Origin of the sequence: Paenibacillus sp. BIC5C1, from assembly GCF_032399705.1 — a bacterium.
In the GTDB taxonomy this organism is placed as follows: Bacteria; Bacillota; Bacilli; order Paenibacillales; family Paenibacillaceae; genus Paenibacillus; species Paenibacillus taichungensis_A.
Map to the genome: position 1 here is coordinate 2,249,192 of NZ_CP135922.1, position 230,686 is coordinate 2,479,877.

The window sequence follows — 230,686 nt, forward strand, 5'->3', positions numbered from 1 at the left end:
CGATGGTAGCGGTCACCTTGTGACTTCGCCTTCGACTTCGCCGGAGCATAAATTCCGGACAGCGGAAGGCGTAGCAGCGGTCAGTCCGGGTTCAACCATGGATATCTCATTAATCTGGGAGTTGCTCACAAACTGTATTGAAGCCTCGGAAATACTTGGAACGGATCTGCATTTCAGAAATGAGCTGGTGAGCATCCGCGAACGTCTTCTGCCGCTGCAAATCGGGAAATATGGTCAATTGCAGGAGTGGTCGAAGGACTATGAGGATGAGGACATTTACCACCGGCATACCTCGCATCTGGTAGGCGTGTATCCGGGTCGACAGCTTTCGGACGAAGAGACACCAGAGTTGTTTGTCGCTGCCAGAACCTCCCTTGAGCGACGGGGAGACGAAAGCACGGGCTGGAGCCTGGGATGGCGTGTTGCCCTTTGGAGTCGTTTCAGGGAGGGAAATCGCTCCCTGCATCTGCTCTCCAATATGCTGCGCCTCGTCAGAGATGGAGCGTCGGAGCACTACAACCATGGCGGTGTATATCCGAATCTTCTGGGCGCACATCCTCCGTTTCAGATCGACGGCAACTTCGCGGCCTCTGCCGGGATAGCTGAGATGCTGCTGCAATCTCACCGTCCTTATATGGAACTGCTGCCTGCATTGCCGGATGCTTGGCAGCAGGGCAGCGTTTCCGGTCTGCGTGCCCGAGGTGGATTTGAGGTCAGCATCCGGTGGGACAACGGACAACTTGAAGAAGCGTATATCACTTCACATCTGGGCCGGGACTGTGTGCTTAGAGGTGAAGGCCCAATTGTGGTAATGCTTGAAGGCAGCGTGGTTGAAACGGAGGACACCGATTCAAATATCATAATTTTCCCTACATCTGCGGGACGTACTTACAAGATTAAGTTGAGTTAAATCGCGTTATGGATCGGAAGATCGTTGCATGGAAAATGCTCTATTCGGTCTTTATAATGAGGGCAGACTTGGGCTGGAGAGACATAACCAGCTCCGCTCAGGGCATAGCATGCAACAATAAGGAGGCATATGATGCTAACTAGCGATACAGCCGTACAAGTGCAGCAACAGAATGTTAATCTTGTAAGCGTTACAAATGGGCACGTGAGCCTGGAGATCAATCTTGAAAATGGTGAAGTGTCCTGTATCGGCAGGCATTCTTCCCATGTGAAGGGCGTTCGTAGTGCTTTTCGCTGGCAGGGCCGGGAATACAGCACGGATCATTATCAGAACCATGAGTTGACGGCACAGGAAGATATTGTTCGAGAAGGATTTGGAAAAGGCATCCGCTTGGTTGTTCTGCATACAGCCTCGTTGCTGCCGCAACTGGAGCAGCATTTCTATATGTATGAATCCTCACCGTTTGTACTGGTGCAGACCGCTGTAGTCGGCGATGAAGAGATTAAGGCAAATCGCATGGCTGTCATCCAATCCAAAACCATATCACTCGGCGGAGAATCGGGCCAGGAAGAACCAAGCATTCTGCGTGTTCCGTTTGATAACGATAAATGGGTCAGATATACGGTGGTTAAGCCGCCGCTTGATGTGGAGAGTTACGAGGCGGCAGCCTTGTTCGCGCCCGACAGCCGCCGGGGAATTGTGATGGGTTCCCTTACGCATAAGGTATGGAAAACAGGGATTCGTATACAAAGCGAAAAAAGCGGACTTATCGAGGGACTTGATCTGTACGGCGGTGCCGTGAGTGAACTGACTCGCGATTCCCAGCCTCATGGTTATGTGAAGGGAAAAAGAGTGGAATCTCCATTGGTATTCGTCGGATTCTATGAAGACTACCGTGAAGGCCTTGAAGCTTACGGTCAGGCGAATACCTGGATTGAGGCTCAATTATCTTGGGAGGGCGGTGTTCCGATCGGATGGAACAGCTGGTCTGCAGCCATGAGTGATCTGGACTATGATCTGTATACAGCGACCAGCGATTTTCTGAAAAATGAAGTACAGCCGCTTGGATTCGAGAATGAGGATACGTTATACATCAACTTTGATGCTTTCTGGGATAATTTTACGCCGGAAGAGATGAAGAGTGCGCTGGAACGAGTGCGGCAAAATGGACATAGAGCCGGAACATACTGGACCCCATTTGCCTTTTGGGGAGGGCCTGATCAGTTCGGTCAGGCGGTTGAAGGAACGAACGGCAAATACACCTATGCAGATATTCTGCTGCGTGACAGTGAGGGCGAAATTCTGCCAGATGTAGACGGTGGCCTGGCGATAGACCCGACACATCCTGGCAACCTGAAAAGAATCGACTGGTTCACGGATAAATTCATCTCCGAAGGTTTCGAATATATCAAACTGGATTTCTTGGCACATGGCTCGTTGGAAGGACAGCACCACAATTCGGATATTACAACAGGGATAGCAGCTTATCACTATGGCATGTCTTATTTGCAGCATAAGCTCTCGCCAGAAGTAATCGGACGGCCATTTTTCATAAACTTGTCCATCGCTCCATTATTTCCATATGCGTTTGCCCACAGCCGCCGTATTTCCTGTGATGTCTTCGGTACACTTGCGGATACGGAATATATGCTGAACTCGCTGACACACGGTTGGTGGATGAGCAATACGCTCTATCGCTACAATGATCCTGATCATTCGGTGTTATACAAGAGCTTCAACCAGGAAGCTACCGGCTGGCATGAAGGACGTAGCCGCCTGACTGCTTCAGTCATTGCTGGTACGGTGCTTCTACTCGGGGATGACTTCCGTAAAGAGGAAGCTGCCGAACGAGCAAAAGAGTGGCTAGGTAACAAGGAGATTTTGAACGTTGCTCGTATGGGCAAAACCTACCGTCCAGTAGAAGGTGATTTTGGGAAGCTGTCTTCTGATGTGTTTGTCCTTGAATCGCCGGAAGAGAAAAGTTTCTATCTCGCTGTTTTCAACTTTGATGCTGAACAAGCTGCGGTGAAATCCATCTCGCTGGAGCGGGCCGGGCTAAACGCCAATGCCGTATACAGCTTGCAGGACCTGTGGGAAGGCTCACAAGGGGAAACGTCTGGAGAGCTTACGGTCTCACTGGAACCGGCGGAATCCAAAATCTTCAGATTGACCGTGAAGGGAAACTGACCTGGGCGAAATGAAAGTCCAGAGCTTTGATCGGTTTTAGGATATAAAAACAAAGTCAAACGCGCGCTTTTGTATCTCACAGATCGCGCGTTTGTCTATTTTGGGAATGAGTCTATTTCTAAAGATAAACAATATTGGACTGGAGGATATGATATGAACGATTTTACTTTGTGGTATTCAACCCCTGCAGCGGATTGGTCTCAAGGCCTGCCTTTGGGCAATGGAAGAATAGGGGCAGTTGTCATGGCGTCTTCGCATCAAGAAGTATGGAGTATGAGCGAGGTCACCTACTGGTCGGGTCGAATTGATCCGGAGCACCCTTCCGAAGGAGGCAAGGCTGCACTGCAAGAGATGCGAGATCATTTCTTCTCCGGCGATTATGATGAAGGAGATCGTCTTGCCAAGCAGCAACTACAGCCAAAGAAACGTAATTTCGGCACCCATCTTGGATTATGTGATGTTGTAATTGATTTTGGGAAAAAGAATTCGAGTTCTGATGAAGTTGGAAGCTTCCAACGTGAGTTGGATCTGACTCATGCGCTGGCCGGAGCGTTCTGGAAGGATGACGAAATCACAATTCTTCGTGAAGTTTTTGCTTCTCACGCCGATGATATAGTGGCCTCCAGAGTTTGGAGCGATGCTACTGGTGGCGTATCCTTTACACTTGGTTTGCAGGCAGGCACGGAATCTTTCAAGGTTATAGCCTTAGATGACAACACACTTGAATTCCAAGGGCAGGCAACGGAAAATGTACATAGTGATGGGACTTGCGGTGTATGGGCCAAGGGTTTGGTCAAGTTGGTTATATCCGGGGGGACCGTCGCAAGTAGTGGTGATCGATTGACTGTGACCGGAGCGGATGAGGCCTGGATTTATTTTAGTGTGAGCACAGATTATCGCCGTACAGATCGGGGTTGGGAAACAGAGAACGAGTCTACGCTGATGAAGGCTTTAAACAAGGGCTATGCCTTGCTGAGGGAGGATCATATCCGTGATTACGGTGAGCAATATGACAAGGTAGATATTCAGTTGGGGCTCAAGGGGAAATCCGGTCTGGCTACTGACCAACGCATTCGTTTGTTGGAACAGGGTGAGGGGAATGAAGATCCGCAGCTGTTTGCATTATTTTTTCAATATGGACGGTATCTGACCATTGCGGGCTCTCGTGAGAACTCACCGCTGCCACTCCATCTCCAGGGAATCTGGAATGACGGTGAAGCGTGCCGAATGGGCTGGAGCTGTGATTATCACCTTGATATGAATACCCAGATGAATTATTACCCCACAGAGATTACGAATCTTGGTGAGAGCCATCTTCCGTTAATTCGGTATGTTGAGGATTTGGCACAGGCGGGCAGGGAAACGGCTCGTAATCTATATGGATGCGATGGGTGGGTCGCTCATGTCTTCTCCAATGTATGGGGCTATACGTTGCCTGGATGGGAGACCTCATGGGGGCTGAACGTTACAGGCGGATTATGGCTGGCTACACACCTGATTGAGCATTATGAGTATAGTCAGGATCGTGTTTTTCTTGAGAATGTGGCCTATCCTGTACTTAAAGAATCGGCGGCCTTCTATCTGGACTACATGTGTGAGCATCCTCAGAACGGTTGGCTGGTGACGGGTCCTTCCAATTCGCCGGAGAATCATTTCTATCCTGGTAATTCGAGTGAGGCGGCACAGCAGCTGTCCATGGGAACGACAATGGACCAGATGCTGGTGCGCAGGCTCTTCGAATTTTGTCTTAATTCAGTTGAACTTTTGAACAAAGACGAGGAACTCGGACGCAAGCTGGAAGAAGCAATCAGCAAACTTCCACCTCTACAGATTGGCAAGAAAGGCCAGTTACAGGAGTGGCTGGAGGATTATGAGGAGGTGCAGCCGGAGCATCGGCATTTGTCTCATATGTATGCGCTGTATCCGGACAATCAGATTACACCTGATCATACACCGGAACTTAGTGCGGCAGCACGAGTAACGCTTGAGAACCGTATGGTCCAGGAAGAGCTGGAGGATGTTGAATTTACAGCTGCTTTGTTTGGACTGGGTTTTGCGAGATTGCACGATGGAGAAACGGCATATAAACACCTCTCACATTTGATCGGCGGTCTGTGCTTCGATAATCTGTTCACCTATTCCAAATCCGGAATTGCTGGAGCAGAGAGTAATATTTTCGTCGTTGATGGAAATTTCGGCGGTACAGCTGTCTTAGCGGAGATGCTGCTGCAAAGTTATGCGGGCGAAATTCACCTTCTCCCAGCGCTGCCACAGGCATGGAGCACGGGCTCGATAACCGGGTTGAGAGCAAAAGGAAATGCCGAGGTTGATATCGCCTGGGAGAATGGAAAGCTGACTTCAACTAACATTCACACGTTCTCGCCAGGAACGTTCACCATTTGTTGGGGCAAGCATAGAGCGATCCTTCATGCCGAAGCAGGCGAAAGTTACTATTTCAATAGCGAGCTGGAGTTGGTAAAATAACGATCTATACTTGAAAATAACTTTCATTTATATGGACCATGGTCCCACGGGGGGAAAAACATATAATAGAGACAGAAAGAGACAAAGGGAGGGGACGTTGATGTATAGTATTTTTTTGGTAGACGATGAAGAGCTGGGACTTGAGATGATGAGGGATTATATCCGTTGGGAAGAGATGGGGATCTACATCATGGGAACGGCGAGTAACGGCAGGGAGGCCTTGGAGAAGATCGAGGCCACCCAGCCTGATATCGTTCTTACTGATGTTCAGATGCCGATAATGAACGGTATTGATCTGGCGAGAAAGATACATGAGAGCTACGATTCGATCCAAGTGATGTTTCTGACCGGGCACGATGAATTTCAATATGTAAAATCGGCTATCAACGTAGGGGCCGTAGGATATATGTTAAAACCTTTGGATTTAAACGAAATTGAAAGCGTTATCAGTAAAGTTAAACAGCGTTGTGAAGAAGTTGCAATGAAGAACCGTTCCATGGAGGCGGCCAAAGCCAATATCCTGAAGGAGTTATCTTACGAAAAAAATGAGGATCGTGCTCTTGATCTCGCTTTTAGTTTCAGCCGTCTAACCCGACAACCGGAGACCACCCGATATGCAATGGCTTTGTTCAGTATCGATCCCAAGGAGGCTGAAGAGGAACAGCAAAGTCTGGAGGAATGTACAGCTCGGCTGGTGTCTTTTCTCGATCATTTCTTCAAAGCGAAGAACCTTAAAGCGATCTTTGTGGATTACAAGGAAGGAGAGACAGGTGTATTTATGGAAGCGGCCCAGCAGCCGGGACATTATGCGTGGGAAGACTTGGCTGAGGCTATTCGTAGTGCCCTGGATTTTACGGTAACGGCAGCTGTGGGCGGACAAGAGACCGAGTTAGCCCATATTCACTGTCTGTACGAACAGACGCGAACCATCTTGAACGAACGTTTCTATGAAGGTACAGGCACAATTATTCATGCGGAGACGATTTCGAACCAATTTTATACGGAGCATATGCCCCCTTTTGAACAAAAGGAATGGTTTGAGGCTATTAACCGACTGGATTTTGAATGGGCCGCACAGAAGCTGCACGGGTATATTGAGGGATTGGCAACACTGCGAGTTAAGAAAAAAATCATCTGCGACTGGTCAATAGATCTCGTTAATGAGCTGTTGGAGCAGCTTCATAAACCTGTTCCGAAACGGGCTGAGCTGTATCATTCCATCTATAATGCACTGACTCTGCATGAGATCGAGGATCTGATTCTCGGTACTGCGGAAGATGCCGTGAGTATGCTGGGTGAGCGGTTTATGGACAAAAATGCAAAGTTGATTCACAGGGTCCGTACCCTCATCGATCAGAATTATAATCAGCCGATTACCATCAACAGCCTGTCTGATCAGGTCTATTTGTCACCGAACTATTTGAGATCCATTTTTAAGGACAAAACAGGGATGACAATTCACGATTATCTGACACGCATCAGACTGGATAAAGCCAGGGAACTGCTGGCTGATGGTTCTCTCAAGATTCACGATATCGCGCAGAACGTGGGCTATGAAAGTACATCCTATTTTATTTCTCTGTTCTTGAAGACACAGGGCGTAACACCCAACGAATACAGGAAAAGTATTTAACGATACAGGCTGTTTGGTAATGATGATGTTGATCCTCCTGTTTTCCTTAAACATGATTTGGATAGGTTCCCTCTTACTAACCCATGATATGGCAAATGAAAGAGGCTTTCCTGTATGAATAGTAACATTGTGGTATGGAACATCCCCCTCCTCCTTTTTACAATTAGGCATATAGGAAAGGAAGGAGGAGAGATGGGATTTAACAGCTCTTTATGAAAGCGATTACAGATAATGGCTGTGAACCACTGCAGGATAGGCATATGGAGACCTAACTCAATCATAAGAAAATGGAGGCATGTTATGTTGGGACGGATGATGAAAAAAGGATTTGTGTTCTTTATCATTTTTTGCTTGGTAGTTGGCGGGGGCCAGTTCGTCCGAACAGCTCACGCTGATGATATGAATACCTATGAAGCCGAGGCCGAGGGGAATATTTTGCTTGGCAACGCGAAAATCTCTGATAGCCCGACGGCTTCAGGAGGCAAAAAGGTCGGAGGCATGTACCAAGGCAGTTCCTTGCAATTTAACAATGTTACTGTAAGTGAGACAGGAAATTATAAGATTTCCGTTTACTACATTTCAGGTGATTCGCGGCCGTTCAATATTAGTGCGAATGGAGGGGACAAGCAATTTGAAGAACCACCCAAGACAGTCGACTGGGATACGGTGGGAACATATGATGTGACTCTTCCGTTGAACGCTGGTACCAACACAATCCTGATTGATGACAACAACTGGTATTCTCCCGACATCGACAAGATTGTGATCCGCGGTTTGGACAGTGGCCACCCAGGCGAAGGGGGCGGAGATGACTGGAAGAAAAATCTGCATGGTGCAATCATTGAGGCAGAAGCAGCCGACAATATTTTGAAAGGCAATGCCAAGGTGGTGGACAGCAGTATCAGTTCAGGCGGAAAAAAAGTAACGGATCTGAACAAAAACAGTTCACTGCAATTTACGAATGTTACTGTACCGGCAGATGGTACATATTTGATTCGAATATCTTATATCTCCGGTGACCAGCGTCCTGTTTATATGCAGGTGAACAATGGCACGGATGAGATGATTGATCTGCCCAAAACGGCAAGCTGGAATACGGTAGGCACGTATGATGCGGAAGCCTCCCTCCATAAGGGAGTTAATACCATTACGTTCTCGGATCATGATTGGTACTCCCCCGATTTTGACCGAATTGAAGTAATCCCGTATACGCTTAGCTATGAAGCCGAAGATTCGGGCAATACGCTGACTGGTGAAGCGCGAGTAACAGAGAGTCCGAATGCTTCCGGCGGCAAAAAGGTCGGCTATCTGAATGGCGGAAGCTCCTTGACATTCAATAAAATTATAGCCCCCATGACAGGTGATTACCGCGTTAAGGTAGATTATTTTTCAGGTGATCCACGGAGTTTCTATGTCCATGCGAATGGTGGGGAAGAACAGTTCCATGACCTGCCTAAAACCCCGGATTGGGATACGGTAGGTACGTATGATCTTACACTCCCATTAACTGAAGGCGAGAATACAATCACCTTTTCAGACAACAATGGCTATTCTCCCGATCTGGACCGGATTATCGTAGAGCCTGCGATAGAGACAGAACCCGAAAATCCAGGTGAAGGAGATGACGATCTGGGAACACCGGGTGACTCGCAACAATACGGGGATATCACGGTGACTGATTACACGCATGGCCTTCTGGTATCGAACGGAAAATACGAAGTGTCTTATAATACCCAAACTGGATTCGTCGGCTATAGCTGGGCAGAAGGGCAGAAGATGCGGGGCATTTTCAGCAGCATTAAACTTGGTGAGAGCCTTGTGGAAACCAAAGGTTATGAGAGTCATGCGAGCGGTGGAGCACCGCTGGAGATTCAGGATGAATTTGGCAAAGGCATTGAGTTGAATTTCGTTCATACGTCAACTGGCAAACCAACCCTGAAGCAGGTCTATCGGTTTTATGAAGATAAGTCGTATTTCCTCAACCGTTTGGATGCCATCAGTGATACAGAGATCCAGAGTAATTACATGTCACCAATTACTGTGAAAAATACGGGTGGTGTGGATATCGGCGTCAGCTCGGATAACCGTGTGCTTACAGTACCTTTTGACAATGACGCCTGGATACGCTATAAATCTCAAACGATGAACCGCGCGGATACCAGTTACGAAATGACAACGGTATTCAATAATTCAACACGTAACGGTCTCGTGATTGGTTCAGTAACCCATGACACCTGGAAGACCGGTATTGACTGGAAAGGCTCAGCTAATCGTCTGAATGAATTTGTTGTGTATGGTGGTGCAGCGAGTGACGTTACTCGCGATACTCAGCCACATGGCAGCCTGACTGGTACTGAACTGTCCTCACCACTGATTATGGTAGGTGGTTTCAGTGACTACCGCACAGGACTTGAAGAATACGGAAAAGCCAATGCGATTATTACACCTCCGCTGGCGTTGAATCCGGAGCTGCCACAAGGCGTTCCAGTAGGTTGGAATAGCTGGGGAGCTTATGATAGCGGGCTTTCGTATCAGAACGTAGTGGATGTGTCCAATTATTTCAAGAACAATCTTAAGAAGTTCAACAATAACGGCAATGTATTCATTAACATGGATTCATACTGGGATAATCTAAGTGATGCTGAGCTTGCTCAAGCCGTATCTGTAATTAAGGACAATGGTCAGCATGCAGGCATCTATTGGGGGCCATTTGTGTATTGGGGCAACGATATGAGCCAAAAAGTAGATGGTACCAAGGGGCAATATACGTATGGTGATATTGTGCTTAAGGATGCTGAGGGGGAGCCTCTGCCTACACTGGATGGAGCATATGCACTGGATGTGACACATCCGGGAAGTCAAATGCGTATGAATTATTTTTTGGATAAGTTTAAATCACTTGGATTCACATTCATCAAACTGGATTTCCTAACCCACGGCTCACTGGAAGGCCAGCATTATGATACAACCGTGACGACAGGGATACAGGCTTACAATGAAGGGATGCGTTATGTTGAAGAGCGATTGGATGGGAAAATGTTTATTAGTGCGTCCATTGCACCGATCTTTCCAAGTCAATATGCGCATAGCAGACGGATCTCTTGTGACACTTATGGCAAAATCAATGAAACGGAGTATATGCTCAATTCATTGACATATGGTTTCTGGCAAAATGGAACGATCTATTCATATACAGATCCAGATCATTTGGCATTAAGCAGTGCTTCAAGCTTGGAGGAAGCCCGCAGCCGGGTAAATTCCGGTGTAATTGCCGGTACGGTGATGATGGATTCCGATGATGTGAACGATCCCAAGGCACAGGAATACATGACAGCATTGTACAATAACACGGATGTTCTTCAGGTGGCGCTGAAAGGCAAAGTATTCAAGCCGCTTGAAGGAAATACGAATGCAAATGCGGCAGATACGTTTGTCCTAAAAGATGGCAATGATTATTACCTTGCCGTATTTAATTACAGCGGCAATAGTTCAGCAAACAAAACGATTAATTTGGGTCGTGCCGGATTGAATGAATCCAAATCCTACATGTTACAAGATTTGTGGACAGGAGAATCTTCGACAGCCACGGGTTCATGGTCCATCTCGCTTGGACCGGCTGAATCGAAGTTGGTTAAATTGACCGAAAAACCACTCAATCCTGAAAACCCAGGAAACCCAAGCAATCCTGGCAACAATGGCAATAACAATAATACTACTAGTGGGAACACCGGCAACAGCACGGCTCAGGAGAACGATACAGTAACACTGGTCATCACAGCCGATATGCTGAAAGTGGACAGTGGGACAGGGAAAGCCGTTGTGGACATCAAGGCTGGTACTCAGGAGCTACAATTGTCATCTGCTGTTTTACGCCAGCTCGGCAACCATCCACTGGAAGTGAAATCAGGCAAGCTAACCCTGCAAGTACCTGCGAGTTTGTTCCATCAGCTGTTGAGCAAGCTACCAGCTGGGCAACGGGAAGATAGTATGATTTCCTTGAAAATGGTTCCGCTTGGCAGCAAGGCCAAGGAGGTCGTTGCTGCAGTGGAATCATCTTCTCGGGCAACGGTTTCCCTTAAGGGAGAAATCTATGAATTCAGCCTTTCGGCAACAACCAAATCAGGTACAACCGAAACACTTTCTGCGTTCGATCATCCGGTTACGCTGAGTCTGGCAGCGGCTGAAGGCTTCGACCCTTCACTGGGAGGAATATATTATATTAACGAAAATGGGAAATTGGAATTTCTCAAATCGGATTACGTTAATGGCGTATTAACGACTAAAGTGAGCCACTTCAGCAAGTATGCCGTTCTCGAACTGAATCGGACGTTTGCCGATGTTCCGGCCAGTCATTGGGCCAATTCTGTAATTAAGGAGTTGGCAGCAAAGGGGTATGTCGAAGGTACAAACGAAGATCAATTTGAGCCAGGCCGGGCTGTCACTCGCGCTGAATTCACTTCTATGCTTGTTCATTCCCTGAGACTGACCGTAGCGGGGAAAGTACAATTTACAGATGTAGCGACAGATGCGTGGTACGCGGAACCCATCTCGATTGCGACCCAAGCCGGTATTGTCAACGGCCGAAGCGCAGCCAGTTTCCAGCCGGACGCACAGATTACCCGTGAAGAAATTACGGTGATGCTGATGAAAGCATACGAACTGAATGATGGGAAAGTGCCTGTGGGTGCTACAGACATCTTGTTTACAGATATGGCTCAGGTTTCTTCATGGGCAGCTGTTTCGGTGAAGGATGCAGCCCGACTAGGACTGGTTCAAGGCCAAAGACAGGGGCAGTTTGTGCCTAAAGGGATAGCTTCCCGTGCAGAGGCGGCTCAGGTCATCTATAACCTGATTTTGAAGTAAGTTATAAGGCTGCGAATTGCATCGCAGCCTTATTTTCATAACTTAGAATGACAGATGATTTCCCCTATGGATTGTAAGAATGCGATATGGCTAATTTAACTCCTGCTTCCTACAATAATATGTATGTTCACAACACACAGCACGAGGGTAACAGGAACTCGAAAGGATGATAAACTTGACGATTCAATATAATGAACAACTACGTATATTTGCAATACAGACACAAAATTCGTCCTACATTTTCGGAATTAATGAGAGGGAACACCTCCAGCATCTGTATTGGGGTAACCCCGTGGACATCGAGGATAGCGCTCCGTTGCTCCATCTACAATCCCATAGCTCTTTTGACGCGGAAGTGGAAGGAGAGGTGGAGGAGTACAGCTTCTGGGGAGGCGCATCTTATACAGAGCCATCTCTGAAGCTGCGTATGTCTGATGGTGTCCGCGATCTTCAGGTAAAGTATGACCGTCACGAGATCATTGAACAGGATGGCAGACAGGCATTGATTATCACGTTGAAGGATCAGGTGTATGCACTTGAAACACAGCTGGTATATCGGGTCATCCCGGAATTCGACCTGGTGGAGCGTTATGCCAATATCGTAAATAAGGGACAGGCGGATATCGTGCTGGAAAGCATGCAATCCGCAGCCTGGACATTGCCATATCTCCAGGATTACCGTCTGACGCATGTTACGGGGAAATGGTCAGGTGAGTTCCAACTGCGTAATACCATTTTGACAGAGGGAAAAAAGGTACTTGAATCGCGGAGAGGTTTCACGGACGGTCATGCTAACCCATGGTTTGCGATTGATGATGGTCTTTCGACGGAAAGCGGCGGTGGGGTATGGTTTGGTGCTCTGGCCTGGAGCGGCAACTGGAAGATTGTCGCTGAGAAGACACCATTCACGCATGTGCGGGTAACAGGTGGCATCAATGATTTTGACAATGAATGGTTGCTGGGTGCGGGCGAAACGTTTGAGACACCTGTCTTTGTCGGCGGATTCAGCCCAGAAGGCTTTGGAGGAATGAGCCACCGCTTGCATCAGTATCAATACAATTACATACTGCCTCGCAGTGAAATCGGGAAAGTGCTGTATAACTCCTGGGAAGCGACCTACTTCGATGTTAATGCACAGGACCAAATGGCGCTTGCCGAGCGGGCAGCCAAGATGGGCGTGGAGCTGTTCGTCGTGGATGACGGCTGGTTTGGACAGCGGCATTCCGATCGAGCGGGGTTGGGCGACTGGAACGTGAATAAGGAGAAGTTCCCGAACGGACTAGTTGAGCTGATTGACCGGGTTCACGGACTTGGGATGGAATTCGGCATATGGGTAGAGCCGGAGTCGGTCAATCCGGATAGTGATCTCTATAGAGAACATCCAGACTGGGTATATCATTTTGAGACCCGAGGACGTACGGAGCTTCGCAATCAGCTGCTGCTGAATATTTCCAAGCCGGAGGTTAAGCAATACATTATTAATTTCATGACCGAACTGCTTGGCAACCATGAGATTAAGTTCATTAAATGGGACATGAACCGGACCATCACGGAGCCAGGCATGAAGGGGCACCCCATTAACCGTCAGAAAGAAGTATGGGTAAGGCATGTCCAGAGTCTCTATGATATATGGGCACAGCTGAGAGCCAAGTTCCCGGATGTGGAGTTTGAGACTTGCGCAGGAGGTGGATCGCGGATTGATCTGGGCATCTTCCGTTATGCCGACCAGTCCTGGCCGAGTGACAATACGGATGCGTTCGACCGTCTGAGCATTCAGGAAGGCTTCTCGTATACGTACGCACCACGTATGATGACTTGTTGGGTAACCGAGTCACCTACAGGAATGAACGGTCGAAACGTCTCTCTGAAGTATCGTTTCCACAGTGCAATGATGGGCACGCTTGGTATTGGTTCCAATCTGAACGAGTGGAGTGATGAATGGATTGAGCAGTCCGGGGAATTCATAGGACAGTACAAAGCCATTCGCCACCTCGTGCAATTCGGCAGACAATTCCGCCTGACTGCGCTTCGCGATAAGGGGGTTACGGCTGTCCAGTACAGTAATACTGCCGCAAGTGAACATGTGCTGTTCGCCTTTCTTCACTCGCAGAAGCTGGGTGAACCGTTGCCAAGACTCCGTTTGGCGGGTCTTCAGGCTGACAAGACCTATCTCATTGAAGAGCTGGGATTATCGGTCAGTGGCCGTGCGCTGATGAACATCGGGGTGGAATTGCCTCTACGCGGCGATTTCGACAGTCTAGTGTATCGTATCCGTGAGCAGGTATAAAAGGATGCTGTAGAAAATGCTTTAAAAGGAGTGCTTTGCAAGCCAATAATGGCTGCATCGCACTCCTTTTTTATGTGATCTCTTTTTGTGGCAGACGAATTTGGACCGTGGTTCCCATGCCTAGTTTGCTATACACTTTAACACCGTAATATTCACCGAACTTCAGCTTAATTCTCCGATCCACATTTGAAATGCCATAGCCTCGTCCTTCTTTCTCTTCAAACAGAGACTGAAGCGTCTTACGCCGCATGCCCATTCCATCGTCTATAACAGATAAGATGATACTATTGTTCTCGATGACGCCCTTGATATGGATATTTAGGGGCCGATCCTGGTTCCAAAGTGCATGAATCACTGCATTCTCCACAAAAGGCTGTAACGCAAGCTTTACGGTCGAGTAGGGCAGAATCGATTGATCTATCGTGTAGATGATATTCAGCTTACCCTTAAATCGAATAAGTTGTATGGCGTTATAGCTCTGCGTCAGTTTCAATTCCTCATTGATCGTCAGGATGCTCTTACCTTTATTCAGGGATATCCGATAAAACTTGGCCAGATGAAGGACCATATCCTGAATCTGGGGATCCTGATGCTTTACGGCCAAAGAGGAGATCGAGCCGAGTGTATTATACAGAAAGTGAGGATTGATCTGAGCTTGAAGCAGATCAAGTTCGGCTTCCTTGCTCTGTAGCTCCTTCTGGTAGACTTCCGTAACCAGACTTTTCAACCGGGTTGTCATCTGCTCAAAAGCAAAGTGAAGCTGTCCTATCTCATCATTGCCCATTTGTTCCTCATGGGTAGGATTGAAATCCCCCCGTTCAATGCGCCGAATCATCCGTATTAACGTCCTGATGCGTTTGCTGAACAGCGATGCGGTAATATAAATGAGCAACAGCGCCACGCCGATGAAGCCCAGTGAAATTTTGATAATAAGCTGAGAGAGAGATTTGGCATCTTTGATAATACTGTCGTAAGGGAAGATGGATACCGTCTTCCAGCCGTTTTTGAGCGTATTATAAACCGCCAGAGCCTTCACGCCTTGATACGTTGTATCAAATCTGCCTGAAGACGTCTCGTCAAAATTCTGATGAAGCAATTCGGGCAAGCTTGTGTTGATTAACTGCTTGTCCGCTGAAGAAAGAATAATACCTTTGTCATTGATAATAAAGATATCTTTGCCACCTGCTTCTTTTTCCATGAGAGAGTAGATGACAGACTCGGAAATTTGAAAGACCAGCATCCCATAGGGGTACTGATTACTATTGTTGTTCAGCAACCGGGCAAGTGTAAACATGGCGGGACCATTCTCAGTCTGCGGCGATGAGAGATGAATAATGTTCCCATAGGATTGTTGCAATTTGTGGAACAACTCCGTGTTCTGAACTTCGGGTGTAATCGGCCGGATATAATAATTGTCTTTGGGCAGTGATGGATTGTCCGAATAAATGAATGCGCTATCAAAATCAGGGTAGGCAGCCATCACGGTGTCGATTCGATTGCCAATGTAGTTATAGACGTCCAAATAGGATGGATCATCCTGATACTCGTTCGTAAGGTAATTGGCAAGACGATTATCCAAATAAATGGAGGCGGAGATATGTTCGTAGCTATCCAGTTTATTCTCCAGATTTTTAGTGATCTGAGCTGTTGAGTTCGTCATGTTGATGTAGATCTGCTCGGTAAGTTTCGTTTTGGTAAGTTCATAGGAAAAATAAACCAGTAGCATCATCGGAATGATGGTAACTAGTACAAATACCATAAATAGTTTGGAACGAAAGCTCAGGTTAACAAAAGGCATGTATATGTATTTTCGATAAAATTGGCGCATTAGATAGCCCTCTCTTGACTGATTATTCGTTGCACAGTTCATCATAGCAGAGTGAATATGTAAATCCAATCCTCTCTTTTTACAAAAACATCTTTAAAAAGCGGTATCTTTCGGAGAATTCGACTATGGCAAGCAATCTGCGTCAAATTTATGATAAATAGGAGAGAAGTTGATCAAGATATGGCTGGCCATGCTGCTGTATAGAAAAAGGGAGGGTATTTAATGCATAAGGTAAGCGCTATCAAAACAGTCAGGAGCAATAATCTGATAAGCAGACTAAAAGAGCAAAAATGGTTATTCGTGCTTATGCTTCCTGCCTTCATTGCGACATTGCTATTTTCCTATGGTCCGATGTTTGGACTATATATGGCGTTTACGAATTATCAGCCGGGTGGGGGATCGTTTTTCTACCAGTTCTTCCATGCCGAGTTTGTAGGTTTCCAGTGGTTTGAGTATTTCTTTACTACAGGGGATTTCTATCGGGTTATGCGTAATACGCTTGCGACAAGCTTGCTGACGTTGTTCTTCGGATTTCCTGCTCCAATCATTCTCGCGCTTGTGTTGAATGAAGCGAGACAGGGATTTTTCAAACGGTTTGTACAGACGGTTTCTTATCTGCCGCATTTTATCTCATGGGTTATTGCAGCGAACATTGTAATTACGCTTCTGGCTTCGGATGGAATGCTTAACAATATTCTGGTTCTGCTCGGCATCGTTAAAGAACCAGTCGCATTTTTGCAGAACGGGCCACTATTCTGGTGGATTATCGCACTGTCGAACATGTGGAAAGAGATGGGTTTCAGCGCCATAATGTATCTCGCCGCAATCGCTTCCATTAATCCGGAGCTCTACGAAGCGGCCAGGGTGGACGGAGCCAGCCGATTTAAGCAAATGTGGCATATTACGCTGCCATCCATGCGCCCTACAATTGTCATATTGGCTATTCTTGCGGTCGGAGGCATCTTGAATGCAGGATTCGAACAGCAATACCTGCTGCAAAATAATACCGTACTTGAATACTCGGAAGTAATTGATATTTATGCCTACAAATACGGACTACAGAACAGCATGTTCTCATATGGGGCTGCTGTGGGGATGTTCAAATCCGTTGTTGCCTTTATTCTTGTTCTCATCGTGAACCGGATTTCCAGAAAAGTGAACGACCAGGCGTTGTTCTAACTATAAAAGACAGAGGGGAGCGCTTGTGATGATTCTGAACAGATTCGGGGATCGTATTTTCAAAATTATTGTGTATTTCATTCTTATTCTCGTATTACTGGTTACATTTCTTCCGTTTTGGAATATACTCGTTCTTTCATTGAACAGCGCGGAGGATACGGTACGGGGCGGCGTTTACTTGTGGCCGAGGGACTTGACCTTGGACAGCTATCAGCAGATTTTGAAAGATAGTGAGATTTTAAACGGGCTGTGGGTAACCGTCAAACGAACGCTGATTGGCGCACCGCTATCGGTTCTCGTCATTACGATGCTTGCGTATCCGCTAAGTCGGCGGAATCTGGTTGGTCGCAAAGGCTGGAACCTGTATTTTATCTTTACCATGTATTTCAGTGGCGGGCTCATTCCGTTCTACATGGTGCTTAAGGCGCTGAACATGATCGATACATTTTCGGTGTTCATTTTGCCAAGTTTGATGAATGTCTTCTATATGATTATTGTCCGTACCTTTATGGAGCAGCTTCCCCATGAGATTGAAGAATCGGCGAGGGTTGATGGCGCTAACGATCTGACAATTTTCTTCCGGATTGTGATGCCGCTGACAACACCTGTACTTGCAACCGTGGGCCTTTTTCAAGCGATTGGGCATTGGAATGCCTGGTTTGATTCCTATGCGTTCACCTACAGCTCGGACCTGAAGACCTTACAAGCCGTACTTGTCAAAATATTGAATCAATTTCAGACTGGCGGCATGATTTCACAAACGCAAATGCTGGCCAACTCGGCCAAACGAAATGCCGTTTCCAGCGATACCATTCGAATGGCTGCAACGATGGTAGCCACCTTACCAATCGTTATGGTGTATCCGTTCCTGCAAAAATACTTTGTTAAAGGCATGACTTTGGGAGCGGTGAAGAGTTAATCTATTCCATAATCCGGTTGCAGGAAGGGCTTGTCCGGTGGCCTCTCCTGAGAGGGGGTGGGCAAAGATCGTTTTGGAAATGCTCAATCAATCACTACAGGAATTTATTCATAGGGAGGAATTAGGGTGTCAATGACAAAGACAAAAAAATGGATGACCATGGGGATTACGGCTGCATTAGTCGTTGGTTTGCTTGCGGGCTGCTCTTCCAATGATGGGGAGAACAATACAGCGGGTAAAGATGCGGAACAAGGGCCGATTACGCTGACCTGGTTTGATGGTAATACCAAAGGAGAACCTTTTACCGATGCGGTTGCCCAGGAAATTACCAAAAAGACAGGCATAGAGATTTCCATACAACAGCCAACGGGTAATCCAACGGAAAAACTGAGCCTGATGCTTGCCAGTGGTGACTATCCGGATGTGGTGGTCATGAGCCGGGGAGATGCTTCCCTCGATAAATATATTTCAAGCGGCGCATTCATTCCACTGGATGAGTTAATTGAAAAGTATGGTTCTGATCTGAAAGAAATGTATGGCGAAACGTTGACCAAAACCCGTTATACAGACGGCAAAAACTACTATCTGGCAAACTGGTATGGACTCGACAGTGATCCGGTCTTCGGTATGCTGATGAGACAAAACCTGTTGGAAGAATTTCTTCCTGACAAAGCAGATGGTTCACAGCCACTCACAACGGACGAGTTTGAAGCACTCCTGAAAAATTTCAAAGAAAAATATAATACGATTGATGGCAAAGAGTCCATTCCCATGACGATGAACGGTGAAAACATGGGCGCGAATCTGGGAACATTCAAAGGCATGTGGGGTTTAAAAACGTATTATGACAACAACGGACGTCTGCAATATGATGTAAAGGACCCCAAATATCGTGAAATGCTCTTATATATGAATCGTTTATATAGAGAAGGTCTGATTGAGAAGGAATTTGCCATTAGCAAAACGCAGACATGGATTCAAAAGCTGACAACTGGCGCGGTATTCGCTACCCCAGGAGCATATTGGGACCCAGGTAACGGCAATGCGGCCCTGAAGAAGGATGGCGGGGAAAAGAATCAGTTGTTCGCATATAAGGTTGTTGCTCCAGGTGTAGATCCGGCCCAAACTACATTTGGCCCAAGAAGCTCGCTTGGATGGGATGCGATTGCTATTACCAAAAATAACAAGCACCCAGAAGAGACCGTTAAGCTGTTTAATTATCTGGCGAGTGATGAAGGACAGCATTTGCTGTTGTGGGGCAAGGAAGGCGAGCAATACACCATGGTGGATGGCAAGCGACAACCAGACCCTGCATTCCTGCAGAGTTTCAAGGATAACTGGGATGATACGGTGAAGAAAAGTGGCGTTCGTAAATGGTTATGGTTTGTCAAAAATGGTCTGGATCCAAATGGACAGCCATATGACATGGCTGTTAAATTCCAACGTAGTGAAGTGGATGAATTGGCCCTCAAGAGTCTTGGAGATTCCGTATGGGATACAGCACAGTATGATAACTTGAATCCGGATGGGGGAACACCTCAAGCACTGACGGCCCAGAAGGTGAAGGATATTATGGATCAGAGCATTACGAGAGCCATTATTGCTCCAAGTGAAGCTGAAGCCAACTCCGTATTTGACAAGATGCTGGAGGATATGAAGAAGGCTGGCGATGAGAAAGTGGAAGATATCATTAACGAGAAATATGCTCAGCGTATGGAACTGTGGTCTTCCAAGTAATTGAAGTGTAAATTTGATAATAAGAAGCGTCCTGGGATAATCCGGGGCGCTTCTTATTTGTGGAGACATTCTAAAAGATGAGCTAAACCGTTGCTTTAACAATGGAGATGAAATCCCCTGCTACTGTAGAGATCTTGCCAACATGACCAGGCAGCATATATTGCTCGCCAGAAGAAACGGTACATAATGCCCCTTCTGCCCAAGGGATATAGAAGGTTAGGGAAGTACCAGCTTGGCTCTCAATCTCGATCCAATCTGTCTCCCCATCCGCGAAAGCCGCACTGACAAGGAAGCCACCCACTGCACGTAGGGTGTGGAACTCTGCTTTTTGTCCTTTCGGCCAGTTGGGAAAGAAACGCAGGTTTCCATTATAACTTTGAAGAAGGCATTCATTGATAACGGCAGGCAGGGAGAAATTTTCAAACCAGATACCCATCCGGGACATGAAATCGAAGTTCTCCGTGTCAGCATAGCGACCACCGCTCATCAGGACCCGATCTGTGCAAGTACCGTTTGGTAGCAGACAATACTGGATTTGACGCTTGAAGCGTTCCAAATCCAACACGCCAAGCCGGGCTCCGGCAAGATGATAGAATACCAGTTCATTCCCGCCTTCGTTGCGGTGATTAAGGTAGGAGTTCACTGCGGTCTGGTAGTCCTCCTCTGACGAATGAAGCCCGTGATCTTCACCTGGAAATACGGTCGTAATAGGAATGGGGACGTTATATACCACATCAGGATCTTCACCCTCCACCGACACAAAGACTGAACCGTAGCGAGATTCGGCTGTGGGATAAGAAGGGAAATGGCTCAAAATCTCTTTTACTTTCTCTAGCAGATCCTGCTCGGATTCCGTCCTTTCAAGGACATCGCAAGCCTGGGTGAACGCATTGAACAGAAATCGCGTTAGTGTGAGGTCAATCAGACAGTCTTTGTTTTTGGCAAAGCCGGGTGAAATCTCATATAGCTCCGGCACCACCGTCGGAAAAATGTGATAATTACCATCTCCCCAGCGTTCACCCTGTGATTCGGGACGATTCATGTAATGGACCATGAACAGCACGGCTTCCTTGATGGGTTGAAATGCACGATTACGAAGGAACGTCTCGTCCATGGAATACAGATAGTGCCACCATAGACTTTGTACGGTCCATGGCGTTTCACAGATTTCCCATCCCCAATGCGGGACAGGATATGGCATCATGGACATTTCAACAGGATAGGCTGAGTGGGGGAAGTAAGCACCGCTCAATCCGTAATAATCACGTGCCCACGCTCGGCTGACAGGAAGTACATGATCAACCATATCCACGTAGGGAAGATGTTTGTCGAGATGGTTGCTGGAGAATGCGAGCCAAAATGGCTGCTGCGTGTTGTAATTCATGTGGTAGTCCCCATGCCAGTCAGCACCGATGGTACGATAGCTCCAGTTGGCGAATAGACCTGGACAGGTAACGCCCTCTTTCACGGCACAATTAAAAAAGTACAGATTGTGGTACCAGATACGCTCCAGAAATTCATCTTGCAGAGCGACGGAGGAGCGGCTCCAATAATCACGCCACATTGCATTGGATTCTTCTTTAGCTTGACTAAAGAAAGATAGTTCTGGCGGGTTAGCCTCATTATTCAGTTCACTATAAAGGCCTTCCCACAGCTCTGCACAGGCTAAAAAGCCAAGTTCAGGTTCTCCCAGAGGAGAGCTGTTGACTGCGGGCTTCTGATGATGCAAAGCATGTTCTTTCATTGCAGTTAATCCAGACGAGCGAACAGCGAGCCGGAAAGCTCTATCTTTTTTATGTGTAATATAGGGCACAGCGGGATGCTCAACATGCGGCAAAATTTGCGTAAATGACTGTCTACCCGTAATTTCGCTGGTTACGACTGCTGCTTGGGGAAATTCAGGCGGTGTTTCGGGATCGGGAATCAGCTTGATCTCCTCGAATAAATGAATCAGAGTACCCGTCGCCGGATCACTTACCTTCATCCAGACCCGGTCGTGCTCGCCTTCTACAAAGAGTTCGAATACAGCAGGTTCGCCATTGATCAGGAAATCAATCGTGCAAAGGCCATTGGCAATATCCATGGTATGGCCGATGACTTCGGCCTTTCGCCGATCATACCGCAGCAGCAGTGACCCGCAGGGCATGGGCTTGGGATAAGCTTTACTGTAATTTTGCCCGGCTATCTCACAATACTGTTTGTACCACGGATGATCCGTCAATTGCGTCAAATCTGCTGGCAGAGCAGCTAATCTTTCATATACTTCTTGGAAAGTCATCAGCTCTTCACGGTGTTCTTCGGCGAGACGGATATCCCATACATTGTTGTGCCCAAAATGGAGCATCACAGCGTCAGGGCGGGTTGTTACGACAATACCTAGTCCCCCATTGCCCAGTAGTGCGCCTTCAAAAAAATCCGGTGCAGGACCAATGAAGGAAATGGGATGCTGCTTGGCAAGTTCATAGCCTCTGTTCTTGTTTATCTCGTGTCTTCTTTTCGGTTGCTTATCATTCTTCTGCATGAGTCGTCCTCCTTATGAAGTCTTGCGATGTACAGTTATTACTGTATCTGAACAGCAGTTTGCTGTATTTAGCAAGACGTCCATGATTTGCACGATCGTCAGATCAATTGGTGCTCTGCTGATATGTACCTTTAATCCCCAAATGTACCTTTCGGTTAGGGAGATGAAAGGTTAACATCGAGACAAACTTGACTTGAAAGGAAACTTCCAATGAATTTTGCTTCCTTGCATCCCTATGTATATTTGGCGACCCGATACCCTTTTGCGAAGGGACAGTCGAGTTCTCCGCGAATTTGTTATACCAGCTCTATTTACTTGATCAGCGAAGGGTATGGGATATTAAGTACAAAGGGAAAAAGCAGCAGGCTTGGTCCCGGTTCGCTGATCTATATTCCAGCAGGGCAACTGCATGAATGGGTGGCTGATTCGGATAACCCTATGGTTCACCTGTGTTGTTATTTTGATTGGCATTATGTGGAGCGAAAAGATGTATTTGATACGGCCTGTCCGGTCTGTTATCCGCCAAAGGTGTTACAGCAAGCTTTTGTGGGTCCGACCTTTCCCTATGCGCTTAAAGAAATATCAAAGGTGGAATCTCTGCAGATTTGGCAGGATCTTTTCGAGGATTTTTATAAAAGCGGGTCATACACCAATGAGCAGACTTTTATGTGGAGCTTGATGATTCAGCGTAATTTCCAGACGTTTCTCGATTATTTTCTGAACTGCTGTATGGGAAGTGACTATGTAATCCCTGACCGCCGGATATCTCATATGCTTAAAATTATGGAGCAGGACTTACTTCATGGAGCGCCCAAGCCATTGGATAGCTATTACAAAAACCTCAATATGAGCCGAGGGCATTTTTTTGAGCTGTTCAGGAAGTCTACCGGATACTCTCCCAATAAGTATATGAATTACTTTCGTATTGGGCGGGCGAAGTACGATTTGCTTCACACCACATTAAGTATCACTCAAATTGCAGAGAAATATCACTTTAGCTCGGTTCATTACTTCTCCCGCCTCTTTCAGCAACGGACAGGTCAGGCTCCGCGCCAGTATCGCTTAAGTCAGTCCAACACTAGGGCCTCAAGCGATCCATTGGAATGAACAGGCTTTTTTTGTCTACATATTCCCCCTTCATTGTTCAAATAATGATGGGACAGAACAAAGGAGGGAACGATGGATGAATAAGGCCGGACGAAAAGGGTGGTCCTTCACCTGGAAATTTAAAATGACAGTGGTACTCACAAGTACGATATTCATGGTTCACGGTGTAGGCCTCTCTGCCAGCAGTGCAGAACCACAGATACCTTCAGGGCAGACGCCAAAGCAAATTTTAATGGAGCAGACATCAGTACAAGTACCTGGTTCAACTTCAGGTCAGTTATCACAAACTCCGACAGACAAATCGCATCCTAAACGAATGGCGATCATCATTGATGATGCGGGGAATGACATGAAGGGAACTTCTGAAATTTTGGCGACCCCGGTTAAACTCACACTGGCCGTGATGCCATTCTTGCAAACGACGAAGAAAGATGCGATTGCCGCACATGAAAAAGGAATGGATGTGATTGTTCACATGCCAATGGAGCCCAAAAAGGGCAGACCGGAATGGCTCGGCCCAGGTGCAATCACATCCAACCTGACGGATGAAGAAGTGCGTGATCGAGTCGAGAAAGCCATTGATGAAGTTCCTTATGCTGTCGGCATGAACAACCACATGGGTTCCAAGATTACGTCTGATAAACGCATCATGTCCATTGTATTGGATGTATGTCGAGAACGTGGGTTGTTTTTTGTGGATAGTCGAACCAATTTTCGCTCTGTGGTAGGGGAATTGGCCATCACCAAAAACATGCCACCAGTGGGCAACGATATTTTTCTGGATGACCACAATTCCAAACAACAAATACGCAAGCAAATGGATTTGGCAGCCCAACGTGCTCTTGACAAAGATGTGTGTGTAGTGATCGGTCACGTTGGTCATACCGGATTAAATACCTCTGCTGTCGTTCATGAATCCGTATCTCGACTCAAAGGTCAGATTGAGTTCGTCGGTATTAGCGATCTGGTTCGAGATGTGTGGCATTGGCAAGCTGAGCCTAAACTGCCGACAGATAATAAATAATGCCATTAGCAATGGACTGTGCAAGCCGTTTCTGTTCGCCGGGGTCGCTGATCATTGCGCGATCGTGTGCATTGCTCAGAAATCCGGTTTCAACAATTACAGCGGGTTGCTTCACGTGATTTAACAGGTAAAAGGGCTTGCCCCATACAACATCACGATCCGTCTTGTACAATTGATTAAGCTGATTCTGAATGGAACTTGCGAGCATGTAGCTTCGTCCTTCGTTCTGATGTAAAACGACCGGTCCTCGCGCGGATGATCTTGGACTCCAATTGGCATGGATACTGACCACGATGTCAGTGCTGACCTCTTCACTAAGGCTTTTGCGCTGAGCCAAATCTCTACGATGGCGTGAGCGACTGTTTAACCAGCGATTCTCGTCACTCAGCGCATAATCGCCGAGTCGGTTGATGATGACTGCATAACCCTTGCTGCGAAGCAGGAGATACACCTTTTGGCTAATGGCTAGATTGATGTCTTTTTCCAGTACCCCATGGTCTGTTGTTCCACCGTCAATGCCGCCATGACCAACGTCCAGAAGGATGACAGGCGCTGCAAACGCATGATGAGTGGAGTGATAGGCATCTCCATCGGTTACCGGCAGCATGGATGGGCTTATGGGTGATTGCTGTGAATGCAATGAAGACAGATCGGTCAGGGCGAATGTCGCCGCGCTGGCATGGGAGGTCAGGGGAATGGAACTGATGCTGATTAGCAGTGCCATCGATGCGGCCAGCAGCTTATACATGAGAATACACGCTCCTTCTTGAAATAGGCATCTTATGCCATAAAGTGAGTGAATGGATACCTTTGGCATTAGACTGTGCATTCTTCTGTTTTTCATACTCATTGCAGCAAAAAAAATGTTTATTGATGATCCCTTCTGCACACAATAGAGATAACATAAGCCCCGGCTTTGCCGGAGCTAAGGGAGGCAGAGTTTATGGCCAAAAGTGATGAATTGGTGAAATACATTACAGAGCGAGTCGTTCATTATATCGATACTCCGAAGGATGAGCGTAAAGGACGCACCAAAGCCAAAGAGCCGTGGACAATGAAGTGGTTTGGAATGATTCCTTTTGCCGTATCTCTATGGGTTGGAAAAAAGGAAAAAGCGATGAATTCGCAGAGGGAAATGCAGAAAAGAAGCTCTTCAGGTAAAGGGTAAATCAAGCACCAACGTAGTAGTTAGTTTCTTCCAAAGAAAAAGACGCATTCCTGTCAAAAACCAGAGGAAGGCGTCTTATTTGTTGTGAGGATCGTTCACGGTTTCACGGCATAGAAGTGCCCATCGCGCAGCAAGGTCTGAAGAGGTACAAATCGCCTTACCGAAGTATTCCCGCCTATAGCTACATATTGTTTTTGAACTGTTCCACGGTCGTCACGCCAGATTTGATAACCACTGACAGGCAAAGGACCGCCATATAAGACATTTTGCTGATCTGCAGAGAAAATGATCTTTTTATGCTCTTTCCAATGCTGATTCAATGTCTTTACACCGCTGATCGAAAGTGCTTTTGACGTGATCCATAACAGATTGTCCGCGGGATCGAACAGAGGTTGCAGATCCATGGAGTCAACGGACAACGAGGAGACTTGTGGTGAATCTTCGGGCGTTATCACGACAGCTTGTACAGATATTGACCTTATGGACTTCATTCGATTCGTAGCCTGCTGTGAGTCCCTATCCAGTGCACTCAGAACACCCGTTGGTAGAGCATCCCCGTTGGTTGCGTCTATATAGATTGTATCATGGTTAGGCCTTTCCACTTTCCAATAAGTGAGCAGGGGAGGCGCATAACGCAATTGAAGTCCTCCTCCGTTAGTAATTACCTCTTTCAAGTCCAGTTGCTGTCGATTGAGAGCTTGATCCAACAAGGAAAAGTTGTATGGTCGTTGTTCTCCCTGACCATACTCGCTCAGCTGAAATTGTCCTTGATCATTAGCTGAAATGATCATATAACCAACGGGTGACTCTCCAACATTAGCGTATACCAACCAGCTGCGTGTGCCTGGACCGAGGGGATAAAAGTCCAATTGAGCATGATCCCAATGGTTCCCTTCATGTTCCGTACTTAGAATGATGGCTTGCTCGCGAGCAAATTTTTGTACTGCATTAGGAGCCAATGTGTCGGAATGAAGTTCCGCCGAACTTGTGGCCATTGTAGTGGGGAGTACGGACCTAAATGCATTTTGAATTCCAGCACCTTCAGCTTGCAATAAGGGGAGCAGGGTGATTAAACATAGAAGGCAAATTACAATTCCGGTTATACGGCGGCTAATCACGTTCCATCCCTTGAGGAAGGGTCGTTTCATGCTAACACCTACTTTTCTGGGGTACATATCCTGACAAAACGGATTCCATTTTCGCTGCGTCATCGTTTCTAGTTCCATTCTAGAGGACAGGTTATGCAAAGGTTGCTGCAACCTGTCGGACTGCCAGTCATGAATAAACACTACTTTTGCCGTCATTTGCGGGAAAAGTAGTGTCTTCGTCGTCTATCTTAAATGAAACATGCCGCTACTTATCGCGGTAACCTTCACTTTGGGCTCATATTGCCAGATCATCTCGGTACGGCGTGTCTCGTATTGCAGCTTCATGGCTTCCCGGTCCATGACCGCTTGGCGGGCTTTATCCTGTTCCGTGTCCGTTTCTGGTTCTGGTTCTGCCTGAACAGGAGCTTCAGCCGCGAGTTCGACATCTGATCCGGTTGTCACACTATTTGGTTCAAAGGGATGCAGACGTGTATTCAGGATACGGGAAGGGCCGGAGTGGGAAGTCTGAATTTGAGCAGATGGTCCAGTCCCTGCATGATGCTGATCCTTTGAACTACTGCTTGTGCTGGAGGCAGAGATTGTATCTACGTCTACCTCAGGGGTGTCCTCTCTAAGAACTGCTTCATAGTACGTATCCACAACAGCAAGCTCCAGGTCAAGCCGTTCTTTGGCTTTCTCAGCCCAGCTATAGTCGAGTTCCAGCAAGCGGTTGGTCAAATGGGATTCCAGAGCTGCCCCGGCATCCGATAACGATACTTTGGCGGTCTGTACATGCATATTCTCAGCCAGCCTTGGACTAAGGTCACGTCTGTTCAGTTTCGAGCCGAACTTCTCCACAATTTCCCCTGTTCTGAGGGAGATGCCGATAAAATGAAGTTCCTCTTTTTTTAGATCACAGGCGAATTCCACTTTAAAACACACACCAAGCCATGGCTCGTATACTGCTGGTGCGGTAGCGCGCAATTGCCTTTTTGCAGCCTGTTCGAACAGGTTCACGAATGCGCCGCCTTCACGCGCTGCATTGAAGATTTGCTGCAACCTGCGGCTGCCATATACAACATCTTCTTTCAAAATTCGTCCGGGTCCCAGCTGAGGCAGAGAAGGGACAATGCCGAAGTACCGACCTAGAATAGTCTCTTTGGGAGCTTCGGGCGTACCAGAACCAGCACCTGGTGAGGCTGGGGGAGCTAACTGTGCAGCTTTTGCTTCTTCAGCCTCCAACGCTTGCTGATAGGCATCCGGATCGAAGACGAATGTAAAGGACATCGTCTCCGCAGGTGCTCCTGTTCGCTCCACAAATCCCCAATAATATGGACGGTTGGTTAACGCCTTGTCGGCTTCAGGTGAAAGCTTTACCGTAACATGGGCAGGGGAACGCTCCATAATCTGACAATCGAGTGTTTCCAGGTAAGTGAGCACATACGCCTGCACTTCATGGGGGGACATGGTCATGATCAGAGGCCTCCTTTGCGAATGTCAAGCCCGGATACGGCGGGTACCTCATCTGCGACTTCGCGCTGAATGGAGTTCAGCGATTGTCCAAGCGAGTCCATTTTACGGCGGATATCCTCTTCGTTTTGTGATTCAAGCATGATTTTGTACAAACTTTTTTCAATCGATTCCTTCTTCTCCAACCGCTCCAGAATGACATCCAATCCACCAATGACCATCTCGAACATATTGATCTTCTCATGAAGCAGATTCAGAATATGCTCCTCGATTGTGCCTGTCGTCGAAAGGTTGTAGATATTCACATCATTCTGTTGTCCCAATCGGTGTACGCGACCGATCCGCTGCTCGACACGCATGGGATTCCAGGGCAGGTCAAAGTTGATCATGTGATGGCAAAATTGCAGGTTGATACCCTCGCCGCCCGCCTCGGTTGCAATCATTGCCTGCACACGGCCGCGGAAGAGGTCCATCATCCAGTCTTTTTTACCCCGGTTCATGCCGCCCCGGTAGGGAACTGCGGTCAGGCCGTTGTTGCGAAAATAATTGAGCAAATACTCTTGCGTGGCGCGGTATTCGGTGAAAATAATAACCTTCTCATTCATGTTACGAACGAGTTCCATCGTTTTTTCAGCCTTTGTATTTTCCTTGATCGCTTTAATATGGGCAACGAGCTCCCAAATCTTATCTCGCAGTGGGGAGTCCAAAGGAAGTTTCTTCGACAGATTGACCAACGTCACAAACACAGCATCCCGGCTGCTGCATACTTCGCGCTGCAACGTTACAAGAGAAAGCATGCTGCTCAGATTGCCGCCCGCTTCCTGATACTGATCCTTCACAAAGGAAGTCACCCCATCGTAAAGGGCCTGTTCTTCGGGCGAAAGCTGCAAATTCACATTGGACACGTTCCGTTTGGTAAATTGAACAGGTCCTTCACCACGACGGTTACGGATCATGACTTTGGACAACTCATCCTTGAGCTGCTCCTGATTTTTTGGAATACGTTTGTCGACGACAAAGTTGGCTGCAAAATCACCCTGACGGCCAAGCTGTCCTGGCTTGAGCAGGTTAATGAGGTTGAACAGTTCGCTCATGTCATTCTGCACCGGGGTAGCCGTAAGCAGCAGGCAATATTTTTTTCGCAATTTCAGCATGAATTGATAGTTGGTCGTTTTTTTATTTTTGAGCTTATGAGCCTCATCGATAATAATCATGTCGTAATCCGTATTCAGCAGCAGGTCCTTATGCGGATCACGCTTAGCTGTATCCATGGAGGCAACCACAATTTCATTTTGCCAGGAATACGCCTTTTTCTGTGCAACCGCAGGGATCCCAAATTTGGAATTCAGCTCTCGGACCCATTGCAATACAAGGGACGCTGGCACGAGAATGAGCACTTTGGATACGAGTCCACGAACTATATATTCTTTCAAAATCAGGCCAGCTTCAATCGTTTTGCCAAGTCCAACTTCGTCGGCGAGAATGGCACGGCCTGACATTTCGAACAGTACTCTGCGTGCAGTATCCATCTGGTGTGGAAGAGGGGTGAGTCCCTGTAAATGCTTCAGACATTGGATTTCATCAAAGTTGGGAATCAGATTGGTCTCTTCGGCTTGAATGCCAAGTTGAAAGAGTCTGTAATCGCCCCAAGGGCCGCCTTTGTCGAGTCTGGACTCCAGTTGGTTGATCCAGCTGCGATCGAATTCAAGCGGAACGGGCAGTTCTGATGCAGGTTGATTAATTTGATGCGGGTTTCTCCGGTTCATGGTGCTTCCTCCCCTGCCATTCGTGATGACGGTTTATTCGTAGGTAATAGTATGGACGAATGAGAGGCAGTTCATAACCGACCTTGGAATAAGAGGTGGTTCCAGTCGAGAAATCTGGAAGGGTTGTCAAATGACAGGTATTCACGTATGTTGAGGGATAGTGCTTTACCTATGTAAAGTGACCATAGTATCTCACTATATATTTTGGAAATAAAGGAGGGCGAATCTGTTTATGATTTCATTGATTTTTGATATGGATGGCACGTTATTTCAAACAGATCGAATATTGGAAACTTCTCTGCATAATACGTTTAATCATCTAAGATCAAAGGGATTGTGGGAGCAGGATACGCCAATAGAAAAGTACCGTGAAATTATGGGAGTTCCTCTGCCCGTCGTCTGGAAGAATTTATTGCCCGGATACTCGGACCAGATCAGACAACAAGCAAATGAATGGTTTCATGAGAAGTTGATTGCGAATATCGAGGCAGGCCATGGTGCCCTGTACCCGTACGTAGAAGAGTTCTTTCAATACTGCAAAGATAAGAGTATACCGATATACATAGCGAGTAATGGACAAGTCGAATATTTAAATGCCATCGTAACCTATTATCATTTGGATGATTGGGTAACGGAAACATTCAGCATACAGCAGATTGCATCACAAAATAAGTCTGATCTCGTACGCTACATCGTGGAGAAATATAAGATCACTCATGGAATGGTCATTGGGGATCGATTGTCTGACATTAAGGCGGCGAAGGATAATGATTTAATGTCCATTGGGTGTAATTTTGACTTTGCTCAAGCCGATGAATTAGCTCAGGCGGATCGGGTTATTGACAGCATCGAGGAGTTGAAGACCTTAATCGGTGTACTGTAAAATGGATGCAACAAAAAAGCGGCCCATGTGGCCGCTTTACGATTTAAAGAGATTAACTCCAATATTTCTTAATAATTTCATCGCGTCCGGAATAAATCCGGGATTCTTTATAATATTTTGGATCTTTGCGGTGGAAATTTTGATGATATTCTTCTGCCGGATAAAATACGGAGGCTTCCTCAATGGCAGTAACAACAGGTTTATCGAATCGGCCTGTTTTGCCGAGTTCCTCTCGTGATTTCAGGGCCAATTGGCGTTGTTCTTCATTGTGATACAGAATGGCAGCCCGATATTGGCTCTTACGATCATTACCCTGACCTGTTGCATCTGTCGGATCGATCTGTGGCCAGTAAAGCTCAAGCAATTTCTCATACGGGAAAATGGCTGGATCAAACGAGATTTGCACAACTTCCAAATGTCCTGTTTCCCCGGTCAATACTTGCTCATATGTAGGGTTTTCTACGGTTCCACCCATGTATCCGGATATAATTCCGTGAATGCCGGGTTGCTCTTCAAAAGGACTTACCATACACCAGAAACATCCCCCGGCAAACGTTGCTTTTTCGATCACTGCTATTCCCCATTTCTCAGTTGTGTTTAATCAAGATTACTATGAAAGCTAGTCATAACGCAATCCATTTGATAGTTCATCCACCCGCCCCCAATCGAGCACCACAAAACCTTTTCTTTTTTTGCACAGGATTTCCAGATCGGACAGTTTCTGAATGAGGCGATTTAAGTGTCGGGGTGTTGTACCGATTACGGATGCTATTTCCGGAATGTGAGGCGTGCTTATTTCCTTGCCAAACTCTTTGGGCAGACGAGTGGACATCAAATAGATAGCGAACCGTTCTTCAACGGAGGATAGTGAGTTGATTCGGGATGCCGCTGTACATGTCTGCAGTTTATAGGACAGATGTTTGAGCATTTCATTCAAAAAACGATAATCCTGCATTAATTTTCGTTCAACGAATTCTATGTCTAAAAACAGGAATTTGGAGGGCTGCACAGCCTGCACCTGTGACTGTACAACCACTTTCTGAATCAATTCAATATCACCAAAGATAGACAAGGGGTGGCAGAAACGCAGCAAAAGAGACTTACCAGTCTCGACACTTGAGGAGACTCTGGTCAGACCTTCCACTTGAAAGTAAAGACCATCCAACTCATTGCCTTCGGAAAGAACATATTCATCTGAATCATATTCCCGAAGCTGAATGGGAAGCAAAGCAGCGTCGGCAAAGATTTGTTCCAAATTAAAAAGGGACATGTAAGATTGTATTTTTTCATATTCCCTGTACATTTTCATTTTTTTTCACCTCAAATGGACATCGGTCCTTTTCATTATATATGAACTTGATATGATTAGAAAAACGAGGGGGAATGATGATGAAATTTGTGTTTGATCTGGATGGAACGATCTGTTTTCAGGGGAAACCGTTAACCAGTGAAATGGTACAGACATTGGACTTTCTCATGGAGAAAGGTCATGAACTTATTTTTGCATCTGCACGACCAATCCGTGATTTATTGCCTATTCTGCCCGTCCATATGCAGCATTTCCCGATGGTAGGGGGTAATGGAGGGTTTGTGTATCGCAGTGGGCTTGAGGTTTCCACAGTTTATTTGGAAGCATCCATTGCGGACCATATACTGACGTTATTGAAGCAGCATGAAGCAGAGTATCTCATTGATTGTCAATGGGATTACTGTTATTCAGGCAACCCGGAGCATCCTATTCGAACCAATCTGGACCCCGAGTGCAGAGCGAAGAACATATTGCTGGAGGAATTAACCCAGATTGTGAAGGTGGTCGTCCTAAGCAGCCGTAATCACCAGGAGATGCTTGAGGCGTTACGGAACCTTCATGTGGTGACCTACATGCATGGAACAGAGAATATCATCGATATTAGTCCTGAGGGCGTGAATAAATGGACAGGACTGCAAGCACTTGGGGTCTTTTCCCATGATTTCATTGCTTTTGGAAATGATGCGAATGATATTCCCATGTTTGAGTATGCGAGTCGTTCCATTTGTGTGGGACAACATGAGAAGCTAGCTCAGATTGCGAGTGAAAGGGTAGAGAGCCAAGAGAAGAATGTCATGGACAAAATTATTGAAATTGCAGAAAGATTGGAAGAAGAAAGCAGTATATTTGACGAGTCAAAGGTAGAGGTCGAAGATAGTGCAACAGGATGATCACTAACGGGATTTAGCATTAGAGATAATCTAAAAATCAAGAAGGAGTCCGCCATTAGTGGACTCCTTCTTTCTCATAACAAGCCTCTCTCTTCTAAACGTAACTGATGATCCCCATGATGAACTCATAGAGGAAGTATAGGGAAAATCCAAATAGCAGTATTCCGGCTATGACGGAAACCCAGCGAATCATGGAGCGACTCATTACTCTTCTAGTAACCGACACCACCGACAAAAGCCCCAAATCGTGAATTAGAATACCACTCATTACGCCGCATGCTGCGATAGCAAAGCTGGCTGAATGTGCTGAGCTATAGGAATCAGATAACACTGCACCGAATACGGAAACCCAAAAAATCAGATTCCCTGGAGATACGGCGACAAGTAACCCATTGCGATATGTACTAAAGAATGATTTCTGTGTCTTTTCGTCTGCAGGAGTAATATCTTTATCCGCATTCTTAATGGAATCGTAGCCCAGATAGGCCAGAAATCCTGCACCTACCAGCCAAAGCGGGATCTGCACATACGGCAAGGCCAGTACAGAAGCGAAGCCAAAGTACATGGCGAGTATAAGCGTAACATCAATCGTCATCCCACCGAGCCCAACTGCCCATCCGTGGATAAACCCATTTTTCAAACCTTGCTTTGTCATTTCTACAGTAATTGCTCCGACTGGCATGGCAATGGCAAGACCAATCAAGAAATATTTTAGATAAACTTCCATTTCACATCCCTTTCATCTCAGTTGATTCATCTTACTGTTGTAAAGTAAAAATGTATTTTTTAATTTAATACACCTATCTTCGAATATCAAGTGAAAAATAATTGGGGAAATTCAGCAGTGGCCCCGTTTTCGCTAATATTTTCGTATGTTCAAAAAGTGATTAGTGCTGAAGGAAGTAATTCTTTTTCATCCTTTACTTATATTGTATAATTATGGATGAGAAAACGGCCTATTACAGCTTAAGGGCCTATTGAAAACGAAGAGGTGATCAGATGCGGAAACCGGTAGATGAACCCATGTTTTATTCGTATCCGGGTATGGTGGCGATAGTTACATCCCGTCATAAGGACATTCAGAATGTGATGGCTTCAGGCTGGCATACCTATATTGGATCGTCTCCCGGAATTTACGGGGTATCGCTGAGGAAGGAAACGTACTCTTATGAATTGATTGAGCAGAGTGGAGTATTCGGGGTACACTTTCTTCCGGGTCATCATTCGGAGTGGATTCAGGCTGCGGGAACCTTCAGTGGAAGAGACACAGACAAATTCTCGAAATTCGGGATTACATACGAAGAAGGAATCAAAGTGAATGTCCCAATTTTGACCGAAGCTTATTTTGCTTACGAGTGCAAGGTTATCGATATCACAACGTATGGGGATCATGAATGGATTGCAGGTGAAGTGTTACAGCGGTATCTAGACACGGAATACTTCCTGGACAATGGAATGGTTAATCTGGACAAATTGCAGATTCCAATGTACATAGGACGATCCTCTTATCGGATTCTTAATGGGAGTGCGGAAGAGAAGGTTCATCCGTTTTACCTCTAGGGTCCTAGGCACCAAGATGCAATTATGAGCAAAACTTTCAATCCGGCAAGAGATAGGTTTATAATGGTTATTGGCTGCTGAGCAAGTCGGCAGCCTTTTCCTATTGGCGCGAACACTCCACAGACCCTCAGAGGGATCTGCTCATATATGAAATAAAAGGCAAGGTAATATTAGCCATTCCATGAAAAATGCTGTATTTAACAATAAAATTAGAGTATGATTTTACAGCTATATATGCTTGGCAGGAAAGGTTACATCGTTTCATTGGATTGTAACTATTGCTGTAATTTGTGAATAATCTTTCGGGCGTATAATGCTAAACGGGAGATAACAACAAAGATATAAAGAAATCGTAATCATAAAACATCATGGTTAAGTAACTCGTCTTCTTTATGTTGTAAATGAATGATGGAAGGTGCAATACGTATGTTAATGACAACCAGAACCACAAGGAGTTCTCGAACGCCCCAGACATGCATGATGTCGACTCACATTGTCAAGGAGGGGCTCGCATGCCACAATCGTTGAAAAGCAAGCGACATATGAACGGACTGGATGGTTTGCGAGCCATCGCTGTGCTTGCAGTTATAGGGTATCATCTGAATTTAGGTTTTATTCCGGGCGGTTTGCTCGGTGTAGGCATTTTCTTTGTTCTATCAGGGTATTTGATTACAGACATTCTTTTGACACAATGGCAGGAGCATGGCCGGATATCGCTCGGTGATTTCTGGGTGCGAAGAGTAAGGCGCTTGTTACCTGGCATGATCACGATGACAGCGGTGGTGATGATTTGGTTGCTCTGCACAGATCCAGCTCGACTCGCTGCGTTGCGTGGTGACATTGTCTCGGGAGTATTATACATAAGCAATTGGTGGTATATCTTTCATAACGTTTCCTATTTCGAAAGTTTCGGCCCTCCATCACCCTTTGGACATTTCTGGTCGCTGGCTGTGGAAGAACAGTTTTACATTGTATGGCCCCTTCTACTGGTCGCAGCAATCGTCTTGTTCAAAAGAAAGGGATGGCTGGTCGTCTTTATTGTCGTGGCAGCTGAATTGTCTGCTGGTGCAATGGCCATCATGTATAATCCGGATCTAGACCCGAGCCGTGTTTATTATGGAACAGACACAAGAGCATTTGCTCTACTGGCTGGTGCTGCACTGGCCGTGGTATGGCCGAGTCGCAAACTATCGTCATCCCTTGCCCGCATCAATCGCCTTGTCCTGGACGTGTTAGGCTTAGCTGCGCTTGCTTGGTTGATCTACATGATGCTGAATAGCAGTGAGTACGACCCTTCATTGTATCGAGGAGGAATGGTACTTCAGGCCATAGCGACGACACTGCTCGTAGCTGTATTGGCTCATCCATCATCCTTCCTGGCAAGGCTCATTGGCGCTAAGCCATTGCGCTGGATTGGTGAAAGGTCCTATGGTTTATATTTGTGGCACTATCCTGTCATTATTCTAACGAGTCCAACGGTAGACACGGGTGGAGCACATCCTGTGCGAATGGTTTTGCAGATTGCAGCAACGGTTGCACTGGCCTCCTTGTCACTTAAATATATTGAAAATCCAATACGTCACAACGGATTTCGCGATTCCTGGTCCCGGTTATGGGGAAGAGGGCGCAATACAACAGGTATTCGCAACGTATGGTGGAAGCGCGCTGGATTGCTGATGAGCATTCTGTTAATGTGCTTTACAGTGTCACAGATGATGATTACTTCAGCAGCGAATTCTGATTCCCATTCGGTATCGATGTCGGCTACGCTGAATGGAGATCATTCCGTAACGGAGGAAAAAGGGCAGGATGTTCTTCCAGCAACAGTGAGCACTTCTGGGGCGGACAACCAACCTGCGCCACAGAAAAACGACAAACCAGCAGCGAACGAAAATCCACCAGGTAATGGAGAACAGCAAACGACGAAGCCAGATAAGGCTCCCCAATCTGAGGAGCCAAACTCAGGTGAGCAGAAAGGATCAACCCCCGGCGACTCGAACCACGCTGTTGGTAAACCCAAAGGCAGCAACGAAAATCCGGGAAATCCAGAAGACGACGGTAACGGACAACCGGAGGATCCGGATAATACGTCAGATTCCTCCAAAGAGGAAGTGGAAACAGCCCCTCCAGCCAAAGACGGAAAAATTCATTATACGATCATTGGAGATTCGGTTATTTTGGACGCCAAGCCTTATCTTGAACAAACCATATCGGGCGTGCACGTGGACGGTCATATCGGCCGTCAGATGTGGGAGGCTGCCGATGTATTGGATGGCCTGAAGAGAAATAATCAAATGGGCAGTCAGGTCGTACTGGAGCTTGGAACAAACGGTTCCTTCAATTCCAAAAGTCTGAATTCTGTACTGGATTATTTGAAAGATGAAGAACATGTTTATCTGGTTACCGTGCGAGTCCCTCGCCCATGGGAACGAACCGTGAATAAAGCACTGAACGAAGCGGCTTCCGATTATAGCAATGTATCTCTCATTGACTGGCACACTGCGAGTGAGGGGCATGACGAATATTTCGAAAAAGATGGCGTACATCTGACGAAGGAAGGTTCGGCAGCATTTGCAGCACTTGTGAAAGACAACATGAAATAAATCAGAACTTATCTATTCATTTATTTATAGTTCATGAATGTTTACGGCCCCAAATTAGAGACATTAAGGTTAACTCCATAAAAGAAGAACAAAACAGCCGATGCTTCCCTAACAAGGAGTCATCGGCTGTTTTGTTGATTAACGCTGTATGTGAATAGCACACATCATTATTGATAGGATTCGTATCGCTGCTGGAACGAAGACTCCATCTCCAGTTGCTTAGCCAACTGCTGCTTCACTTTTTCTCCACGTCTGGCTTGCAGCTCTTGCAGCTGTTCTGTAGAGCTGAATTGATCGGCGGCCATATCAATGAGCAGCTCTGCGAGCACGTCCGCATCTTCCAATGCTGCATTCAATCCAAAAGCGCCCGTTGGAGTCATCGTGTGAGCGGCATCCCCAAGCAAGACTATGTTGTCCTTCGCCCACGAATCGGCAAAACTGCTCTCTACGGATAACAAAACAAAATCACTCCAGGTTTGGATATGTTCAGCTACCGAATCAGCGAGACAGGGAAAGGCCGCCACGAGTTTCTGTACAAAGGGAGCAAAAGGCTGTTCACGCAGCTTAGAGAAGGACCCTTGAGGAATGTTCCATCCGATCTGTACGTATCCTCCGAATTGTGAGAATAACGCCAACTGCTGCCCATCCATACTGGCCATCCGAACAGCAGGTTCCCAGCCTGCTGGAGCAGGAATGCGAGCCCATAACAGGTCGTATCCATGTTTGCGGATATCCGGGGTCAGACCAGCGTGTCTGCGTACAGCTGAATATCTGCCATCTGCACCAACAATTACCGCTGCTTCGATGGAAGCAGGTCGTCCTTCTTGCCGAATGTTGATGCCAACCGTGTGGTCAGCCTTATTTCGTAACAACCCAGTCATAACCGTATTATAAAGAACTTGGTCGTTTCCCTGGTGCTGTGATTGTGACACGATGACTTCCAGCAGATGATCCTGCGGCACGTGAATGCCTACATGGTATTCTTGCTCTCCAGGGAAAATGGTGTGGATGATCTGACCATTCTCCCAATATTGAATTTGCTCCAGGGGCAGCACGCCACGCTGGGTGACAGCAGCGTATAACCCATGCTTGTTCAATACATGTTCACCATCTGCATTGAGCACTTCGCCACGAAACGACTTAAGCAGGTGCGGCTGGCGCTCGATCAGAATGGTGGATATTCCCTGCCGTCTCAGCAGGAATGAGAGTAGAGCCCCTCCAGGGCCAGCTCCCACAATACAAACGTCAGTTTTTAAATGCGTATTTTGATTCATGTGTAAAATTCCCTTGCAATATAATGGATGAAAATCGTATTACTTTATAATAACAGATTTATAAAAATCATTAAGTAACTAAAAGTAACTTTAAAGATATAGGTTATTATAAACAAATTCATTCCAATATTGCAATAGAATCATTCTATTTCTATGCAGTAAGGGGGATTCAAGCCTGCGGTATTGCTTTTCAGCTTATGAGCGCAGGCCTGATAAGGACAGCAAATTCTTTTATAGGAAATACTCTGATTACTATGTGATCAATCGGTTGGTTATGCGAGCCACACGTTCTCCCAGAGCTTTACCCAGTGCTATGCCTTGTTCGCTGAGCAGATCATCACTGTCCACCGGGCAAGTCACCCCAACACCGTAATAGGAGCCATATAATGCATTATCTGCAAAGTTCCCAGGTAGCCCGGTAATAATCATGCCCTGATGAAGCATCGGTGTCAGCAAATGAATCAACGTTGATTCCAGTCCACCATGTTCGGTGGCGATGGTACAGAACACTGCGCCGACTTTGTCTACAAGTTTGCCCTCTGCCCAGAGGTAGCCCAACTTGTCGATCCATTTTTTCAAACCCGAACTGATGGAGCCAAAATGCCCGGGGCATCCCCAGATAATGGCGTCCATTTCCACCAGCTTGTAGATGTCGGCTTCTTCAGTGGAATGCAAATGAACGGTTGCACCATGTACACTGGCTGCGCCAGCAGCAATCGATTCGGCAAGCGCTCGTGTATGCCCGCCTTCACTATCGAAAACAATATAAATGTTCATTGCTTGATTCCTCCTTGTGTGGTTATCTGTTCATGCTATAAGGTAGCTTGTCACATGAAACCGCAAAATAAGCATGAACTTTACAGACAAGTAAAGGGTTTTGGGAAACAAGCGCATTTTTCACAAACAAAATAGTACAAATATGTTACAATATAAGGTAGGTTATGATCAAAGGTAGGAGGAACGTTTATGAGCCCGGATACGGAGCGAAACTCTCAATTGGCAAATGTGGATCAATTGTTGGAGGCCTTCTTCAGATATAAGAATAAAGTATTGGATCAGCAGCAAAAGAATGAAACAAACTGCAAATTGAATCCGACGAAAAGTCATATATTGGGCATGATTTTACGTGAAGAACGCTGTATGGCTGTGGATGTGGCCAGACAACTTAGTTTATCTTCGGGAGCAACTACGATTGTGCTGAACCAACTGGAGAGCGAAGGTCTAATCCAGCGGGTGCGCAGTGAAGAGGACAGAAGAATTGTATGGTTGTCCTTAACGGAAGAAGGGCAGCAGCTTGCAAAAACGTTGATTAATAATCGCGGTCGGATGACGTGGGAACTTTTGCAGGCGCTTACGGAAGAGGAACAACTGCAGATGTTTGGCATGCTGAAGAAGATTGAGTTAAAACTGTTAGAGAAAATGAAAACGTTGGAACAAACGCATCGCTAAATATTTGGTGTGTAAAACGCCAGTCTTTAAGAATTTGAGCCCGCTTTGGGACTTGAATCTTGAAGGCTGGCGTTTTAATTTTTCCAATCAGAGATGGAAGCGTTGAATGTGATCGGTCAGACCTTCCTGGATCAGAATTTCCTTCTGTTTTTTACCGAGTAGGTCAAAATGGGGAAAAGGCTGACGCCGATGGATGTAACGTGGGTCGAGTCCATGTTCTCTACACCAGTCCTCAAGCCGTTTCAGATCTGCACAGCCCACTTTGGTCACACTGGTAATGCCCGGAAAACGGTTGTCGATCCAGAAATGAGTAAGATAGGCAAGGTCGCCACGAGATACACGTTCTTTCCACTCGGCCAGTTCCTGTCGTTTAATTCCAAATGCCATAGACACCAAGTTCCTTTCCAAACGGGTATTGTCCTGAGCATATTGTAACATCTTATAAACAGAACCAATCAGAAATCTGCAATCGGACTGTTGTCCATTCGCTTTAGACGGGTACTGAATATGACAACATTTTTATAATGAACTTTGGTTTATGTTAAAATAAGGCTATACAAAATGGTTTTCACCACTTCATTTTTCGGAAAGGGATTGTCATCATGGAACTATTTATCGCCGTGCTTGTTTTGCTGGTACTGATCGGTTTATCGAATATTTTGAACCGGTTTGTACCCTTTATCCCCGTTCCGTTGATTCAGATTGTTCTCGGTGTAGCCATTGCATTATTACCTGCGGGTGTACATCTGCCACTGAATCCGGAATTATTTTTCGTGCTCTTTATCGCTCCGTTGTTGTACAACGACGGTAAGCGAACACCGAGGCACGAGCTGTGGAATTTAAGAGCGCCCATCCTTTTGTTAGCTCTGGGCCTTGTATTTGTCACGGTTGTTGTGGCTGGATACGCTATTCATTGGCTCATTCCAACTATCCCGCTTCCTGCGGCTTTTGCACTTGCGGCAATTTTGTCCCCCACAGATGCTGTGGCTGTAGGTGCCATGGCAGGACGGGTGCATTTACCCAAGAGCATACATAGGCTTCTTGAGGGAGAAGCATTGATGAATGATGCATCCGGTCTGGTTGCATTCAAGTTTGCGATTGCCGCAACGGTTACAGGGGTATTTTCCCTTGCCCAGGCGTCGTTTAGTTTTATACTTATCGCCATTGGCGGGTTGTTGATCGGTGCCTTGTTATCGTTCCTGTTGATCCGATTGGGTGTCTGGATTCGCCGTTTGGGTATGGAAGATGTCACCATTCATATGTTATTGCAAATTTTAACTCCCTTCGTCATTTATCTAGTAAGTGAAGAGGTAGGTGTTTCCGGCATTCTTGCGGTCGTCGCCGGCGGCATCATTCATGCTATTGAGCGTGACCGGACCGAGTCTGTGCAACTGAAGATGCAGGTGGTATCTGCCAGTACCTGGTCTGTCATTTTATTTATTTTGAACGGATTAGTCTTTGTCATTCTGGGGGTACAGATCCCGGATGTGCTGAGTACTATCTTCGAGAATGTCTCGTTTGATAACCTTCAAGTGCTTGGCTATGTGGGCCTCATTTCAGTGCTATTGTTGGTGCTTCGTTTTGTCTGGATCTATCTGTTCTGGAAAGGGAATGAAAATTCAGGTGAGGAATTGTCGAGCGGTAAGCCCCGGCTGAAAGAAATTACGATTATTACTCTTTCGGGTGTGAGAGGGGCTGTAACACTGGCAGGGGCATTCTCCATTCCTTATGTTCTTCAGGACGGGTCTCCTTTTCCTGAAAGGGATCTGATTATATTCTTGGCGGCAGGTGTGATTCTGTTCACTCTGATTGCTGCAAGTGTGTTCCTTCCTATTCTTGCGAAGAACGAAGAAAAAGCGGAGGAGGGCACACCGCAAACGACGGAACGAAAAGCACAGGGCATTATGCTGAATGCTGCCATTCGTGCAGTGAAGTCGGAAATGAATGATGAGAACAAAGCTGCTGCACTTGCGGTTGTTTCCGATCTGTCGAAATACATCAGGCAGGCGGCCGGCGAGCTTACTGCCGGTAAGCGCAAGGATATTTTGAAACAGGAAACAGCAATTAATCTCATCGGTACACGAGCTGAACGCAAGGAAATTGAGAATATGATGGATGAAAATGTAATTGCTTCGGAAGCCGCCTTTAAATGTAACAGCTGGCTGGATCGTAAGGAAATGATGCTTGCGAATCGTACAAATACCCAGATGATGTTCTCGCTCAGTGAAATCGGACGAGTGTTTGGACATGTGTTTACAAATCGTTCTAAGAAGCCGGATCAGCCATTTATGCTTGAAAATGCGGATCTGTTCCGTCAAGTGAAGATGCGTACCTCTGAAGCAGCGATTAAGGCGATTCGTGCTCATATGAACGATAGTAACCGGATTGTCGCTTTGTCGGTTATCTCCAGATATGAACGGGTTATTGCCAAATTGCGGACCTGGAATCAGGGCAAAACCGAAGACCCATTTGATCAGGAAAAGCTGGAGTTGCAAATGGTGGCGATTCAGGAACAGCGAAATACCATACAGCAGTTATACGAAAATGGTGAAATCAACCGTGATGTGGCTGCTAAACTTCGTCGATTCATCAATGATGTGGAAGCTACTGCGTTGAAAAACACTTAATCCGATAAACCCGATATTTTAAATATGCTTAAGCCTCTGATATAATATAATTTGAGTTACCAACGTGCAGAAAAGGAGATGGATGAGAATGGCAGAACAACGTACTCGTTTGGGTAAAACTGATCTGATTGTTAACCCGATTGGATTGGGGGCAAATGCAGTAGGAGGGCATAACATCTATCCGAATATGCTAAATGATGAGACAGGCAAAGAGGTCGTTCGTACGGCTTTGAAACAGGGCATTAACTTTTTGGATACTGCTTTCATCTATGGACCTGAGCATTCAGAACGGTTAATTGGTGAAGTGCTGAAAGAGACGGGTCAGCGCCAAGATACGATCATAGCTACGAAAGCAGCACATAAATTTGTGGATGGCAAGGTAGTTTTTGATAACTCGCCTGCTTTTCTCATAACCTCTGTAGATGAGGCTTTGCAACGCCTTCAGACCGATTATATCGACTTGTTCTATATTCATTTCCCGGACGAACATACACCTAAGGATGAAGCTGTAGGTGCGCTGAAACGTTTGAAGGACGAAGGTAAAATTCGTGCCATCGGAGTTTCCAACTTCTCCATTGATCAGCTGCGTGAGGCGAATCGGGATGGAGATGTGGATGTACTGCAGTCTGAGTATAATTTGTTCAAAAGAGAAGCGGAGAAGGAATTACTGCCATATACGGCAGAGCATAATATTTCTTTTGTACCTTACTTCCCTCTGGCAGCAGGTTTGTTGGGAGGCAAATATAATCGTGATACAACCTTCCAGGATGGCCGGGCCAAGAACCCGTTATTCACCGGGGAAGCCTTTATTCAGAATCTGGACAAGGTGGAACAACTACGCAGCATTGCACAGTCCAAGGATGCTGAGGTCGCACATCTCGTTCTGGCTTGGTACCTGACTCAGCCGTCCATTGATGCGCTCATTCCTGGTGCCAAGAAACCGGAGCAGGTCATCAACAATCTGAAAACACTGGATGTTGAACTTACAGCTGAGGAAATTGCAGTCATTGATCAAATATTTCGTTAATTAGTTCTAATGAATCGGGAAATGCTAACAGGGAGTTTACGTTTGAAGATAAAGAGAGGACATAAACATGAACCTGAAGGCAGCCCGATACATCGGATTGTGTACGCTGGTTTTTTTGCTTGGTAGCAGTTCTGCCTACGCCAAACCTGTACAGAAGAATCGACAGTATTATGAGGAACGGGGAGAGATTGTGTGGGAGGTTCCCACACATGATAAACTCATCGCACTGACCTTTGATGATGGACCTGATCCGGTCCAGACACCGCAGATTTTGGCTTTGCTCGAGCAATATCAGGCCAAAGGCACTTTTTTTGTGCTTGGCAAATGGGCGGAAAAGTTTCCTGATCTGATTAAACGGGAGCAGCGGGAAGGACATGAAATCGCCAATCATACGTATGCACATACGTACGCGGTCAGGTCAACAAGGGCGGATAAGTACAGCCATGAAATGAACATAGCGGAGAAATCCATTGTTGGAGCAGGGGCGCATCGTCCCACGTTGTTTAGACCCCCGGGAGGCTATTACAATGACATGGTCATTCAGGTCGCCAAGCAGCAAGGCTATACGATTGTGCTATGGTCCTGGCATCAGGACACACGTGATTGGGCTTCACCAGGCGTATCAGCCATTGTGAACAAAGTGCTGAAGAACGCACGTAACGGGGATATTGTTCTGTTTCATGACAAGGTGGAGGGCAAGTCCCAAACGGTTGCCGCGTTAAAAACGATTCTGCCTAAATTGCAGGAGCAAGGTTATCGCTTTGTAACCGTATCGGAATTGCTTGCCGTTAAGGCGAGAGAGGCTGCCAAGGATGACAATTCATCCTTACCTCAGCATCCATAGTGCAAGCCAAAAACCGCAGGTCTCTGGATTGAAGAGACTTGCGGTTTTTTTATTGTTTCATTTTATCTGAGCAAAGCTTGCATATCTGTTCTGTGATATAGGGTTATATAGGGGGATAGGGTTGCCAAGGACATTTTAGCGTTCAGGCTTGACTTTGCGAGGACGGGAACGAGCCCGCCGCAGGAACAACGACAGAAACAGGCCAATGATCGAAATCCAGGTCGCTACAATGAAAGCATCATTAATGCCTTCAATGGTTGAAGTCTGAACAGCGATACCATATAGCTGCTGTAACGCAAGGCTTGAACCTTGTTCAGGCGGCATTCCAGCCGCAGTTGCCATTTGCGTGCCGAGTATACCCACTTGTTCCGTCAGGGCCACATTGGTTGTGGTCACGGTGTTGCTGTAATCCGCCAAATGAATGCCTGCACGTGTCGCCATTACGGTGATGAGCAGGGCTGTCCCAATTGAACCTGCGACCTGTCTGACCGTATTGGACATGGCCGTACCATGACTGGTGAGATGAGGCGGCAATTGGTTTAACCCCTCTGTCTGTACAGACATCATCAGCATGGACATGCCGAAGCTGCGGAATGTATATAGCATCATGATGTGACCATAGGGCGTCTCTCCCGTCAACTTGCTAAACTCGAAGGTGGAGATGGCGGTAATGATCAAACCGACAATGGCGAGGGGGCGAGAGCCGATTCTGTCAAACAGCGCTCCTGAAATGGGAGACATGACGCCCATTAGCAATGCACCAGGCAGCAGCAGCAAGCCGGATTGCAGGGGAGAGAATCCCCTTATATTTTGCAGATAGATCGGTAACAGCAGCATTCCACCAAAGAGTGCCATGTTAATCGTTGCACTGACCAGCGTCGAGATAGTGAAAATGTCGTATTTGAATACACGAAATTCCAGCAGAGGGTTCTTCATGGCCGTTTCTCTGAGGACAAAGAAAACGATGAAGAGTACTCCGATAATCAGTGTCAACAGCACAGTTGCACTGGTCCAGCCTTTATCTCCGGCAGAGCTGAATCCATATAACAGAAAGCCGAAACCGATGGTGGAGAATAATGCTCCAAAACCATCAAATTTCGGTGATGTAAGTTTGGACACATTCTTGAGCCAAATGAAGGCAAACAAAATATCCAGTAAGGCAAGCGGGATGACCATATAGAACAGAATGCGCCATGTATAATGTTCCACAATCCATCCAGATAAGGTCGGGCCAATGGCCGGAGCAAACATCATGGCAATGCCCATCGTGCCCATGGCAGTTCCCCGTTTCTCAGGAGGGAAAACAGTCAGAAACACGTTCATAACCAAAGGCATAATAATACCAGCCCCACTGGCTTGTACGATACGACCGATAAGCATGACCGTGAATCCAGGACTGATGGCACAGATCAACGAACCTAACGTAAACAACAGCATCGCAGTCACGAATAATTTGCGGGTTCCGAACGATTCGATCAAGTAGGCGGTAATCGGAATGAGTACCCCATTCACCAGCAAATAGGCTGTGGACAGCCACTGCACGGTCGTTGCTGATACGTTAAAGTCATTCATCAGATGGGGGATGGCTACATTGAGCAAAGTTTGGTTCAGAATGGCGATAAAGGCGCCGAGCAGCAGGACAGCGATGGTTTTTCCAAGAGGTACTTGATTATCCATCGGCAGCCTTAGATATGAACGCGCACGGTAGCGCTCATGCCGGGAACCACACCCAGTCCTTTATATCCTTCGATTGTAATGATAATCGGGATGACTTGTGTTACTTTGGTGTAATTCGCATTCGTATTGGACGACGGCAGCAGTGAAAAAGAGGAAGCGGTGGCAAGTCCGATCTGGTCTACCTTGCCTGTCAACGTGGTGTCTGGAAAAGCATCGATATATACATCGACGATCTGACCCGCTTTAATCTTATCAATCGCGGTCTCGTCCACATTGGCTGTCACGTAAAGGTTATTGAAATCATAGGCCCGTGCGAGAGGCGAACCGGCAGATACTAGTGAATTTTCGACGGCTGTCTGTTGTACAATGGTGCCATCAACAGGCATCGTCACAGAGGTTGATTTTCCCGCAGCGGTTACGGTGGCTACAGTATCCCCCGCATTAAATGTTGTACCTACCTTGCCTTTCCAGGATCGAAGTTCACCGCCTACTGCGGAAGCTACGGAGATAGGCTGCCCGGTAACAAGTGCATTGTCAGTTTTAACGTAGCTGGTGGATTGGTTGTAATAGTAGATTCCGGCCGCTCCGGCTCCCAAAATCACCAGTATAACAATGATATTGATCAAAATGGCACGTGAATTCATGCTGATCATTCCTCCTTAATTCGGTTTTCTGTAAACCTTCTCTTCAATTGGTGCTGAAAGTCTTCTGCTGACAATCCTGTTTGGAGCATTCCCGCTACTTTGTCGCTCTATACGAAACAAGGTGAAATATTATTCGCAGAATAGGGCACCAATATATTGATTAAAGCTGCCTACAGGCGGATGATAAGGAGGATGCTCATATGTTGATTATTTTGGCGGTAATCGTTGTTATTGGGGTTGTGTTTCTGATGATTTATAACTCCAGATCGTCTCGCAAGGCTGCAGAAGCACGAGCTTCCAAGATAGCAGAGGTGGATGAAGGGCCTGTCCTGTTGCATGAAGAAGATCAAACTCTGAACGAAGACCGGATATACGAACAGGCGGATCATACAGAGGTATTAGAACATGAAAACCACAGCCGAACGGAAATCCACGAGATGGATTCCACATCGGAAGTGGCTCCTTCACCTCAGAAAAGAGAGACGCAGACTACAGACGGTGATCAAGCTTATCGTCAAGCATTGCTTCATTTCCGTAAACCTGCCGAAGTGGAAGAGGAAGAGGTGCTGACGGAGACAAAAGAACCTGAAAAGAGTGCCGATGAAGTCTATCGATCAGCTCTGAAAGTGATGAAAAGCAAATCCTCTGAGCCCTCTTCGAAGCGGAAATGACTGGTCAATTATGTTTTTGAACATTGAACATGGCTTTCGTTTTCAATCCAAAACGTCTACAATAGATGAAGCTTTGTGAATTATGGCTACATGACATGGAAAACGTTGAAGAGGAGAGGGAAACCCATGAACGGACAACAACGAGTAAATATCAAACCGGGTCTTGAAGTGGATATCGTGCTCAAGCAGGATCAGCCTACAGGCAAACTGACACGCGGCATCGTGAAGGATTTGTTGACCAAATCGCCTACACACCCGCATGGGATTAAAGTGCGTTTGACCAGTGGACAGGTAGGTCGTGTCAAACAAGTCGTTACAGGAGCCTCGGAATGAACCAGTGCCAGAGGTTGTGAGATGATTACAACAACGGATGTAATGACACATCTAGCCTCGGGTAACGAGCGTCAGCAGGATGCATATAGGGTGCTGCAATCCAGTGGATTGATGAGCATATTGGCTGCCTACCAGCCTTATCCGGCTGGAACAGTGCCGATTGATATTGATATTCCCGGAAGTGATCTTGATCTATTATGTGAGGCAGCGGACCTCGAGGCGTTCGAAACCTTCGTGCACCGACAATTGGGCGGTATGCAGGGTTTTCGATGCGACCGGGGAGATGGCCGTGCTGGCCAGCGTCCTTATGTGACCTGTTGTGTGAATATCGGAAACTGGCCTATAGAGATCTTCGCTCAGTCCCTATCAGTACGCAGGCAAAATGCTTATATTCACATGCTGGTAGAGTGGGAATTATTGCAACTCTGGGGTGCAGCAGGACATCGGGAGATTCGCAAACTGAAGCTGGAAGGCTGGAAGACGGAGCCTGCATTCGCTGCGGTCCTGGGACTTCAGGGAGACCCTTATGAGGAAATGCTTCATCTGGCCGCGATGAGCAAGGATGAGCTTTGGCGATGGGCCCGCTTGCGTACGTCTTTTCAGTTCGAATAGCATGTTTACGCAATCAGATTAGAAAGATAGCCACAATGGTAGTAACAGTTAACCCCAGCAGTACCGGTTTTAGATTACGGCGTGCCAGTTCAAATGGGCTGACTCCGCAAATGGCAGCGGCTGGAATTAAGGCCCATGGAATTAAGGTCCCACCGCCTACCCATATGGCGGCGACCTGACCCAGTGCCGTCAATACGGGTGCGGAATCTGCCGAGCCTGCAAACATGGACGCAATGGAGCCGACGAGAGATATTCCTGAGAAACCCGAACCATCCATTCCCGTGACCGCTCCGGTCACAGTCATCGTTATAGCACCCACCGTATTATTCAGTGGCACTAGCCCTGCAAGAGCAACCCCTAAATCATTCACAATACCGTGTGATCCAGCAGGCAGCGGGTTGTTGAACAACTCTGTAATCGCAGCATCCCCAAGATAAAAGAAAGCGGCAATTGGTATGACAGGACCAAACACCTTGAACCCGAACTGAAATCCTTCGATTAAATAGTTTGTTGTTTCTTCCGGACCTGTATGGCGATGCGCGGCAAGAGATACGGCAATCAGAATGAGCACGGCTGTTCCACCAATTAACGCCGTGGCATCACCGCCTTGCAGTTGAAGTAAAAACATCAGAATGACATCGACTAAGAATAATAACGGGATGATTAGAGCGAAGGCCTTTTGCAGACGCGGCGGTATTGGTTGACGTTGAACGGTTGGTTCCTCGGAGAGCGGTGCAGAGTCTGACGAAGGAGGATTGACGGTTACTGCTTCACCAGAGATCGGATCACTAAGTTTAACGGGGGAACCTGACTTCATCTCTTTGCGGAGCATCCAGAATGCCGTTATAGTAGACACCGTTCCCATCACTATGACAAGCGGGATACTTGCAGTCATAACTGAGGTAACGGGAAGTCCTGCTGCATCAGCTGTCAGTTTGGGTGCCCCTTGGATAATGTAATCCCCTGATAAGGCAATTCCATGACCGAACAGATTCATGGCAATGGCAGCGCCGATGGGAGGAAGTCCGACTCGTACAGCTACCGGAAGAAGTACAGCCCCAACCAGGGCAACGGCAGGAGAGGGCCAGAAAAACAGTGATACGATCATCATAATGAATCCAATTCCCCAATAGGCGACCTGTGGAGAACGGATGAACCGGGTGAGCGGTGTAACCATGACTTCATTGATCCCTGTCCGAATTAACACCCGGCTCATTGCAACAATGATCGAGATGATAAAAATGGTGCTGAGCAGCTCTTTGGCTGCGTAGATAAAGCTGTTGAAGATTCCGGAAACCGATCCGCTTAATGTTTCAGTCGCCAGGAGTCCAATGGTCATGATACCTGCGACACAAATGATGGTTGTGTCTCTACGCCGTACCATGACGGCGATAATCAAGACGATAAATGCCAGATATACATAATGCAATGGGACGAGTTGAATATTCATCGGACATGCCTCCTTACATCCCTGGTGTCAATCCAAGGAGTGATATATCGTATGCATGTCATCACCGGGCGTTCGTGGAGTATGGAGAAGGATTTTTTTTACAGATGGAGAACTAATTAGAGCATGGGCCCTCGAACACGTACTAAAGCCAAGAATCGCAAGTCACCAGAATTGACATTGACAGGTCACGGAACCACATAGACAGATGCAGAAAGTATGACTACAATAAACATGCCATTATAAGGAAGAAGATGGAAGAAACGCAGAGGTATAGCATCAGAACACGGAAGAAATCGTTTGATATTGATAGCGGTTACAATAAAGTGTAACAGAACTGAAATCCAGATTAGACAAAAGGGCGGGAATTCATGAACTTCATCCGTTCACTGCGCTTTAAGTTTATTGTGGGTCTGACATTGATCATGCTGCCACTATTCATGCTGTTATATTACAACAACGTATACGCCATGAAAGTGGTACGTGACCAAGTGTCTCTCACTAATATGAATCATCTTGCAAAAAGTGTGGAGCAGAACGAGCGTGTGCTGCAGGAGACCAATCGTTATTTATACAGTCTGGGCGAGCGAGACCCGGACATTATCTCTCTGTTTTTTCTCAAATACGGCAGCGGCGATTATATTATTGCGAAACAGCGTATTATGAACAAATTCATGACCGATATCGGATTTTATAATCTGATCGATTCATTTTTTCTGTACGATGCTGTAAATGACGATCTGTTACTCGCTACCTCAGGCAATTATGATGTCAAAATGTCGATTGTGCAGGAGAGCATGCCGGTCCAAATGCAGCAGCTGGAGGGGGAGATCCAGAAGCCGGAGTGGAGCATCGTTCGGGGAGGCACATGGAATGCCTTGGTCAAAACGGTGCGGATCAACGCCCAGTTCTATGCGGGGGCACTGGTGGATATGAATGCACTGAATCACCCCGAGCAATTCACGGAATCCGGTGACCGGGGAGGTGCAGTCATCGTGGGGGCAGATGGTGAGGCGCTGTCCGATTCAGCCCTGAACTCGGCACAAATTAAACTGGCCGCAGCCCATATCACGGGATTAAATAAGCCATACCAGGTGATCTCTGAAGTGACCTCCACAGGAAGTGCACGACAGTATCTGATGCTTGGCATTCCTTCAGCCATGTCTGAGATGAATTATATTGTCCTGCTGCCCGAAGAGGACATGATGCGAAACCTGCCATTTTTTCAGCAGATCATTCGCCTGCTTCCAATCGGGGCTGCGGTCATCCTGATCACAGCTATGATTTTTCTCAGACAGCTCCTGTTCCGTCCAATGAATGTGCTCATACGTGGAATGAGGAGGGTTAGCCGAGGAGAACTTGATGTTAGGCTTGAGACGCCGGCTTCATCTGAACTGGAGTTTGTGACGCACAGCTTCAATCAGATGACAAGTGAGATCCAGCATCTGAAGATAGATGTGTATGAGGAGCAATTACGAACGAGAGAAGCAGAGTTTAAACAATTGCAGATGCAGATCAATCCTCATTTTTACCTGAATTCATTGAATATCATTCATAGCCTGGCTTCGTTGCAAAAGCATGAGTTGGTTCAGCAGATGGCGGGTCATCTGGCAGATTATTTCAGGTTCAGCCTGCGTGCAGGCAAACGTGTCATTCGATTGGATGAAGAATTGGAACATATCAGTCATTATCTGGAAGTCCAGAAGCTGCGGTTTCCCAACAAGCTGGATTTCGTTCTGGATGTTGAACCGAATCTTGGGCATTATGTGCTGCCTCCCTTAACGATTCAGCCTTTTGTGGAGAATGCCATTATTCATGGATTTCAGCGGCGCACAGGACCTTTTGTTATTTGCATAACAGCACGGAAGTCGAAAACGTTATCTGATCCTGAACCAACTTCGGTTCTTCAACTTTCGATTACAGATAACGGTGTTGGATTTGAGCAAGAAATACTGGAGCGCCTTCAACAGGGACAATACGCCGAAGATCCGGGTGGACAGCACATTGGCATCTGGAACGTTATCCATCGGCTGCTTGTAAAGTACGGCGAACATGCCGGATTGCAATTCAGCAATCAGACTGAAGGAGGGGCAGCAGTCCATATTCATATGCCCGCCCAGACGGAAGAGGAAGAAGGGAGAGCCTATGCGGAACCTGTTAATCGTGGATGATGAAGTATACGCACTGCAAGCGATGGTGGAAGGGGTAGACTGGAGCCAGGCTGGAGTTGACCAGGTATTCAGTGCTGGTGATGCAGAAGAGGCAAGAACGGTGATGAAAGCCCATCCCATCGATATTATGATCTGTGATATTGAGATGCCGGGTGAAACGGGACTGGATCTGCAGAGCTGGGTGTTAAAGCATGATCCCGGCATGCTGACGATTTTTCTTACAGGTCATGCCCTGTTCGATTATGCCCAAACGGCAATCAAGCTGAACAGCTTCGATTATGTACTGAAGCCTGCTCCCGCAGACCAGCTGCTCAAGGTTGTGAGCCAGGCAATGGACAAAATCAAAGATGGCGAGCAGCGTTCCCGCACGAATGAAGTATATGAGACCGTGTATAAACGCTGGCAAACACATAAACCGCTGTTAACCGAGCGTTTCTGGAAAGACGCCATCTCACAGCGTGTAACCTTAACCCAGCAAAAGCTTCAGGAGCTGGCCGAGGTATATGGAGCCGAGATTGATCCACAAGTGCGCGTGTTGCCCATTGTCATATCCGTCGAAGAATGGGTGCGAGATTTCGATCTGCGTGATGAGGAGGTGCTGGAATATGCGCTCCGCAATGCTGCCAAGGAAATGCTGCTGGGTGACAAACCTGGGGAAGTGTTTCAGGACCATAGTGGGCTAAATATTGTGCTTGCATACGAACAGGACGGTATCATACCTACGGCGAGTGAGATGGAACAAGGATGTCAGAGTTATATCCAGGAGTGCAGCACCTACTTTTATTGCCGGTTGTCCTGTTACGTCGGAGTTCCGGTTGCTGTTACAGATTTACAGGGGATGCTGAATGAGCTGATGGACATGGAGCGTCGCAACATCAACGAGCTTGAGGGGGTCTTCATCTATGACGAGGTGGGCCGAGATACGGAGGATCGCTTTCTGCCAATACCGTGGTTTTCCGAGCTGTCCATCCTGTTCGAAACGGGAAAGTTTGACGACCTGCGCGAGCGTGTGGATGAAATCTTTGAATTACTGGCTGCACAGGAGCGTTTGTCACCCGAAATTTTGCGTTTGTATTATCATGCGATGCTGCATGTAATCTATCCGTTGCTTCATCAGAAAAATGTATCTGTACGCAGCCTGTATCCCGGAGAACGGGAGCCGGAAGAAAACGTTGTAACACGTTCGTTGCCCCAGCTGAAGCAGTGGACATTAGACCTGATCAGCCGTGCCATCCCGGTATTGTACCCGGACGATCACAGTCCAATGACGATTGTGGACCAGTTATGCATTTACATTGAAAATCATATTGGTGAAGAGCTGATGCGAGAAGAACTTGCATCCTTTGCCGGATTTAATCCGGCCTATCTATCCCGCTTGTTTCGTAAAGAAAAGGGCATGTCGCTTTCCGAATTCATTCTCCAGCGCAGAGTAGCCAAAGCGAAGACCTTATTGTCCCAGTCTACCGTGAAGGTGACGGATATCGCAGGCAAGGTCGGATATTACAATTACTCTCATTTTACGAAAATGTTCAAAAAGTGCACGGGCATTACCCCACAGGAGTTTCGCAAACAGTCGCGAACGGTACAGATTTGACGCAGCGTGCTGCGTCTTTTGTTTTTTTTGTGTTTTTGTGCTCTAAAGTCATAATTTGATAAGTGAACTGGTCACCACAGCAGATAGTGGACCTGAACGCCCCGCCGTATACTTGAACCACAGGAGACACAGCGGTGTTTCATCCTGAGGATGAAATTCAAGAGGAGTGAGGGAGATCAAGTTATGAAGACACAACCCCAGGTGGGTAAGGGAGCACATCTAGCGGATGGAAGGGACATACCGGATATATCAGCTCGAAAACGAAAGTCTGTCCTGTACAATCTAGGGAAATTCAAGGTTTTGTATCTCATGTTTCTGCCAGGCATTTTGTTTCTGCTGGTAAACAACTACATGCCGATGTTCGGCGTTCTGATTGCATTCAAAAATGTAAACTATGCCGACGGTATTTGGGGCAGTCCCTGGAGCGGCTGGGATAATTTCAAGTATTTATTCTCCACCAGCGATGCTTGGGAGATCACACGTAATACGCTCGCATATAACACCGTATTTATTGCGCTGAATTTATTTGTAGGTGTAGGACTTGCGATATTGTTGAATGAAGTGAAAAACAAGGCAATGTCCAAATTGTATCAGTCACTCATGCTGCTTCCGTATTTTCTGTCGATGATCGTAGTCAGCTATCTGGTGCTCGCGTTTCTCGGCAAGGATTCGGGTTTCATGAACTCGACGATTCTTCAGCTCTTTGGCGGACAACCAATTGATTGGTATTCAGAGCCCAAGTATTGGCCGTACATTTTGCCGCTGGTGAATACATGGAAAAATATCGGTTATTATGCCGTCATTTATCTGGCAGCGGTGGTAGGTATCGATGAGGAGTACTATGAAGCAGCTGTGCTGGATGGCGCGAGCAAGTGGCATCAGATTCGCTTCATTACCGTTCCGTTTCTCGTACCGCTAATCGTGATTATGACTTTGCTGCAGATCGGTCGTATTTTCTACGCGGATTTCAGTCTGTTCTACCAGGTTCCGCTGGAATCGGGCGCATTGTTCCCGGTCACGAACGTTCTGGATACGTATGTGTACCGAACCTTCCTTATTGGGGGCGATATCGGGATGTCCTCGGCAGCCGGGCTGTATCAGGCTGTGGTCGGATTTGTACTTGTACTCGTATCCAATACCATCGTAAGGAGAATGGACAAAGATAATGCATTATTTTGAGAGGAGGCAAGCCAGCTGTGAAATCACGTGATCCATTAGCCGTGTCGCGGCGTTCCGCGTCTATCATACACGCTATGTTTATATTCTATGCCATTGCCTGCATCGTGCCGATCCTGCTTGTCTTCGCGATCTCCTTCTCGGACGAAACGACGGTTATTGCGAATGGGTATAAGCTGATTCCGGAGAAGTTTAGCCTGACTGCCTATGAGTTTCTGTTCAAGGACATGGATCAGATCATCCATTCCTATGGCATTTCAATTATCGTAACCGTGATAGGTACAATAACGAGTGTAGCACTGACGGCATTGTACGCGTACCCGCTTTCCCGAAGAGATTTGCCGTATCGAGGTTGGTTCGCCTTTTTCATCTTTTTCACCATGCTGTTCAATGGCGGTCTGGTCCCTTGGTACCTCGTCTATGTCAACGTACTGGATTTGAAAAACTCGATTCTGGCACTAATCATGCCGCTGCTGTTGTCACCGTTCTTCGTGCTGGTCATGCGTACATTCTTCGCTAACTCCATTCCGGTATCGATTCTTGAATCGGCACGGATTGATGGAGCGGGTGAATTGAGAACGTTTACACGTATCGTGCTTCCGCTCTCCCTTCCGGTGATGGCGACCGTTGCGCTGTTCAGCACATTGAATTACTGGAACGATTGGTATCTCAGCATGATTTTTATATCTGATAACCGGACGATCAGTCTTCAGTACCTTATGTACCGGACGCTGCTCGATATTCAATATTTAACATCCAACTCCAATGTCTCTTCACAGATTTCGTCACAGGGCGGATTGTTGAATCTGCCGAATAAAACACTGCAAATGGCGATGGCTGTTGTCGGTATTGGTCCAATCGTACTGGCATATCCATTCTTCCAGCGGTATTTCATCAAAGGCCTAACAGTAGGTGCAGTGAAGGGGTAACTCCGGCCGGTTAGCGGAGAGGGTAACGGATAATCGAAGATGGACCTGAGAGGGCATATACAAAAAGCAGCGAGTACAGGCACGCCGGAGGGCCGGCAAGCGAACGGACTTTTGCAGATTGGGGAACATTGCGAATTGGGGCAATCGGTTGCAGGGTCTAACATATGACGGGAGGGGTTCATTTGATTAGAACGTTTAAGGTATGGCCGCGTTTCGCGGCAGCAGTTATGGCGCTGAGCCTGGTGCTGGCAGGTTGCTCGTCAGACAAAGGCGGTACAACAACACCGGAAGCACAGGGTGGCGGTGCAACGGAGAGTGGCGGCAAGCCCTATGAAGTGACGTTGTATTATCCAGGGACACCACAGAAAGATGTAGCTCTGGTCGAAGCCGAGATCAACAAAAAGATGGAGCCAAAGATCGGGGCAACACTCAAAATCAATGCGATCGACTGGGGTCAGTGGGATAACAAGCTGAATCTTATGATCTCTTCCGGCGAAAAATCAGACATTATTTTCACGGCGGCTTGGCAGAATTATACGGTCAATGTAGCGAAAGGTGCTTTCTTGCCACTCAATGATCTGCTTGACAAGTACGGGCAGGATATCAAGAAAAATCTCGATCCGGCCTTTCTGGAAGGTTCTCAGGTGGATGGGGTGAACTATGGCGTTCCTACCAACAAGGAATTGGCGGCGACGCGTGGTGTGCTGGTACGTAAAGATTTGGCTGACAAATACAAGCTTGATCTGACCGCAGTAAAAACGTGGGCTGACCTGGAGCCGCTGCTCAAAACGATCAAGGAAAACGAGCCGGGTGTCACCCCGTTCTATATGTCCAACACCAATGGTAACGGCCTGCTGGAAAATCTGGACTGGGATTATCTTGGTGATGCATCCGTTCCAGGCGTCATCTCCAAAACAGCGGGTACAACGACGGTATTGAACGAAGTGGAGACCCCTGAATTCAAGGAAGCTGCTGAGCTTGCACGCAAGTGGTATCAGGCTGGATACATTAACAGTGATGCAGCGACTTCCAATGTGTTCCCAAAAGATCAGGCGAAGGCAGGCAAGGCTTTCCTATGGACCGATGGCATGAAGCCGGGCAAGGATAAGGAAGAAGAAGGGTATGTCGGTTATCCACTGACCCAGATTGAGATGACACAGCCTACGATTACAACCGGGGATGCTTCCGGTGCGATGCTGGCGATCTCCCGTTCCTCTGAGCAGCCGGAGAAGGCGATGCAAGTCATTAACCTTCTGCATTCCGACAAAGAAATCAACAACCTGCTCAACTTCGGTATTGAAGGCACGCATTATGTAAAAAAAGACGGACAGGACAACATTATTACCCTCCCGGAAGGGGTGGATGCGAACAGTCGCACATACAATCCAGGCGCACAATGGCAGCTGGGCAACCAGTTCCTGAACTATCTCTGGGATAATGAAGATCCGCAGAAATGGGAAAAGTTCAAGGAGTTTAATGCCAAAGGCGTTAAGTCACCTGCACTGGGCTTTACGTTCAATAGCCAATCCGTCAAAAACGAAATTGCTGCGGTCAACAACGTGAACAAACAGTTCAAACCGGGCATGACCTCGGGTGCAGTAGATCCGAATGAGATGATCCCGAAATATCTGGAGAAACTGAAAGCCGCAGGTATTGACAAAATCATTGCAGCCAAACAAGAACAGCTCGACGCATTCCTGTCCAAAAAGTAGACTTGAGTTGCAAAACCAAAGACGTTTTCGGTTAAAAACCGGAGCGTCTTTTTTTTATTTGGATCACAAACCATAATAAGGAAAAATATGATATAATCAGGTGGTTGATTAGGGGGTGTTCGTGTGTCGAGAACCAGACTTGTGTTCTCTGCGATGTTATTGCTGTTTGGCATCATTTTTACGTTTAAGCATCACCTCGGTTTCTCTGTGGGGGACACGATGTTGTCTGCTATAGGCATGTCGCCTTATACCACATCCTACGTAAGTGGTGTTCATATCACGATATTCTTTGGAATGGGAATATTAGCGTGCAGCTACTATCTTACACGCAAAGAAATCATGCTATTATATCCGGTTTTGGCCAAACGTCTCTGGCTGATTGTTCTCGCTATCGTTCTCAGTTATTCCTACATGACGGATAAATTAATGTACGTAGCCAAATGGGGAGCTTCCGGTATCAATGGTGTTTCCTATGTCCAAAATGATAGTTCCTGTACCTATGATGTACTGGACAATGGTATTACACGAGTAAACTGTGACCTGACACTCAAAAATTACACCCGAGAGTCTGTAGCAGCTGTACTCTTGCCTGATTTGGCCGGCAGTTACAAACATCATGATGATCCGCTCTATGAATCCCTGCAGTCTGTCGAGCTCAAGCCTGTACATATAGAAATTGAGCCGTATGGAACATTTAAGGGTCAACTGGCGTTTTCCGGATTAGCTGACTCCCCGTTGCAAGTGAATGGAAAGCTAACCGATATTGTTTTGGATGTCGCCGTGGATGGAGAGAATACGGTGTTTGATTACGATATTCCATAATAGATACTGTGTTAGCAAGATAGAATGAATACATAAGAAGTGTATTTTGAATTAAAAGAAAATATCCAATATATTGTGTTTAGAAAAGAGCTGACGGTTGTCGGCTCTTTTTTGCGTGGAAGTTGCAATTAGTGCAGAAAAGTTGGTTTTGTCACCTTTATGCATCTATATGATAACGCTTACGATATATATAGAATCTCTTTAATGAGATTAAGTCAGGAGTAACAGTTGAGCTGTAAAACGGATTCGCCCAGAAAAAAAAGTTTATGTTTAACGCTTTCATCGTTAAAATTAGATTCACTGACTAATGAAGGCAAGGTGAGGTAAGAAGATGTCATACCGGACGAATCTATTTTCCAAAATGGTCATTTTAATTCTAATTATGCTTGTTCCAGTCGTCCTGCTGTACTGGTATTCCAACCATAAAACGACAGCAGTTCTACGGGATGAGCTCAATCGCTCAAACAGCAACCAACTGGAGTTTTTTCAAAATCAAGTGAATACACACATCGAGTTGTTATCCTCATGGCCGAATCTGCTCATTCATGATCCCGATATTGCGAGCTTCCGTCGGATCTACGCCGACAGTAAATATTTCGATCTGGACACGATCAATCTGGTTAAACGTATTCAGAACAAGCTGAGTATTCAGGAAAGTTCATCCAACTGGACCACGAAACTGTACCTTTATTCGCCGACGCTGGGCAGGGTCATCTCTGAACGAGATGCCGGTTATTACGATCAGCAAACGCTGCGAGGCAACATTTCATCCGGATGGAATGTTCGAAAGACTCAGGAGGGGGAAGATGATAAATTCATCTTCAGCTGGATCACCGTATCTCCCTACGGCATTAGCGATCCCGCAGCCAATGCGCAGACTGTGATCAAGCTTGAATTCGACAGTGACAACATTCGAGATATGCTGGACAAATTTAAGGACGATGGTCGCCACGACCCCTTCTATTACCGGGAAGAGACAGGGGTAATCTATAACCGAACCTCAGATCGTGCCCTGACAGGTGAGCTGATGGATAATCTGGCTATTGATAAGCTTAAAGATGTCGATAACAGGACGGTAGTCATTGACGGTGAACCTTACATGGTTAATACGGTAAAGTCCAGCACGACTGGCTGGTATCTAGTTGATTACATGCCATTATCAGCTATTCTGAAGCCGATTCATCAGTCCAACATATTATTTTATTCGGCCATGATTTGTCTGCTATTAATGAGCTTTGCTGTTGCCTATCTGTTATATGTACAGGTCCAGGTCCCTGTCAAACAGTTGATTCGTGGATTCCAACGATTGAAGCAGGAGGATTATTCAGTCCGAATTACACCCAAAGGACGCAATGAATTCAGCTTTTTGTCCGAACGATTCAACTCCATGGTGGCGCAGATTCAGCAGTTGTTCGAACACGTGTATCTGGAACAGATTCATGTGCGTGAAGCCCGGCTGAAACAGCTGCAATCGCAGATTAATCCACACTTTTTCTATAATTGTTTCTCATTCATTACGAGCATGGCCAAACTGAAGCGTGTCGATGCTGTCGTTGCTATGTCGCATAATTTGTCCCGATATTATCGCTATACAACGAGGCAGGAACGTGACGTGGTGCCGCTCACAGAGGAAATTGAGTTCGTCACCTGTTATCTGGAGATTCAGCAGATGCGCATGGACCGAATACGTTTCAAAATTGAATTATCGGAAGACATCCTGAGGCAAGAGGTACCACCTCTCATCGTACAACCACTTGTAGAGAATGCGGTTATTCACGGAATTGAAACCGATGCCGAAGCTGGGGAAATACGGGTGTCGGGAGAACAGAGAAATGGCATGATGATTCTTACCGTCGATGATGACGGGCAAGGTATGGGTGAGCTGGACAGGCATATGCTGCTTCACAAACTCACAGGAGGTATGGATCAAGAGATGGGGTGTGGGTTGTGGAACGTCAATCAGCGTCTTCAGCTCAGGTATGGGGAACAGGCGGGAATTAGCATTACGGAATCACCGCTTGGTGGGTTGCGTGTTACCTTGTCTTGGCCTGCTGCCGAGAAATCTCTTCTTGAATAGTAGGATAGAACTAGAGTGTTTAAATGACTACAGCATAAGAACGATAGATTTCATTGCATAACGAAGCGGATAGGAGTGACTGTCTTGATTGATATCTTATTGGTGGATGATGAAACGTATGTAACGGAAAGTCTGGAATTGACCATTCCCTGGGGCGAGCTCGGGGTGACGACAGTTTTGCGTGCGGCATCTGGCAAGGAAGCGTTGCGGATCTTAGAAGAGAATGCAGTGGATCTCGTGGTGACCGATATTCGAATGCCGGGCATGTCCGGGCTGGAGCTGGTTGAGGAGGTAAGCAGTCGATGGGCGCATATACGCTGTATCCTGCTGACCGGACACAGTGATTTTCAATATGCCAAAAAAGCTATCCAACTGCAGGCTGCAGATTATATTCTCAAGCCGGTGAACGATGAGGAATTCATGGCTTCGGTCTCTGCTGCCATCACGTCCCTTCGGGATGATTGGGATGAATTTGATAAATACCATCGCTTGTTATACAGCCGGAAGTCAGATTATAAAATTTTGCGGGAGAATCTGATGCATGATTTGTTATTGGGCCGCGAGATTACAGCACGAGCACTGGGTGAACAGCTTGAGAAGTATGAGATTGTGCTTCAGCCGGATCAACCGGCAGTTATGATGCTAATTCGCCTTACAGGCCGGTTCTCGGCAATGGATCAGCAATCACTGGATTTGATGGAGTTTGCGGTTGGTAATATTGCCGAAGAGGTGTTTGGTCCGCATTTCAACGTATGGTTTGGGCGAGGTCCCCATGAGAGTCTAGTCATGATTATACAGAATCAGGGCTGGACGGAGCCAGCTCAGACAAATGTGGATGAATTGAAGCAACCAGTTGGGACTTTCCGCGAGCATGTTATTCGATATCTGCAAGGCGATCTGTCCATGGTGGTGACAGCACCGTTTCAATTTGCCGATCTGACGACCGCTTATCGTAAAGGTTTAGGATCACTCGTTCTATCGGGTCCAGAGGAAAATACGATTATTTACATGGATACAGAACTGTCGAAACGACCGGAGAATGATGCGGCTCAAGCGCTTGAAGAGCTCTATAAGCCACCCGTACTGCCTCAATTGCTTGAAACCAAACAGTGGGAGGCAGCGGCACGTAAACTGAATGCCGTATTTGATGCAGCAGAACGTGTATGTCTCTCAAGAGAGCATGTATATGAGATGTATTTATCTGTAACGAATGCCTTTATGTATATCGCGCACAAGCAAGGACATCTCGTACATGAAATTGATCATGCGGGATTCGACCTGCTGCTCGCTCATCAGTTGATTCAATCACCTGACAAACTTCGCCGCTGGGCAACTGAGATGCTTGCCAAGCTGCAGGAGGAGTTATCGGATCACGAAGGAGTACAGAGCCGCAGACACGTCATCAAGCAGGTTCAGGAGATGGTAACGAGAGACGCAGGACAGGATCTGTCCGTGAAGATGATCGCAGACAAGGTGTATTTGCATCCCGTTTACTTGTCCAAGATCTACAAAGCCGAGACAGGTGAGGGGCTGGGCGATTATATGATTCGCATGCGGATGGAGCGTGCATTGTATTTGCTCAAAAACACCAACAAAAAGATATACGAGATTACGAGTGAGCTAGGGTACCAAAATCCGCAATATTTCAGCAAAATGTTCAAAAAGCATTACGGGATGACACCGAATGAATATCGGGATCAGGCATAATTTCAACATCATTCCAATATATAGGTTGCCAAAGGTGCAGAAATCTTGTTTTCGTGACATAGGCTGAAAGACCCGGCAGGCCTATAATGAAAGGGTAACCAAAATGATTGAAGGGGGAACAACATTGAGAGCGAAATCCACGAAAAAGAGATTACTGTCGCTTCTCGCAACGGCGGTGTGTCTGACCGGCGTCCTTGCAGGCTGTACAGGAGGAAATAGCGGAGGAGATAGCGAGGCATCAAGTGCGCCAGCTGTTGAAAACGAATACAAAGAAAAATATGATCCTGCAGTAACCATTACAACGGCATGGGGAATTGATCCTGAACTAAAATTCAAAAATGGCGAATCAATGGAAAATAACGTGGCAACCAAATGGGCCAAAGACAAATTTGGAATTGAAATCAAATCCTTATGGTCTGTTACGGATACGAACAACGCATTCGCGACAAAACTTCGTCTTGCGATGTCTTCCGGTCAGGAGATGCCTGATGTGGTAACGGTAGGGGACAACCTGCTTGCACAGGATCTGATTGATTCCGGCATGTATCAGGAAGCGGGTCCACTTTTCGACAAATATGCTTCCGACACTTGGAAAAAAGCGATGGAGCAGGATCCCAATGTATGGAACCAGTATAGCCGTGACGGCAAAAGAATGGGTATTCCCGTACTTGACTATGCGTACAACAATGATTATCTGCTGTGGATTCGCCAGGACTGGCTGGACAAGCTGAATCTGGAGGCGCCAAAAACAATCGATGAACTGGAAAAAGTCATGGATGCGTTCAAAAATCAAAATCCTGATGGATTAGCTCCAGACAAGGTTACTCCACTGAGCATCGGTTTCAAAACATCCATGAACACATGGATGGGTGATCCATCCTGGATCTTTGGTGCATACGGAACACTGCCATTCCAATGGAATGTAGCTGAAGATGGCAAGCTGGAGTATGGTTCCATTAACCCTGGCATGAAGCAAGGTCTGACCAAATTAAGCGAATGGCTCAAAAAAGGATATATCCCGCAGGAAGCGGCATTGTGGGATGAGAACAAAACAGCAGAGCCAGCAGTCGCAGGTACAGCCGGTATTATCCCAGGTCCATACTGGATGAGCGGATGGCCGCTTCTGGATACGGTGAAAAATGTGCCAAGTGCCGTTTGGAAACCGATTGAAATCCCGACTGGCCCAGAAGGCAAAGCGATGCGCCACGGTACACAGTTTGTTAACGGTGTCATTCTGATCAAGAAAGACATGGAGCACCCTGAAGCATTCTTCACGTATGAGAACTACCTTTTTGACAATTATGCAGATCCGGCACCGGGTAGCCCGTATGATAATGGCCTGTTTGCTAAGTATGACTATCAATTGGATGCCAATGGCAAACAAATGCCGATTGACCAAATCGAAGGCGGCTATGTGAACGTTGTACGTTATTTGCTCGTTCGTGACGGCGCTCGTATTCCGGATGCTCAGATGAAAGCCTTAATGAATCTGGCGGATGGCAAAGAGCCTGAGACGAAGCTTGAGAAGGATGTAGCCGTAAACTATGGGCCAGAAACCCCTGCTGCTGCAAAAGTATTGCTCAGTCAGGAAGAAATCTCGTTCAAAAACATGTTTACCGGTCCAACGACTGCAACGATGAAATCTAAGCTCGACTACCTGAACAAAATTGAGAATCAAGCATTCAACGAAATTATTTATGGCAAAAATCCGGTTGATGCGTTCGATACATTTGTACAAACGTGGAAATCGGGTGGCGGCGACCAAATTACACAAGAGGTCAACGAATGGTATGACAGTGTGAAAAAATAAGGATACAAGGGCGTGCAGACGAACCAAGTCTGCGCGCTTTTTTTGTCGTTATTAGAGCTTGATTTTACATTGGGGAGTTGCGGGTCAGCACTGGATGAATGACTGGAATAACAGCGAGTCCAAACTGGTTGCTTTTGTGCCATTTATATTGCTTTTATGTGCTGTTTGACCTATGCAAACGGTTGATATAATCGCTGTATAAGCCACTCAGGGAGTACTTGAGTAGGAAGAATTACAGGGGGAGCAATCATGAGAACTTTAAAACGAACTTGGCCATTTCACGTAATGCTGCTGCCAGCCATCATCTTTTTGATCATATTCAGTTATGTGCCTATGGGCGGAATTGTTATGGCATTTCAGAACTACAAACCATGGCTCGGCATCAGCGGCTCGGAGTGGGTCGGGCTAGATAATTTTAGATATTTGTTTGAACGCGAGGACAGCCTGCAAGTCATTTGGAATACACTGATTATTGCTGTGCTCAAACTCATCTTTAACTTGTTTGTCCCGTTTGTGTTCGCGATTCTGCTCAATGAGGTTCGCAAGATGGCGATCCAGCGAACGATCCAAACCTTGGTATATCTGCCTCACTTCTTGTCTTGGGTTATCCTGGGCGGGATTCTGATTGATCTGTTATCCACCGGGGGACTGGTGAACCGGGTACTGGGGACATTCGGACTTGGGCCATATTTCTTCCTTGGAGATAACAGCTGGTTTCGACCGACGATCATTCTGACGGATGTGTGGAAGGAATTCGGCTATAACATGATTGTTTTCTTGGCTGCTCTTGCCGGCATTAACCCGGCGCTGTATGAAGCAGCAGAGATTGACGGAGCGGGTCGTTGGAAGCAGACGCTGCATATTACCATCCCGTCTCTTGTACCGATGCTGATGGTGGTTGGGACACTGGCACTGGGTAACGTACTTAACGCCGGGTTCGATCAGATTTTCAATCTGTACAACCCGCTTGTATATCAAACGGGCGACATTATTGATACATTCGTTTATCGCTCGGCGCTGGAAAATGGAGAGATGGGCTTCGCGACTGCCATTGGATTATTTAAATCGGTTATCAGCATGGTCTTGATCCTTGTGTCATACAGCTTAGCCAAGAAATACGCCGGATATCGCATATTCTAATCGAATGAACAGAGAAAGAAGGGACCACGATGTATCATAAATCAACGCCTTATCGCGTGTTCAATGTCATCAATATTTGTTTTCTCATTTTGGTTGCCATTATGTGTATTGTACCGATGATTCACGTTCTGGCTGTATCCTTCAGTAACAAGGCTGCCGCAGATGCCAACCTCGTCAGCCTCTGGCCGGTAGGGTTCTCACTTGAAGCATACAAAAAAACGATGAATAATCCGATTTTCCTAAATTCTCTCTGGATTTCCTTGCTGCGGACAGTCATTGGTACGGGAATTACGTTGCTGATTACCTTTTTGGCGGCGTACCCGTTGTCGAAAGAAAATAATGAATTTAAAGGAAGAACCGTCTATTCATGGATTTTTGTTTTTAGTATGATCTTCAATGGGGGTCTCGTTCCCTTCTATATGGTCATCCAGAAGATCGGTCTGATGGATTCTTTCTGGGTGCTGGTGCTTCCTGGAGCTGTTAATACCTTCCTCGTTATTCTGATGCTAAACTTTTTCCGAGGCATTCCGAAAGAGCTTGAGGAAGCGGCGCTGATGGATGGTGCCAATCACTTCAGAACGTTGTTCAGTATCTTCCTGCCGATTTCCATGCCATCGATCGCCACGATTGCGTTGTTCAGCATGGTATTTCATTGGAACTCATGGTTTGACGGATTGCTCTACATGAACAATGCCAAGGATTATCCGCTGGCCACTTTCATGCAGACCGTAATTATCAAACGTGATATGAGTACGATGGCCATGAACCCGAAAGAGATGGAAACCATTTCTCAAACCACAGTAAGAGCGGCACAAATTTTTATCGGAAGTGCGCCAATCCTCATTGTGTATCCATTCCTGCAGCGCTTCTTTGTCAAAGGTATGACCTTGGGCTCGGTTAAAGGCTGAGCCTGCATCTAAATTAAACGGAGGTTGATGAAGTGAGTCATTTAAAGGAAGAGGCATTCATTCTCGGAATGGATGTGTCATTTATGGATGAAATTGAGCAGCATGGTGGGAGCTATCGTGATGAGCATGGACAGCAGGCGGACTTGCTGACCCTTCTCAAGCTGGGTGATGCCAATGCAATTCGGTTGCGGATCTGGAATGATCCTGTAGGCGGATTCTGTAATCTGGAGCGGACGGTAGCAGTTGCCAAACGGATCAAGGAACAAGGCTTGCAATTTTTGCTGGATTTTCATTATTCCGATCGTTGGGCTGATCCAGCCAATCAATGGAAGCCAAAGGCGTGGGAGAAGCTGTCCTATGAGGAACTGCAGCGTGAGGTATGTACTTATACGGCAGATGTGCTGAGAACACTCAAGGAGCATGATGCATTGCCGGACATGGTCCAAGTGGGGAATGAAATTACACCGGGCATGTTATGGGATGAAGGACGTGTTGGTGGGGAAGAGCATGATACCGACGAACAGTGGGAGCGTTTTGCTGGACTTGTGAAGTATGGCATCGCTGCTGTTAAATCGATTGATTCAGAAATTAAAATTATGATTCATATAGACCGCGGTGGTGATAACGCGGAGAGTCGCAAGTTTTATGATCGATTTGAAGCGCTTGGTGTAGAGTTCGATATCATTGGGCTCTCCTATTACCCTTGGTGGCACGGAACACTGGATGCACTGCGTGATAATCTGCATGATCTGGCTAAACGCTATGGCAAACCTATCAATGTGGTTGAAACCGCTTATCCTTGGACATTGCAGCAGCCTGAAGGCCATGAGTGGATTCTGAATCAGGAAGAACTGCTGCTGCCCGGGTATCCGGCAAGTGTGGAAGGACAGACGCGTTATCTGAAGGATCTGCTGCAAATTATTCGTGAGGTTCCCGGCGGTCTCGGAGCAGGGTTCTATTACTGGGAGCCTGCCTGGATTCCTAGCAAGGAAGAGTGGTCTGTTGGACATCCGAATAACTGGGGCAACCTGACGATGTTTGACTTCAAGGGTCAGAAGTTGCAATCGTTTTCAGCACTGAAGGCTGGAGAGGAAACTGACACTGCATTGGATGAGCAGCAGAGTGCTGCATTAATCAAATAGATAATTAAAATGAAATGAACAAGGAGTTGTCAGCATGACATACAAATATCCACCCGTAAGTTCCAAAGCACCTCAGATGTTGCATGGTGCAGATTATAACCCGGAGCAATGGCTCCGCTATCCTGAAGTCCTTGAAGAAGATATCCGCCTGATGAAGCTTGCCAAATGTAATGTAATGTCCATTGGCATCTTCTCATGGGTATCCCTTGAACCAGAAGAAGGTGTATACACGTTTAACTGGCTTGATCATGTATTGGATACGTTTGCTGCAAATGGAATTTACGCATTTTTGGCTACCCCAAGCGGTGCAAGACCTGCCTGGATGTCGGCCAAGTATCCCGAAGTGTTGCGTGTTGGAGCCAATCGCGTTCGCAACCTGCATGGCTTCCGTCACAACCATTGTTATACATCTCCGATATACCGGGAGAAGGTTACTGCAATCAATACCAAACTTGCAGAACGTTATTCGGATCATCCCGCAGTAATAGGCTGGCACATTTCCAATGAATTCGGCGGGGATTGCCACTGTGATCATTGTCAGGAAGCTTTTCGCGGCTGGGTGAAAAACAAATACGGCACTCTGGATGAGTTGAATCATTCATGGTGGACAACTTTCTGGAGCCATACCGTGACAGACTGGAGTCAAGTGGAGTCTCCTGCCCCGCACGGAGAGACACAGGTCCATGCGATGAATTTGGACTGGCGCAGGTTTGTCACCGACCAGACCGCTGATTTTATTGTACATGAAACGAAACCGCTGAAGGCCAAAAACCCCGATTTGCCAGTAACGACCAACCTGATGGAATTTTATGAAGGATTGAACTACTGGAAGTTCGCTGACATTCTGGATTTCCTGTCATGGGACAGTTATCCGACATGGCATGATGCGGACGAAGAGGATACACTCGCATCCAGAGTAGCAATGATGCACGATATCGTTCGTTCCATTAAGGGTGGGCAGCCATTTCTATTGATGGAGAGCACACCAAGCTCAACTAACTGGCAAGAGACCAGCAAATTGAAACGTCCGGGCATGCATTTGCTGGCGTCTTTACAAGCGGTAGCGCATGGCTCGGACAGTGTACAATACTTCCAGTGGAGAAAGAGCCGGGGTTCGAGTGAAAAGCTTCATGGAGCGGTTGTGGACCATGTTGGGCATGAACATACCCGTGTGTTCCAAGATGTTACTGATGTGGGAACGGCACTTGAAGGAATGCAGGCGGTGGTTGGAACGTCCGTTCCGGCCGAAGTTGCCATCATCTTCGACTGGGAAAACCGGTGGGCAGTAAAGGATTCCCAAGGACCGCGTAACATCGGAGTGAAGTACGAGCAGACGGTAGAATGGCATTATGATGCCTTTTGGAAAAAAGGTGTTCCTGTGGACGTTATCGACATGGATGCTGATCTCTCCAAGTACAAACTGCTCATCGCACCTATGCTCTATCTGGTACGTGAAGGCGTCGGCGAACGCATTGAGCGATTCGTGGAAAATGGCGGTACATTTGTAGCCACGTATTGGTCAGGTATCGTAAATGAGAATGATCTGTGCTTCCTGGGAGGATTCCCTGGACCGCTTCGCAAGACACTGGGGATCTGGTCAGAAGAGATTGACGGCTTGCATGACCGTGATCTGAATGGGGTTGTGCCTGTGCAAGGCAACGAGCTTCAACTGAATGCCGAGTATGATGCTTTCGAATTATGCGACCTGATTCATCTGGAAGGTGCAGAAGCGCTGGCGACATATCGCTCCGACTTCTATGCTGGACGGCCTGCTTTGACCGTTAACCGTCTTGGTTCAGGTAAAGCTTATTATATGGCGACACGTTTCAAGGCTCCATTTTACGATGATTTCTATGGCAGTCTACTCGCTGATCTGGGTATTGAGCGTGCTCTTGAAACCCAGCTTCCTGCTGGAGTTACAGCACACATTCGTACTGATGGCACAGCAGATTATGTATTTTTGCAGAACTATACACCGGAGCCGAAGCAAGTACAACTGGACAACCAGTCCTATAGTGATCTGCTGAGTGGTGATGCTGTGGAGGCCTGCCTGGATTTGCAGCCATATGATATCAGAGTACTGCGCAGAGCGGCTGAGCGTAAATAATCTTTAGTTCAACTTATGTAGCATGCAGGAAGGGTCACCCTTAACGTCTCGTTCAGACGGAGAGGGTGGTCCTTTTTGTCGTATTTAGATCACGCTGAGTACTTTTTCTGGGCAAGATAAAGGATAAACGTGTCCGCGCAGCGAAGACAAACAGGTAACATTGCAACTCATGACTTTCAGTCTGGGAGGAATTGGAATGAATCAAAGGAATTTAGACGGTAATAGCTTTATTATTCGGCTGGAAATGACAACAAAAGACATCAAGTTTGGCGAAGTGGCCTCGGCCATCTCGGAAGCTGGTGGAGACATTATCGCCATTGACGTAATTTCGACCAATCAGGATGTAAGTGTGCGCGACTTAACTGTCGCTGTAACGGATGCACAAGATAACAGCAAAATTATAGAAGGGGTGCGCCAGCTTAAAGGGGCATCCATCATAAACGTATCGGACCGGACGTTCCTGCTGCACTTGGGCGGCAAGATTGAGGTTACTCCGAAGGTCCCGATTCATAACCGGGAAGATCTGTCACGCGTATATACACCGGATGTGGCCCGGGTATGTTCGGCTATATCAGAAGAGCCTGGAAAAGCATTTTCGCTGACAATCAAGCGGAATACGGTTGCCGTAGTATCGGATGGTAGTGCCGTGCTTGGACTCGGCAACATTGGACCACGAGCCGCGATGCCAGTCATGGAAGGTAAAGCAATGTTGTTCAAACAGTTTGCAGGAGTGGACGCTTTCCCGATCTGCCTGGATACACAGGATACTGAGGAAATCATTCGAACTGTGAAAGCGATCTCACCAGCATTTGGCGGGATTAATCTGGAGGATATTTCTTCACCACGTTGCTTTGAAATTGAGCGTCGTCTGAATGAGGAACTGGACATTCCGGTATTTCATGATGATCAGCATGGTACAGCAGTTGTGTTGTACGCAGGTCTGATCAATGCGCTCAAGCTGGTTGGCAAGTCCATCACAGATGTAAAAATTGTCGTCTGTGGTATTGGTGCAGCAGGTGTGGCGTGCAGTAATATTCTGCTGTCCGCGGGTGCGAGTCGGGTTGTCGGAGTTGATCGTGAAGGTGCGCTGGTACGGACGAATACCTATGAAAATGAAGTATGGAGCGATTATGCGGCTCGTACCAATCCAGAACTGGAGACAGGCTCACTTCGTGATGTGATTCGCGGGGCAGATGTCTTCATCGGTCTGTCACGAGGTAATCTGTTAACCCGGGAAGATGTGCAAACCATGGCCGCCGACCCAATTGTCTTCGCCATGGCGAATCCGGTACCGGAGATTATGCCGTCTGTGGTGGAAGATATCGTTGCTGTCATGGCTACAGGGCGATCAGATTATCCGAATCAGATCAATAACGTATTGTGTTTCCCAGGTATGTTCAGAGCCGTGCTGGATTGCCGTGCCAGTGAGATTAATGAGGAGATGAAGCTCGCAGCAGCTCAGGCGATTGCTTCAGCCATTTCGGATGAAGAGCGCACCCGTTATTATATTATTCCGAGTGTGTTCAATGATAAAATCGTCAAATCGATGCGCAATCGCGTGATTGAAGCAGCGGTCAAGACCGGTGTTGCAAGACGTATACCGCGTGAACAAACTCGCGAAGGCGGGGACGTGTAAGATGCAAGAGAATTCCCCTCAACATCTGAACCAAAGCACGCAACAATCAGGGCATGGGGATCAGGTTGATGGTACGTTAACAGGAGAGGCTATTCTTCGGGCGGCTCGCGCTTTTGTTAAAGGAGATGCGGCCGCACATACAGATGGTCATGACTGGCCCCATATCGAGCGGGTGACCGCACTTGCGGTCGAGCTTGCACACCGTATGGGTGCTGATCCCTTTATCTGTGAACTCGCTGCATTGCTTCATGATGTGCCGGATGAGAAGCTTAACGAAAGTCTCGAATCCGGAATGGCGAAGCTGAATGCATGGCTGGACACCCAGCCGCTTGAAGCGGGCACACGGGAAGCTGTGGTACACATCATTAGTTCCATTTCCTATGCAGGAGGACAACGCCCTGCCGTCTCATCCCTGGAAGCTCAGGTGGTGCAGGATGCAGATCGCCTGGATGCGCTGGGCGCTATTGGTATTGCGCGTACGTTTGCTTTTGCTGGCGCGAGAGGTCGTGAGATGTATGATCCTGCTCTATCGCCACGAGAGCAGATGTCGCGGGAGGAATATCGGAATGGACGCAGTACAACGATCAATCACTTTTACGAAAAGCTGTTTAAGCTTAAAGATCTGATGAACACGTCCTATGGCAAGGAACTGGCAGAGCAGCGTCATGACTTTATGGTGCAGTTCGTGGAGCAATTTAAGCGTGAATGGGAAGGAAGGTTCTCATAACTTTCTCCGTTTAGACTTAAACCTACAATACCCCTTACTTCCGAGAGTGGAGTGTGGGGTATTGTTGTGTATACATAGAAGTAATAGGGAATTTAACTCAGCATCAGGATAAAGGGCATGGTAACCCAAAGGCTTCCATGATACAATAAATCGTTCTCCTGAAATGATTCGGGCAAAAAAAGAAATATGGGGTAATAATGATAATGATCATCCAACGAATGAAATCAGTTTTGAAAAAGAGGAGGGGTCACCATGTCATTTGGTGCACGTGTACTTAAGACAGGGATTGCGGTCACGCTGGCCCTGTACCTTAGCAGCATGTTCCTGAACCCGCAATCTCCCGTCCCCGCAGCGATTGCGGCCATCTTTGCGATGCAGCCATCCATATATCGTTCCTGGAAGTATTTCCTGGATCAGCTGCAGACCACCACACTAGGGGCAATTGTGGCCTTGCTGGGAGGCATGGTGCTATCCAATGAGCCCATCGCCGTCGGGTTAATTATTGTGCTGGTTATTATGATTTGTCTTAAATTAAATATGGGCGAAACGGTCGGCCTGACGCTGGTAACCGTTGTTTCAATTATGGAAGCGTCGGGTGACTGGCATTTTGCATTGAATCGTTTCCTGCTGACACTTGTCGGCATAGTATCTGCTTTTCTTATTAATATAACGGTATTTCCACCCAAGCCAAAGGTTCAGTTCGTGAAGCAGATTCAGAGTGTGTTCAGTGGCATGTCACTACTGCTGCGGACGTCGATCTCAGATGAGATCAAGGAAGTGGTGTTCCGGGATGAGAAAAACAATCTGGGCGGTTCCATTAAATCTTTGTCAGATAAGTATAATTTGTTTGAAGAAGAACAGAAGAAGATGAAACGTTCCAAATTCAGCGAGACCCGGCAGATGGTCGTATACAAACAGATGCTGCTGAGTCTGCAAAAAGGATTCGATGTGCTGGATTCGGTAGAACGCCATTATTTCCAGGCACAGCGCACACCTGAAATGGATCAGTTCTTTGATACACATCTGGAGCTTGTGATCAAATTCCATGAACATGCGCTGCTCAAATTCGAGGATAAGCTGAAACCAAACGGGGAAGAAGCGGCACAGTTCATTTTGGATAATGATCGTTTCATGGAGCAGGCCATTTCCCAGTTTGATATTGATCAGGAAGGGATGCTGAGATTGTCCATCGTAGCCGCTGCAATCTATGATTATGGCTATCAGCTGGAACGTTTAAACCGGCTTGCGGAACATGTGCATAGTGCCAGTGAAGACAAGGAGTCACAGGATAAAATTCTGAATTGGCTTAAATGGCCGTAAACATGGTAATACGGTTTGCGGTGATGTGGTTTCATCATTTACAATGGAATCACAACCAGCCCGGACAGTGTGTCCGGGTTGTTTTGCATACATAGCACAAACCTTGTGCAACCAACTCAACCGAACCGAGGTAGATACGTATGAATTTAACACAGCTTAGTACTGAATGGATGGAGTGGTTCAATGGACAGGATCTGGAGCAGAAGCAGCACGAAGCGATGCAATTGCTGACTGTGTCCGAAGATGGCTGGCCGCATCAGGCGATGATTAGTATGGGGGAAGTTATTGCTATCGCGCCCAACTTGCTGAGACTGGCTTTATGGCCGGGAACACAGACAAGTATGAATATGAGCCGAACAGGCAAGGCTACCTTGATTGCTGTTCATCAGCAAAGTTTGTCAGCTATTCGTCTGAATGTGACTTCACTGCCGCAACTCATGGAAGCTGTGCATCCGAGAGATCGTTTTGAAGCTCAGGTGTTAAACGTTCGTGTAGATCATGCACCCTATGCGGAGATTACTTCTGGGGTAACATTTCAATTAAAAGACGAAGCTGGGGCCATCTCACGCTGGAGAGAGACCATAGAAGAATTACGACAATAGTATGGGAGCGTTCTATATTCATCCTATCCGAGGGTAATAATAGAATGAAAACAACAAAAAACGCCTCCGCTTGCATCGGGACGTTGTCACTGGTACAATAAAAAATGGTTTTCAGAAAATTAGAACTAATTAACATAAAATAAAAATGTTTACTTTCTAATTAATTATACCATAGCCTTTTCGGGCTTGTCAAATGGGCTTTTGAGGACACAATCCGGGGAAAGAGGGGCGTATTAACATATGAGTACAGACCAGCAATGGAGCGAGGAGCAACAGCGGGTCAATGTTGTAACGGAACAGATTGATCGGAAAATCGACATCCTGGAAAAAGAGGTAGGTTCCTTCAGGGACGAAGTTGTGGGAATGAGAAAAGACTTCTGGGACGAAGTCACCATGAACTTCAGCGAAGCAGATGACGTGGGTGAGACCTCCACCAGTATGAGGCAGCAATCACAGGTTCTATCGGATCGGGAGCGCAGTCATCTGAATACGGCAGCAGCGCTGGACAAAATGAAACGGCTGCATCATTCACCGTATTTTGGCCGCATTGATTTTAAGGAAAATGGCTACCCCAATGCAGAGCGAATCTATCTGGGTATCGCATCATTACTGGATGAGAAGGAGGAATCCTTCCTTGTCTATGACTGGCGAGCACCCATATCGAACCTGTATTACGATGGTGCGCCAGGTCCGGTCACGTATCATACCCCGAGCGGTGGGATAAGTGGCGATATTGAGATGAAGCGGCAGTTTGTCATTCGGGATGGACGTATCCGGTTTATGTTCGACACCGGGGTTACGATTGGGGATGAACTGTTACAGGCTGTTCTCAGTCGAACCTCGGATGCACAGATGAAAAGCATTGTAGCGACGATCCAGAAGGAACAGAACCGGATTATCCGTAATGACCGGACTCGCATGCTGATCGTGCAGGGAGCTGCTGGCAGTGGTAAAACATCGGCTGCACTCCAACGAGTGGCGTATCTTCTCTATAAATACCGTGAGCATCTGCAAGCAGATCAGATGGTCCTTTTTTCGCCAAATCCGATGTTCAACAGTTATGTTTCCACCGTACTGCCTGAGCTTGGGGAAGAAAATATGCTGCAAACGACCTTCCAGGAGTATCTGGAACGCCGTTTGGGCCGTGAGTATCAGCTGGAAGACCCATTCATTCAGCTTGAATACGTATTGACCGGAACAGAAGATCCTGAGTATGAAGCGCGTATGTCCGGTATTCGATTCAAGTCATCCGAATCTTTCCTGAAGGTGATAACTCGCTATAAGGACAGCATGATGTCTGAAGGTATGAAGTTTAAGCCGGTTCGTTTCCAGGGGCGGGCTGTAGTTACAGCTGAGGCCATGGCCGAGAAATTCTATAGCTTCGAGCCATCCGTCAAATTGGTGAATCGATTGGAAATCCTGCGGGACTGGATGCTGAAAGAGTTATCGGCCTTTGGCAAAGGTGAATTGGAAGCACCTTGGGTAGATCAACAAATGGATCTGATGGAGCCGGAAGATCTGCAGCGGGCCTATCAGCGCCTAAAGAGAAAGCAAAAAGGGAAGGCGGACACGTTCGATGATTTCCAGCAGGAACGGGAGATCCTTGCCCGGATGGTGGTCAGTGATCGGCTCAAGCCTCTGCGCAAATGGATCAAATCGTTACGTTTTGTCGATGTCCGTCAACTGTATGCGCACTTGTTCAACGATCGGGCGCAGATGGTTCGCCTCTTGGGAGAGGAAGCACTGCCTTCACACTGGGAAGAGATTGGTGAGATGACACTTCGCAGACTGAGAGTACAGGAGCTGGCCTATGAGGATATCACACCATATTTGTATCTGCGTGAGTTACTGCTCGGATTCCATATTAACTCCAATATCCGCCATGTGATTATTGACGAGGCACAGGATTACTCGGCCTTCCAACTGGCCTTTATGAAAAGATTGTTCCCGAGATCAAAAATCACCGCACTTGGAGATTTTAATCAAGCGATCTATGCACACTCTTCGGTATTGAGTGGTACGGGGCCGCTGACCAATCTGTATGGACCGGAAAATACGGAAGTGATCGAGCTGACGAGAAGTTATCGTTCAACACAGGAGATCGTGGAGTTTACACGCGGCATGGTTCCGGGTGGAGAAGAGATTGTTCCATTTAACCGGGGTGGGGAGAAGCCGAAAGTGATCGTTTCCTCCAATGAACAGGAGCATCTGGATGTCATTACAGCTGATCTCAAACATCTGATACAGGAAGGGTATGAATCAGTCGCGGTCATCTGTAAGACTGCGGAAGAGAGCAAGGACATCCATGAAGCATTAAGCAAAGTACTGCCTGCCACACCGAAGCTGATTAAGAAAACAACGCTGGCCTTTGAACGGGGTGTGCATGTTATCCCGGCGTATCTTGCCAAAGGTGTGGAGTTTGATGCGGTTCTGATCTATGACGGATCTGCATCGCAATATGCGCAGGAGCACGAACGTAAGCTGTTCTATACGGCATGTACTCGTGCGATGCATTTACTGCATATCTATTGCATGGGGAAACCGAGTCCATTCATTACGTCCCAGTCCGAGGAATTGTATGATATGGGCAAGGTGTCTGCGGCTCAGGCCGACTGAATTTGTTTTCAGGTTCTTGAAGGTGGCTTCCGTTCGAAAGGACGGAAGTTTTTCTGTGTATTGGGGAATACGATGTGGGGAATAAGAAGCTCCATGAGGTTTGGCCTTTGCTGTGAGAGGCAGGGAGAGGATCATTGGTAATAGATATCTCTTCATAGATATCTCCTCTGACATCAGATTGGATGGATTAGGTTTTATGGATAAAAAATGATTCATCCTTTGTGTTCATGCACAATAGGTGTGAATTTTCTTTACACATGACGGCGAGACTCATATAATCGTAACAATCTATTTTTTTGGATCGTTTATTTATGAAGGAGGCAGCAATATGAACACACCATCTTTTGAACGCCCATTAATGGCGGATTGCGTACCGGATCTGGTGGCAACAGCACGGGGAGATTTGCCTGCTACCTTGGTCATTCGGGGCGGAACGCTGGTTAATGTGGTGTCGGGTGAAATTTTGCCAGGCATGTCTGTAGCGGTACAGGGAGCCCGGATTGCATATGTTGGCAAAGATGTAAGTCATACGATCGGAGAAAATACACGTATTATTGAGGCAGAAGGCAAGTACATTGCTCCCGGATTGCTGGATGGGCACTGTCACATTGAAAGTACACAAATGAAAGTAACCGAGTTTGCAAGAGCTGTTCTGCCTTCCGGAACAACGGGAGGGTTCTTTGACCCGCATGAAATCTCCAACGTGCTTGGACTTAAAGGTTTGCGATTGATGCTGGATGAAGCTCGGACGACGCCAATGGCTGCATATATGCAGGTGGCTTCCTGTGTTCCTTCCACACATCCTGGACTGGAGACAACAGGCGCTTATATTGGACCGGAAGAAGTGGCGGAAGCTCTTTCCTGGGGGCCCGATATGATTGGTCTCGGTGAAGTGATGAACTTCCCTGGGGTTGTGTACGGGGACGAGACGATGATCGGTGAGATCCAGGCGACGCTTCGGGCAGGGAAGGTGGCAGATGGTCACTTCACTTGGGCGGCGGATGACTGGCGTCTGCCAGCATACGCAGCAAGCGGCGTTACAGGGGATCATGAATGTGTTACGAAGGAAGATGTGGTGGAGCGCCTGCGGCTTGGCATGTACGCCAAAATGCGTCAGGGCTCTGCATGGCATGACGTTGCGGAAACGATCAAAGCCTGTACTGAGCTTGGCCTGGATACACGCCGCATGATGCTGGTGACGGATGACCGGAGTTCAGAATCACTGCTCAAAGAAGGCCATATGGACTTTGTTGTACGTTTGGCCATTTCTCAAGGGGTGAAGCCGGTTACCGCTTTCCAGATGGCGACGATTAATACGGCTGAACGTTTCGGTGTAGCGCGCGACATTGGTGCGGTTATTCCGGGGAATATCGCCGACATTATTTTGCTGGATGGACGCTTGGCAGATGTCCGTGTAGGCATGACGATTGCCGCAGGGCATGTCGTGGCAGAGAGCGGCAAAATGACTGCAGTCTGGGACAGCTTCACGTATCCGGAAGAGGCGCTGAACACCGTGAAACTGGAAGCGAACATTCAGCCGAAGGATATGGAGCTATCTGCGCCAATTACTGAAGGAACAATTGGAGCAAAAGTGATTCATGTGACGGAGAATCATGTGGATACCAAAGAGCAGCATGTTAATGTCACGGTAGAACATGGCAATGTCGTCGTTTCAACTTCAGATGAGATCTGCAAAATTGCGGTGATCGAGCGTCACAAACAAACGGGCAATCGTGCCGTTGCCCTTGTTGGGGGCATTGGCTTCACAGGCCCTGCGGCCATTGCAATGACCGTAGCCCATGACAGTCACAATCTGCTTATTATCGGTAATGATGACGCATTGATGGCTGAGGCGGGCAACCGGGTCATTGGCATGCAGGGCGGCGTAGCCGTCGTGACAGCCTCTGGTGTGACCGAATTCCCGCTGCGTATTGCAGGGCTGATGTCCACGGAATCTTTTGAAGTGGTAGCAGCTCAATCTGCTGCTATAAGTGAAGCGTTACAGTCTGCTGGCTGTACGTTAAATAACGCGTTTATGACGCTGTCTCTGCTGGCACTTGTTGTTATTCCGGAATTGCGCTTGTCTGATAAAGGCTTGGTGCGCATTTCGGCAGAAGGCATTGAGCTGGTATCCCTGTTCGATGAAATGGTGGAGAATACACCGGCTGCTCCAGCTGGTAATTAACGAATAATAGCGTGTTCAGTCTTCCTTGAAACGGGGAGAGAAGTATAGGTCGCCTTTGGGCGGCCTTTTTTTATTTTTACAGGAAAACGCTTACTAGGTCTTGAGTCGTCTGTTGTACATATGCAAAAAATGACCCATGTTGGGGTAAAATTAGGCTAAAATTAAAAAGTTTTTCATAAATAAGACTTTAGAACTATAAATACAGAAGTGTGAATACCCGAAATAATGTTATATGATTCTTTCGTCGTAAGTCTAAGAGATGATGTTGCATATAAAAGCAATGTAAATAGTCGTACATCGAAACTGTATCCAATGAATGAATATAAAACGACAGAATTTCATCGAGATTTGCACGATAGAGCTGCATAACATCAAAGGGAGTGTATAAATATGAAAAGCAAAAAGAGATACCAATTCATTTTGTTAATTAGTTGTTTCATGCTGTTTACGGGGAATGCTTATGTTTGCAAGGCCACTGCACTTGGCTCAGTTGACAGTTATGAAACCATCCATGGAACGGTTCAGGGATCGGTAAGAGCAACCTGGGTATGGGATACCACACAGATTCAAAATAACCCTCAGCTAGTGCTGAAGTTTGCCTCAACGAACAAAATCAATACAATCTACCTACAAATGAATCGGGATGTAAAGCTTCCGTACTATACATCTTTCATTCGTCAAGCCAGAGAGAAAAATATTGCCGTGGACGTGATGGATGGAAGACCTGCCTGGGGACTGACAGAGAGCCGGGGGCAAATTGCAGACTTTCTGGACTGGGTTGAAGCGTATCAAAATCAAGTTGAGCCCAATGAGAAATTTGCAGGCATTCATCTGGATATTGAACCTCATGTGCATCCAGAGTGGAAAACCAATCAGGCCAGTGTGATTACGCAGTGGCAGGGAAATGTTCAATATATCGTTGATCGCGCTGCACGGATGAAGATGCCTGTAGCCGCTGACCTGCCTTTCTGGCTGGATGGTTATAAAATTCCGGGTTCCACGATGAATGTAAGCAGCTGGATGATCCGCAAGTTTGACTCTATCACCATTATGGCTTACCGGGATACGGCTGCGGCCATCTATAATGTAGCGAAAGATGAGCTTGAGGAAGCGTCCCTTTTGGGTAAAACAGTATCGATCGCCGTGGAGACCAAGCAAAGCAAGGAAGGTGATTTTATTACCTTTTATGAAGAGGGTACAGCATATATGGAAGCACAGCTCAAGTTGGTAGAGAAAATGGCAAGTTTGCATTCGTCTTTTAACGGATTCTCGGTGCATGAGTACAGCTCATGGGAGACATTGAAAAAGTAAAATGAAATTCCATACATCAATATGATAAAGAAGGTGCTTACGGCCGAACGGGCTGAAGCACCTTCTTTGCATCTGTTAACTCAATAAAAGTGGAGAACAGTGAAGTGTCGTTAGTTCAGAGTGCCGAGTGCGAATGCTGGTCCTGAAAGATGTTTAAGCTTAGACCAATGCAGGTTCCATCGCCACTTTCTCATAAAACATTTTGCGATATTGGGACGGGGTAATGTTCTTGTGTTTCTTGAATGTTGTAATGAAATAGCTCAAATGCTCGAACCCAACGTCCATGGCAATATCCACAATTTTGTGATCGGTATTCTCAAGCTGAACACAGGCCTGCTGGATGCGATAATAGTTGATATAGTCGACCGGACTTTTCTGCACCATCTGTTTGAAAAAGCGACAAAAGTGTCCTTCGCTCATATTGGCTTCATCTGCCAGTTCTTTTAACTTGAGTGGTTCGGGGTAACGCTTGTGAATATAGCTTAACACTGATTTCAGACGCTCCACTTTATCATGACTGCTTGACGGAATGGTCCTTTTGAGTGAAGCAGGTCTCATATGTTCAAACATTTGTGCAAATATTAGATAGAGGTAAGCTTTGGTTGTCATCTCGCAGGTTGGTGTCCCGGCGGCATGATCGGCGAAAATACGTTTCAAATGGAAAATAATTTCTTGTCCCCACGCTTCATCGGTTTGGATATGGTAAGGGGGGAGAACCGTTTTGTGCACTAGTGGGCCAACGAATTTCTCTTGTACAGCATCGAACGTACGACTGCCTAACAGCTCCGGGTTAAATACGATGGATGAAAAAACACAAGGGACATCGCCTTTCAGATAGCCTGCGTGAATTTCCCCCCGATTGATAAAGATGGCTTCTCCCGCCTGAACCTCTACCGTATTCATATCGATTTGAAAAACTGCACTGCCCTGAGTGACCATGGTGAATTCCATTTCATCATGCCAGTGGCAATCGAGAATACTGTCGCCATTCAATTGTTGAATATCCGGATACACACTGACTGGGTACATGGCATTGCCGTGAATCCGGTCTTCGCGTAATCGTTCACGTTCCATATGTGATTCTCCTTTTGCATTATTATTAATGTAAACGTTCCCATAGATTGGTGGTGTTTATAAAGAATCGGATAAGAAATATCAGAATCGTGATATATTTGGTCAAAATATGAGAAGAAATTAGTTATTAATATCAATATTATTATAGTATAACCGAAGGGGGAAAGAAAACATGAAATTTACTGATGGATTCTGGATGACTCGTGAAGGGTACCACATTCAAAACCCGACTGACATTCGTGATATTGTGCAAAAAGAGAATTCTGTGACCGTATATGCGGCAACTAAATATATTCGCACCAAAGGCGACACGTTGAATGGTACATTGCTTAAAGCAACTTACAGCTCACCTATGCCTAACGTTATTCGTGTAACTTTGAATCATCATAAAGGCGGAGTGAAAAAAGGGCCTGTATTTGAGCTTAACAATCAAGATGTGAACGTTGACATCTCGAAAAATGAACAAGGTGCTGTTTTGAAAAGCGGCAATCTGGAAGTTCAAATCGACAAAACGAACGGTTGGGACGTCAGCTTCCTGTATGGAGGTAAACGCATTACGGGTAGCGGTCAAAGAGCGGCTGGTTATATTACTGGTCCAAGTAAGGAAGCGTATTTCCGCGAGCAGCTTGATCTAGGCATTGGTGAATACGTTTACGGACTTGGTGAGCGCTTCACACCATTTGTTAAGAATGGCCAGGTGGTTGACACGTGGAATGAGGACGGCGGTACAAGCAGTGAGCAGTCCTATAAGAACATTCCTTTCTACTTGTCCAACAAAGGATATGGTGTATTTGTAAACCATCCTGAACGCGTATCGTATGAGATTGCATCTGAGAATGTATCCAAAGTGCAGTTCAGCGTAGAAGGCGAGACGTTGGAATATTTCATTATCGGCGGTGACAATCCCAAGGATGTACTTGATAATTATACGAAATTAACAGGTAAACCAGCGCTTCCACCAGCATGGACGTTTGGTCTGTGGCTGACAACATCATTCACAACGGATTATGATGAAGCAACGGTTAACCATTTCGTAGATGGCATGGCTGAACGTGATCTTCCGCTGTCTGTATTCCATTTTGACTGCTTCTGGATGAAGGAATACCAATGGTCTGATTTTGTATGGGATGAAGCGATGTTCCCAGATCCGGAAGGCATGCTTGCACGTCTGAAAGAGAAAGGCCTCAAAATCTGTGCGTGGATCAATCCATATATTGCAGAAAAATCCTACTTGTTCGATGAAGGTATGGAGAACGGTTATCTGGTAAAAACCGCGGATGGCAGCGTATGGCAATGGGATATGTGGCAAGCAGGTATGGCTCTGGTTGATTTCACAAATCCGGATGCTGTTAATTGGTATAAGAGTAAGTTGGAAGTTCTGCTTGATCAAGGTGTAGATTCATTCAAAACTGACTTTGGTGAAAGAATTCCGACAGATGTCGTGTACTTCGATGGCTCTGATCCGGTTAAAATGCACAACTATTATACACAGCTCTATAACAAAGCTGTATTTGAATTGCTCGAAGAAAAAATTGGCAAAAACGAAGCTGCTCTGTTTGCACGCTCTGCAACAGCAGGTGGTCAACAGTTCCCGGTTCACTGGGGTGGAGACTGCTCTTCTACTTATGAATCCATGGCTGAATCACTTCGCGGTGGTCTCTCGCTTGGACTTTCCGGTTTCGGATTCTGGAGCCATGATATCAGTGGCTTTGAGAGTACAGCAACCCCTGACGTATACAAACGCTGGGTACAATTCGGACTTTTATCTTCTCACAGCCGCCTACACGGAAGCACTTCGTATCGTGTGCCTTGGCTGTTCGACGAGGAATCCGTGGACGTTGTTCGTGACTTTACCAAACTCAAAATCAGCCTGATGCCGTATCTCTACAATTCTGCGGTGGAGTCGACTGTAAAAGGTATTCCGATGATGCGCGCTATGCTGCTGGATTTCCCTGACGATCCAACAACGTACAGCCTGGATACACAATACATGTTTGGTGATTCGATCCTGGTGGCTCCAATCTTCAACAAGGAGGGTGATGTTCGTTATTACCTGCCTGAAGGTACATGGACCAACTATCTGACAGGTGCTAAAGTTGAAGGTGGACGTTGGATCAGTGAGAATCATGACTTCAAAACATTGCCAATGATGGTTAAGCCAAACAGCCTGATTGCTGTTGGTGCTGTGGATAGCAAACCGGATTATGACTTTGCCGATCATGTATCCCTTCATTTGTTCGAACTGGCTGACGGCAACTCCGCTCAAGCGGTTGTTGTAAACCAAAATGCTGAGCAGGAGCTGGTTGTTAACGTATCCCGTAACGGCTCTGTTCTGGAAGTTCGTGCTGAAGGTGCAGGCAAACCATGGAATATCGTGCTGCGTGGCATCGAAAGTGTATCCGGCGTAGAGGGCGGTTCCCAAGCGTCTGGTGCACATGGTGTTGTCGTTACGGCAGCGGAAGGTGCTAGCTCGCTTACAATTCAACTGTAATGTTTTTTGGATAAACAGAAGGACGGTACCGCAAGGTGCCGTCTGTTTGTCTACTGTCGTGCCATTGGAAGATATGGTTATAGAAAAGAAATGGTAGTATCATTTATACATCGAACTAAACTTTTACATGAGAACGTAGGTTGTTCTGTCATCGAAGTGGCAAATGTAATTATTCTTTAGTTCAATTTATAAAGCGACAGATAAAGTTAGGGGATTTTATCAAATGGGTACAACGAATTCAGGCTTACACCAAACCATTACAGCAGAGATGCTGCATAAGGTGGTAGAAAACACTTTTGGAACCGCTACCATTGTGAATAGTTTTGAACTGTTGCAGGGTGGACTTTTTAATACAACGTATCGAATTCAGCTTGAACATGCGTCGTACGCGGATGTGATATTACGTTTGGCTCCAGAACGGGTAGAGATGGCGCTCGGCTCTGCTGGCGATCCGTTATTTTCATTTGAACGTACGATGATGTCTGCGGAACCTGTTGTTTATGAATATTACCGTAAAGCAGGCATTCCCGCTCCAAATATTATTGTCTGTGATGACAGCGGATTGATCATTCCGAGAACGTATATGTTTATGGAGTTTATCGCCAGTAAGCAGCTGGATCATTCATCGATTTCGGAAGTAGATAAAGAACGATTATATCATCAGCTCGGCGCCTATACGGCTGTCATGCATCAGATTGAGGGTGAATCGTTTGGCTGGCCGCAAGGCGATGGGACGATTGAAGGCTCGGATCATTGGTCCGAGGTGCTGCAAGCTTTTGCAGAAGAGACGGCACTCAAAGCTTCACAAGCCGGGTATATGCCAGGTGTGGGGGAAGAAATCGCAGATTTGTTCATAACAAATAAGGATTTATTTGATCAGGTGACTATTCCGGTTCTTGTTCATAACGATCTTTGGGAAGCCAACGTGCTTGTCCATGAGGAGAACGGGCAGCTAAACATTGCCGCCATCATTGATGGGGATCGCTCCATGTTTGCGGACAGGCAGTTTGAGGCTATTTTATCGACAGAATCATCAGCTGGTTTTCATGAAGGCTATGGCCGTCCTCAAGATATGACCGATGGGGGACAGGCACGTCTTTTGGCCTATCGCATACTTTCCTCTTATTTTAACGCATATGTGCATGAACATCAGGTTGATCAGCCGGAGGCAGGACAGAAGTATCGCGAGCGTACGCTGGATCTATTGGAAGAATGGAAGGGACTCAAACTTAACGAATAAGTAGGAGGGTTTAGTATGAAAGAGTATATTCAATATCCGATGTGGGACGCAACATTGCCATTGGAAGAACGATTAGATGACTTGATTGCGCGTCTGACAACGGAGGAGAAGATCCGCTTAATTCCTACACGCGAAGCAGCAGTACCCCGATTGGGAATACCCGGCTATAATGTGGGAGGCGAAGCGGCTCACGGGGTTGCATGGATAGGTGAGGCTACCGTTTTCCCGCAGCCGCTTGGTCTGTCGAGCACCTGGAATATCAAGCTCATGCGTGAAATCGGTTCCGTCATTGGAGATGAGGCCAGAGCATACCACCATCGTGCTCCCGAGCGTCACGGCTTGACCTTATGGGCGCCAACTGTCGATCTGGAACGGGATCCGCGTTGGGGCAGAACGGAAGAGGGCTATGGTGAGGACCCTGTACTGACAGGTGAAATGTCAGCAGCTCTTGTGAAGGGGATGCAGGGAAACCACTCTTTCTATCTTAAAATGGTAGCGACGCTGAAGCACTTTTTTGCCAATAATAATGAGAAGGATCGGTTGAATTGTTCCTCCAGCATTGATCCGCGTAACTTGCGTGAATATTATTTAAAAGCATTCGAGACGCCTTTCGTAGAAGGTGGGGCCTTGTCCATGATGACAGCCTACAATTCGATCAACGGTACACCCGCCATTGAAAGCCCTTATGTGAATGATGTGGTCAAGGGTGAGTGGGCCATGCCTGGATTTATTGTGTGTGACGGGGGAGATTTGTCCCAGACGGTCAATTATCACGGTTACCATGCCACGCATGCGGAATCGGCAGCAGGAGCATTAAAAGCAGGTGTGGACTGCCTGACAGACGAGGTTGACTTAGTCGTGTCTGCCTTGGAAGAGGCGCTTGAGCGAAAATTGCTGGAGGTCGAGGATCTTGACCGGGCCATTCGAAATATATTTGGCGTGCGGATGCGGCTTGGACAACTGGATCAGACGGGACTTAACCCGTATGCTTCGATATCGGAATCTGTATTGTGTGCGCCTGAACATGCCAAATTAAGTTACAGAGCAGCAGCGGAGTCTATCGTATTACTCAAAAATGACGGACTGCTTCCTCTCCAATCGGAAAGATTGCAGAAGGTTAGCGTAATCGGTCCCCTTGCGGATGTAGTCTATACCGATTGGTACAGTGGCACACTGCCTTATCGTGTTACTGTTTTGGAAGGACTGCGTAAGCAGCTTGACGGTGCGGAAGTATCTTTTGCAGATGGGAATGATCGCATCAGTCTAAAGACAGTCGATGGCAAGGTAATCACGCTTGGTGCGGAGGGAAAGCTTGTTGCCGTGCCGGAAGGCAGTGCAGAGGCTACTGAGTTCATCCATCAGGACTGGGGCTGGGGAAGTCACACGCTTCGCAGTGTGAAAAACAATCGCTATGTTTCGTTAACTGAACAGCGCATCTATCAGGCAATTGCGCCGGAGATTGGTGGCTGGTTCGTCAAGGAAGTGGTACAGATTGATTCACAAGCGGATGGAAGCAGCGCGTTGCGTACATGGAACGGTTTGCCCCTCAGCCTGAATGAACATCAGGGGCAACTGGTGCTGTCCCCATCGACGGAACAAACACAAGAAGAGTTGAACTCATCTGGTAATCCGGATGTCGTAGAAGGGAAACAGCAACCTGCTGTGTTCAAGCTGGACATTGTTGCTGACGGAATAGAACAGGCAAAAAAAGCTGCACAGAATAGTGACGTTTCTGTCGTTGTTGTCGGTAACAGTCCCTATATTAACGGTAAAGAGGAAATTGATCGCCCAAGCCTGCAGCTTCCGCCTGAGCAGGCCCGATTGGTAAGAGAAGTCTGCCAAGTGAATCCCAATACGGTCGTTGTCATTGTGGGAAGTTATCCATTTGCACTGCAAGAGTTAAAAGACGTGGCTCCGGCAATCGTATACCTCACACATGCAGGCCAGGAATTGGGGAATGCAGTTGCAGATGTTCTGCTCGGAAATTATGCTCCTGCTGGTAGACTGAACATGACATGGTATGAGGATGAATCGCAGCTTCCTGACATTATGGATTATGACGTTATTCATAACGGTACTACCTATATGTATCATGAAGGTCCAGTCCTGTATCCCTTTGGTCATGGATTGACCTATTCCGAATTTGAGTATAAGTCGATTCGAGTAGAGCGGGCACTGGGATCTTCTGGTGATGATGTGCTGAAGATTAACGTACAGGTCGAGAACAAAGGGAAACGTGCCAGTGATGAAGTGGTGCAGCTGTATGGGCACGCTCAAACTTCACGGGTGAAACGCCCACAACGTCAGTTGATCGGCTTCCGGCGGATTCATCTTGCATCAGGCGCCGTGGAAAATCTTTCTTTCGAAATTCCTGTTCAGAATCTTACCTTCTGGGATGTCACTCGAGACAAATATTGTCTTGAAACCGCCACCTGGTCGATCATGGCTGGACGTTCCTCAGCAGATATTCGCCAGAACGAAGAAATTCACATCGAGGGTGAAACCATTCCTGCACGCGCGCTGAACTTGCCTACGTTTGCGGAAAATTACGATGCGTATGCAGGCGTTCTGTTGGATGAGTGTCGGGAAGGCCGTTCAGCTGTCCGTGCCATTGTTCCAGGTGAACCGCTGTATCGTGAAGGTCGTTCTTCCTGGATTTCATTCCACGACAATGCTTTCCGGCAAGTTAGTGGGTTTGAGGGTCGGGTGTCAGCCTTCGGAGTAAGTGGCGAATTGGAGATTCGAGCTGAAGGTCCAGAAGGTCCGCTGCTCGGCACTTGTGTCATTCCCGGTTCCGCTGGAACAGTCAACGGAAAAAATCTTCAGTGGAGCACAGTTCGCTGTTCCCTGAAGGCAGAGCGTGAGATCGAACAGCTCTGTATCGTTTTCAAGGGCGGTGCAGCTCTTCAGCAATTTGTACTGAAATAAATGTTGATTAGTTGATCTTCATAATTATAGTGAAAAGGCTGTCCCGACACTGAATTTAGTGCGACAGTCTTTTTGCGCTGTCATCCCAAGTGACCTTTTTTACATAAGCCGTATATTCAACTGCAGAACAACCCACAATAACGTTGTTGTTTTCTGATTCTGTAAAGGTGGTTGAGGCATGAACGATAAAAAGTGGGACCTCGTCGCACTTGCTTCCATTCCGGTAATAATGACGCTGGGCAACTCCATGCTGATTCCCATCCTACCGCAAATTGAGCGTGAATTGAAAGTGTCCTCATTTAAAGTCAGCATGTTAATTACGGTTTATGCGGTCGTCGCAATCCTGCTCATTCCACTTGCAGGATATCTGTCGGATCGTTTCGGCAGAAAAGCCGTCATTATTCCCAGTCTCATCATTGCAGCTGTAGGAGGCGCGGTAGCAGGTGGAGCAGCCTGGATGCTGAATGGAAATGCGGCATACTGGGCCATTCTTGGTGGCAGACTTTTGCAAGGGATAGGAGCAGCTGGGGCTTTCCCAATTGTCATACCATTGGTTGGTGACATGTTTGATGATGAGAACGAGGTGAGTAAAAGCCTTGGCATTATTGAAACCTCGAACACCTTTGGCAAGGTACTAAGTCCGATATTGGGTGCAGCTCTGGCTGTGTGGATTTGGTATTTACCTTTTATGGCTATTCCGGTACTCTGTGTGCTTTCATTGGTTCTGGTTATATTCTTGGTGAAAACACCAAAGAGGAAGGAAGAACCAAAGAGCTTTCCCGAATTTGTGGCTTCCATCCGCAGTGTGCTAAAAGAAAAGGGCCGCTGGTTATATGCGATTTTTGCGATCGGTGGTATTTGTATGTTTGTTCTCTTTGGCGTGCTCTTTTATCTGTCGGAGACATTGGAATCAGAGTTCAAATTAAAAGGGGTACTTAAAGGACTTGTGCTTGCCATACCACTGGCTGCTTTATGTCTGGCGTCTTTTTTTGCTGGAAAATGGATAGGAAAGAACAAGACACGCATGAAATGGCTGGGGTTTATCGGACTTGCTGTTCTTACGGTATCTCTCGGTATAATCGGACTTTTTGACAACATCTATGTAGTCGTCGGTTTGTTCACCCTTGGCGGGGCAGGAATAGGGGCTACACTGCCATGTCTGGATGCTATGGTTACTGAAGGGGTGGACAAGGAACAACGGGGCACCATCACGGCGTTATTCAGCAGCATGCGTTTTATCGGCGTGTCTCTTGGCCCTCCTGTCGTGTCATTGTTAATCTCTTCCCACCATTTCCTTTTATTTGGCATTCTCGCCGCTTCCGGAGCGGTGGGAGGATTGCTCACGTTATTGGCAGTCAAGCCAGACAAGGGGGACCAGCCCACTTCAGGTAGTGGTCAAAATCATCGTGAACGTGAGTATGATGAAGTAAAACAGCCCAGTGGTTATCTGCCAGGGAGACGGAAGAAAAGTCCATTCTGATTTATTTTAAGATTATAAAAAAACGCGTTTACTCTGAGGGATGTATTTTCCCTGACAGAGTAAACGCGTTTTTATTGAATTGAAGTACAGCAGCGTAGTTGCATCAACGATCTTTTTGCTGAGCAGTTGTGTTCTCTTCGGTCGCAGTCTCAGAATGATCATGTCGATCGGAATCCTGCGCAGCGATATGTGTATGAGTCAATAACGGATGCACAGGTACCGCAAAACCACCATTTCGTTTCCCTTGAATCAGGTATATCAGGAGAAATAGAATCATGAACACAATGGAATAACGGTACATATCGGTATAACTGGTTATGGAAGCAATAGCGCCCAGCAAAAGTGCTCCCAGAGCGATCCCCAGATCCAGCGTATTCAGAAACATGCCGTTAGCCATACCGCGCTGTGAAGGGGAGACAATCTGAATCATCCAGGTCTGCATGGAAGACTGTATCGAACCATATCCGATTCCATATAAAAATGCAGCCACAAACAAGATGGACATCGACGAGGCGTATGAGAGCGTGATCAGTCCAGCAGCGATGAATATCGCTCCGGGAATCAGTAATGCTTTGGGACCTTTACTGTCATAAATCCGTCCTGCAAACGGTCTGACCAGCAGTACAGCGAGAGCATTAAACAAGAAGAACAGTGCAGGATTAGCCAGGTTGGCTTCTTTTCCGTACAAAACGATGAATCCCACCAGTCCGCCATACGTGATGGATAGCAAACAATTCAGTATACTTGGCAGAATCAGTTTTCGATTGAAAGGCGTCTTTACTTTGGTGCCTGCTGTTCCAACTGATGGAGTGGGTACCACCTCATCATTGACCCTGCGAGCTTTCTTGCGTGTTAGTGAATAGCTGAGCGGATAGATGACTGCAATAACACCTGCCGTACACAACATGAGTGTCACGAAACCGGCACCCTGAAGCACGGTGACCCCAATAATGGGACCCATGGACATGGCGAGACTTGTGGAAAGGCCGAAATAGCCCATGCCTTCACCCATTCGTTTCACGGGCACAATATCCGATGCCATTGTTGGGAAAGCCGTGCTACTCATACCGAATCCGATACCGAACACCATGCGCAGCAATAAAAGAACAGCAATCCCAGCAGCAAAGTAATATCCGAGTGTTGCGAGTAAGGCAACCGTCAGGCCAATATAGATCATGGCATTACGAAGACCCTTCTCCAATGCTTTGGCTGAATAGAGCCGAGCAGCGATGGCGCTAAGGGCAAAAAGACAGGTAAAGAGGCTGACTTCAAAGGCATTGGCGTGAAAACGGTCCTGCACATAAGAAGGAAGTGGGGATACAATCATGTGGAGTTGCAGAAAGAGTAGAAAGTTACATAACATGAGCAGGATAAAATCGGTAGTCCATAGTTTGACTTGTGCTGATTGTGATTTCATTTTTTGTTCATTCCCCCTGGTGTAAAGTTCGTTACAAGTTGCTGTTCATGAGGGAAAGAGTATGTCTAAATGCTTCCATCTGGTCTTCGGGGATACCTTCAATCAGATTTTTATTCATTTCTCTTTCGAGCGGAACAAGCTGATCAAGCAATTTTTTTCCTTCTTCGGTCAAGTAGAGCAAGTAGGCTCTGCGATCCTGTTCGCTGGTCCGTCGATCGACCCAGCCTTTCTTTTCCAACAGATCAATAATGCGGGCAGTTGTGGGCTGATCCTTGTAGACCCGAGTGGCGACTTCTTTCTGATTCACGCCTTCGCCTCTACCGATGTTGAACAGAACTGAGAATTGCTCTGTTGTAATATCATAGGGTTTGAAACGTATGGCTAGTAAAGCTGACGCTTTGCGATGTGTCATGCCCAGCATGAATCCAATGGATTGATCGAGCGAATAGTCGTTCCCCATATAATCCTCTCTTTCTTTAAGTAAAATAGCCTCAATTCATTTACTTGTTATAACAACTATATGCTAAACAATTAATTTTGTCAAAGCGTATTTATGAATATCATCGCCATGATAAGATCTTTTCATATATGAATTTACAATGGACTAATCATTATGCGAACATTGAAATATGCAAACGTTGGAAATTACTGATAAAATAGAAGTGCCGCTCTATCGCGGTAATTGGGCTACATGATGGTGAGGTTACGAAGACGAATCTGCTCCAGCAATTCTGGAGCTGACTGAGGAGAGCTGAGTATGCTGAAGAACATTCCCGCAATAATACCTCCGGAACTGCTGAAGATCATGTCTGAAATGGGCCATGGAGACGAGCTGGTACTGGCTGATGGCAACTTCCCAGCAGCTAGTCATGCCCAGCGGCTGATTCGCTGTGATGCGCTGGGTACAGTGGAGTTACTGGATGCCATTTTAAGTTTGTATCCACTAGATACCTACGCTGAGCGGCCGGCAGCCGTTATGCAGGTCGTCAAGGGGGATCAGGTGGTGCCCATCATCTGGGAAGACTATCGCAGGTTGATTCATGATCATGAGGGCATCACGGATGCCTTTGATCATGAAGAGCGTTTCGCGTTTTATGAGAGAGCTTCTCGCGCCTATGTCATTGTTGCAACCGGTGAACGTGCGCAGTATGCCAATTTGATTTTGAAAAAAGGGGTCATTTTCCCAGATCCAGATCCTTACCCACAAGAGAAAAAAGTTGAACTGAACTGAAACTAAAGTCAAGGCGACGGGGCGGGAGAAGCCTCGCTCGTCTTTTTGCTTTTCCCGAAACGCAACCAGTAAACAACAACATATAAAATAGGCATACACTCGATAAGTACGGCATAGATAGCAATGGCGTAAGAACGAATGGCTAATTCATATGAAGCTGCGTCTTTTGCATATTGAAGCACATAGGAGGCAGCAGTCCCTGCCAGCAAGTAAACCACCGTTTTTTCCTGTCGGACTCCAGTAAGTTTGGTAAGACAAACCGCGGCTACATATAACAGAAAGGAGCTGCGAGTAAACATGGTCGTAGACCAGATGGCAATCAGGAATGGGTCCAGGTTATCCAAAAAATCCCCGTAACGGGCAAAACGTATCATCTCCAGCAAAGGATAGCGAAGACTGCTAGCTTCGTAAGGTCCAAAGTTCATTAAGGTAAACATCCAGAACACGATAATGAATAGTGCAAGTGTAGAGCCTGCAAATAACATACTTCGAAGAAGAGGCCGCCTGAAAGCAATGGCAGGTGCGAGGAACAGGAACATCATCCATTCGGAAAACCATGGCATAGTTGAAAGCGAGCCTGTCAATATTTCTGTCAGATCATGATGAGTTACCATGGCAAGAAGTACATCAGGATTCCCCCCACCCATGACAGCAGGCATGAGAAAAGTAGAGGTGAAGATTTGCACCAGGAATATCCCTTCTGATAAATAAACAATGGTAATCAAACCTGAGCGAGCTGAAAGACTGATACTTAAAATAGTAACGGTTGCTGTCAGCCATATGGGCGTCTCGGGTAAGTACATCGATTGCAGAAAAACGATAAAATTCTCTACGTCAACGGAGATCAAATACAGGCACAGCAATACAATGAGACCGAGGAATAGCTTATGAACAACCTTGCCCACAATTTCCTCACCAAAATCAATCCAGGGTCGATCTGGATGAATCGCGCCCAATCGGTATGTGGAAAAGAGAAGGATCAGGCTGATGGCAAACCCGCCAAGAATGGATATCCACCCTTGATAACCGCTCATTTTGAATAAACGTTGCAAAAGGAAAGCAATGGGTTCGGAATACAGGTATACAAACATAAAACGGTACGCTTGTCCGGAAGATAATTTGATCATGCTTACTCCTTTCTTAGCCAAACAAGCGGTCTGCCCAGCCAAAGAGCAGCCTGATGACATCATTGGGATTAGGCCAGCCCGGTACAGAGACAGCCAACGTATTCCACAGAAGAAATAGGCCCAGCAGAATGAAATATGTCCTTTTCATTCCCTTTTTGCTGGATTTGATCATGGGCCACTCAAGTATGTAAAGTACGCCAAACAAAACAACAGCGATCATTGGTTTACCTCCTAAAGTGGCCTGATGCTTTTCTTTGTCTCTGTCAGTAGCTGGATTCCGAACCTACGAACTGGATATTGATTTTGGCATGTACATTAAACTGCAAATCATTTTTGACATAATCATTCCAAACGGGACGTAACTGTTCCCAGATCCGAGGATATGCCCATTCCAGGCGATAACCAAGCATCAAAATATCGGCTTTTTTACGTTGGCCGGTCCTTATTGCGTTGGTAAGATAGGCACTCACTTTTTCATTGGCCTTTTGCTCGATCTGTTTCACGCCTACAATATCTTTTACCTTGAGAATGGGAATTACGGAATTCAGTTCTGCTTGCCCCCGTAAAGTGATATCAAAGAGAGGTTGACCGTTTACAAGCTTTACCTTAATTTTGGAACTCGTATTGTAGACCGTCATGCTCGCTTTTTCATCTTTGGTTTCCACGGAGACGGCCAAGGTATCCAATTTGCGATTGGCCCAGGCGATGCTCCTTGTTTCATCGGGAGAGATGGAATCGACCATCTTCATCTGTTTGAAAAGAGCACCGCCTACCTGACTGGTCCATTGCTTCCGTTTATTATTCTCACTTGCCATCGGGGTTGATTTTGATTCCAACAAGGGGGTGGCAAAGCCCTGATTCATTTTGTCAGCCATAAGTACACTGAGCATTTGCGTTTTTAACATGTTTTCTTCGGTTGCAAATTCTCTTAATACATCACTGGGTGTTTCTTCGAAAACGGGAGTCAGATCAGCCACGTCTCTGGCTCTGCCCTTTGCAACCATGACGTAACTGCTAAGGTGGAATAAAGGTTCACGTGAGATCCATTCCATCGCATCTTGAATTCCTTCTCTGGCGTAAGCTTCACCGAAAACCACAACCCGTGTGTGCCCCCAGGAAATTTTTCGTGTAAGGTCTGTTTGGATTTTCTCCATCGCATCAGCGATGGTGGAGGCAGTAGCCGAAACGAGAGCATATGGGTTTTTTCCGGGTCCTCCCGTTCCTTCAGGGGAGAGACGGTTGGGCAATGGCATACTTAGTGAAATATCAATTTCACCCGGCTTTTCTCCTTTATCCACATACATGGTCGTAATAAACGTACGTTCATTTATCTCCACTTTTGACCAGCAGCCACTGCACAGTAAAACGCACATCAAAGCGACAATTAGTTTGGGTGTAATCATTAATCTCTTCATGTCTTTTGCCTTTTCTTATTAGCGTCTTCGTAAGCTGCAGGTCTCTTCTTCATTAGGAACCAGGGCACACGAACGATAGTATCTTTGATATCACGCAGCACGAGGGGGGCAAATGGCTGCATGTATGGCACGCCAAATGAACGGAGACTAACCATATACCAATAGATCAGATAGATTGAAATCACGATGCCGAACAGCCCCAGCGTTCCACCCATAAACAGCACTGGAAAACGAAGCAGCCGGAAAGCCAGTCCGAGCTCGAAGTGCGGGATGATAAAGGCGGCAATACCTGTGATGGATACGACAATAACCAATGGTGCGGAGACAATCCCAGCCTGAACGGCCGCCTGACCAATAACAATCCCGCCAATAATGGACACCGTTTGCCCCAACGGCTTCGGAATACGAATCCCTGCTTCGCGCAAACCTTCAAACGTCACTTCCATAATGAGCGCTTCAATCAGGGCAGGGAAGGGAATATTCTCTCTAGCAGAAGCGATCGTAATCAGTAAATTGGTCGGAATGATTTCCGGGTGAAATGTAGTAACAGCCACATAAAAGGATGGCAGCAGGAAGGCTATAAAAGCAAACAACAGACGAATAATCCTGATAAAGGAGGCGGAATAAAAGCGTTGATAATAGTCTTCCGAAGACTGCATTAAAGAGAAAAAGGTTACGGGAATGAGTAGGGAAAACGGTGTTCCGTCCTGCATGACCCCGATTCGCCCTTCAACCAGTGCAGCAGCCACCGTATCGGGACGTTCTGTATATTGATACTGTGGAAAAGGAGAAAGGGGATGGTCCTCCAGAAATTCAGATAGATAACTTACCCCCAGACTGCTGTCCATATCTATCTCGCCCAGGCTTGTTAATACATTTTCCAAAATGTCTGGCTTGCATAACCCTTGAATATAGACCACGAACACCTCGGTTTTGGTATATTTTCCAACGGTGAATTTGATCATTTTAAAATCAGGATGCTTAATCTTGTGCCGAAGCAGTGACATATTTACATGAACATCTTCAATGAAGGCCTCTTGTGGCCCGACAATGACAACTTCATTAGTGGATTCCGCTACGGAACGCCTTTGATAATTTTGGAGAGCGAAATGGATCATGCCCGAAATACCCTCGATATATAAGGCCGCATTACCTGACACGATATCATCCACTATGGCTTCTGCTGAATTCGAGTGGTGGCTGTTAAGGGTGAAAAATGATCCGGTCACGACACGGGTAATGAATTGATGATCTATTTCATGACGTGAGGCTTCCTCAAGCAGTGGTTTGACGATGGCTTCCCGCATGGTAGGTGTGTCCACGATGGACTGAATATAGATAAGTTCACAATGGAAAGGTCCGATTTGAAAAGGCTGATAGATTATATCGGCAACGCCCAACAAATTAGCTCTAACCTGTTCATAGATATTGTCTTTTTCCATTTCAGTTTCGCCTCCCTATGCTGTAACGCCGAGTCTGTAATCTGACTATAGTGTGCGACGCTTCCAATGAAATATACTTTTAAGTTTGGATTATCGAAATATATTACAAACTTTGATGCAGAAGATGAATGGGGAGATCATGAAATCTGCTTTAAAATAAGAGGGTGGAATAAAGCGGGTAGACGTTTATATATAAGGAGTTGAGTAAAGATGACGTATCGGATTAGACGTGCCGAGCTTGGCGATGTTAACAGAGTGGCGAATTTATTCAATGAGTATAGGATGTTTTATGATCAGCTTACTGATCTGAACGGAGCGAATGAATATATTAGAGAACGTATGGAGCGCAATGAATCCGTTATTTTGATTGCAGAATCGGAAGTGGAGACGGGGAAGGAAGAGGAGTGCAGCTTGACGGATGAACTTTTAACGGGGGATTTTGGTGGATTTGTACAGTTGTATCCCCGCTTTAGTTCAGTGTCCATGAGGTCAATCTGGGTACTTAATGATCTGTACGTACATGCGGATCATCGACAGCGTGGGATTGCGCGTAAGTTGCTGCAAGCTGCAAGACGATGGGGAAATGAGAGTGGAGCTGTGCGAATAGTGCTCTCTACGGCGATCAGCAACAAGAAAGCTCAGGCATTATATGAGTCGGAAGGCTATACGCTGGACACCAAGTTCATGTATTATGAACTTCAGATATAAGAAAGACTTGGAGAACCCTGAAGTTCAGGATAAGCAGGAGGGATTAGTATAAAATGATGCAATGGATAGCCATGATCACGATGTTGATCGATCATATCGGAGCCGTCTTTTTTCCACATGTAGGGGAGCTGCGAATGATTGGTCGCATTGCTTTTCCAATCTATGCTTTTGCCGTGTATATCGGTTATAAACATACTCGCAACGTACAAAAATACATATGGCGATTATTCTGGATAGCAGTGATCTCTCAATTCCCTTTTATGGCGGCTTTTAATCATTTTTCACTAAATGTGGTATGGACATTATGGTCTGCCCTGCTTGTATTGCTTGTGCTCGATAAACTTCCGGTCCGTTTGTTGGGAATTCCGATTGTGGTCGTGGCTGGTTTGGTCATGGAGATGACCCATATGGATTATGGTATGTATGGCTTACTGCTTGTATTGCTATTCCGATACTTCCAGGGCCCAGTACTGGTAATGGCTCATCTGCTCTTAAATGTGCTGTATATTTATCTTCACAGTAGCTCTATTCAGATGTATAGCGTTATAGCTACCCTAGGAATTGCCATTGCCCAGTATTATAACGCAGGGTTCCGTCTGAAAGGTCCGCGTTGGATTTGGCGTTATTTCTATCCTGCACATTTGGCTGTCATTGCGTTGATCCGCTTGATTTGAGAACTCTGTACAAAATAAAGAAGCCACCTTATCCGTCATCACTGACGTTGAGGTGGCTTCTTTATTTTCATTAATGGATGCAATATATGCATTTACTTTATTGAATTTATTCCATCGTTGGAGAAGTACCAAACTGCGGTCGGACGGCCTTAGGGAAATAACCAATCTCGATGGCATGTTCCATCATTTTTGAGATGAAACGATCATCTGTTTTGGGACATATAATTCCGGCTGATTCCACATAAGCAGTTGTTACAGGAGAGGCATATACGTATGCAGAATCCTTGGCACCGTCTCCTTCAAGCTGGGCGATAGCCAGTTGAAGCGCCTCAGGGTCCTTGCTGACACTGCCATCGAACAACCAGTTGGTATACTCTGCAAAAGGCAGAGTCTCCACTTCATAACCGGCCCGATTCACAATACGAATCAGATCATCGTAGCTGATAGGCTCCGGATTACAGATGTGGAATACACGTCCTGCTGTGTCCTGGCGTAATGCCAGATGTACAATTGCCTGACTTGCATAATCAATAGGTGTAAAATCAACCATCCAGTCGGCTGCTGGTGCTTTGCCAAGCAATAACATTGCTTTGATCATACGATAAAAGGCATTGCTATCGATATTAGACTGGAAACGTCCCGTCTCGGAATGACATGTCAGGTTACCTGCACGATAGATGCTCACAGGTACACCTTCTTCAGCAGCAAACATAAGCACTTTCTCAGCTTCAAGTTTGCTGTCCGAGTACAAGTTGTCCACGTGTAGGTCTGCAGGGAAGCGATCATATTGCAAGGATGACTCCCATTGTCCACTTAGTGCAAGATCTTCCGGTATACCCATCGTGGATACATGGTGGAAGGAGGCACCTGGTTTACTGCGAATGAGTTTAAGCAATGCGGTGGTTCCATCGACATTGGTTTTGGCGAATTGGGCTGCATCCCCGAAATGTCGTACATCTGCAGCACAGTGTATTACACGGTCGATTCTTTCTTGCACGTAAGTTGTCTGCTCAACTGAAAGACCAAGATTCGGTTGCTCCAGATCGCCTTCGATAATCTCGACGCGGGATGCGAGGAGAGGTAGAAGTTCCGGTCCAAAGTAACCTTTCATGACGCTGCTAAGTCGTTCCATCGCAGAGCTTCCGTCTGCGGGACGGCGAACAAGAGTATAGATACGTGTATTCGAAGTTAGAATCAATTGTTGCAGCACATGAGATCCAAGATATCCGGTAGCCCCGGTCAGCAGCACGTGCTCGGGATTCAGAATTTCAGGATATCCAATCTGGGATCTAAGCTCTACAGGATGTTCTGACAATTGAGTAATTACGCCGTTATTCCCTGAGGAATGGGCAGTTTCTTCTGTAGCTTGAGCCAGGATCTCCACGCGTTTCGCCAAAGCACGAATCGTCTTCTCGGCAAAAAAGTCGGCAATTTTCAGCTGCGGATAATGCGGCTTAAGAATGACCAGAACATGGATGACCCGAAGTGAGTCACCGCCAATGGCGAAGAAGCTATCCTCCACACCAAAGTCATCGTGCTGAAGAATTTCTTTCCATGCTTCCAGAATAATTGCTTCGGTTTCCGTCTCTGCCAGTACCCGATCAGGTCGATCTTCATGACGTTCTACGTGAGGAAGAGCTACCATCGCTTTGCGATTGATTTTGCCTGTCGGTGCAATCGGCATTTCATCAAGCTGACAGATCCATTTGGGTACAAAATAGGAAGGAAGCTTAACCGTTAGCTCCGCTTTAATGTCCGCAACGGAAAGTGTACTACCATCTTTGGAAGTAAAGTATCCTACGAGCATGTTTTGACCATCAGATTCCTTCTTGGGAATCACGGCCACATCCTGAACCTGATCCAGACGGGCAAAATGATCCTCAATCTCTCCAATCTCAATCCGGTGACCCCGGATTTTCAACTGAGAGTCGCTGCGTCCCACATATTCCAGCAGTCCGCTATCGAGCATTTTGGCAATATCGCCAGACTTATAGATTTTCTCATCGATTGCAAATGGATTATCAACGAATGCCTGTTCTGTACGCTCGGGCTGGTTCAGATAACCTTTGGCCAGAGCTGGTGTTGCTATATATACCTCGCCAGGAACGCCTACCGGGCATAACTGCTGTTCCTCATTGACGATATACACTTTATAGTTATGAATGGGTCTGCCGATTGGAATGTTAACAACACTTTCCGGAACTTGCTCGCTAATTCGGTGAGTCGCTGTTGCTACTGTACACTCCGTAGGTCCGTATACATTGACGATATCAATTTGGTTGCCGAATTTGCGCTGGAAAGCGCGAACCTGCTCACCATACAAAGCTTCTCCAGCCACAGTAATGATTTTGACTTTGGCCAGCTTGTGGAAGCCTTCATCAGACAGGAAGGAAGCAAGCTGGTTGAAAAAGATGGTTGGCAGTATCGTAATGATCGTTGTGCCTGTGCGCTCAATGGCACTTGCAAATTCTTCAACGGATACACGTTCTTCCGCCGACAACAGGTACAGTTCTGCTCCGTAGAACAAAGCGCCAATCGTATCCCATACTGATGCATCGAAGCTGTATGTAGCAAACTGGGTTAATACGTCACCTGGCTGAATATCGCAATCCCGTTGCACCACACTACCAAGATTGGCAACACCCCGATGGGCGATAAGCGCACCTTTGGGCTTGCCGGTAGATCCCGAGGTATAGATGATATACGCCAGGTCGTCTGGTTGAATGTCCAGATTGGGGTTGCTTGCTGCAAATCCGGCAAGGCGTCCATCCACGGCCAGAATTTGGCGAACGGTAGTAATTCCTGAGAATAAACGTGAAGCTTCAGGTAAAGAGGACTCTTTGGTTAGGACAAAGGATGAGGCTGTATCTTCGACAATATAACTGTTGCGTTCTTGTGGATGCTCAGGATCGACCGGAACGTATACTCCACCTGCTTTGAGAATACCAAGCAAAGAAATAATCGTTTCCAGACTCCGCTCCATAAAGATGCTGACGAATTCTCCTTTTTGCAATCCGTTGGATAACAGCACACGGGCAACCTGATTGGCGCGTTCGTTCAATTCTCTATACGTGTACCGGCCAGTTGGTGAAGTAATTGCTGGAGATTCAGGATATTCTGCTGCTGTTGCTTCAAACCAGCCATGAATTGTCTGATGTTCTGGTTCGAGAACGGCAGTATCATTCATTTCTCGGTATAGCAATCGGTCTGAAGCGGATAAAATGTCCACTGTGCCGATGGCCTTGTCTAGGTCACGCAACATAGCCAGAAGAAGAGTCTGATAATACTCTGCATATCTCGTGACCGTAGATTCATTAAGAAGTGATCTGTCATAGAACAGATCTAGTGTGAGCATATCTTGATCATCACGAATATTCCAATTTAATAATTGAGGAGCTTTAGGTAGCTGTACACTGTTATACATGAACAGCGTTTCGGGATTACCTCCCGTTTGGAGCGAGTAATGAAGCTGGAGTTGATCTGAAATTTGATGAATCAGTTCCTTAAAGGTTAACTTGCCTTGAATCTGCAATAACACATGGGAAGCTGGCTGATCGGGAGCCAGCGTGCCGATGGCAAGTTCCTGTTCAGCTGATAAACGGAACAACAGGGCTGCATAGGCAGACAATAATGCTGGATATACACCCTCTGACCCGAATTTTTGTTTCAGTTCCCGACCCAGGGACGATTCCAGTGAAAGATGAGCAGACTCAAAAGTGAATGATTGTTGACGGCGCCCAAAATCCAGTGGAATCTGAAGAACCGGCAGGCTAGATTCCACTGTTTGGGGAGATGATGATTGATTTTCGACCACTTCAGTTGTTCCTCCTTGGTTCAAACCGTTCAAGTTGTGGGTTGAATTATTGTTTGCTTACATTAAAATGCGAGATCAGTTCTTGCAGTTCCTCAGACATGCTGTTCAAACGGGTAGAGGAATCAACAAGTGTAATCAGTGACGCTTTTTGTTCATCAACGGATGAAGAGATCCGCTCACTATTGTCAGCTGTCTTACTCACACTCGCAGACAAATCATCCGCAGTAGCGGTCATTTCTTCTGTACCTGCAGAAATTTCTTCTGTAGCACTGGATACTTCCTGAATCTGATTCGATACTTTCTTGGCTGCTTCCAAAATCTCTTCGAACAATTGACCGGTTTGATCAGCTACGCTCAGCCCGGTATCCACTTCAGACGTTCCTTGTTCCATCGCACGAACGGCTTGTCTAATTTCAGCCTGAATCTCCTGAATCAGTACGGCAACCTGGCTCGTGGATTGTTCAGACTGCTCAGCAAGCTTACGTACTTCACCTGCTACAACCGCGAATCCTCGACCTTCTTCACCAACACGTGCTGCTTCAATGGATGCGTTCAGCGCAAGCAAGTTCGTTTGGCTGGAAATGCCAGAGATAATATTCAGAATATCGCCAATTTCCTGAGAGCGGCTCTCCAGAACCTGAATGGCCGATGCGGTGTTTTTAACAGATTCCGTAATCAAATTCATCTGTTCGGATACTTGACGAACCACACTGTTTCCTTGTTGCGATCTACGTTCCATCTCATAGGCCTCGTCAGCTACGCTCGCTGAGCTGCTGGCAATAGTCTGAATGACGATAGCCATCTCGGACATTGCACGAGCACTATCGCGGGTTGCCTGTTCCTGCGCACGAATGTTGGATGTAATCTGAGTAACATTACTATTAATAGAATCAGCATTCTCGCTGTTTCTCTCGGAGACTTCATACAGCTCCTTGGCAGACTCGTTAACTTCTTGCGAAGTGATTTGCACTTTGACGATGGTATCATTGATTTTGCGAACCATGGTATTGAACTTTTCGTTCACAATGCCCAGATCGTCTTTGCCTGTCGGAATTTTGACATTCAAATTACCCCGGCTTACGTCATCAATCCCTTTGATCAGGTGACGAATAGGGGAGAGCGTGTTTTTGACAACAAGATATTGGATAATCAGGAACAACAGCAGGAACGCTACCAGGATGATTATTCCGTTCTTAAGCAATTTATTCAGTCCGGCAGGTACTGCTGATGCGTCTGCATCGACTGCAAAGTAAGAGTAAATCTTGCCGTTACTATCCTTGATCGGATAAGCAATGGTTGTCCAGGTTCCGAAATCGTCGGAATAAAATGTGGTGAACGTTGGGCGATCCGTATTCACCATTTCTTTCAGTGCATTTGCTACAACGACAGGTTGTTCATACATGTCGCCGATATTCACATTTTCACTCTGGAAGGCTTCCTTTAGATTGGTTGGCATGGCAACAAGGGAAGTTAACCGCTTGTTATCCCCACCCAGTTCTACGCCAAAGATATAAGCTTGTGCAATGTTGGGATAATATTGCTGCATTTCATCGAAATAGGCACGCAATTTGGTTTGGGCTTTTCCATCATAATTGGCTTCTGCAATAGCAGCCTGCACTTCGGTGGAATCAATGCCCTCTGCCCATTTTTTGGTGATTTGTTCCACTTGACCATGTAGCTGGTCTACGAGGATCGTCTTTTGAAAGTAATAACTGCTGGCAATAAGTGCCACGCCGATAATAATGATGTTAGTAAATGAAAGCAACAGATTTTTGGAGAAAAAAGACATGCTTTTCCAACTTAATGATTTCACTAAAGTCCACTCCTGATCTTCTTTGAATTGATAATATGTTTGTGTCTTCATGATGCAAATTAAGTCATTTCCGTATCCCCTCCAAAGGCGTGATATGCGACCATGGTCTTGGGTTTCTGGTCGCTATGTAGAGATATTTTTACCTAGATACCCATGGGTGTCTAATTATTAAAACACATCTATACTTAATATGTCGTATAAAATGTCGTCAAATTGAATAGTTTTGTTAAAACTTTTTTAATATTTTACGTATTTATGGACATATGAAAGTAGAATTTAGGTATTTAGAACTGTTTATTTAAAATAATTCCCATTTTTTAGTTTCATTCTGTATTCTATAACATGGTGGGTTAAAAAACATCCTAAAACATTGAAAAAATAGTGAAAACGACAGAAAACGGACTTTCTTCTGCCACACAAATCAAATATCAGGGAGGAGAAGCTAACCAAGAATGTACATAAGCAGCATCAATGACACATGTGAAGCAGAGAAACAGGCCAAGGTTTCCAGTTGAACACGTCATGCACAGATATACATCGGAAGCGGTTTTATCTATAATAACTACAGTATGCATTTCTCAAATCATGAGCAGGCGGGGGTTTATAGATGAATCTTAAACAGATAGCAGCTGAGCGCGCGGCAGAATATGTTCAAGATGGAATGAAGGTTGGATTGGGTACAGGGTCAACGGCGTATTACGCTATTTGTCGAATTGGTGAGCGAGTACGTGAAGGGTTGAATATTCAGGCTGTAGCAACTTCGGAAGCATCGGACAAGCTTGCCAAAGAGTGGGGAATTCCGATCATTCCATTTGATCAAATTGGACGTCTGGATCTTACTATTGATGGTGCAGATGAGGTTGATCCTGAGTTTAACCTGATCAAAGGTGGCGGCGGTGCACTCTTGCGTGAGAAAATTGTAGCCGCGAACAGCGACAAACTGATTATTGTGGCCGATGGCAGCAAAGACGTACAAAAGCTGGGGAAATTCCCGTTGCCAGTTGAAGTGGTACCGTTTGCTTCAGAATGGACCTTCCAGGCGCTGGAGAAACTCGGGTGTCACCCAGAATGGCGCATGGATGGGGATCAACGTTATCTTACGGATAATGGAAACCTCATTGCAGATTGCCGCATGGAAGCCATAGAACATGCTGCAGAGCTTAACGTTCAGTTAAATATGCTCCCAGGTGTTGTCGATAATGGACTGTTTATTAAAATGGCGGACACCGTCATTCTTGCGAAGGATGATGGCAGCATCGATGAGCGTCATCGTTCATGAACGGAAAGTGAGGTCATTGCATAGATGGGGAAAAATCCGTTAGTGGATGGTGAAATTGTTCTCCGATGTGTGGAGAAAGAGGATCTGACTGAACTCTATGAATTGATCTACAGTGAAGACGTACCGGAATGGAAGCAATGGGATGCGCCATATTATGCCCTTGAACATGAGAGCTTCGAAGACTTCGAACGGAGCATGTTAAGAAGACTTGAAGCAACTCAGAGCATTGCTGATCCGGACTCCATTCGAATTATTGAGCTGAATGGCCGAATCGTCGGTACAATCAGCTACTATTGGGAACATCGTCCATCCATGTGGCTGGAAATGGGAATAGTGCTATATCGTTCAGCCCAGTGGGGGCAAGGGATTGGCACGCGAGTACTTCAGATGTGGTCCAGCTACTTATTCGAACAATTGCTCCTGGCCCGGGTTGGGTTGACAACCTGGTCAGGCAATGAACGGATGATGCGTTCAGCTTCGAAGGCGGGGCTGCAGTTGGAAGGACGTATGCGCAAATGCCGCATCGTGGATGGCAAGCATTATGATTCGATTCGTATGGGAATGCTGCGCGAAGAGTGGGAGCAGATACGATCTTCAGGCGCAGGTCGAAATGTAAACAACTGATGGAGGATTAAGAAATGCCGAACAACGAGGACAATCGGGAACTGTCTCTACAATTATTTGTGGTTCTCGCTCGCGCATATAATTCCGTTACATCCAGGTCCAACCGGGATATCCAGAGTCATGGACTGAATACAACAGAATTTGGCGTGCTTGATTTGTTATACCATAAAGGGCCGCAGGCATTGCAAAAGATCGGTGAAAAAGTGTTAATGTCCAGCGGCAATATCACGTATGTTGTGGACAAGCTTCAGAACAAAAACTTGCTGATTCGTCGAGCATCCAAGGAAGATCGGCGTGTCATATACGCTGAATTGACGGAGGAAGGAAGACATCTGTTCACCCAAATCTTTCCTCAGCACCACCAGGTGATCATTGATGCGGTGGATGGACTGGAACCTTCGGAAAAGGCAGATGCTATTCGTTTGTTAAAAAAACTTGGACTCGCTGCAGAGGGGAAAACTGACTTGCGTTAATAACGCAGGTCAGTTTTTTTGTCAAAAAAAGGAATTATCCTTGCTAAATCACTTGCAGGACTATTCATAATATAGGAAAATTGTTGTGAGTAATAAATGAACTGAATGTTAATTCGATTCAGGATTCAGGAATACGAAAGAGATAATGTTTACCTAAATAATATCCCAAAAACAGTTAGCCGACATCAATCATCCTTCTTGGGCACAAGGGATGTACAAATTGAGAAAAGGGTGATGGAAGGAGGGATGATATAATATGACTCATCAAGAAGCTGGAGAGCATCTATTGAAAAGGGCAGATGCCTTGGCAGACAAAATAACAGAGAAGCAGTATGTTTTACAGCCGGACTTGATACAGCGTTTTGGCGAAAATGGACGAATGCGTACCAAACAGGATTCTTTATATAGTTTGAACTACCTGGCCGAGAGCGTGCTTGTGAAGAGTCCAAGCCTGTTTACCCACTATATTTCCTGGCTCAAGGTTCTTTTGGCGGGTTATAACGTGTCGACCGAAGATCTGGCAATCAATCTGAATTTGATCAAACAAACTTTGGAAGAAGAATTTTACAATCCATCCAAAGCACTTGTGATTGAATATTTGAACAAGGGAATCTTCAGAATGGAACAAGCTGAGACATTGTCGGGCTATATTAATGACTCGATGCCTTATGGAATAGCTGCTAAATCTTATCTTTGCGCGTTGCTGGACAGTGACCGGAAAGAGGCTGCACGTATTATTGAAGCACAACTGGAAGGCGGAGCCACCATTCGTGATATGTATCGATTTATTTTTCAGCCTGTTCAGTACGAGATTGGACGATTGTGGCAGCGTAATTATATCAGTGTTGGACAGGAGCATTTCTGCACTGCAGCTACTCAGGCGATCATATCCCGGTTGTATTCCCGCTGGATGATTCATAACGTTCAAGAGAAAAAGTTGGTGGCAGCATGTGTAGGCAGCGAGCAGCACGAAATTGGGCTACGCCTGCTCACGGATGTGTTCGAGATGGAAGGATGGGATACTTACTATCTGGGAGCCAATGTTCCTAATGGAAGCATCATTGAAGCGATTGAGCGGCATCAGGGGGATGTGATTGCGCTCTCGGTTACAATGACGTATCATCTTCATCTCGCAAAAGAGCTTATTCAATTAGTTCGTCTGCATCCCACAACAGCACACGTGAAAATTATGGTAGGGGGTTACCCTTTCAATATTGATCGAGAATTATGGAGAACGATTGGGGCAGACGGTTATGCGCCAGGAGCGGAGGAAGCCGTTGAAGTTGCAGAGCATCTGTTGATACAGCCATCATCCGTACCCAATATGGGCATGATTCGCGATTAAAGGAGGGGTGAATTGATGTCTAAAGAATACGGAGAGATAGAATCGTTGCGCAGAACGATTGAGCAATTATCCGATCAGATCATTCGTAGCAAGGAGCAGGAAGAGCGGATTTTGAATGAATTTTCAGAGATGAATAATGAACTGGTTACCTTGCAGCGACAGCTTGCCAAAAATAATGCCAGCCTCGAAGCGGCAAGAAACGAAGCCGTAGCTGCAGGTGAATCCAAAAGTTCGTTCATCGCCGTGATCAGTCACGATTTTCGTACACCATTAAACGGTATTTTGGGTATGGCGGAGCTACTGCAACTTTCTGCTCTGACGGATGAGCAGCAAAACTCAGTAGCTGTCATTCAGGAGGCTGCCAAACTGCTTCTTAACCTGATTGAAGATCTTTTGGATCTATCCAAATTGGAGGCAGGACAGATGCGACTTGAGATCGCCGAATTGGAGCTGAAATCAATATTCGAGACCATTTTTCGTTTGCTTGAGCCAAAGGTACAGCACAACGGAAATCAACTGTCATTAGATTATGATTCGCGGATATCTACTGTACTTAAAGGGGATGTCACACGAATTACTCAGGTTTTGATTAATCTGATCCAGAATGCCAATAAGTTTACTGCCCAAGGATCTGTTCAGATTCGGGTTACTCTGGCCAAAGACTGTGAGGCTTCACAATATATAAGATTTGAGGTTGAGGATACGGGGATCGGGATTGCCGATGAGGATCAGAAGACACTATTTCAACCTTATACACAAACGGAGCGAGGACGATCTAGTGAGTACGAAGGCACGGGTCTCGGCTTGTCGATTTGCCATTCTCTGGTTACCTTGATGAATGGTCAAATTGGCGTACAGAGTCAGGAAGGACAAGGCTCCACATTCTGGTTCGAGCTTCCACTTGGAAAGGCAAATCATGAAAGATCTTCTTCTGAGGCTGACCAGATCTCCTCTCAGAAAAATCAAGATCAGAATGACACCACGGATACTGTATCGATTCTGCTGGCTGATGACAATGTTATTAATCGACAAGTTGTGATGATGCAGCTCAAAAAACTCGGTATTACCCAGGTGGACACTGTCCCAAATGGGGAAGAGGCTGTCTCCGCTTTTCTCAGTAAAGCATATAGCCTGATCCTCATGGATAACATGATGCCTATAATGGACGGGCTTGAGGCGACACGTAAAATCAGAACCATGGAAGAGGACGAAATGCGTCATCCTACTCCGGTAATCGCCATGACAGGAAATGTAATGGAAGGAGAAAAGGATAAATGTATTGAAGCTGGAATGAATGACTTTATTGGTAAACCCTTCACACTGGAAGAACTGAACAACGTCGTTCAGAAGTGGCAGCAATCATCCCTTTCCAGAGAAATACTGAATATGAGCATTGTGAGTGAAATCGTAGATTTAAGCAGTGAGGGGGACCAAAACCTGCTTGGCATGTTACTGAATATGTACCGGGAAGAAACACCAGGGAAAATTGAAGTGTTGCGGAGACATATCGTATCTGGGAATCATGTCGCTGCTGTGGAGATTGCTCATGATCTGAAATCTGGCAGTCTCAGCCTCGGTATTAACTATTTATCCACGCTGTTCGCCAAAATCGAACAGTTTGCCAAGGCGGGCCAATCCAGGAAGGCGGAACCTTTACTGAATACCTTGTTACCCGCGTACAAGGAAGCTTGCTCCGCGTTGGAGAGGGTGAGTAACAGCTAATGAAACGGGTGATTACTGAAAAGAACCAGATGGACTGGGGATCTTGTAACAAATAGGAATACAGCATATCAGGGTATGCAATCTGACATTTCAATTAAGATTGCTGCCCTGCTTTGTATTCATACATGGGGATGACATACATATATTTTACGTGGAAGATTTACTGAAAGTGAGGAACTTGTTTATGTTCATTTACGGATTTGCGTTGTTGATGCTTATCGTACTTATTTTGTTATGGATAGGAGGACTTTACTTCTTCAAAACCGCTATTCGGCGTGCTCCAAAATCATTTTTGGTCGATAATCCGAACCTTATGCCTGAACCGGATAACGAAATAATCAGCAGTTCGTCTGACTTGACGTGGCTTGATACGCAGCCAACCGAAGACATATATGTTGAATCACATGATGGATTAAAGCTGCATGGAACATGGCTTCCTTCCCAAAGTGGGTCGCAGCAACCGACGGTTATTTTGGCACACGGTTATTCGGGAAAAGGCAGGGAGATGGCAGGTTTTGCGCGTTTTTATGCTGAAAAACGAGGCTATAACGTGCTGATGCCGGATGATCGGGGACATGGCCAAAGTGAAGGCAATATCATAGGATTTGGCTGGCTGGACCGTAAAGATTATGTTCAATGGGCACACTGGGTTCTGGGCAAGGTCGGTTCGGGGACGGAGATCATTTTGCATGGAGTTTCGATGGGAGGCGCTACAGTATTGATGACAGGCGGTGAAGCACTGCCTGATCAGGTGAAGGCCATCGTATCGGATTGTGCTTATACTTCCGTGAAGGAGGAGCTGACCTTCCAGCTCAAGCAATTATACAAGTTGCCCGCATTTCCGTTTATTCCCGTTACAAGTTTCATTTCCAAATGGAAGGCAGGCTACTTCTTTGGGGAGGCATCGGCACTAAATCAACTCGCCAAAGTTCAAGTTCCGGTACTTTTTATTCACGGTGAGGCAGATACGTTTGTACCGACGGAAATGGTTTACAGACTATATGAAGCGTGTCCAACAGACAAAGAACTGTTGACTATTCCCCGTGCGGGTCATGGAACTGCGTTTCAAGTGGATCGTACCCGATACGAGGAGATGCTTGAATCCTTTTTGAAAAAGAACCTATCGCATTCTTCTGTAGGATCAGCATTCATCTGATTCCAATTAAGCATCAAGGGTATTAAGTAGAAGATGTACTTAAGGGGAGGTGCGAGATGCCATATACACCTAGAGTTTGTTCATATTGTCATAAAAACATGGCAGAGGATGAGTTCAAATGCAAATCCTGCGGCAATCTGGTTAATACCAAAACGGTTCAGCCTGAACAACCCTATATGATTGAAAATGATGAATTAATATTGGATCGCTATTCAATTGTGTTGCTTGTTCTGTTGACATTGTTTCTTCCTCCGGTAGCCATGACCATTGGTGGCGTGATGTTATTTAATGATAATACGTATAAGCAGGACACAGGTAAATTGCTCGTAACCGGGGCATTTGTAGTGATGGTCATTTTCACCATTATTTTGTTTGCAGGTTCGGGGACATTGACGTTTAATTTCTAAGCTATGGAGGTGCTTTTATGGCAAATGAACAATTTGAGGCTGCACGGAAAGCAGAGGCAGGGTACCATTCCAACTTTTATCAGAATAATGAATTATTCGAGTCCGGTACCTGGATGGCGAGGCCAATGCCTATGGTTATGGATATGCTTGAGCGCTTGCTTACCCATAAGACAAAGCTGCGAGTTCTCGATTTGGGATGCGGTGTAGGCAGACATACAATACCCATTGCACAGCGTCTCGGGCAAACAAACAGTGAAGTTATCGGCGTGGATTTGCTGGATGAGGCTGTAGATGGACTTCGTAAATATGCGAAAGAATATCAGGTAGATCATATCGTGCAAGCAGAGAAAGCAGATGTTGAACATTACGCTATCGAGCCGGATCATTTTGATTATATTGCGGCTTGCTCCTGTCTGGAACATGTTTCAAATAAACAAGCCTTAGTGGAAGCTATTGAACGTTTGCAAGCGGGAACACGTACAGGCGGCATTCATTGTATCACGATGAGTACAAGTGTAGAGGAAAAGGAAATCAACACAGGACGGGAGATTGAGCCGTTGATTGAATTGAACCTGTCCACAGCGGAGGCTATCGCATTACTGGAGGAGGCTTATATGGATTGGAATATTCTGCTTCAGGAACATGTTACACAGACGATCGAAGAGGAAAAATATGATGAACCGACACAGTTCCGTTGTGAACTGCTTCGTTTCGCTGCACAGAAGCAGTAGTAGCCTGCCGGGATTGAGTAGTAAGGTCCCGGCAGTTCGTATTACTAGGTAACTTAATAGGAACATCACGAGAAGCATCATGGGATAGGGGACATCATCACACCAGAACATGGGGGATCAGAATGAGTACATATGTGATTGGGATGGATGGCGGGGGAAGCCATACACGTGTGGCAGTGGCCGATGAGAACGGAAAGGTTTTGTCTTATGTACAAAAAGGTGGTTGCAACCGCTATCATGATGCGAACGCAGAGCAGCATGTATTGGAGGGTATTGCTGAAGCCATTCGCGGAGCTGGGTTAGAAGTGGATCAAATTGCTTCCATTCAGGCGGGGATGGCAGGCCTGGATCGGCCTGAAGATACGGTCTGGGCTGAAGCGCTACTCGCCCAAACCGGTATATTAGGCAGAATCAGTGCAGTAAATGACACGCATATTGCACATACGGCAGCCTTTGGCGGTGAACCGGGCATTGTAGCTATTGGAGGTACAGGTTCTCTTATTCTGGGCAAAACGGAACAAGGGACCTGGATTCGCAATGACCAGTTCGGCCACTATGCGCCAACAGCAGCTCGCTTTTTGGCTTACGACGCGGTGCATTCCATCCTTGCGGGACGATATGGTCCGCAGGACCAACCCTGGATTGAGCGGATATTAGCCTATTGGAAAGTAAATTCGATTCCCGAGCTTGCTGCACTGGGCGCATCTGGTTTTGCTGATAGCAGACAGGCTATTAATCGGATATTTGGTCAAATGGCTCCTTTGGTTACCGAAGCAGCAGTCGAAAATATTCCCCTTGCGGTCAGAGTATGTGATTCAGCAGCGGATACGGCCGTTGTGGGTATTCTTATGCTTGCATCGTGTTTTAAAGATCAGCAGGTGCCCATGACACTTACAGGAAGTTGTCTGAGTACACCTTATATGGTGGAGGCCGTTCGAAAAGGGCTGGATGCAGCCTATAAACCGGGAGGACAACAGATTCATTACATTACCAGCCATGTGCCGGCAGTCGGAGGTGCGCTGCTGGATGCATATCATTTGGCAGGAATTCAGGTGTCTGAAAGAATCACGTCTGAACTCCAATCGGAGCTGAAACGGCATACGACTTGAATTTTTAAAGGCTAACGACTACAATACGATAACGGAATCAAGCAAGTTATAGGAGGAATCAGGGTGTTAATTCAATTGAAATCACGCATACAGGAGCCGGAAGTACAGGAGCTGTTGTCCTACTCGGTCTTTCCCGACCCGGATCACCTGAATCGTGCGTTACAACAGTATGTTAATAAGGAAGAGCTGCATTTGGACGGTTATGAAGACGAAGGCCAGCTTATCGGTCTGATTGGATATGAATCTACAGGAACGAGTGAGATCACCATTCATCATATTGCAGTCCTGCCTGAGAATCGTTTTAAAAATTATGGTCGTGGCATGATTTCACAAGTGCTGGCCCAATATAACCCGGATAGACTGATCGCAGAGACCGATGTGGAAGCCGTGGAATTTTATCGAAATACGGGATTCGTAGTGTACAGCCTGGGTGAGCTGTATCCGGGTGTGGAGCGCTTCCGCTGTGTATTGGAGAAGGACGAGGAGCAAGACGAAGACTAGTAGCTGTCTACTACTGAGTAACGTATAGAGAGCATAATCATAACAGGATGTTGGATTTGGCGAGTCAGCTGAGTCGGACGTCCTGTTTTTTTGTCGTTTGTATAAAAAAAATAGGAGAAACGTATTGCTTTACAATATAGTTTCATTATAGAATAGTTTCATTGAAGAATAGTTCTATAAGTGAACTATATTTCTGGAGAAAGGAGAATGAAAAAATGAAGACACCGGATGCTAGAAGTTTGGTTAACCGCTATTTGGATGCTTCTTTCCTGGTAACCAAACGTTTTGATACCCAGATACGCGAACGCCTGGGCCAAACGATTACCACTGATCAGTTCTGTGCACTTCGTTTGATTGAGGAGAAACCGTTATGTACGCCCTCTGATCTGGCAGAGCTTTTGTGTGTGGGCAAGAGCAGTATCACTGCGCTGGTCAACAAGCTGGTGGATCGGGATCTGGTCCATCGAGCCGGGGATGAGCGCGACCGCAGAGTTGTTTATTTGACCCTGACGGACAATGGACGGGAAGTATACAAGGAAACGGAACAGGAAATACAGCAGCTTCTGGAGCCGTATTTGGTCCATTTCAAACCGGAAGAGGTTCAGAATTTCATTGAATCTTTTGAGAAGCTAGCAGCTCTGCTAACGCATGAAGGAGGACAGGAGAACGAATGAGAACGATTTTGAAAGCACGATGGTGGTTGATGGGTCTATGGGTTGTTGTGGCTGCCGTATTAATGTTCACCGCTCCTAACATGAGCGAATTGATTCGGGAAAAAGGACAATTTTCGGTTCCTGAAGGGCACTCTTCCACCCAGGCAGCGGCGATTCTGGATGAAGCCGCAGCACAAAAGGGTGAGCAGCAGGGCAGCCAGTTGGCTCTTGTATTTTATAACCCGGATGGTTTGGGTGCCGAGGGTAAAGCAGAGGCAGAACAGGCTGTTAAGAAACTGGAGGCCGAAAAAGAGAAACTGGGCATTCTGTCCATACTGGAACCATTCTCTCAGCCTGAATTATCTGACAAAATGATCTCTGCGGATGGCAAGACGATCTTAACGTCGCTTTCCATTGATCAGGGAGACCGTACAGTCAAGGAAATGCGCGAAGACCTTAATGAAGCTTTGTCATCGGTCAATGTGGAGCATTACATAACCGGTAAAGGTTTGATTGATGAGGATACGGTGGAAAGTTCCCAAGAAGGACTCAAAAAATCGGAGTACATTACGGTAGTATTTATTTTGCTCATCCTGTTTCTTGTATTCCGCTCTTTTGTTGCTCCATTTGTTCCACTGCTTACGGTGGGGATCAGCTACATTGTTTCACAACAGATTGTCGCGTTCCTTGTGGACGGTCTAGACTTTCCTATTTCGACATTTACGCAGATCTTTATGGTGGCAGTCATGTTCGGGATCGGTACGGATTATTGCATCCTGTTGATTAGCCGGTTCAAGGAAGAATTGGCTCATCATGAAAATACGTGGGATGCCATCATTGCTACGTACCGCACCGCAGGTAAAACGGTATTCTTCTCAGCACTCGCCGTGCTGGTTGGATTCATTGCCATTGGTTTTGCACAGTTTATGTTGTATCGTTCCGCGGTAGCGGTTGCTGTCGGTATTGCTGTGATGATGCTGGCATTAGTCACGATTGTTCCATTCTTCATGGCAGTGCTGGGTAAAAGGCTATTCTGGCCTTCCAAGGGTTCACTGGAGCATGCCGAGAGCAAGATTTACGGAGCAGCCGGTCGTTTCTCCCTAAAACGTCCATGGGCAGCGCTGCTCATCGTTGCAGCGGTATGTGTGCCATTACTGGCAACTTACGACGGCAAACTGTCGTTTAACAGTCTCGATGAGATTGGTGAGAAATATGATTCGGTCAAAGCATTCAATATCATTTCGGACAGCTTCGGTCCGGGTGAATCCCTGCCAGGTCAGGTCGTTATCCAGAATGATGAAGCCATGGATAATGCCAAGTATATGGCGCTCGCCGAAAAGATCAGCCGGGAAGTGGAGAAGGTGCCAGGGATCGCTGGTGTCCGCAGTATGACACGTCCAACCGGTGATGAGATCAAAGATTTTGAAGTGACACAACAAGTAGGGACATTGTCTGATGGTTTGGGCGAAGGTAAAACGGGTCTGGATAAGATCCGTGATGGTCTGAGCGAAGCCAGCAGTCAGTTAAGCAAAAATGAACCACAACTTAAAGAAGCTGCGGATGGGGCAGGAGAATTGACCAAAGGTACTTCCCAACTGCAGTCTGGTATTACACAGTTGTCGGAAGGACTTCAGCAGATTGAAAAAGGAATTCGTGACGGCTCCTCGGGCGCCGGTGATCTAAAAGCAGGTCTGCAGAAAGCCAAAACGAGTGCAGATCAACTTGCACAAGCCAACAATCAGCTGCTTCAAGCCTATCGTCAGGCAGGAGCAGGTGTCGCTGCGCTGGGTGATGGTGTAGGTGAACTGCAACAACAGCTCAAAGGTGTATCTACAGCATTGACCAGCTTGAATGAATCGTTCACAGCGCTTGAGGAGCGCTATCCTGATTTGCTGCAAGACGCGGATTATCAGCGGGTCAAAGGCACACTTGGTGAAACAGGTACCGGCACGGCACAGCTTGCTCAAGGTTTGGGTCAAATTCAAACCAAGCTGGGCGAAGCCGCTGCTGGAATCAATCAGGCGAACGAAGGCTTTGCCTCCGCAGCATCCGGACAGAAGGCACTTGCCGATGGTCTGGGTCAGATTGTAACGGGAATTAGTCAGTTGCAATCCGGTCTCAAACAGGCCGCTGACGGTCAAGGTAAAGTGATTAGTGAAATTCCTTCCATTCAGAACGGACTTGGTCAGCTTCAGGGTGGTCAGGAGAAAATTCAGCAAGGCTTCTCGGATCTGAGTGGTCAACTGACGCAATTGACAGATGGTCTTAATCAGAGTGTAGATGGAATCGAACAGGTTTCAGGTGGACTTGATTCAGCACAGGACTACCTGACACAATTGCAAAACTCTCCTGATTCCGATCTGGCCGGCTGGTATGTTCCTGAAGAAGCACTGAATAGTAAAGACTTCACACAGGTATTCGATACGTATCTGTCCAAAGATCGGAAAACCATGACGATTGACGTTATTTTTGCCGAGAATCCATATGGAACAGAAGCGATTGATCGTGTTCCGGATATCGAAGCTGCAGTACATCGTGCTGTACAGGGAAGTGCGCTTGAAAAAGCGGATATCGCAATTGGCGGGGTAACCAGTACGTTCGCAGATCTGCAGGAAGTTTCCAACAACGACTACACACGCACAGTTATGCTGATGCTTGCAGGTACGTTTATCATTCTGGTCCTGCTGCTCCGTTCGGTTATTATGCCGCTGTATCTGATTGTCTCGTTGCTGCTGGCTTATTTCACATCCATGGCCCTGACTGAAGCGATCTTTGTGAATATACTTGGGTTCTCGGGTATCAGTTGGGTTACACCGTTCTTCGGCTTTGTCATGCTGATTGCACTGGGAGTGGATTACAGCATCTTCCTGATGGATCGTTTCAATGAGAACAAAGGTATGAGAGTCCAGGATGCCATACTGTATGCCATGAAAAACATGGGTACGGTCATCCTGTCTGCAGCCGTCATTCTGAGTGGTACCTTTGCAGCAATGTATCCATCGGGAGTTCTTTCGATGATGCAGATTGCGACGGTTGTACTCAGCGGATTGATCTTGTATTCTCTGTTGTTCCTGCCTTTCTTCGTTCCTGTAATGGTGAAAATGTTTGGTCGTGCCAATTGGTGGCCATTCCCGAACAAAGAACAGTCAGATTCCGTTGATTCGGATCGTAATATAGGCATGTAATGTAATGATATTGGAAAGCCCCGCTGGATTCCCAGCGGGGCTTTCTGTATGGTTTAGTGCAATCATTTGTAAAACGGACAAATAAATGTGTATGCCTACGGACACCATCCCGCGCCTTGTCTCCGTTCCTCTCATACGATATATAGGAATTGTGTATGGAGTAGTTTATAACACAGCAGAGAGGGGCGGCGGGATGGTATATCGATATGTGGCTATAGGAGATTCATTAACGGTAGGTACAGGAGCGCTGCTGGGCACCGGCTTTGTTCCTTTATATCGGAGAATGGCAGAAATGAATGTGCGTACGTTTGTATCCATGGATAATTTGGGCGTGAATGGACTTACGTCAGGGGAAATGCTGCAGATGATATCTAACAATCCTAGAGTACGCCAATCACTGCGTGAGGCGGATATTATTACGTTGTCGATTGGTGGGAACGATCTGATTCGTACATTCAAAGCAAGTGGCGGCATCCCGAACGCAAGTAAGATGACACAGGTGCTTGGGGATACCCGCAGTAACGTGTCCCAGATTATGAGGCATATCCGACAGTTGAAAGGAAACAGTGTATATATGGTCCGTACGATTGGTTTGTACAACCCATATCCGCAAGCGGCGGAAGCTGCGTATTGGGTGCGGCAATATAATTCCTTTCTGAATGGTGCAGGATCGGGGAACTATGCCTGTGCTCAGGTTTATGACCGGTTTGAAGGGCGAGAACGTGAACTGTTATTTTGGGACAGGGTTCATCCAAATGCCAAAGGCTACCGCGTGATTGCAGAACAGCTGAATCGTACAGGATACTATCCATTTGCCTGATCAGCAGACAGTGAAGCTTAGAATGACTATTATCTCGGAGCTGACTAGACCGAAAGAAATACTTCCGTTAAGATGAGGACATATAGAGGTTGTATTATGTGAGATAAAGGAGTTATTTTTGGTGCACATCATCGACTCAGGTTCCCTAAATGATTCAGAACAGCAGCTCATATCCACTGTTTTATCCTTATATGGTGTCACGTCCAACTGGAAAGCCCAGCGTGGAAAGGGAGGAATGAACAACTCTACCTTCATGGTAGAGACGGGCCAAGAATGTTACGTGCTGAGGCAGTATGAAACGCATAATGATCAAATGAAAATTGCTTTTGAACACGAGGTGCTGTCTGCCTTGTCACGTTCAGAGTTTGAGCTTGATGTGCCTGAGCCTGTTAGCCTTCCTGATGATAAGGATGCAACATTTCTAGCTGTGCAGGATCGTTACTCGGGCCGGAGTAAAATTGTGACGTTATTCCATTATCGTGAGGGCCATAATCCCGTGTGGAATACACCAGAGCAGCTGAGTGGACTAGGCAGGGCGGCGGGCATGTTATCTTCCGTTATGGCGCGCCTTCCCCTATCCCTGGATCCAGTTTACCCGCCCTATTATCAGATTCAGGAGGCTTACCCGCTCTGTTCGCCGGAGAAACTGTTACAACTATGCACCTCACCCCCGGACACGCTGATGGCATGTGCGGATGACCTACAGAAGCTGAAGGTTGCATTGCCTGACTTATTCAATACGCTGCGAGGTATGGAGGATTTGCCACATCAACTGGTCCATGGGGATTTGAATGCATCCAATGTATTGGCAGATTCTCAGGATATCATATGTGCCATTTTGGATTTTGAATTTGCCACATGGGATCTGCGGGTAATGGAGCTTGCTGTGCCCATGTCTGACCTTCTAACGATGGACAAGGAGCAGGCATGGATGTGGGAGGCTTTGGCGGGATTGATTCAGGGATTCAGACAACATGTCAACCTGGAACCAGAGGAGCTGAGCGTAATTCCAGCGCTTATTTTGCTTCGAAGTCTGGATGTGGTGATGCATTTTATCAGTCGGTTGTTCGAGGGTACAGATGAGCCTGAAGTGGCTGTGCAGCAAATCAGGAAGCTGAGAGAACGGGTAGACTGGATGAATGGTAATGAGGAACGACTGCGTGAGCTGCTAATCTAGCTCTGCAACATGGGATATATAACAAAAGTGCACTGATTTCTGCCTTGAGGCAAGAAGCAGTGCACTTTTTATTTGTGAAATCGTTTATCACGAATGAATGGATGGAGTTGCGTACATTTCAAATTCACGACAGCGAATCCAATTCTGAATTTAACGTACCAAATCAGCCTCTATAATCCACGCTTGCGGAACCAGCTGCGTACAGCCCAGCGACGCTCCTGGCGCTTCTTATATTTTGGCAGGGAGCGATATACGTTCAGTGATTGCTCGTAGGCTTGTTTTGCATCAGCAGTACGTCCAAGGGAGCGGTACACTGAGCCGAGCAGATAATACGCTTCACTGGATGAGGAATGAATCTCTTGGAATTGCTGAACGTATGCCAGCGCTTTGTCCCGGTGGGTATCCTTGAATGCACCTGCGAGTGTCAGATAAGGGCGGCCATATTTCACTCTTGGATTAATATCCAGTGCCTGCAAAATATGACGCTCCCCTTCTTCCGTTTGGCCCAGATGAAGTTCAGTTGTGCCCAGCGCCTCCCAATATTCAGCCGATTGCTCGTAAGGACGTTCCAGTTCCAGCAGCAAGGCATGAGCTTCGCTATAACGTTTGCGTTCAATTAACAGACGAGCCAGATCCAGCTTGGAAGAGACTTCATTCGGACTCATGGCAAGCTGCTGCCGGAGCCTTGAGATGTTACGCATACGCTTAAGTGGCTTCATGAAGCTTGGCATCACCCCAACATACCGACGATCTAGGAAATACAGAATGATGAGGAGAATAAGAACCGCCAAAAATGGATTGCCTACAATCCGCCACAGCAGGCCAAAGATTAGAAATTTAATCAGCACGACAAAGTCAACTCCAATTATGATGTAATCGCATTTCGAACACTTAAAATATATTTGGATTGGTCCAGCGGGTTAACTCCTCTGCGCTTCCGCGTATGGATCTGATCCGTAGGACAATCCTGGTACCCGGCAAAAGAAGTCGTGAGCACCCCACGTCCGCTCGTCTCTGAACGCAACTTCACCGGATAATCCATGGAGCTTGCCAGAGGCATACGTCCTTCAACGATGCATCGTCCGCCTCCGATGATCGGCGCTTCAAAGGTTGCCCGCATATGTACCAGATCACTAAGCGCTTTGCCACCGTACTCCTCCGGAACCGTTAACCGGAAATTCAGAATGGGTTCCAACAGGGTTGTACCTGTGTTTGCCAACCCATCCATAATCCCCATCGGTGTGGCTACTACAAAATCCAGTGGATGGGTATGCCAGACATGGTGCTCCCCTTCGATTAGCGTAATGCGCAGGTCGGTAACTTCCCACCCCAACAACCCCTGAGATAGCGCCTCGGGAATGCGGCGCTCCACTTCATTCTGATAACGAAGCAAGAGATGATCCGTCCGGACGGTGGATGAGTAGATCAGACCGCTGCCACGTGGCAAAGGCTCTATGCTCAATCGAAGAATGGCCCAGCAGGGCTTGGGCATCGTATACGCGATGAATCCTTCCCCGGAAGAACGAGGAGTTTCCTTATAGATGACTGATGGCGGGTCAAACACGACATCCAGTCCGAAACGACTCATCAGCAGGCTGGACAGAATCTCAAGCTGAATGGTTCCCATGACTTTAAGATGCAGTTCCCGTTCTTCAGGTAACCATTGCAAATCGAGCAGGGGATCTTCATCCGTCAATTCTTGCAATGCCGCTACAAGGTCAGGATAACGAGCCGTGTCTTTACCATGGACCTGCACGGTCAACAATGGAACAGCCAGCTGGGGTACAGGAGGCACACCTTCAGGGTTGCCAATAATATCACCAACATGGGTTTCGCTTAGTCCGTACAGTGCGGCGATCTGTCCGGCATGAACAGCACCGGTATCCGCCCATTTCCGACCATCCATTCGGCGAATCTGTGTCACTTTCTCTTCCAGCTTCCGAGTGGAGTTATAGATCGTATCCCGATTATGCACGCTGCCACCATACATGCGAACATAGGCTGTACGGCCCATCGTTTTATCCCGTTCAATTTTGAATACAACCCCAGATACTGAAGGTTCTTGAGGCTGAGCAGGTGCAGGAAGAAATTCGATGATGGCATCCAGTAGTTCCGTTACACCGATCCCTTTGCCAGAAGCACCATAACAAATGGGGAATACTTCGCCCTGATGCACCTGTTTGCGAAATGCTTCATCTAGCTGGTCAGCAGGCAGCGTTTCACCATTAATGTAGGCTTCCATCAGATCTTCATCCAGTTCGGCCAATAGTTCAAAAAGGCCAGGGATAGATGCAGAAGAACCCTTCGCTTGCGTTTGGCTTTCATTCCATAGGGAGTCGATGCCCTCAAACACCTCTTCATTCATACAAAAGGATTGGATCTCGCATACGAAGGGGGAGAGGCTGGAGCGGATCTGATCAATAACTGTCTCTGCAGAGGCGCCAACCCGATCCATTTTGTTAATATAAATCAGGGTAGGAATTCCAAGCGAGCGGAGAGCATGCCAGATGGTCTCGCTTTGGGATTGGACCCCTTCCACGGCGGATACAATCATTACGGCTCCGTCCATAACACGTAGGGCTCGCTCTACCTCAGAGCTGAAATCGATATGTCCCGGCGTATCAATCAGATCAATAATCGTATCTTTCCAGATCAAAGAGGTCATAGCCGCCTGTACAGAGATGCCTCGTTCTTTTTCAATATCCAGAGAATCTGTGGCTGTTGTTCCATCATCCACGCGACCTGGACTACGCACGACACCGCTTTGAAATAACATATGTTCTGTCGTTGTTGTTTTCCCTGCATCGACGTGTGCGAAGATGCCGATATTTCTGCGATTCAATTCGTTTAACATGGGATGTAAGGCTCCTCTGGCAGCAGAAACGCATCGTTTCCGACATTGTAATTCAGTATTATAACATACCATACGAATAGTATGGAAGAATATGTTACACACAGACAAATCTCTACATTTCAGGATGTCGTGACAATCAGGTTTGATCCTGATTCTTCATGGTTTTACGGTAGACAGCGGGTGTGGTACCCGTGAGTTTCTTGAATTGTCGATAAAAATGGGGCAGGCTCTCAAAGCCGCAGGCATCGGCAACAACAGCCATCGTCTCATCACTTCGAAGCAGATGCTCTTTCGCCATAATGACCCGGCGGGCCAGTGCATAGTCAGTTAGCGTCATGCCGGTATACCTTTTGAACGCACGGCTGAAGTGCGCCGGTGACACGGCTGCCTGCCGTGCCAGTTCCGGCAAGGAAAGGCCACTGCGCAGCTCTTCATCCATATGAGTCAGGGTATAGGAGAGCCAGCCTGGTCCAGGAACACTTCTGGCAGGACTTGCAGGACCAACTGCCTCCAATCGCTCCAGATAAATAAGTAAGAGTTGCAACCGCAGCAGAGCGGCGTGGGCACTCAGGTGATGTTCTAACTGGAATTCTGCATGGATGTCATCAATTAACGAAGCAACCTGGGCCTGCTCCTTGGACTCCAGATGCCTCTTGTACACCCTGCGTTTGCGGCAGCGTTCAAATAGCGAGAGCATGGCTGACGCACTGCTTCCCGCTGTGGAGGCCAGTAATCCTGGACTGAAGAACACGGCCGACGAAGTCACCAGATTCCCGGCATCCGGTAATGCGCGGTGTACCGTGCTGCCAGGAATGATAAACAAATCACCCTCCTGCATATCTTCAAGACCAGTATCAATGAAAATGGTGCCCTGACCCCGATATACATAAATAATTTCATGCCAGTCATGAAGATGATCCGGCAACTCGTTCTGGGGGGACTTGGTATCTGCATACACCAGACGAAAGGGAATCCCCGATTCCGCCTGAATGGTTGTACGAACGGGTGAACGTTCCATTCGATCTCCTTTCGAAACAGTGGCTACAAAAAAAAGAGAATATGCCTGATCATGAAAGAGTACATTTACCGCAATATAAGCAATTAAATTTCCTTTTATTGATGATACAATGAATTTAAAGCGTTTTCAATGGAAGTGTAAGCGGCTGTGTACCGTGTAGCGGGACATCTGATATTGACAAATAAAACGATGAGGTGAGTGTTCATGTCGGCGAGCACGAAAAGACCAAGGCTAAAGCTGAATCTGCTCGGAAGTGATAACCAGCGCAAGTGCAAAGAAGTGATGGAACGTCCAGTAAAGGTATTACAGATTGGAGAAGGCAACTTTTTGCGTGGGTTTGCAGACTGGATGCTTCATGAAAGTGCCAGACAAGGCAAATTCCATGGCAGTGTTGTGGTGACCCAACCTCGGCCTGGGGGAAAGGCGAAGCTCGAACAAATTCGTGATCAGGACGGATTGTATACGATGATTACCCGGGGGCTGTCACAGGGAAAAGCAGTGGAACGTACGGAAATGATCTCGATTTTTTCACAGTGCATTAATCCGTACGAAGAATGGCAGGATTTTTTGGGGCTTGCGGAATTGCCCTCCCTGGAGTTTGTCATCTCCAATACAACTGAGTCGGGATTGAAATATACGTATTCAGAATACACGCAGGGGGAACCGGTACAATCATTTCCGGGTAAACTGACGGTCTTTTTGCATCAACGTTATCTGCGCTTTGATGGGGACCCATCCCGAGGATTGATTCACCTGCCGTGTGAGTTGCTTGAGGGCAACGGGGATGTACTGCGCAGTTGTGTGCTGCGGCATAGTGAAGATTTTGGTTATTCTGAAGGCTTTCGTTCATGGATTGAGAACCATAACTTGTTCCTGAACAATCTGGTTGACAGGATTGTCACGGGTGCACCGACTACGGAAGAAGCCGATTCCCTGACCCATCGCTGGGGATACGAGGATCAACTGGTCAATACGGCTGAGCCATATCATTTCTGGGCCATTCAGGCAGATGAAGCACTGGACAAGAAACTCCCCCTAAAACAGGCGGGACTCAACGTACATTGGGTGAAGGATTTGAAACCTTTTCAGCTGCGCAAGGTTCGTATACTGAATGGTGCGCATACTCTCATGTCTTCGCTCGGCATTTTGCAAGGTAAGGAACATGTCAGAGAGACGATGGAAGACCCGGAGTTTGGCTCATGGGTCAGAGAAGCAGTACATCAGGAGATCGTGCCTGCACTGGATATGCCGGATCATAATCTGGATCAGTACGCAGGGGAAGTGTTTGAACGTTTCCTCAATCCGTATATTAATCACAAGCTGCAGGATATTGCATTAAATACAGTAGGAAAGTTCAAAGTACGTGTGCTCCCTTCACTTTTGGCCTATGAGCAGAATCAGGGAACCTGGCCGGCTGGGCTCGTGAAAGGATTTGCGGGATTATTGTGCCTGTATCGTCCAATGGCTACGCCAGACGGTTATATGGCACAGCGTCTGAACGGTGAGCCTGTCCTGCTTCGGGATGATGCGGATGTACTGGCTTCACTCGCCAAGCATTGGGATCGTTATGATCCTCTGAAGAGGGATAAGCAGCAATTGGAGCAGAGAGTAGCTGCTGTATTGTCTGATGTATCGATCTGGGGAAAGAATCTGGATGACCGAGAGGGGCTTCGCGAAGCACTCGTTCACGAAATTGGTTTGCTGGAAGGTGAGAGTTGATGAACACAACACATACAGTCAATGACTGGATTGCGATTCAACCGCAGGATGATGTCATTATAGCCCTTCGGGATTATGTAAAAGGGGAAAGTATTACACTGCCAGACAGCACTGCTTTTACACTAAGGGATGATGTGCCCAAAGGCCATAAAATTGCTGTGCATACCCTCGCACCGGGCGAGGATGTGAAGAAATATGGTTTTTCCATTGGGATTGCCAAAGAACAGATTGAACAGGGGAGCTGGATTCACAGTCACAATCTGAAAACAGGACTTCACGGTTTACTTGAATACCAGTATCAGCCGGGACCATCTGTTCAGACGGACATGCCTCCTGAACATCTGCGTTCATTTGATGGATATCTGCGCCCTAACGGTGAAGCAGGCATTCGTAATGAAATCTGGATTGTTAATACGGTCGGCTGCATTAATAAAGTATGTGAGGCTTTGGCTCGGATGGGCCAGTCACAGTTCGGCAGCAGGGTGGATGGTGTATATCATTTCCCACACCCGTTCGGTTGCTCGCAGCTGGGAGATGACCTGAAATATACGCAGCAGGTACTGGCTTCCCTGGTGGAACACCCGAATGCCGGCGGCGTGCTGGTCATTGGTCTGGGTTGCGAAAATAATCAGGTAGACCAGTTCCGCGAATGTATCGCACCGGAATATCAGGGGAAAGTCCGTTTTCTCAAAGCGCAGGAAACAGATGACGAGCTTGAGGAAGGACTGCGTCTGATGGAAGAGCTTGTGGAGCTCGTCGAACATGAACAGCGTCAGCCGCTGCCTCTGAGCAAGCTCAAAATTGGATTGAAGTGCGGTGGTTCGGACGGTCTGTCCGGTATTACGGCGAACCCGCTCGTTGGCTCCGTTGCTGATATGCTGGTTGCTGCCGGAGGTACGGCCATATTGACTGAAGTTCCCGAGATGTTTGGTGCAGAGACCATTCTGATGAATCGGGCGGCCAATGAGCAAGTATTTGATGATTTGGTAGACTTGGTGAACGGTTTTAAGCAATACTTTGTGAACCACGGTCAAAATATTTATGAAAATCCTTCACCAGGAAACAAAGCAGGCGGGATTACCACACTGGAAGAAAAGTCTTTGGGATGTACGCAAAAGGGAGGCCGTTCTTCCGTAGTTGATGTACTTCGTTATGGCAAACGTGTCACTCAAACCGGCCTGAACATTGTGGAAGCTCCGGGGAATGATCTTGTGTCTGTTACAGCACTGTCAGCTGCGGGTGCGCACATTGTTCTTTTCACGACAGGTCGCGGAACGCCGTTTGGAGGCCCGGTACCTACCGTCAAGATTGCAACCCAATCTGACCTGGCCAATCGGAAAAAGCACTGGATCGATTTTAACGCAGGTCAACTGCTGGAAGGTAAGACGATGGAAGACGTGAAAGTGCAGCTGTTCAGCCAACTGATCGATATTGCTTCAGGACGGGCGCATACGCTCAGCGAGCAGCATGGATTTCGGGAAATTGCGATATTCAAGGACGGAGTCATCCTGTAATTGTATTTGTTCGTTGCTTTATATCTGTTGCATGTATGGTAAAGGTATATACAGCAAATCCCGGTGGCCCTCTTCGGCCTCCGGGATTTGTGGTTACAGGTATTACAATCATTTTATCGCAAAGGCTTTTTTGATTTTGGTCAGTGCGGCAGCAGTAGTGTATTTCTCCAATTGCTGTAACAGGAGTTCGCCCGCATCTTCAACGCTGCCCTCAAACGGTTCAATACCTTGACGTTTCATCCAGTAGCCTGAGGTCTCATAAGCAGAGCTATTCCAAGCAACTTTGCCTTCAGCGAGGCCTTCTTTTTCTTTGGTGCCGCAGATGACAATGGCACACATGCTTTGAAGGTCAAGCAGCCCCTGGTCAAATGCCTTTTTGTCCTCTTTGGCCCCAAAACCTGCCAGTGAACGTAATTTCCGTCCATCAATCCCCTCATGCTTCTCGATTATCTCATACAGTTTCAATGCTTCTCGAGAGAGGAGACCCACGTCATATTGTTCTTCCATGACTCTGGAGTCCGCTAGCAGTCGGTGCACCCATGGGAAATATTCGCGTGAGACAAGAAGGGCTTTCTTTTTGACAAATTTGCCGTAGGCAGCGATCCCTTCCTCAGCCAGACGTGAACGCCACAACCAGGGATCAAGCGCGTTATCCTTGTGCCAGTTTTCTTGAGGCGTTATGGAGGACAGTGAAGGGTATTCAGGAAATAAAGGGGCGAGTGGGAGTAGTCCCACAGCCTCTATACGCTGCACAGCTTCTTCGTAAGTTACGATCGATTCATGCTCATTCATCATGATTTTGGCAAGCTCCTTTTTAGCGTGTGCTACATCGATTATTGTTGGAAGTAAGATATATCTGGCATACTTCCTCGGCATGTTTGCGAATCTCGCAGCGAAGGTTCTCAGGTTCAAGTACTTCTGCTTCACGTCCAAGTCGATAAAAGAATCGTACGGCCCAGGCCCACTCACTGGGAGGGCAGAGAAAGGACAGTTCCCAGACATCCGGAGCAATCTCAGTCATCCGTTCTCCAATATGCTTGTCCTGTTCTGCCTCGATCATTCCGCTGTAACTCAGACGTGCGGTAACACGTGTCGGAGTAGGTTCGGGAGATTTCGGTTTGCTGCGCTGTCGCTCTGCCTGTTCTGCCAGCTGTTGTGATTCAAGTAGCTCAACCGGCGAAACGTCCAGAATGCGGTCTGCCCTGAACAGGCGCTGTTCCCCGTGCTCTTCCGAATACGCTTCACAATACCAGAAACCGGCTGAGGCATAGATTCGAATGGGGCAGATTGTTAGCCAGCGTTGACGGGAAGCAGAGCGGTACAACATACGCAGCCACCCTTGTTCCGGGATACAAGCCAGAAGCGGTTCCAGATGATGAAGGATGTAGTTACGCTCGGGGACATCATGCTGTAGTTGTTTGAGCATGGGATCCATCCTTGCTTTGACATCATCTGGAATAATGCTTTTGATTTTGTCCATTAATGTCCAGCGTTTCTCTTGAAAAGGGGTATCTGCATAATGGCTTAGGCCTTCGAGAGCAAAGATGAGAGTAGCTGCTTCAACCGGGTCTAATTGCAGTGGGGGCAGTACATACCCCTCCATAAGTCTGAAGCCGCCTCCAGGACCGGAGATAGCAATGATCGGGACATTCATCTCTGAGAGAGATTGGATATCCCGCAGGATGGTACGGCGGGAAACTTCAAACTTTTCTGCAAGTGAATGTGCCGTTTCGTGACCGTGCTGCAATGCCATAACGATGGCGGCAAGCCGATTTGTTCTATTCATGTCAGCCACTCCGTTTCGAGGGTTGCGCCGCCGGAAAGGATGCTGGAGTGTATCTCCCATTGTAGCAGTGTATAAGTGACATCATGATTGTCACCAATATTTCGCAGCATTATATTATTTATTCTCTACAGTGCAGCGCCTACTTACGGAGGGTCGCTTCCTTTTCCCGGCGGGGCGTCGTTAAATTGTGTGTCTCGTCCAATTCGCTTCGCTTCTCGGTATTTCCTTCTAACCGATAGCCTCACAAATAATGACAAAAACCCGTATCCAGTCTAAACGGATACGGGAAGTAGCAGATTGAAACAAGATCAATCATATAATACTTTAAATTTTAACAATTGACACTCTTTTAAGCTGCAAATATAGATCAATGCGATTTCCATGTAACATGTTGTATCATCAATTTTCGAATTATTTTTTCATTTCAAGCAGTTGCACACCGCGTCCTTCAATCTCGATCGTACCTGAAAGGGACCGATCTGTGAGCAAATCACGAGCCTCAGTTTGGCCCAAATCATAGGATTGAGTGGTAGCATTGTGATTCATGACAAACAGGTACTGTTGTCCATCCTTGGTACGAGCAGTCACTTCAACACCTTCCGGAGTATCCAGAAGAGAAGCAATATTTTTGGTGGTAGCCAGTTGTCCCAACAAGCCATCCAGGAATCGATCTTCCGGATCGGAAGCCACATACCAGGCTTCACCTTGACCAAACGTGTTACGGGTTACCACAGGCATGCCTTTGTAGAAATCGTCTCCATATTCGGCAATGATTTCTGCACCTTCACTATGCAGCAAGTCACACAACATGCCGCAACCATAGTCTCCCTGAAGATCGCCATAAGCCTCTTTCATGACAATACGATTTTTTTGTTCGGGCAGCAGTGCATCAATTTCTTCAACCCAGATACCGAGCAGTTTGCGAAGTTCGCCAGGATAGCCTCCGGTTGTTACGATGTCACTCTCATTGACGATACCACTGAAGAAGGTTGTCAGGAATGTACCGCCTGCTTCAACGTACTTCTCCAGTTTGGCCGCAAAGCCTGGTTTAACCATATAGAGTACCGGAGCGAGCACGATGTCATATTTGCTGATATCGGTATCCACACTAACGATGTCCACCTGAATGTTGCGGCGGAAGAAGGCAGCGTAGTATTTGTGAATTTGATCTACATAGTTCAGTGCAACCGTAGGCCCGCTTGATTTTTCGATCGCCCACCAGTTATCCCAGTCAAACACAATCGCCACTTTGGCATTCACGGTAGCATCCAACGTTTTGTCGCCAAGCAGCTGTAACTCTTTGCCTAGCTCCGAGACTTCGCGGAAGACACGGGTATGTTCATGACCGACATGTTCAATGACAGCACCGTGGTATTTCTCACAGGCCCCGACAGAACGGCGGAGCTGGAAGAACATGATCGTATCTGCGCCATGAGCAACGGACTGGTAGCTCCACAGACGCATAACGCCGGGGCGTTTCAATGAGTTATAAGGCTGCCAGTTCTGCTGGCTTGGTGTCTGCTCCATGAGCATGAACGGCTGTCCGTCCTTCAATCCACGCATCAGATCATGAGCCATAGCTGTGAAACTTACCGGGGTCGCAAGACCCGGATAGCTGTCCCAGGAGACGATATCCATATATTTGGCCCATTTGAAATAGTCCAGCTGTTTGAAGAATCCCATCAGGTTGGTCGTAACGACTGAATCCGGGATATGTTTTTTGATCGCATCATATTCCAGACGGTAACAATCGAGCATACTGTCGGAGTTGAAGCGGGAATAATCAAGCGAGATGCCCTGGAACGTGGAATTGTTGTTTCCCCAGTGCTCGCTCAGGTTGCTCGGCAGAACAATCTCATCCCAATCATAGAAAGTATGCCCCCAGAAATTGGTGTTCCAAGCTTTGTTGAGCTGCTCTAGGGTCTGATAACGTTCTTTGAGATACACGCGGAACGCTTTCTCGCAGTTATCACAATAACAATCGCCGCCATATTCGTTGGAGATATGCCATACAAGCACAGCCGGGTGATCCTTGTAACGTTCTGCCAGCTTGTCTGCAATTTTCTCGGAGTATTTGCGATAGGTTGGGCTATTCGGACAGGAGTTATGCCGTCCACCAAATTTGCGTTTGCGTCCATCAGCATCCACACGCAGTACATCCGGGTATTTCTTCGCCATCCACGCTGGATGGGCAGCAGTGCTTGTCGCGAGGCAAATGTAAACGCCGCTTTCATAGAGACTGTTAATTAACTGGTCCAGTCCTTCAAAATTATAAGTGATTTCATCAGGCTGAATCAGTGCCCATGAAAATACGTTGATGGTCGCAATATCAATACCTGCCAATTGGAACATGCGCAGATCTTCAAGATGAGTCTCATGATCCCATTGTTCAGGGTTATAATCGCCGCCGTAGAACATTTTGGGTAACTTGCTGCTAATCAAATGTGTTCACCTCTTGTATAAGAATAAATCTATACTATATGATGGATATGACTTTTAAAATATAAGAAAATTAATGAAACATATAAGAATATGGAACTGTAATCTTGTTTTTGTTCAAAGGAGAGATTCCCTATGCTCATCACACCCGATCATCGGCGCTACTTTATGACCCCTAGGGATCAGCCGCTTCCGCTCTACATCGAGAGTATAGGATATAACGGGAATCAGGAGAATGTGTACAGACCTGCCGGATATCCTTGTTATCACTGGCTTCAGACTGTGAAGGGAGCTGGAGAGTTCAGATTTGCAGGTTCAACTGTACAGCTGGGGGAGACATCCGGCATTTTGTTGCCGCCGAATGAGCCACACGAGTATGTACGCTCGCAAGGAGAATGGGAGACCCTTTACATTACCTTTGGAGGCTCCCAGTGCCCGGCTATTACAGAATCGCTTGGTTTGGGGGAGGCAGCTCTACACCAGTGGGACTCAGAGAGCCCGCTTGAATATTACGGCAGGGAAGTGCTGGGTTCCATCAGCAGTGATCAGGATTTATCCGGTTTGGAAGCGTCAGCGGACATGTATCGATTTCTGATTTTGCTCAAAAAACATGGCATGACGGGCAGTCGATCTTCAATCTCCCACGCCGTGGAACGGCTGGCTCCGTTAATTTCATTTATGAATGAACACTATGCCGACCCCGAAATCGGCCTTGAACAGATGGCTGCTATACCAGGTATTACGCCTAGGCATCTGAATACTCTTTTCAAACAATCCTTTGGCATGACCGCCTATAGTTATTTCATTCTCCTCCGTATTCGCAAATCAAAAGAATGGATGACAGGGGACAGAAAACTGACCGTCAAGGAAACGGCAGCGAAGGTTGGTTTTCGGGATGCGAGTCATTTTGTGGCTACATTTCGGCGGATTGAGGGTGTAACTCCGGAGCAGTATCGAACGTTATATTAATCATTCTGAGGTATAAATGTGCTATAAAACACTGTTCAAGCATGAGGATTCCGTGTAACCTGTTACAAATTGAATAAAAAGTGATGCCAGGAAGGTATTGATGCGCAAGGGTGCTACCCGTTATGATGATATCGATTCTTTAGATTGGAAAATGACTATACGGATCAACGTATCCGTTCAAATTAGAGAGGATGATAGAAGTGACATCAACTATAGCATTGTGGGACCATGCAGCGCCTTATGCGGCCAAGGGCCATGAGGATGAAATGCCCCATCTGATTCCATTTATTCAGCCTGGTTCCGAGAGCGCTGTCATTATCTGTCCGGGTGGAGGCTATGGATTTTTGGCCGATCACGAAGGAGCTCCAATCGCTGAATTGCTGAACCGTGCGGGAATTAGCGCATTTGTGCTGAAGTACCGTGTGGCGCCTCACCAGCATCCAGCACCTATGACTGATGGTCAGCGTGCGATCCGATATGTACGTGCTCATGCCGAGCAATATGGCTTTAACCCTTCCAAAATTGCCGTGCTTGGTTTCTCGGCAGGCGGTCATCTTACAGCCACGTTGGGAACCTTGTATGACGAGGGTCAACCAGATCATGAAGACCCTATTGAACGGGAGAGTTCGCGTCCGGATCGTGTTATTCTTTGTTATCCAGTAATTACGATGGAGTCCTATGGACATGCTGGATCTCGTGAAAATCTGCTTGGGTCAGATGTGTCTGCTGAACAGATCAAGGCTTTCAGTGCAGAGCAGCAGGTGAAAGCTGACGCTCCTGAAGCATTCATCTGGCATACCAGTGATGATCAGGCGGTCCCTGTAGAGAACAGTTTGCGTTACGCGCTTGCCCTGGGTGAACACGGCATTCCTTATGACTTGCATGTATTTGAAAAAGGTTCACATGGTCTGGGATTGGCAGAGGATGACCATGCGGTTCGGGCTTGGTCTGATCTGTGCCTGACCTGGCTTAAGAATCAAGGGTGGTAACCCGACACCTGGCTGATCTATGTCTTTCCTGAATATGAAATATGAATACGAGTGATCTCACATATTTTAACGCTTATGAGAGCGAAGGAGAAAACAATAATGAAATTGCAAAAGAATGATAAGCTGCTTTTTATCGGAGATTCAATCACAGATTGTGGACGTGAGCATCCTGTTGGTGAAGGGAGTTCTGGACTGGGGCATGGTTATGTGGCGCAAGTGTATGCCTTGCTGCGTTCCATCTATCCGGAATTGATGCTGCGGATTCAAAATGTGGGTAATAGTGGGAATACGATCCGTGATTTGAAGCAGCGCTGGGACCGAGATGTGCTTGATCTCAAACCGGACTGGTTATCTATCATGATCGGGATTAACGATGTATGGCGCCAATTTGACAATCCGTTATCTACGGACTCGCAAGTGTTCCTGGAGGAGTATGAAACCACACTGCGTGATCTGGTTGCTTCTGTTCGTCCTGGGTTGAAAGGACTTGTTCTGATGTCTCCTTATTATTTGGAAGCCAATCCGGAAGATCCGATGCGGGCTACGATGGATATATACGGTGATGCTGTTCGCAGAGTAGCCGCTGAACATGACGCCATTTTCGTGGACACACAGGCTGCATTTACTCCATTCTGGGATCATTTCTATACGTCTGTACTGACTTATGATCGGGTTCATCCCGATGCAACAGGCCATATGGTGCTTTCCAAAGCATTCCTGGATGCCATTGGTTTCGAATGGTCAGGCGGCGTCAAATCTTAAAAAGGACGTGATGGCATGAGCGATTTGAACATTGCAGTACATACCCCCGCGCTGCTGGGCGAAGGTCCAAGCTGGGATGCTGAACACAATCGACTATTATGGGTGGATATTGAAAGCTACAAGGTCCATGTGTATATTCCGGCTACAGGAGAGGATCGGACTTATGATGTTGGCGAGCATGTAGGGGCAGTTGTGCCATACCACGGTGATGAGGTTGTCGTTGCTTTGCGCAGTGGTTTTCACACCTACAACTTGCTCACAGGAGATTTGCAGCCAATTGAAGATCCAGAGAAAGGCAAAGACAACAACCGTTTCAATGACGGGAAGTGTGACGCCCTTGGACGCTTCTGGGCAGGGACGATGAGCATGAACAATGAAAGCAAGGCAGGGGCATTTTATTGCCTGGAGGAGGGACAGCCTGTTCGAACGTTATTCAGGGATGTATCCACATCCAATGGCTTGGGCTGGAGTCCAGATCAACGAAAGATGTATTACATTGATACGCCGACACGCTCCATTGACCGTTTTGATTTTGATCTGGCTGCTGGAGAGATAACGAACCGGACGAGTGTAATTGCTATACCGGAGGAATTTGGCTATCCGGATGGAATGACTGTAGACAGTGAGGGCATGCTGTGGGTTGCCCACTGGGGCGGAGGAAGAGTCACTCGCTGGAATCCGCATACAGGAGAACTGCTGCAACAAGTTGAGATACCTGCAGATCAGGTGACATCCTGCTGTTTCGGGGGACCTGATTTGGAAGACTTATATATTACAACTGCCCGAATTGGTATTCGAGAAGAGCGGCTGACGGAGACGCCGAATGCCGGATCTCTATTTGTAATTAGACCGGGTGTGAAAGGGCAGAAAACCTACGCTTTTGGCGGGGGAGCAGAGTCGGATAAAAAATAAATGAAAGACCGTGTTACTGGAACGGTGTGCTTCGTTTATAAAATATTTTTCAATGAAGAAGGGTGCTGTTCTAAACAGCATCCTTTTTTATGTTTTCAAAAGCGATGTGAAGAAAAAAATACACAAAATAAAATTTGGGCAGAAGGTGTTTTTTAATTGCCATCGAATGTTATTTATTGAAAGTATAATCCAATGAATGGTAATCTCGACTGATTTATGAAAGCGTTTTATAAAAATGGAGAGGAGGTGGGGCTGGTTGCCTGATCCAATGCATTAAATGTCTGACACTGCACTCATCAACATGATGACACAGCGGGGTTTACCGGATGCGATGAACATATTGAAGAGGAGGCTAAGTAATTATGAAAACGTTTTTGGGAAAGCTGCGGTTGATGAGTTTGACGGTTGCTGTTGCAGCAGTTTCATTGGGCGTGCTCGCTGGAACAATAGATGCGGCACCGAGTGATTCATACCAGTGGAAAAATGTCGTGACCGGGGCAGGAGGCGGTTTTGTACCGGGGATTATTTTCAATGAGTCAGAGAAGGATTTGATCTATGCCCGGACAGATATCGGGGGAGCCTATCGCTGGAATCCTGCGAATGAAAGTTGGATTCCCCTCACCGATTTTGTCGGCTGGGATGACTGGAACAAAAACGGTGTCGACGCGCTGGCAACAGACCCGGTGGATCCGAATCGAGTGTATATGGCTGTCGGCACGTACACCAATTCATGGGACAAAAACAATGGCTCCATCCTGCGTTCTACGGACCGCGGTGATACTTGGCAGACCACCACTCTTCCGTTCAAAGTCGGCGGTAACATGCCGGGACGCTCCATGGGGGAACGCCTGACTGTTGATCCTAATAAAAATAGCATTTTGTATTTTGGTGCACGTAGTGGCAACGGACTCTGGAAAAGTACGGACTACGGCGTGACCTGGAACAAAGTAACGAGCTTTCCGAATCCGGGCACGTATGTGGAGGACCCGACTTATGAGTATACCAGTGACATCGTGGGTCTTTCTTGGATCACGTTTGACAAATCAACAGGCTCTGCTGGACAGGCAACACAGACCATCTATGTCGGGGTAGCCGACAAAAATCAAAGCGTGTACCGCAGTACGAATGGAGGCACAACGTGGAGCGCTGTTGCTGGACAGCCTACAGGTTATTTACCTCATCACGGGGAACTGGATGCCAATGGAAATCTCTATATTTCATACAGCGATGGTGCAGGCCCTTATGACGGGGAAAAGGGAGACCTCTGGAAATTAAATACGACTACAGGGGTATGGACGAACATTAGTCCAGTGCCGAGCAGCAGCTCAGACAATTATTTTGGATACGGCGGACTGGCTGTAGATACTCAGCATCCTGGTACACTGATGGTGGCAACCCTTAACTCCTGGTGGCCTGACGCAAATCTGTTCCGCAGTACGGACAGTGGAGCTACCTGGACCCGCATCTGGGAATTTGAAGGATATCCAAACCGCAAAATGCGCTATACACAGGATATTTCGGCCGCTCCCTGGTTGACCTTTGGGACGAATCCTGCACCGCCTGAAGTTTCTCCAAAGCTGGGCTGGATGATTGGCGATCTGGAGATTGATCCGTTTGACTCTGACCGCATGATGTATGGGACAGGGGCGACCATCTACGGCACGAAAAATTTGACAGACTGGGATGACGGTAACAAAATCAATATTTCAGTGATGGCCAAAGGAGTCGAGGAGATCGCGGTTCTGGATTTGATCAGCCCGCCAAGTGGGGCACATTTGTTAAGTGGAGTAGGGGATGTCTCGGGATTCCGTCATAACAATTTGGATCAGGCACCAGCTACGATGTTTACCAGCCCCAACTACTCTTCTACGGAAAGTCTGGACTTTGCAGAATTAAGTCCGAATACCATGGTTCGCGTAGGAAAAGCAGACTACACTGCTGATCCGAACGCAAAATCCATTGGTTTATCCAGCGACGGCGGGACCACGTGGTATAAGGCGAACGCAGAGCCTGCCGGTACAACCGGAGGAGGAACCGTAGCTATCTCTGCAAATGGTAACCGACTTGTATGGAGCACGTCAGACAAGGGTGTGCATTATTCCACTGGCGGCAACTCATGGACCGCGAGTTCAGGTATACCCGCACAGGCAAAGGTGATCTCTGACCGGGTAAATCCGAACAAATTCTATGGATTTGCTGCCGGTAAAGTCTATTTGAGCACCAATGGTGGTGCCTCCTTTACTGCATCTGCGGCTACCGGGCTTCCGGTAGAAGGAAATGCCGATCTGGACGCTGTTCCAGGTACGGAAGGCGAACTTTGGTTTGCAGGCGGGAGTGAGGAGGAAGGGCCGTATGGTCTGTGGCATTCCACTGATTCGGGAGCGAGCTTTACCAAGCTTGCGAATGTGGAGGAAGCAGACAGCATCGGTTTTGGTAAAGCGGCACCTGGACAGAACGTGGTCGCGCTGTACACGATTGCTAAGATAGATGGAACACGTGGATTTTTCCGTTCCGATGACGGCGGGGCGAATTGGGTACGGATTAACGATAATCAGCATCAATATGCACGTGTGACCACGATTACAGGTGATCCACGTTTGTATGGAAGAGTGTATCTGGGTACGAATGGACGGGGCATTTTATATGCTGACCGTATTGGTGGGAACAATGGCGGTGAAGAAGGTGGAGGCGAGACTCCGGTAACCAGTTCGGTCATCACACCAGTGAATGCGGAATTTGACAAGAACACAGGCAATCTGGCAGATATTCCTGTCACATTGACACTGAACGGAAACACCCTTAGTGCAATTCGTAATGGGAGTACAACGCTGGTTTCAGGTACGGATTATACATTATCGGGCAATCAGGTTGTGTTGAGTAAAAAATATCTGGCTTCGTTGTCCAAGGGAAGCGCAGCGTTAACGTTCCATTTCAGTGCAGGTAATGATGCGATCCTGAATCTGACTATCAAGGACACGACGGCTGTACCCGCGGGAGCCATTCGAATTGAGATGTTTAATGGAACAACTTCAGCAACAGGTAACTCCATTAATCCCAAGATCAAATTAACGAATACTGGCACTTCGGCCATTAATCTTTCCGATGTCAAAATTCGCTACTATTATACGATCAATGGCGCTCAGACCCAGAACTTTTTCTGTGACTGGGCAACAGCCGGAAATAACAATGTTACAGGGACGTTTAGTGAGCTGCCGACCCCAGTGACCGGAGCGGATTCCGTACTGGAGATTGGGTTCAAATCTTCTGCGGGTTCATTGGCAGCGGGGCAAAGTACTGAAATTCAGGCACGTTTCTCCAAAACAGACTGGACCAACTACACTCAGACGGATGATTATTCGTTTGCTCCAAGTCACACAGCCTACGCCGACTGGACCAAGGTAACTGGATATATCGCCGGAAGTCTTCAATGGGGGATCGAACCTTAGACCTGAACTTGAAATGAAAGTTGGAATTAATCTAAACCTACATCGATAAGAAGTCCCGGCTCGCCGAAAAGGATTCATGGCGGGCCGAGACTTCTTATTTTGTCGAAATTTAGTGTACACTAAAGAGAGTTTCTATACGCATTTTGCATCAGTCGATTGAACTTGCTCCCGGGTACAGGATCTAGACGAATAGAAGCATTTCGATCTATATCTTGCTGATTGAAAGACGCTCTTTGGATTTATGCAAAATGCTTACCATTGCTTAAACGTTCGTTTTGAGATATAAAAAGAAGTACAAAACTTTAAAAATAATGTAACCGCTAACACGGAGAGGCCATTTTATCTGATATATGATGGTGTTCTTGCGCAGACATAGAAGAAAGATTAGACAAGGGGGTCAAGGGTCATGAACCGGTTGTGTAAGGTGCTGATTGTTGACGATGAGTTTCTTGTAAGGCAAGGCATTAAGCACCATATGAACTGGGAAGCTGAAGGTTTTCAGATTGTAGGTGAAGCTTCCAACGGGGAAGAAGGGCTTGAACAGGTACAGTCATTACAGCCGGATATTGTCATCACGGACATCGTGATGCCTGTGATGGATGGGGAAACATTTGTCCGGACGTTAAAAGCCAGCTATCCCCAGATTGAGGTTATCGTACTTAGCAGCTTCAGTGAATTCGAATACGTACGTTCAACGCTCCAGAATGGAGCAGCAGACTATATATTGAAACCGAAACTGGATACCAATGAATTATTACAAGTACTACAGCGTACGGCTGGCAAAATTTCCGAATTGCAGTTTGAGCCTTCACATGATGGGTGGAGACTCGGACAACTGATGGAGAAGATGCTGTCCGGTTTTACGTTGGATGAGGAAAACGAGATGCATATGATAAGGGAGACGTTTCCTCACCGATGTTTCCGTTTACTCGTATATAAGCCGCAGGATACACAAGTACATGTGCACAAGCTGGATAACGAGCAGTTGGAGTCACGGTTACGGGATCAGCTCCCTGATGTGGAGTGCGCAATCGTGCCGGCCGAAGGCACGTCGCCAGTAGTGCTTCTTAATGTTGAACCTTCGAAGGATGAATGGATGGTGCAGCGAATTAAGGAGTTGGCGAGCGAGAATAAGGATGGGCAGGACGGACCTTGCTGGGTGCTGAGCGACAGCTTCTCTTCATTTGAAGAAATGGGGGACGTATATCGAACACGTCTCATCAAGCTAATGGAGTATCGCTTTTATTATGAGGACCGATCGATTCTGGTGTATGGCGAACTTCCGCCTCTTCACCCTGCCGGGTATCAGTTTAATGTGAACATGTTTTTGCAGCATGTGAAGCGAAATCGAACTGAAGCGGCAAGAGAATATTTGCAAGAGCACGCCCTTACGTTGGGACGGGATTATATTGCAGATGTGTTTGAAATTAAGTCCTTTCTGGGCAATCTGATCTTTAACGTAACCATTACGTTGGCAGATATGGATGTGCAGTCGGCAGCGTTGGAAGAGAGCAAGTATGCCTATTTCAAACATGTCGATGGTGCTTCCAGTCTGACAGAAGCAATGAACGTGCTGGATCAGTTCATGGCTGAGGTACAGAAGTGCACGACAGGAGAAGGTGGACGACGAAGTGATCCAAATATGAAAATGCTTCTGGAATATATGCATCAGCACTTTGATCAGCCACTCGGCCTTGCCGAGGTAGCCAAGCATTTTCATTTTAATCCATCGTACTTGTCCAGTTATTTCTCTTCACACAAAAAAGAAGGCTTTAACGAATATTTGAACAAAATTCGGATTGAAAAGGCAGAGGAACTTCTCCGCTCAGACGATGTCACCATTTCCGAAATCAGCAGTATGGTAGGGTATTCCGATCACAGTTACTTTTGCAAGGTGTTCAAAAAATTTACCGGACTGTCACCGAGCCGATACCGGCGAAAATTCTGGGCATAACGTCAGAAGGAAGAAATAAATGAAGAAATGGATGAATGCATTTTCAAGGCTTGGACTTTTCCCAAAGCTGTTCCTCGTTATGTTCGTTAGTATCATTCTTGTCTCCGTGCTCATTCTATGGACATCAATTCATATGTCGACCAAGCTGTTTACCGAGACGTTCAGTATTACGAACTCCAAGGTACTTAGCCAGATCAAAACGAACTTTGAATCTTTTAACGATGCGATTGCTGCTGTGTCCAACAATGTTAGCCAAAGCGGGGCAATCCGGGGTTATCTGTCTGAGGGGGAGGGGGACTCCCTCACGATGGCAAAATCCTACTACAACATGAGGGAAACGATGGACCGGATTCAATCGATTACAGAGTCCTATGAAGTCGGTATTACGATTAGCGGTATAAATGGGCGTACGTATTCCACAGATCGGTCGCATCTTCGTTTATCAGCGGATGAATTGAAAGAGCAGCCGATTACGCTGGAAGCAGCGGCCAGTCCAAATCGAATCATATTTGACGACTATCAGACGAATGATGACACTGCCCAGCAGATGATCTCAGCGACCAAGGCATTGACCGATCGTGCCCAAAACCGACTCTACGGTACGTTGTATGTCACTATGAGAGAAAACGCGTTTCGTCAGTTCTACAGCAGCTTCACAAGCAGAGGCAACGATGTGGTTATTCTGAATGATGCTGGTGAGATTGTATCGTCCAATCGTGAAGAATGGATTGGTACCACTCAACTCGAATTGCTGACCTATGCCAGAGAAATGAATAACGAAAGTGTAAAAGGTGTAAATGCACGGGTCATGGATCAGGATAGCGTGGTGCTGTCCGAGTATTTGCCATTTTATCGATTTTATATCGTAAACGTCGTCGATAAGGATCTCGCGATGGGACAGCTGGTTGACATGAAGACGATTGCTCTGATCTGTGCAGCCATTGTAGCAGCAGCGCTCATACTCGTGTTTCTTATTACGAATCAGATCACCAAGTCGCTGCGCAGACTTGTGAAGCAAATGTCCAATATAACCAAAAGTGATCTGGACAACTATATACCAGTCAGTGGAAGTTATGAGAGTCGACAGTTAGGTCATGCCTATAACTACATGTTGGACGAACTTCATGACTATGTGGACCAGTTGGTGCTTACACAGCGGGAACAACGAAATGCCGAGCTAGCGGCGCTGCAGAGCCAGATTAATCCTCATTTCCTTTACAATACACTGGCTTCTGTCAAAGTCCTGGTTCAGCAAGGCAACAAGGATAGGGCTGCCGAAACCATTAATGCGTTGATCTCCTTATTGCAGAATACAATTAGTAATGTGAGTGAGACGATCACGGTGGAGCAGGAAGTCGAAAACCTGAAAAACTATGTATTCATTAATCATGTCCGTTACGGAGGACGCATCAAAGCAGCCTTCTACGTAGCTCCCGATTGTACGCATTATCATGTGCCCAAACTGGTAATTCAGCCTTTTATCGAGAATGCCTTTTTCCATGGGTTTATTTCCAAAGAAACAGGCACCATTCATGTAATGGTCTCCAGAGCCGGAGAGTCATTGATATGCGAGATTATGGATAACGGGGACGGAATCGAAGGATTCTCCATGGGGGAATCGCTTCCCAATCCGAAGAATAATCGGCAATTGTTTAGTGGTATAGGTATCCGGAATGTACATGATCGCATAGAGCTATTGTACGGGGCACCTTATGGTGTAACCATAATGAGCAAACCGGGAGAGGGTACAAGGGTTACTGTTACACTCCCCTTGATTACGAGCTAAGCAATAGGATTGGATTGAATGCAATGGGGTTATTTTAAGTGGTAGTGGATTTTAATAGAAGGTCTTTCTGTTTTGTCAAAGACAACACGGGAGGGCCTTTTTGGTGCTTAGCGTCTAAGAATGTAGACTGACTTGTAAAATATTCAGATCAAAAAAGCGCAAAATCAAAAGAAATTACAAAAAAACAAATTTAATGCAAGCGGTTTCTGTAAAGGTTTTCATTGTGGCAATAAGATGACAAATCCACACAAAATTATTACTAACGAATGAAGATTTGGGAATGATAAGATGACTATATCGAAAGCAACCGCTTTCAGAAAACGCAAACAAATTACACACAAAGAGGTCGAAGGGGAGTTGAATCGTTTGAAAAAAATGTGGGTGTTGATGCTCGTTACTGTCCTGCTGTTGTCTGCATGTTCTTCCGGTGGTGGAGGGAACACGGCAAGTGAGGGTGAAAAAACCTCTAATGAAATTACGATCTGGGCTTGGGATAAAGCTTTTAACGTCGCTGCATTAGAAACAGCAAAAGAAGCTTATCAAAAACAAAATCCTGATCTGAAAATCAACATCATTGAATATGCACAAGCGGATATTATCCAAAAGCTGAATACAGGTTTGAACTCGGGAACAAGCAGCGGCCTACCGAACATCGTTCTGATTGAAGATTACCGTGCGCAAAGTTTCCTGAACGCTTACCCTGATGCGTTTAAAGATATGTCTTCTACAATTAAAGCTTCCGATTTCGCAGAGTACAAACTGGGACCAACCGCTTTTGACGGCAAACAGTTTGGTGTTCCGTTTGACTCTGGTGTAACAGGTCTCTACTACAGAACAGATTTGCTGGAGCAAGCAGGCTACAAAGCAGCTGACCTTCAGGACATCACATGGGATGATTACATCAAAATCGGTAAAGATGTAAAAGCCAAAACGGGCAAAGATTTGATTACACTTGATCCTAATGACTTGGGTCTGATCCGTATGATGATTCAATCCGCAGGTTCATGGTATTCCAAAGAAGATGGCAAAACACCTGATCTGGCTGGCAATGCAGCACTGAAAGAAGCATTTGTAACCTACAAAGCAATGATGGACGCAAATGTCGTTAAGCTGAACTCCGACTGGAGCCAATTCGTGGCAGCATTCAACAATGGTGATGTAGCTACCATTCCTACAGGAAACTGGATTACACCATCTGTTCGTCAAGAAGCTTCCCAATCCGGCAAATGGGCGGTAGCACCGCTTCCTAAAATGGCTGGACAATCAAATTCCGTACATGCATCCAACTTGGGTGGTAGCTCTTGGTACGTCATGAACAATGTTGCTGGTGCAGACCAAGCTGCTGATTTCATGGGTAAAACATTCGGCTCAGACAAACAATTGTATCAAGATTTGCTGAACAACATTGGTGCGATTGGCACGTACAAACCGGCAGCAGAAGGCGAAGCGTTTGACAAAGCCGATGAGTTCTTCGGTGGACAAAAAGTGTTTGCTGATTTTGCAAAATGGACACAAGAAATTCCTAGCGTTAACTACGGTATCAACACATATGCCATCGAGGACATTCTGGTTGTTGAAATGCAAAACTTCCTGAACGGCAAAGCGATTGATGACGTTCTGGCTGATGCACAGAAACAAGCTGAAGCACAATTAAACTAAGATGATCCACGGTAACTTATAGAACCCAAGGAAGCATCGGAGCCGTTCCACTGTCTGGCATAAGCAACAGCCGACCCGGACATGGTGGAAGGCTCCCTGGGTTCTATCCATGTTACACGGAGAGAGAGAGGAGCCATACTGTGAAAGCCAAAGCCATGAATACAGGAGACAGTCTCCAAAAGAAAAATAATTTGACTGGATGGGCTTTTATATCGCTCGCTGTTATCGGGATCGTTGCATTTTACTTCTATCCGATGCTGCAAGCGCTGCTCTTGTCGTTCAAGTCTGGTGTAGGAGCCAATCTTGAATTTACGGGCCTAGCTAACTATAAAAGATTATTTATTGATACAACGTTCCGTACTGCTGTATCCAATACATTTCTATACTTGATTATTCAAGTGCCTGTCATGATTATTCTCGGTTTGTTTATTTCCGTTTTATTGAATGACAGTACGTTGCGCTTCCGCAGCTTCTTCCGTACTGCCATCTTCCTGCCTTGTGTAACCTCATTGGTTGCGTACTCTGTCGTATTCAAATATCTGTTCTCTTCTGACGGAATGGTTAACCAATTCCTGATGAATCTACACGTGATTGCTGAACCGATTCAATGGATCACTGACCCGTTCTGGGCTAAAATTACGATTATAATCGCCGTTACTTGGCGTTGGACCGGATATAACATGATTTTCTATCTGTCATCTCTTCAGAACATTGATCAGTCAATCTATGAAGCTGCACGGATTGATGGCGCGAATGCATTCACGCAATTTTTCAAAATTACCGTTCCATTGCTTAAACCGATTATCCTGTTCACCTCCATTACATCGACGATCGGTACTTTGCAAATTTTCGATGAGATTATGAACATCACCAAAGGTGGTCCGGGTAATGCGACGATGTCCATCTCCCAGTACATCTATAACCTTTCGTTCAAATATTCACCGGACTTCGGATATGCGGCAACCGTTTCGTATTCCATCGTGCTGATGATTATCGTATTGTCCATTATCCAGTTCAAAGTGGCAGGTGAGAGAAATGGCTAAAGCAAAAGCAAAACGTATATTCACATATGTCTTTCTGTCCATCGTTGCATTTGTGTCCATCTTCCCGTTCTTCTGGATGCTTGTCAGTTCAACCAATGCTTCTGTAGATGTCACCAAAGGCAGACTGCTTCCTGGATCGGCTTTCCTTGATAACTTCAGCAAATTGCTGGATTCGACCAATCTGGTACAGGCTCTTGGAAATTCTGCGATTGTTTCCGTTATTTCCACGATTCTTGCTCTGCTGATTGGTTCCCTGGCAGGTTATGGATTCGAAGTATACCGGACGAAATCACGTGATATCGTATTTAACATTCTGTTGCTGTCCATGATGATTCCGTTCGCAGCGCTCATGGTTCCTTTATACCGAATGTTTGCTACGATCTCTGGCTTTGCACCGTTTATTGGAATCAACACCATGGCTGCCGTTATTTTGCCAACGATTACGACAGCATTCCTGATCTTCTTCTTCCGTCAGAACACCAAAATGTTCCCGAAAGAGATGCTTGAAGCTGGCCGAATTGATGGTCTGAGCGAAATTGGCATCTTCCTGAAGATCTACATGCCAACGATGAAAACAACATATGCAGCAGCTGCGATCATCACATTCATGAGCAGCTGGAATAACTACCTGTGGCCGCTCGTGGTGCTGCAAACGCCAGACCAACAGACGATTCCGCTGTTAATCTCGAACCTCGGTTCCAGTTATTCACCGGATTATGGTGTCATCATGACCGCCATCGTCATCGCGACATTACCGACAGCCCTTGTATTCTTCATTATGCAAAAACACTTTGTCGCAGGTATGGTTGGTTCCGTCAAATAATGCATCATCAACAAATCGTCTGAATGGACGTTAATGTAGAAGAGAAAGAAGAGGGCGCCTGACATGGTGTTCCTCTGTCTTTCTGTTTGTTTATGTTTGTTTCCTAAAAGGAAAATAAGAATCTGTACTGAATAAGTAATAAATATATTTGTTTCAAGAGGGAGAGAGAGCCGAATGAAAGCAACACATGCAGATATTAACTGGCTGGGCGATGTAAGCATTTTTGAAGTAAACCGCCTTAACGCTTACTCAGATCATCGCTATTACCGTACTATGGAAGAAGCGAAAGCATCCGGTGCGATGGCTATGCGCTACAATCTTAACGGAACATGGAAATTTAATTATGCCATCCGTCCGGATAGCCGTCCTGAAACTTTTTACAAGCAGGACTTTTCCAGTGATGGCTGGGATGATATTGAAGTGCCGGGCCATATCCAGCTCCAAGGGTACGGTCAGATCCAATACGTAAATACGCAATATCCTTGGGATGGCTTAAACGATCTGCGTCCACCTGCATTGCCTCAGGACCAAAACCCGGTAGGTAGTTATATGCGCACATTCCATTTACCAACAGGCTGGCAGAACAGTCCGGTATATATTTCGTTTCAGGGTGTAGAATCTGCATTCTATGTGTGGCTTAACGGACAGTTTGTTGGATATGGGGAAGACAGCTTTACACCATCCGACTTTGATCTGACACCATTCCTACAGGACGGAGAGAATAAACTGGCTGTGGAAGTGTATCAACGCAGCACAGGCAGTTGGTTGGAAGATCAGGATTTCTGGCGGTTCTCCGGCATTTTCAGAGATGTGTATTTGTATACTGTGCCGGCAGCACATATTCGCGATGTGCGGGTTGTGACGGATCTGGACAAGTCTTATAGCAATGGTACGTTGAACGTGGATCTAAAACTTGAAGGAAAAGCCGCTGTCGGAGCCAAAGTGGAAGCTGAACTGCGGGATGCAGAAGGCAACACGGTGAAAACATTTGGTGGTATCGAAGTTACTAATGGTCTGGCGAGTCTTCGTGAGGAGGTTGGCCAAGTAAACCTGTGGAGTGCGGAGATTCCTTACCTATATCGTCTGTTCATTCAAGTATATGATGCAGCAGGTGAACTGTTGGAAGTTGTACCTCAGGCCGTTGGCTTCCGTACATTTGAAATGATCGATAAAGTAATGCACATCAACGGTAAACGTATTGTTTTCAAAGGGGTAAACCGTCACGAATTCAATCCGCGCCGCGGACGTGCTGTAACCAAGGAAGACATGCTGTGGGATGTTCAGACGATCAAACAAAACAATATGAACGCTGTTCGTACATCTCACTATCCAAACCAAAGCCTATGGTATGAACTGTGTGATGAATATGGATTGTATGTGATTGATGAAATGAACCTGGAGACGCACGGATCATGGCAAAAACTGGGTGCAGTTGAGCCCTCATGGGTTATTCCTGGCGACCGTCCAGAGTGGCATGATATCGTTATGGATCGTGCGGTGTCGATGGTGGAGCGAGATAAAAACCATCCATCCATTCTGATCTGGTCTTGTGGTAACGAGTCTCATGGTGGTGAAGTGATCTATAAAGTGTCTCAGTATTTTAAAACAACAGATCCGACTCGTCTCGTCCACTATGAAGGGGTTTTCCACGATCGTCGCTTCAACGATACGAGTGATATGGAATCACGGATGTATGCCAAACCGGCGGACATTGAGGAATTTTTGAACGCGAATCCGGAAAAGCCATACATTAGCTGTGAGTACATGCATGCCATGGGTAACTCCATTGGCGGTATGCATAAGTATACGGAACTGGAAGATAAATATCCGATGTATCAAGGCGGATTCATTTGGGATTACATTGATCAAGCCATTTTCAAAAAAGATCGTTACGGTAAAGAGTTCCTTGCTTATGGTGGAGATTTCGGTGATCGTCCTTCGGACTATTCGTTCTGTGGAGACGGCATTGTGCATGCAGACCGCAAAGTGTCTGCCAAGATGCAGGAAGTCAAATTCCTGTATCAAAACATCAAGCTGTTCCCGAATCGGGAAGGTGTGAAAATCGTTAACGATAATTTATTTGCTGACACATCTGAATTGGAACTGGTATACAGTCTGGATCGTGAAGGTCACGAAGTGCTGCGTGGAACGCTGGAGGTAAACGTGGGCCCACAAAGCGAGACCGTTGTGAAACTTCCACTTGATGTGGAATCTCTTGCTGGTGGGGAATATGCAGTAAATACCGCGTTTGTATTAAAAGCAGCAACATTGTGGGCAGAAAAAGGCGAAGAAGTTGCCTTTGGACAGTTTGTATTTGTTCAGGACAAGTCGGAAACTGTTGCGTCGGATCTAAACCTGATAAATGAAATTCAGGTCGTTGAAGGGGACGTTAATATCGGGGTAAGGGCAGGCCAGACCCATGTCCTGTTCTCCAAGGCTTTCGGAACTTTGGTATCTCTTAAACTGTCAGGTCAAGAGACGGTTGCACAGCCTCCAATGCCGTTGTTCTGGCGTGCGACCACCGATAATGACAAGGGTACTGCCATGGGCTTCGAGCTTGGGGCTTGGTATGCTGCAAGTCTGCTGCCTAGATGTGTGAACTGGAAAGCAGAACAAAACCCGGATCAATATCGGATCGAATTCACGTACAAACTTAATATTTCGGCAGATGTACAAGTGAAAGTCGCTTATACTGTGCGTGCAGATGGTAGTGTGCATGTGCATAATACGTATAAAGGAACGGCTGGTCTGCCAGATCTCCCGATTCATGCGCTTTCCTTCAAGACATCACCGGAGTTTGAAAATGTGGAATGGCTGGCGATGGGGCCGGAAGAAAACTATGTGGACCGCGCATTTGGCGCTCGTCTGGGTATCCATGACAGTAAGGTGGCGGATACCGTTGCTCCATATCTTGTACCGCAGGAGTCGGGTAACCGTACGGGTGTACGTTGGGCCAAATTGACCGACAACGCAGGACGTGGCTTCAAAATTGAATCAGCTGCAGCTCCAGTCGAGCTGAATGTATCCCCATATACGGCATTTGAGCTGGAGAATGCACAACATGCGTATGAGCTGCCTCCGGTGCATTATACGGTTGTAACGATAGCCGGCAAACAAATGGGCGTAGGTGGCGACGATAGCTGGGGCGCACCGGTTCATCCGGAGTACCGCATCGCCTCGGACGGCGAACTGCAATTTGAATTTGTCATTCGTGCGCTGCAATAACGCAGTATGAGCTGTATAAGAAGTAGCTAGAGGCAGGGGTCTCCGCAAGTTGGGGGCCTCTGTTTGCTGTTTTCAGATGGTGAGCTATGAAACCGCTACCGTATCTGTCTCGTACTGTACTGGACATGGATAAAGGAGGGGCTTATTTTGAGCAGAAAAGCAAAAACAGGTGTATGGGTAACGATTCTCGTCATACTAGGCATCATCGTGGGATGCTTAATCTGGTATTTCAACACGGCTTCAGGTGAACGTGCGCTGAAAACGATGCGATCCAACAACTCCGGGGGTCTGGAGCGTGTGGTTAAAGTCTACAGTGACTCGGGAGAGTTGATTCAGACATATGAAGGTAAGATTGATTTGCAAGATACGGAATACGGGAACAAAGTACTTTTTGATCTAGATGGTAAACGGATTGTGATCTATAACGCGACAGTGATTAGTGAAGAGAAGTAAATGAGGGGTGATGTGGAGAGTGTAGACGGGTTCATTACGATGACACTCTTTTTCTCATATGGTAAAATTAAGGGAATTGAGTGGAGTGGAGTGGAGGAGGGGAAATCTTGGGCAATGCTGCTTTAATCATATTCTTTGCCATTCTTGGAATGGCTGTTTTCTATAGTACAGTTGCCTATTTCCTGATTCGGATGATTTCCAAAAAGGCATTCAAACGAAATTTGGACAGATACCAGATTACACAGATTATCATGCTGATGGCGATTGGTTTGATGATCATTCAATCCGTGAGATATCAGTCCTGGAATATGGCTTTGCCTGCCCTTGGATTATTGATGCCGCTGTTGAGTTTGAATGTATCCATGCGCAGGAGAAGAGAATCCAATAAGGTGGATTGAGGGAAGAAACATGCCTCTACTGCCTGACGTTGTTTGCATCGGATGAATTAGCTAGAAGAGAGGGCGTGTGCCATGATACTGGATAAATCAACCGACACCTCTGGATTAACGCAGGTAGCCGCTCTTTCGGATGAATTGCAGCCTGTGTTTCATAAAGCTGAAAGTAAGTATCAAGCGTGTGACATTGAGCTGTTTTTTGTTTTCAGATGTCTGCCTGAAGAATATGAGAGAAAATCGACGGTCAGATATGCGAAGAAGGACAATACGATTTATTTTGATATGACGGTCAGTGAGGATCAGTATAAAACGTTCAGTAAAAGCAGACAGCGATATGAGCTGAGTCATTATTTCTATGCTTTTCTGAGAGACAAACTGAAGAAATATAAGATCGAACACTTGATTCATACGGAATTTATGAATGGCATGGAAGAATGGCTTAAAGATATTGGATGGTTACCATCTGAATTTGAGGCCAGTATGGATGAGTATTGTATTGGGGATAGGCTTTTCTGAGGGTAACGGTTTTTTAATTGGTTAATGCGGTACTGGTACATAATAATGCTAACGAAAAAGAAGCCCTCTTTCGGGGGCTTCTTTTTCGTTAGTCTATTATTTTCGGTGTCGCTCTCATTTTGGTGTTTGTTTCTTGTTAGAGTTATTATAAAAGGTCATATACTAACTATAAAACATAGTTGAAAGAAATTATTACTAATGTTAGTTAATTAGTGAAAAATCAACACTAAGGCCTGAAAACATAATTTTCTGAATATTTCAGTGATTCAAGGAACGGAGAGAAATGAATACATTTTTTATTCTACTACTCCCTTAGTTCAGTGGCAGATTACCAAAGGAAAGTTTGGAATCGGCGGTTCGATTCCGTCAGGGAGCATACTTTCAAATAAGTCATCAAAACTAATTTAGGGAGTGATTGTGATGGAAACGGAGTTAAGAGGTATGGATGGTAATCTGTTGGGAAATCAACAGATAGATCAGAAAGTTGGCAACGAAAACGCAACTACTGAATTAGAAAACACGGTTACTAGTTTTGGGATTGTGAACGTCAAATCTTTTGGAGCAATAGGTGATGGACTCAGTCATCCATTGTCAACCTTTTACTTAACACTGGATTCAGCTAAATCGGTATACCCGCATGCGCAAAGTTTGACAGATGAAATTGATTGGTGCGCAATTCAAGCGGCGATGACCAAAGCAAAGGATCAAACTTACGGGCCAACCCGTGGTGGGACGGTATATATTCCTTCTGGCCGTTATATAATCAACCGAGCTTTGGTTGCTGAGAATATTTCGCTTTATGGAGACAAACAATCAGCCACCCTTTCGTTCACTGAATTAGGCGTTGGGGCATCTGCTATAACAATGCAACGGACAACAGGTAAACGATTTGTGTGGAGCGATATCACTTTGGTTGGACCTGGTTGGGCTGGCGGTGATTATGTGATCGGCACAAAGTCAGCTTTATGTGATGGGCTGAGAATCACGGGTACATGTATGCCATTGCTGGAGAACATCACAATACAAAGATTCAATAACGGCATTAACGTAGCAAATGAAGCTGGCCATATTAAGCTTTTTCACTGCCACATTGAATATAATTATTATGGTATGTATTGGTCTAGAAACACAGGTGATTATTCTGTATCTTACTCAAGCATCAATCAAAACGCATTTGCAAATTTTGCGACAAGCGCAACAGTGGGAATTGAGGGATTGTCCATCCGGGATAGCCATGTAGGATACTCGCCGTTTAGTTTTTATTGCGAACCTGAACAAAACCAGGGTGGGAAAAATCAATTTATGTTAGATGTTAATCTCGACCATGCACGTTTTGAACAGGTCGGGAATGCGGCGATATACGCCGATCCTTCCTTTGACTCGCATCCAAGAATCACGTCGATGAAGATAAAGAACCCTGGCTTCTCTTGGGATGTAGACAAGGCGAATCGTTTCACGCTGCCCAGTTATCCGAGAAATTACGCAATAGATATCGGCCGAGTTGAGGATGGGGATATTGTGATAGAGAGTGACAGTTACCCATTCACCCCAGGCCAAATCAACATGATGCGGGTTCGTAGTCAAGTAGCTCCTGCTCAAATTACTCTTTTGGGCAAAGGTATGGACCCGAGCAAGATTGAAGTAGTAGGGGGTGTGGCCAGGGTGCAGGCTGGTTCTTCCGTAAAGCTAACCAAAAATGGAATTGATGAGAGAACTCCCCGGAGATTTTCGAGAGATGATCACCCAAATGATGTATGGGAAGAAGACATCACACTTGATGGTGCTTCTGGTACTCAATACAGAATGTCCAGAATAACGGACGGTACAAGAAGGGAAATCTTTGTTGTGAGTACTAATAATGATATGCGTATTAAACGTCCAATTTTATTGGATGGACTTTTTAACCCTGCACGTTCGTCAACCGTCCTCCCTAATCCTCGTGAAGGATCTATATACATTGATACAAGTAATACGGGTTATGAATGCATTAGGACTTACCTGGGAGCTTCGTGGATACGTAAAGGAAGAGGAATTCTGCCTACAAGTGGAACATGGAACAGAGGTGACTATATCGAAAACTCAAACATTGTTGTTAACGGAGATTTAGGCTCAAAATATGTTGTTCGTGGCTGGCTTAGATTGACATCTTCCTCGAACAATGCTCTGGGTACAGATTGGCTAGAAGACAAAATAATGACTGGAATGTAGACTGTTGAAACAAAGGTTAAGAAGGACATGCGTACATGACTTCGTAAGTAATTATTAAAGTAATTAATCTGTTCATTCCCTTTAAACAAAAATAGGCCCTCTTTCGAGGGCCTATTTTTCATGGGAGAGGAGTTAAATTGGCTCATGAGTTCATATATTAAATCGTGAAACACTTGGTAGATTAAGCTTTTCATAAAATATGGAGTAGAGTAGAAATGCTGTTTTTGGGTACTTTTTGCGAATTTGGCACCCAATTTGCACCCAATATCAGTATGGGAGCAGAAGAGCATTATTGCGACTTCCTGGTGGGCTTGAACATGTCCTCAAATACCTCAGCAGCAGCCTTGTCCACTGATTTGAAGATATGTCCGTATATCTCCAGCATCTTGGTGTTGGTGTGCCCTACACGCTTGGCTATAGCCTCTGAGTGAACCTTCTTGAAGATCATCCAAGATACCGATGTATGTCGCAGGTCGTGTAATCTGATCGGTTTCAGACTGTGTTTGCGGTAGAAGTCTATCCAACGTTTAGTCAGGCGCTGAGGATCGGACGGGTGACCACTTAATTGGCAGAACAGAAACTCCACACCTTTTGGGGCCGTCCACTTGTCACCAAGCTTCAATTTCATTTTCTTCCATTCCGTCCTGTATAGCTTCAATTCTTCAATAGTGGCTGCTGAAAGAGCGATTTTACGATTGGATTGCTTGTTTTTTGGCCCTTTGATAACCGGCACGCCTTTCTTGAGCATGGGTATAGTTTGCTTAATATCAATATATCCTTCATCTAAGTTTATGTTTTTCCACTCAAGCCCGGCAAGCTCCCCACGCCTCATACCTGTCGTCACTGCCAACATTATTAATATCCTAACCTCTAACGCTTCTTCTTCCAGTGCGATAAACAAATCTTCTATCTCTTTTTCTTCGTAGTACTCCATTTCCTTGACGTCATCTTCCTTAGGCTTTTTAACACTGCTCATGGGGTTTTCTTTCAAGACCCTCCATTCTACTGCCTTGGCATAGATACTGCGTAGAACTCGATAATTATACACGATGGTAGCCGATCCAAGCGGTTTTCCATTCTTCTTCAAGCTGGCCTCAGGTGTACGAAGATAATCCAGATAATCAGTGATATGAAGTGTCTTAATTTTATCCATGTGCTTTTGACCGAAATAGGGGATAATACGGCGTTCAACATGGAATTTATAATTGCCCTGGGTCTTTTCTTCAAGCTCGACCTCAACGAATTTCTTAATCCATATTTCAACAAAAGCCTTAAACGTCAGTTTTTCGGGCCGGATGTATAGCCCGGCTTCGACTTCCATTTTGAATTTCACAAGTTCTTCATCAAGATGGTTTTGTAATCTTCTAGGAGCACGTAGCAAGTCCGGATCTTCAACCCGAATTGTCTTTCTTTCAAAATCACGCTCTCCTTGACCGTCAGTACCGAGCTCAACCGTGAGTCGCCAAGAGTTCTTACCGCGTTTTTCAATGCTTCCTTTTGCCATGGATATAAACCTCCTTATAGCCCGTTTAAGGCATTTATTTATGTGAGGGGTATAATCTATCTCACCAACATAGATAGAATGATTTTTGATTGCTTAAAGATACGAATTACCGCTAAAACTTTATTTGAGACTACGTGATCCTTATGGAAGGTAAATCTGCAATAGTGATTGAATTAGTTAAGGTAAAGGGAGGCTGAGGTATGAAAAATCATGAGCTTGGTGAGTTTGTTAAAATTGGTGATAAAGAATACGAATATGACAAAGAGAAAAGAACCATCAGAAGATTCAATGAAAAGACGAAGATGTGGGTGAATGTCATATTTGCAAGCGAAGATTGTAAGGAAAGCGAAAAGGCCTTAGAACGGTTTATAGAAATGTTAACTGATGAACACATCCGTCAGTGTATGGAAAAAATAAAAGGTCTTCGGACATAATGTGTGTGATTTGGGATACTACCAATCACGGCTAAAACCAGCGTGCAGCTGCCTTTTTCTTATTTTGATTAAATGCCTTTTTCACGATCTCATGTAACTCATCTTTAACTGGCTTCGATTCAATAACCGCTGTGATATCGTTTGTTATATATTTGCGTTCCCCAATTCTATGGCCTTCCGCATTAATCTGATCGGCAACAATCTTCACACTGCCCTCAATGGAATACAGGTGTAATATCTTTTCTTCCAAAGTGTTGGGAGAGTATGTTCCAATAACTTTTATGGCATGCTCCTGCAGCTTAATTTCATTCTGCAATTCAGCGATATGTTCTTTTCTACGTTCAAGACTCACTTTATTCATAAGGAATGACCTCCAAATTATTTAGAATTATGGTTGGGATATAATATCTTTTGTGCCCTAAGTTCAATGTTAGAAAGACATTACTTATGCACAATATTCATCGTTATGCATTAAAAATGAATGCTAGTGGTGGACAATCATACACCGCTACATAATCAACTGAAAAACTCATTTGTGGTGGACAACTGTACCCCTCTAGCGGTGGACGATTATACCCCCAAGAAAGAAAAAAGAAATAAAAGAATAAAAGATATAAAGATATATATAAGAGAATCATCAACTGCATATCCAATCCATGCATAAACACTCGTATAAAAAGCGGGTGTATTTGTTATTCACAGATAGAGTTGAAATAGAGGCAACATCACTGAGCAGATAAACAGGATCAGATGTCGCTTATGTATGAGCAGAGTGTACAGGTGATATTAAACATACCCCTCACGATTCTTGTGATTGATATACTTTTCAAGAACCTCATCCAGGTTATGAGCTACAGCACCGTGCTTGTCTAATACCTTTTGTATTATACATTTAGCAAACTGTCTGAGGATACGATCTGACTGTTCTGGCGTACCTTCACAGATGTACTCAATTGAGAATGAATTTTTCCTTATATTTGACATCGTTAGTTCCTCCAATAATCACATTTTGATTGATGCTTTCGTAATTTCGAATTATTCATGTTTCTGAGAATAGGGCATCCAAATAGTTTTCAATTAAAGTCCTTTCTTTCTCAGTAATGGCATGTCCTTTATAAGTAATTCTTCCGTTTCTGTTGAGCAGTGCATACAAATCCTCTAGGATACTGTAATTTTTAATTCCATATGGTTGATGCTCGTATTTTGGATTAAACCAAAGATGGTATTTATGGGCTAGGTCCTGTAAATCTTGTAGTAACTCCCACTTGATAGATGTATTTTCTATATCGAGTACCATGTCAATATATTGTTCAACAATATCAGAATGCTTAGTTCCAGGCTTAATATGGATTGTTTTATTGGGCTTTAGATTATGTTTGATAAATAGCCTTTCGAGGCATTCTTCGAATTCGCCTTGTCTTTCTATGGCGAATGGGAGTTCATTATCACCTATTAATAGTTTTACGAAATTCCTTAGATGTACATCAAAAGGGCTGCGATCCTTCCCCGCTTTGGACAATAAATCCATATAATCCACGCCAAGCCCATCTGCGAGTTTCATCAAAATATCATCAGTAGGGATCCCTCTGTTTCCCGTTTCAATTTGAGAAATATATGATTGTGAAATTCCTGATCCCTCGGCAAGCTTGCTTGTTGTTAAGCCCTTACCTTTCCTCAATTCTCTAAGATAAGATCCAAATTCTTTTTCATGCATTGTTTATCCCTCCTGCAAACATTATAAATCAAAGATAATTACTTTGTAATACTATTTTTATTGTTTTTATTGCATTGTAATAAAAATGAGTGTATTATCACATTGTAATAATTAAATATTACATTGCAAAGGAGGTGCGAAATGAGGATAAAAGTAAAAGAAATACAGTCTCTTAATGAAAAAATCATCATGAAGGGATTTAGTAAAAGTGCCTTCAGTAAAGAAATTGAGCTTTCTCAACCAATGACAGTACAAATAACGAACGGTGAACGTAGTCCATCCCCCCGAACTGCAAAGCGCATCTGTGAAGTGCTTGAATGCGAATGGTCTGATTTATTCGAAATTGTTAAAACACCTCAGGGCGTAAACAAATAAGTTAGTGCTCGAAAGCTTATCATCAGCATTCCCCCATTCAAATGAATTAAGCATCACTTCATAGCTCATCTAGCTGCACGGTGCTTAGATCATAAGTGTCTTAAATAGGATTGTAGCGTATTTATATTATGCCTTAGTATTTGGTCATTAATTGCAAGTCTACTTGAAATTCATTTCTTCAAAGACACGAAACTCGACTGAAATGAGGAACTAGAATGTACTTGAATGAGGAGAAGGAAACGGTTTGCGTATTCGACTACGTTAGCGACAGTTGGGAAGTGTATAGCTGCGTTCCTCGGCATATAACCAAGCTGAACAAATTAGCAGCACCGTTTTGGGAGGAGTTAACCAGTGGAAAGGTGACGGCTGCAAAGTGGAGGCTTAACAGTTCTCAGGTCAGATTCGCAATGGAGCGTACATCTAAACCGACCAAAGAGCAGCGGGAGGCCGCTAGTATCAGAATGAAACAACTGCACCAGAAACGTGTCTTGGAAGACACGTTATAACTCTTAAAAGCGAAGGGGAGAACCTATATCATGCGTAATCCAAGAGTAAGACGAAACACGCCAACTGTAATTGTCCAGCAAGCAGCTCCGACATATCAAACTCCGGAAGTAATAGAGAGGAAATTGGATATCGATCCACAGCAATTCTTGCAGCAGTTGGGGCAAATGATTATTCAGCAGCAGGTTGTTCAGGAACAGCCTCAAACTATGACGGTTAAAGAGGCAGCCAGGTACCTCAGAATCTCTGAATGGCTGTTGTATGACATGGTCCGGAAAGATCAGATCCCGTCATTCAAGGTCCGCTCTAAGATTTTCTTTCGTCAACATGATCTGGAAGGGTGGATCAGTCAGAATACTAGCTCATGCGGATTGAGAAGTTAGGTGGTGCAAATGAATACGGCACAGAGAATAGTATCTCATCGGTTATTGGAATTACTGAGCAACTTGGATACTAAACGTAAAGAACTGGAGCAGGTGGGAATCCAGTTGGAACTAATGACTGATTTATATGAGCAGGTAGGAAATTCATTGTTTGAGGTAAACGGGATCGATCCTGCCAAAGCCAATGTGCTTTGGATGAGCTTGGAAGACTTTATCTCAGGGCAAATTCAGAGTTACGAACTATTTAGCCTCTTAAAAGGGAATGGGGCGGTGGTGACACTATGTGACAACATATCGAGTCAATAAACAGGGGGAAACTGCACCAGCATTTACCCGAGTACTCAATGAGTCATTACAAGACACCCGGTTAAGCTTCAAGGCCAGAGGGCTATTAGCTTATATGCTTTCTAAGCCGGATAACTTTAAGTTTCATATTGATGAACTGATCAAGCATGCAACAGACGGCAAAGACAGTATCCGGGCTGGGATGAAGGAGCTTGAGAAGTGGGGTTATCTAAAACGATATTCCATAAAGGAAAAAGGTAAAATTGTCTCCTGGGTGCTGGATGTATACGAAAAACCAAAATCGGGTTTTCCACAACTGGAAAATCCAACGCTAATAACTAATGTTAAAGAAATAACGAATGATAAAGATTTAAAGGATTACCTCTTCTTATCAGCAGAGGACCGCTATTCACAAATATATAATACCATTTATCACAAAAAATTCGGCAAAGATCATCCGAAGGTCACAATGAAACAAATGGAACAGATTCGAGAGGGAATTGCAGATCTGCATGAGATAGGAGTTACAGAAGAGGATTACACAGAAGCAGTTGAAAAACACCTTGAGAATTTACCTCGGAAAAATGACGGGAAGATATTCCCCTTTCTTAAGGCTCACATGAGGCATTTTGTTCTTTGAAAAGTTCTAATTTTTTTGAAGAGAGAAAATATAGCTTTATGAAAGGATCTACTTTCAAAGTATACCCTTCATGGGAGGTGCCTATTTTAATGTCACTTAGTGATCTTGCAAAGCTTTGGCGTGATAGAAATCCTCTTCAATGTGCAATCATCCTTCGTAATCTGCAGAACAGGAAACAAGCTAAGACAGACCGATAGTAAGTAACGGTAGCTATACCTGAGAGGAGGTGATTAGTTTTGAGGCATAAAAAAGATATTTCCAACGATCCAAGGCTTTCAAAGAATGCCCAGAAGAAAATCGAAAGCATTCTCTCCGAAGTACATCTTCTCATTCTCGTGGAGCAGCCGAATGAGACTTGTCAGAAAGTGGTCTCGATCGTTGATTGTTTGTCCGATATTGAAAAGCGCATTATACAGGAGAAGTACTTGAACAAAGAGGCTGAGTATAGAACACATCAATTTGTTTATGAATCAATGGATATTAGCGAAAAATCCTACAGAAAATCTCGACAGGCTGCGTTTGTGAAAATTGCATTAGGCCTTGAACTTGTTGACATATTTAAGATTGAACAGGATTAGAAGGGAGCAAACATATTGAAACGTTCAGAGTTGTTACAGTTAGTCGATTTCAAAATTAAAGAAATGTCAGATGATCTAAAGGCTTATGGTGATCTGGTCAAGGCGAATTACAAGAAAATTCTTGTCTTTGAACAAAATATCCTCAGATTTTACGCGAAAGTCATTCTTAATCGGAATCCTGACCAGATAGAGAGTAACGAGGAGTTAGGATGGAGGTTTAATATCAGTATTGAAACTAACGGCACAACCTGCACTCCATATGATTTTTTAGTTGCACTTCGTTTCTTCATGAGAAAGATAAAAAGTGTATGTAAGGTTGGAGAAGAATGTCAGAAGAATATACAGAAAAAGATAAATCTTCTTGAGACTATGGCTACTGAGTTGAAGAAAATCCCCCGAGGCAGGAAAAGGGATAAGATGCTAAACAGATTAGATATCTGCATTCTTAGTAGTAAAGCTGCCCTTGCAATCAATATTCTTAATAATCTGGACTTACCCACTACTATACAACAACTTTTCAATAATGCATGGCAGTTAGAGAGGGAGGCTCTTATTCAACTTGTAACGTTAAAGGATGGCCTTAAAAACGATGATGTGCTGCTGAATTCTATTCCTAATCGTATTAACTTTTCTGAGTTATACAAGTTGATTGTGATTGACAGAATTGAATCTATTAATGACTGCTACTTGTTCGATGCTTTAAATATCATAGAGTCCAAACCGAGTTGAATTAACTTCAAGAGAAATAGAGAGATGAACATACAACTAACTGTGAAGCTCATAACGAAAGGATGGTCGTCATGGAAACAATTACTCAAAGTACAGGTTTAGGTGCAGAGGATAGATTAGGAAAACAATTAAGGGATGCACTCAATAAAAGGTATGGGGAAGCGACGATATCAACATTAAACAAAGCGTTTGATGCTTGTGTGAAAATTGGAGGAAGTGGGGAGCATTTCGTTCCCCTAGAGGACGTTGAATCACTTTTGGAATTAGAACACGGATTCTTTATGATGGGGATAAAAAAAATCGCCCCCGCTACTGGTAATAGCGAGGACGATCAAGAATCAAAATATGTATAAATACTCAACTGATGATCATTATATCAATTCATCTTATAGATTTCAACTATAAAATATAAAGTGGTGATAGGTATGATAAATAAGTCTGTGTGTTCAGATAATCAGGCGAGGCCTCCGCCTGGAGTGTGCTCTTAATGTTGGTGTGCGTATATGGATCGTTTATAACTAAATTAATTTAAAGAAAAGAGGAACTTAATATGTTTAATACTAAAGATTTGAGTACAGTAGTAAATGAATTTTTGAATACGGTGAAAGGCCGCGAACAAAAGATTACCGATAAAATCGCTGCTTTGGAGGATGAAGCTTCCGAATTGGAACTTAGGATTAAAAAACAATCGGAAGAACTTGTTGAATTGGAGATCAATGATAATCATTCCGGTGCGAATAAATTGAGAAAGTCGAACCAGGAATTGAGAATTCAATTGGCAGAAATCACCGACACCATTCAGGGATATAATGCCCAATTGGATAAACCAATCGATGCTAATTCTTTTGAGAAAATCCGATTAGCTGGTGCAAAAGCTATGCAGGATCGTTTAGATCGTCGTGCTGCACTTCATAAAGAATCTGATGAGTTAGAAAAACGGATAAAAGAACTTGAAGCTAAGAAAAGTAATGCACTTAGGGAATGGCAGCATGCTGGCTATAATACTGAAATTGGAACATTAAGATCAGTTATAAGTTTTGTTCATCCGGACGCCCGGAAGTTAACGTTCACTCAACAAGAAGAATTATTGACAAGTTGGATTCGTGGACACTCAATAGAACAGTATTTTAAATAAATAATGGGAGGGCTTGTAGAACTAATAGAGAGAGGAGGAGAAAATACAATGGCTATGACAAAGGAATCGAAGCAAATGGATCGACGAACCTTTCTTACATGGAAGGCAAAGAACAGAAAATATCTAGAGAATCCAAACCAATCTTCGAGGGTTGGTTCATTGCTGACTATGAAGGAATTTTGTTCTGTTCACTGTAAGAGGTAAAAGAAGTTATATAACTTGGAACATTGAGACAGTTATCAAGGGCTCGCGGGTCCCTCTGGCGGTAGGATTTAGAGGGCGGGTGCTTGCGAGCCCGAAATCCGGCTAGATTTTAATTTTTGAAATCACTTTACTTTGAATTTAATAAATATAGTGAGTGAATGTCGCACTTCATTATACGAGCTCCATAAAATTAGTGCAAAAAAAGGAAAGCAGAATGAAGTGTAATTAGGAAAGCTGACATTAGGGGGAATTGTGTTATCTAAACTTGAAGCGAGGGAGCACAGAGAGGCTGCTCATTCAAAACGTAAGAGTTTCTCGGCAGGGGGAAGAAGTAATGATCATTCTATTGTTGTTAAACCGAACGGGAGGGGCGTTCTATGTCAAAAGATTATGAAATAGCGTTCAAGCTCCAAGCGCAGATGAATCCTCAATTCCGCAAAAGTTTCCGTGATGCCAATAGGCAACTAGAAGGTATGGAAAATGTCTTGAAAATCTTACAACGGGCTAAGGGTCCAGAAAAGGCAGTTGATGAAGTCCAGAAATCAGTTCATGGCTTCGCAAAAGCCAGAGAAGCGGCTATGAGCTTCAGAGGTGCTTTGGATACCGTTGCTAAGTTTACAGGCGCACGAATGATTGTAGACGGTATCATCAATGGTTTCGTAGAGGCGATTGGCCTTGTAGGAGACTTTGACAAGTCGTTTCGCCAGCTCCAAGCATCCACCAATATTACCAATAAGCAAATGTCAGAAATAAAACAACAGGCATCCAGCTTATACAGGGACAACATCGGTGAGAACTGGGACGACTTGACCCGATCCATGGCGACTGTAAAGCAAGTGACAGGGCTGACTGGTGATGCGCTCAAAGTAGCCACCAGAGATGCGGTTGTGTACAAGGATGTGTTCGGTGAGGACGTCACCCAAAGTATCCGGGCAGCGGATCAAATGACCAAGCAGTTTGGTGTATCTCAACACGAAGCATTTAACCTCATGGCCCAAGGTTACAAGGGCGGATTGAATATGTCCGACGAGTTGTTAGACTCAGTTTCTGAATACTCAGTGTACTTCAAAAAGCTTGGGTACGATGCAAACGACATGTTTAATATGTTTGGGGCAGCTGGATCTTCTGGAGTTTTTCAATTAGACAAGGTCGGTAAAAAAGCGTTGCCGACTCTAAATCGCGGAATTAAGCGGGGAAGCTGCAATGCTAATCCGAACCGAAGGGCGGCCTAAAGGTCGTTCAGGGGCAACGCATAGACGGTGAAATAATCCGTCCACGAGGCCGCGACATTGCCGATAGGTGATGAAAAGCTATGCTGATCTAACGGGAAAAGAAACCGTTAGAACCACCGGATAAAAAGCCAGTGGGATAACACCTTAATGGACGCGATTAAGGAACTGACTATTCGTACAAAGGACCAGTCCAAGACAACCTATGAAGGATATGAAGCACTGAATCTGAATGCTGAACAGTTTGAACAAGCTGTAGCAGGCGGAGGCGAAGCAGCCCAGAAGGCTACTCAGAAGATATTCCAAGCACTCGCTAAAGTTGAAGATCCGGTAAAGCGTAACGCCGCAGGTGTTGCACTATTTGGTACGCAGTTTGAGGATATTGAGTATGAAGCGATTAAAGCGATGGGCGAAGCGCGTAAGCAGTTTGATATGACCCGTGAAACCATGAAAAACGTCCAGAACATTAAGTATGGCAGTGTTACGGATGCTTTCCGGGCAATGGGTAGATCGATAGAGATGGATGTCTGGAATCCGATGATGACTAAGCTGCTTCCAATAGTGTCGAAATTCGCTGGGTGGTTCACTTCTGGCAAACTCACCAAGGCTGTGAGCAGCACGTTCAAAAATGTTGGTGGTCTAATCAGCGGGATGTTCTCCGGGGCTGGTGCTGGTGGAGGGTTTGACAGTCTGATTATTTCCGTCGAGAAATACAAGGATATGCTCATGGACACCTTTCGCGAGATATCGCCTCATGTTAAAAGTGTTTTTGGGTCTATTAAAAAGATCGTAATGGCCGATATAACGATATTTAAACTCGTTGCTACAACCGTTGCGAATATGGCGGCAAGGGTGATACGAGCGGTGACACCCATTGTTTCTTACCTGGCATCCAAACTTTGGCCCGTCATATCTAAAGTGTTCGGCTGGTTAGCTAACGATGTTGTTCCACAAATCGTTTCATCTATCCAAACCATGGCACCGGCTTTCACCTCAGTGTTCAACAAAGTTATCTCAGCTGGTTCGGCTATGTTCGAGTCTCTCAAGCCAATCATTGACGGGATCGTTGCAGCTTTTAACTTTGCGTTCCCTTACATCAAGGAGATTGTGAGCGAAGTCATACGGATACTAACAGGTTTGTTCAATGGCCTGATGACGTCTTTGGGCGGAATCATAGACTTTGTGGCTGGAGTGTTCACGGGTGATTGGTCCACAGCGTGGAATGGCGTTGTCCAGACGTTTGCCGGAATATGGGGAGGACTCAAGGCTTTAGTTGCGGGTCCTATCAATGCGGTTATACGTTTGGTTAACCAGGCTATTGGTAAAATAAACGGTATATCCGTTGATTTGCCGTTTGACATGGGTCATATCGGGTTCGCTATCCCGACAATTCCGGAGATACCAGCGTATGCAAAGGGTGGATTTGCTGATGGACCTTCCTTGGCTGGTGAAAAAGGTATGGAAGCAATTATTCCTATAGATGGTTCCAAACGCTCGAAGCGTCTTTATGAGCAGACAGGAAGCATGATCGGTGCTAACTCTGGAGGAGGCGGGGATACAATAAATATTAACGTATCTGTTTCCGGTGTTGCCACTACACAAGCTGCTACATCAATTGGTACTGATATTGGCGCGGCTGTTAGGCGCGAACTTGCTAAATTAAAAAGAGATAAACTGAGGGTGAGTTTGCGTGGATGATATAAAGAGTGCCTTTGTTATTTAGTGTGAAGTGACAACTTGGAAATTAAGTGATTATTGCGAGAGGGACAGTAGTCCTTCTTTTTTTCTGTAAATAACATCTCAAGGAAGTATCTTGTAAATAGATGACTTAGTACTTTGCATAGGTATATATTTCAATTAGAATAATCAACAAGTTGATTTTTTGAAAGGAATGATTACATGGAAAAGATAGATACAAAGATATACTGCAGGAACTGTAAAAGAGACAATAATCATGGGGTAGTTAAAAAACATGTAATTCAAACTAGCGACGATGAAGATTATTTTTAGAGACAAACATTTTATATCGCTATGTGTTTAGGTTGTGAAGGTATAACTTTTGCTGAGGAAACTGAGGCAGAAGATATGATTACGTATAATGAAAATGGAGATCCAGTTTGGTACTCAGCAGTGAAAGTTTATCCAGAAAAACCAGCTGATCATGGAGAGTCTATTATCACCAAGAAAGATTTTAATAATGTTCCTGATGAATTATTGGGTTTATACAACCAAGTCGTTGATGCGAGCAATTTACATATGACTCTCCTTTCAGCAGCAGGCCTTCGGATGCTTCTAGAGGCTATCTGTAAAGACCAGGCTATAGAAGATGGACCTTTATTCAATCCAGATGGTACACCGCAAGTAAGTAAAGGTGTAGAACAAAGATCTAAAAGGCTTATTGGAAAGATTAACGGTCTAGTTGAAAAGAAACTTATTGTAGAAAGGCAGGCATCGGTTCTGCACGAAATAAGAGAATTAGGGAATGTAACAGTTCATGAAGTCATTCAACCTTCCCGTTCTAAAATGAAAAAGGCAATAGCTATTATTGAACATATATTTATGACTATCTATGACCTGGAAACGTATGCTATTTCACGAAAAACCACAATAAAATTAAATCCGGAGTATTTAAAGGAGAGCAACAATGACACTGGAGTCTAGTGATTGGATATCTATAATTAATATTGTTGCCACTTCAATCTTATCAATATCAGTTGTAGTCTTAACCGCTAGATCTACAAAGGCTTCGGTCAAAACTACTGAACTAACAGAGAAATCAGTAGAATTAAGCGAGCGGGCAATACGTTTAAATGAAGAGATGAACAAAGCAACTGAATTAGATCAAAGGAAATATAAGAATATAATTCGATTTCACTATGTTAACGAATTGAAACAAAAAGCTGTAAATATCTCTGAGATAATCTCAACAAGAAACTACGAAATCGTGTGGAATAAATTACGTGATCCATCACTAATTCAAACAATCCCTGTAACAGAATTAGCTCTTTATTTCTCCAAAGATGAAATTGAAACTATAAATGGTGCTTGGGAGAACCTTGAATCAATTGTTAAAAGTTTTGGAGGTGTTTTTGCCTTTTTTGAACAAGAGCAGACTATAAGAATGAGAAATATCGTACAACAGATAGGCATTCCTATTTCCACACTGGTGTTGTTATTAGAAGACATAATGAGGCAAAATATAGAGGCTCCTTGACCATAACTTACCGCCTCAATCCTTTATGGCAACACGCTATAATTGGATTGAGGTGTTTTTATGTTTATTAGCCCTATGTTACTTGAAACAGCACCAGGACCATTTAGTCATTCGGAATACATCTTTGAACCGAAGGTAGACGGTCACAGGTTGATATATTCGCAACAATCCGGCAACGTCCGGTTATATACACGTCACAACAATGATTGCACTCGGCAGTACCCTGAACTGCAGTTACCTTTTGATGGTGACATCATCTTGGACGGCCAGGTCACTTGCACCGATCCGGCGACAGGATTGAACGACTTTGAGGCAGTCATGAGCCGGTTCAGCACGCGGCAACACTCCAAGGTTCAACAACTAATCAAGACACTGCCTGCCACGTTTATCTGGAACCACGTATACAAGGCAGGGTCAAAATGCGGAGCTGGACCAAATAGGGCTTACTGCGTATACCCGTGTTTGATCAATTTATTGTCTGAGATAATGCAAAAAAAGGCTCCACAACTCAATGCGGAGCCTTTTGTATTGACTGCTTAGTATTCGCTTACTTCAAATGTCAGCACTCGATCAAACAGGATGTAATCCTTACGACTCTTGAACGGGCCTTTGTTGTTGTCATGTTTGTCAATTGCATAAGAAGCTTTTCCGCTTCCAGCTTGTTTTGCTTCATACCAATCGATAAAGTCATTAACTTCTTTCATACTTAGATCGTATTCTTTTTCTAAACCGGTTGTCATAGTCACAACAAATATTGCTCGATTAACCGAAGGTTGTTCTGGTTCTGGGTCTGGAATAGGGCTATACACATTAAATTCAGATACTTTTAAAGGTAGACTATTATTCGTGTTTACAAGGCTTACTTTACTAACCCCTGTAATTGCTTCAGGTAAAACTATAAGCGACCCATCTGTCACGTTAACAGAAATTTTGCCGAGATAATTTTCATTTACATCCAATAATTCTAGAATAACATTTGTCGCTCTATCTGCCTTAAGTCGATATGATAAAATTGATTGAGGAGTTGTGAAATCATAGTAAATATGATCCAACGTTCCCGTCGATCCAGGTGTTCCCTTTTCTATTGTGAAAATTGTTGATTCATTGTTATCAGTAACTTCAGTGCCTATTAAGTTTCCTTCTGTGAATCCACCACTGTTATAAAGTTGCTTTCCATCTAGTAACCCTCCGCTGTAATCCACTGCAGCTTTTACAGATTGGTTCGAAGTTAAGCTAAAAGCCAACACAAATGCTCCAATTAATAGACTAAACTTTTTAAAAAATGTTAAGTTCACTTTAATTCCTCCTATAATATCTTCAAACTCACTTTATAGTTAGGACATGGACTTGTCTAAACATAAACTTGCTGATCTATAAATTTCATCTAATTTATTGCATTTTTATTTTATATTGGATGAGCATCTCCACAAATTACCCGTTTCTATTCTTAAAAATTTGAGTAAAATTACATAATATAGAGTCTCAAAGGAGGCATTATCATGTGCGGAAGATTTACGATCACTGACCCCTTAGATGCAATAATGGACAGGTACTATGCATCTATTGCTGATGGATTTGAGTACAAACCTAATTACAACGCAGCACCCATGCAGTTCATTCCTACAATTATAGGCAGCAAGGATGGAAATCGATTGGGTTCACTCCGATGGGGCCTGGTACCCGCTTGGGCCAAGGATGACAAGATAGGAAGTAAGATGATTAACGCTCGAGCTGAGACATTAGCCGAAAAGCCAGCCTTTAAACGGCTGATCAGCTCCAAGCGTTGTATTATCCCGACAAACGGATTCTATGAGTGGCGTAAGGAAGGAATGGCAAAGCAGCCAATGCGCATCTTGATGAAGGATGAAAGCATATTTTCGTTGGCAGGATTGTACGATACTTGGACAGATCCGGAAGGTAACAAATTGAGTACGTGCACCATCATTACTACTGAACCAAATAGCCTCATGGAAGACATTCACAACCGGATGCCGGTCATCTTGCGCCCTGAGGATGAGTCTGAATGGCTCGGAAGAGATAATGACGATGTTCAGTCGCTGCTCGGAATGCTCAAGCCATATCAAGCTTCTGAGATGAGAGTGTATGAGGTGCCGAAGGAAGTCGGCAATGTGCGGAATAACAATGAGAAATTATTGAGGGAAGTAAATTAGAAGCTCAACTGGAGTGATAACCTTTACGGTTTCACTCTTTTTTTGTTGCTGAGAATGAGAAATATATGGAAATGGGCACATAGGTCTGATAGACTAATTGAGGGTCATAAGATTTAGAGTTAATACATAGTTTTTGGAGGAGTAAATGGATAACATAAGTGATATTTTCGGAAATGCGATGGGTTTTATTATGCTCTTTGTGGTGTTCGGCCTATCTTTTATGTGTTTTAGACTAATGATTATTAATATCAAAGAAAAATTTAAACCAACTAGTAAATTAATGAGATGTGAATCATGTAGACGAGAAATATCTACAACCGCTTATGTATGCCCGCATTGTGGTCAACATTATGGTAGTTCAAGTGCTTTTAATTCTATACTAGTTTGCTTGGTCAGTGGCAGTTTTCTTTTACTTCTTGGACTTTATTGCCTGAGTCTTTTTTTAGAAGAATATGATTTAATTCAAAAATTTTTTAACTGAGGGGCCTATATAGGGCTCCTATTTTTGTATCCTGAATTCGAAAGTTTCTTCTAAATACCTCTTGCCCATGATCCTGACAGCTAGTGGACTATACCCCTCTACAGTTCCTCCATAATTAATTAAATGCTCTATATCCTCTAACACATGCCAAACTATTACCCGATCTTGTCTCATGGCAGCTACAAAGAAATCCATGTCCTCCTTCAGCACTCTATATTGGGTCATGCTTCTCACCTCATGCTGTAATTCTTCATAATCTGTCAAATTCGCTCTCTTTACGAACTCTTGTTTATGTAGAATATTGTCCTATAATATTAAGTTAAAATTGCGGCAATATTCTGCGTGACAAGGTTTTCAGGGGTGTATAGTTATAGCATAGAACAAAAAGAGAACAGCACCCGTCACAAACCATTACCTGTTTGACGGCGGTAGGCTAGAAGACGAGCGGAGACAGTCAGTCCCTTGCAATAAGACCTACACTGGAGCCGCAAGGGTAGAACAAGCGGGCATGCTGTTCTTTTTGTTTCCGCAGCTTGTCATAACCGCTTGAGGGTTACGCTCAGTCGCGTGGCTTGAGGTTATGAGGGGAAAACAACACTATGCCGGTAGGTCGAAAGAGGGCGCGGATGGCAACGGCGACACAAGAAGGGTTGACTGCCGCCCATCAAAAGGGCAGCTATAGCATCCGTAGTGTTAGAATTGATGTGGTGGCGGAAGAGAGACGCTAAGTGCTGTGAGACTGTTACTACGGCAGACTAATAACCTGCTAATGTCAGAGGGAATACAGTCATGCAGAGGTGAGAGGCCCTGCCCACATCCATTTCATTCCTCGACGTAATTATCCAAAGAAGGTAAAATTCTTCTGTACGATACTAACGTTCAAGGAGACATGCATAATGAGATTGAAACGCGATTTTTTGACTCCAGAAGAAGTGCTTGCAGTTGGGAATGATACACTGGATAAGCTGCTTGATGTTTTGTTTCTCGATCTAAGCCCATGGGAAATGTTCTTTCTCAAAGATTCTCCTGATAAAATTCATGTTGTAAAGGGCTTGAATACGGATGGATACTTGTATAGTGGAGGCGTGGCAGAATACGGAAATATTTATCCTATCTTCTCTGCAGGCATGTTAATCCAACTGCTATCAGATGCACATCAATGCAACCTTGTAGCGGTAGGACTAGGATGGGTTCTGATATGGAACAATGACGTCGTCACTCAGAGTGAAGAGGGAGAGTTGTTGGTTTCATTCCTATGGAGGTCACTTGTTCAGATTGTTAATGATGGTAAGTACACTTGGTAACTCCATCTCAATTGCAGATAATATAGGTCATCAAGTCGCCCAATGCAGGCGGCTTTTTTAATGCGCTCCCTTAACTCAACGGTAGAGTCCGGAGAGATCCGGAAAGCGGCGGTTCGATTCCGTCAGGGAGCCTTACAACGTGTTAAGTCTTCGTGCGCTTTACCATTAAAAATAAGGAGTGGTCGAAACCAACTCCGGTGGGAAACATGATGGACGGGTTATACACTTTATTCACGTTTTATTCAAATTCATGAATATTTGTGGTGGACAATCGTACACCACTACATAACGCACCAAAAATGACTTAGTGGTGGAGAATTGTACCCCTCTAGTGGTGGACGATTATACCCCCAAGAAAGAAAAAAGAAATAAAAGAATAAAAGATATAAAGATATATATAAGAGAAATTCATTTGCATATCCAAACCATGTATAAACACTCGTATAAAAGAACGGGTGTTTTTTACTGATTAAAACAAGGACTGTGAAATCGAAAGGACGTGAGAAAATGATGAACGGGAAACTAAGTGAGTTCAAGGTATATATGGGTGATGAAGAACTACAGGTAGCGGACATCCAGATTGATTATAAGGATAACCCGCCCCCTTCAGACATCCCCAGTGTTGGAATAATCGGTAGCCAAAGTGTCAATATCGAGGGTGGTACGTTCCACATAGACGGTGTATATGACGCTATCACTCATGAGGCGCTGAAACATATCACACCTCAAGAGGCACAAGAGACATTGGTGTATGCAGCACTACACAAGATACCCCTGAAGTACTGGGCACTCAAGGAGCTGTTCAATATAGCAGGCTGGGACATCACCCCATACAGATGGGTGCCCGTGGTACTGAAGCCTGGTGAGACAGAGGAACATGCCTTCAGACGTGTGCAGTTAGGTAACCGTGTACTGACAGCCAATGAGGATGTGGTGTTGCTACCACCAGATACACAGTTCACACCACCAGATAAATTGTTCTAGGAAGGTGGACCATGATAACCCAGTGGATCAAGCGCATGTTATGGGGCGAGGGTCATCGATCTGAGCAAGCGGAAGTGACGACACAAAAGATGGACGATAACTTGCAACGTGGACCAGGGACAATCCTTTATATTGATGATTGACAGCAGAAAAACAGGGGCGAAAACCTCGGCTGAAAAAATCACGGGTCCCTCTGGGGGTCAAATTTAGAGTGCGGGTGCTTGCGATCCCGAAATCGCTCCAGTTTTAAAATTTATTTTCCCCTTCCTCTTCTTATCGCCTCAGACCAAATCTGGGGCTGTTTGAGCGTGTTTCTTCAAATAATGCACCTGGACTTAAGTTTTAGTGAAAATGGTGTGATAACGGAAGTTAAGGACAGACAATAATGAGAAGGAAATCGGAAGAGGGAACGATTGTTTAATTGATTTTTAATATCTTTTCGTGTTAGGAAGGGGATTCTCGTTAATAGAGCGAAGGTAATGTTTTAGAAGGAGGAGGTTACCTTGCTAAGCATAGTAGATTACATAGCTAAGAGAAAGAAAGAGGACGGCCTAAATGAATTTGACCAGGCGAAGGCAGAAAACACGAGTATCTGTGTAAATTATGTGTTTGAGTATTTCAACAATTATCTTACTGACAGTGCATCAGATGAAAAAACATATCTCCAGTCTGAGAAGCTTGAGAAGTATCGGGGACAGCTAGCACATTTTGATTCTGAAACGGCTAATTGGCTTGTTCAAATGTTTGATGATCATGGTAAAATGCTGAATCTTGCCATAAATAACTTTCTAAAAAAACAAGAATTGTTTCTTATCTATAATTCTGATGCTGAATTCAGGAGTGTATCCTACGAATGTTACACTTTTTTGAGCAAAAAGCATCCTTTTTTAAGGGATCACACTGAGATGTTATTCAGGTACATCAAGGAATACCATGAAATAAAGAGTCGGATTCGTAATGGAGTGAACTATCCTTTAATAACTGAATCGATGTCGATATGGATTGAGGAGACTTGGGAAAAGCATCACGTAAACTTGTGGGAGTTTACTCAAGATTGGGTACACAAATTTTTTGATAATGAACAATTATGGCCAGCTACTCACAAGAGAAAAAGCAATGAGGCGTGGAGAACCTATGAGTATGACTACAAGCAAAAGAGCAATCTTTTCAATCTTAACGATCTGTATAGAAGATTGCCTAAAAAAACTTTCATTAGAGGAAGGAAACAGGAATTAGAAATAATGATGATGTATGATTGGCTTCATGGAGTTGAAGGCGATGAAGAATACTGGGAGGAATACAAGTCCAAAGTGATTGAGCATTCATAGTGTCATTTATAGAGGAGGAAAACCATGAAGGTGAGTCCAGAATTATTGAAGCAATTAAACGAGATGCTAGATGCTTACACACAAGATGTTAAGAACTCGGGTTTAAAGCCATCTACTGAAAAAACATATCTTCTTCACGCCAATCATTTCGTGCGCTGGTGTAACGGGGATTTTGTTCCTGGGGCCAGATTAAAAGAAAGTGGTAAATGAAATAGAGCAAAACTAAAGCGCCCGGGTTGGGCGCTATTTTTTTGGTATGTATTATTTTATCATCTTTGCCGCTAAGGAAACCACGTAATTGTGGTGGTCCCTAGGAGGTGTGTTAACACCTACCAAAGTAGTCGGCAATAGTTATTTACTTTGTTTTCTTACGACGCTTAATTGTGATAAACGGGATGTTAAAAAATTTGATTTCTATAACATCTGTTTGTTCCAAGATTGCCCACCTCCTCTCCTAATTGATGAGGTCGCAATTACTATTATATTTGAGATTCCAGTAATAGGAAAGTGGAATCTAAGTAAAAAAGGAGGGAGTGGGGTAATGTCAATTAAAAAAACACCGAAACTCATTAAGTGTTTTGAGCATGGAGAGCTAATCAGGACTGTTTATGATAAAGAAGAGACCTGGATCTTTAATTCAATTGGATATGAATCTGTAAACATCAACTGTACTTTAATTCAGGCTCTGGATGATCTGTCCATGGAAGGTTGGGAGTTGATTTGCAAAGGTGAGCAGCAAGGTTATATATTGAGGAAACCCGCTGAAAAGGAAGAGCCACAGCCGCTTGATTAATGAATGTGAAGGGTGTCGGATAAACCTACATCCCTCTCGATTATAGTGAGTTAAACAAAAAGGGTCTTCACTTAATGAAGGGCCTTTTTTCTATCCGAAAAACGGATAGTATTCTTTTCATCAGGAACGTACTGTCTGTTATATAGAGGAAAGTTAATCGCGATTAAGCAACAGGAGAACAAAGTACTCACATTATGAGTACGTAAGTTTTTCACACCTGTCAGATTGACAGGTAGAGAATTTGATTGGCAGTAAACAGTTCATTAAAAACTAGCAGGAAGTAAGCGCAAGATATGTGATTTGAAATCACATGGTGGAGAATGGAAGAACCGACGAAAAGTATTCTAGCCACTTAACGGATAGTATCGAATAGGTGATGACCGTCAGATTGACAGGTATGAACCCACTCCTCCAAAGAAAATAACAATTGGAAGAATAAGAAAAATGCTGATATAGCAGACTGCCTTGCTTTGGATAAGCAGACTACCGGAGGAGGTACTTTCAAAGCACCCTCCTCATATCGAAAGGGAGTCACAGTAAGAAGGTCATCACATGGATCAGAAAAATTCGATTCGTAGAGAAGAGTCCTGATAATTGGTGGGCTGTTGGCGCAGATGTCACTAAAGCTCTTGGTATCAAGAATGGACGTGACGCAATACGTCGATTACCCGAAGAGCAAAAGGGTGTAGCTTTAACCGACACCCTTGGAGGAATGCAAGAAGTAGCTGTGATAGCTGAAAAAGGTATTTACCGACTGATTATGAGATCCCGCCTAAAAGAAGCGGAGACTTTCCAAGATTGGGTGTTCGATATCATCAAGACGCTACGCCAATCAGCAATGGTTGAGATTACGAATCTTTCAGAGGTTAGAGAGGGAAAAAACATTGTAAGGAGTGCAATTAAAATGACCCAGCTTCAAGTCATTGATCATAAAGGAAAACGAGTTCTAACCACTGCGCAATTGGCTGAGTCTTTCGGGACTGAAACAAAGATTATCAGCAAAAATTTCGAACGGAATGAATCGCGTTATACAAAAGGAAAGCACTATTTTGTGCTTAGAGGCGACGAACTAAAAAGGTTTAAAGCAAGTCGTCAAAATGACGACAACCTCAAGTTTGCCCCTGTGATCTACCTTGGGACAGAAAAAGGGGCGTGGATGCATGCCAAGTCATTGAACACCGATCAGGCTTGGGACGCTTACGAAATGCTTGCAAATGATTACTACTCAATTACGCTACGCTAATCAATAAGACTCGAAGTCTTCCGAGTCTTCCGAATGCTCAATAAGAATAAAACGCACCCAATTCGCACCCAATAACGGATTAGGTAATGACATACAATCGTTAGTAATGAATAAAAACCTTGATAAATAAGGCTTTAAACAACAAAAAGAAGCTCTCTTTCGAGAGCTTCTTTTTCATGGGAGAGGAGAAACCGGACGAAGAGCTTATGGGGAAACGTAAGTCTTCTCCGCGGTTGTCTACGACACTTGTGATGTCGATAATTACAGGATGGCCGGAAAGTTTCCTTTTTATACATTTGCGTCAACAATTCGTCAACAATATTTCGGCGACAAAGCAGACGGACTATTTTTCAAACTGAACCCGATTGTGGTACGATAGCTTTATCAATAAACTTACATAGAGAGAAAAGGTGACTCATCAGTGAGAGTGGTATCTGGGAGTGCGAAAGGCAGACCGCTGAAGGCTGTTCCTGGCACAGGGACGCGGCCGACCACCGACAAGGTGAAGGAAGCGTTGTTTAGTATGATTGGCCCGTATTTTGAGGGCGGTACAGCATTGGATCTGTTTGCAGGCAGTGGAGGTCTCGGTATTGAGGCGCTGAGCCGCGGCATGGACAAGGCTGTTTTTGTTGACTTGGAATCGAAGAGTATTGAAGTGATCCGTGCAAATCTGAAGGCCACCAAGCTGGAAGATCAGGCGGCCATATACCGGAATGATGCCAGTCGTGCATTGAAGGCGCTCGCCAAGCGAAGCACACAATTTGATCTCGTATTTCTTGATCCGCCCTACCGTATGAAAAATGGGGACGAGTTAATGCTTATGATGCACGAACTGGATCTGCTTGAACCGGAAGCGACCATCGTGCTTGAATATGAATCCAAATATCATTACCCTGAGCAATTCGGCCCGTTTGAACAAACGCGCAAGGCATTGTATGGGGAGACAGCTGTATCCATCTATCATTACGCACCTGCTGCAAAAACAGAAGATGGAGAACCCAGCACAGCAGAAGAGGAGGCTCCTCATGAGTGAAATGATACATCGTCAGGAACGAATTGCCGTATATCCAGGCAGTTTTGATCCGGTAACCATGGGCCATCTGGACATTATTGCTCGGGCGTCGAAGCAGTTCGATCGCGTCATCGTGGCTGTATTGAACAATATGAGCAAAAATCCATTATTTACGGTGGAAGAACGCAAGAGTCTTATTACGGAAGTCACGAGTCATCTGCCTAATGTGGAGGTGGATAGCTTCCGTGATCTGACGGCAAATTATGTACGGCAAAAAGATGCTCAGGTCATTGTCCGTGGTATCCGCTCGGTGACGGATTTTGAATATGAGCTCCAGCTGGCTTCGACGAACAGCAAGTTAAATCCGGATGCGGAAACCATTTTTATGATGACCAATCCGAAATATTCTTATCTGAGCTCCAGCATCGTCAAGGAAATTGCCCACTACCACGGAGATGTCACCGATCTGGTCTCACCTGAAGTGGAAGCCGCACTGCGTCAGAAAATTAGCGAGAAAACCGGCGGTTAAACCAGAAGGTCAGCCCGGATAGGCAGATCATGACGGTGAGCAGCATTGCCAGACCGATACAGGCAGCAGGGAAGCCAATCCAGACGGCATCGATGATATCAGAGGTGTTCATGCCTACCAGGGACTGCTTGGTTAGGAATGGTGCCAAACCATTGCCCGAATTGTTCTGAAACGTGGCCCAGACTTCGGAGCTGTAACGGCTGAAAGGCAGCCACAGCAGCAAGCTGATGAAAAATGCAACCAATGCATGAAGCAGGCGGATTCCGGCAAAATACAACATGGATGTTGCGGCAAGTCCAGCAGCTTTCAGCACGGCGGAGACTTGCAGATGAGAGCATAGACCTCCCCAGCTGAGAACAGCTGCAAGCAAAGACATTAGCAGAACGGGTGTCAGTGGGCTCTGACTCAGATGATAAGTTCCGAGATGGAGTTCCAGAAGTGAGGGCCAAAAAGCAACTGAAGTACCGGGGGTGATATAGAGGGTGAGAAGCCGAACAAACACGGCAAACACAATCATATATCCTCCGGTCATCATTAAGGTTTGCACAGCTTGGGAGACCGTGTCACCAAGCAATTTGCCGAACCCGCGTCCGTCACGTTCCTGGGCTTCACGCGCTGCAAGCATCATTTGTGACCATAGGCTCCGTCGTTTATACGAAGAAGGGGTTGAAGTTGAGGTTTTTCCCCTTTTTGATTCCTTGGGTAGGAGTCGTACTCCGATCATAGTGGCAATCCAGCCACTAACCCAGTGAACGATCAGAAGGAAATATCCGGCAGCAGGCTGGTGGAGAAAAGCTGCACCGATGACAAGTATAATCATCAATGGATTGGCGAAATGAGATGCTGCTGCGACAATGCCCGCCTGTTTGGCGGTAATTTGTTGATCCTGCACTAGGCGCGAGGCGGTATCTGCTCCTGCCGGAAAGCCGCCGCACATGCCGACAACAACAGCCAGTCCGGCTTTGCCTGGCAGACGGAACCACCGCTGCATTAATGGCCCTAATAAGACGCCAAGTGCGTGGGTAAAGCCGAATGCAGTCAGCATTTGGGATAACATCAGGAATGGAAGCATGGCTGGAAAGATGATTTTCCACCAGATATCCAAACCTTGAATAGAGGCATCGAATGCATCTTTCGGAGATACAACTACTGCAATTACCAGCAATAAAGCGCCTGTACTCATAAGTACCGTTCGCAACGGTCCAGAGCCCGTAACTTCGCTCTGCATTTTCATTGTTTCACCTCATATGGATCGTGCCGCATACACTCGGCCAGGATTAGTTGTGGACGGCCGAATGACGTCCGTGGACGCTTCGGCCTTGACCGGATAAGCTGCTGTAAACAGCGGCCTATCCGGCCTGTACCATTGTATGCAAAAGCATGAGAGTGTTAGACTTATAATTATTGAAAGATACGCAAAGAACGGAGGCTCATGCAATGAATCGGATTCGGAAATCTGGCGGATTCAGAGCTTCGATCTTTGTGATCGTGGTGGCTCTGGTCGTCTATGTTGCGGTGTATATGCCAACGCCATATATCATTTATATGCCTGGTAGTGCCGACGAAGTAAAACCCATGGTTACCGTGAAAGAGGGGGATAAGGAAGAACGCGGAGTTTTTATGATGACGACAGTGTCGGCATCATACGCCAATGTGTTTTTGCTAGGAACCTCCTTGTTTAATCGAAATGCACAAGTGGATAAAAAAGAAGATCGGCTGCGCGGCAAAAGCGAAGCGGAATATTCTGCCGAACAGGTCTGGTTCATGAGTGATTCACAATCCTCGGCCATGGAGGCGGCTTATGAGCAGTCGGGAGTGAAATACTCCATTGTTCCTGAGCATATTTTTGTATTTGGGCTGTCCGAAGATCCAAAACCTAAGGGAGATATTGAGCCCGGAGATATTATTTTGGGTGTAGACGGAACGGCAACTCCGGACAATACAGTGTTGTCTGAGCAGTTAAAGAACAAAAAGGTCGGAGATACGGTTGAGATGCAATTGGAGCGAGGCGGAGAGACGATCAGCCGCGACGTTCAACTGATTGAAGTGAAAGATAGCAAAACCGGTGAAGTTCGCCCGGCACTGGGTGTCATGATCGGAGCGGTCCAGAAAGTGAAAGCAGAAGATCCGGATAAACAGATATCCTTCACGGATACTCAGGTAGGTGGTCCATCTGCTGGACTGATGTTCACCCTGGAGATTTACAATCAGTTGACCCCTGGAGATCTGACGAAAGGTCACCGGATTGCTGGCACAGGCACCATTAACAAAGAAGGAGTGGTTGGCGCAATTGGTGGCGTTGTGCACAAAATTGTTGCGGCAGACCGGAAAGATGCAGAGTTTTTCTTTGTGCCGAAGGACAATTATAAAGAAGCTGAAGCCAAAGCTGAACAGATCGGCACCAAAATGAAACTCATTCCTGTCAGCACGCTGGATGATGCGCTGGCTTATCTGAAAACCTTGTCTGTCAAATCCTAAAAGGATCATTATCAGTGAACAGCAAGACTAAAAGAATATCAGGATGATGCGAAATCCCCCTATTGCAACGATGCTGAATCGGTGTGCAGTAGGGGATTTTGCGTGAGTGATCGATATAAAATAACGCATGATCAACGAGAGTCTGATCAATCGATTTTATAAGACGGATTGTCAAGCCAAGTGCGACAGTTCCTCTGAAAAGGATTCGTGAGCGGTTCTCCAACTCAGGCATTTACGTGGTCTATTATTGATGAAGTCAAGAGCGTTTTCCAGAGCTTCATCTGTGATTTGGGCGAAATCCGTCCCTTTGGGGAAAAATTCTCTCAGGAGACCATTCGCATTTTCATTCGAGCCGCGTTGCCAAGAAGAATAGGGATCTGCAAAATACACCCGCACGCCATGAACGGCTTCCAGGCTGGTGTAACAGGCGAATTCCTTGCCACGGTCCGCGGTAGCGGTTTGAAATGCACGGATAGGGTACTGCGAAGCCGCTACTCCAAAGGCAATCTCCATGGATAACGCGGTACGATCAGGCATGCGAATCGCTGTGTACAAGCGAGTCTTTCGTTCAATGAACGTCGCTACGCAGCCCTTGCTTTTCCCACGGCCCGAGACCACCGTATCCAATTCCCAATGGCCGAAGGTTTTCCGGTGACGAACCTCTTTCGGGCGCTGAGAGATGGACTTACCCACTGCAAACTTGCCGCGTGTTTCTGCTGGCTTCTGCCTCTTCCCTTTGTGCCTGAGAACGGCAAGCACACCGTTCACCAGACGGCCTGTATACAGCCAACGATAGATCGTTTTAAAACATACCATCGCTTGACCTTCCTGACGCAAACGCTCTACGATCTGTTCGGGAGACCAGGTCGCCTGAAGCTTTTCTTCGATGCGACTCGCGAGTTCGGGATTCCACTTCCCTGCGGAAACGGAGGCCTTACGGCGATGGACATAGCCCTCTTGAGCGTTCGCCGCGCCGTAGGGGTGTTCTGCTGTATTTCGGCGGAGTTCCCGGCCAATGGTGGCATGATGTCTGCCAAGTTCCTTGGCAATGGCTCGGGTACTTTTCCCCTGCTGGTAGAGGATTTCTAGCTTGCTGCGCTCGATTATGCTAAGATGTGTGTAGCTCATGGTGGATTCTCCTTGTGTGAATGTGGTGTAGGAACCTTCATTCTACACGAATCCGGCCATGGGCCCTTTTTTATTTATTTCCAGTAGGTGTCGCACTTCATATTACAATCCGTCATAATAATAAATCAGAATTGCATCAAATGATGGTTAAGCGCTGGCTCCGGCAAAAGCTTGTGAGTCGTTGGTGCTTCGAAATCGTTAATGTTGAACCAGCTATGTATAGGTCTGAACGTAGAGTTAGATCCTCACAGGCGGGTCATAGTAGTCGCTGTACATCAAACGTGTATCGGTGTGTTCGCAGGCAAGTGCATATGCTGCCTGAGCTTGTATATCCAGTTCCAACTGATTATGAACAAAGGTTGATGGTTTCAGTAGTACAGGCAGAGTAGCCGTCTTTTTCATCTGTTTCAAGAGGCTCTGTCCTTGTGCATTAAAGCCCAGCACCCGAAGATAGGCTGGCCCTTCAGCCAGCTTCTCGGGCGAACATTCGGCCTTGGTATGATTCAGCAGCAAATGGGTCAGCATACGCTGTAGCTTTGTGCGTGTGTAGCGTTTCGTCTTGAGTGCGTTCAGCAACGCCTCGACTGAAGGCTCCGAAAGTTGAGCAAGTGTACGGCTCAGCCTGTGTTCGAGTCCTTCCGTGACCTCGGCGATCTGTTCCAGCTCGGAGGCACGGCGTGTAGCCGCGATGTGCAGCAGCGGCTGTGCAAAGCGCTCCCAGTGCACGGGAGCGCGCCTTTCCTGCCATTCGCGCTGCAGAATGGCAAGGGTTGCCGCCGGCACGTATGGCGCGGCGGCTTCGGGCCCGTCCGCCATCAACAGGCGGCGGACGGCGGTTGCACTGGCGATCGCCCCCGGTCCGGGCGTCGCCTGATGATACGCGGCACCGGTACGCGCCGCCGTAAAGGGCTTAATCGCGCTGCCTAGCCGTTGCAGCGCGATCAGGTAGTGCAGCCCAAGCGAATTGTTGGGCTGCCCCAGCAGTGCAGCGGCGTCGTCCGCATCGACGCCGCCAGGCGCCAGCGCTGCCGCCGCACCTGCGTAAGCGGCGGGGTAGCTGGCGCCTTCCCGCAGGCGGCGCGCGATATGCTCGCGCAGCCCTGCGGGCTCCACAGCCAGCACGCGCGCAATGCGCTGCAGGCTGTCCAGGTCGCCGGACTCGCTGCCGAAGCAGAGCGAGTCCACCACGCCCGTGCGGTGCAGCAGGGACACCGCGCCAAAGGCGAACCACTCGGCCGGTTGTACAGCATAGGCAACCGGCAGTTCAAGCACCAGATCGGCGCCAGCATGCAGCGCCATCTCAGTGCGTGCCCTTTTGCCCACGATGGCGGGTTCGCCGCGCTGGAGAAAAGGGCCGCTCATCACAGCCACAACAGCGTCTGCTCCACTGAGCCGTCTGGCTTCACTAAGATGATAGACATGTCCGTTATGTAAAGGGTTATATTCAACAATGACGCCAACGGCTTTCATATGAGATCGCGCTCCTTTCGGTCAATATTCATTTGCAGTTCAATCCTTCACTCCTAGCCTGATTATATACCAGCTCATCTTGTTCCATAATAGGACATGGATATACCTTTGTTCAAATCATATCGCAGTGCATACACCGGGAAAGAGAAGAATCCTGGTGGTAGATATAGCCCGAACCCACCTTCAAAATGCATGACTTGTAGTTTAACTTACAGTAAGCCTATAATGTATCAGAGATTGAATGCGGATTAGGCTCGTCATTTTCAAATAAGGGTGTAAAGTTAAAAGTGTTGACAAACGTCTTGAAAAATCGGTATAATGATTTTTGTTTGTTAAGTCAATTTCATAATACTTTTAACGATGATTCGTCAGAATACATACAGTCAGGAATATGATGTGTTGCAAGAGTCAGGCTTGACCTGTATAACTGTCGTAAGGCGTTTAACTTATATTATGAGATTGGTTTCGTTTGGAGTGATGGGAAATGTTAATGCCATTTCGCAAAGTGGCTACCAGTGACCGCCCCCTGCAGTTCAATGAACAGTGGGATATTAAGGAACTGGTTTCTAACCGACAGGATATCACAGCCGTTACCCCGCTGACTGCGGATTTATCTGCAGAACAGAGAGAGGGCGACGTTGTGGATGTTCATGGCAAACTGACAGTAGGAGTGGACATGTTATGCTCCCGGTGTCTTAAGCCGATTAATGAACATTTTCATATTGATTTTCATGAGCAATTCAAGCAGGGGAAACAGCCAGAGGAATTGCCCGAAGACGATGATACTTTCTACGTGGATGGAGAGAGCGTTGATCTGAAAGGTTATGCCGAGGAAGCTTTTCTGCTGGATCTTCCGTTTATACCGCTATGCAGCGATACATGCAAAGGGTTATGCCCCAAGTGTGGCCATGAGCTGAACGAAGGTGACTGCGGTTGTGATAACCAAGTTATCGATCCGCGGCTTGCAGGGCTCAAGGATTTTTTTAAATGAGCATGAGTGAAAATCGAACATTGTAACAACTACCTGCAAAGGTTGATTTTGATAAGGAGGTGGGAATAATGGCAGTACCTCAACGGAGAACGTCCAAGACGCGTCGCGACAAACGTCGCACTCACTTTAAATTGGCTGTACCGGGCATGGTGAAATGTGAACAATGTGGCGAACTTAAACTTAGTCACCACGTGTGCAAAGTGTGCGGAACGTACAAAGCAAGAGAGATCATCTCTCAATAATAGCTAGACATTAAGTAGCACTTCATTTCGATGAGGTGCTACTTTTTTTAGACTATAACATCGTAAGAATGACCACTTCTACCTGTATTCTATCTTCTTGAACTAAGTTCAATATACGTTTTGATATTTTAGTAAGGCTCGCTATTGATTGTGTTCAGGGCTATGAAGCCAGGCTCCGCAAGGCAGGATTGTTTTTGTACAGCCAGCCTTTCTTTTTGAAGCGGGATGAGATATACTATAGTTTAGTACCAGGTTCTAAGATTTGACGTTACATAAACATGTACCATGATTCGTGTGAACGACCCTGCTGAACAGGGATGTAACTATAGAAGCAACGTGAAAAAAATATATTGAACTGACCGGATTAGGCGGTTCCTTAAACGATACAGCGGGGGGTGTCAGGCATCGAACGTGTACCGAAGAGACAGAGGCAGCAGCAGTTAACCAAAATGATCGAAGACAACCCGTTTGTGACGGATCAGGAACTTACACGCCAATTGAAGGTGAGTATTCAGACGATTCGTCTCGACAGACTGGAGCTTGGGATTCCCGAGCTTCGGGAACGGATGAAACTGATGGCGGAGCGTTCCTATGACCAGGTGCGCTCCTTGCCCCTGCATGAGATTATCGGTGATATTGTGGACTTGCAGCTGGACAAGAGCGGGATATCCTTGTTTGAGATTAAGGAAGAACATGTATTTTCAAGAACGGGCATTGCTCGGGGGCACTATGTTTTTGCACAGGCCAACTCGTTGGCAGTAGCCGTTATTAATGACGAAATTGCTTTGACAGCTTCCGCAGACATTCGTTTTGTCCGTTCGGTCCATTTGTCTGAGAAATGTATTGCGAAGGCCTATGTGCGATCGATCTCGGGTCAAAAGGGCAAAGCTAAAGTGGAAGTGTTTACTTATGTGGGTGAAGAAATGGTGTTTCAAGGCAACTTTGTAATCTACCGTTCAGGTGGAGAAGACAGCGTAGAAGGAGGTCATTTGGGATGAAAATCGTCATTGATGCCATGGGAGGCGATAACGCACCTGCTGCAACAGTAGAAGGTGCGATCGCCGCGGCTACGGAATGGGCGGATACACAGATCGTCCTGGTCGGCGATGAAGCCAAGCTGGAACCTCTTCTGAGTCAGTCAGGTGCCAAACCTGCTAATCTGACCATTCGGCATGCTTCCGAAGTGATTGGTTCGGATGATGAACCGGTGAAGGCAGTCCGTCGCAAGAAGGATGCCTCCATGGTGGTTGCAGGTCGTATGCTTAAGGAAGGCGAAGCAGACGCCATGATCTCTGCGGGAAATACCGGAGCGCTGATGACAGCCGGTTTGCTTGTGGTTGGTCGTATGGAAGGTATTGAACGCCCGGCGCTTGCGCCCATGATTCCAACGATCGATGATGTGGGTGTACTTGCACTTGATCTCGGTGCGAATATGGATGCCAAACCGGAACACCTCGCACAGTATGGTCTGATGGGAAGCTTGTATCGACAAAAAGTGCAGGGAATCGCGTCACCAAGAGTGGGCCTGCTCAATGTGGGAACGGAGCCGGGTAAGGGGAATGAGTTGACTAAACATGCCTATCCGTTGCTCGAGCAACTTCCAATTCGTTTTGTTGGTAACGTAGAGGCCCGCGATGTGCTTACAGGCGCATGTGATGTGCTTGTATGTGATGGATTTGCCGGGAATATATTGCTCAAATCTCTTGAAGGCACAGCGGGTGCCATTTTCGCTTTGCTTAAGGAACAATTCTCATCGTCGCTCAAAAGCAAACTGGCTGCTGCTGTGCTTATGCCTGAGCTGCGCGGTTTGAAACGGAAACTGGATTATACCGAGCATGGCGGTGCACCACTCCTCGGTTTGAGCAGACTTGTGGTGAAAAGTCATGGATCGGCTGATGGCAATGCCATCAAAAATGCTGTGCGCCAAGCACGGATTGCAGTACAGAACCAGCTGGTGGAGAGCATATCTAAGGAAATTAGCGGGAAGTGAGTGACGACATGAATAATTTGCGCCCGGTAGGGGTTATCGGTACAGGTAAATATGTACCTGAGAAAATTTTGACAAACAGCGATTTGGAGAAAATGGTCGATACGAATGATGAGTGGATTGTCAGTCGTACAGGAATCAAGGAACGTCACATTGCTGCACCGGATCAGGCGACTTCGGATCTGGCATACGAGGCAGCTATTAAAGCACTTGAATCTGCTGGCATGACTGGCAGTGATCTTGATCTGATTATTGTGGCAACTATTACACCGGATTCTTCTTTCCCTTCTACTGCTTGTATTTTGCAAGATAAGCTTGGTGCCAAGGGCGCTGCGGCATTTGACTTGTCTGCTGCCTGTTCCGGATTTGTATACGGTCTGGCAACAGCAACGAGCTTTATCCAAAGCGGCATGTACAATAATGCACTTGTTATTGGTGCAGATTGTTTGTCTCGTATTACTGACTATACCGACCGTAATACCTGTGTGCTGTTTGGCGACGGAGCGGGCGCGGTAATCGTTGGTGAAGTGCCAGAAGGCCGTGGATTCAAATCATTCGATCTCGGAGCTGAAGGTGCGGGCGGAAGCCTGCTTCAAATGGAGGGCGGAGGTTCACGTCTGCCGGCATCCGTAGAAACAGTTGAGAACAAAAAACATTACATTTACATGAATGGCCGTGAAGTGTTTAAATTTGCAGTACGGGTGATGGGTACAGCGACAATCGAAGTACTGCGCAAGGCTGGCCTGGAGCGTACGGACGTGGATCTGTTTGTTCCTCACCAAGCCAATATCCGGATTATCCAATCCGCAATGCAGCGACTTGAGCTTCCTGAAGAGAAAGTTGTAGTCAATGTGGATAAATACGCCAACACATCTGCAGCCTCCATACCGCTTGCTTTGGTAGAAGCTGCTGAAGAAGGCCGCATGAAAGCTGGAGATACCGTGCTTATGGTTGGTTTTGGTGGCGGATTGACGTGGGGCGCATCGGTACTCGTTTGGTAAACTAGACAGCTGGGAGAGATGAATTGGATGGGTAAAATAGCATTTGTATTTCCCGGACAGGGATCGCAGACTGTGGGCATGGCCAAGGACGCACATGAGTCAGTGCCTGCGGCAACAGAAATTTTTCGTACAGCAGATGAAACGCTGGGTTTCTCGCTGAGCAATCTTGTTTTTGAGGGACCAGAGACCGAGTTGAAACAGACATCAAATACGCAACCGGCTCTGCTGACAGCAAGTATTGCATTGCTTGAGGCTTTCAAAGAAAAAGGAATTCAGCCTGATTATATGGCCGGACACAGCCTGGGTGAATACAGTGCACTGGTCGCGGCGGGCGTTCTTTCGTTCGCGGACGCGGTAAGCATTGTGCGGGCACGCGGTCAATATATGGAACAGGCTGTTCCTGGTGGACAGGGTGCGATGGCTGCGGTATTGGGTGCGGATCGGGAAGCGCTGGGGGTGCTTTGCCGGGACGTATCCGAAAGTGGTCATGCAGTTGAACTTGCCAACATCAACTGTCCGGGACAAATCGTGATTTCCGGTGTGAAGGAAGGGGTAGCTGCTGTCGCTGAACGGGTTAAAGAAGCAGGCGGCAAACGTGCCATCACACTTGAAGTAAGCGGTCCGTTCCATTCTTCCTTAATGAAGGATGCAGCAGAGAAGCTGGCTGAGAAACTGAAAACTGTTTCGTTCTCACCCGGGGCGGTTCCTGTAGTCGCGAATGTGACTGCAAGACCTGTAGAGGACGGTAAGGTTCATGATTTATTGACAGCTCAGGTCTATTCTCCGGTTTTATGGGAAGACAGTGTGACATGGCTTATTGAGCAAGGTGTAGATACCTTTATCGAGATTGGCTCTGGCAGTGTATTAACAGGTTTGATTAAAAAAACAGATAAAACCGTTAAACTGTACAATGTAAACAGTCTTGAGACGCTCGAAGCAACGGCAGCTGCACTAATTTGATTAACCATGATTAGATTTGGGGAAAGGAGGAATGATTATGTCTAAACCATTACAAGGCAAAAATGCGCTCGTTACCGGTGCATCCCGAGGTATCGGGCGCAGTATTGCACTCGCTTTGGCCGAGGCAGGCGCCAACGTGGCCGTGAATTATGCGGGTAGTCAAGCGGCAGCTGAGGAAGTAGCGGAAGCGATTCGCGCCAAAGGTGTCCAGGCAATTACGATTCAAGCGAATGTTGGCCAGATGGATGAAGCCGAACAAATGGTCAAAGCAACGATTGAAGCGTGGGGCAATGTTGATATTCTCGTCAACAATGCTGGAATTACCCGTGATAATCTGATCATGCGAATGAAAGAAGAGGAATTTGATCAGGTAATCGAAACCAATCTCAAAGGGGTGTTTAACTGTCTTAAGGCGGTTACGCGTCCAATGATGAAACAACGGTCTGGTAGAATTATCAATATCTCCTCTGTTGTGGGTGTGCTCGGAAATGCTGGACAAGCAAACTATGTTGCTGCCAAGGCAGGGGTCATCGGTTTGACGAAGGCATCTGCACGTGAGCTTGCCTCCCGCGGCATCACAGTTAACTGCGTTGCACCAGGATTTATTGAGACCGATATGACGAAGGAATTGTCCCAGGAGATCGTGGACAACATGTTGAACGGTATTCCGTTGTCCCGTCTGGGCCAGCCGGATGAAATCGCCGGTGTTGTCACGTTCCTGGCTTCAGAAGCTTCATCTTATATGACAGGGCAGACACTGCATGTTGATGGTGGCATGTACATGTAATTCTTCCGGACTTGAACAATAGTCGGGGAACAGGCGCTGGACGATCCGAAATGCCGGAAAAAGGCCGGGTTCCCCGGCCGGGAGCCGCATATGTCTTCTATGGCATTTTGCCTGCGATTCTCGTATAATACCAAGGAGGAGGTGAACCGGATGTCCGATGTATTGGAGCGTGTAAAACGCATCGTCGTCGACCGCTTGGGCGCAGACGAAGCTGAAGTTACACTTGAAGCATCTTTCAAAGAAGATTTGGGTGCTGATTCTTTGGATGTAGTGGAATTGGTCATGGAATTGGAAGATGAATTCGATTTGGAAATCTCTGATGAAGATGCAGAAAAAATCACGACCGTAGGTGAAGTTGTAAACTACATACAATCTCATACCTAAAGTCAATTCAGTCCCGCACCTGTTTTCGAACAGGCGGGACTTCTCATCATTCATTGGTTTTTCTCATTCCGCAAGCGGCGAAGGTCAAACGGATCTTCGGGTCCTGTTTGGCTAGACGTCTACTTGCGGATATTCCCACAAAATACTTGCGTAATGCAGTCGATATAGAGGTGAGTCGGTTTGAAACAAAGAGTTGTAATTACCGGAATGGGCGTAATGACATCGCTCGGAAAAGATTTGGAAACGTTCTGGGGCAGTTTAATGGCAGGCAAGTCCGGAATCTCTCAGATTGAGGCGTTTGATGTAAGTGAATACACCACTCAAATTGCAGCCGAGATCAAGGATTTCAACCCGGAAGAGTACATGGATCGCAAAGATGCACGTAAGATGGACCGTTTTGTTCAGTTCGCTGTAGCAGCTGGCTTCAAAGCCGTTGAAGACAGTGGCCTGAAAATTGACGAGAATATTGATGCAGAGCGTTTCGGTGTGTCGATCGGATCGGGTATCGGTGGATTGGGTACTTGGGAGGACCAACATAATGCATTGCTGCAAAAAGGTCCTAAACGTGTAAGCCCATTTTTCATTCCGATGATGATCTCCAACATGGCTTCTGGCCAGATGTCGATTTCTCTCGGGGCGAAAGGTCCAAACATCAACGTGGTAACGGCCTGTGCTACAGGAACACACTCCATTGGAGATTCCTTCAAGCTGATTGCAAACGGTGATGCGGATGCAATGATTTGTGGCGGTGCGGAAGCAACCATTAGACCAACCGGTCTGGCTGGGTTCTGTGCAATGCGTGCCATGTCTACACGTAACGATGATCCGGCGAAGTCGAGCCGTCCTTTTGATACGGAACGTGACGGGTTTGTTATGGGCGAGGGCGCGGGAGTTCTGATCCTTGAATCCCTTGAACATGCTCAAAAACGTGGTGCACGAATCTATGGCGAAGTGATTGGTTACGGTCTCACTGGCGATGCACATCACATGACGGAGCCTGATCCAGACGGAGCAGCTCGTTGCATGAAGATGGCTCTGCGTAATGCGGGTATCGAACCAGAAGAAGTGGACTATATCAATGCACATGGTACATCAACACCTGTAGGTGACAGATCCGAAACGCTTGCGATCAAAAAAGCGTTTGGCGATCATGCGTACAAGCTTGCGGTGAGTTCTACCAAATCGATGACAGGTCATATGCTTGGTGCTGCTGGTGGCGTGGAAGCCGTAATCTGCGGATTGTCGCTGACACATCAGACGCTTGCTCCAACGATTAACCTCGAAAATCAGGACCCGGAATGTGATCTGGATTATGTTCCAAACGTTCCACGTCAAACTAAAGTCAATATTGCCATGTCCAATTCATTTGGGTTCGGCGGTCACAATGCCACCATTATTCTCAAAAAATTTGAAGCATAAGGGGCTAGTTCGTTTGAGTGAAGATCTGAAGCAGTTACAACACAAACTTCAAATCAAATTTGACAACAGGCAGCTTTTAAAACAAGCGTTTACCCATGCTTCTTATGTAAACGAACACCGGTTCAGTCAGCATCAGGATAACGAACGTCTGGAGTTTCTAGGCGATGCGGTACTGGAACTGACTGTGTCGGAATACTTGTATCATTTGTTTCCTAACCGGCCGGAAGGTGAATTAACTAAGCTGCGGGCATCCATTGTCTGTGAGCCTTCCCTCGTCAAATTTGCTGAAGCGTTGGGTTTTGGGCAGTATGTACTTCTTGGTAAAGGTGAGGAACTGACTGGAGGACGAACTAGACCGGCTTTATTAGCGGATGTGTTCGAATCTTTCATCGGTGCATTATATCTGGATCAGGGATTGGCGCCTGTCCGGACATTTCTGGATCAGCATGTATTTCCGTTAATCGTTTTGGGAAGCAAATTGCAAATGAGCGATTACAAAACGGAATTGCAGGAACTCACTCAGCATCACAATATGGGAGCTCTTGAATACCGTATTGTTGAGGAACGGGGCCCTGCCCATGAACGGGAGTTTGTCTCCGAGGTCCATATGGGTCAAGAACGGCTTGGCAGAGGTACAGGACGTTCCAAAAAGGAAGCCGAACAACAGGCTGCATCTGCAGCTCTGGATCGACTGAAGCTTCCGGAAGCCTGAGCTTTACCGTAAGCGCATAGACAAACGAAGAGCAAAGAGCAGCCCGCGGGTCCGCCTGGCGGAATTTATCGGCCGGACTGCTTTTTGCTCTTTTTTTTGTAAGGAGGATCAGGATATTCATTTCCTGTTCGATAACTAGGCGCTGAATGCAACATTTGAAATTTGCAAGAGGAGGTGACGGGAAACCCTATGTTTTTGAAACGGATTGAACTGGGTGGATTCAAGTCATTCGCCGACAAAACGGAAATGGAATTCGTTCGTGGCATAACCGCGGTTGTGGGCCCGAACGGAAGTGGCAAAAGTAACATTTCAGACGGCATACGCTGGGTTCTTGGGGAACAAAGCGCCAAATCACTGCGTGGCGGCAAAATGGAAGATATCATTTTTGCCGGCAGTGATGCACGGAAGGCTGTTAATTATGGTGAAGTTTCGTTGACGCTGGATAACGAAGATCATGCGCTTGCTTTGGATTTTGGTGAGGTAACGGTAACACGTCGTGTACATCGCAGCGGAGACAGTGAATATTTTATCAACAAGCAGTCGTGTCGGTTAAAGGATATTACCGAATTGTTTATGGATACCGGGATCGGCAAGGAAGCTTACTCGATTATTGGACAGGGACGAATTGAAGAGATTCTGAGTACCCGTTCAGAGGATCGCAGGGGGATCTTTGAAGAGGCATCAGGTATTGTTAAATACAAATCACGCAAACGGGATGCTACTCGCAAACTGGATGAGACGGAACAGAATTTATTGCGCATTCATGACCTGGTCACTGAGCTGGAAGACCAGATTGGTCCGTTAAAGGAGCAATCGGAGAAAGCAATCCACTACAAGGAATTGCGTGGACAGCTGAAGTCACAGGAAATCTCCATGTATGTGTATCAAATCGAACAAATTCACGCTTCCTGGAGCAAAGCAAATCAGCGACTTGAATCGTTGAAACAGGAAGAAGTCGGATTGGCTGCTATCGTCTCCACTCATGATGCCAAGCTGGAAAGTGACCGAATTGCGCTGCGCACGCTGGAAACGGAGACGGAACAGCTGCAATCGGCCTTATTGCAATTCAGTGAAGCTACGGAGAAAAGCGAAGGGCTCGGGGAACTGCTCAAGGAGCGTTCTCGTCATCTGCAGACGAACCAGGAACAGCTTAAAGTGACGCTTGCAGCGAGTGAGGAGAGGCATCGGGAGCGTGAAGCCGAGTTACTTGCATTACGTGAGAAGTTTGCCAAGCTTGAACTGGAATTGAGCGACGTGAGAAACCGCCTGTCCGAGGAAGAGGCCAAACTCATCGGTGTCACTGGCGGCATTAGCCAACAGCAGGAGGAGAGCCTTAAGGGCAACTTGCTGGAACTGATGAATCAGATGGCCCAGACACGAAATGAAATTCGTTATGCGGACCAACAGAAAGAAACGCTTGAACGGCGAATGAATCGCGCGACTGAGGAATCCGGCAAGTGGGAAGGCCAGAAGGAAATGCTGGAAGTCCGCAAAACGGAGATTGAGAAAAAAGTTGTTCGTCTAGGCAAGGAAATCAGTGATCTGCGCGGTGGTTATATTACGGAAAGTGAACGTCTCCAATCGCTGCAGAAGCTGCTCGAAGAAAGCCGGGGCACTGTCCGTAAATGGGAGCAGAAGCGTGAAGCTCAGGTTTCCCGTCGCGATACCATGAAAGAGATGCAGGATGATTTTGACGGTTTCATGTTGGGTGTCAAAGAAGTTCTTAAGGCATCACGTAAAGGTACACTAAACGGGGTTCATGGAGCCGTTGCAGAGCTCGTTAAAGTGCCTGAGAAGATCGAACTTGCGGTAGAGACAGCGATGGGCGCTTCCCTGCAGCATGTCGTCATGGAGAATGAATCGGTTTCCAGACAGGCGATCGCTTTTTTGAAACAACGTCAATTGGGCAGAGCTACGTTCCTCCCGCTGGATGTTATTCGTGCACGTACCATCGGTGCGGGTGAACGTTCGATGATCGAAGGCATGGATGGTTTTGTGGGAATTGGTGCGGATCTCGTACAATACGAATCCCGTTATGCTGCGATCATTGGAAGCCTGCTCGGAAATGTCATTATTGCGGAGAAACTGGAGGATGCCAATAAGATCGCGGCTCGCTGCCAATATCGTTTCCGGGTTGTAACCTTGGAAGGCGATGTGGTTAACGCGGGTGGTTCGATGACTGGTGGTAGCCAACACAAGAAAAATGGTAGTCTACTCAGCCGCAAACGGCAGCTGGACCAGCTAGACCAGGACATTTTGGATACCGAAAATCAGATCGTAAAACTGCATCGCAGTGTGGATGATGTAAAAACTCAACTGGAGCAGTGCCAAGACAAGCTGGACGAGCTGCGTCAGTCTGGAGACGACACCCGTAATGCAGAACAGCAGGCTTCAATGGAAATGAAGCAGGTTGAGCATGAGCTGCGTCACGTGCTGGAACAGGTTGCCGTAGCCGGGCAGGAGAAGAGTGGCTTTACCGAAGAAATCAAAGAAATGGATACAGCTCGCGATGTCGCCGTGAAGAAGCTGGAGCAGCTTGAGGAAGAAGAGAAGGCGACCCATCGTGCCATTCATGCCGCAGAATTTGCGCGTAAAGCGAATGAATCGGCGAAGGAGGAATTGCAGACCCAACTCACCGATTTGAAAGTCCGAGAGGGGAAACTGGATCAGGAACGATTCTCCAACGAGGAGCAATTACGGCGTCTGGAGCGTGAAGTGGATTCACTGGTGAAGGATCTTCGTCAAAATCGTACGTTGTTGGCCTCCATGGAAGCTGATCTGAAGAAAACAGAAACGGAAAGTGTTAAACAGATTGAAGATCTTAACCAGTACAAGCTGAAAAAAGCGGAATCTGCGCAGGAGCTGGACTTCAAGCGTGCTGCCCGAAGCGAGCTGTCGAAGAAGCTTGAGCTGGCCGAGAGTGAAACGAAGGAACAGCGCACACAGCTGAAAGCTGTGGAGGAACAGATGCGACAAACGGAAATTTCCGTGAACAGACTTGACGTTGAATTGGAAAACATTCTGCGCAAACTGATGGATGAGTATGAGCTCGGCTATGAACTTGCCAAAGAACGTTATCCAGTACCGGAAGATGTGGAGAGTACACAAGCTGAGGTTCAGAAACTGAAGCGCAGCATTGCAGCTCTCGGCGACGTCAATCTGGGAGCCATCGAGGAATTCCAGCGGGTTAACGAGCGGTATGAGTTCCTTAGCACGCAGAAGAATGACCTGGTCGAAGCTAAAACAACGTTGTATCAGGTTATTCGAGAAATGGAAGACGAGATGGCCAAACGATTCAAGGCAACGTTTGATGCAATTCGCCGGGAGTTTGGCACGGTCTTCACCAAGCTGTTTGGTGGAGGACGCGCGGATCTTGTATTGATGGACCCTGAGCGTTTGCTCGACACTGGCATTGATATCGTCGCCCAGCCACCAGGCAAAAAGTTGCAAAACCTGCAGCTATTATCCGGTGGGGAACGAGCGTTGACCGCAATGGCGCTTTTATTCGCTATACTGCATGTTAAGCCTGTACCGTTTTGCGTACTCGATGAAGTGGAAGCGGCGCTGGATGAAGCCAACGTGGTGCGTTTTGCCCAGTATTTGCGTGAATTCTCGGAACAAACCCAATTCATCGTTGTTACACATCGCAAAGGCACAATGGAAGAAGCGGATGTGCTGTATGGCGTTACGATGGAAGAGGGCGGAGTATCCAAGCTCGTTTCGGTTAAACTGGAAGATGAGGAAGCTGTCATTGCCTAATCTTTGAGTTGGTTGTCACGCATGAACTCATCTAATATCATTTAAACTAAGAAATGTACACGATGGAGGGGCTTTATGAGTTTTTTTAAAAAGCTGAGAGACAGCATTGCAAGCAAAACGGAGTCGGTTACCAAACAGTTCAAGGACGGGTTGGAAAAGACACGTAAAGGCCTTGTAGAGAAAGTATCGGATCTCGTTATCCGTCGCAAAAAAATCGACGAGGAATTCTATGAAGAATTGGAAGAGATTCTGATTGGAGCCGACGTAGGTGTCAATACGGTCATGAAACTGATTGAAGATCTGCGTGATGAGGTCAAAAAACGTAAAATTGAGGATGCGGCTGAACTACAGCCTGTACTGTCTGAAAAACTGACGGGTTTGCTTCGTGGCGAGCAGAATAATGAACTGAAAATGAATCCGGATGGCATCACGGTTATTTTGTTTGTTGGTGTTAATGGTGTGGGTAAAACAACAACGATTGGTAAGCTGGCCCATCGCTTCAAACAGCAGGGCAAAAAGGTTATCATGGCAGCAGGAGATACGTTCCGTGCCGGAGCGATTGAACAACTCGAAGTATGGGGACAACGTGCCGGTGTGGAAGTCATCAAGCAACAGTCAGGTTCTGACCCTGCCGCTGTTATGTATGATGCGGTGCAAGCTGCGAAGCAACGGGGTGCTGATGTATTGCTCTGTGATACAGCTGGCCGTCTACAGAATAAATCCAATCTGATGGACGAACTCAACAAAATCTATCGTGTCATTCAACGTGAAATTCCGGAAGCTCCTCATGAAGTATTAATGGTGCTGGATGCAACTACAGGTCAGAATGCACTGAATCAGGCCAAACTCTTCGGTGAGAAGAGCGGGGTAACTGGACTTGTGTTGACGAAGCTGGATGGTACCGCCAAAGGTGGTATTGTTGTTGCGATTCGTCAGGAGTTGGATCTGCCTGTGAAGCTGGTTGGACTTGGTGAGAAAATTGATGATCTGCAGCCTTTCGACTCGGAGCAATTCGTGCATGCGTTGTTTGCCGGACTGATCCAAGAACAGCCAGCTGAAAGTGCTGAAGAAGAGGAAGCTAATTCCTAGAACCCTTAATAAATAGGATGAATGAATAGCGCTAACTGTATTGCCAGTGATATACGTGATAAGTGTCACGTGTAATGTCACTGGCAATACGTGTATAATGGGAATAAAGAAGGCAAGGCTAAAGGGCTAGAAAGGACGGTTGATATGGCCAATACCTATACCTATTCCCGCCGTGAGGAAGTCGCCAATGCGGTAACTCATGGAATCGGCGCTGCACTCAGTGTAGCTGCACTGGTGCTATTGATTGTATTTTCGAGTATGAAAGGCACGGCCTGGCATGTGGTCAGTTTCACGATCTACGGGATCACCATGCTACTGCTCTATACGAGCTCTACACTCGTGCATGCATGGAAAGATGGGAAAATGAAAGATTTATTTGAGATTTTCGACCATTCTTCCATTTATTTGTTTATTGCGGGAACTTACACTCCGCTTTTGTTTATTGCTGTTCGCGGTACACTTGGTTGGACCCTGTTCGGTGTAATCTGGGGAATCGCATTATTCGGCGTGATCTTCAAGGCATTTTTTACGAAAAGGTTTCTATTCATGTCCACGATTTTCTATATTGCGATGGGCTGGCTCATCGTTATTGCCTGGCAACCGCTTATGGCTGCCATTCCTACAGGTGGAATCGTGCTGCTGGTTGCTGGAGGCCTGATGTATACACTGGGTACGCTTTTTTATGTGTGGCGTGGATTTCCGTATCACCATGCGATTTGGCATCTCTTTGTGTTGGCAGGCAGTATTCTTCATTTCTTTATGGTACTGCTGTACCTGACACCACTTCGCTAGAACCGGTAGATAGCGTAAAACGAATCGGCTCCATCTGTGGAGACCCATTCGTTTTTTGTTCTATATAAAGGACAAAGCAGGCAAGTATTCTACTGTAGAGGAATGGCTAGGATCAACCATGCAGGCACGAAAAATGAGTGCAAAATGGACGTTTTTATTGTGACAAGTATTTTTGCTTGACAACCTGATTTGTTTTAGGTATTATTAGGAACGTTGCAAGAGTGTAAAGTGTTTTTCCTTGACGAAGGGAGTGCCCCGTTATGAGTCAAGAAAACCGGCTTGAGAAGACAAACCGGATTAACTTGCTGTTTGCTTTCTATGAACGGTTGCTTACCGAGAAACAGCAGACTTTTCTAAAGTATTACTTTCATGATGATTTCTCGCTGGGCGAGATTGCAGCCGAGTTCGAGATCAGCCGCCAGGCGGTATACGAGCACATCAAGCGTGCCGAACAAGTGCTGGAAAATTACGAAAGCAAGCTTGGCTTGCTGGAGAAGCACGAGCGGCGCAACCGTAATCTTGAAGATTTACAAAATGCATTGGAACGCACAGGCGTTTCCATTGATAACAACCAACAAATAAACGATATTATTCAACAGCTCAGAGAGTAGTTCGTAAGAGTTGAACGAAACGTATCGGTCCTGAAAACAGTATTACAGCTTAAGGAGGTGGGATCATGGCATTTGAAGGATTAACGACCCGATTGCAGAATGTGTTCAGCAAGCTGCGCGGCAAAGGCAAGGTGTCTGATGAAGATGTTGCCGAGGCTATGCGCGAGGTACGTCTGGCATTGCTCGAAGCGGATGTAAACTTCAAAGTGGTCAAGGAATTCATCGCCAAGGTGAAAGAGAAGGCTGTTGGCAAAGAAGTGATGGAGAGCTTCACGCCGGGAATGGTCATTATCGACATCGTAAACAAGGAACTGACGGATTTGATGGGTGGAAGCCAGTCGAAACTGGCCAAGGCCAACAAACCGCCTACGGTACTGATGATGGTTGGTTTGCAAGGTGCGGGTAAAACAACCACATCCGGTAAACTGGCTAAGATGCTGCAAAAGCAAAATAGCAGACCGTTACTTGTTGCAGGAGATATTTATCGTCCAGCAGCGATTAAGCAGTTGCAAGTGCTTGGTGAGCAGATCAAAGCGCCAGTATTTACACTGGGAGATCAGACAAGCCCTGTTGAGATCGCACGTCAGGGTCTGCAGCATGCCAAGGATAACGGTAATGACTACGTCATTATCGATACGGCTGGACGTCTGCATGTCGATGAAGAACTGATGGAAGAACTTCGTCAGATTCACAGCGTAGTGAACCCGGATGAAGTATTGCTTGTCGTAGACAGCATGACTGGTCAGGATGCAGTTAATGTGGCAGAACACTTTAATCAGCAGCTTGATCTGACCGGGGTGGTTCTGACTAAGCTTGACGGAGATACTCGTGGTGGTGCCGCGCTTTCTGTTAAAGCAGTCACTGGCTGTCCAATCAAGTTTGCTTCACTTGGGGAGAAACTGGACGCACTTGAGCCTTTCCATCCAGAACGTATGGCTTCACGTATTCTTGGTATGGGTGATATGCTCTCTCTGATTGAGAAGGCACAGTCCAACATTGATACCGAAAAAGCCAAGGAAATGGAACGGAAGATGCGTAATGCAGAATTCACGTTTGAAGATTTCCTTGAGCAAATGGATCAAGTGAAAAAGCTGGGGCCAATCGATCAGATCATGGATATGATTCCTGGTATGGGCAAGATGAAACAAGCCAAGGACCTGAAAGTTGATGATAAACAAATGGGCCGGATCGAAGCGATCGTGTACTCCATGACGACCGAAGAGAAACGTAACCCGGATATGATCAACCATAGCCGCCGGAAGCGGATTGCTACAGGTAGTGGAACATCCCTGGCCGAAGTGAACCGTCTGATCAAGCAGTTTGATGAGATGCGCCGCATGATGAAACAGTTCTCGGATATGATGGGACCTAAAGGCGGCAAGAACAAAGCGATGAAGCAGCTCAAAGGTTTGGGCAAAGGAATGAAGTTTCCTTTCCGTTGATTCTCGGAGCAGCTGAACGATATACAGATTTCATTGAAGGAGGTGAATTTTCAAATGGCAGTTCGTATTCGTCTGAAACGTATGGGTGCTCACAAAGCTCCTTTCTACCGCGTAGTGGTATCGGATTCCCGTTCCCCACGTGACGGTCGTTTTATCGAGGAGATCGGTTACTACAACCCGGTTGAACAACCGGCTGTTGTTAAGATCGATGAAGATAAAGCATTGCAATGGCTTCAAAACGGTGCGCAAGCATCCGACACTGTCCGCAACTTGCTGAGCAAAGCGGGCGTGATGAAGAAGTTCCACGAGTCTAAATTGACTAAATAAGGTGCTGATTCGGAGGGTCATCTATGGAAGAATTAGTAAGCATAATTGCTAAGGCTTTGGTCGATCATCCGGAAGATGTGGCGGTTCGGACGGTTGAGAAAGACCGGCTTGTCGTTTATGAGTTAACCGTTCATCCTGACGATGTTGGGAAAGTGATTGGTAAACAGGGGCGAATCGCAAAGTCTCTTCGTACGGTCGTCACATCAGCAGCAGTTAAGATGGATAAACGGGTAACCGTCGATATCATATCTTAAAGATATACGAAAGGGGGTTAGGATGCATGTCCTAGCCCCTTTTCGTGCATGCTGAAACTTAAATCATAGGATTGAAATAGCTCGTCAAGTATGATTATCTGCGAATCGATTCTGAAGAAGCGTTAGAATAAAAGCGATCCGAAGAACGATCCATAATCGGAACGGTCGCAGGGAGATCATCACATAGGAGTACTAATATGAATGGATTGTAGGAGGAAAGTATGGCAGAGTTTATGAATGTAGGTAAAATCGTCAATACGCATGGAATACGCGGCGAGGTGAGAATCATGCCTTTAACTGATTTTCCGGAAGTGCGTTTTGCGAAAAATGCAGAGTTGTTTTTCTTTACACCAGATAATCATCCAGTCATGGTTAACGTGGAATCTGCACGTTTGCATAAGAATATGTATATTCTTCGTCTAAAAGAGTATGACAACATTAATGAAGTAGAGAAGTTTAAAGGCGGTATGGCCAAAGTGTTAAAAGAGAATCTGGCAGAGTTGGAGGAAGGTGAATACTACTTCCATCAAATTGTTGGGTGTTCTGTCATCACCGAAGAGGGTGAAACACTTGGAACCATCTCTGAGATATTGACTCCTGGAGCGAATGATGTATGGGTTGTCAAAACGCCTGCAGGTAAAGAAATTTTGCTTCCGGTTATTGATGATGTTGTTCTTGATGTGGACGTTACAGAAAAGCAAGTCAAGGTTCACCTGATGGAAGGGCTGCTGTAACATGAAAGTAGATGTATTAACTCTCTTCCCGGAAATGTTTGAAGGTGTGTTCGGAACCAGCATTCTGGGCAAAGCCCAAACCAAAGGGCTTGTATCTCTGGGAGCAACAAACTTTCGGAATTTTGCAACCAATAAACATAATACAGTTGACGATGCACCTTACGGCGGAGGTGGAGGCATGGTATTAAAGCCAGATCCCATCTTTGCTGCTGTCGAGGATGTATTAGAGCAGCGAGGCGAAGCTGCGGCAACGATGAAACCCCCACGTATCATTCTGATGTGCCCGCAAGGTGAGACGTTCACACAGAAAAAAGCAGAGGAACTTGTACAAGAAGATCATCTGATTTTTATTTGCGGACATTATGAAGGTTATGATGAGCGTATCCGAGAGTTTCTCGTGACAGACGAATTGTCAATTGGTGATTACGTGCTGACGGGTGGCGAACTACCTGCGATGGTGGCGATTGACAGTATTGTGCGCCTTATTCCGGGTGTACTTGGTAATGAGACAAGTGCTGTAACGGATTCATTCAGTACCGGATTGCTCGAATACCCGCATTATACGCGCCCTCCGGAATTTAGAGGTATGAAGGTGCCCGATATGCTGTTATCGGGACATCATCTGAATATTGAGGCATGGCGCAGGGAGCAGTCCTTGCTTCGCACGCTGGAACGTAGACCGGATATGTTGGAGACGGCGGACTTGACGGACAAAGAACGGATTTGGCTAAATAAGCTTCGTTCTGAACGTGAAAAGAATGCAGAGTAGTTGGATAGTATCTCGTTTGAGCACGTAAAATAACTCATTTCAAAGCTTGTAAGACCAACCTTGTGATATAAAGGTTGGTCTTTTTCTGTATTGAAGAATGTGAAAAACTGGATTTCCATTGGCAATTACTATAAAATATAAGCGTATTATGAAACTTAGTTTCATCAAATGAAACTAAGGGTGGCGTATATATGTCTTATCACTTTTATGGTCTTGACCATGTACAACTTGCTGCACCAGAAGAGTGTGAAACGGATGCACGTAATTTTTTTAATAAAGTGTTAGGTTGGAACGAGATTCCCAAACCTGAGATTTTAAGAAAACGTGGTGGTGTTTGGTTTCAATGTGGCATGCATCAAGTACATATTGGAGTGCAAAGAGATTTTGTTCCCGCTATAAAAGCACATCCAGCATTTCACGTACAGAATTTAGATGCGTTGCGTGACAATCTGAATCGTAACCATATTCAAGTCATTGATGATGAAGCGCGGACTGATGAAGGTGTAAAAAGGTTCTATATCAATGATCCCTTTGGAAATCGACTTGAATTTCTAGAATGGATTAAGCCATAGGCCAACAAGCTTAATCCTAATATTGAAACAATTTTGCCCCTTTGAACATTTTTGCATGTTCCGAATTAGGGTTGTATAAACTGAAAAATTTCTTTATGGTGATTTCAGCTAGCAAGGTATGAAGACGACAAGCTGAGGAGGAATAGTATGAATCATCAGCCTTATGAAGTTGGCAGAGTGAATATTAGCGAAGCTGGAGAGCGCTGTAAGATGCTTCTGGGGGATCTGAATGGAGATGGCAGGCTTGAGATGCTGTTGGTGCAGGCTGATGGGGGCATAGATGATCGTTACGTTCCGCATCAGGTATGTTGTTTGTCGGCATATGATCTGGATGGAACATTAATGTGGCAGGTCGGAACACCGGACCCGGATGCAGGCGGTCCAGGATCAGACTATCCTGCTCAGATTGTAGATTGGGACGGAGACGGAAATAATGAAGTGCTGTGTGTAATGAACAAACAATTGCTTATTCTGGATGGAAGAACAGGAGTGATAAAGAAACGTCATGAATTGCCTGAAGAGCAAGCGCATGATTGTATTATTCTTGCAAACCTAAGTGGTGACCAACACACGATGGATATTCTGCTGAAGGATCGGTATAAGACGTTATGGGCATTAGATAACGATTTTAATTTGTTGTGGAAGCATGAAGGCAATATAGGTCATTTTCCGTGGGTATACGATATCGATGGAGATGGCAAAGATGAAGTGATGGCCGGGTATGACATGCTGGATCATGATGGAACATTATTATGGTCCTGTCAGAATCTTGATGATCACGCAGACTGTATATGGCTTGGCGACGTGGACGAGGACGGGGAAGTTGAAATTGTTATTGGTGGCAGTGTCACGGTGATGATGGATCGGTACGGTCATGAAAAATGGCGTTATGAGGATTCGATTGAATCACAGCATATCGCATTGGGGAAATTTTATGGAGAAAGACAAGGATTACAGATTGCAGGCCTGGATCGGATTATTCGTGGAGATGAGAATGGCAAGGATGGAATGTTTATGCTGGATAGGGATGGAAAAGAACTGTGGAAAGAAGATCGTAAAACTCGTGGCTGGTTAACCATTATTGAGCCTGTACGCAACTGGGATGACAGCGGGCTTGACTATATCCTGGCTTATCGCCGAGGTGGAGGTGTCCTGCCAGCTTTGGTCAATGGTAATATGCAAATGGTTGCAGCATTTGGAAAAGAGGGCTATGCCGTACATGCAGACTTGTGTCAGAGTGGAAGGGAACAGGTCATCATCTATGATGCACATGAGGCGGTGATCTATTCCAGCTCAGTGATGGATGTAACCACTCCAACCTCTTTGGATATAAAAAGAGCCCAGCTTCAGCCAAAAAGGCTATATAGCTCGACTCTTTATCCCGGCGGGGAAGTTTCAATCTTAGATTAATGACTGATCTCTACGGCAGGAAGGATTTCCTGTTGGTCTGATTCAGGGTGGAGCAATGCAGCTAAATCAGTTCCTGTCGTAACCGTTAATCGTGGGAGCTTCATAGGATTATCCCCAGGTCGAACAAATCCTGAACGGACGGAAAAGGCCATACGATACCCATTTTGCTGCAGCTGATAGATCATCTGCGTGCTGGTATAACCGAAAGGGTAGGCCAGATACGGCGTATCTATACCGGTTTCTTTCATTAACTTGATGTCATCACTCAGCAGGCTTGTGTCGAGTCCTACGGGCACGTTATCGCCGCAACGCATGTATCCCTTGTGGTGCAAATTATAGGTATGGCTGTTGAACTCAAAGACGTCTTTAGCGTCCTGCATCTCCTGTTTGGAGATAAACGTATTTTTGGTTGGATCAAAAGCTGAAGTCTGGTCCTGAATTTTGCTGCCGATTACAAATAGGGAAGCATGGAAATTATATTTTTTGAGCACAGGGTAGGCTAGGGTATAATTGTTCTGATATCCATCATCAAAGGTAATGACAATGGATTTTTTGGGTAAAGAGATCTGTCCATTCACGTATTGCTCAAGTTGCTCCAGTGTAATTGTGTTATAGCCTTCTTGATGCAAATATTTCATGTTCTCTTCAAAGTCTTCCAGATTAATGATCGATTTGTTGTTTGGTTCGTGATTGTTGATTTTGGGCAGTATGTAATGATACATCAGTACAGGTACTTCAGTAGCCGAATCTTGTGCGATGTGAAAAGTAGCCAGATCAAGTGCAGGTTTGGTGGAATAATCGGAGTGAGACATTAGAAATGCCTTACGTTTGACCATATCCCAGGACGTGCAAGCTTTGTGAGACATTGCATTGGTAGGATGAGTTACCGCATACGCATACATTGTAATAGTACAAGTGAGTAATGCGAGTGCAGCAAGAGCGATTTTTTTGAAGTGTTTCATAAGTCGATTGGTTCTCCTTTTGCCATTTCATTTCTTCGTGGAATTACATTGTAGATGCATCAGCACGTAATCCAACAAGCTATATCATAGACGATCTATCTTAACAGAAAGTTACAGTATTTTTTCCTTCTAATGCTTGACTTATTCAAGAATACTTTTTAGGACACTTCATAGGAGTGGAGCTTCGATGTATATAAAGAATTGAGCTGAAAAGCGGGTTCAACAGGTGTATTTTAATGCAATTTAAAATATGACTATAATAGAATTCAGGGACGTGCTCAAGATGATCATTTTAGCTGATAACGATTAATTGGAGTAAAGAAAATTCAGGGGATTGAAGAACTAAGCAGTTCCATCAGCAATTTGTTTATTTTTCCTTGTGTTTTATTATGCTGCGTGATACAATAAGTCTGTTATGTGGAATACGGCGGTCCTCTATGGATAATGAAGGAGACAAGGTGTTCTCTGGAAGAAGTATGAACGCCTGTACGGAAGGAGGGAGTCATAGATGAATATCGTTCAAGCGATTACACAAGAACAACTTCGTAAAGATATTCCGAGTTTTCGTCCTGGTGACACTTTGAAAGTGCACGTTAAGGTAATCGAGGGAACTCGTGAGCGTATCCAATTGTTCGAAGGTGTTGTGATTAAACGCCGTGGTGGTGGAATCAGTGAGACTTTTACAGTTCGTAAAATTTCTTACGGTGTAGGTGTGGAAAGAGCTTTCCCGCTTCATTCCCCTAAAATCGATAGAATCGAAGTGGCTCGCCGTGGTAAAGTGCGTCGTGCGAAGCTTTATTATCTTCGTGAACTACGCGGTAAAGCAGCGAGAATTAAAGAAATTCGTTAATATAACGGATACCGGGGAGGGCTTGGAGACAAGCCCTTTTCGTTTTTGTCCGGGAAAAGTTGAACCGGAGGTGCACTTCCGAGTAAAATGGTATGGCGGCACATGCGCGAATAGTCCGGGAGGCTTGTGGAATCAGTTATTGAAGGACATTTGAATTGTGGATTAAATGTACTGGTAATGCTTGCGTGTAAGATTACATAACTGATGATGTGTAAAAACTGCTATAACATGTACTGTGAAGAGAGGAAGATCATTAATGGAACAGGAAGTTCAACAGGACCAGGGCAATACTGCTGAAGAGAAAAGCAGTCGATCCAAAAAAGCCAAAAATGAAATTTTCGAATGGCTCAAAGCCATCGTGATCGCACTAGTACTTGTCATTTTAATTCGGTGGTTGCTGTTTAAACCGTTTGTTGTGGACGGGCCTTCCATGCAGCCGAATTTTCATACAGGTGAACGTGTAATCGTCAATGAAATTTTATATGATATTAGGGAACCACAGCGCGGAGAAGTAATTGTATTCCACGTTCCAACCGAAGGCCGTGATTTCATTAAACGTGTCATTGCTGTCGCTGGTGATACCGTTGAGGTTCAGGACGATACGGTTCTCGTCAATGGTAAAAAAGTCGATGAGACTTACATTCAGGGAGCAATCGATGCTGCTGAAGCGAACGGTGGAACCTATAACGTGAAGGACTTCCCTAATGAACAATTCCCGGATGGGAAAGTACCGGAAGGTCATGTTTTTGTAATGGGGGATAACCGTCCGAATAGTACGGATAGCCGAATGATCGGCTATGTATCACTGAAGGATATTGTAGGTCGTGCAGATGTGATTTTCTGGCCGATCGGCGATATCAAGTGGATTAACCATTAATATGAATGCAGGATATATAAGCAAAATATAATGTGTACACCAAAACGTAGAAGGCAGAACTAATTTGGGGATAATAGAGATCTGAAGATTGTTTTGCCAACGAAATGATGCGGTGTGCATGTTATAGATAAAGCCTATATATTAACAAATAATGAGGTGAAGACAAGGTGACGATTCAATGGTTTCCAGGTCATATGACCCGAGCCAGACGCCAGATTCAGGATAAGTTAAAGCTGATTGACGTGGTCATCGAACTGCTGGATGCCCGTCTGCCTGTCTCCAGCCGCAACCCGATGATTGACGAGATTTTACAGGGCAAACCCCGGATGATTTTGTTGAATAAGTCCGACTTGGCTGATGCGAAAGTGACGCAAGAATGGATTGAATATTTCAAAAAAGAGGGAATCACTGCTTTCCCTGTAGATGCTTCAACAGGTACCAATGTGAAAGACATCCCAACACAAGCGAAGCTTCTCCTAAAAGAAAAGATTGACCGTCAAATAGCCAAAGGGATTAACCCTCGAGCGGTTCGTGGACTGATTGTTGGTATCCCAAACGTGGGTAAATCCACGCTAATTAACCGACTGGCTGGACGGAACATTGCGGCAACGGGAGATCGTCCTGGTGTGACGAAGGGACAACAGTGGATCAAAGTGGGTAAAGAAATGGAACTGCTGGATACCCCGGGTATTCTTTGGCCGAAATTCGAAGATCAAAACGTGGGTTATCGTCTTGCAGTAACAGGTGCAATTAAGGAAGAGATTCTGAATGCAGAAGACATCGCCTTTTTTGGCATCAGTTATCTAATGCGTTATTACTGGGATTCACTTGAAGAACGATACGGACTTCAGGAGTTCTCCAAAGATGCAGATGATTCTGACAGCGTTGTTGCGATCATGGAGCAGGTTGGTCGTATACGTGGTTGTGTGGTAAGCGGTGGGCGTATCGATTTGGAAAAGGCATCGCGAGCATTTCTGCGTGAACTGCGTGCGGGCAAAATGGGACGTTTCTCTATGGAAGCTCCTTATTAAATAAGAGACAACTGCCGAAAGAAGCGGCCGTTACCGGATTACCGGGAGCGGTCGCTTTTTGTGTTACTGGAATTAATACAGAGGAACCTTGATTGATCTGGAAGGTGATTCTAGAAAATTGCACTTTATGGGATTGTATTGTACGTATATCTGGGTCTCTTAAATCATGCTATGATGAGTGATGAAGATTTAGCCTGCTCAATGCTGAATATCTTCAATTTAAGCGATCAGATACCGATAAAATAATAACTCACCATCGTATGATCATATATGCTTCACAGAAGTTTATTTCTTGTTGAATTGGATCTGGTAGAACAAAAATCGGAAATCTACGTCTATATAATAAAATGATATAAAAGTGATGCGTTGAAGCAAGAGTGGTCAGAGGAGATGACACCGTAATGAATGAAATGAATGAGTTAACTGAATTGACGCAACTGGATGCCCTGGTTGAACCGAAAAAGAAGAAAAAAGAAATGGTGGAGCCCAAAGATCTGCTGATCTATGAGCGTGAATATTGGGAAAGTGGATTTGAACGTATTGCCGGTATTGATGAAGTGGGACGTGGTTGTTTATTTGGAGATGTAGTAGCGGCAGCCGTTATTTTACCTCGTGATTTGATTCTGGAAGGGGTTAATGATTCCAAGAAATTAACGGAGAAAAAGCGCGACGCATTATACGACATCATTATGGAAAAGGCGTTGTCAGTGGGGATCGGTTATGCGGATGCGGAAACGATTGATCAACTGAATATTAAACAGGCTGCAAGGCTTGCCATGAAACGTGCGGTAGAAGCCCTTGAGGGCGTGCCGGACTACCTGTTGGTGGATGCAGAAAAAATAGATGTGAATATACCACAGTTGTCCATTATTAAAGGCGATGCCAACAGTCAATCCATTGCGGCAGCATCCATTATTGCGAAGGTTACCCGGGATAGGCTATGCAAGGAAGATTGGGATACGTTATATCCGGAATATGGGTTATCGATACATAAGGGATATGCAACGAAATTTCATCGTGAACAAATTATGGCTCTTGGTGCTACACCCATGCATCGTCGCAGTTTTCTCGGCAATCTACTTGGAGAACAGCACACTTTATTTTAATCAGATCATACGCGGAGGGAGGGTGAAGGGCATGAATATAAGTTCCGTGATTCGTGGGTTGCTGGGAGATAGTAAACCGGGAAATGCCAAACCACTGGAGTTAAAGGAAGGTCAGGTTGTTCGGGGTTCTGTGGTTAGTGTATCCGATGATGGAGCAGATGCGGTTCTTCAGATTCAGGGTGTACAGGTGCGTGCAAAACTGGAAACCCCGCTTCGCCCAGGTGAAACAACACTGCTTCAGGTACAGCCTCCAGGTGAAAATGGCGTAACGGTAATGAAACCACTGACGGGTACATTGGCAGAACTGCCACAGGCATCTCTGAACAATTTGCTTCAGGAGGTAGGTTTGCCGGATACCAAGGGGAATCGGGAACTGCTGTTAGCTATGCAGCGAAGCGGATTACCTTTGACCAAGGATAATGTAGCCATGGTTCAAAATATGATGACAGTCAAACCTGCACAGGTGCCTGTTGAAGAGTGGGTACAGGCGACAGGTATTGCTTTTCAGCGTGGTCTTCCGGTTACGGCGGAAACAGTAAAGGGTCTGCATCAGGCTGTATTTGGTCCTCCCCTACATCAGTTGTTGAAGGGGTTGGCTGACCAGTTGGAGTCCATGTTGACCCAAACGGCAGGTAAAACGCTGCCGACTGGTGAACAGACAGCTACGGTGAAGAATAACATTATGGCTGGAGCGCCTGTACCGTTAAACGGAGAGCAGGAGGGAGAAACGGTTGCTGCGTCAGGCGGTAACCGTCAGGTAGGAGGAACCACCGGATTGTCCGGGCAACCTGCGCCTGTAGCAGCCGCTGGTGATGCTACAATGGCTGATGGACCGGAGGATGCTGCTGGTAGTGGTGCGGTGAAAGGCAATGGGCAGACTGGAGCAGGGACTGCCGAGACTGCTGCGGTTAAGACTGGGGCCAGCCATGTTGAAACTGCTGGCAAGGAGGGTACAGGTATTCCGGCAGGAACCGGAATACCTGGTGAGAGCCCGCGTGCAGCTGATGCGGGCGTTGCTGGGAGCCGCCCAGGCACGACGGGGGCGGCTGTGGATGTTACGGCTGGTCGAGTGATTGCTGGCCAGCCTGAGGGGGGCGCGCCCGGACGAACCGACGGGCGCGGTGAAACGCCTGCTGCTGCGGGGCCTACCGCTTCCGCAGCAGGGCAGGCGGCGCCAGCAGCTCCATCGGCAGCGCAGCTGGCGCCCAAGCTGCTGGCGCTGCTGGACGCGCTGCGCAGCGCGTCCACAGCCGCACCGGCACAGCCAGGTGCGGCGACACAGGCCGCCCCTGCATCGCAGGGCGGCCAAGCGGCTGCGGCTGCCGGAGGCGTGCCGCAGCCTTTGCCAGCCGGCGCGGATGCGCTGCCGGCTGGCGGTAGTGCCGCAGCACCTGCGGGAGCTGCGGCGGCGCCCGTCACCCACGAGGGGGACCCGTGGGTGGGGCGCGTGTTGAAGCTGCTCGGTGCGGAGCACGAGCAGCAGGCAGTGCACGGCGCGGCTGCGCAGGCGCGCGTGGGGGATGTGGCGAGTCTGGGAACCGCGGACACGCTGAAGGGCTTACTGCTGCAGCTTGCCAGCAGCGATGGTGCACCGGCGGCGCTCAAAGATGCCGCCGGACAGGCTGTGCAATTTCTTACAGGTCAGCAGTTATTGCTAACAACAGATCGCAGTGCTACCTTTGCCCAGATGCACTGGTTTATCCCCATTACCGGACCTGACGGAGAAGAGACGGCTTCCGTTCAGATTCAATCACGACGCGGACAACGTGGTGAGTTGGATGCATCCAACTGTCGCCTGTGGTTCGATCTGGATATGAAAAGTCTCGGTCCAACACTGGTCGATGTGCATGTTGTCAATAATATCGTCAGTCTGCGTGTATTGAATGACGGCGAAGGAATGGGACCGCTTCTAGAAAGTGGGCGTGAAGAAATCCATAAGGCGCTGGACAAGCTGGGCTATCAGTTGCTGACTTTCAAGGCGGAACCCTGGCCTGTTGGCCAGGAACCGGGTGCCGAACGGAAAATGACTGCCTCGGACTACAGTCCTGAACGATACAAAGGGGTGGACATGCGGGTATGAAAGAGGATTCGCAGCCGGACCTGATGTCCAAAAAGGCCGTTGCTTTAAAATATGTACCTGGTGAGAGCGAGGCACCAGTGGTTGTAGCCAAAGGCCGTGGCAAAGTGGCAGAAGCCATTCTGGATAAAGCCAAGGAAAATGGTGTACCTGTTCAGGAGGATGCTGCACTTGTTGAAGTGCTTTCCAAACTGGACTTGGATGAACAGATCCCGTCGGAACTGTATCAACTGGTGGCCGAAGTGTTGACCTACATTTATCGAGCTGACCGTATGGCTTCTGGACGAGAGGAAGAAGAATCGTGGTAGAGCGCAGATCAGAACAGGAGCCAGCTTCCAAACTTACACGTCAGCAAAAAGGACGATTGGGTGAAGAATCTGCTTGCGATTGGCTTCAGGAGCATGATTATCGCATTTTGAAGCGCAATTGGCGTTGTCGTAGCGGAGAGATTGATATCGTTGCTTCCCATGAAGGTATGATTGTTTTTATCGAAGTCCGCAGTAGAAGCGGAACTGGACTGTATGGAACACCCCAGGAGTCGGTAGATATCCGTAAAATGCAGCAGGTACGTGCAACCGCATCTGTATATTTGCAAATGACGGGAGAGACAAATGATCAAATTCGTTTTGATGTGATCGCAGTCATGCTGGATAAAGCAGGCGGAACCGTTTCGATTGATCATATTATTAATGCATTTTGAGTCCCTACTATATACACGATTCTTCAGCTGTGTTAACCCATGAGAAAGACACTTGAAAAAGTGACTCTCTTGTGGGTTATTTTTATTTTGAGCAGGAAACGGTAAAAAGGAATTAAGAACATTACTACTGTACAAGTCGCAAATTAGATACAAATCGTATCTATTCATAAGCAATCGGACCTATCTCCGTTGTTATTATTCTATTTTCCGGTCGTTAATGGACTACATCTAATTAATAATTTGCTAAATAAGATTTCAAAAGATGTGTTTTTAATTCAGTCTACTCTACTGAGTTATCTGTTATAAAGCACTCTCTATCCCATCAACAAGTATATGTATCGTTAATTCCATAAACACTGTGGTTCGCTGTGTTTTCTAACTTGTTGCTAAACGACTAAAAAGATTGGAGTACTTAAAATAAACAGATACAAAATGTATCATTTATAATAAAATGAGAAAAGCAAATATGAAAAAGAGGTGTGAACTATGAAAGAAATTCAATCTGCTGCGGCAAAGAAAATGAAACAGGAGTGGGTGACACCGCAATTGGAAGTGTTGGATATTAGCGAAACCATGAACGGTGGCGAAGGGATATGGCAATATGTTTGGGGCGGGGAATTTTGGAAGCTCGAAATGTTGGTCAGTTAGATAGATAAAACGAGTTCATATGGTCACCGGACTTACTACTATATATGGATGAGGTGAACGATTGTCATGAGTATTCAATGGAAATGGATGATTCGTTTAAGTGTGTTTTTACTATTTTTCGGGGTGTGTGGACTGCTGCATTCTGGAACGACATATGCTGCATCCAAAAATGCTTCTGCGGAGGGGCAAGTTAATAATATTGTTCAAACTTCAAAAATTTATGGGAAAATTACTGATATGGATGGTTTTCCGGTGAAAGATGTAGATGTAACTATCAAGATGTACACATTAGAAAACAGAGAAATAGGAAACAAAACAGTTAAAACCAATTCCAAGGGAGAGTACAATTTTGAAATCACGTCAAGTGAAGGCATAACCATCAGGATTAGTCTGGTTGCCAAGGGGTACTTGGACACCCACAACAATTATATTAGCAATTATTTGTCTCCGGGAGAAACAAGGCAATTTAATTTTTCCCTCTATGAGCCAGCCACCGTCGTAGGCAAAGTTACTGATCAATCAGGAAAACCAGTTGTAGGTGCTGTCATTAAAGCAACAACAGTCAGCCAGTCTGTAAAGACGGACAAGGATGGCAACTACGCAATTACAGGTATTAATCCTTATTCCGCCCCTGATATTGTGGTTTCGGTTGATGCAGATGGATATGTTCCTTACACAAAATATCTTTTTCTATACACCGGTGTTACAGAGAAGTTGAACATAACACTTCAAGAGGCCGCCAAGGTGAGTGGCTTGGTGCAAGATGAACAGGGGAAGCCAGTGGCTGGGGCCACGGTATCTATTAATAATTTTAAGATGATAACAGACAAACAAGGCAAGTATTCCATGGATCGACTGTCTCCGGGAATAAGCATAATCTCTGTCGAAGCGGATGGTTATATCAACCAAACGATTAGGGTAACTTTGGTCAAAGGACCTAACAATACTTTTGATTTTATTCTCAAGCGTAATGTAGACAAAACCCCGCCTGTTACCAAATATGCTTTAGTTCCTTTGACAGAGGTATCCAACGGAAAACAATATATTAATGGTTTTAATTTTAAGTTAAAGGCAACGGACGAAGTTAACGGATCAGGTTTGAAAATGACCCAGTACAGAATCAATGGGGGTGAATGGATCACGTTTACCGTACCAATAAAAATCTATGCTCCTGATGTCAAAACAGTGGAGTATTTCAGCACGGATATCGCCGGCAACCAAGAAAAAATAAACAAAATGGATTTTGTGAATGGGAAGTTTGAAGGAGCAGGATCATACCCTTATTGATTAAATAGCTATTTATAATGAAGAAAGGCGACGTTGACTCTAAGAATCTCTCTGCGGGGAAGAGTCGAAGTCGCCTTTTTGCATCCGAAATAACCAGAACGAAATAATGTTATCCGCATTCCTTTGAATCCAATGAACAGATCAGTGTATAATCAAGAGGGTAATGCAGTTTTACTGCACCGTTTGTTTTTCATAAATGAGTCGATTCATATCGCAGGCTTGAACTGCGGTCACGGATAATTTTTTATAATCTGGGAGGCATGGTCATGAGTAAATCTACCCAAACGGGTAACGCCGTAAGAGAAGCCATTCAAAATCGCCGTACAGTCAAAAAGTTTAAAAAAGAAGCTGTTCCCACACAGCAGATTATTGATTTGTTGGACACAGCCGTATGGGCACCCAATCACAAATTGCGTGAGCCGTGGCGGTTTTTATTGTTTAGCGGAAATGGACTGAACAAGCTGGCAGACGCTATTGATGCAGAGATGGGAGAGGATAACAAGTTCTCTGCCAATATCAAGCAGATCCCTGCCGTCATGCTTGTCGTTATGGAAGAAGATCCGCGCCAGAATATCTGGGATGAAGATTTTGCAGCAGTAAGCGCATTGGTACAGAACTTCCTACTCGCGGCATGGAGTGAAGACATTGGTACGTTCTGGGTAACCAAGCCTTTCCTGTATGGACCCAAATTCCGTAAGTCCCTTGGCATTCAGGCTGGGGAAAAAATTATAGGCATGGTTTACATGGGGTATCCAGAGGTTATTCCTTCTGCCAAAGAACGTACACCAGCCAAAGACAAGCTGACTATATTTGAATAATTGATATCTTGTTTGCTATTCATTCGAACGTAATGCTCTATGCAAAGCCCCTGCACGTATGTCTCTTCTCTTATAAAGAGGATATATGTGCAGGGGTGTTTGATTTGTAAAACTATTTAGCCACGAATTTGAAATCTACAGATATCTCGCTTGAACCTTTCATGAAGCTGAATGGCGAAGGCACGTATTTCACCTTATAGCCTCTATTGCCTTAATGATCCTCGCTCAAAATAAATTCAAATCCAGTTGACGATACTGAATCGCCTCAGCCACGTGGGCTGTCAAAATGACGCCATCATGATCCAAGTCTGCGATCGTCTGGGCCATCTTTATAATTCGATCATGTGCACGCATGCTCAGGTTCAGTGCTTGTAGTGTCTGCTGGAGTAGTAGGTCTGCTTCTTCAGGCAGGCGGATTGTTCGACGAAGAAGGGTTCCTGATAACTGGCTATTCCAGCGAACTGAACTATTAGCATATCGTGAGGCCTGAATATGATGAGCATGAATGACTTTGGCCTGCATTTCCGCAGACGAAGGAGAAGCGCCAGCCTTGCGCCACTCGCTCGGGGGAGGAACTTCGACCTGAAGGTCGATGCGATCTAGCAGCGGTCCTGAAATTTTGGCACGGTAGGCGGCAACACGGGCAGGACTGCATATACATCTTTGATCCTCCGATTGGGCAGAGAGATACCCACAAGGACAGGGATTCATAGAACAGGCGAGCATAAATTGTGCTGGAAATGTGAACGCGGCTCTCGCACGGCTAATGGTGACTTTGCGATCCTCCAGTGGTTGTCTTAACACTTCTAGGACTTGCCGCTGAAACTCAGGCAGCTCATCCAGAAACAATATACCCCGGTGGGCAAGACTTACTTCACCCGGTTTGGGGATGCCGCCGCCTCCAATGAGACCTGATGTGGATATCGTATGGTGTGGAGAGCGAAAGGGTCTGTCTGCGATGAGACCATTTGAGGTATCTTTAAGCTTGCCTGCGGCACTTAGCACTTTGGTTACTTCCAGCGCTTCGTCTTCGGACAATGGTGGGAGAATCGTAGGCAGCCGTTTAATTAACATGGTTTTCCCTGTGCCCGGAGGTCCGACCAGCAAAATATTGTGCATCCCGGCTGCGGCAATCATGAGTGCCCGCTTCACATGATGCTGCCCCAGAACATCACTATAATCATCGTCCAACGATGGAGATCGCATTGGGCCCTCATGGCGCTCCATATCACCGAAATTGGGATTCAGAGCAGAGAGATGGGCGTAATCTTTTAAAACAACAGGCCCCGTATTCTGCATTATTCCTTTCTTGTTCTTTGAATTCGTTGCTTGTTCAGGTGCGATATCTTGCAAATGACGAATACCATATACCTGAATACCCCGAATTAACGAAGCCTCTTCCAGATTATCGGCGGGCAGAAGAATGGAGGTAAAGCCTTGCCGTTTGGCCAAATCTACCATGGACAAAATGCCAGGCACCGATCTCACTGAACCGTCCAATGCCAGCTCACCCACTACCAATGTCCTTTCCTCTACTGGAAGTACCAGCTGACCACTTGTTGTAAGTAAACCAATAGCGATGGCAAGATCGAAAGAAGATCCTTCCTTGCGCAGATCAGCGGGGGCCAGATTAATCGTAATCCGTTGCAACGGATACTGGTAACCACAGTTTTTTATAGCTGCACGAACACGTTCAACCGCTTCACGAATAGCCGAATCCGGCAATCCGATAATAGACGTCTGGGGTAGCCCGTTCGACAAGTCTGTTTCCACTTCAATTAAAACCCCGTCAATTCCATATAAACAGGCACTATGCAGTTTTCCGTACATAATAAAAGAAACACCTCACTTCGTCTTTGGCGCGCATAATACAGGCCAGTCTACGAATTAAGGTGCTTCCTCAGCTTCTAACAAGCATTTTATATAAAAGAAATCAGGGCGTCAACCCATCATCGTCATAGCTGTTGTGTATCTCCCTGCCTCCTGAATTGTTTACAGTTTCCACATAAAGTTTCTCTCAGAATTAAAGGATATTCAGTTCCGATCAATGTCGTGTTGTCATGGAAGAGTATGTAAACGCGCGGCGAAGCTGTTTCAACATATCAAGAGTTTTTTTGTTACGTTGTCATAGATTTCATTTATCTATGCTTCAAATTATGTTTTATGCAATTTAATTTATCGCTATTAAATAGAAAAGTAAAATCATTTGTGCTCAATTATTCTGTTTTTTTACTAATTTATGATAAGATAGATGAAGGGCTCCTAATAATTCGCAAATTCTAGCGGTTATATCAGGGGGTAACCTCTATGAAAAAGGAATATAGAATGCACAATAGGTAGGTGGGACAGATCTATGCAGAATGAAAGTTTGAAGCTGGATAACCAATTATGCTTTGCCATATACGCTTGTTCACGTGAAATTACGAAGATGTACCAACCCTATCTTGAGGTGCTTGGGGTAACCTACTCTCAATACCTGGTCTTGATGGTATTGTGGGAACGTGAAGAATGTACGGTTAAGGAAATCGGAGAGGCACTTTACCTGGATTCAGGGACATTGACGCCTCTTCTTAAACGTTTGCAGTCAGCAGGACTTATTCATCGCGAACGTTCAGCTCAGGACGAACGGAAAGTATTGATTACACTTACAGACGCTGGGCGGGAACTTCGCCATAAAGCCTTGTCTATACCTGAAGCGATCCAGGAAGATGCATGTCTGAACAGTACTGAGTTCGAATCTTTACTGGGACAGTTCAAGGGACTGCTGGAGAAAGTACATCAAACCAACACCAAAGAAGCAAAAAAATAAAATGCAACATCGTATTACTATTAAGAAACCTTGGCTTATTAGCTGAGGTTTTTTCCATTAATATCCAAGCATTCACAATATGGGATCATACCCATATCAAAATACTGTCTATTAACCATTACTTTTTTAAGGAAAGCGTTTTAAAAACATGTTACAATGAATTGGGTTTAAGTGAAAATAGTCAACATTTGTCTTTTGTTAGTCTACCAACCCGCCTTGTTGCAGTCATGTTGATAGGAGGATTCGAGAATGAATATCCATGAATATCAAGGAAAAGAAGTACTGAAACAGTATGGAGTCACCGTTCCAAACGGAAAGGTTGCTTATACAGTCGATGAAGCGGTTGCGGCCGCAGAGGCACTGGGCAGTCCGGTGACTGTAGTCAAAGCGCAAATTCATGCAGGTGGCCGGGGGAAAGCCGGCGGCGTGAAAGTAGCGAAAAGTATCGACGAAGTTCGTGCTTACGCATCCGAAATTTTGGGAAAAGTATTGGTAACACACCAGACTGGACCTGAAGGTAAAGAAGTGAAGCGTCTTCTGATTGAAGAAGGATGCGATATCCGCAAAGAGTATTATGTGGGTGTTGTTGTGGACCGTGCCACAGGCCGCGTCGTAATGATGGCTTCCGAAGAAGGCGGTACAGAGATCGAAGAAGTAGCTGAAGCTACACCTGAGAAAATTTTCAAAGAAATCATTGACCCTGCAATTGGATTGCAAGTGTTCCAGGCACGTAAACTGGCGTACAGCATTCGTATTCCGAATGAGTTGGTGAACAAAGCGGTTAAGTTTATGCTTGCGTTGTACACAGCGTTTGTTGAAAAAGATTGCTCCATTGCCGAGATCAATCCACTCGTTGTTACCGGAGATGGAAACGTTATCGCGCTGGATGCAAAATTGAATTTTGATTCCAACGCCTTGTTCCGTCACAAAGACATTTTGGAACTGCGTGATCTGGATGAAGAAGACGAAAAAGAAATCGAAGCTTCCAAATACGACCTGAGCTACATAGCACTCGATGGCAACATCGGCTGTATGGTTAATGGTGCAGGACTTGCGATGGCGACGATGGATATCATCAAATACTATGGCGGCGACCCGGCCAACTTCCTCGATGTTGGGGGCGGTGCGACAACAGAGAAAGTGACCGAAGCTTTCAAAATCATTTTGTCTGACGCCAAAGTGGCGGGTATCTTCGTTAACATTTTTGGCGGCATTATGCGTTGTGATGTCATTGCCAATGGTGTTGTTGAAGCCGCGAAGCAGCTTGGCCTGACTAAACCGCTGGTTGTTCGTCTTGAAGGAACTAACGTGGAACTTGGTAAACGTATTTTGGGTGAATCCGGCCTGAATATCGTTCCTGCTGATTCCATGGCCGATGGTGCACAGAAAATTGTTGCCCTCGTAAAATAAGTTCATTCCTGGGCAAATTGCTGCCTTAGTTCCGGAGCTGTCCGGCACTTGAAAAATAACCGTAAGGATGTGAAGCAACGTGAGTATTTTGATTGATAAAAATACAAAAGTCATTACGCAAGGCATTACGGGTTCAACGGGAATGTTCCACACGAAGGGCGCATTGGACTACGGAACCCAGATGGTAGGCGGCGTTACACCGGGTAAAGGCGGAACCAATGTTGATATTACGCTGGAAGATGGCACAGTAGTCAGTCTGCCGGTGTTTAATACAGTACAGGAAGCGAAGGAAGCTACTGGCGCAACAGCGAGCGTCATCTACGTTCCTCCGGCATTTGCAGCGGATTCCATCATGGAAGCTGTTGACGCAGAGCTGGATCTCGTGATCTGTATTACCGAAGGTATCCCGGTACTTGATATGGTCAAGGTTGACCGCTTCATGGAAGGCAAAGATACCGTTCTGATCGGACCAAACTGTCCAGGCGTTATTACACCTGGTGAATGCAAAATCGGCATCATGCCGGGTTATATTCATATGCCTGGTCACGTTGGCGTGGTTTCCCGTAGTGGAACACTTACGTATGAAGCTGTTCATCAATTGTCTGCACGTGGAATTGGACAATCTTCTGCTGTGGGAATTGGTGGCGACCCGGTTAAAGGCTCCGAGTTCATTGATATCCTGAAACGGTTTAATGAAGATCCGCAGACACATGCGGTCATCATGATCGGTGAAATCGGTGGTACGGCTGAAGAAGATGCTGCAGAGTGGGTACGCGATAACATGACCAAACCGGTGGTTGGATTTATTGGTGGGGTTACGGCGCCTCCAGGCAAACGTATGGGTCATGCGGGTGCCATTATCTCTGGTGGTAAAGGTACAGCCAAAGAAAAAATTGCGAAACTGGAATCTTGCGGAATCAAAGTTGCTCCAACGCCGGCTGAAATGGGCTCGACTCTTGTGAGTGTACTTGAAGAACGCGGAATTCTGAATTTGTGCACGACACATTAATTCTTTTCCATTATAATAGAAGAAACGGTGCAGGAAAATTATTTTACTGCTGAACCGACTATTGATAATGCGGAAAAGGTAAGCAACCTTTTGTCCTGAACAGGGCGAAGGGTTGCTTTTTTGCGTTTTTTTTTCGGGGTTTCAAAGGGAGCTGTTGTCTGCCTTTATGAGTAAACGCTTGCATTCCGTTGTCACTTATCACACAATATGAGGGAAGATTTTCTTCCCATTAAGGGAGGTTTCTGATTATGGAAGAGAGATGGATTTTGTTTGGACTGCATGAAACGGATGGTATTGGTAAGAAAACAATCTCGAAACTGCTGACAGGACAACATCAATTGACGGATCTTCTGGATTATAAAGAAGGAGATTGGGTTGCCGCGGGTTTACGCAGAGATCAGGCTGCGCGTTTAACTAAGCAATTCAATGCCGACTGGATCGAACAGAGACAAGAAAGTGTTTATAAAGCGGGAATTGAGGTCGTTACCTATCTGGATCAAGATTACCCTATATTAATGAAGGAAACCGTTCAGCCACCCTGGGTAATGTACGGTCGCGGAGATCTGAATCTGCTGCACACTCAATCCATTGCAATGGTAGGAACACGCATGCCCACTGTATATGGACGTAAAATAGGCGAGAAGTTGGCGGAGCAATTATGCAAGGCTGGGCTGACCATTGTTAGCGGACTTGCGAGAGGAATAGATAGTGTATGTCATGATGCGGCTCTGCGTGCAAACGGCAAAACCATTGCGGTATTCGGGACAGGAATTGACAACATTTATCCTCCCGAAAATACAGGTCTTGCTGAACGAATTGCCGAAACAGGGCTGCTCTTGTCAGAGTATCCTCCAGGTACACGTGCGCATCAGGGATTGTTCCCGGAACGAAATCGGATCATTGCAGGGTTGACCCTCGGTACACTAGTCGTTGAAGCTGATATCCGAAGTGGATCACTCATTACAGCAGATGCCGCACTCGAAGCGGGAAGAGACGTGTTTGCTGTCCCGGGTCCAATTACCTCTCCCAAAAGCCGAGGCTCACACAATCTGATTCGTCAGGGGGCAAAGTTGGTGACCTCCGCCACTGATTTATTGGAAGAGTTTCGATTGGACTTGCCAAATGCGGATCAACTTCCTTACAATAGAGGACGTTCGGCTGAAAGCAGTGAGACTTCCAATAAAGGAATATTCCCTGTTGTAAAACTATCTTCAGATGAACAACGTGTTATTTATCTGTTAGAGCAGGAAGAGCAATCACTAGATCAACTTGTGGAACAGCTCAACTGGGATTTTGGACATTTGCATTCAGTTCTGTTATCTTTAATCATAAAAAAGCAGATTAGCCAATTACCTGGAACAAAATACGCGAGGGTATGACGATGCTGCGATCAAGGCAGCATGTGAAAATAGATTATTAGCGGAAGTTAGTCCTGCTGCTGATGAATTATGAAACATATAAACAAGCAGCAGTTTCATGACTGAGAGGAGGATGAACCTATGGCGGATGCACTCGTAATCGTGGAGTCGCCCTCAAAGGCGAAGACGATCGGCAAATATTTAGGCAGCAAGTTCATCGTAAAAGCTTCGATGGGACATGTACGCGATTTGCCAAAGAGTCAGATCGGCGTTGAGGTAGAAAACGATTTTAATCCGAAATATATAACGATCCGCGGCAAAGGTTCAATTTTGAAAGAACTGAAGGATGCACGAAAGAAAGTGAAAAAAGTGTATCTCGCAGCTGACCCGGATCGCGAAGGTGAGGCTATTGCTTGGCATTTGGCCCATGCACTTGAGCTGGATGAAACTGCGGATTGCCGAGTAGTATTTAATGAAATTACGAAACAGGCTGTCAAAGATGCGTTCAAAACGCCGCGTAAGATCAATATGGATCTGGTTAACGCGCAGCAGGCCAGACGTATTTTGGATAGGCTTGTAGGATATAAAATTAGTCCGTTATTATGGAAGAAAGTCAAAAAAGGATTGTCCGCTGGCCGCGTTCAGTCCGTGGCTGTCAAAATCATTTTGGATCGTGAAAATGAAATAAATGATTTTGAACCGGAAGAGTACTGGAGCATTACTGCCAAACTAACAGCAGACGGCAATCCGTTTGAAGCCAAGTTCCATCAGTTAAACGGTACCAAAACCGAACTTGGCAGTGAGGCAGAAGTACAGGCTATTTTAAAACAAATCGAGGGTGCCTCTTTTACAGTCAAGGAAGTTAAAGAGAAGGAACGCAGCCGTAACCCTTCTGCTCCGTTTACAACGAGTTCCTTACAGCAGGAAGCCGCACGAAAATTGAATTTCAGAGCTTCCAAGACGATGTCTGTCGCCCAACAGCTATATGAAGGGGTAGACCTCGGAAAAGAAGGCACAGTCGGTCTCATTACGTATATGCGTACAGACTCTACCCGAATTGCAGCATCGGCTCAGGAAGAAGCCAAGGAATATATTATTGGTAAGTACGGTGAGCCATTTGCTCCAGAGACGCCTAGAAACTATTCCAAAAAAGCAGCCAATGCTCAAGACGCGCATGAAGCGATCCGTCCAACGTCGATTTTGCGTGATCCGGATTCCATTAAATCGTTTATGAGTCGTGATCAATTCCGGTTGTACAAACTGGTTTGGGAACGTTTTATAGCGAGCCAGATGTCATCTGCCGTTCTGGATACACTCTCCGTGGACATTGCTGCAGGAGATACGATTTTCCGGGCAGCGGGTTCGAAGGTTCGTTTCCAAGGATTCATGAAGGTATATGTAGAAGGTAATGATGACGGTACAACGGAAGAAGATCGTCTGCTGCCTCCGCTGAAAAATGGAGATGTGCTGGAGAACCGGGAAATCGAGCCGAAACAGCACTTTACACAACCACCGCCACGTTATACAGAAGCAAGGTTGGTTAAAACGCTTGAGGAACTGGGCATAGGGCGTCCCAGTACATATGCGCCAACGCTGGAGACCATTCAGAAGCGCGGATATGTTGCCATTGAAGAGAAAAAATTCATGCCTACAGAACTGGGCGAACTGGTCATCGAACAGATGGAGGAGTTTTTCCCGGAGATCCTGAATGTGGAGTTCACCGCGAACATGGAAGGTGATCTTGACCATGTGGAGGAAGGGTCGGAAGATTGGGTCAAAGTACTCGCAGAATTCTACGAGTCTTTTGAGAAACGGCTTGAGTTTGCAGAAGAAGAAATGAAAGAAATCGAGATTGAAGATGAAGTTTCGGATGAAATATGTGAGAAGTGCGGCAAACCGCTCGTTTATAAGCTGGGTCGTTTCGGCAAGTTTCTTGCATGTTCCGGATTTCCGGATTGCCGGAATACCAAACCGATCATCAAGGATATCGGCGTGACTTGTCCGAAATGTAAGGAAGGGCATGTTGTTGAACGCCGCAGTAAAAAGGGACGTATTTTCTATGGTTGCGACAAGTATCCTGAATGTGATTTTGTATCATGGGATAAACCGTCAGCGAAACCATGTCCAAGTTGCGGATCACTAATGATTGAGAAACGGAACAAACAGGGCACACGATTACAGTGTACTTCGTGTGATCATCAAGAACCGGTAGAGGAACCGGAAGAAGAATGAGCGGATTAGCATAATGGGGGTAAATGATTTTGAATAATGAACAACAAGTAACCGTTATTGGCGCCGGGCTCGCAGGAACAGAAGCAGCTTGGCAGATCGCAAGTCGCGGTGTGCGCGTAAAACTATACGAGATGAGACCGGTTGTGAAAACACCGGCTCACCATACTGATAAATTTGCAGAACTGGTGTGCAGCAACTCGCTTCGTGCTAATGGCTTGACCAACGCAGTCGGTGTATTGAAGGAAGAAATGAGAATGCTTAATTCTCTGGTTTTGGGTGCAGCAGACCGCCATGCCGTTCCGGCAGGTGGGGCACTTGCAGTGGACCGGGACGGATTCTCAGGCGAAATCACGTCTACACTTCATCAGCATCCACTCATCGAAGTTGTCAATGAAGAACTGACTTCTTTGCCGGAAGACGGAATCGTTGTCGTTGCAACGGGGCCTTTGACTTCACCAGCATTGTCCGAGCAAATCAAAGCCCTTATGGGTGAAGAATACTTTTACTTCTATGATGCGGCTGCGCCAATTATCGAAAAAGATTCTATTGATATGAATAAAGTTTATTTGGCTTCACGTTATGATAAAGGCGAAGCAGCTTACTTGAACTGCCCAATGACAGAAGAGGAATTCGATGTATTCTATGAAGCGTTAATCACAGCGGAAGTTGCTCAACTGAAAGAATTTGAGAAAGAAATTTACTTCGAAGGCTGTATGCCGATTGAAGTCATGATGAAACGTGGCAAACAAACGGCGTTGTTTGGTCCGATGAAACCTGTAGGACTCGTTAATCCGCATACTGGAGAACTGCCTCATGCTGTTGTTCAGCTTAGACAGGACAATGCAGCAGGAACGCTGTACAATCTGGTCGGATTCCAGACGCATCTGAAATGGGGCGAACAAAAGCGGGTCTTTTCTTTGATCCCTGGACTTGAAAATGCGGAATTCGTTCGTTATGGCGTAATGCACCGTAATACATTTATCAATTCTCCCAAACTGCTTCGTCCAACGTATCAGTTCAAAGAGCGTCCAAACCTGTTCTTTGCAGGTCAAATGACGGGAGTAGAAGGTTATGTAGAATCTGCGGCATCCGGTTTAATCGCGGGTATGAATGCAGCCAAAGCAGCGCTTGGACAGGAACTGGTGGTTTTGCCGGTGGAGACCACATTGGGCAGTATGGCACAATATATTACAACAGCTGATTTCAAACACTTCCAGCCAATGAACGCAAACTTCGGGTTGCTGCCGAAGCTGGAAACTAAAATACGCAATAAAAAGGAAAAAAATGAAGCACTTGCGCAGCGTGCACTGGATGGCATTGCCCGTTTTGCAGCAGCAGAAGGTCTAACCGTTCCAGAACGCGTGTAAATTAATCGTGGGAGGAGGCTGATATCATGGATATGTCATTTCATGCTACAACGATCTGTGCAGTTCGTCATAATGGTAAAGCAGCCATTGCCGGTGATGGTCAGGTGACCATGGGACAAAGCGTTGTGATGAAAAATACAGCCAAAAAGGTAAGACGTTTATATCGTGGGCAGGTTGTGGCTGGTTTTGCCGGTTCCGTGGCGGATGCCATTACCTTGTTTGAGAAATTCGAAGGCAAACTGGAGGAGCACCATGGTAATCTGCAGCGCGCAGCGGTAGAGCTTGCCAAGGATTGGCGCCAGGATCGAATTTTGCGCAAGCTGGAGGCGCTCCTTATTGTTATGGATAAAACCGGGATGTTACTCATTTCCGGTGGTGGCGAAATAATTGAACCAGATGATGACGTGATTGCCATTGGTTCGGGAGGCAACTTCGCTTTATCTGCTGCGCGTGCGTTAAAACGTCATGCGGTGGATCTGGAAGCAAAAGACATTGCTCGTGAATCACTCCAGATTGCTTCAGAGTTATGTGTATATACCAACAATAATATTATTGTTGAAGAGTTGTAAGGAAAGCAATCTCCCGTGATGGGGCATGATGATTAAATCGGCTCCAGTTACTTCGTGGAGATTCTTTGTCCTTGTAAGTAAGATCTATAATGTTTTTATCTATCTGATAAACAAGGTTCGCATATTGGTAGGAGGGAAGCTATATGGATACTCAAGCGTTAACGCCAAGACAAATCGTTGCAGAGCTTGATAAGTACATTGTAGGTCAAAAACAGGCTAAAAAATCGGTAGCGGTCGCCCTTCGCAATCGCTATCGCCGTAGCCTTTTGCCCGAACATACCCAAGATGATATTGTACCTAAAAATATTCTGATGATTGGACCTACTGGTGTTGGTAAAACAGAGATTGCACGTCGACTGGCTAAGTTGGTAGGAGCCCCATTTGTAAAGGTGGAGGCTACGAAGTTCACGGAAGTGGGTTATGTTGGCCGTGACGTGGAATCTATGATTCGTGATCTGATTGAAACATCACTGCGGATGGTCAAACTGGAACGTACAGAAAAGGTCAAGGACAAAGCGGAAGAGGCTGCTAATGAGCGGATTGTACATATTTTGGCCCCTTCACAATCCAAATCCAAAAATCAGCGGAATCCGTTTGAAATGATTTTTGGTAATAATGGCAACAACGCGCCAGAAACCGATGAGCAAGAACCAGATACGGGAGTAGCTGAACGGCGACGTAAAATCAAATTTGATTTGTTATCTGGTAAACTGGAAAATGACGTTATCGAGATTGATGTGGAAGATACCACACCTAACATGATGGACATGTTTGCTGGTCAAGGAAATGATCAGATGGGTATGAATATGCAGGAGATGTTTGGCAGTTTATTACCTCGTCGTACCAAAAAACGTAAACTGGCAATTAAGGAAGCTCGCAAAGTGCTAATTCAGGAAGAAGCGGGCAAGTTGATTGATATGGATGATGTTACTCAGGAGTCCATTCGCCGGGCGGAACAAACAGGTATCATATTCATTGACGAAATTGATAAAGTGGCCAGTCAAGGACGCGGTAGCGGTCCAGACGTATCCCGTGAAGGGGTACAGCGTGATATTCTCCCAATCGTGGAAGGATCTACGGTAATGACCAAGTATGGCCCTGTCAAAACGGATTACATCCTGTTTATGGCAGCTGGCGCATTTCACGTAGCAAAACCCTCAGATCTCATTCCAGAGCTCCAGGGGCGTTTCCCAATCCGTGTAGAACTGAACAGCCTGACGCTTGATGAATTTGTATCGATCCTCACTGAACCTAAAAATGCGTTAACCAAGCAATATGTGGATTTGCTGCGTACGGAGAATATTGAGATAGAGTTCTCGGATGATGCCATCCGTGAAATTGCGAAGCTGGCTGAGTCCGTGAATCAGAATACCGAAAATATCGGTGCACGGCGCCTGCATACCATTCTGGAAAAACTTCTGGAGGATCTGTCTTTTGAAGCGCCAGAGCTTACGCTAGAGCGTATGGTTATCACTCCGGAATATGTACGTGAGAAATTGAATGATATTGCATTAGATCGTGATTTAAGTCAATATATCTTGTAACATAGGTGCAATGCTCTGTCAGAGCGTGTTTGAAGAATGGATGACGGCATACAATGGATGAATAAAGATCAGACGACTACACGGAAATGGGATATGCGGTCCTGGTTCTAACTGTAGTAGACTTTATTCAATCCATCTGTATGCCGTTTATTTTTGTTTAACCTAATATAATGTCGTATTGTAACCGATAAAAGAGATGGAGTTGTATAAGACGAAAGATTATCTAGGACTTGTGCCGCAGATATAATGTATTTAGACCCTAAAGATGTGTTTACAACTCATATTTGATACTTCTATAAATTCCAATAATAGGATTTTGTTTTTCCAAGTCTGGTTATCGGTTTAATCAGAAGCTCGAGAAAGATTTGCATAAATGCGCAAAAAAGTGAATGAGATGGTATTGCGGATGTGACAAATTATTCTTGTGTAATATAAATGAGCTTGCTCTGTTTAAATGTTAAAAAAGTGTTTTAGATATTAAGCTGAAACAAGTAATCCGAAATGGATATCTTGTCAATTAGCAATTTTATAGAATAGAGAAGATTCTATTAAAAATTATAAGAAAGCTTATTATATCGGTAAATATTTCTAGTGGAAAATCGTTTGAAGCTTTTCGATAGCTTCCTTGTTTGTATTATTATGATGTGCTCAAACGAGTTAACGCATAGTATAAATTTTAAGAATGTTTAAGAGCTCAACCCGAGCACTTAAGCTTATTTTTGTTTTGGGCCCCAACATTTACGAAAAAATTCATAATTTGCAGAAAATACACAAAAAGCTCTGTCTTTCAGAAAAGATAGGGCTTTTTTCTTATTGTAATATATCCCAATCTCGAAGAAACTTATGTTATACGACAACATCAGAGTTAATTCTACTTAAGTCCTAGAAAACCGTGTGAAAGTGAATGTTTTTTGTCGAAAAAGCATAAGCATCCCACGGAAAAAGATTGAATCTATTTCCATAATTTCTAAAGAGAGGAGGGCGATTATGAATCTTTTGAATGATATTAGTTTTCAAAGGCTGCAAGGTGCACTCGATGCCTCCAACATTAGACAACGAACAATTGCTGACAACATTGCGAATGCGGACACCCCGTATTTCAAGCGTTCGGACGTTGCTTTTGAAGAAATGCTCCAGGAACAAATGAGTGGAGATATGCCTGTTCTTAAAGGGAAAGTAACGGATTCAAGGCATTTTGTCATAGGTCCTTCCTCTTCCATACCTACACCTGTAGTTAATATGGACCAGTCAACATCCATGAATAACAACCAGAATAACGTCGATGTAGACAAAGAAATGAGTCTTCTGGCGGAGAACCAGCTGCGTTACAACGCTTATATTCAGCAAGTGAATGAACAAATCAAAATGATGCGTGTTGGAGTCGAAGGGAGATAACTTAGGTGAACATCAGTAACAGTTTCAGTATCAGTGCATCGGCTCTAACAGCTCAGCGTTTGCGGATGGATGTTATATCATCCAACATTGCCAACGCGGAGACGACGCGCGCGAGTGTAACCAACGGCGAGGCGGTTCCTTACAAGCGCAAGATGGTTGTGCTTGAACCAAACAAAACTTCCTTCAACAGCTTGCTTCAAAATCAAATGAAAAGCAGTGGGTCTGGAGAGGGAGTTAGAGTATCGGAGATTCGTGAAGATCAGTCGCCTCTGAAGCCAGTCTACGACCCTACACATCCAGATGCCAACGCTGAGGGGTATGTGTACATGCCTAATGTGGATATCGCGAAAGAAATGGTGGACATGATCTCGGCTTCACGCTCATATGAAGCAAACGTCACAGCTTTGAACTCAACCAAAGCAATGATATCCAAGGCATTGGAGATTGGAAGAGCCTAGGTAATGGCTTAAAGGTGGAAATATCCAAAAAACCAAAGAACTGAAATGAATGGGAGGGACATTAATGATTCAGAACAACATGTTTAGCACACAGGGGATTCAACCGCTTCAGATGCAAAGTACGGCACAAGCTAAACCATCTACACCAGCCGAAACCATTCAGAGCTTCGGTACATACCTACAGGATGCGCTAGGGTCTGTAGCTGCACAGGAGACCCAAGCGCATGAAATGTCAAACCAATTCCTGGTTGGGAAAGTGAACGTTGATCAGGTGATGATCGCTTCAGAACAGGCCCTGTTGAGTCTGCAACTTACGACTCAAGTCCGAAACAAAGTAGTCGAAGCATATCAGGAGATTATGCGTACGCAATTATAAAATGGCTTAAATGCGCTTCGACAACAGCGCTGATTATTACAACAAGCAGCTGCGATGCTGCTCCTGACCGTTAAACTTTAGAACCTATAGAGATTGCGGAAGGACAGACCAAGCAAAGTTTCGGATGGGGTGACAGAGTGAATGAGAGAATTGCCCAATACAGAGATAAGGCATCCCAGTATTGGAATAGTTTTAGCAAAAAGCAAAAAGTATTATTTATTTCCACCTTCCTGTTTTTAATTTTGGCTGCAGTTGTACTAACCATGCAATTGTCAAAGACGGAATATGAAGTTGCTTTCACGGATTTGAATGCAAGTGACTCTGCAGGCGTCATTAATTATCTGGATTCATCGAGTATTCCATACAAATTAAGTTCAGATGGCAAGACCATATCTGTACCGAGCACGGATGTAGCTATTGCTAAAGTAAATATCGGATCACAAGGAATTATTCAGAATGGTTCATTAGGGTATAAGTCATTTGAGGAGTCATCATCTCCAATCGGGATGACGGATAAAGAGTTCGATGTGAAGTATAACAACGCATTGAACGGAGAAGTGGAGCAGTTGCTTCAACGAATGCAAGGCATACAGGATGCTAAAGTATTGGTCAATATGCCAAAAGATAATATCTTTGCTGGCCTAGAAGAGCAGGATAAAGCATCAGCATCAGTGGCCCTGCAGTTTAAACCGGGTTATCACCCCAATCAAGCTGCGGTAGATGGATATTTTAATTTGGTCAAAACAGCCATTCCCAATCTACCTATTGAAAACATAACGATTACGAACACAGATGAAGCGGAACTGATTCCGACCGCCCGAGGTGGTAGCGGGGGATTATCTTCTGAAGTCCAAGAAAATATGGCGTTACAGAAGAAATTCGAAAATGATGTTCGCAATAATGTGAAACAATTTCTTTCCCAGATTGTGGGTGACGAGAATGTCAACGTTCTGGTTGCTTCCAAGCTTAATTTTGACAAGGAAACTCGTAAAGAAAACCTAGTCACACCGGTCGATGTAGATAATATGAAAGGCATCGAGATCAGTGTTCAAGAGATTCAAAAGAGCTATACGGGGGCAAGCAATCCGACAGGTGGTGTTGCTGGCACAGGTCAAGAGGAAGTTCCGGGTTATCCATCATCGGATGCATCGGGAAACTCAAGCTCGGAGGAAACATCCAGCACCAAAAACTACGATGTCAACCGAATTGTTAAAGATATCGTTTCCAGTCCATATACTGTAAAAGATTTAACCATTAACGTCGCGGTTGAACCACCGGCAGGACAAACAGAATTACAAGCACCGGTTCAGGATGCGATTGAAAATATTTTGGTTAACATTGTTCGTGCATCACTGGCGGACTCAGGCACTGTAATAAGTGACGCAGATTTGGCCAAAAAAGTTTCGGTAATGTCTCAAGGTTTCCAGACTGCTGCGGCAACAAATACAGGGTTCCAGCTTTCCACCGGAATGATGTGGGGCATCGGAGCATTGGTGGCAGCATTGATTGCAACGGTTGTTATTTTGTTAGTGCGCCGTCGTCGCAAACAGAACGAAATAGAAGAAGAGGATATTCCTCTTCCGGTAGCAACAGAGTTTCCGTCCATTACGTTGGACAGTGTAACGAACGAAAGTCAAGTGCGCAAACAATTGGAGAGTTTGGCCAAGAAAAAGCCAGACGAATTCGTCAATCTGCTGCGTACGTGGCTGGCTGACGAATAGAGGTGAACGCATTGGCGAAGGCAAGCAGTCAAGGTCTGACTGGAAGACAAAAAGCAGCAATTTTGTTGATTACATTAGGTCCGGAAGTGTCCGCGCAAATCTTCAAACATTTGCGGGATGAAGAGATCGAACAACTGACGTTGGAAATTGCCAATGTTCGCAAAGTAGATGCTTCCGAAAAAGATATGATTATGTCTGAGTTTCATCAGATTTGTCTTGCACAGGAATACATTTCTCAAGGTGGTATTACGTACGCGAGAGAAATTCTGGAGAAAGCACTTGGGTCGCAAAAAGCACTTGAAGTTATTAACCGTTTGACGGCTACGCTACAAGTTAGACCATTTGACTTTGCGCGTAAGGCAGATCCAAATCAAATATTGAACTTTATTCAGAACGAAAGCCCGCAAACGATTGCTCTGGTATTATCATATCTGCAATTTGAGCAGGCAGCGGCGATCTTGTCCTCGTTACCACAAGAGAAACAGGCCGATGTAGCACGCCGAGTTGCTGTGATGGACAGTACTTCTCCAGAAGTCATTTCTCAAGTGGAGCGGGTGCTCGAACAGAAACTGTCTTCTACTGTTACACAAGATTATACAAATGCGGGTGGTATCGAATCCATCGTTCAGATCTTGAATGGCGTCGACCGTGGTACGGAACGTACTATCCTCGACTCACTGGAAATTCAAGATCCGGAACTTGCAGAAGAAATCAAAAAACGCATGTTTGTATTCGAAGATATCGTCAATGTGGATGATCGTTCGATCCAGCGTATTATCCGGGATATCGACAATGCAGATTTGCAGTTGGCACTCAAAGTGGCAAGCGAAGAAGTACGGGATGCTATATTCCGGAACATGTCGAAACGGATGGCCGAGACATTCAAGGAAGAAATGGAATTCATGGGACCCGTTCGGTTGCGTGATGTTGAGGAAGCTCAGACTCGTATCGTAGGAACGATCCGCAGATTGGAAGAAGCTGGTGAGATCATTATCGCTCGCGGTGGAGGAGATGATATCATTGTCTAATTTGATTAAATCTTTCCAGTATGTACCGGTCGATGACCGCAAACGACTCGAAAATCATCATCATTATGGTGGACCGGAGTCTGATGTGGAGTTAGATGGTGAACGTGCTGAAGGCTCTGAAGCTGAGATGCTTCAGGCACGCGTAGACGAAGAAACACAACGTCTTACCGCGGAGATGCTGGAGGATGCCAAGGAGTTTGCAGAAAAGCAGGTACGTGATGCTTCAGAGGAAGCGGAGCGATTGCTTCAAGAAGCCCGTGAACAGATTGATAGCTGGTGGCAGGAACAGCGTCAGCAGGATGAACATCTTACTGAAGCGCTTCGTTCACAAGGTTTCCAGCAGGGTTTTGAAGAAGGCAAAGTACAGGCTGAACTGGATCTCCAGGTGAAGATCGAAGAGATGATGAAGGAAGCACGCGGGGTTCTTGAAGAAGCTTACGTTGCCAAAGATCAGATTATTCAGGAAGCAGAGCCTTTTCTTGTGGATCTCGCCTGTGGTATCGCTGAGAAGGTAATTGACAAGCAACTCTCTGTTGAACCAGAACACACACTCGAACTGATTCGTCAGAGTTTGTCTCGCAAACGTGAACAGGGGATGATCACCTTATGTGTGGCACCTGATCAATTTGCTTTTGTGCAGGCCGCACGTGAAGAGTTGGCTATGTCAATTGACTCTCAGGCAGAATTGCAGATTTTGCCTGATGCTACGGTGAAAGACAAGGGATGTGTTATACGGTCGTCGTTTGGAAGTGTAGATGCCAGAATTGATACCCAACTCGCTGAAATTAAAAAAGAACTGATCCGCATAGCACTTGAGGATGAGGGGCGAAAAAATCAACATGAAGATTCTTAGCTCACAGCGATACATGGAACATCTTAAGCAATTTGACCCCGTTCGAATTAACGGTAAGGTCACACAGGTCATTGGTCTTATGGTTGAGTCTGAAGGCCCGGATGCTAGCATTGGTGATGTATGTTACATCTACCCCGGGAAATCTGCCAAGCCACTTCAGGCAGAGGTTGTCGGGTTTCGGGATAACAAAGTATTGCTCATGCCACTCGGTGAACTTCAATCCATTGGCCCTGGATGCGATGTGGTCGGAACGGGTAAACCACTTGGGGTTCAGGTTGGATCTGAATTGCTTGGTAAGGTGTTAGATGGATTGGGGCAACCTTTGGACGGTTCCTTGTTACCCTCCAGAATGCCAATGTACTCCACATCTAATACGCCAGTGAATCCGATGGACCGTCCACGGGTACTCGAAACGATGAGTGTAGGTGTAAGAGCCATTGACGGTCTGTTGACGGTTGGTAAAGGACAGAGGGTCGGTATATTTGCCGGATCGGGTGTTGGTAAAAGTACACTGATGGGCATGATCGCCCGCAATACAGCAGCAGACGTTAATGTAATTGCTTTGGTAGGGGAGCGGGGCCGTGAGGTTCGTGACTTTATTGAAAGGGATCTGGGTCCGGAAGGATTGGAACGATCCGTCGTTATTGTTGCTACCTCTGATCAACCTGCTCTGATTCGAATCAAAGGCGCGGTTATCGCAACTACGATCGCGGAGTATTTCAGAGACAGAGGCATGAATGTCATGTTGATGATGGACTCTGTTACACGTTATGCCATGGCACAGAGGGAAGTGGGACTTGCGGTAGGAGAACCACCTGCAATGAGAGGATACACTCCTTCTGTTTTTGCGAGTTTACCCAAGTTGCTTGAGCGAGCGGGGACTGGACCCACAGGTTCAATTACTGCTTTTTACACCGTCCTTGTCGACGGGGATGATATGAACGAGCCGATTGCGGATGCGGTGAGAGGTATACTGGATGGTCATATTGTACTGAATCGTTCCATAGCAAACAAAGGTCACTTCCCTGCGATTGATGTGCTTGCGAGCATTAGTCGGGTTATGAAGGATATTGCTCCTGAAGAGCAGTTGGAAGCCGTTAATAATATGAAGAGACTGATGGCTGTGTACAAGGAATCAGAGGATTTAATCAACATTGGGGCTTATCAAAGAGGTTCAAATGCTGCCATTGATGAATCGATAGACCAGATTGATAGTATCTGGGACTTTACCAGGCAGAAAGTCGATGAAAAAGTAACGCTAAGTGAAGTGCAGGAACGTTTGATTCTTGAATTTGCAAGGAGATGAATGGGTAGACGATGAAATTTCGATATCATTTCCAGAAGGTTGTTGACCTGAAAAGCAATGAAAAAACGCAAGCGGAGTGGATGTTATCCACAGCCATCGGGAAACTTCAGACTGAGGAAGAGCATCTTTTACAACTATTGAATGATAAAAAGGAACTGATAGATGTCATTCAATCCGCTACGGAAAGCACGGCTTCCGTATCCAGCTTGCAAGAGATGCAGCGGTATGTACATCACCTTGACGAGTGCATTTCACGCAAAAGTAGTGATGTCAGACATGCTGAAGTCAATGTGCAACGGAATCAGACGTTTCTGAACGGCAAAATGATGGACGAAAAAGTATGGCTTGGGGCGAGAGACAAGGCCAAAATCAAATTTCAGCAGGAGATGCTCCTCCGGGAACAGAACGATCTGGACGAGATGGCTACTGTACGCTTCGCTGCCAAAGCCGGACGCGCGAATTGATGTGGCCGGACGCGAAGTTGTCTCGTGAAGGAGGAAAGAACAATGGCTGTTAAAGACACAGATATGGAAAAAGAGTCGAGCGGTGGTTGGGAAAAGTTTCTGATGATTTCAATACCAATTGTGTTCACTGTGGTTTTGTTGGGTGTTTTGCTGACTCTATTTAATGTAGATATTCGCAACAACCTGCTTGAAGTAGCTAATAAAATTCCTATCGTAAAGGAATGGGTACCTGATCCAGTGCTAGATCCAGAGAAAAAGAAACTGGAGAAGAGTGAGCAGCAGGTCGAGAGTGCAGAAGCGACAATAGATAAGCTGAAGGCACAAGTAAATGAGAAAGAAACAGAGCTCAAAGCAGCGAAGGATGCCACGACCGCAGAGGCAAAGAAATCAAGCGATTTGCAAAAGAAATTAGATGATGCGGAAAAAGCGGCTGAAACCGCTGCGCAGAATCCAGAGACCGAGTCTGATTATCAGAAACAAATTAAAGATTTGGCGAAGATGTATGCGGACATGAGTCCCAGTAAGGCCGCACCGATTTTGCAAAATATGACGAATGAAGAGATGGTGCAGCTTCTTAGTGTGATGCAATCTGCTGCACGAACCAAGGTATTGGAGAAGATGGACCCGAAAACAGCGGCTGATGTCACGATGATGATGAAGGATGCGAAACCATCCGGTGATCTGGCCCTGGATGCACTGCAATCCCGCTTAAAGAAAGAGACTGCAACGACATCTACGGCGACTACAACTAACTCCAAAAACTTGGATAAAAATCAGCTTAGTCAAACGTTTGCTTCCATGTCGGCCTCTAGTGGGGCTAAACTATTGCTCGAAACATATAAGCTGAGCCCGGATAAAACCTTGACCATTTTAAATTCTGTCGACGATGCTACACGGTCTCAATTGCTTGAAAATATGTCAACTGAAAATTCAGTTGAAACTGCAAAAATATTAAATAAATTAATGGGTAACAAGTAAGATTAGTAGCATCTGTTTAGTACGGAGAGGAGGTGAAAACAAATGTCGATTGTATATCAAATGACATCCACATCATCCGCTAAGACAACAGCAGCGCAGACAGCTGGAACAGGATCCAAAGGTGCAATTGCTGGAAGTGGTGATTTTTTGCAAACTCTTGCCCAATCATTAAATGGTGGTGCAACGACGGACAATAGCTCGGCTGCAGCAGGGAGCTTAGCAGCGAATCCACTAGTGTTTACCTTTGCATCTAGTGAAGATGGGGAACAAACATCAATCACCGATATCTTAAGTTCGTTATTCGCAGATTTGGATTCGCTAGATGAAGCTTTGGAAAATGATCCGTCACTGCTAGGGGATTTACAAAGTCTGATTCAGCAGATGTACGCTCAATTAGATGCTAATTCGGGTATTCAAGCTGAAGGTTCTGATGAGCCCGCAATTGGCTCAGAGACTTCTAATGCAGCATCAGCAATTGATCTGGCTGAACACCCAGCAGCAATGCGCTTTGTAATTCAGGATGTGCTCACACAGTTAATTGCGGGTATGAATGAGCCGGATAGTACAGTTGTCAAGAATGCTCCAGAATTCAAGCACCTGCTTCAATCTCTCCAAAGTCAGCTGCAGGATGCTGGCGTTGACACCAGTCTTAACAAAGGGTGGAATGAACTTAAATCCATTCTGGAAACATTAGCAGTGGCTAAGGTTCAGGCTGTGCAAATGGCTCCAACAAATCAGACGTCCAAGCAAGACTCAGTGGCATCACAAGTTCTTGTTTCGGCCGCTTCAAATACTGGACCTAAAGTTTCAGTTGAAACGGATTCAGCACCTACAACGAATGAAGTAGGAGAAGTGGACCATTCAAGTATCATTACGGCAGGAGAGTTGTCCTTACGTTCAACAGGTACATCAGCAGGTAAACCGGCTGAACCTGTCATGCAAGCTTCCCAGTTTGCAAAAGAGATGACACAGTTTGTTGTGAATAAGTTGGACATTGTGCAACAAAAGGGGTTTTCGGAAGCGACTATCTCACTACGTCCAGAACATCTGGGTAAGCTGGATGTGCAGATTACTTTGCAAAACGGGCAATTGGTTGCTCGTTTTATGACCGAGCATACGATGGCGAAAGACATGTTGGAACAG

Annotated in this window: 196 protein-coding genes and 2 tRNA genes (2 of these 198 cut by a window edge); 158 read left to right on the plus strand and 40 right to left on the minus strand. The window is 45.9% G+C overall.

Features of this window, described 5'->3' with window-relative positions; translation table 11 throughout:
* The 6 genes from RS891_RS10355 to RS891_RS10380 form a co-directional block, all read left to right on the plus strand.
* A protein-coding gene (locus tag RS891_RS10355; protein ID WP_315795215.1) for a glycoside hydrolase family 95 protein crosses the window boundary here: on the plus strand, window positions 1–910 show its final stretch. 1,466 nt of this gene lie to the left of the window's left edge; only the last 910 of its 2,376 coding nucleotides appear in the window; the start codon falls outside the window, past its left edge; the stop codon is at window positions 908–910.
* A gap of 129 nt (window positions 911–1,039) precedes the next feature.
* Window positions 1,040–3,097 (plus strand): alpha-galactosidase, encoded by a 2,058-nt coding sequence (locus RS891_RS10360; RefSeq protein ID WP_315795216.1) that lies wholly within the window; start codon window positions 1,040–1,042, stop codon window positions 3,095–3,097.
* Window positions 3,098–3,250: 153 nt separating this feature from the next.
* A complete protein-coding gene (locus RS891_RS10365) occupies window positions 3,251–5,581 on the plus strand; it encodes a glycoside hydrolase family 95 protein (protein ID WP_315795217.1) in 2,331 nt (776 codons plus the stop codon).
* Window positions 5,582–5,681: 100 nt separating this feature from the next.
* Window positions 5,682–7,214 carry a response regulator gene (locus tag RS891_RS10370; protein WP_315795218.1) on the plus strand — a complete coding sequence of 511 codons (1,533 nt, stop codon included), beginning with the start codon at window positions 5,682–5,684 and terminating at the stop codon, window positions 7,212–7,214.
* Window positions 7,215–7,514: 300 nt separating this feature from the next.
* A complete protein-coding gene (locus RS891_RS10375) occupies window positions 7,515–12,077 on the plus strand; it encodes an S-layer homology domain-containing protein (protein WP_315795219.1) in 4,563 nt (1,520 codons plus the stop codon).
* Between the two features lie 166 nt (window positions 12,078–12,243).
* Entirely contained in the window at window positions 12,244–14,364 is a 2,121-nt protein-coding gene (locus tag RS891_RS10380) for an alpha-galactosidase (protein ID WP_315795220.1), read from the plus strand.
* Window positions 14,365–14,434: 70 nt separating this feature from the next.
* Here the strand turns inward: RS891_RS10380 and RS891_RS10385 are convergent, their stop codons facing one another.
* The gene (locus tag RS891_RS10385; protein WP_181586524.1) at window positions 14,435–16,192 is read right to left on the minus strand and encodes a cache domain-containing sensor histidine kinase; all 1,758 of its coding nucleotides are present in this window, start codon (window positions 16,190–16,192) and stop codon (window positions 14,435–14,437) included.
* 222 nt (window positions 16,193–16,414) lie between these two features.
* On the opposite strand from RS891_RS10385, the gene RS891_RS10390 reads away from it, so the two are divergent.
* From RS891_RS10390 to RS891_RS10400, 3 genes are all read left to right on the plus strand, one after another.
* A complete protein-coding gene (locus RS891_RS10390) occupies window positions 16,415–17,371 on the plus strand; it encodes an ABC transporter permease (RefSeq protein ID WP_076289390.1) in 957 nt (318 codons plus the stop codon).
* Between the two features lie 28 nt (window positions 17,372–17,399).
* Entirely contained in the window at window positions 17,400–18,290 is an 891-nt protein-coding gene (locus tag RS891_RS10395; protein ID WP_076289391.1) for a carbohydrate ABC transporter permease, read from the plus strand.
* 132 nt (window positions 18,291–18,422) lie between these two features.
* Window positions 18,423–20,027 (plus strand): extracellular solute-binding protein, encoded by a 1,605-nt coding sequence (locus RS891_RS10400; protein ID WP_113052746.1) that lies wholly within the window; start codon window positions 18,423–18,425, stop codon window positions 20,025–20,027.
* A gap of 82 nt (window positions 20,028–20,109) precedes the next feature.
* Here the strand turns inward: RS891_RS10400 and RS891_RS10405 are convergent, their stop codons facing one another.
* Window positions 20,110–22,548 carry a glycosyl hydrolase family 95 catalytic domain-containing protein gene (locus tag RS891_RS10405; protein ID WP_315795221.1) on the minus strand — a complete coding sequence of 813 codons (2,439 nt, stop codon included), beginning with the start codon at window positions 22,546–22,548 and terminating at the stop codon, window positions 20,110–20,112.
* A gap of 210 nt (window positions 22,549–22,758) precedes the next feature.
* Between RS891_RS10405 and RS891_RS10410 the strand changes: the two genes are divergently transcribed.
* Together RS891_RS10410 and RS891_RS10415 are read left to right on the plus strand one after the other, a co-directional pair.
* Complete coding sequence (locus tag RS891_RS10410) at window positions 22,759–23,655, plus strand: AraC family transcriptional regulator (protein ID WP_315795222.1); 897 nt, start codon at window positions 22,759–22,761, stop codon at window positions 23,653–23,655.
* 76 nt (window positions 23,656–23,731) lie between these two features.
* Window positions 23,732–24,679, plus strand: coding sequence for a divergent polysaccharide deacetylase family protein (locus RS891_RS10415; protein WP_315795223.1), 948 nt, complete (start codon window positions 23,732–23,734; stop codon window positions 24,677–24,679).
* On the opposite strand, the gene RS891_RS10420 is transcribed toward RS891_RS10415, so the two are convergent.
* Window positions 24,654–25,427 carry an N-acetylmuramoyl-L-alanine amidase family protein gene (locus tag RS891_RS10420; protein WP_315795224.1) on the minus strand — a complete coding sequence of 258 codons (774 nt, stop codon included), beginning with the start codon at window positions 25,425–25,427 and terminating at the stop codon, window positions 24,654–24,656. The two genes, RS891_RS10415 and RS891_RS10420, sit on opposite strands and share 26 nt — an antisense overlap.
* 195 nt (window positions 25,428–25,622) lie before the next feature.
* Between RS891_RS10420 and RS891_RS10425 the strand changes: the two genes are divergently transcribed.
* Window positions 25,623–25,847, plus strand: coding sequence for a YqzE family protein (locus RS891_RS10425; RefSeq protein ID WP_113052742.1), 225 nt, complete (start codon window positions 25,623–25,625; stop codon window positions 25,845–25,847).
* Between the two features lie 95 nt (window positions 25,848–25,942).
* Here RS891_RS10425 and RS891_RS10430 read toward each other — a convergent pair whose 3' ends face one another.
* From RS891_RS10430 to RS891_RS10440, 3 genes are all read right to left on the minus strand, one after another.
* Window positions 25,943–26,995 carry a hypothetical protein gene (locus RS891_RS10430; RefSeq protein ID WP_315795225.1) on the minus strand — a complete coding sequence of 351 codons (1,053 nt, stop codon included), beginning with the start codon at window positions 26,993–26,995 and terminating at the stop codon, window positions 25,943–25,945.
* Window positions 26,996–27,178: 183 nt separating this feature from the next.
* Window positions 27,179–28,408 carry a YqhG family protein gene (locus tag RS891_RS10435; RefSeq protein WP_315795226.1) on the minus strand — a complete coding sequence of 410 codons (1,230 nt, stop codon included), beginning with the start codon at window positions 28,406–28,408 and terminating at the stop codon, window positions 27,179–27,181.
* 2 nt (window positions 28,409–28,410) lie between these two features.
* A complete protein-coding gene (locus tag RS891_RS10440; protein ID WP_315795227.1) occupies window positions 28,411–30,171 on the minus strand; it encodes a DEAD/DEAH box helicase in 1,761 nt (586 codons plus the stop codon).
* Window positions 30,172–30,403: 232 nt separating this feature from the next.
* On the opposite strand from RS891_RS10440, the gene RS891_RS10445 reads away from it, so the two are divergent.
* Window positions 30,404–31,054, plus strand: a complete 651-nt coding sequence (locus RS891_RS10445; RefSeq protein WP_315795228.1) for an HAD-IA family hydrolase — start codon at window positions 30,404–30,406, stop codon at window positions 31,052–31,054.
* Window positions 31,055–31,106: 52 nt separating this feature from the next.
* Here the strand turns inward: RS891_RS10445 and msrA are convergent, their stop codons facing one another.
* Together msrA and RS891_RS10455 are read right to left on the minus strand one after the other, a co-directional pair.
* Window positions 31,107–31,622 carry a peptide-methionine (S)-S-oxide reductase MsrA gene (gene msrA, locus RS891_RS10450; protein WP_024629294.1) on the minus strand — a complete coding sequence of 172 codons (516 nt, stop codon included), beginning with the start codon at window positions 31,620–31,622 and terminating at the stop codon, window positions 31,107–31,109.
* Between the two features lie 51 nt (window positions 31,623–31,673).
* Window positions 31,674–32,363 carry a Crp/Fnr family transcriptional regulator gene (locus tag RS891_RS10455; RefSeq protein WP_315795229.1) on the minus strand — a complete coding sequence of 230 codons (690 nt, stop codon included), beginning with the start codon at window positions 32,361–32,363 and terminating at the stop codon, window positions 31,674–31,676.
* A 74-nt stretch (window positions 32,364–32,437) separates the two neighbouring features.
* Here RS891_RS10455 and RS891_RS10460 point away from each other — a divergent pair, with 74 nt between their 5' ends.
* Window positions 32,438–33,253, plus strand: a complete 816-nt coding sequence (locus RS891_RS10460) for an HAD hydrolase family protein (protein WP_315795230.1) — start codon at window positions 32,438–32,440, stop codon at window positions 33,251–33,253.
* Window positions 33,254–33,347: 94 nt separating this feature from the next.
* Here the strand turns inward: RS891_RS10460 and RS891_RS10465 are convergent, their stop codons facing one another.
* Complete coding sequence (locus RS891_RS10465; protein ID WP_113052735.1) at window positions 33,348–33,980, minus strand: LysE family translocator; 633 nt, start codon at window positions 33,978–33,980, stop codon at window positions 33,348–33,350.
* A gap of 272 nt (window positions 33,981–34,252) precedes the next feature.
* Here RS891_RS10465 and RS891_RS10470 point away from each other — a divergent pair, with 272 nt between their 5' ends.
* Both RS891_RS10470 and RS891_RS10475 read left to right on the plus strand, forming a co-directional pair.
* Window positions 34,253–34,813 carry a flavin reductase family protein gene (locus RS891_RS10470; protein ID WP_315795231.1) on the plus strand — a complete coding sequence of 187 codons (561 nt, stop codon included), beginning with the start codon at window positions 34,253–34,255 and terminating at the stop codon, window positions 34,811–34,813.
* A 512-nt stretch (window positions 34,814–35,325) separates the two neighbouring features.
* Window positions 35,326–37,416: an acyltransferase family protein gene (locus tag RS891_RS10475; RefSeq protein WP_315795232.1), complete on the plus strand. Its 2,091-nt coding sequence runs from the start codon at window positions 35,326–35,328 to the stop codon at window positions 37,414–37,416.
* A gap of 167 nt (window positions 37,417–37,583) precedes the next feature.
* Here RS891_RS10475 and RS891_RS10480 read toward each other — a convergent pair whose 3' ends face one another.
* Both RS891_RS10480 and RS891_RS10485 read right to left on the minus strand, forming a co-directional pair.
* Window positions 37,584–38,690, minus strand: coding sequence for an FAD-dependent monooxygenase (locus tag RS891_RS10480; RefSeq protein ID WP_315795233.1), 1,107 nt, complete (start codon window positions 38,688–38,690; stop codon window positions 37,584–37,586).
* A 252-nt stretch (window positions 38,691–38,942) separates the two neighbouring features.
* Entirely contained in the window at window positions 38,943–39,467 is a 525-nt protein-coding gene (locus RS891_RS10485; protein ID WP_053783691.1) for an NAD(P)H-dependent oxidoreductase, read from the minus strand.
* Window positions 39,468–39,656: 189 nt separating this feature from the next.
* Here RS891_RS10485 and RS891_RS10490 point away from each other — a divergent pair, with 189 nt between their 5' ends.
* Entirely contained in the window at window positions 39,657–40,139 is a 483-nt protein-coding gene (locus RS891_RS10490; protein WP_315795234.1) for a MarR family winged helix-turn-helix transcriptional regulator, read from the plus strand.
* Window positions 40,140–40,226: 87 nt separating this feature from the next.
* Here the strand turns inward: RS891_RS10490 and RS891_RS10495 are convergent, their stop codons facing one another.
* A complete protein-coding gene (locus RS891_RS10495) occupies window positions 40,227–40,526 on the minus strand; it encodes a hypothetical protein (protein WP_113052730.1) in 300 nt (99 codons plus the stop codon).
* A 215-nt stretch (window positions 40,527–40,741) separates the two neighbouring features.
* Here RS891_RS10495 and RS891_RS10500 point away from each other — a divergent pair, with 215 nt between their 5' ends.
* From RS891_RS10500 to RS891_RS10510, 3 genes are all read left to right on the plus strand, one after another.
* On the plus strand, window positions 40,742–42,766 hold the full coding sequence (locus tag RS891_RS10500; RefSeq protein WP_315795235.1) for a Na+/H+ antiporter: 2,025 nt from the start codon (window positions 40,742–40,744) through the stop codon (window positions 42,764–42,766).
* Between the two features lie 88 nt (window positions 42,767–42,854).
* Window positions 42,855–43,793 carry an aldo/keto reductase gene (locus tag RS891_RS10505; RefSeq protein WP_113052728.1) on the plus strand — a complete coding sequence of 313 codons (939 nt, stop codon included), beginning with the start codon at window positions 42,855–42,857 and terminating at the stop codon, window positions 43,791–43,793.
* 67 nt (window positions 43,794–43,860) lie between these two features.
* Window positions 43,861–44,637: a polysaccharide deacetylase family protein gene (locus tag RS891_RS10510; RefSeq protein ID WP_315795236.1), complete on the plus strand. Its 777-nt coding sequence runs from the start codon at window positions 43,861–43,863 to the stop codon at window positions 44,635–44,637.
* 135 nt (window positions 44,638–44,772) lie between these two features.
* Here the strand turns inward: RS891_RS10510 and RS891_RS10515 are convergent, their stop codons facing one another.
* Both RS891_RS10515 and RS891_RS10520 read right to left on the minus strand, forming a co-directional pair.
* On the minus strand, window positions 44,773–46,314 hold the full coding sequence (locus RS891_RS10515) for a DHA2 family efflux MFS transporter permease subunit (protein ID WP_076289412.1): 1,542 nt from the start codon (window positions 46,312–46,314) through the stop codon (window positions 44,773–44,775).
* An 8-nt stretch (window positions 46,315–46,322) separates the two neighbouring features.
* Window positions 46,323–46,958: a biotin/lipoyl-containing protein gene (locus RS891_RS10520; RefSeq protein WP_113052726.1), complete on the minus strand. Its 636-nt coding sequence runs from the start codon at window positions 46,956–46,958 to the stop codon at window positions 46,323–46,325.
* A 200-nt stretch (window positions 46,959–47,158) separates the two neighbouring features.
* Between RS891_RS10520 and RS891_RS10525 the strand changes: the two genes are divergently transcribed.
* From RS891_RS10525 to RS891_RS10535, 3 genes are all read left to right on the plus strand, one after another.
* The gene (locus RS891_RS10525) at window positions 47,159–47,629 is read left to right on the plus strand and encodes a hypothetical protein (protein WP_315795237.1); all 471 of its coding nucleotides are present in this window, start codon (window positions 47,159–47,161) and stop codon (window positions 47,627–47,629) included.
* Window positions 47,630–47,755: 126 nt separating this feature from the next.
* Complete coding sequence (locus tag RS891_RS10530) at window positions 47,756–47,962, plus strand: YwbE family protein (RefSeq protein WP_063564738.1); 207 nt, start codon at window positions 47,756–47,758, stop codon at window positions 47,960–47,962.
* Window positions 47,963–47,983: 21 nt separating this feature from the next.
* A complete protein-coding gene (locus RS891_RS10535) occupies window positions 47,984–48,574 on the plus strand; it encodes a DUF4269 domain-containing protein (protein ID WP_113052724.1) in 591 nt (196 codons plus the stop codon).
* A gap of 13 nt (window positions 48,575–48,587) precedes the next feature.
* Here the strand turns inward: RS891_RS10535 and RS891_RS10540 are convergent, their stop codons facing one another.
* Window positions 48,588–50,024: a hypothetical protein gene (locus tag RS891_RS10540; RefSeq protein ID WP_315795238.1), complete on the minus strand. Its 1,437-nt coding sequence runs from the start codon at window positions 50,022–50,024 to the stop codon at window positions 48,588–48,590.
* 368 nt (window positions 50,025–50,392) lie between these two features.
* Between RS891_RS10540 and RS891_RS10545 the strand changes: the two genes are divergently transcribed.
* The 20 genes from RS891_RS10545 to RS891_RS10640 all read left to right on the plus strand — a co-directional run bounded on the left by RS891_RS10545 (window position 50,393) and on the right by RS891_RS10640 (window position 79,713).
* A complete protein-coding gene (locus RS891_RS10545; protein ID WP_315795239.1) occupies window positions 50,393–52,192 on the plus strand; it encodes a sensor histidine kinase in 1,800 nt (599 codons plus the stop codon).
* Window positions 52,167–53,786, plus strand: a complete 1,620-nt coding sequence (locus tag RS891_RS10550) for a response regulator transcription factor (protein ID WP_181586523.1) — start codon at window positions 52,167–52,169, stop codon at window positions 53,784–53,786. Before RS891_RS10545 ends, RS891_RS10550 begins: the two co-directional genes overlap by 26 nt.
* A 183-nt stretch (window positions 53,787–53,969) precedes the next feature.
* On the plus strand, window positions 53,970–54,965 hold the full coding sequence (locus RS891_RS10555; RefSeq protein ID WP_181586522.1) for an ABC transporter permease: 996 nt from the start codon (window positions 53,970–53,972) through the stop codon (window positions 54,963–54,965).
* Window positions 54,966–54,982: 17 nt separating this feature from the next.
* On the plus strand, window positions 54,983–55,891 hold the full coding sequence (locus tag RS891_RS10560) for a carbohydrate ABC transporter permease (protein WP_053783705.1): 909 nt from the start codon (window positions 54,983–54,985) through the stop codon (window positions 55,889–55,891).
* A gap of 182 nt (window positions 55,892–56,073) precedes the next feature.
* Entirely contained in the window at window positions 56,074–57,603 is a 1,530-nt protein-coding gene (locus tag RS891_RS10565) for an ABC transporter substrate-binding protein (protein ID WP_315795240.1), read from the plus strand.
* Between the two features lie 123 nt (window positions 57,604–57,726).
* The gene (locus RS891_RS10570; protein ID WP_113052719.1) at window positions 57,727–58,425 is read left to right on the plus strand and encodes a hypothetical protein; all 699 of its coding nucleotides are present in this window, start codon (window positions 57,727–57,729) and stop codon (window positions 58,423–58,425) included.
* 331 nt (window positions 58,426–58,756) lie between these two features.
* Entirely contained in the window at window positions 58,757–60,502 is a 1,746-nt protein-coding gene (locus RS891_RS10575; RefSeq protein ID WP_315795241.1) for a sensor histidine kinase, read from the plus strand.
* 84 nt (window positions 60,503–60,586) lie between these two features.
* Window positions 60,587–62,209, plus strand: coding sequence for a response regulator (locus RS891_RS10580; protein WP_315795242.1), 1,623 nt, complete (start codon window positions 60,587–60,589; stop codon window positions 62,207–62,209).
* A 103-nt stretch (window positions 62,210–62,312) separates the two neighbouring features.
* On the plus strand, window positions 62,313–64,019 hold the full coding sequence (locus tag RS891_RS10585; RefSeq protein ID WP_376033083.1) for a type 2 periplasmic-binding domain-containing protein: 1,707 nt from the start codon (window positions 62,313–62,315) through the stop codon (window positions 64,017–64,019).
* Between the two features lie 249 nt (window positions 64,020–64,268).
* Entirely contained in the window at window positions 64,269–65,159 is an 891-nt protein-coding gene (locus RS891_RS10590; RefSeq protein ID WP_062321959.1) for an ABC transporter permease, read from the plus strand.
* Between the two features lie 29 nt (window positions 65,160–65,188).
* Window positions 65,189–66,067, plus strand: coding sequence for a carbohydrate ABC transporter permease (locus tag RS891_RS10595; RefSeq protein ID WP_062321957.1), 879 nt, complete (start codon window positions 65,189–65,191; stop codon window positions 66,065–66,067).
* Between the two features lie 32 nt (window positions 66,068–66,099).
* Entirely contained in the window at window positions 66,100–67,209 is a 1,110-nt protein-coding gene (locus tag RS891_RS10600; protein ID WP_113052716.1) for a glycoside hydrolase family 53 protein, read from the plus strand.
* A 34-nt stretch (window positions 67,210–67,243) separates the two neighbouring features.
* Complete coding sequence (locus RS891_RS10605) at window positions 67,244–69,316, plus strand: beta-galactosidase (protein ID WP_315795243.1); 2,073 nt, start codon at window positions 67,244–67,246, stop codon at window positions 69,314–69,316.
* A gap of 196 nt (window positions 69,317–69,512) precedes the next feature.
* The gene (locus RS891_RS10610) at window positions 69,513–70,952 is read left to right on the plus strand and encodes an NAD-dependent malic enzyme (RefSeq protein WP_113052714.1); all 1,440 of its coding nucleotides are present in this window, start codon (window positions 69,513–69,515) and stop codon (window positions 70,950–70,952) included.
* Between the two features lies 1 nt (window position 70,953).
* The gene (locus tag RS891_RS10615) at window positions 70,954–71,679 is read left to right on the plus strand and encodes an HD domain-containing protein (RefSeq protein WP_113052713.1); all 726 of its coding nucleotides are present in this window, start codon (window positions 70,954–70,956) and stop codon (window positions 71,677–71,679) included.
* Window positions 71,680–71,931: 252 nt separating this feature from the next.
* Complete coding sequence (locus tag RS891_RS10620; RefSeq protein WP_113052712.1) at window positions 71,932–72,999, plus strand: FUSC family protein; 1,068 nt, start codon at window positions 71,932–71,934, stop codon at window positions 72,997–72,999.
* 140 nt (window positions 73,000–73,139) lie between these two features.
* The gene (locus RS891_RS10625) at window positions 73,140–73,601 is read left to right on the plus strand and encodes a pyridoxamine 5'-phosphate oxidase family protein (protein WP_315795244.1); all 462 of its coding nucleotides are present in this window, start codon (window positions 73,140–73,142) and stop codon (window positions 73,599–73,601) included.
* A gap of 240 nt (window positions 73,602–73,841) precedes the next feature.
* Window positions 73,842–76,217, plus strand: coding sequence for an RNA polymerase recycling motor HelD (gene helD, locus RS891_RS10630; protein WP_315795245.1), 2,376 nt, complete (start codon window positions 73,842–73,844; stop codon window positions 76,215–76,217).
* 328 nt (window positions 76,218–76,545) lie between these two features.
* Window positions 76,546–78,402 carry an adenine deaminase gene (ade, locus tag RS891_RS10635; RefSeq protein ID WP_315795246.1) on the plus strand — a complete coding sequence of 619 codons (1,857 nt, stop codon included), beginning with the start codon at window positions 76,546–76,548 and terminating at the stop codon, window positions 78,400–78,402.
* A gap of 390 nt (window positions 78,403–78,792) precedes the next feature.
* A complete protein-coding gene (locus RS891_RS10640; RefSeq protein ID WP_315795247.1) occupies window positions 78,793–79,713 on the plus strand; it encodes a hypothetical protein in 921 nt (306 codons plus the stop codon).
* Between the two features lie 159 nt (window positions 79,714–79,872).
* On the opposite strand, the gene RS891_RS10645 is transcribed toward RS891_RS10640, so the two are convergent.
* Complete coding sequence (locus RS891_RS10645; protein WP_315795248.1) at window positions 79,873–80,787, minus strand: helix-turn-helix transcriptional regulator; 915 nt, start codon at window positions 80,785–80,787, stop codon at window positions 79,873–79,875.
* Window positions 80,788–80,959: 172 nt separating this feature from the next.
* Between RS891_RS10645 and yicI the strand changes: the two genes are divergently transcribed.
* The 4 genes from yicI (at window position 80,960) to RS891_RS10665 (ending at window position 88,926) form a co-directional block, all read left to right on the plus strand.
* The gene (gene yicI, locus RS891_RS10650; protein WP_315795249.1) at window positions 80,960–83,278 is read left to right on the plus strand and encodes an alpha-xylosidase; all 2,319 of its coding nucleotides are present in this window, start codon (window positions 80,960–80,962) and stop codon (window positions 83,276–83,278) included.
* A gap of 223 nt (window positions 83,279–83,501) precedes the next feature.
* The gene (locus tag RS891_RS10655; RefSeq protein ID WP_315795250.1) at window positions 83,502–84,518 is read left to right on the plus strand and encodes a phosphotransferase; all 1,017 of its coding nucleotides are present in this window, start codon (window positions 83,502–83,504) and stop codon (window positions 84,516–84,518) included.
* A gap of 15 nt (window positions 84,519–84,533) precedes the next feature.
* Entirely contained in the window at window positions 84,534–87,446 is a 2,913-nt protein-coding gene (locus RS891_RS10660; RefSeq protein WP_315795251.1) for a glycoside hydrolase family 3 C-terminal domain-containing protein, read from the plus strand.
* A gap of 178 nt (window positions 87,447–87,624) precedes the next feature.
* On the plus strand, window positions 87,625–88,926 hold the full coding sequence (locus RS891_RS10665; RefSeq protein ID WP_315795252.1) for a bacillibactin exporter BcbE: 1,302 nt from the start codon (window positions 87,625–87,627) through the stop codon (window positions 88,924–88,926).
* Window positions 88,927–89,029: 103 nt separating this feature from the next.
* Here the strand turns inward: RS891_RS10665 and RS891_RS10670 are convergent, their stop codons facing one another.
* The gene (locus RS891_RS10670) at window positions 89,030–90,343 is read right to left on the minus strand and encodes an MFS transporter (protein WP_315795253.1); all 1,314 of its coding nucleotides are present in this window, start codon (window positions 90,341–90,343) and stop codon (window positions 89,030–89,032) included.
* Between the two features lie 31 nt (window positions 90,344–90,374).
* On the minus strand, window positions 90,375–90,803 hold the full coding sequence (locus RS891_RS10675; RefSeq protein ID WP_024630121.1) for a MarR family winged helix-turn-helix transcriptional regulator: 429 nt from the start codon (window positions 90,801–90,803) through the stop codon (window positions 90,375–90,377).
* A gap of 297 nt (window positions 90,804–91,100) precedes the next feature.
* On the opposite strand from RS891_RS10675, the gene RS891_RS10680 reads away from it, so the two are divergent.
* Window positions 91,101–91,574: an RbsD/FucU family protein gene (locus RS891_RS10680; protein WP_113052701.1), complete on the plus strand. Its 474-nt coding sequence runs from the start codon at window positions 91,101–91,103 to the stop codon at window positions 91,572–91,574.
* A gap of 8 nt (window positions 91,575–91,582) precedes the next feature.
* On the opposite strand, the gene RS891_RS10685 is transcribed toward RS891_RS10680, so the two are convergent.
* From RS891_RS10685 to RS891_RS10700, 4 genes are read right to left on the minus strand one after another with little or no spacing between them, the layout of a single operon-like run.
* Window positions 91,583–92,701: a GerAB/ArcD/ProY family transporter gene (locus tag RS891_RS10685; protein ID WP_315795254.1), complete on the minus strand. Its 1,119-nt coding sequence runs from the start codon at window positions 92,699–92,701 to the stop codon at window positions 91,583–91,585.
* 13 nt (window positions 92,702–92,714) lie between these two features.
* Entirely contained in the window at window positions 92,715–92,921 is a 207-nt protein-coding gene (locus RS891_RS10690; protein WP_113052699.1) for a hypothetical protein, read from the minus strand.
* Between the two features lie 43 nt (window positions 92,922–92,964).
* Window positions 92,965–94,116, minus strand: coding sequence for a Ger(x)C family spore germination protein (locus RS891_RS10695; protein ID WP_113052698.1), 1,152 nt, complete (start codon window positions 94,114–94,116; stop codon window positions 92,965–92,967).
* Window positions 94,113–95,558, minus strand: coding sequence for a spore germination protein (locus RS891_RS10700; RefSeq protein ID WP_113052697.1), 1,446 nt, complete (start codon window positions 95,556–95,558; stop codon window positions 94,113–94,115). Before RS891_RS10700 ends, RS891_RS10695 begins: the two co-directional genes overlap by 4 nt.
* Before the next feature lie 210 nt (window positions 95,559–95,768).
* Here RS891_RS10700 and RS891_RS10705 point away from each other — a divergent pair, with 210 nt between their 5' ends.
* Complete coding sequence (locus RS891_RS10705) at window positions 95,769–96,266, plus strand: GNAT family N-acetyltransferase (protein WP_315795255.1); 498 nt, start codon at window positions 95,769–95,771, stop codon at window positions 96,264–96,266.
* Window positions 96,267–96,319: 53 nt separating this feature from the next.
* On the plus strand, window positions 96,320–96,940 hold the full coding sequence (locus RS891_RS10710) for a conjugal transfer protein TraX (protein WP_258530587.1): 621 nt from the start codon (window positions 96,320–96,322) through the stop codon (window positions 96,938–96,940).
* A gap of 106 nt (window positions 96,941–97,046) precedes the next feature.
* Here the strand turns inward: RS891_RS10710 and RS891_RS10715 are convergent, their stop codons facing one another.
* The gene (locus RS891_RS10715; RefSeq protein WP_315795256.1) at window positions 97,047–100,754 is read right to left on the minus strand and encodes a non-ribosomal peptide synthetase family protein; all 3,708 of its coding nucleotides are present in this window, start codon (window positions 100,752–100,754) and stop codon (window positions 97,047–97,049) included.
* Between the two features lie 46 nt (window positions 100,755–100,800).
* Window positions 100,801–102,543: a methyl-accepting chemotaxis protein gene (locus tag RS891_RS10720; RefSeq protein WP_315796266.1), complete on the minus strand. Its 1,743-nt coding sequence runs from the start codon at window positions 102,541–102,543 to the stop codon at window positions 100,801–100,803.
* Window positions 102,544–103,174: 631 nt separating this feature from the next.
* On the opposite strand from RS891_RS10720, the gene rpiA reads away from it, so the two are divergent.
* The 14 genes from rpiA to RS891_RS10790 all read left to right on the plus strand — a co-directional run bounded on the left by rpiA (window position 103,175) and on the right by RS891_RS10790 (window position 117,749).
* The gene (gene rpiA / locus RS891_RS10725) at window positions 103,175–103,846 is read left to right on the plus strand and encodes a ribose-5-phosphate isomerase RpiA (protein ID WP_113052694.1); all 672 of its coding nucleotides are present in this window, start codon (window positions 103,175–103,177) and stop codon (window positions 103,844–103,846) included.
* A gap of 24 nt (window positions 103,847–103,870) precedes the next feature.
* A complete protein-coding gene (locus RS891_RS10730) occupies window positions 103,871–104,470 on the plus strand; it encodes a GNAT family N-acetyltransferase (protein ID WP_315795257.1) in 600 nt (199 codons plus the stop codon).
* Between the two features lie 14 nt (window positions 104,471–104,484).
* Complete coding sequence (locus tag RS891_RS10735; protein WP_024630132.1) at window positions 104,485–104,943, plus strand: MarR family winged helix-turn-helix transcriptional regulator; 459 nt, start codon at window positions 104,485–104,487, stop codon at window positions 104,941–104,943.
* 256 nt (window positions 104,944–105,199) lie between these two features.
* On the plus strand, window positions 105,200–106,288 hold the full coding sequence (locus tag RS891_RS10740) for a cobalamin B12-binding domain-containing protein (RefSeq protein WP_315795258.1): 1,089 nt from the start codon (window positions 105,200–105,202) through the stop codon (window positions 106,286–106,288).
* A 15-nt stretch (window positions 106,289–106,303) separates the two neighbouring features.
* Entirely contained in the window at window positions 106,304–108,010 is a 1,707-nt protein-coding gene (locus RS891_RS10745; RefSeq protein WP_315795259.1) for an ATP-binding protein, read from the plus strand.
* Between the two features lie 184 nt (window positions 108,011–108,194).
* On the plus strand, window positions 108,195–109,166 hold the full coding sequence (locus tag RS891_RS10750; protein ID WP_315795260.1) for an alpha/beta hydrolase: 972 nt from the start codon (window positions 108,195–108,197) through the stop codon (window positions 109,164–109,166).
* A gap of 56 nt (window positions 109,167–109,222) precedes the next feature.
* Window positions 109,223–109,573: a hypothetical protein gene (locus RS891_RS10755; RefSeq protein ID WP_113052689.1), complete on the plus strand. Its 351-nt coding sequence runs from the start codon at window positions 109,223–109,225 to the stop codon at window positions 109,571–109,573.
* Between the two features lie 17 nt (window positions 109,574–109,590).
* Window positions 109,591–110,304, plus strand: coding sequence for a class I SAM-dependent methyltransferase (locus RS891_RS10760; protein WP_315795261.1), 714 nt, complete (start codon window positions 109,591–109,593; stop codon window positions 110,302–110,304).
* A 122-nt stretch (window positions 110,305–110,426) separates the two neighbouring features.
* Window positions 110,427–111,413 carry an N-acetylglucosamine kinase gene (locus tag RS891_RS10765; RefSeq protein ID WP_113052687.1) on the plus strand — a complete coding sequence of 329 codons (987 nt, stop codon included), beginning with the start codon at window positions 110,427–110,429 and terminating at the stop codon, window positions 111,411–111,413.
* A gap of 63 nt (window positions 111,414–111,476) precedes the next feature.
* Entirely contained in the window at window positions 111,477–111,914 is a 438-nt protein-coding gene (locus RS891_RS10770) for a GNAT family N-acetyltransferase (RefSeq protein WP_113052686.1), read from the plus strand.
* A 215-nt stretch (window positions 111,915–112,129) separates the two neighbouring features.
* A complete protein-coding gene (locus tag RS891_RS10775; RefSeq protein WP_113052685.1) occupies window positions 112,130–112,588 on the plus strand; it encodes a MarR family winged helix-turn-helix transcriptional regulator in 459 nt (152 codons plus the stop codon).
* Complete coding sequence (locus RS891_RS10780; protein WP_315795262.1) at window positions 112,585–115,752, plus strand: MMPL family transporter; 3,168 nt, start codon at window positions 112,585–112,587, stop codon at window positions 115,750–115,752. Before RS891_RS10775 ends, RS891_RS10780 begins: the two co-directional genes overlap by 4 nt.
* Before the next feature lie 193 nt (window positions 115,753–115,945).
* Complete coding sequence (locus RS891_RS10785) at window positions 115,946–116,572, plus strand: GDSL-type esterase/lipase family protein (protein WP_113052683.1); 627 nt, start codon at window positions 115,946–115,948, stop codon at window positions 116,570–116,572.
* A gap of 121 nt (window positions 116,573–116,693) precedes the next feature.
* The gene (locus RS891_RS10790; protein WP_315795263.1) at window positions 116,694–117,749 is read left to right on the plus strand and encodes a phosphotransferase; all 1,056 of its coding nucleotides are present in this window, start codon (window positions 116,694–116,696) and stop codon (window positions 117,747–117,749) included.
* Between the two features lie 170 nt (window positions 117,750–117,919).
* Here RS891_RS10790 and RS891_RS10795 read toward each other — a convergent pair whose 3' ends face one another.
* The 3 genes from RS891_RS10795 to RS891_RS10805 all read right to left on the minus strand — a co-directional run bounded on the left by RS891_RS10795 (window position 117,920) and on the right by RS891_RS10805 (window position 121,621).
* Complete coding sequence (locus tag RS891_RS10795) at window positions 117,920–118,597, minus strand: tetratricopeptide repeat protein (RefSeq protein WP_315795264.1); 678 nt, start codon at window positions 118,595–118,597, stop codon at window positions 117,920–117,922.
* Window positions 118,598–118,614: 17 nt separating this feature from the next.
* Window positions 118,615–120,603 carry a GTP-binding protein gene (locus tag RS891_RS10800; protein ID WP_315795265.1) on the minus strand — a complete coding sequence of 663 codons (1,989 nt, stop codon included), beginning with the start codon at window positions 120,601–120,603 and terminating at the stop codon, window positions 118,615–118,617.
* A gap of 136 nt (window positions 120,604–120,739) precedes the next feature.
* Window positions 120,740–121,621 carry an AraC family transcriptional regulator gene (locus RS891_RS10805; protein WP_113052680.1) on the minus strand — a complete coding sequence of 294 codons (882 nt, stop codon included), beginning with the start codon at window positions 121,619–121,621 and terminating at the stop codon, window positions 120,740–120,742.
* 204 nt (window positions 121,622–121,825) lie between these two features.
* Between RS891_RS10805 and RS891_RS10810 the strand changes: the two genes are divergently transcribed.
* Window positions 121,826–123,340, plus strand: coding sequence for a tagaturonate reductase (locus RS891_RS10810; RefSeq protein WP_315795266.1), 1,515 nt, complete (start codon window positions 121,826–121,828; stop codon window positions 123,338–123,340).
* Window positions 123,340–124,854, plus strand: a complete 1,515-nt coding sequence (locus RS891_RS10815; RefSeq protein WP_315795267.1) for a UxaA family hydrolase — start codon at window positions 123,340–123,342, stop codon at window positions 124,852–124,854. The genes RS891_RS10810 and RS891_RS10815 overlap by 1 nt, the downstream gene beginning before the upstream one ends.
* Before the next feature lie 108 nt (window positions 124,855–124,962).
* Here RS891_RS10815 and RS891_RS10820 read toward each other — a convergent pair whose 3' ends face one another.
* The 3 genes from RS891_RS10820 to RS891_RS10830 form a co-directional block, all read right to left on the minus strand.
* Complete coding sequence (locus RS891_RS10820; protein WP_315795268.1) at window positions 124,963–125,649, minus strand: AlkZ-related protein; 687 nt, start codon at window positions 125,647–125,649, stop codon at window positions 124,963–124,965.
* 19 nt (window positions 125,650–125,668) lie between these two features.
* On the minus strand, window positions 125,669–126,640 hold the full coding sequence (locus RS891_RS10825) for a helix-turn-helix transcriptional regulator (protein ID WP_113052677.1): 972 nt from the start codon (window positions 126,638–126,640) through the stop codon (window positions 125,669–125,671).
* Window positions 126,641–127,051: 411 nt separating this feature from the next.
* Window positions 127,052–129,082, minus strand: coding sequence for a beta-galactosidase (locus RS891_RS10830; protein ID WP_113052676.1), 2,031 nt, complete (start codon window positions 129,080–129,082; stop codon window positions 127,052–127,054).
* Window positions 129,083–129,214: 132 nt separating this feature from the next.
* Between RS891_RS10830 and RS891_RS10835 the strand changes: the two genes are divergently transcribed.
* The 16 genes from RS891_RS10835 (at window position 129,215) to RS891_RS10910 (ending at window position 150,219) form a co-directional block, all read left to right on the plus strand.
* Window positions 129,215–130,048, plus strand: coding sequence for an AraC family transcriptional regulator (locus RS891_RS10835; protein WP_315795269.1), 834 nt, complete (start codon window positions 129,215–129,217; stop codon window positions 130,046–130,048).
* A 200-nt stretch (window positions 130,049–130,248) separates the two neighbouring features.
* A complete protein-coding gene (locus RS891_RS10840; protein WP_315795270.1) occupies window positions 130,249–131,037 on the plus strand; it encodes an alpha/beta hydrolase in 789 nt (262 codons plus the stop codon).
* 99 nt (window positions 131,038–131,136) lie between these two features.
* Complete coding sequence (locus RS891_RS10845) at window positions 131,137–131,799, plus strand: SGNH/GDSL hydrolase family protein (RefSeq protein ID WP_315795271.1); 663 nt, start codon at window positions 131,137–131,139, stop codon at window positions 131,797–131,799.
* A gap of 15 nt (window positions 131,800–131,814) precedes the next feature.
* The gene (locus RS891_RS10850; RefSeq protein ID WP_315795272.1) at window positions 131,815–132,711 is read left to right on the plus strand and encodes an SMP-30/gluconolactonase/LRE family protein; all 897 of its coding nucleotides are present in this window, start codon (window positions 131,815–131,817) and stop codon (window positions 132,709–132,711) included.
* A gap of 362 nt (window positions 132,712–133,073) precedes the next feature.
* Window positions 133,074–136,157: a X2-like carbohydrate binding domain-containing protein gene (locus RS891_RS10855; RefSeq protein ID WP_397386907.1), complete on the plus strand. Its 3,084-nt coding sequence runs from the start codon at window positions 133,074–133,076 to the stop codon at window positions 136,155–136,157.
* Window positions 136,158–136,563: 406 nt separating this feature from the next.
* Window positions 136,564–138,111 carry a response regulator gene (locus RS891_RS10860; protein WP_315795273.1) on the plus strand — a complete coding sequence of 516 codons (1,548 nt, stop codon included), beginning with the start codon at window positions 136,564–136,566 and terminating at the stop codon, window positions 138,109–138,111.
* A 19-nt stretch (window positions 138,112–138,130) separates the two neighbouring features.
* Window positions 138,131–139,897 carry a cache domain-containing sensor histidine kinase gene (locus RS891_RS10865; protein WP_113052669.1) on the plus strand — a complete coding sequence of 589 codons (1,767 nt, stop codon included), beginning with the start codon at window positions 138,131–138,133 and terminating at the stop codon, window positions 139,895–139,897.
* A gap of 375 nt (window positions 139,898–140,272) precedes the next feature.
* A complete protein-coding gene (locus RS891_RS10870) occupies window positions 140,273–141,556 on the plus strand; it encodes an ABC transporter substrate-binding protein (RefSeq protein WP_397333652.1) in 1,284 nt (427 codons plus the stop codon).
* Window positions 141,557–141,711: 155 nt separating this feature from the next.
* Window positions 141,712–142,599, plus strand: coding sequence for a carbohydrate ABC transporter permease (locus tag RS891_RS10875; RefSeq protein ID WP_072733438.1), 888 nt, complete (start codon window positions 141,712–141,714; stop codon window positions 142,597–142,599).
* Entirely contained in the window at window positions 142,592–143,422 is an 831-nt protein-coding gene (locus RS891_RS10880) for a carbohydrate ABC transporter permease (protein WP_113052668.1), read from the plus strand. Before RS891_RS10875 ends, RS891_RS10880 begins: the two co-directional genes overlap by 8 nt.
* A 174-nt stretch (window positions 143,423–143,596) precedes the next feature.
* Window positions 143,597–146,647: a beta-galactosidase, LacZ type gene (locus RS891_RS10885; RefSeq protein WP_315795274.1), complete on the plus strand. Its 3,051-nt coding sequence runs from the start codon at window positions 143,597–143,599 to the stop codon at window positions 146,645–146,647.
* A gap of 147 nt (window positions 146,648–146,794) precedes the next feature.
* The gene (locus RS891_RS10890) at window positions 146,795–147,100 is read left to right on the plus strand and encodes a hypothetical protein (RefSeq protein ID WP_315795275.1); all 306 of its coding nucleotides are present in this window, start codon (window positions 146,795–146,797) and stop codon (window positions 147,098–147,100) included.
* Window positions 147,101–147,207: 107 nt separating this feature from the next.
* On the plus strand, window positions 147,208–147,498 hold the full coding sequence (locus RS891_RS10895; protein WP_315795276.1) for a hypothetical protein: 291 nt from the start codon (window positions 147,208–147,210) through the stop codon (window positions 147,496–147,498).
* Window positions 147,499–147,570: 72 nt separating this feature from the next.
* Window positions 147,571–148,011 carry a hypothetical protein gene (locus RS891_RS10900; RefSeq protein ID WP_315795277.1) on the plus strand — a complete coding sequence of 147 codons (441 nt, stop codon included), beginning with the start codon at window positions 147,571–147,573 and terminating at the stop codon, window positions 148,009–148,011.
* Between the two features lie 307 nt (window positions 148,012–148,318).
* Window positions 148,319–148,387, plus strand: a tRNA-Phe gene (locus RS891_RS10905).
* Window positions 148,388–148,431: 44 nt separating this feature from the next.
* A complete protein-coding gene (locus RS891_RS10910; RefSeq protein WP_315795278.1) occupies window positions 148,432–150,219 on the plus strand; it encodes a pectate lyase family protein in 1,788 nt (595 codons plus the stop codon).
* A gap of 289 nt (window positions 150,220–150,508) precedes the next feature.
* On the opposite strand, the gene RS891_RS10915 is transcribed toward RS891_RS10910, so the two are convergent.
* Window positions 150,509–151,723 (minus strand): site-specific integrase, encoded by a 1,215-nt coding sequence (locus RS891_RS10915; RefSeq protein ID WP_315795279.1) that lies wholly within the window; start codon window positions 151,721–151,723, stop codon window positions 150,509–150,511.
* A gap of 200 nt (window positions 151,724–151,923) precedes the next feature.
* Here RS891_RS10915 and RS891_RS10920 point away from each other — a divergent pair, with 200 nt between their 5' ends.
* Window positions 151,924–152,157 (plus strand): hypothetical protein, encoded by a 234-nt coding sequence (locus tag RS891_RS10920; RefSeq protein WP_315795280.1) that lies wholly within the window; start codon window positions 151,924–151,926, stop codon window positions 152,155–152,157.
* A gap of 31 nt (window positions 152,158–152,188) precedes the next feature.
* On the opposite strand, the gene RS891_RS10925 is transcribed toward RS891_RS10920, so the two are convergent.
* Both RS891_RS10925 and RS891_RS10930 read right to left on the minus strand, forming a co-directional pair.
* A complete protein-coding gene (locus RS891_RS10925; protein ID WP_315795281.1) occupies window positions 152,189–152,518 on the minus strand; it encodes a hypothetical protein in 330 nt (109 codons plus the stop codon).
* Between the two features lie 678 nt (window positions 152,519–153,196).
* On the minus strand, window positions 153,197–153,871 hold the full coding sequence (locus tag RS891_RS10930; protein WP_315795282.1) for a helix-turn-helix domain-containing protein: 675 nt from the start codon (window positions 153,869–153,871) through the stop codon (window positions 153,197–153,199).
* 141 nt (window positions 153,872–154,012) lie between these two features.
* Between RS891_RS10930 and RS891_RS10935 the strand changes: the two genes are divergently transcribed.
* From RS891_RS10935 to RS891_RS11000, 14 genes are all read left to right on the plus strand, one after another.
* Entirely contained in the window at window positions 154,013–154,246 is a 234-nt protein-coding gene (locus tag RS891_RS10935) for a helix-turn-helix transcriptional regulator (protein ID WP_315795283.1), read from the plus strand.
* Between the two features lie 215 nt (window positions 154,247–154,461).
* Entirely contained in the window at window positions 154,462–154,752 is a 291-nt protein-coding gene (locus RS891_RS10940) for a hypothetical protein (RefSeq protein ID WP_315795284.1), read from the plus strand.
* A gap of 30 nt (window positions 154,753–154,782) precedes the next feature.
* Complete coding sequence (locus tag RS891_RS10945) at window positions 154,783–155,133, plus strand: helix-turn-helix domain-containing protein (RefSeq protein ID WP_315795285.1); 351 nt, start codon at window positions 154,783–154,785, stop codon at window positions 155,131–155,133.
* A 9-nt stretch (window positions 155,134–155,142) separates the two neighbouring features.
* Window positions 155,143–155,439: a hypothetical protein gene (locus RS891_RS10950; protein WP_315795286.1), complete on the plus strand. Its 297-nt coding sequence runs from the start codon at window positions 155,143–155,145 to the stop codon at window positions 155,437–155,439.
* Window positions 155,417–156,058 carry a hypothetical protein gene (locus tag RS891_RS10955; RefSeq protein ID WP_315795287.1) on the plus strand — a complete coding sequence of 214 codons (642 nt, stop codon included), beginning with the start codon at window positions 155,417–155,419 and terminating at the stop codon, window positions 156,056–156,058. The genes RS891_RS10950 and RS891_RS10955 overlap by 23 nt, the downstream gene beginning before the upstream one ends.
* A gap of 236 nt (window positions 156,059–156,294) precedes the next feature.
* On the plus strand, window positions 156,295–156,636 hold the full coding sequence (locus tag RS891_RS10960; protein WP_315795288.1) for a hypothetical protein: 342 nt from the start codon (window positions 156,295–156,297) through the stop codon (window positions 156,634–156,636).
* A gap of 15 nt (window positions 156,637–156,651) precedes the next feature.
* Complete coding sequence (locus RS891_RS10965; RefSeq protein ID WP_315795289.1) at window positions 156,652–157,365, plus strand: hypothetical protein; 714 nt, start codon at window positions 156,652–156,654, stop codon at window positions 157,363–157,365.
* 71 nt (window positions 157,366–157,436) lie between these two features.
* Window positions 157,437–157,718 carry a hypothetical protein gene (locus tag RS891_RS10970; RefSeq protein ID WP_315795290.1) on the plus strand — a complete coding sequence of 94 codons (282 nt, stop codon included), beginning with the start codon at window positions 157,437–157,439 and terminating at the stop codon, window positions 157,716–157,718.
* A gap of 197 nt (window positions 157,719–157,915) precedes the next feature.
* Window positions 157,916–158,500, plus strand: a complete 585-nt coding sequence (locus tag RS891_RS10975) for a hypothetical protein (protein ID WP_315795291.1) — start codon at window positions 157,916–157,918, stop codon at window positions 158,498–158,500.
* Between the two features lie 581 nt (window positions 158,501–159,081).
* Window positions 159,082–159,936, plus strand: a complete 855-nt coding sequence (locus RS891_RS10980) for a phage tail tape measure protein (RefSeq protein WP_315795292.1) — start codon at window positions 159,082–159,084, stop codon at window positions 159,934–159,936.
* A 147-nt stretch (window positions 159,937–160,083) separates the two neighbouring features.
* The gene (locus tag RS891_RS10985) at window positions 160,084–161,631 is read left to right on the plus strand and encodes a phage tail family protein (protein WP_315795293.1); all 1,548 of its coding nucleotides are present in this window, start codon (window positions 160,084–160,086) and stop codon (window positions 161,629–161,631) included.
* Window positions 161,632–162,018: 387 nt separating this feature from the next.
* Window positions 162,019–162,594: a DUF4145 domain-containing protein gene (locus RS891_RS10990; RefSeq protein ID WP_315795294.1), complete on the plus strand. Its 576-nt coding sequence runs from the start codon at window positions 162,019–162,021 to the stop codon at window positions 162,592–162,594.
* Complete coding sequence (locus tag RS891_RS10995; protein ID WP_315795295.1) at window positions 162,578–163,147, plus strand: hypothetical protein; 570 nt, start codon at window positions 162,578–162,580, stop codon at window positions 163,145–163,147. The genes RS891_RS10990 and RS891_RS10995 overlap by 17 nt, the downstream gene beginning before the upstream one ends.
* 75 nt (window positions 163,148–163,222) lie before the next feature.
* A complete protein-coding gene (locus RS891_RS11000) occupies window positions 163,223–163,687 on the plus strand; it encodes an ATP-dependent DNA ligase (protein ID WP_315796271.1) in 465 nt (154 codons plus the stop codon).
* Here the strand turns inward: RS891_RS11000 and RS891_RS11005 are convergent.
* The gene (locus RS891_RS11005; protein ID WP_315795296.1) at window positions 163,684–164,442 is read right to left on the minus strand and encodes a hypothetical protein; all 759 of its coding nucleotides are present in this window, start codon (window positions 164,440–164,442) and stop codon (window positions 163,684–163,686) included. The genes RS891_RS11000 and RS891_RS11005 overlap by 4 nt on opposite strands.
* A gap of 204 nt (window positions 164,443–164,646) precedes the next feature.
* On the opposite strand from RS891_RS11005, the gene RS891_RS11010 reads away from it, so the two are divergent.
* A complete protein-coding gene (locus RS891_RS11010) occupies window positions 164,647–165,318 on the plus strand; it encodes an SOS response-associated peptidase (RefSeq protein ID WP_315795297.1) in 672 nt (223 codons plus the stop codon).
* Window positions 165,319–165,817: 499 nt separating this feature from the next.
* On the opposite strand, the gene RS891_RS11015 is transcribed toward RS891_RS11010, so the two are convergent.
* A complete protein-coding gene (locus RS891_RS11015; protein ID WP_315795298.1) occupies window positions 165,818–166,063 on the minus strand; it encodes a hypothetical protein in 246 nt (81 codons plus the stop codon).
* Between the two features lie 632 nt (window positions 166,064–166,695).
* Between RS891_RS11015 and RS891_RS11020 the strand changes: the two genes are divergently transcribed.
* The 10 genes from RS891_RS11020 to coaD all read left to right on the plus strand — a co-directional run bounded on the left by RS891_RS11020 (window position 166,696) and on the right by coaD (window position 172,992).
* On the plus strand, window positions 166,696–167,103 hold the full coding sequence (locus RS891_RS11020; RefSeq protein ID WP_315795299.1) for a hypothetical protein: 408 nt from the start codon (window positions 166,696–166,698) through the stop codon (window positions 167,101–167,103).
* 64 nt (window positions 167,104–167,167) lie between these two features.
* A tRNA-OTHER gene (locus RS891_RS11025) sits at window positions 167,168–167,235 on the plus strand.
* Between the two features lie 375 nt (window positions 167,236–167,610).
* Window positions 167,611–168,087 carry a hypothetical protein gene (locus RS891_RS11030; protein ID WP_315795300.1) on the plus strand — a complete coding sequence of 159 codons (477 nt, stop codon included), beginning with the start codon at window positions 167,611–167,613 and terminating at the stop codon, window positions 168,085–168,087.
* 11 nt (window positions 168,088–168,098) lie between these two features.
* Complete coding sequence (locus RS891_RS11035) at window positions 168,099–168,230, plus strand: hypothetical protein (RefSeq protein ID WP_315795301.1); 132 nt, start codon at window positions 168,099–168,101, stop codon at window positions 168,228–168,230.
* A gap of 360 nt (window positions 168,231–168,590) precedes the next feature.
* Window positions 168,591–169,415, plus strand: coding sequence for a hypothetical protein (locus RS891_RS11040; protein ID WP_315795302.1), 825 nt, complete (start codon window positions 168,591–168,593; stop codon window positions 169,413–169,415).
* Between the two features lie 24 nt (window positions 169,416–169,439).
* A complete protein-coding gene (locus tag RS891_RS11045; RefSeq protein WP_315795303.1) occupies window positions 169,440–169,625 on the plus strand; it encodes a hypothetical protein in 186 nt (61 codons plus the stop codon).
* A 331-nt stretch (window positions 169,626–169,956) separates the two neighbouring features.
* Entirely contained in the window at window positions 169,957–170,208 is a 252-nt protein-coding gene (locus tag RS891_RS11050; RefSeq protein WP_315795304.1) for a hypothetical protein, read from the plus strand.
* Window positions 170,209–170,773: 565 nt separating this feature from the next.
* Window positions 170,774–171,451 (plus strand): ORF6N domain-containing protein, encoded by a 678-nt coding sequence (locus RS891_RS11055; protein ID WP_315796272.1) that lies wholly within the window; start codon window positions 170,774–170,776, stop codon window positions 171,449–171,451.
* A 421-nt stretch (window positions 171,452–171,872) separates the two neighbouring features.
* On the plus strand, window positions 171,873–172,484 hold the full coding sequence (gene rsmD, locus RS891_RS11060; RefSeq protein ID WP_315795305.1) for a 16S rRNA (guanine(966)-N(2))-methyltransferase RsmD: 612 nt from the start codon (window positions 171,873–171,875) through the stop codon (window positions 172,482–172,484).
* Window position 172,485: 1 nt separating this feature from the next.
* The gene (gene coaD / locus RS891_RS11065) at window positions 172,486–172,992 is read left to right on the plus strand and encodes a pantetheine-phosphate adenylyltransferase (RefSeq protein ID WP_090807427.1); all 507 of its coding nucleotides are present in this window, start codon (window positions 172,486–172,488) and stop codon (window positions 172,990–172,992) included.
* Here coaD and RS891_RS11070 read toward each other — a convergent pair.
* Window positions 172,970–174,226 (minus strand): nucleoside recognition domain-containing protein, encoded by a 1,257-nt coding sequence (locus tag RS891_RS11070; RefSeq protein WP_315795306.1) that lies wholly within the window; start codon window positions 174,224–174,226, stop codon window positions 172,970–172,972. The two genes, coaD and RS891_RS11070, sit on opposite strands and share 23 nt — an antisense overlap.
* A gap of 203 nt (window positions 174,227–174,429) precedes the next feature.
* On the opposite strand from RS891_RS11070, the gene RS891_RS11075 reads away from it, so the two are divergent.
* The gene (locus RS891_RS11075) at window positions 174,430–175,470 is read left to right on the plus strand and encodes a SepM family pheromone-processing serine protease (RefSeq protein ID WP_315795307.1); all 1,041 of its coding nucleotides are present in this window, start codon (window positions 174,430–174,432) and stop codon (window positions 175,468–175,470) included.
* Window positions 175,471–175,641: 171 nt separating this feature from the next.
* Here the strand turns inward: RS891_RS11075 and RS891_RS11080 are convergent, their stop codons facing one another.
* Window positions 175,642–176,598 carry an IS30 family transposase gene (locus tag RS891_RS11080; RefSeq protein ID WP_315792510.1) on the minus strand — a complete coding sequence of 319 codons (957 nt, stop codon included), beginning with the start codon at window positions 176,596–176,598 and terminating at the stop codon, window positions 175,642–175,644.
* A gap of 237 nt (window positions 176,599–176,835) precedes the next feature.
* The gene (locus RS891_RS11085; RefSeq protein WP_315795308.1) at window positions 176,836–178,068 is read right to left on the minus strand and encodes a nucleotidyltransferase; all 1,233 of its coding nucleotides are present in this window, start codon (window positions 178,066–178,068) and stop codon (window positions 176,836–176,838) included.
* 484 nt (window positions 178,069–178,552) lie between these two features.
* On the opposite strand from RS891_RS11085, the gene RS891_RS11090 reads away from it, so the two are divergent.
* The 21 genes from RS891_RS11090 to RS891_RS11190 all read left to right on the plus strand — a co-directional run bounded on the left by RS891_RS11090 (window position 178,553) and on the right by RS891_RS11190 (window position 198,310).
* The gene (locus RS891_RS11090) at window positions 178,553–179,059 is read left to right on the plus strand and encodes a YceD family protein (RefSeq protein WP_113052659.1); all 507 of its coding nucleotides are present in this window, start codon (window positions 178,553–178,555) and stop codon (window positions 179,057–179,059) included.
* A gap of 68 nt (window positions 179,060–179,127) precedes the next feature.
* Window positions 179,128–179,301: a 50S ribosomal protein L32 gene (gene rpmF / locus RS891_RS11095; protein WP_017689233.1), complete on the plus strand. Its 174-nt coding sequence runs from the start codon at window positions 179,128–179,130 to the stop codon at window positions 179,299–179,301.
* A 449-nt stretch (window positions 179,302–179,750) separates the two neighbouring features.
* A complete protein-coding gene (gene fapR / locus RS891_RS11100; RefSeq protein WP_205525006.1) occupies window positions 179,751–180,299 on the plus strand; it encodes a transcription factor FapR in 549 nt (182 codons plus the stop codon).
* Window positions 180,296–181,291 (plus strand): phosphate acyltransferase PlsX, encoded by a 996-nt coding sequence (gene plsX / locus RS891_RS11105; RefSeq protein WP_064639094.1) that lies wholly within the window; start codon window positions 180,296–180,298, stop codon window positions 181,289–181,291. The genes fapR and plsX overlap by 4 nt, the downstream gene beginning before the upstream one ends.
* Window positions 181,292–181,299: 8 nt before the next feature.
* Window positions 181,300–182,289, plus strand: coding sequence for a beta-ketoacyl-ACP synthase III (locus RS891_RS11110; RefSeq protein WP_063564927.1), 990 nt, complete (start codon window positions 181,300–181,302; stop codon window positions 182,287–182,289).
* A gap of 27 nt (window positions 182,290–182,316) precedes the next feature.
* A complete protein-coding gene (fabD, locus tag RS891_RS11115) occupies window positions 182,317–183,249 on the plus strand; it encodes an ACP S-malonyltransferase (protein ID WP_315795309.1) in 933 nt (310 codons plus the stop codon).
* Between the two features lie 37 nt (window positions 183,250–183,286).
* Window positions 183,287–184,036, plus strand: a complete 750-nt coding sequence (fabG, locus tag RS891_RS11120; RefSeq protein ID WP_063564667.1) for a 3-oxoacyl-[acyl-carrier-protein] reductase — start codon at window positions 183,287–183,289, stop codon at window positions 184,034–184,036.
* Window positions 184,037–184,186: 150 nt separating this feature from the next.
* Window positions 184,187–184,420 carry an acyl carrier protein gene (gene acpP, locus RS891_RS11125; protein ID WP_024630176.1) on the plus strand — a complete coding sequence of 78 codons (234 nt, stop codon included), beginning with the start codon at window positions 184,187–184,189 and terminating at the stop codon, window positions 184,418–184,420.
* 180 nt (window positions 184,421–184,600) lie between these two features.
* Window positions 184,601–185,839, plus strand: coding sequence for a beta-ketoacyl-ACP synthase II (gene fabF / locus RS891_RS11130; RefSeq protein WP_024630177.1), 1,239 nt, complete (start codon window positions 184,601–184,603; stop codon window positions 185,837–185,839).
* Between the two features lie 13 nt (window positions 185,840–185,852).
* Complete coding sequence (gene rnc / locus RS891_RS11135; RefSeq protein ID WP_024630178.1) at window positions 185,853–186,551, plus strand: ribonuclease III; 699 nt, start codon at window positions 185,853–185,855, stop codon at window positions 186,549–186,551.
* 189 nt (window positions 186,552–186,740) lie between these two features.
* The gene (gene smc / locus RS891_RS11140; protein ID WP_315795310.1) at window positions 186,741–190,310 is read left to right on the plus strand and encodes a chromosome segregation protein SMC; all 3,570 of its coding nucleotides are present in this window, start codon (window positions 186,741–186,743) and stop codon (window positions 190,308–190,310) included.
* Window positions 190,311–190,385: 75 nt separating this feature from the next.
* Window positions 190,386–191,399 (plus strand): signal recognition particle-docking protein FtsY, encoded by a 1,014-nt coding sequence (gene ftsY / locus RS891_RS11145; RefSeq protein WP_063564665.1) that lies wholly within the window; start codon window positions 190,386–190,388, stop codon window positions 191,397–191,399.
* A 144-nt stretch (window positions 191,400–191,543) separates the two neighbouring features.
* Entirely contained in the window at window positions 191,544–192,191 is a 648-nt protein-coding gene (gene trhA, locus RS891_RS11150) for a PAQR family membrane homeostasis protein TrhA (protein ID WP_113052656.1), read from the plus strand.
* A 260-nt stretch (window positions 192,192–192,451) separates the two neighbouring features.
* A complete protein-coding gene (locus RS891_RS11155; protein ID WP_113052655.1) occupies window positions 192,452–192,802 on the plus strand; it encodes a putative DNA-binding protein in 351 nt (116 codons plus the stop codon).
* Between the two features lie 65 nt (window positions 192,803–192,867).
* Entirely contained in the window at window positions 192,868–194,244 is a 1,377-nt protein-coding gene (gene ffh / locus RS891_RS11160) for a signal recognition particle protein (protein ID WP_024630183.1), read from the plus strand.
* 54 nt (window positions 194,245–194,298) lie between these two features.
* A complete protein-coding gene (gene rpsP, locus RS891_RS11165) occupies window positions 194,299–194,571 on the plus strand; it encodes a 30S ribosomal protein S16 (protein WP_024630184.1) in 273 nt (90 codons plus the stop codon).
* Window positions 194,572–194,594: 23 nt separating this feature from the next.
* On the plus strand, window positions 194,595–194,825 hold the full coding sequence (locus RS891_RS11170) for a KH domain-containing protein (RefSeq protein WP_024630185.1): 231 nt from the start codon (window positions 194,595–194,597) through the stop codon (window positions 194,823–194,825).
* Between the two features lie 221 nt (window positions 194,826–195,046).
* Window positions 195,047–195,559, plus strand: a complete 513-nt coding sequence (gene rimM, locus RS891_RS11175) for a ribosome maturation factor RimM (RefSeq protein WP_315795311.1) — start codon at window positions 195,047–195,049, stop codon at window positions 195,557–195,559.
* A gap of 1 nt (window position 195,560) precedes the next feature.
* Window positions 195,561–196,328 carry a tRNA (guanosine(37)-N1)-methyltransferase TrmD gene (gene trmD, locus RS891_RS11180; protein WP_315795312.1) on the plus strand — a complete coding sequence of 256 codons (768 nt, stop codon included), beginning with the start codon at window positions 195,561–195,563 and terminating at the stop codon, window positions 196,326–196,328.
* A gap of 191 nt (window positions 196,329–196,519) precedes the next feature.
* Window positions 196,520–196,900, plus strand: a complete 381-nt coding sequence (locus RS891_RS11185) for a VOC family protein (protein WP_315795313.1) — start codon at window positions 196,520–196,522, stop codon at window positions 196,898–196,900.
* A 147-nt stretch (window positions 196,901–197,047) separates the two neighbouring features.
* Window positions 197,048–198,310, plus strand: coding sequence for a hypothetical protein (locus tag RS891_RS11190; protein ID WP_315795314.1), 1,263 nt, complete (start codon window positions 197,048–197,050; stop codon window positions 198,308–198,310).
* Here the strand turns inward: RS891_RS11190 and RS891_RS11195 are convergent.
* Entirely contained in the window at window positions 198,307–199,272 is a 966-nt protein-coding gene (locus tag RS891_RS11195) for a polysaccharide deacetylase family protein (protein ID WP_315795315.1), read from the minus strand. The two genes, RS891_RS11190 and RS891_RS11195, sit on opposite strands and share 4 nt — an antisense overlap.
* A 508-nt stretch (window positions 199,273–199,780) precedes the next feature.
* Here RS891_RS11195 and rplS point away from each other — a divergent pair.
* The 10 genes from rplS (at window position 199,781) to RS891_RS11245 (ending at window position 208,666) form a co-directional block, all read left to right on the plus strand.
* Window positions 199,781–200,122 carry a 50S ribosomal protein L19 gene (rplS, locus tag RS891_RS11200; protein ID WP_024630190.1) on the plus strand — a complete coding sequence of 114 codons (342 nt, stop codon included), beginning with the start codon at window positions 199,781–199,783 and terminating at the stop codon, window positions 200,120–200,122.
* Window positions 200,123–200,378: 256 nt separating this feature from the next.
* Window positions 200,379–200,999, plus strand: coding sequence for a signal peptidase I (gene lepB / locus RS891_RS11205; RefSeq protein ID WP_113052649.1), 621 nt, complete (start codon window positions 200,379–200,381; stop codon window positions 200,997–200,999).
* Window positions 201,000–201,166: 167 nt separating this feature from the next.
* On the plus strand, window positions 201,167–202,030 hold the full coding sequence (gene ylqF / locus RS891_RS11210) for a ribosome biogenesis GTPase YlqF (protein ID WP_063564655.1): 864 nt from the start codon (window positions 201,167–201,169) through the stop codon (window positions 202,028–202,030).
* Window positions 202,031–202,431: 401 nt separating this feature from the next.
* Window positions 202,432–203,136: a ribonuclease HII gene (locus tag RS891_RS11215; RefSeq protein ID WP_397333642.1), complete on the plus strand. Its 705-nt coding sequence runs from the start codon at window positions 202,432–202,434 to the stop codon at window positions 203,134–203,136.
* A 31-nt stretch (window positions 203,137–203,167) separates the two neighbouring features.
* Window positions 203,168–205,216 carry a DNA ligase gene (locus RS891_RS11220; RefSeq protein ID WP_315795316.1) on the plus strand — a complete coding sequence of 683 codons (2,049 nt, stop codon included), beginning with the start codon at window positions 203,168–203,170 and terminating at the stop codon, window positions 205,214–205,216.
* Window positions 205,213–205,521 (plus strand): EscU/YscU/HrcU family type III secretion system export apparatus switch protein, encoded by a 309-nt coding sequence (locus RS891_RS11225; RefSeq protein WP_113052647.1) that lies wholly within the window; start codon window positions 205,213–205,215, stop codon window positions 205,519–205,521. The genes RS891_RS11220 and RS891_RS11225 overlap by 4 nt, the downstream gene beginning before the upstream one ends.
* Window positions 205,515–205,913 carry a YraN family protein gene (locus tag RS891_RS11230; RefSeq protein ID WP_315795317.1) on the plus strand — a complete coding sequence of 133 codons (399 nt, stop codon included), beginning with the start codon at window positions 205,515–205,517 and terminating at the stop codon, window positions 205,911–205,913. The genes RS891_RS11225 and RS891_RS11230 overlap by 7 nt, the downstream gene beginning before the upstream one ends.
* 486 nt (window positions 205,914–206,399) lie before the next feature.
* Window positions 206,400–206,561, plus strand: coding sequence for a paeninodin family lasso peptide (locus RS891_RS11235; protein WP_256337823.1), 162 nt, complete (start codon window positions 206,400–206,402; stop codon window positions 206,559–206,561).
* Between the two features lie 66 nt (window positions 206,562–206,627).
* Window positions 206,628–207,848 carry a carboxypeptidase-like regulatory domain-containing protein gene (locus tag RS891_RS11240; RefSeq protein WP_315795318.1) on the plus strand — a complete coding sequence of 407 codons (1,221 nt, stop codon included), beginning with the start codon at window positions 206,628–206,630 and terminating at the stop codon, window positions 207,846–207,848.
* Between the two features lie 266 nt (window positions 207,849–208,114).
* On the plus strand, window positions 208,115–208,666 hold the full coding sequence (locus RS891_RS11245; protein WP_113052643.1) for a nitroreductase family protein: 552 nt from the start codon (window positions 208,115–208,117) through the stop codon (window positions 208,664–208,666).
* A gap of 225 nt (window positions 208,667–208,891) precedes the next feature.
* On the opposite strand, the gene RS891_RS11250 is transcribed toward RS891_RS11245, so the two are convergent.
* The gene (locus tag RS891_RS11250; protein ID WP_315795319.1) at window positions 208,892–210,496 is read right to left on the minus strand and encodes a YifB family Mg chelatase-like AAA ATPase; all 1,605 of its coding nucleotides are present in this window, start codon (window positions 210,494–210,496) and stop codon (window positions 208,892–208,894) included.
* A gap of 523 nt (window positions 210,497–211,019) precedes the next feature.
* Between RS891_RS11250 and RS891_RS11255 the strand changes: the two genes are divergently transcribed.
* The 18 genes from RS891_RS11255 to RS891_RS11340 all read left to right on the plus strand — a co-directional run.
* The gene (locus tag RS891_RS11255) at window positions 211,020–211,475 is read left to right on the plus strand and encodes a MarR family winged helix-turn-helix transcriptional regulator (RefSeq protein ID WP_076289496.1); all 456 of its coding nucleotides are present in this window, start codon (window positions 211,020–211,022) and stop codon (window positions 211,473–211,475) included.
* A gap of 249 nt (window positions 211,476–211,724) precedes the next feature.
* Window positions 211,725–212,885, plus strand: coding sequence for an ADP-forming succinate--CoA ligase subunit beta (gene sucC / locus RS891_RS11260; RefSeq protein ID WP_024630201.1), 1,161 nt, complete (start codon window positions 211,725–211,727; stop codon window positions 212,883–212,885).
* A gap of 79 nt (window positions 212,886–212,964) precedes the next feature.
* On the plus strand, window positions 212,965–213,894 hold the full coding sequence (gene sucD, locus RS891_RS11265; RefSeq protein ID WP_113052641.1) for a succinate--CoA ligase subunit alpha: 930 nt from the start codon (window positions 212,965–212,967) through the stop codon (window positions 213,892–213,894).
* A 248-nt stretch (window positions 213,895–214,142) separates the two neighbouring features.
* Entirely contained in the window at window positions 214,143–215,273 is a 1,131-nt protein-coding gene (dprA, locus tag RS891_RS11270) for a DNA-processing protein DprA (RefSeq protein ID WP_315795320.1), read from the plus strand.
* Window positions 215,274–215,393: 120 nt separating this feature from the next.
* Window positions 215,394–217,484, plus strand: coding sequence for a type I DNA topoisomerase (topA, locus tag RS891_RS11275; RefSeq protein ID WP_090895940.1), 2,091 nt, complete (start codon window positions 215,394–215,396; stop codon window positions 217,482–217,484).
* 23 nt (window positions 217,485–217,507) lie between these two features.
* Complete coding sequence (gene trmFO, locus RS891_RS11280; RefSeq protein WP_376033241.1) at window positions 217,508–218,851, plus strand: FADH(2)-oxidizing methylenetetrahydrofolate--tRNA-(uracil(54)-C(5))-methyltransferase TrmFO; 1,344 nt, start codon at window positions 217,508–217,510, stop codon at window positions 218,849–218,851.
* 26 nt (window positions 218,852–218,877) lie between these two features.
* Window positions 218,878–219,420: an ATP-dependent protease subunit HslV gene (gene hslV / locus RS891_RS11285; protein ID WP_024630205.1), complete on the plus strand. Its 543-nt coding sequence runs from the start codon at window positions 218,878–218,880 to the stop codon at window positions 219,418–219,420.
* 143 nt (window positions 219,421–219,563) lie between these two features.
* A complete protein-coding gene (hslU, locus tag RS891_RS11290; RefSeq protein WP_315795322.1) occupies window positions 219,564–220,964 on the plus strand; it encodes an ATP-dependent protease ATPase subunit HslU in 1,401 nt (466 codons plus the stop codon).
* Window positions 220,965–221,951: 987 nt separating this feature from the next.
* Window positions 221,952–222,359: a flagellar basal body rod protein FlgB gene (flgB, locus tag RS891_RS11295; protein ID WP_315795323.1), complete on the plus strand. Its 408-nt coding sequence runs from the start codon at window positions 221,952–221,954 to the stop codon at window positions 222,357–222,359.
* 5 nt (window positions 222,360–222,364) lie between these two features.
* Window positions 222,365–222,817: a flagellar basal body rod protein FlgC gene (gene flgC, locus RS891_RS11300; RefSeq protein WP_063566414.1), complete on the plus strand. Its 453-nt coding sequence runs from the start codon at window positions 222,365–222,367 to the stop codon at window positions 222,815–222,817.
* A gap of 64 nt (window positions 222,818–222,881) precedes the next feature.
* Window positions 222,882–223,193 carry a flagellar hook-basal body complex protein FliE gene (fliE, locus tag RS891_RS11305; protein WP_315795324.1) on the plus strand — a complete coding sequence of 104 codons (312 nt, stop codon included), beginning with the start codon at window positions 222,882–222,884 and terminating at the stop codon, window positions 223,191–223,193.
* A 137-nt stretch (window positions 223,194–223,330) separates the two neighbouring features.
* Entirely contained in the window at window positions 223,331–224,914 is a 1,584-nt protein-coding gene (fliF, locus tag RS891_RS11310) for a flagellar basal-body MS-ring/collar protein FliF (RefSeq protein WP_315795325.1), read from the plus strand.
* A gap of 11 nt (window positions 224,915–224,925) precedes the next feature.
* Window positions 224,926–225,942, plus strand: a complete 1,017-nt coding sequence (gene fliG / locus RS891_RS11315) for a flagellar motor switch protein FliG (RefSeq protein ID WP_113052633.1) — start codon at window positions 224,926–224,928, stop codon at window positions 225,940–225,942.
* Window positions 225,935–226,795 carry a FliH/SctL family protein gene (locus RS891_RS11320; protein ID WP_113052632.1) on the plus strand — a complete coding sequence of 287 codons (861 nt, stop codon included), beginning with the start codon at window positions 225,935–225,937 and terminating at the stop codon, window positions 226,793–226,795. Before fliG ends, RS891_RS11320 begins: the two co-directional genes overlap by 8 nt.
* Window positions 226,782–228,101 (plus strand): flagellar protein export ATPase FliI, encoded by a 1,320-nt coding sequence (fliI, locus tag RS891_RS11325; protein WP_076289505.1) that lies wholly within the window; start codon window positions 226,782–226,784, stop codon window positions 228,099–228,101. Before RS891_RS11320 ends, fliI begins: the two co-directional genes overlap by 14 nt.
* A gap of 11 nt (window positions 228,102–228,112) precedes the next feature.
* A complete protein-coding gene (gene fliJ, locus RS891_RS11330; protein ID WP_072732398.1) occupies window positions 228,113–228,565 on the plus strand; it encodes a flagellar export protein FliJ in 453 nt (150 codons plus the stop codon).
* Window positions 228,566–228,607: 42 nt separating this feature from the next.
* Complete coding sequence (locus RS891_RS11335; RefSeq protein WP_113052630.1) at window positions 228,608–229,543, plus strand: MotE family protein; 936 nt, start codon at window positions 228,608–228,610, stop codon at window positions 229,541–229,543.
* 42 nt (window positions 229,544–229,585) lie between these two features.
* Window positions 229,586–230,686, plus strand: the 5' portion of a protein-coding gene (locus RS891_RS11340; RefSeq protein WP_315795326.1) for a flagellar hook-length control protein FliK. 276 nt of this gene lie beyond the right edge of the window; 1,101 of the gene's 1,377 nt are visible here — the first part of the coding sequence; it begins with the start codon at window positions 229,586–229,588; the stop codon falls past the right edge of the window.

What these genes read in the sequence shown, in the direction of transcription:
- RS891_RS10360 (WP_315795216.1), top strand. Translation starts at nt 1,040, where the DNA reads ATGATGCTAACTAGCGATACAGCCGTACAAGTGCAGCAACAGAATGTT.
- RS891_RS10365 (WP_315795217.1), top strand. Translation starts at nt 3,251, where the DNA reads ATGAACGATTTTACTTTGTGGTATTCAACCCCTGCAGCGGATTGGTCT.
- RS891_RS10370 (WP_315795218.1), top strand. Translation starts at nt 5,682, where the DNA reads ATGTATAGTATTTTTTTGGTAGACGATGAAGAGCTGGGACTTGAGATG.
- RS891_RS10375 (WP_315795219.1), top strand. Translation starts at nt 7,515, where the DNA reads ATGTTGGGACGGATGATGAAAAAAGGATTTGTGTTCTTTATCATTTTT.
- RS891_RS10380 (WP_315795220.1), top strand. Translation starts at nt 12,244, where the DNA reads ATGATAAACTTGACGATTCAATATAATGAACAACTACGTATATTTGCA.
- RS891_RS10385 (WP_181586524.1), bottom strand. Translation starts at nt 16,192, where the DNA reads ATGCGCCAATTTTATCGAAAATACATATACATGCCTTTTGTTAACCTG.
- RS891_RS10390 (WP_076289390.1), top strand. Translation starts at nt 16,415, where the DNA reads ATGCATAAGGTAAGCGCTATCAAAACAGTCAGGAGCAATAATCTGATA.
- RS891_RS10395 (WP_076289391.1), top strand. Translation starts at nt 17,400, where the DNA reads ATGATTCTGAACAGATTCGGGGATCGTATTTTCAAAATTATTGTGTAT.
- RS891_RS10400 (WP_113052746.1), top strand. Translation starts at nt 18,423, where the DNA reads ATGACAAAGACAAAAAAATGGATGACCATGGGGATTACGGCTGCATTA.
- RS891_RS10405 (WP_315795221.1), bottom strand. Translation starts at nt 22,548, where the DNA reads ATGCAGAAGAATGATAAGCAACCGAAAAGAAGACACGAGATAAACAAG.
- RS891_RS10410 (WP_315795222.1), top strand. Translation starts at nt 22,759, where the DNA reads ATGAATTTTGCTTCCTTGCATCCCTATGTATATTTGGCGACCCGATAC.
- RS891_RS10415 (WP_315795223.1), top strand. Translation starts at nt 23,732, where the DNA reads ATGAATAAGGCCGGACGAAAAGGGTGGTCCTTCACCTGGAAATTTAAA.
- RS891_RS10420 (WP_315795224.1), bottom strand. Translation starts at nt 25,427, where the DNA reads ATGTATAAGCTGCTGGCCGCATCGATGGCACTGCTAATCAGCATCAGT.
- RS891_RS10425 (WP_113052742.1), top strand. Translation starts at nt 25,623, where the DNA reads ATGGCCAAAAGTGATGAATTGGTGAAATACATTACAGAGCGAGTCGTT.
- RS891_RS10430 (WP_315795225.1), bottom strand. Translation starts at nt 26,995, where the DNA reads ATGAAACGACCCTTCCTCAAGGGATGGAACGTGATTAGCCGCCGTATA.
- RS891_RS10435 (WP_315795226.1), bottom strand. Translation starts at nt 28,408, where the DNA reads ATGACCATGTCCCCCCATGAAGTGCAGGCGTATGTGCTCACTTACCTG.
- RS891_RS10440 (WP_315795227.1), bottom strand. Translation starts at nt 30,171, where the DNA reads ATGAACCGGAGAAACCCGCATCAAATTAATCAACCTGCATCAGAACTG.
- RS891_RS10445 (WP_315795228.1), top strand. Translation starts at nt 30,404, where the DNA reads ATGATTTCATTGATTTTTGATATGGATGGCACGTTATTTCAAACAGAT.
- RS891_RS10455 (WP_315795229.1), bottom strand. Translation starts at nt 32,363, where the DNA reads ATGAAAATGTACAGGGAATATGAAAAAATACAATCTTACATGTCCCTT.
- RS891_RS10460 (WP_315795230.1), top strand. Translation starts at nt 32,438, where the DNA reads ATGATGATGAAATTTGTGTTTGATCTGGATGGAACGATCTGTTTTCAG.
- RS891_RS10465 (WP_113052735.1), bottom strand. Translation starts at nt 33,980, where the DNA reads ATGGAAGTTTATCTAAAATATTTCTTGATTGGTCTTGCCATTGCCATG.
- RS891_RS10470 (WP_315795231.1), top strand. Translation starts at nt 34,253, where the DNA reads ATGCGGAAACCGGTAGATGAACCCATGTTTTATTCGTATCCGGGTATG.
- RS891_RS10475 (WP_315795232.1), top strand. Translation starts at nt 35,326, where the DNA reads ATGCCACAATCGTTGAAAAGCAAGCGACATATGAACGGACTGGATGGT.
- RS891_RS10480 (WP_315795233.1), bottom strand. Translation starts at nt 38,690, where the DNA reads ATGAATCAAAATACGCATTTAAAAACTGACGTTTGTATTGTGGGAGCT.
- RS891_RS10485 (WP_053783691.1), bottom strand. Translation starts at nt 39,467, where the DNA reads ATGAACATTTATATTGTTTTCGATAGTGAAGGCGGGCATACACGAGCG.
- RS891_RS10490 (WP_315795234.1), top strand. Translation starts at nt 39,657, where the DNA reads ATGAGCCCGGATACGGAGCGAAACTCTCAATTGGCAAATGTGGATCAA.
- RS891_RS10495 (WP_113052730.1), bottom strand. Translation starts at nt 40,526, where the DNA reads ATGGCATTTGGAATTAAACGACAGGAACTGGCCGAGTGGAAAGAACGT.
- RS891_RS10500 (WP_315795235.1), top strand. Translation starts at nt 40,742, where the DNA reads ATGGAACTATTTATCGCCGTGCTTGTTTTGCTGGTACTGATCGGTTTA.
- RS891_RS10505 (WP_113052728.1), top strand. Translation starts at nt 42,855, where the DNA reads ATGGCAGAACAACGTACTCGTTTGGGTAAAACTGATCTGATTGTTAAC.
- RS891_RS10510 (WP_315795236.1), top strand. Translation starts at nt 43,861, where the DNA reads ATGAACCTGAAGGCAGCCCGATACATCGGATTGTGTACGCTGGTTTTT.
- RS891_RS10515 (WP_076289412.1), bottom strand. Translation starts at nt 46,314, where the DNA reads ATGGATAATCAAGTACCTCTTGGAAAAACCATCGCTGTCCTGCTGCTC.
- RS891_RS10520 (WP_113052726.1), bottom strand. Translation starts at nt 46,958, where the DNA reads ATGAATTCACGTGCCATTTTGATCAATATCATTGTTATACTGGTGATT.
- RS891_RS10525 (WP_315795237.1), top strand. Translation starts at nt 47,159, where the DNA reads ATGTTGATTATTTTGGCGGTAATCGTTGTTATTGGGGTTGTGTTTCTG.
- RS891_RS10530 (WP_063564738.1), top strand. Translation starts at nt 47,756, where the DNA reads ATGAACGGACAACAACGAGTAAATATCAAACCGGGTCTTGAAGTGGAT.
- RS891_RS10535 (WP_113052724.1), top strand. Translation starts at nt 47,984, where the DNA reads ATGATTACAACAACGGATGTAATGACACATCTAGCCTCGGGTAACGAG.
- RS891_RS10540 (WP_315795238.1), bottom strand. Translation starts at nt 50,024, where the DNA reads ATGAATATTCAACTCGTCCCATTGCATTATGTATATCTGGCATTTATC.
- RS891_RS10545 (WP_315795239.1), top strand. Translation starts at nt 50,393, where the DNA reads ATGAACTTCATCCGTTCACTGCGCTTTAAGTTTATTGTGGGTCTGACA.
- RS891_RS10550 (WP_181586523.1), top strand. Translation starts at nt 52,167, where the DNA reads ATGCGGAACCTGTTAATCGTGGATGATGAAGTATACGCACTGCAAGCG.
- RS891_RS10555 (WP_181586522.1), top strand. Translation starts at nt 53,970, where the DNA reads ATGAAGACACAACCCCAGGTGGGTAAGGGAGCACATCTAGCGGATGGA.
- RS891_RS10575 (WP_315795241.1), top strand. Translation starts at nt 58,757, where the DNA reads ATGTCATACCGGACGAATCTATTTTCCAAAATGGTCATTTTAATTCTA.
- RS891_RS10585 (WP_376033083.1), top strand. Translation starts at nt 62,313, where the DNA reads ATGATTGAAGGGGGAACAACATTGAGAGCGAAATCCACGAAAAAGAGA.
- RS891_RS10590 (WP_062321959.1), top strand. Translation starts at nt 64,269, where the DNA reads ATGAGAACTTTAAAACGAACTTGGCCATTTCACGTAATGCTGCTGCCA.
- RS891_RS10595 (WP_062321957.1), top strand. Translation starts at nt 65,189, where the DNA reads ATGTATCATAAATCAACGCCTTATCGCGTGTTCAATGTCATCAATATT.
- RS891_RS10605 (WP_315795243.1), top strand. Translation starts at nt 67,244, where the DNA reads ATGACATACAAATATCCACCCGTAAGTTCCAAAGCACCTCAGATGTTG.
- RS891_RS10610 (WP_113052714.1), top strand. Translation starts at nt 69,513, where the DNA reads ATGAATCAAAGGAATTTAGACGGTAATAGCTTTATTATTCGGCTGGAA.
- RS891_RS10615 (WP_113052713.1), top strand. Translation starts at nt 70,954, where the DNA reads ATGCAAGAGAATTCCCCTCAACATCTGAACCAAAGCACGCAACAATCA.
- RS891_RS10620 (WP_113052712.1), top strand. Translation starts at nt 71,932, where the DNA reads ATGTCATTTGGTGCACGTGTACTTAAGACAGGGATTGCGGTCACGCTG.
- RS891_RS10625 (WP_315795244.1), top strand. Translation starts at nt 73,140, where the DNA reads ATGAATTTAACACAGCTTAGTACTGAATGGATGGAGTGGTTCAATGGA.
- helD (WP_315795245.1), top strand. Translation starts at nt 73,842, where the DNA reads ATGAGTACAGACCAGCAATGGAGCGAGGAGCAACAGCGGGTCAATGTT.
- ade (WP_315795246.1), top strand. Translation starts at nt 76,546, where the DNA reads ATGAACACACCATCTTTTGAACGCCCATTAATGGCGGATTGCGTACCG.
- RS891_RS10640 (WP_315795247.1), top strand. Translation starts at nt 78,793, where the DNA reads ATGAAAAGCAAAAAGAGATACCAATTCATTTTGTTAATTAGTTGTTTC.
- RS891_RS10645 (WP_315795248.1), bottom strand. Translation starts at nt 80,787, where the DNA reads ATGGAACGTGAACGATTACGCGAAGACCGGATTCACGGCAATGCCATG.
- yicI (WP_315795249.1), top strand. Translation starts at nt 80,960, where the DNA reads ATGAAATTTACTGATGGATTCTGGATGACTCGTGAAGGGTACCACATT.
- RS891_RS10655 (WP_315795250.1), top strand. Translation starts at nt 83,502, where the DNA reads ATGGGTACAACGAATTCAGGCTTACACCAAACCATTACAGCAGAGATG.
- RS891_RS10660 (WP_315795251.1), top strand. Translation starts at nt 84,534, where the DNA reads ATGAAAGAGTATATTCAATATCCGATGTGGGACGCAACATTGCCATTG.
- RS891_RS10665 (WP_315795252.1), top strand. Translation starts at nt 87,625, where the DNA reads ATGAACGATAAAAAGTGGGACCTCGTCGCACTTGCTTCCATTCCGGTA.
- RS891_RS10670 (WP_315795253.1), bottom strand. Translation starts at nt 90,343, where the DNA reads ATGAAATCACAATCAGCACAAGTCAAACTATGGACTACCGATTTTATC.
- RS891_RS10675 (WP_024630121.1), bottom strand. Translation starts at nt 90,803, where the DNA reads ATGGGGAACGACTATTCGCTCGATCAATCCATTGGATTCATGCTGGGC.
- RS891_RS10680 (WP_113052701.1), top strand. Translation starts at nt 91,101, where the DNA reads ATGCTGAAGAACATTCCCGCAATAATACCTCCGGAACTGCTGAAGATC.
- RS891_RS10685 (WP_315795254.1), bottom strand. Translation starts at nt 92,701, where the DNA reads ATGATCAAATTATCTTCCGGACAAGCGTACCGTTTTATGTTTGTATAC.
- RS891_RS10690 (WP_113052699.1), bottom strand. Translation starts at nt 92,921, where the DNA reads ATGATCGCTGTTGTTTTGTTTGGCGTACTTTACATACTTGAGTGGCCC.
- RS891_RS10695 (WP_113052698.1), bottom strand. Translation starts at nt 94,116, where the DNA reads ATGAAGAGATTAATGATTACACCCAAACTAATTGTCGCTTTGATGTGC.
- RS891_RS10700 (WP_113052697.1), bottom strand. Translation starts at nt 95,558, where the DNA reads ATGGAAAAAGACAATATCTATGAACAGGTTAGAGCTAATTTGTTGGGC.
- RS891_RS10705 (WP_315795255.1), top strand. Translation starts at nt 95,769, where the DNA reads ATGACGTATCGGATTAGACGTGCCGAGCTTGGCGATGTTAACAGAGTG.
- RS891_RS10710 (WP_258530587.1), top strand. Translation starts at nt 96,320, where the DNA reads ATGATGCAATGGATAGCCATGATCACGATGTTGATCGATCATATCGGA.
- RS891_RS10720 (WP_315796266.1), bottom strand. Translation starts at nt 102,543, where the DNA reads ATGTCTTTTTTCTCCAAAAATCTGTTGCTTTCATTTACTAACATCATT.
- rpiA (WP_113052694.1), top strand. Translation starts at nt 103,175, where the DNA reads ATGAATCTTAAACAGATAGCAGCTGAGCGCGCGGCAGAATATGTTCAA.
- RS891_RS10730 (WP_315795257.1), top strand. Translation starts at nt 103,871, where the DNA reads ATGGGGAAAAATCCGTTAGTGGATGGTGAAATTGTTCTCCGATGTGTG.
- RS891_RS10735 (WP_024630132.1), top strand. Translation starts at nt 104,485, where the DNA reads ATGCCGAACAACGAGGACAATCGGGAACTGTCTCTACAATTATTTGTG.
- RS891_RS10740 (WP_315795258.1), top strand. Translation starts at nt 105,200, where the DNA reads ATGACTCATCAAGAAGCTGGAGAGCATCTATTGAAAAGGGCAGATGCC.
- RS891_RS10745 (WP_315795259.1), top strand. Translation starts at nt 106,304, where the DNA reads ATGTCTAAAGAATACGGAGAGATAGAATCGTTGCGCAGAACGATTGAG.
- RS891_RS10750 (WP_315795260.1), top strand. Translation starts at nt 108,195, where the DNA reads ATGTTCATTTACGGATTTGCGTTGTTGATGCTTATCGTACTTATTTTG.
- RS891_RS10755 (WP_113052689.1), top strand. Translation starts at nt 109,223, where the DNA reads ATGCCATATACACCTAGAGTTTGTTCATATTGTCATAAAAACATGGCA.
- RS891_RS10760 (WP_315795261.1), top strand. Translation starts at nt 109,591, where the DNA reads ATGGCAAATGAACAATTTGAGGCTGCACGGAAAGCAGAGGCAGGGTAC.
- RS891_RS10765 (WP_113052687.1), top strand. Translation starts at nt 110,427, where the DNA reads ATGAGTACATATGTGATTGGGATGGATGGCGGGGGAAGCCATACACGT.
- RS891_RS10775 (WP_113052685.1), top strand. Translation starts at nt 112,130, where the DNA reads ATGAAGACACCGGATGCTAGAAGTTTGGTTAACCGCTATTTGGATGCT.
- RS891_RS10780 (WP_315795262.1), top strand. Translation starts at nt 112,585, where the DNA reads ATGAGAACGATTTTGAAAGCACGATGGTGGTTGATGGGTCTATGGGTT.
- RS891_RS10785 (WP_113052683.1), top strand. Translation starts at nt 115,946, where the DNA reads ATGGTATATCGATATGTGGCTATAGGAGATTCATTAACGGTAGGTACA.
- RS891_RS10800 (WP_315795265.1), bottom strand. Translation starts at nt 120,603, where the DNA reads ATGTTAAACGAATTGAATCGCAGAAATATCGGCATCTTCGCACACGTC.
- RS891_RS10805 (WP_113052680.1), bottom strand. Translation starts at nt 121,621, where the DNA reads ATGGAACGTTCACCCGTTCGTACAACCATTCAGGCGGAATCGGGGATT.
- RS891_RS10810 (WP_315795266.1), top strand. Translation starts at nt 121,826, where the DNA reads ATGTCGGCGAGCACGAAAAGACCAAGGCTAAAGCTGAATCTGCTCGGA.
- RS891_RS10815 (WP_315795267.1), top strand. Translation starts at nt 123,340, where the DNA reads ATGAACACAACACATACAGTCAATGACTGGATTGCGATTCAACCGCAG.
- RS891_RS10820 (WP_315795268.1), bottom strand. Translation starts at nt 125,649, where the DNA reads ATGATGAATGAGCATGAATCGATCGTAACTTACGAAGAAGCTGTGCAG.
- RS891_RS10825 (WP_113052677.1), bottom strand. Translation starts at nt 126,640, where the DNA reads ATGAATAGAACAAATCGGCTTGCCGCCATCGTTATGGCATTGCAGCAC.
- RS891_RS10835 (WP_315795269.1), top strand. Translation starts at nt 129,215, where the DNA reads ATGCTCATCACACCCGATCATCGGCGCTACTTTATGACCCCTAGGGAT.
- RS891_RS10845 (WP_315795271.1), top strand. Translation starts at nt 131,137, where the DNA reads ATGAAATTGCAAAAGAATGATAAGCTGCTTTTTATCGGAGATTCAATC.
- RS891_RS10850 (WP_315795272.1), top strand. Translation starts at nt 131,815, where the DNA reads ATGAGCGATTTGAACATTGCAGTACATACCCCCGCGCTGCTGGGCGAA.
- RS891_RS10855 (WP_397386907.1), top strand. Translation starts at nt 133,074, where the DNA reads ATGAAAACGTTTTTGGGAAAGCTGCGGTTGATGAGTTTGACGGTTGCT.
- RS891_RS10860 (WP_315795273.1), top strand. Translation starts at nt 136,564, where the DNA reads ATGAACCGGTTGTGTAAGGTGCTGATTGTTGACGATGAGTTTCTTGTA.
- RS891_RS10865 (WP_113052669.1), top strand. Translation starts at nt 138,131, where the DNA reads ATGAAGAAATGGATGAATGCATTTTCAAGGCTTGGACTTTTCCCAAAG.
- RS891_RS10870 (WP_397333652.1), top strand. Translation starts at nt 140,273, where the DNA reads ATGTGGGTGTTGATGCTCGTTACTGTCCTGCTGTTGTCTGCATGTTCT.
- RS891_RS10875 (WP_072733438.1), top strand. Translation starts at nt 141,712, where the DNA reads ATGAATACAGGAGACAGTCTCCAAAAGAAAAATAATTTGACTGGATGG.
- RS891_RS10880 (WP_113052668.1), top strand. Translation starts at nt 142,592, where the DNA reads ATGGCTAAAGCAAAAGCAAAACGTATATTCACATATGTCTTTCTGTCC.
- RS891_RS10885 (WP_315795274.1), top strand. Translation starts at nt 143,597, where the DNA reads ATGAAAGCAACACATGCAGATATTAACTGGCTGGGCGATGTAAGCATT.
- RS891_RS10900 (WP_315795277.1), top strand. Translation starts at nt 147,571, where the DNA reads ATGATACTGGATAAATCAACCGACACCTCTGGATTAACGCAGGTAGCC.
- RS891_RS10910 (WP_315795278.1), top strand. Translation starts at nt 148,432, where the DNA reads ATGGAAACGGAGTTAAGAGGTATGGATGGTAATCTGTTGGGAAATCAA.
- RS891_RS10915 (WP_315795279.1), bottom strand. Translation starts at nt 151,723, where the DNA reads ATGGCAAAAGGAAGCATTGAAAAACGCGGTAAGAACTCTTGGCGACTC.
- RS891_RS10920 (WP_315795280.1), top strand. Translation starts at nt 151,924, where the DNA reads ATGAAAAATCATGAGCTTGGTGAGTTTGTTAAAATTGGTGATAAAGAA.
- RS891_RS10925 (WP_315795281.1), bottom strand. Translation starts at nt 152,518, where the DNA reads ATGAATAAAGTGAGTCTTGAACGTAGAAAAGAACATATCGCTGAATTG.
- RS891_RS10930 (WP_315795282.1), bottom strand. Translation starts at nt 153,871, where the DNA reads ATGCATGAAAAAGAATTTGGATCTTATCTTAGAGAATTGAGGAAAGGT.
- RS891_RS10935 (WP_315795283.1), top strand. Translation starts at nt 154,013, where the DNA reads ATGAGGATAAAAGTAAAAGAAATACAGTCTCTTAATGAAAAAATCATC.
- RS891_RS10940 (WP_315795284.1), top strand. Translation starts at nt 154,462, where the DNA reads ATGTACTTGAATGAGGAGAAGGAAACGGTTTGCGTATTCGACTACGTT.
- RS891_RS10945 (WP_315795285.1), top strand. Translation starts at nt 154,783, where the DNA reads ATGCGTAATCCAAGAGTAAGACGAAACACGCCAACTGTAATTGTCCAG.
- RS891_RS10950 (WP_315795286.1), top strand. Translation starts at nt 155,143, where the DNA reads ATGAATACGGCACAGAGAATAGTATCTCATCGGTTATTGGAATTACTG.
- RS891_RS10970 (WP_315795290.1), top strand. Translation starts at nt 157,437, where the DNA reads ATGGAAACAATTACTCAAAGTACAGGTTTAGGTGCAGAGGATAGATTA.
- RS891_RS10975 (WP_315795291.1), top strand. Translation starts at nt 157,916, where the DNA reads ATGTTTAATACTAAAGATTTGAGTACAGTAGTAAATGAATTTTTGAAT.
- RS891_RS10980 (WP_315795292.1), top strand. Translation starts at nt 159,082, where the DNA reads ATGTCAAAAGATTATGAAATAGCGTTCAAGCTCCAAGCGCAGATGAAT.
- RS891_RS10985 (WP_315795293.1), top strand. Translation starts at nt 160,084, where the DNA reads ATGGACGCGATTAAGGAACTGACTATTCGTACAAAGGACCAGTCCAAG.
- RS891_RS10990 (WP_315795294.1), top strand. Translation starts at nt 162,019, where the DNA reads ATGATTACGTATAATGAAAATGGAGATCCAGTTTGGTACTCAGCAGTG.
- RS891_RS10995 (WP_315795295.1), top strand. Translation starts at nt 162,578, where the DNA reads ATGACACTGGAGTCTAGTGATTGGATATCTATAATTAATATTGTTGCC.
- RS891_RS11000 (WP_315796271.1), top strand. Translation starts at nt 163,223, where the DNA reads ATGTTACTTGAAACAGCACCAGGACCATTTAGTCATTCGGAATACATC.
- RS891_RS11010 (WP_315795297.1), top strand. Translation starts at nt 164,647, where the DNA reads ATGTGCGGAAGATTTACGATCACTGACCCCTTAGATGCAATAATGGAC.
- RS891_RS11020 (WP_315795299.1), top strand. Translation starts at nt 166,696, where the DNA reads ATGAGATTGAAACGCGATTTTTTGACTCCAGAAGAAGTGCTTGCAGTT.
- RS891_RS11030 (WP_315795300.1), top strand. Translation starts at nt 167,611, where the DNA reads ATGATGAACGGGAAACTAAGTGAGTTCAAGGTATATATGGGTGATGAA.
- RS891_RS11035 (WP_315795301.1), top strand. Translation starts at nt 168,099, where the DNA reads ATGATAACCCAGTGGATCAAGCGCATGTTATGGGGCGAGGGTCATCGA.
- RS891_RS11045 (WP_315795303.1), top strand. Translation starts at nt 169,440, where the DNA reads ATGAAGGTGAGTCCAGAATTATTGAAGCAATTAAACGAGATGCTAGAT.
- RS891_RS11050 (WP_315795304.1), top strand. Translation starts at nt 169,957, where the DNA reads ATGTCAATTAAAAAAACACCGAAACTCATTAAGTGTTTTGAGCATGGA.
- coaD (WP_090807427.1), top strand. Translation starts at nt 172,486, where the DNA reads ATGATACATCGTCAGGAACGAATTGCCGTATATCCAGGCAGTTTTGAT.
- RS891_RS11070 (WP_315795306.1), bottom strand. Translation starts at nt 174,226, where the DNA reads ATGAAAATGCAGAGCGAAGTTACGGGCTCTGGACCGTTGCGAACGGTA.
- RS891_RS11075 (WP_315795307.1), top strand. Translation starts at nt 174,430, where the DNA reads ATGAATCGGATTCGGAAATCTGGCGGATTCAGAGCTTCGATCTTTGTG.
- RS891_RS11080 (WP_315792510.1), bottom strand. Translation starts at nt 176,598, where the DNA reads ATGAGCTACACACATCTTAGCATAATCGAGCGCAGCAAGCTAGAAATC.
- RS891_RS11085 (WP_315795308.1), bottom strand. Translation starts at nt 178,068, where the DNA reads ATGAAAGCCGTTGGCGTCATTGTTGAATATAACCCTTTACATAACGGA.
- RS891_RS11090 (WP_113052659.1), top strand. Translation starts at nt 178,553, where the DNA reads ATGTTAATGCCATTTCGCAAAGTGGCTACCAGTGACCGCCCCCTGCAG.
- rpmF (WP_017689233.1), top strand. Translation starts at nt 179,128, where the DNA reads ATGGCAGTACCTCAACGGAGAACGTCCAAGACGCGTCGCGACAAACGT.
- fapR (WP_205525006.1), top strand. Translation starts at nt 179,751, where the DNA reads ATGATCGAAGACAACCCGTTTGTGACGGATCAGGAACTTACACGCCAA.
- plsX (WP_064639094.1), top strand. Translation starts at nt 180,296, where the DNA reads ATGAAAATCGTCATTGATGCCATGGGAGGCGATAACGCACCTGCTGCA.
- RS891_RS11110 (WP_063564927.1), top strand. Translation starts at nt 181,300, where the DNA reads ATGAATAATTTGCGCCCGGTAGGGGTTATCGGTACAGGTAAATATGTA.
- fabD (WP_315795309.1), top strand. Translation starts at nt 182,317, where the DNA reads ATGGGTAAAATAGCATTTGTATTTCCCGGACAGGGATCGCAGACTGTG.
- fabG (WP_063564667.1), top strand. Translation starts at nt 183,287, where the DNA reads ATGTCTAAACCATTACAAGGCAAAAATGCGCTCGTTACCGGTGCATCC.
- acpP (WP_024630176.1), top strand. Translation starts at nt 184,187, where the DNA reads ATGTCCGATGTATTGGAGCGTGTAAAACGCATCGTCGTCGACCGCTTG.
- smc (WP_315795310.1), top strand. Translation starts at nt 186,741, where the DNA reads ATGTTTTTGAAACGGATTGAACTGGGTGGATTCAAGTCATTCGCCGAC.
- ftsY (WP_063564665.1), top strand. Translation starts at nt 190,386, where the DNA reads ATGAGTTTTTTTAAAAAGCTGAGAGACAGCATTGCAAGCAAAACGGAG.
- trhA (WP_113052656.1), top strand. Translation starts at nt 191,544, where the DNA reads ATGGCCAATACCTATACCTATTCCCGCCGTGAGGAAGTCGCCAATGCG.
- RS891_RS11155 (WP_113052655.1), top strand. Translation starts at nt 192,452, where the DNA reads ATGAGTCAAGAAAACCGGCTTGAGAAGACAAACCGGATTAACTTGCTG.
- ffh (WP_024630183.1), top strand. Translation starts at nt 192,868, where the DNA reads ATGGCATTTGAAGGATTAACGACCCGATTGCAGAATGTGTTCAGCAAG.
- rpsP (WP_024630184.1), top strand. Translation starts at nt 194,299, where the DNA reads ATGGCAGTTCGTATTCGTCTGAAACGTATGGGTGCTCACAAAGCTCCT.
- RS891_RS11170 (WP_024630185.1), top strand. Translation starts at nt 194,595, where the DNA reads ATGGAAGAATTAGTAAGCATAATTGCTAAGGCTTTGGTCGATCATCCG.
- rimM (WP_315795311.1), top strand. Translation starts at nt 195,047, where the DNA reads ATGGCAGAGTTTATGAATGTAGGTAAAATCGTCAATACGCATGGAATA.
- trmD (WP_315795312.1), top strand. Translation starts at nt 195,561, where the DNA reads ATGAAAGTAGATGTATTAACTCTCTTCCCGGAAATGTTTGAAGGTGTG.
- RS891_RS11185 (WP_315795313.1), top strand. Translation starts at nt 196,520, where the DNA reads ATGTCTTATCACTTTTATGGTCTTGACCATGTACAACTTGCTGCACCA.
- RS891_RS11190 (WP_315795314.1), top strand. Translation starts at nt 197,048, where the DNA reads ATGAATCATCAGCCTTATGAAGTTGGCAGAGTGAATATTAGCGAAGCT.
- RS891_RS11195 (WP_315795315.1), bottom strand. Translation starts at nt 199,272, where the DNA reads ATGAAACACTTCAAAAAAATCGCTCTTGCTGCACTCGCATTACTCACT.
- rplS (WP_024630190.1), top strand. Translation starts at nt 199,781, where the DNA reads ATGAATATCGTTCAAGCGATTACACAAGAACAACTTCGTAAAGATATT.
- lepB (WP_113052649.1), top strand. Translation starts at nt 200,379, where the DNA reads ATGGAACAGGAAGTTCAACAGGACCAGGGCAATACTGCTGAAGAGAAA.
- RS891_RS11215 (WP_397333642.1), top strand. Translation starts at nt 202,432, where the DNA reads ATGAATGAAATGAATGAGTTAACTGAATTGACGCAACTGGATGCCCTG.
- RS891_RS11220 (WP_315795316.1), top strand. Translation starts at nt 203,168, where the DNA reads ATGAATATAAGTTCCGTGATTCGTGGGTTGCTGGGAGATAGTAAACCG.
- RS891_RS11225 (WP_113052647.1), top strand. Translation starts at nt 205,213, where the DNA reads ATGAAAGAGGATTCGCAGCCGGACCTGATGTCCAAAAAGGCCGTTGCT.
- RS891_RS11235 (WP_256337823.1), top strand. Translation starts at nt 206,400, where the DNA reads ATGAAAGAAATTCAATCTGCTGCGGCAAAGAAAATGAAACAGGAGTGG.
- RS891_RS11240 (WP_315795318.1), top strand. Translation starts at nt 206,628, where the DNA reads ATGAGTATTCAATGGAAATGGATGATTCGTTTAAGTGTGTTTTTACTA.
- RS891_RS11245 (WP_113052643.1), top strand. Translation starts at nt 208,115, where the DNA reads ATGAGTAAATCTACCCAAACGGGTAACGCCGTAAGAGAAGCCATTCAA.
- RS891_RS11250 (WP_315795319.1), bottom strand. Translation starts at nt 210,496, where the DNA reads ATGTACGGAAAACTGCATAGTGCCTGTTTATATGGAATTGACGGGGTT.
- RS891_RS11255 (WP_076289496.1), top strand. Translation starts at nt 211,020, where the DNA reads ATGCAGAATGAAAGTTTGAAGCTGGATAACCAATTATGCTTTGCCATA.
- sucC (WP_024630201.1), top strand. Translation starts at nt 211,725, where the DNA reads ATGAATATCCATGAATATCAAGGAAAAGAAGTACTGAAACAGTATGGA.
- dprA (WP_315795320.1), top strand. Translation starts at nt 214,143, where the DNA reads ATGGAAGAGAGATGGATTTTGTTTGGACTGCATGAAACGGATGGTATT.
- topA (WP_090895940.1), top strand. Translation starts at nt 215,394, where the DNA reads ATGGCGGATGCACTCGTAATCGTGGAGTCGCCCTCAAAGGCGAAGACG.
- trmFO (WP_376033241.1), top strand. Translation starts at nt 217,508, where the DNA reads ATGATTTTGAATAATGAACAACAAGTAACCGTTATTGGCGCCGGGCTC.
- hslV (WP_024630205.1), top strand. Translation starts at nt 218,878, where the DNA reads ATGGATATGTCATTTCATGCTACAACGATCTGTGCAGTTCGTCATAAT.
- hslU (WP_315795322.1), top strand. Translation starts at nt 219,564, where the DNA reads ATGGATACTCAAGCGTTAACGCCAAGACAAATCGTTGCAGAGCTTGAT.
- flgB (WP_315795323.1), top strand. Translation starts at nt 221,952, where the DNA reads ATGAATCTTTTGAATGATATTAGTTTTCAAAGGCTGCAAGGTGCACTC.
- fliE (WP_315795324.1), top strand. Translation starts at nt 222,882, where the DNA reads ATGATTCAGAACAACATGTTTAGCACACAGGGGATTCAACCGCTTCAG.
- fliI (WP_076289505.1), top strand. Translation starts at nt 226,782, where the DNA reads ATGAAGATTCTTAGCTCACAGCGATACATGGAACATCTTAAGCAATTT.
- fliJ (WP_072732398.1), top strand. Translation starts at nt 228,113, where the DNA reads ATGAAATTTCGATATCATTTCCAGAAGGTTGTTGACCTGAAAAGCAAT.
- RS891_RS11335 (WP_113052630.1), top strand. Translation starts at nt 228,608, where the DNA reads ATGGCTGTTAAAGACACAGATATGGAAAAAGAGTCGAGCGGTGGTTGG.